The 230,686-nt window shown below is 42.2% G+C and carries 234 protein-coding genes, 3 tRNA genes, 1 other RNA gene and 2 pseudogenes (1 of these 240 cut by a window edge); 137 read left to right on the forward strand and 103 right to left on the reverse strand.

The window, feature by feature from the left end:
* Positions 1–85: transfer RNA gene (locus AY607_RS05075), tRNA-Leu, on the forward strand.
* 151 nt (positions 86–236) lie between these two features.
* Here AY607_RS05075 and AY607_RS05080 read toward each other — a convergent pair.
* On the reverse strand, positions 237–440 hold the full coding sequence (locus AY607_RS05080; protein WP_004280022.1) for a hypothetical protein: 204 nt from the start codon (positions 438–440) through the stop codon (positions 237–239).
* 432 nt (positions 441–872) lie between these two features.
* Here AY607_RS05080 and AY607_RS05085 point away from each other — a divergent pair, with 432 nt between their 5' ends.
* Both AY607_RS05085 and AY607_RS05090 read left to right on the forward strand, forming a co-directional pair.
* Positions 873–1,145, forward strand: coding sequence for a hypothetical protein (locus AY607_RS05085; protein WP_064095873.1), 273 nt, complete (start codon positions 873–875; stop codon positions 1,143–1,145).
* Between the two features lie 343 nt (positions 1,146–1,488).
* Positions 1,489–1,872 carry a VOC family protein gene (locus AY607_RS05090; protein ID WP_064101952.1) on the forward strand — a complete coding sequence of 128 codons (384 nt, stop codon included), beginning with the start codon at positions 1,489–1,491 and terminating at the stop codon, positions 1,870–1,872.
* 112 nt (positions 1,873–1,984) lie between these two features.
* Here AY607_RS05090 and AY607_RS15205 read toward each other — a convergent pair whose 3' ends face one another.
* The 4 genes from AY607_RS15205 to AY607_RS05105 all read right to left on the reverse strand — a co-directional run bounded on the left by AY607_RS15205 (position 1,985) and on the right by AY607_RS05105 (position 4,126).
* Complete coding sequence (locus tag AY607_RS15205) at positions 1,985–2,251, reverse strand: GNAT family N-acetyltransferase (RefSeq protein WP_227509964.1); 267 nt, start codon at positions 2,249–2,251, stop codon at positions 1,985–1,987.
* Between the two features lie 18 nt (positions 2,252–2,269).
* Positions 2,270–2,428, reverse strand: a complete 159-nt coding sequence (locus AY607_RS15210) for a hypothetical protein (protein ID WP_225215734.1) — start codon at positions 2,426–2,428, stop codon at positions 2,270–2,272.
* A gap of 250 nt (positions 2,429–2,678) precedes the next feature.
* Positions 2,679–3,413, reverse strand: coding sequence for a hydroxyacylglutathione hydrolase (gene gloB, locus AY607_RS05100; RefSeq protein WP_064101953.1), 735 nt, complete (start codon positions 3,411–3,413; stop codon positions 2,679–2,681).
* Positions 3,414–3,538: 125 nt separating this feature from the next.
* The gene (locus tag AY607_RS05105) at positions 3,539–4,126 is read right to left on the reverse strand and encodes a flavin reductase family protein (RefSeq protein WP_064101954.1); all 588 of its coding nucleotides are present in this window, start codon (positions 4,124–4,126) and stop codon (positions 3,539–3,541) included.
* Positions 4,127–4,244: 118 nt separating this feature from the next.
* On the opposite strand from AY607_RS05105, the gene AY607_RS05110 reads away from it, so the two are divergent.
* Together AY607_RS05110 and AY607_RS05115 are read left to right on the forward strand one after the other, a co-directional pair.
* A complete protein-coding gene (locus tag AY607_RS05110; protein WP_064101955.1) occupies positions 4,245–5,066 on the forward strand; it encodes a PhzF family phenazine biosynthesis protein in 822 nt (273 codons plus the stop codon).
* A gap of 135 nt (positions 5,067–5,201) precedes the next feature.
* Entirely contained in the window at positions 5,202–7,973 is a 2,772-nt protein-coding gene (locus tag AY607_RS05115) for a M16 family metallopeptidase (protein ID WP_064101956.1), read from the forward strand.
* Positions 7,974–8,311: 338 nt separating this feature from the next.
* Here the strand turns inward: AY607_RS05115 and AY607_RS05120 are convergent, their stop codons facing one another.
* Positions 8,312–9,376 carry an amidohydrolase family protein gene (locus AY607_RS05120; protein WP_064101957.1) on the reverse strand — a complete coding sequence of 355 codons (1,065 nt, stop codon included), beginning with the start codon at positions 9,374–9,376 and terminating at the stop codon, positions 8,312–8,314.
* A 118-nt stretch (positions 9,377–9,494) separates the two neighbouring features.
* Positions 9,495–9,884: a DUF3144 domain-containing protein gene (locus tag AY607_RS05125; RefSeq protein ID WP_064101958.1), complete on the reverse strand. Its 390-nt coding sequence runs from the start codon at positions 9,882–9,884 to the stop codon at positions 9,495–9,497.
* Between the two features lie 110 nt (positions 9,885–9,994).
* Between AY607_RS05125 and AY607_RS05130 the strand changes: the two genes are divergently transcribed.
* Positions 9,995–10,627 carry a hypothetical protein gene (locus AY607_RS05130; RefSeq protein WP_064102159.1) on the forward strand — a complete coding sequence of 211 codons (633 nt, stop codon included), beginning with the start codon at positions 9,995–9,997 and terminating at the stop codon, positions 10,625–10,627.
* A 19-nt stretch (positions 10,628–10,646) separates the two neighbouring features.
* On the opposite strand, the gene AY607_RS05135 is transcribed toward AY607_RS05130, so the two are convergent.
* Together AY607_RS05135 and AY607_RS05140 are read right to left on the reverse strand one after the other, a co-directional pair.
* Positions 10,647–12,101, reverse strand: a complete 1,455-nt coding sequence (locus tag AY607_RS05135; protein ID WP_064101959.1) for a CYTH and CHAD domain-containing protein — start codon at positions 12,099–12,101, stop codon at positions 10,647–10,649.
* Between the two features lie 141 nt (positions 12,102–12,242).
* Entirely contained in the window at positions 12,243–13,700 is a 1,458-nt protein-coding gene (locus AY607_RS05140; RefSeq protein WP_064101960.1) for a CYTH domain-containing protein, read from the reverse strand.
* A gap of 327 nt (positions 13,701–14,027) precedes the next feature.
* Here AY607_RS05140 and AY607_RS05145 point away from each other — a divergent pair, with 327 nt between their 5' ends.
* The 4 genes from AY607_RS05145 to AY607_RS05160 all read left to right on the forward strand — a co-directional run bounded on the left by AY607_RS05145 (position 14,028) and on the right by AY607_RS05160 (position 17,483).
* Positions 14,028–14,411, forward strand: coding sequence for a DUF962 domain-containing protein (locus AY607_RS05145; protein ID WP_064095882.1), 384 nt, complete (start codon positions 14,028–14,030; stop codon positions 14,409–14,411).
* Positions 14,412–14,975: 564 nt separating this feature from the next.
* Positions 14,976–15,596 carry a thiamine phosphate synthase gene (gene thiE, locus AY607_RS05150; protein ID WP_064095883.1) on the forward strand — a complete coding sequence of 207 codons (621 nt, stop codon included), beginning with the start codon at positions 14,976–14,978 and terminating at the stop codon, positions 15,594–15,596.
* A 38-nt stretch (positions 15,597–15,634) separates the two neighbouring features.
* The gene (hemL, locus tag AY607_RS05155; protein ID WP_064095884.1) at positions 15,635–16,936 is read left to right on the forward strand and encodes a glutamate-1-semialdehyde 2,1-aminomutase; all 1,302 of its coding nucleotides are present in this window, start codon (positions 15,635–15,637) and stop codon (positions 16,934–16,936) included.
* A 130-nt stretch (positions 16,937–17,066) separates the two neighbouring features.
* On the forward strand, positions 17,067–17,483 hold the full coding sequence (locus AY607_RS05160) for a GlcG/HbpS family heme-binding protein (RefSeq protein WP_064095885.1): 417 nt from the start codon (positions 17,067–17,069) through the stop codon (positions 17,481–17,483).
* A gap of 266 nt (positions 17,484–17,749) precedes the next feature.
* Here the strand turns inward: AY607_RS05160 and AY607_RS05165 are convergent, their stop codons facing one another.
* Positions 17,750–18,478, reverse strand: coding sequence for an N-acetyltransferase (locus tag AY607_RS05165; RefSeq protein WP_064095886.1), 729 nt, complete (start codon positions 18,476–18,478; stop codon positions 17,750–17,752).
* A 439-nt stretch (positions 18,479–18,917) separates the two neighbouring features.
* Positions 18,918–19,535, reverse strand: a complete 618-nt coding sequence (locus AY607_RS05170) for a trimeric intracellular cation channel family protein (RefSeq protein ID WP_064101961.1) — start codon at positions 19,533–19,535, stop codon at positions 18,918–18,920.
* A gap of 161 nt (positions 19,536–19,696) precedes the next feature.
* Here AY607_RS05170 and AY607_RS05175 point away from each other — a divergent pair, with 161 nt between their 5' ends.
* The 5 genes from AY607_RS05175 (at position 19,697) to AY607_RS05195 (ending at position 25,507) form a co-directional block, all read left to right on the forward strand.
* The gene (locus tag AY607_RS05175; protein WP_064095888.1) at positions 19,697–20,404 is read left to right on the forward strand and encodes a phosphopantetheine-binding protein; all 708 of its coding nucleotides are present in this window, start codon (positions 19,697–19,699) and stop codon (positions 20,402–20,404) included.
* 133 nt (positions 20,405–20,537) lie between these two features.
* Complete coding sequence (locus AY607_RS05180; RefSeq protein ID WP_064095889.1) at positions 20,538–21,182, forward strand: RluA family pseudouridine synthase; 645 nt, start codon at positions 20,538–20,540, stop codon at positions 21,180–21,182.
* Positions 21,183–21,325: 143 nt separating this feature from the next.
* A complete protein-coding gene (gene rapA, locus AY607_RS05185) occupies positions 21,326–24,163 on the forward strand; it encodes an RNA polymerase-associated protein RapA (RefSeq protein WP_064102160.1) in 2,838 nt (945 codons plus the stop codon).
* Positions 24,164–24,302: 139 nt separating this feature from the next.
* Positions 24,303–24,569, forward strand: a complete 267-nt coding sequence (locus AY607_RS05190) for a PAAR domain-containing protein (RefSeq protein ID WP_064101962.1) — start codon at positions 24,303–24,305, stop codon at positions 24,567–24,569.
* 137 nt (positions 24,570–24,706) lie between these two features.
* Positions 24,707–25,507 (forward strand): alpha/beta fold hydrolase, encoded by an 801-nt coding sequence (locus tag AY607_RS05195; protein ID WP_064101963.1) that lies wholly within the window; start codon positions 24,707–24,709, stop codon positions 25,505–25,507.
* A gap of 60 nt (positions 25,508–25,567) precedes the next feature.
* Here the strand turns inward: AY607_RS05195 and fabR are convergent, their stop codons facing one another.
* Positions 25,568–26,248: an HTH-type transcriptional repressor FabR gene (gene fabR, locus AY607_RS05200; protein WP_064101964.1), complete on the reverse strand. Its 681-nt coding sequence runs from the start codon at positions 26,246–26,248 to the stop codon at positions 25,568–25,570.
* Between the two features lie 150 nt (positions 26,249–26,398).
* On the opposite strand from fabR, the gene AY607_RS05205 reads away from it, so the two are divergent.
* Both AY607_RS05205 and AY607_RS05210 read left to right on the forward strand, forming a co-directional pair.
* Positions 26,399–27,463 carry a flavin reductase family protein gene (locus AY607_RS05205; protein ID WP_064101965.1) on the forward strand — a complete coding sequence of 355 codons (1,065 nt, stop codon included), beginning with the start codon at positions 26,399–26,401 and terminating at the stop codon, positions 27,461–27,463.
* A gap of 14 nt (positions 27,464–27,477) precedes the next feature.
* Positions 27,478–28,572 (forward strand): fatty acid desaturase family protein, encoded by a 1,095-nt coding sequence (locus AY607_RS05210; RefSeq protein ID WP_064101966.1) that lies wholly within the window; start codon positions 27,478–27,480, stop codon positions 28,570–28,572.
* Between the two features lie 193 nt (positions 28,573–28,765).
* Here AY607_RS05210 and AY607_RS05215 read toward each other — a convergent pair whose 3' ends face one another.
* Together AY607_RS05215 and AY607_RS05220 are read right to left on the reverse strand one after the other, a co-directional pair.
* Positions 28,766–29,419, reverse strand: coding sequence for an HAD-IB family hydrolase (locus tag AY607_RS05215; RefSeq protein WP_064101967.1), 654 nt, complete (start codon positions 29,417–29,419; stop codon positions 28,766–28,768).
* Positions 29,386–30,594 carry a DUF1615 family protein gene (locus AY607_RS05220; protein ID WP_064101968.1) on the reverse strand — a complete coding sequence of 403 codons (1,209 nt, stop codon included), beginning with the start codon at positions 30,592–30,594 and terminating at the stop codon, positions 29,386–29,388. The genes AY607_RS05215 and AY607_RS05220 overlap by 34 nt, the downstream gene beginning before the upstream one ends.
* An 80-nt stretch (positions 30,595–30,674) precedes the next feature.
* On the opposite strand from AY607_RS05220, the pseudogene AY607_RS15400 reads away from it, so the two are divergent.
* Positions 30,675–30,740: pseudogene (locus AY607_RS15400) on the forward strand (hypothetical protein); the annotation flags it as partial.
* 103 nt (positions 30,741–30,843) lie between these two features.
* On the opposite strand, the gene AY607_RS05225 reads toward AY607_RS15400, so the two are convergent.
* The 15 genes from AY607_RS05225 to AY607_RS05285 form a co-directional block, all read right to left on the reverse strand.
* On the reverse strand, positions 30,844–31,128 hold the full coding sequence (locus AY607_RS05225; RefSeq protein ID WP_005104467.1) for a pyocin activator PrtN family protein: 285 nt from the start codon (positions 31,126–31,128) through the stop codon (positions 30,844–30,846).
* On the reverse strand, positions 31,128–31,292 hold the full coding sequence (locus AY607_RS15025; protein WP_171254937.1) for a hypothetical protein: 165 nt from the start codon (positions 31,290–31,292) through the stop codon (positions 31,128–31,130). The genes AY607_RS05225 and AY607_RS15025 overlap by 1 nt, the downstream gene beginning before the upstream one ends.
* Complete coding sequence (locus tag AY607_RS15030) at positions 31,285–31,452, reverse strand: hypothetical protein (RefSeq protein WP_171254938.1); 168 nt, start codon at positions 31,450–31,452, stop codon at positions 31,285–31,287. Before AY607_RS15030 ends, AY607_RS15025 begins: the two co-directional genes overlap by 8 nt.
* Positions 31,452–31,694, reverse strand: coding sequence for a hypothetical protein (locus AY607_RS05230; protein ID WP_064095897.1), 243 nt, complete (start codon positions 31,692–31,694; stop codon positions 31,452–31,454). The genes AY607_RS15030 and AY607_RS05230 overlap by 1 nt, the downstream gene beginning before the upstream one ends.
* Before the next feature lie 130 nt (positions 31,695–31,824).
* A complete protein-coding gene (locus tag AY607_RS05235; RefSeq protein WP_064101969.1) occupies positions 31,825–32,946 on the reverse strand; it encodes a hypothetical protein in 1,122 nt (373 codons plus the stop codon).
* Positions 32,943–34,064 carry an ATP-binding protein gene (locus AY607_RS05240; RefSeq protein WP_064101970.1) on the reverse strand — a complete coding sequence of 374 codons (1,122 nt, stop codon included), beginning with the start codon at positions 34,062–34,064 and terminating at the stop codon, positions 32,943–32,945. Before AY607_RS05240 ends, AY607_RS05235 begins: the two co-directional genes overlap by 4 nt.
* Position 34,065: 1 nt before the next feature.
* Complete coding sequence (locus AY607_RS05245) at positions 34,066–34,602, reverse strand: hypothetical protein (protein WP_064101971.1); 537 nt, start codon at positions 34,600–34,602, stop codon at positions 34,066–34,068.
* The gene (locus AY607_RS05250; protein ID WP_064101972.1) at positions 34,599–34,838 is read right to left on the reverse strand and encodes a hypothetical protein; all 240 of its coding nucleotides are present in this window, start codon (positions 34,836–34,838) and stop codon (positions 34,599–34,601) included. Before AY607_RS05250 ends, AY607_RS05245 begins: the two co-directional genes overlap by 4 nt.
* A gap of 261 nt (positions 34,839–35,099) precedes the next feature.
* Entirely contained in the window at positions 35,100–35,573 is a 474-nt protein-coding gene (locus AY607_RS05255; protein ID WP_064101973.1) for a hypothetical protein, read from the reverse strand.
* A 202-nt stretch (positions 35,574–35,775) separates the two neighbouring features.
* Positions 35,776–36,108, reverse strand: coding sequence for a hypothetical protein (locus AY607_RS05260; protein ID WP_064102161.1), 333 nt, complete (start codon positions 36,106–36,108; stop codon positions 35,776–35,778).
* A 76-nt stretch (positions 36,109–36,184) separates the two neighbouring features.
* On the reverse strand, positions 36,185–36,865 hold the full coding sequence (locus tag AY607_RS05265; RefSeq protein WP_064101974.1) for a hypothetical protein: 681 nt from the start codon (positions 36,863–36,865) through the stop codon (positions 36,185–36,187).
* Positions 36,843–37,958, reverse strand: a complete 1,116-nt coding sequence (locus AY607_RS05270; RefSeq protein WP_064101975.1) for a hypothetical protein — start codon at positions 37,956–37,958, stop codon at positions 36,843–36,845. Before AY607_RS05270 ends, AY607_RS05265 begins: the two co-directional genes overlap by 23 nt.
* The gene (locus AY607_RS05275; RefSeq protein ID WP_064101976.1) at positions 37,958–39,040 is read right to left on the reverse strand and encodes a hypothetical protein; all 1,083 of its coding nucleotides are present in this window, start codon (positions 39,038–39,040) and stop codon (positions 37,958–37,960) included. The genes AY607_RS05270 and AY607_RS05275 overlap by 1 nt, the downstream gene beginning before the upstream one ends.
* Before the next feature lie 83 nt (positions 39,041–39,123).
* Positions 39,124–39,339 carry a hypothetical protein gene (locus AY607_RS05280; RefSeq protein ID WP_064101977.1) on the reverse strand — a complete coding sequence of 72 codons (216 nt, stop codon included), beginning with the start codon at positions 39,337–39,339 and terminating at the stop codon, positions 39,124–39,126.
* Between the two features lie 76 nt (positions 39,340–39,415).
* Entirely contained in the window at positions 39,416–40,063 is a 648-nt protein-coding gene (locus AY607_RS05285) for a LexA family protein (RefSeq protein ID WP_064101978.1), read from the reverse strand.
* Positions 40,064–40,163: 100 nt separating this feature from the next.
* Between AY607_RS05285 and AY607_RS05290 the strand changes: the two genes are divergently transcribed.
* The 43 genes and pseudogenes from AY607_RS05290 to AY607_RS05480 all read left to right on the forward strand — a co-directional run bounded on the left by AY607_RS05290 (position 40,164) and on the right by AY607_RS05480 (position 74,293).
* On the forward strand, positions 40,164–40,352 hold the full coding sequence (locus AY607_RS05290) for a Cro/CI family transcriptional regulator (RefSeq protein ID WP_064102162.1): 189 nt from the start codon (positions 40,164–40,166) through the stop codon (positions 40,350–40,352).
* 39 nt (positions 40,353–40,391) lie between these two features.
* A complete protein-coding gene (locus AY607_RS05295; RefSeq protein ID WP_064101979.1) occupies positions 40,392–40,847 on the forward strand; it encodes a phage regulatory CII family protein in 456 nt (151 codons plus the stop codon).
* Positions 40,848–40,895: 48 nt separating this feature from the next.
* Positions 40,896–41,093, forward strand: a complete 198-nt coding sequence (locus AY607_RS05300; protein ID WP_064101980.1) for a hypothetical protein — start codon at positions 40,896–40,898, stop codon at positions 41,091–41,093.
* Position 41,094: 1 nt separating this feature from the next.
* Positions 41,095–42,042 (forward strand): helix-turn-helix domain-containing protein, encoded by a 948-nt coding sequence (locus AY607_RS05305; RefSeq protein ID WP_064101981.1) that lies wholly within the window; start codon positions 41,095–41,097, stop codon positions 42,040–42,042.
* The gene (locus AY607_RS05310; RefSeq protein ID WP_064101982.1) at positions 42,039–42,299 is read left to right on the forward strand and encodes a hypothetical protein; all 261 of its coding nucleotides are present in this window, start codon (positions 42,039–42,041) and stop codon (positions 42,297–42,299) included. Before AY607_RS05305 ends, AY607_RS05310 begins: the two co-directional genes overlap by 4 nt.
* Positions 42,296–42,712 carry a DUF559 domain-containing protein gene (locus AY607_RS05315; RefSeq protein ID WP_064095910.1) on the forward strand — a complete coding sequence of 139 codons (417 nt, stop codon included), beginning with the start codon at positions 42,296–42,298 and terminating at the stop codon, positions 42,710–42,712. Before AY607_RS05310 ends, AY607_RS05315 begins: the two co-directional genes overlap by 4 nt.
* Complete coding sequence (locus AY607_RS05320; RefSeq protein WP_064101983.1) at positions 42,709–43,149, forward strand: hypothetical protein; 441 nt, start codon at positions 42,709–42,711, stop codon at positions 43,147–43,149. Before AY607_RS05315 ends, AY607_RS05320 begins: the two co-directional genes overlap by 4 nt.
* Before the next feature lie 144 nt (positions 43,150–43,293).
* On the forward strand, positions 43,294–43,581 hold the full coding sequence (locus AY607_RS14825; RefSeq protein WP_081406355.1) for a hypothetical protein: 288 nt from the start codon (positions 43,294–43,296) through the stop codon (positions 43,579–43,581).
* Between the two features lie 94 nt (positions 43,582–43,675).
* A tRNA-Met gene (locus tag AY607_RS05325) sits at positions 43,676–43,752 on the forward strand.
* A 322-nt stretch (positions 43,753–44,074) separates the two neighbouring features.
* Positions 44,075–45,139, forward strand: coding sequence for a ParA family protein (locus tag AY607_RS05330; RefSeq protein WP_205630797.1), 1,065 nt, complete (start codon positions 44,075–44,077; stop codon positions 45,137–45,139).
* Between the two features lie 773 nt (positions 45,140–45,912).
* Complete coding sequence (locus AY607_RS15035; protein ID WP_171254939.1) at positions 45,913–46,086, forward strand: hypothetical protein; 174 nt, start codon at positions 45,913–45,915, stop codon at positions 46,084–46,086.
* Positions 46,079–46,295: pseudogene (locus tag AY607_RS15215) on the forward strand (hypothetical protein). Before AY607_RS15035 ends, AY607_RS15215 begins: the two are co-directional and overlap by 8 nt.
* Before the next feature lie 77 nt (positions 46,296–46,372).
* The gene (locus tag AY607_RS05335) at positions 46,373–46,603 is read left to right on the forward strand and encodes a hypothetical protein (protein WP_064095912.1); all 231 of its coding nucleotides are present in this window, start codon (positions 46,373–46,375) and stop codon (positions 46,601–46,603) included.
* A 39-nt stretch (positions 46,604–46,642) separates the two neighbouring features.
* The gene (locus AY607_RS05340; RefSeq protein ID WP_064101984.1) at positions 46,643–47,089 is read left to right on the forward strand and encodes a hypothetical protein; all 447 of its coding nucleotides are present in this window, start codon (positions 46,643–46,645) and stop codon (positions 47,087–47,089) included.
* Positions 47,040–47,681: a putative metallopeptidase gene (locus AY607_RS05345; RefSeq protein WP_064101985.1), complete on the forward strand. Its 642-nt coding sequence runs from the start codon at positions 47,040–47,042 to the stop codon at positions 47,679–47,681. The genes AY607_RS05340 and AY607_RS05345 overlap by 50 nt, the downstream gene beginning before the upstream one ends.
* A 45-nt stretch (positions 47,682–47,726) precedes the next feature.
* A complete protein-coding gene (locus tag AY607_RS05350) occupies positions 47,727–48,194 on the forward strand; it encodes a DUF2280 domain-containing protein (RefSeq protein ID WP_064095915.1) in 468 nt (155 codons plus the stop codon).
* Positions 48,195–49,730: a phage terminase large subunit gene (gene terL / locus AY607_RS05355; protein WP_064095916.1), complete on the forward strand. Its 1,536-nt coding sequence runs from the start codon at positions 48,195–48,197 to the stop codon at positions 49,728–49,730.
* A gap of 9 nt (positions 49,731–49,739) precedes the next feature.
* Complete coding sequence (locus AY607_RS05360) at positions 49,740–51,224, forward strand: DUF935 family protein (RefSeq protein WP_064101986.1); 1,485 nt, start codon at positions 49,740–49,742, stop codon at positions 51,222–51,224.
* A gap of 3 nt (positions 51,225–51,227) precedes the next feature.
* Entirely contained in the window at positions 51,228–52,436 is a 1,209-nt protein-coding gene (locus AY607_RS05365) for a phage minor head protein (RefSeq protein ID WP_064101987.1), read from the forward strand.
* Positions 52,437–52,611: 175 nt separating this feature from the next.
* Positions 52,612–53,205: a hypothetical protein gene (locus tag AY607_RS05370; RefSeq protein WP_064101988.1), complete on the forward strand. Its 594-nt coding sequence runs from the start codon at positions 52,612–52,614 to the stop codon at positions 53,203–53,205.
* A 53-nt stretch (positions 53,206–53,258) separates the two neighbouring features.
* Positions 53,259–54,221, forward strand: coding sequence for a hypothetical protein (locus tag AY607_RS05375; RefSeq protein ID WP_064101989.1), 963 nt, complete (start codon positions 53,259–53,261; stop codon positions 54,219–54,221).
* A 3-nt stretch (positions 54,222–54,224) separates the two neighbouring features.
* Positions 54,225–54,599 (forward strand): hypothetical protein, encoded by a 375-nt coding sequence (locus AY607_RS05380; protein ID WP_064101990.1) that lies wholly within the window; start codon positions 54,225–54,227, stop codon positions 54,597–54,599.
* Between the two features lie 5 nt (positions 54,600–54,604).
* Positions 54,605–55,684 carry a major capsid protein gene (locus AY607_RS05385; RefSeq protein ID WP_064101991.1) on the forward strand — a complete coding sequence of 360 codons (1,080 nt, stop codon included), beginning with the start codon at positions 54,605–54,607 and terminating at the stop codon, positions 55,682–55,684.
* 10 nt (positions 55,685–55,694) lie between these two features.
* Positions 55,695–56,033: a hypothetical protein gene (locus tag AY607_RS05390; RefSeq protein ID WP_064101992.1), complete on the forward strand. Its 339-nt coding sequence runs from the start codon at positions 55,695–55,697 to the stop codon at positions 56,031–56,033.
* Between the two features lie 7 nt (positions 56,034–56,040).
* Complete coding sequence (locus tag AY607_RS05395) at positions 56,041–56,484, forward strand: gp436 family protein (protein WP_064101993.1); 444 nt, start codon at positions 56,041–56,043, stop codon at positions 56,482–56,484.
* A 7-nt stretch (positions 56,485–56,491) separates the two neighbouring features.
* The gene (locus AY607_RS05400) at positions 56,492–56,989 is read left to right on the forward strand and encodes a phage virion morphogenesis protein (RefSeq protein WP_064101994.1); all 498 of its coding nucleotides are present in this window, start codon (positions 56,492–56,494) and stop codon (positions 56,987–56,989) included.
* Positions 56,964–57,386, forward strand: coding sequence for a hypothetical protein (locus AY607_RS05405; protein WP_064095925.1), 423 nt, complete (start codon positions 56,964–56,966; stop codon positions 57,384–57,386). The genes AY607_RS05400 and AY607_RS05405 overlap by 26 nt, the downstream gene beginning before the upstream one ends.
* Positions 57,387–57,395: 9 nt before the next feature.
* A complete protein-coding gene (locus AY607_RS05410; protein ID WP_064095926.1) occupies positions 57,396–57,578 on the forward strand; it encodes a hypothetical protein in 183 nt (60 codons plus the stop codon).
* Entirely contained in the window at positions 57,571–58,314 is a 744-nt protein-coding gene (locus AY607_RS05415; RefSeq protein ID WP_064095927.1) for a hypothetical protein, read from the forward strand. The genes AY607_RS05410 and AY607_RS05415 overlap by 8 nt, the downstream gene beginning before the upstream one ends.
* A gap of 161 nt (positions 58,315–58,475) precedes the next feature.
* The gene (locus tag AY607_RS05420; RefSeq protein ID WP_064101995.1) at positions 58,476–59,510 is read left to right on the forward strand and encodes a hypothetical protein; all 1,035 of its coding nucleotides are present in this window, start codon (positions 58,476–58,478) and stop codon (positions 59,508–59,510) included.
* An 88-nt stretch (positions 59,511–59,598) separates the two neighbouring features.
* Positions 59,599–60,162 (forward strand): hypothetical protein, encoded by a 564-nt coding sequence (locus AY607_RS05425; RefSeq protein ID WP_064101996.1) that lies wholly within the window; start codon positions 59,599–59,601, stop codon positions 60,160–60,162.
* A gap of 52 nt (positions 60,163–60,214) precedes the next feature.
* Positions 60,215–60,907 (forward strand): hypothetical protein, encoded by a 693-nt coding sequence (locus tag AY607_RS05430; RefSeq protein ID WP_064101997.1) that lies wholly within the window; start codon positions 60,215–60,217, stop codon positions 60,905–60,907.
* 99 nt (positions 60,908–61,006) lie between these two features.
* Positions 61,007–64,765: a tape measure protein gene (locus tag AY607_RS05435; protein WP_064101998.1), complete on the forward strand. Its 3,759-nt coding sequence runs from the start codon at positions 61,007–61,009 to the stop codon at positions 64,763–64,765.
* A complete protein-coding gene (locus AY607_RS05440; protein ID WP_064101999.1) occupies positions 64,762–65,181 on the forward strand; it encodes a hypothetical protein in 420 nt (139 codons plus the stop codon). Before AY607_RS05435 ends, AY607_RS05440 begins: the two co-directional genes overlap by 4 nt.
* A complete protein-coding gene (locus tag AY607_RS05445) occupies positions 65,171–67,144 on the forward strand; it encodes a hypothetical protein (RefSeq protein WP_064102000.1) in 1,974 nt (657 codons plus the stop codon). The genes AY607_RS05440 and AY607_RS05445 overlap by 11 nt, the downstream gene beginning before the upstream one ends.
* Before the next feature lie 9 nt (positions 67,145–67,153).
* Positions 67,154–68,767 (forward strand): hypothetical protein, encoded by a 1,614-nt coding sequence (locus AY607_RS05450; RefSeq protein WP_064102001.1) that lies wholly within the window; start codon positions 67,154–67,156, stop codon positions 68,765–68,767.
* Positions 68,768–68,819: 52 nt separating this feature from the next.
* Complete coding sequence (locus tag AY607_RS05455) at positions 68,820–70,079, forward strand: hypothetical protein (RefSeq protein ID WP_064102002.1); 1,260 nt, start codon at positions 68,820–68,822, stop codon at positions 70,077–70,079.
* Positions 70,076–70,360, forward strand: a complete 285-nt coding sequence (locus AY607_RS14965; RefSeq protein ID WP_064102003.1) for a hypothetical protein — start codon at positions 70,076–70,078, stop codon at positions 70,358–70,360. The genes AY607_RS05455 and AY607_RS14965 overlap by 4 nt, the downstream gene beginning before the upstream one ends.
* Complete coding sequence (locus AY607_RS05465; protein WP_064102004.1) at positions 70,357–70,743, forward strand: hypothetical protein; 387 nt, start codon at positions 70,357–70,359, stop codon at positions 70,741–70,743. The genes AY607_RS14965 and AY607_RS05465 overlap by 4 nt, the downstream gene beginning before the upstream one ends.
* An 18-nt stretch (positions 70,744–70,761) precedes the next feature.
* Positions 70,762–72,861, forward strand: a complete 2,100-nt coding sequence (locus AY607_RS05470; protein WP_064102005.1) for a hypothetical protein — start codon at positions 70,762–70,764, stop codon at positions 72,859–72,861.
* Positions 72,842–73,075 carry a hypothetical protein gene (locus AY607_RS15220; RefSeq protein WP_081408798.1) on the forward strand — a complete coding sequence of 78 codons (234 nt, stop codon included), beginning with the start codon at positions 72,842–72,844 and terminating at the stop codon, positions 73,073–73,075. The genes AY607_RS05470 and AY607_RS15220 overlap by 20 nt, the downstream gene beginning before the upstream one ends.
* A 61-nt stretch (positions 73,076–73,136) precedes the next feature.
* Positions 73,137–73,526, forward strand: a complete 390-nt coding sequence (locus AY607_RS05475; RefSeq protein WP_064102006.1) for a hypothetical protein — start codon at positions 73,137–73,139, stop codon at positions 73,524–73,526.
* A 20-nt stretch (positions 73,527–73,546) separates the two neighbouring features.
* On the forward strand, positions 73,547–74,293 hold the full coding sequence (locus tag AY607_RS05480; protein WP_064095941.1) for an N-acetylmuramoyl-L-alanine amidase: 747 nt from the start codon (positions 73,547–73,549) through the stop codon (positions 74,291–74,293).
* A 72-nt stretch (positions 74,294–74,365) separates the two neighbouring features.
* Here the strand turns inward: AY607_RS05480 and AY607_RS05485 are convergent, their stop codons facing one another.
* The 5 genes from AY607_RS05485 to AY607_RS05505 form a co-directional block, all read right to left on the reverse strand.
* Complete coding sequence (locus AY607_RS05485; RefSeq protein WP_064095942.1) at positions 74,366–76,354, reverse strand: acyltransferase family protein; 1,989 nt, start codon at positions 76,352–76,354, stop codon at positions 74,366–74,368.
* 240 nt (positions 76,355–76,594) lie between these two features.
* On the reverse strand, positions 76,595–77,890 hold the full coding sequence (locus AY607_RS05490) for a Y-family DNA polymerase (protein ID WP_064095943.1): 1,296 nt from the start codon (positions 77,888–77,890) through the stop codon (positions 76,595–76,597).
* Positions 77,887–78,444 (reverse strand): LexA family protein, encoded by a 558-nt coding sequence (locus AY607_RS05495; protein WP_064095944.1) that lies wholly within the window; start codon positions 78,442–78,444, stop codon positions 77,887–77,889. The genes AY607_RS05490 and AY607_RS05495 overlap by 4 nt, the downstream gene beginning before the upstream one ends.
* A 178-nt stretch (positions 78,445–78,622) precedes the next feature.
* Entirely contained in the window at positions 78,623–78,889 is a 267-nt protein-coding gene (locus AY607_RS05500; protein ID WP_064095945.1) for a hypothetical protein, read from the reverse strand.
* A gap of 65 nt (positions 78,890–78,954) precedes the next feature.
* Positions 78,955–80,550: a tyrosine-type recombinase/integrase gene (locus tag AY607_RS05505; RefSeq protein WP_064095946.1), complete on the reverse strand. Its 1,596-nt coding sequence runs from the start codon at positions 80,548–80,550 to the stop codon at positions 78,955–78,957.
* Positions 80,551–80,652: 102 nt separating this feature from the next.
* Here AY607_RS05505 and dusB point away from each other — a divergent pair, with 102 nt between their 5' ends.
* Positions 80,653–81,699: a tRNA dihydrouridine synthase DusB gene (gene dusB / locus AY607_RS05510; protein WP_064102007.1), complete on the forward strand. Its 1,047-nt coding sequence runs from the start codon at positions 80,653–80,655 to the stop codon at positions 81,697–81,699.
* 247 nt (positions 81,700–81,946) lie between these two features.
* Positions 81,947–82,624 (forward strand): hypothetical protein, encoded by a 678-nt coding sequence (locus tag AY607_RS05515; RefSeq protein WP_064095948.1) that lies wholly within the window; start codon positions 81,947–81,949, stop codon positions 82,622–82,624.
* Positions 82,625–82,683: 59 nt separating this feature from the next.
* On the opposite strand, the gene AY607_RS05520 is transcribed toward AY607_RS05515, so the two are convergent.
* Positions 82,684–83,727, reverse strand: coding sequence for an NAD(P)H-dependent flavin oxidoreductase (locus AY607_RS05520; RefSeq protein WP_064095949.1), 1,044 nt, complete (start codon positions 83,725–83,727; stop codon positions 82,684–82,686).
* Between the two features lie 207 nt (positions 83,728–83,934).
* On the opposite strand from AY607_RS05520, the gene AY607_RS05525 reads away from it, so the two are divergent.
* From AY607_RS05525 to AY607_RS05535, 3 genes are all read left to right on the forward strand, one after another.
* Complete coding sequence (locus AY607_RS05525; RefSeq protein ID WP_064095950.1) at positions 83,935–85,194, forward strand: putative DNA modification/repair radical SAM protein; 1,260 nt, start codon at positions 83,935–83,937, stop codon at positions 85,192–85,194.
* Complete coding sequence (locus tag AY607_RS05530; protein ID WP_064095951.1) at positions 85,194–85,973, forward strand: TIGR03915 family putative DNA repair protein; 780 nt, start codon at positions 85,194–85,196, stop codon at positions 85,971–85,973. Before AY607_RS05525 ends, AY607_RS05530 begins: the two co-directional genes overlap by 1 nt.
* Positions 85,974–86,036: 63 nt before the next feature.
* The gene (locus AY607_RS05535) at positions 86,037–86,546 is read left to right on the forward strand and encodes a hypothetical protein (RefSeq protein WP_064102008.1); all 510 of its coding nucleotides are present in this window, start codon (positions 86,037–86,039) and stop codon (positions 86,544–86,546) included.
* 56 nt (positions 86,547–86,602) lie between these two features.
* On the opposite strand, the gene AY607_RS05540 is transcribed toward AY607_RS05535, so the two are convergent.
* From AY607_RS05540 to metK, 3 genes are all read right to left on the reverse strand, one after another.
* The gene (locus AY607_RS05540; RefSeq protein WP_064102009.1) at positions 86,603–87,814 is read right to left on the reverse strand and encodes a YeeE/YedE family protein; all 1,212 of its coding nucleotides are present in this window, start codon (positions 87,812–87,814) and stop codon (positions 86,603–86,605) included.
* A 275-nt stretch (positions 87,815–88,089) separates the two neighbouring features.
* Positions 88,090–88,434, reverse strand: coding sequence for a hypothetical protein (locus AY607_RS05545; RefSeq protein ID WP_064095954.1), 345 nt, complete (start codon positions 88,432–88,434; stop codon positions 88,090–88,092).
* Positions 88,435–88,662: 228 nt separating this feature from the next.
* Positions 88,663–89,829: a methionine adenosyltransferase gene (metK, locus tag AY607_RS05550; protein ID WP_005246700.1), complete on the reverse strand. Its 1,167-nt coding sequence runs from the start codon at positions 89,827–89,829 to the stop codon at positions 88,663–88,665.
* Between the two features lie 469 nt (positions 89,830–90,298).
* On the opposite strand from metK, the gene AY607_RS05555 reads away from it, so the two are divergent.
* The 5 genes from AY607_RS05555 (at position 90,299) to AY607_RS05575 (ending at position 94,822) form a co-directional block, all read left to right on the forward strand.
* Complete coding sequence (locus tag AY607_RS05555; protein ID WP_064095955.1) at positions 90,299–90,682, forward strand: prepilin-type N-terminal cleavage/methylation domain-containing protein; 384 nt, start codon at positions 90,299–90,301, stop codon at positions 90,680–90,682.
* A gap of 444 nt (positions 90,683–91,126) precedes the next feature.
* The gene (gene tkt, locus AY607_RS05560) at positions 91,127–93,115 is read left to right on the forward strand and encodes a transketolase (RefSeq protein WP_064102010.1); all 1,989 of its coding nucleotides are present in this window, start codon (positions 91,127–91,129) and stop codon (positions 93,113–93,115) included.
* A gap of 134 nt (positions 93,116–93,249) precedes the next feature.
* Entirely contained in the window at positions 93,250–93,465 is a 216-nt protein-coding gene (locus AY607_RS05565; RefSeq protein ID WP_064095957.1) for a hypothetical protein, read from the forward strand.
* Positions 93,466–93,640: 175 nt separating this feature from the next.
* Positions 93,641–94,102: a GNAT family N-acetyltransferase gene (locus tag AY607_RS05570; protein ID WP_064102011.1), complete on the forward strand. Its 462-nt coding sequence runs from the start codon at positions 93,641–93,643 to the stop codon at positions 94,100–94,102.
* A 129-nt stretch (positions 94,103–94,231) separates the two neighbouring features.
* Positions 94,232–94,822, forward strand: a complete 591-nt coding sequence (locus tag AY607_RS05575) for a YceI family protein (protein WP_064095959.1) — start codon at positions 94,232–94,234, stop codon at positions 94,820–94,822.
* A gap of 59 nt (positions 94,823–94,881) precedes the next feature.
* Here AY607_RS05575 and AY607_RS05580 read toward each other — a convergent pair whose 3' ends face one another.
* Positions 94,882–95,514: a LysE family transporter gene (locus AY607_RS05580; protein ID WP_064102164.1), complete on the reverse strand. Its 633-nt coding sequence runs from the start codon at positions 95,512–95,514 to the stop codon at positions 94,882–94,884.
* 47 nt (positions 95,515–95,561) lie between these two features.
* Positions 95,562–96,281: a glutamine amidotransferase gene (locus AY607_RS05585; RefSeq protein ID WP_064102012.1), complete on the reverse strand. Its 720-nt coding sequence runs from the start codon at positions 96,279–96,281 to the stop codon at positions 95,562–95,564.
* A 240-nt stretch (positions 96,282–96,521) separates the two neighbouring features.
* Between AY607_RS05585 and yfcF the strand changes: the two genes are divergently transcribed.
* The gene (gene yfcF / locus AY607_RS05590) at positions 96,522–97,163 is read left to right on the forward strand and encodes a glutathione transferase (protein WP_064102013.1); all 642 of its coding nucleotides are present in this window, start codon (positions 96,522–96,524) and stop codon (positions 97,161–97,163) included.
* A 131-nt stretch (positions 97,164–97,294) separates the two neighbouring features.
* Complete coding sequence (locus AY607_RS05595; RefSeq protein ID WP_064102014.1) at positions 97,295–98,236, forward strand: cation diffusion facilitator family transporter; 942 nt, start codon at positions 97,295–97,297, stop codon at positions 98,234–98,236.
* A gap of 31 nt (positions 98,237–98,267) precedes the next feature.
* Here AY607_RS05595 and AY607_RS05600 read toward each other — a convergent pair whose 3' ends face one another.
* The 4 genes from AY607_RS05600 to cysS form a co-directional block, all read right to left on the reverse strand.
* The gene (locus AY607_RS05600) at positions 98,268–99,245 is read right to left on the reverse strand and encodes a fatty acid desaturase family protein (protein ID WP_064095963.1); all 978 of its coding nucleotides are present in this window, start codon (positions 99,243–99,245) and stop codon (positions 98,268–98,270) included.
* Positions 99,246–99,338: 93 nt separating this feature from the next.
* Positions 99,339–100,127 (reverse strand): hypothetical protein, encoded by a 789-nt coding sequence (locus AY607_RS05605; protein WP_064102015.1) that lies wholly within the window; start codon positions 100,125–100,127, stop codon positions 99,339–99,341.
* Between the two features lie 190 nt (positions 100,128–100,317).
* Positions 100,318–100,393 (reverse strand) — tRNA-Gly (locus tag AY607_RS05610).
* Between the two features lie 62 nt (positions 100,394–100,455).
* Positions 100,456–101,877: a cysteine--tRNA ligase gene (gene cysS, locus AY607_RS05615; RefSeq protein WP_064102016.1), complete on the reverse strand. Its 1,422-nt coding sequence runs from the start codon at positions 101,875–101,877 to the stop codon at positions 100,456–100,458.
* A 432-nt stretch (positions 101,878–102,309) separates the two neighbouring features.
* Between cysS and AY607_RS05620 the strand changes: the two genes are divergently transcribed.
* The 8 genes from AY607_RS05620 to AY607_RS05655 all read left to right on the forward strand — a co-directional run bounded on the left by AY607_RS05620 (position 102,310) and on the right by AY607_RS05655 (position 108,282).
* Positions 102,310–103,353, forward strand: coding sequence for a KpsF/GutQ family sugar-phosphate isomerase (locus tag AY607_RS05620; protein WP_225215729.1), 1,044 nt, complete (start codon positions 102,310–102,312; stop codon positions 103,351–103,353).
* A 3-nt stretch (positions 103,354–103,356) separates the two neighbouring features.
* Positions 103,357–103,896 (forward strand): KdsC family phosphatase, encoded by a 540-nt coding sequence (locus AY607_RS05625; protein ID WP_064102017.1) that lies wholly within the window; start codon positions 103,357–103,359, stop codon positions 103,894–103,896.
* 33 nt (positions 103,897–103,929) lie between these two features.
* Positions 103,930–104,478, forward strand: coding sequence for an LPS export ABC transporter periplasmic protein LptC (gene lptC / locus AY607_RS05630; RefSeq protein ID WP_064102018.1), 549 nt, complete (start codon positions 103,930–103,932; stop codon positions 104,476–104,478).
* Complete coding sequence (gene lptA / locus AY607_RS05635; protein WP_064095968.1) at positions 104,462–105,028, forward strand: lipopolysaccharide transport periplasmic protein LptA; 567 nt, start codon at positions 104,462–104,464, stop codon at positions 105,026–105,028. Before lptC ends, lptA begins: the two co-directional genes overlap by 17 nt.
* Positions 105,028–105,771, forward strand: coding sequence for an LPS export ABC transporter ATP-binding protein (gene lptB / locus AY607_RS05640; RefSeq protein WP_064095969.1), 744 nt, complete (start codon positions 105,028–105,030; stop codon positions 105,769–105,771). Before lptA ends, lptB begins: the two co-directional genes overlap by 1 nt.
* 268 nt (positions 105,772–106,039) lie before the next feature.
* On the forward strand, positions 106,040–106,639 hold the full coding sequence (locus AY607_RS05645) for an IMPACT family protein (protein WP_064102019.1): 600 nt from the start codon (positions 106,040–106,042) through the stop codon (positions 106,637–106,639).
* Complete coding sequence (locus AY607_RS05650; RefSeq protein ID WP_064102020.1) at positions 106,632–107,249, forward strand: acyltransferase; 618 nt, start codon at positions 106,632–106,634, stop codon at positions 107,247–107,249. The genes AY607_RS05645 and AY607_RS05650 overlap by 8 nt, the downstream gene beginning before the upstream one ends.
* Positions 107,250–107,439: 190 nt before the next feature.
* Complete coding sequence (locus AY607_RS05655; protein WP_064095972.1) at positions 107,440–108,282, forward strand: universal stress protein; 843 nt, start codon at positions 107,440–107,442, stop codon at positions 108,280–108,282.
* A 168-nt stretch (positions 108,283–108,450) separates the two neighbouring features.
* Here the strand turns inward: AY607_RS05655 and AY607_RS05660 are convergent, their stop codons facing one another.
* The 22 genes from AY607_RS05660 to AY607_RS05765 form a co-directional block, all read right to left on the reverse strand.
* Positions 108,451–109,116 carry an O-methyltransferase gene (locus AY607_RS05660; RefSeq protein WP_064095973.1) on the reverse strand — a complete coding sequence of 222 codons (666 nt, stop codon included), beginning with the start codon at positions 109,114–109,116 and terminating at the stop codon, positions 108,451–108,453.
* A gap of 132 nt (positions 109,117–109,248) precedes the next feature.
* Positions 109,249–109,959: a D-Ala-D-Ala carboxypeptidase family metallohydrolase gene (locus AY607_RS05665; RefSeq protein ID WP_064102021.1), complete on the reverse strand. Its 711-nt coding sequence runs from the start codon at positions 109,957–109,959 to the stop codon at positions 109,249–109,251.
* Between the two features lie 134 nt (positions 109,960–110,093).
* Positions 110,094–110,417 carry a ferredoxin FdxA gene (fdxA, locus tag AY607_RS05670; RefSeq protein WP_000144889.1) on the reverse strand — a complete coding sequence of 108 codons (324 nt, stop codon included), beginning with the start codon at positions 110,415–110,417 and terminating at the stop codon, positions 110,094–110,096.
* Positions 110,418–110,621: 204 nt separating this feature from the next.
* Entirely contained in the window at positions 110,622–113,255 is a 2,634-nt protein-coding gene (gene mutS, locus AY607_RS05675) for a DNA mismatch repair protein MutS (RefSeq protein ID WP_064102022.1), read from the reverse strand.
* 336 nt (positions 113,256–113,591) lie between these two features.
* Entirely contained in the window at positions 113,592–115,598 is a 2,007-nt protein-coding gene (locus AY607_RS05680) for an esterase/lipase family protein (RefSeq protein ID WP_064102023.1), read from the reverse strand.
* A gap of 119 nt (positions 115,599–115,717) precedes the next feature.
* A complete protein-coding gene (locus tag AY607_RS05685) occupies positions 115,718–116,674 on the reverse strand; it encodes an ABUW_2363 family tetratricopeptide repeat lipoprotein (RefSeq protein WP_064102024.1) in 957 nt (318 codons plus the stop codon).
* Between the two features lie 120 nt (positions 116,675–116,794).
* Positions 116,795–117,604 (reverse strand): serine O-acetyltransferase, encoded by an 810-nt coding sequence (gene cysE, locus AY607_RS05690; RefSeq protein WP_064102025.1) that lies wholly within the window; start codon positions 117,602–117,604, stop codon positions 116,795–116,797.
* On the reverse strand, positions 117,604–118,452 hold the full coding sequence (locus tag AY607_RS05695) for an RNA methyltransferase (protein WP_064102026.1): 849 nt from the start codon (positions 118,450–118,452) through the stop codon (positions 117,604–117,606). Before AY607_RS05695 ends, cysE begins: the two co-directional genes overlap by 1 nt.
* A 37-nt stretch (positions 118,453–118,489) precedes the next feature.
* On the reverse strand, positions 118,490–122,062 hold the full coding sequence (gene dnaE, locus AY607_RS05700; RefSeq protein ID WP_064102027.1) for a DNA polymerase III subunit alpha: 3,573 nt from the start codon (positions 122,060–122,062) through the stop codon (positions 118,490–118,492).
* A 357-nt stretch (positions 122,063–122,419) separates the two neighbouring features.
* Positions 122,420–123,115 carry a methionine ABC transporter permease gene (locus AY607_RS05705; RefSeq protein WP_064102028.1) on the reverse strand — a complete coding sequence of 232 codons (696 nt, stop codon included), beginning with the start codon at positions 123,113–123,115 and terminating at the stop codon, positions 122,420–122,422.
* Complete coding sequence (locus AY607_RS05710) at positions 123,112–124,137, reverse strand: methionine ABC transporter ATP-binding protein (protein ID WP_064095982.1); 1,026 nt, start codon at positions 124,135–124,137, stop codon at positions 123,112–123,114. Before AY607_RS05710 ends, AY607_RS05705 begins: the two co-directional genes overlap by 4 nt.
* 73 nt (positions 124,138–124,210) lie before the next feature.
* Positions 124,211–125,086 carry a MetQ/NlpA family ABC transporter substrate-binding protein gene (locus AY607_RS05715; RefSeq protein WP_064102029.1) on the reverse strand — a complete coding sequence of 292 codons (876 nt, stop codon included), beginning with the start codon at positions 125,084–125,086 and terminating at the stop codon, positions 124,211–124,213.
* 582 nt (positions 125,087–125,668) lie between these two features.
* The gene (locus AY607_RS05720; RefSeq protein ID WP_064102030.1) at positions 125,669–126,226 is read right to left on the reverse strand and encodes a GNAT family N-acetyltransferase; all 558 of its coding nucleotides are present in this window, start codon (positions 126,224–126,226) and stop codon (positions 125,669–125,671) included.
* Between the two features lie 27 nt (positions 126,227–126,253).
* Positions 126,254–126,979, reverse strand: a complete 726-nt coding sequence (locus AY607_RS05725; protein ID WP_064102031.1) for a DUF4145 domain-containing protein — start codon at positions 126,977–126,979, stop codon at positions 126,254–126,256.
* Positions 126,980–127,110: 131 nt separating this feature from the next.
* The gene (gene purD / locus AY607_RS05730; RefSeq protein ID WP_064102032.1) at positions 127,111–128,394 is read right to left on the reverse strand and encodes a phosphoribosylamine--glycine ligase; all 1,284 of its coding nucleotides are present in this window, start codon (positions 128,392–128,394) and stop codon (positions 127,111–127,113) included.
* A 142-nt stretch (positions 128,395–128,536) separates the two neighbouring features.
* Positions 128,537–130,111, reverse strand: a complete 1,575-nt coding sequence (gene purH / locus AY607_RS05735; protein WP_064095987.1) for a bifunctional phosphoribosylaminoimidazolecarboxamide formyltransferase/IMP cyclohydrolase — start codon at positions 130,109–130,111, stop codon at positions 128,537–128,539.
* 94 nt (positions 130,112–130,205) lie between these two features.
* A complete protein-coding gene (gene fis, locus AY607_RS05740; protein WP_001086304.1) occupies positions 130,206–130,475 on the reverse strand; it encodes a DNA-binding transcriptional regulator Fis in 270 nt (89 codons plus the stop codon).
* Positions 130,476–130,872: 397 nt separating this feature from the next.
* Complete coding sequence (locus AY607_RS05745) at positions 130,873–131,751, reverse strand: DUF3426 domain-containing protein (RefSeq protein WP_064102033.1); 879 nt, start codon at positions 131,749–131,751, stop codon at positions 130,873–130,875.
* Positions 131,752–131,766: 15 nt separating this feature from the next.
* Entirely contained in the window at positions 131,767–132,672 is a 906-nt protein-coding gene (gene prmA, locus AY607_RS05750; RefSeq protein ID WP_064102034.1) for a 50S ribosomal protein L11 methyltransferase, read from the reverse strand.
* A 133-nt stretch (positions 132,673–132,805) separates the two neighbouring features.
* The gene (locus AY607_RS05755) at positions 132,806–133,693 is read right to left on the reverse strand and encodes a bile acid:sodium symporter family protein (RefSeq protein ID WP_064102035.1); all 888 of its coding nucleotides are present in this window, start codon (positions 133,691–133,693) and stop codon (positions 132,806–132,808) included.
* Between the two features lie 84 nt (positions 133,694–133,777).
* Positions 133,778–134,665, reverse strand: coding sequence for a bile acid:sodium symporter family protein (locus tag AY607_RS05760; RefSeq protein ID WP_064102036.1), 888 nt, complete (start codon positions 134,663–134,665; stop codon positions 133,778–133,780).
* A 151-nt stretch (positions 134,666–134,816) separates the two neighbouring features.
* A complete protein-coding gene (locus AY607_RS05765; RefSeq protein WP_064102037.1) occupies positions 134,817–135,272 on the reverse strand; it encodes a hypothetical protein in 456 nt (151 codons plus the stop codon).
* A gap of 253 nt (positions 135,273–135,525) precedes the next feature.
* On the opposite strand from AY607_RS05765, the gene mnmG reads away from it, so the two are divergent.
* The 3 genes from mnmG to AY607_RS05780 all read left to right on the forward strand — a co-directional run bounded on the left by mnmG (position 135,526) and on the right by AY607_RS05780 (position 139,394).
* Positions 135,526–137,406, forward strand: coding sequence for a tRNA uridine-5-carboxymethylaminomethyl(34) synthesis enzyme MnmG (gene mnmG, locus AY607_RS05770; RefSeq protein WP_064095993.1), 1,881 nt, complete (start codon positions 135,526–135,528; stop codon positions 137,404–137,406).
* Between the two features lie 315 nt (positions 137,407–137,721).
* Positions 137,722–138,927, forward strand: coding sequence for a 3-(3-hydroxy-phenyl)propionate transporter MhpT (gene mhpT, locus AY607_RS05775; RefSeq protein ID WP_064095994.1), 1,206 nt, complete (start codon positions 137,722–137,724; stop codon positions 138,925–138,927).
* A gap of 140 nt (positions 138,928–139,067) precedes the next feature.
* Positions 139,068–139,394: a hypothetical protein gene (locus AY607_RS05780; protein WP_064102038.1), complete on the forward strand. Its 327-nt coding sequence runs from the start codon at positions 139,068–139,070 to the stop codon at positions 139,392–139,394.
* A gap of 48 nt (positions 139,395–139,442) precedes the next feature.
* Here AY607_RS05780 and glnG read toward each other — a convergent pair whose 3' ends face one another.
* Together glnG and glnL are read right to left on the reverse strand one after the other, a co-directional pair.
* Positions 139,443–140,924: a nitrogen regulation protein NR(I) gene (glnG, locus tag AY607_RS05785; protein WP_064102039.1), complete on the reverse strand. Its 1,482-nt coding sequence runs from the start codon at positions 140,922–140,924 to the stop codon at positions 139,443–139,445.
* A complete protein-coding gene (gene glnL, locus AY607_RS05790; protein ID WP_064102040.1) occupies positions 140,911–142,020 on the reverse strand; it encodes a nitrogen regulation protein NR(II) in 1,110 nt (369 codons plus the stop codon). The genes glnG and glnL overlap by 14 nt, the downstream gene beginning before the upstream one ends.
* A gap of 341 nt (positions 142,021–142,361) precedes the next feature.
* Between glnL and rimO the strand changes: the two genes are divergently transcribed.
* The 12 genes from rimO (at position 142,362) to lpxA (ending at position 154,811) form a co-directional block, all read left to right on the forward strand.
* Positions 142,362–143,705 carry a 30S ribosomal protein S12 methylthiotransferase RimO gene (rimO, locus tag AY607_RS05795; RefSeq protein ID WP_064095998.1) on the forward strand — a complete coding sequence of 448 codons (1,344 nt, stop codon included), beginning with the start codon at positions 142,362–142,364 and terminating at the stop codon, positions 143,703–143,705.
* Positions 143,706–143,751: 46 nt separating this feature from the next.
* Positions 143,752–144,480: a UMP kinase gene (gene pyrH / locus AY607_RS05800; protein ID WP_004786170.1), complete on the forward strand. Its 729-nt coding sequence runs from the start codon at positions 143,752–143,754 to the stop codon at positions 144,478–144,480.
* 80 nt (positions 144,481–144,560) lie between these two features.
* Positions 144,561–145,115, forward strand: a complete 555-nt coding sequence (gene frr, locus AY607_RS05805) for a ribosome recycling factor (protein ID WP_064102041.1) — start codon at positions 144,561–144,563, stop codon at positions 145,113–145,115.
* A gap of 7 nt (positions 145,116–145,122) precedes the next feature.
* Positions 145,123–145,875: a polyprenyl diphosphate synthase gene (gene uppS, locus AY607_RS05810; RefSeq protein WP_064096000.1), complete on the forward strand. Its 753-nt coding sequence runs from the start codon at positions 145,123–145,125 to the stop codon at positions 145,873–145,875.
* Positions 145,876–145,878: 3 nt separating this feature from the next.
* Complete coding sequence (locus AY607_RS05815; RefSeq protein WP_064096001.1) at positions 145,879–146,703, forward strand: phosphatidate cytidylyltransferase; 825 nt, start codon at positions 145,879–145,881, stop codon at positions 146,701–146,703.
* Positions 146,704–147,900, forward strand: coding sequence for a 1-deoxy-D-xylulose-5-phosphate reductoisomerase (ispC, locus tag AY607_RS05820; protein ID WP_064102042.1), 1,197 nt, complete (start codon positions 146,704–146,706; stop codon positions 147,898–147,900).
* Between the two features lie 3 nt (positions 147,901–147,903).
* Positions 147,904–149,259, forward strand: a complete 1,356-nt coding sequence (gene rseP, locus AY607_RS05825; protein ID WP_064096003.1) for an RIP metalloprotease RseP — start codon at positions 147,904–147,906, stop codon at positions 149,257–149,259.
* Positions 149,260–149,343: 84 nt separating this feature from the next.
* Positions 149,344–151,881: an outer membrane protein assembly factor BamA gene (gene bamA / locus AY607_RS05830; protein ID WP_413772520.1), complete on the forward strand. Its 2,538-nt coding sequence runs from the start codon at positions 149,344–149,346 to the stop codon at positions 151,879–151,881.
* A gap of 82 nt (positions 151,882–151,963) precedes the next feature.
* On the forward strand, positions 151,964–152,461 hold the full coding sequence (locus tag AY607_RS05835) for an OmpH family outer membrane protein (RefSeq protein ID WP_064096005.1): 498 nt from the start codon (positions 151,964–151,966) through the stop codon (positions 152,459–152,461).
* Positions 152,462–152,464: 3 nt separating this feature from the next.
* Positions 152,465–153,535 carry a UDP-3-O-(3-hydroxymyristoyl)glucosamine N-acyltransferase gene (gene lpxD, locus AY607_RS05840; protein WP_064102044.1) on the forward strand — a complete coding sequence of 357 codons (1,071 nt, stop codon included), beginning with the start codon at positions 152,465–152,467 and terminating at the stop codon, positions 153,533–153,535.
* 5 nt (positions 153,536–153,540) lie between these two features.
* Complete coding sequence (gene fabZ / locus AY607_RS05845) at positions 153,541–154,026, forward strand: 3-hydroxyacyl-ACP dehydratase FabZ (RefSeq protein ID WP_171254947.1); 486 nt, start codon at positions 153,541–153,543, stop codon at positions 154,024–154,026.
* Positions 154,023–154,811, forward strand: a complete 789-nt coding sequence (gene lpxA, locus AY607_RS05850; protein ID WP_064096008.1) for an acyl-ACP--UDP-N-acetylglucosamine O-acyltransferase — start codon at positions 154,023–154,025, stop codon at positions 154,809–154,811. The genes fabZ and lpxA overlap by 4 nt, the downstream gene beginning before the upstream one ends.
* A gap of 60 nt (positions 154,812–154,871) precedes the next feature.
* On the opposite strand, the gene AY607_RS05855 is transcribed toward lpxA, so the two are convergent.
* Positions 154,872–155,669 (reverse strand): YbgF trimerization domain-containing protein, encoded by a 798-nt coding sequence (locus tag AY607_RS05855; protein WP_064096009.1) that lies wholly within the window; start codon positions 155,667–155,669, stop codon positions 154,872–154,874.
* A 294-nt stretch (positions 155,670–155,963) separates the two neighbouring features.
* On the opposite strand from AY607_RS05855, the gene ffs reads away from it, so the two are divergent.
* Positions 155,964–156,060, forward strand: an RNA gene (gene ffs / locus AY607_RS05860) — signal recognition particle sRNA small type.
* Positions 156,061–156,267: 207 nt separating this feature from the next.
* Here the strand turns inward: ffs and AY607_RS05865 are convergent.
* The 4 genes from AY607_RS05865 to AY607_RS05880 form a co-directional block, all read right to left on the reverse strand.
* Positions 156,268–156,885 (reverse strand): regulatory protein RecX, encoded by a 618-nt coding sequence (locus tag AY607_RS05865; protein WP_064096010.1) that lies wholly within the window; start codon positions 156,883–156,885, stop codon positions 156,268–156,270.
* Between the two features lie 91 nt (positions 156,886–156,976).
* Entirely contained in the window at positions 156,977–158,020 is a 1,044-nt protein-coding gene (gene recA / locus AY607_RS05870; protein ID WP_064096011.1) for a recombinase RecA, read from the reverse strand.
* Between the two features lie 145 nt (positions 158,021–158,165).
* Complete coding sequence (locus AY607_RS05875) at positions 158,166–158,606, reverse strand: RNA-binding S4 domain-containing protein (RefSeq protein ID WP_064096012.1); 441 nt, start codon at positions 158,604–158,606, stop codon at positions 158,166–158,168.
* On the reverse strand, positions 158,599–159,273 hold the full coding sequence (locus AY607_RS05880) for an HAD-IA family hydrolase (RefSeq protein ID WP_064102045.1): 675 nt from the start codon (positions 159,271–159,273) through the stop codon (positions 158,599–158,601). The genes AY607_RS05875 and AY607_RS05880 overlap by 8 nt, the downstream gene beginning before the upstream one ends.
* 677 nt (positions 159,274–159,950) lie before the next feature.
* Here AY607_RS05880 and AY607_RS05885 point away from each other — a divergent pair.
* Positions 159,951–160,190 (forward strand): hypothetical protein, encoded by a 240-nt coding sequence (locus AY607_RS05885; RefSeq protein ID WP_064096049.1) that lies wholly within the window; start codon positions 159,951–159,953, stop codon positions 160,188–160,190.
* A gap of 430 nt (positions 160,191–160,620) precedes the next feature.
* On the opposite strand, the gene AY607_RS05890 is transcribed toward AY607_RS05885, so the two are convergent.
* Complete coding sequence (locus AY607_RS05890) at positions 160,621–161,628, reverse strand: IS1595-like element ISAcsp6 family transposase (protein WP_064102046.1); 1,008 nt, start codon at positions 161,626–161,628, stop codon at positions 160,621–160,623.
* 395 nt (positions 161,629–162,023) lie between these two features.
* On the opposite strand from AY607_RS05890, the gene AY607_RS05895 reads away from it, so the two are divergent.
* The 3 genes from AY607_RS05895 (at position 162,024) to AY607_RS15315 (ending at position 164,039) form a co-directional block, all read left to right on the forward strand.
* Positions 162,024–162,875, forward strand: coding sequence for a 3'(2'),5'-bisphosphate nucleotidase CysQ (locus AY607_RS05895; protein ID WP_064096050.1), 852 nt, complete (start codon positions 162,024–162,026; stop codon positions 162,873–162,875).
* Positions 162,876–162,935: 60 nt separating this feature from the next.
* A complete protein-coding gene (locus AY607_RS05900) occupies positions 162,936–163,676 on the forward strand; it encodes a histidine phosphatase family protein (protein ID WP_064096051.1) in 741 nt (246 codons plus the stop codon).
* 237 nt (positions 163,677–163,913) lie between these two features.
* The gene (locus AY607_RS15315) at positions 163,914–164,039 is read left to right on the forward strand and encodes a hypothetical protein (RefSeq protein WP_257220449.1); all 126 of its coding nucleotides are present in this window, start codon (positions 163,914–163,916) and stop codon (positions 164,037–164,039) included.
* 192 nt (positions 164,040–164,231) lie between these two features.
* Here AY607_RS15315 and rpsT read toward each other — a convergent pair whose 3' ends face one another.
* Complete coding sequence (gene rpsT, locus AY607_RS05905) at positions 164,232–164,501, reverse strand: 30S ribosomal protein S20 (RefSeq protein WP_005096723.1); 270 nt, start codon at positions 164,499–164,501, stop codon at positions 164,232–164,234.
* A gap of 214 nt (positions 164,502–164,715) precedes the next feature.
* Here rpsT and AY607_RS05910 point away from each other — a divergent pair, with 214 nt between their 5' ends.
* The 3 genes from AY607_RS05910 to AY607_RS05920 all read left to right on the forward strand — a co-directional run bounded on the left by AY607_RS05910 (position 164,716) and on the right by AY607_RS05920 (position 166,784).
* Positions 164,716–165,381 carry an NAD(P)H-binding protein gene (locus AY607_RS05910; protein ID WP_064096052.1) on the forward strand — a complete coding sequence of 222 codons (666 nt, stop codon included), beginning with the start codon at positions 164,716–164,718 and terminating at the stop codon, positions 165,379–165,381.
* 12 nt (positions 165,382–165,393) lie between these two features.
* Positions 165,394–165,903 (forward strand): ribonuclease E activity regulator RraA, encoded by a 510-nt coding sequence (rraA, locus tag AY607_RS05915; protein WP_064102047.1) that lies wholly within the window; start codon positions 165,394–165,396, stop codon positions 165,901–165,903.
* Positions 165,904–166,004: 101 nt separating this feature from the next.
* Positions 166,005–166,784, forward strand: coding sequence for a glutathione S-transferase N-terminal domain-containing protein (locus tag AY607_RS05920; RefSeq protein ID WP_064102048.1), 780 nt, complete (start codon positions 166,005–166,007; stop codon positions 166,782–166,784).
* A 78-nt stretch (positions 166,785–166,862) separates the two neighbouring features.
* Here the strand turns inward: AY607_RS05920 and AY607_RS05925 are convergent, their stop codons facing one another.
* Genes AY607_RS05925 through AY607_RS05935 form a run of 3 tightly spaced genes read right to left on the reverse strand, consistent with a single transcriptional unit; the run spans position 166,863 to position 169,037 of the window.
* Entirely contained in the window at positions 166,863–168,032 is a 1,170-nt protein-coding gene (locus AY607_RS05925; protein ID WP_064102049.1) for a cupin domain-containing protein, read from the reverse strand.
* 28 nt (positions 168,033–168,060) lie between these two features.
* The gene (locus AY607_RS05930; protein ID WP_064102050.1) at positions 168,061–168,654 is read right to left on the reverse strand and encodes a Maf family protein; all 594 of its coding nucleotides are present in this window, start codon (positions 168,652–168,654) and stop codon (positions 168,061–168,063) included.
* Positions 168,654–169,037, reverse strand: coding sequence for a DUF2237 family protein (locus AY607_RS05935; protein WP_004279857.1), 384 nt, complete (start codon positions 169,035–169,037; stop codon positions 168,654–168,656). Before AY607_RS05935 ends, AY607_RS05930 begins: the two co-directional genes overlap by 1 nt.
* 139 nt (positions 169,038–169,176) lie before the next feature.
* On the opposite strand from AY607_RS05935, the gene AY607_RS05940 reads away from it, so the two are divergent.
* From AY607_RS05940 to AY607_RS05955, 4 genes are all read left to right on the forward strand, one after another.
* Positions 169,177–170,364, forward strand: coding sequence for a phosphoglycerate kinase (locus AY607_RS05940; RefSeq protein ID WP_064102051.1), 1,188 nt, complete (start codon positions 169,177–169,179; stop codon positions 170,362–170,364).
* 151 nt (positions 170,365–170,515) lie between these two features.
* On the forward strand, positions 170,516–170,794 hold the full coding sequence (locus AY607_RS05945) for a hypothetical protein (protein ID WP_064102052.1): 279 nt from the start codon (positions 170,516–170,518) through the stop codon (positions 170,792–170,794).
* A 120-nt stretch (positions 170,795–170,914) separates the two neighbouring features.
* Entirely contained in the window at positions 170,915–171,952 is a 1,038-nt protein-coding gene (gene fba / locus AY607_RS05950) for a class II fructose-bisphosphate aldolase (protein ID WP_064096059.1), read from the forward strand.
* Between the two features lie 86 nt (positions 171,953–172,038).
* Entirely contained in the window at positions 172,039–172,893 is an 855-nt protein-coding gene (locus AY607_RS05955; RefSeq protein ID WP_064102053.1) for a DMT family transporter, read from the forward strand.
* Here AY607_RS05955 and AY607_RS14845 read toward each other — a convergent pair.
* Both AY607_RS14845 and nfsB read right to left on the reverse strand, forming a co-directional pair.
* The gene (locus tag AY607_RS14845; protein WP_081406359.1) at positions 172,856–173,083 is read right to left on the reverse strand and encodes a hypothetical protein; all 228 of its coding nucleotides are present in this window, start codon (positions 173,081–173,083) and stop codon (positions 172,856–172,858) included. The genes AY607_RS05955 and AY607_RS14845 overlap by 38 nt on opposite strands.
* Positions 173,084–173,190: 107 nt before the next feature.
* Positions 173,191–173,844 carry an oxygen-insensitive NAD(P)H nitroreductase gene (nfsB, locus tag AY607_RS05960; RefSeq protein ID WP_064102054.1) on the reverse strand — a complete coding sequence of 218 codons (654 nt, stop codon included), beginning with the start codon at positions 173,842–173,844 and terminating at the stop codon, positions 173,191–173,193.
* A 243-nt stretch (positions 173,845–174,087) separates the two neighbouring features.
* On the opposite strand from nfsB, the gene hpaI reads away from it, so the two are divergent.
* Both hpaI and AY607_RS05970 read left to right on the forward strand, forming a co-directional pair.
* Positions 174,088–174,882 (forward strand): 4-hydroxy-2-oxoheptanedioate aldolase, encoded by a 795-nt coding sequence (gene hpaI, locus AY607_RS05965; protein WP_064096062.1) that lies wholly within the window; start codon positions 174,088–174,090, stop codon positions 174,880–174,882.
* 622 nt (positions 174,883–175,504) lie between these two features.
* Positions 175,505–175,726 (forward strand): transposase, encoded by a 222-nt coding sequence (locus AY607_RS05970; protein WP_171254949.1) that lies wholly within the window; start codon positions 175,505–175,507, stop codon positions 175,724–175,726.
* 30 nt (positions 175,727–175,756) lie between these two features.
* On the opposite strand, the gene AY607_RS05975 is transcribed toward AY607_RS05970, so the two are convergent.
* Both AY607_RS05975 and AY607_RS05980 read right to left on the reverse strand, forming a co-directional pair.
* Positions 175,757–176,476, reverse strand: coding sequence for a UDP-2,3-diacylglucosamine diphosphatase (locus AY607_RS05975; protein WP_064102055.1), 720 nt, complete (start codon positions 176,474–176,476; stop codon positions 175,757–175,759).
* A gap of 135 nt (positions 176,477–176,611) precedes the next feature.
* On the reverse strand, positions 176,612–177,121 hold the full coding sequence (locus AY607_RS05980) for a peptidylprolyl isomerase (RefSeq protein ID WP_064096065.1): 510 nt from the start codon (positions 177,119–177,121) through the stop codon (positions 176,612–176,614).
* A 423-nt stretch (positions 177,122–177,544) separates the two neighbouring features.
* Between AY607_RS05980 and AY607_RS05985 the strand changes: the two genes are divergently transcribed.
* Both AY607_RS05985 and AY607_RS05990 read left to right on the forward strand, forming a co-directional pair.
* The gene (locus AY607_RS05985; protein WP_064096066.1) at positions 177,545–179,272 is read left to right on the forward strand and encodes a glutamine--tRNA ligase/YqeY domain fusion protein; all 1,728 of its coding nucleotides are present in this window, start codon (positions 177,545–177,547) and stop codon (positions 179,270–179,272) included.
* A 69-nt stretch (positions 179,273–179,341) separates the two neighbouring features.
* The gene (locus AY607_RS05990) at positions 179,342–180,253 is read left to right on the forward strand and encodes a bestrophin family protein (protein ID WP_064102056.1); all 912 of its coding nucleotides are present in this window, start codon (positions 179,342–179,344) and stop codon (positions 180,251–180,253) included.
* Positions 180,254–180,332: 79 nt separating this feature from the next.
* Here the strand turns inward: AY607_RS05990 and AY607_RS05995 are convergent, their stop codons facing one another.
* The 4 genes from AY607_RS05995 to putA all read right to left on the reverse strand — a co-directional run bounded on the left by AY607_RS05995 (position 180,333) and on the right by putA (position 186,775).
* Positions 180,333–180,893, reverse strand: a complete 561-nt coding sequence (locus AY607_RS05995; protein ID WP_064096068.1) for a lecithin retinol acyltransferase family protein — start codon at positions 180,891–180,893, stop codon at positions 180,333–180,335.
* Between the two features lie 391 nt (positions 180,894–181,284).
* Positions 181,285–181,509, reverse strand: coding sequence for a hypothetical protein (locus AY607_RS06000; RefSeq protein ID WP_034436106.1), 225 nt, complete (start codon positions 181,507–181,509; stop codon positions 181,285–181,287).
* Between the two features lie 243 nt (positions 181,510–181,752).
* Positions 181,753–182,835: a tRNA (uridine(54)-C5)-methyltransferase TrmA gene (gene trmA, locus AY607_RS06005; protein ID WP_064102057.1), complete on the reverse strand. Its 1,083-nt coding sequence runs from the start codon at positions 182,833–182,835 to the stop codon at positions 181,753–181,755.
* A 184-nt stretch (positions 182,836–183,019) separates the two neighbouring features.
* Positions 183,020–186,775, reverse strand: coding sequence for a trifunctional transcriptional regulator/proline dehydrogenase/L-glutamate gamma-semialdehyde dehydrogenase (gene putA / locus AY607_RS06010; protein ID WP_064102058.1), 3,756 nt, complete (start codon positions 186,773–186,775; stop codon positions 183,020–183,022).
* A 118-nt stretch (positions 186,776–186,893) separates the two neighbouring features.
* On the opposite strand from putA, the gene AY607_RS06015 reads away from it, so the two are divergent.
* Positions 186,894–187,388, forward strand: coding sequence for an Lrp/AsnC ligand binding domain-containing protein (locus tag AY607_RS06015; protein ID WP_064096071.1), 495 nt, complete (start codon positions 186,894–186,896; stop codon positions 187,386–187,388).
* A 64-nt stretch (positions 187,389–187,452) separates the two neighbouring features.
* Here AY607_RS06015 and putP read toward each other — a convergent pair whose 3' ends face one another.
* Positions 187,453–188,961, reverse strand: a complete 1,509-nt coding sequence (putP, locus tag AY607_RS06020) for a sodium/proline symporter PutP (RefSeq protein WP_064102059.1) — start codon at positions 188,959–188,961, stop codon at positions 187,453–187,455.
* A gap of 418 nt (positions 188,962–189,379) precedes the next feature.
* Between putP and aspA the strand changes: the two genes are divergently transcribed.
* The 5 genes from aspA to AY607_RS06045 all read left to right on the forward strand — a co-directional run bounded on the left by aspA (position 189,380) and on the right by AY607_RS06045 (position 197,065).
* Positions 189,380–190,822 carry an aspartate ammonia-lyase gene (gene aspA, locus AY607_RS06025; protein WP_064102166.1) on the forward strand — a complete coding sequence of 481 codons (1,443 nt, stop codon included), beginning with the start codon at positions 189,380–189,382 and terminating at the stop codon, positions 190,820–190,822.
* A 129-nt stretch (positions 190,823–190,951) separates the two neighbouring features.
* Entirely contained in the window at positions 190,952–191,317 is a 366-nt protein-coding gene (locus tag AY607_RS06030) for a hypothetical protein (RefSeq protein ID WP_171255283.1), read from the forward strand.
* Between the two features lie 123 nt (positions 191,318–191,440).
* On the forward strand, positions 191,441–194,899 hold the full coding sequence (mfd, locus tag AY607_RS06035; RefSeq protein WP_064102060.1) for a transcription-repair coupling factor: 3,459 nt from the start codon (positions 191,441–191,443) through the stop codon (positions 194,897–194,899).
* Between the two features lie 229 nt (positions 194,900–195,128).
* On the forward strand, positions 195,129–195,563 hold the full coding sequence (locus AY607_RS06040) for an HIT domain-containing protein (protein ID WP_004646760.1): 435 nt from the start codon (positions 195,129–195,131) through the stop codon (positions 195,561–195,563).
* Between the two features lie 56 nt (positions 195,564–195,619).
* The gene (locus AY607_RS06045; protein ID WP_064102061.1) at positions 195,620–197,065 is read left to right on the forward strand and encodes an adenylate/guanylate cyclase domain-containing protein; all 1,446 of its coding nucleotides are present in this window, start codon (positions 195,620–195,622) and stop codon (positions 197,063–197,065) included.
* A gap of 89 nt (positions 197,066–197,154) precedes the next feature.
* Here the strand turns inward: AY607_RS06045 and fdx are convergent, their stop codons facing one another.
* From fdx to AY607_RS06085, 8 genes are all read right to left on the reverse strand, one after another.
* Entirely contained in the window at positions 197,155–197,493 is a 339-nt protein-coding gene (gene fdx, locus AY607_RS06050; RefSeq protein ID WP_064096075.1) for an ISC system 2Fe-2S type ferredoxin, read from the reverse strand.
* A 15-nt stretch (positions 197,494–197,508) separates the two neighbouring features.
* Complete coding sequence (gene hscA / locus AY607_RS06055; protein WP_064102062.1) at positions 197,509–199,368, reverse strand: Fe-S protein assembly chaperone HscA; 1,860 nt, start codon at positions 199,366–199,368, stop codon at positions 197,509–197,511.
* Positions 199,369–199,405: 37 nt separating this feature from the next.
* Positions 199,406–199,921, reverse strand: a complete 516-nt coding sequence (gene hscB, locus AY607_RS06060; RefSeq protein ID WP_064096077.1) for a Fe-S protein assembly co-chaperone HscB — start codon at positions 199,919–199,921, stop codon at positions 199,406–199,408.
* Between the two features lie 102 nt (positions 199,922–200,023).
* Positions 200,024–200,344: an iron-sulfur cluster assembly protein IscA gene (gene iscA, locus AY607_RS06065; protein ID WP_005107159.1), complete on the reverse strand. Its 321-nt coding sequence runs from the start codon at positions 200,342–200,344 to the stop codon at positions 200,024–200,026.
* 34 nt (positions 200,345–200,378) lie between these two features.
* Entirely contained in the window at positions 200,379–200,765 is a 387-nt protein-coding gene (iscU, locus tag AY607_RS06070) for a Fe-S cluster assembly scaffold IscU (protein WP_004279815.1), read from the reverse strand.
* A 104-nt stretch (positions 200,766–200,869) separates the two neighbouring features.
* Entirely contained in the window at positions 200,870–202,087 is a 1,218-nt protein-coding gene (locus tag AY607_RS06075) for an IscS subfamily cysteine desulfurase (protein WP_064096078.1), read from the reverse strand.
* A 1-nt stretch (position 202,088) separates the two neighbouring features.
* On the reverse strand, positions 202,089–202,562 hold the full coding sequence (locus AY607_RS06080) for an Rrf2 family transcriptional regulator (protein WP_005096769.1): 474 nt from the start codon (positions 202,560–202,562) through the stop codon (positions 202,089–202,091).
* Between the two features lie 112 nt (positions 202,563–202,674).
* Entirely contained in the window at positions 202,675–203,325 is a 651-nt protein-coding gene (locus AY607_RS06085) for a hypothetical protein (RefSeq protein WP_064102063.1), read from the reverse strand.
* A 203-nt stretch (positions 203,326–203,528) separates the two neighbouring features.
* Between AY607_RS06085 and AY607_RS06090 the strand changes: the two genes are divergently transcribed.
* From AY607_RS06090 to AY607_RS06100, 3 genes are all read left to right on the forward strand, one after another.
* Complete coding sequence (locus AY607_RS06090) at positions 203,529–204,008, forward strand: phasin family protein (protein WP_064102064.1); 480 nt, start codon at positions 203,529–203,531, stop codon at positions 204,006–204,008.
* A gap of 157 nt (positions 204,009–204,165) precedes the next feature.
* Positions 204,166–204,438, forward strand: a complete 273-nt coding sequence (locus tag AY607_RS06095; protein ID WP_004279807.1) for an HU family DNA-binding protein — start codon at positions 204,166–204,168, stop codon at positions 204,436–204,438.
* A 130-nt stretch (positions 204,439–204,568) separates the two neighbouring features.
* The gene (locus AY607_RS06100; protein WP_064102065.1) at positions 204,569–206,434 is read left to right on the forward strand and encodes a SurA N-terminal domain-containing protein; all 1,866 of its coding nucleotides are present in this window, start codon (positions 204,569–204,571) and stop codon (positions 206,432–206,434) included.
* 62 nt (positions 206,435–206,496) lie between these two features.
* Here AY607_RS06100 and AY607_RS06105 read toward each other — a convergent pair whose 3' ends face one another.
* The gene (locus tag AY607_RS06105; protein ID WP_064096082.1) at positions 206,497–207,366 is read right to left on the reverse strand and encodes a DUF2797 domain-containing protein; all 870 of its coding nucleotides are present in this window, start codon (positions 207,364–207,366) and stop codon (positions 206,497–206,499) included.
* A 34-nt stretch (positions 207,367–207,400) separates the two neighbouring features.
* Between AY607_RS06105 and AY607_RS06110 the strand changes: the two genes are divergently transcribed.
* Both AY607_RS06110 and AY607_RS06115 read left to right on the forward strand, forming a co-directional pair.
* A complete protein-coding gene (locus AY607_RS06110) occupies positions 207,401–207,871 on the forward strand; it encodes a DUF6231 family protein (protein ID WP_064102066.1) in 471 nt (156 codons plus the stop codon).
* A gap of 105 nt (positions 207,872–207,976) precedes the next feature.
* On the forward strand, positions 207,977–208,663 hold the full coding sequence (locus AY607_RS06115; RefSeq protein WP_064096084.1) for a YidB family protein: 687 nt from the start codon (positions 207,977–207,979) through the stop codon (positions 208,661–208,663).
* A 60-nt stretch (positions 208,664–208,723) separates the two neighbouring features.
* On the opposite strand, the gene AY607_RS06120 is transcribed toward AY607_RS06115, so the two are convergent.
* Genes AY607_RS06120 through AY607_RS06130 form a run of 3 tightly spaced genes read right to left on the reverse strand, consistent with a single transcriptional unit; the run spans position 208,724 to position 210,685 of the window.
* Complete coding sequence (locus tag AY607_RS06120) at positions 208,724–209,338, reverse strand: OB-fold-containig protein (protein ID WP_064102168.1); 615 nt, start codon at positions 209,336–209,338, stop codon at positions 208,724–208,726.
* 19 nt (positions 209,339–209,357) lie between these two features.
* Positions 209,358–209,666: a Rieske (2Fe-2S) protein gene (locus AY607_RS06125; RefSeq protein ID WP_171255289.1), complete on the reverse strand. Its 309-nt coding sequence runs from the start codon at positions 209,664–209,666 to the stop codon at positions 209,358–209,360.
* Between the two features lie 14 nt (positions 209,667–209,680).
* Positions 209,681–210,685 carry an adenosine kinase gene (locus AY607_RS06130; RefSeq protein WP_064096087.1) on the reverse strand — a complete coding sequence of 335 codons (1,005 nt, stop codon included), beginning with the start codon at positions 210,683–210,685 and terminating at the stop codon, positions 209,681–209,683.
* Between the two features lie 276 nt (positions 210,686–210,961).
* Between AY607_RS06130 and AY607_RS06135 the strand changes: the two genes are divergently transcribed.
* The 3 genes from AY607_RS06135 (at position 210,962) to AY607_RS06145 (ending at position 215,680) form a co-directional block, all read left to right on the forward strand.
* Complete coding sequence (locus tag AY607_RS06135; RefSeq protein WP_064102068.1) at positions 210,962–211,414, forward strand: GNAT family N-acetyltransferase; 453 nt, start codon at positions 210,962–210,964, stop codon at positions 211,412–211,414.
* Positions 211,415–211,579: 165 nt separating this feature from the next.
* A complete protein-coding gene (locus AY607_RS06140; RefSeq protein ID WP_064102069.1) occupies positions 211,580–214,519 on the forward strand; it encodes an insulinase family protein in 2,940 nt (979 codons plus the stop codon).
* A gap of 21 nt (positions 214,520–214,540) precedes the next feature.
* Positions 214,541–215,680, forward strand: a complete 1,140-nt coding sequence (locus AY607_RS06145; protein ID WP_064096090.1) for a phospholipase A — start codon at positions 214,541–214,543, stop codon at positions 215,678–215,680.
* A gap of 70 nt (positions 215,681–215,750) precedes the next feature.
* Here AY607_RS06145 and AY607_RS06150 read toward each other — a convergent pair whose 3' ends face one another.
* Both AY607_RS06150 and AY607_RS06155 read right to left on the reverse strand, forming a co-directional pair.
* A complete protein-coding gene (locus tag AY607_RS06150) occupies positions 215,751–217,091 on the reverse strand; it encodes a TrkH family potassium uptake protein (protein ID WP_064102070.1) in 1,341 nt (446 codons plus the stop codon).
* Entirely contained in the window at positions 217,088–217,744 is a 657-nt protein-coding gene (locus AY607_RS06155) for a potassium channel family protein (RefSeq protein WP_064102071.1), read from the reverse strand. The genes AY607_RS06150 and AY607_RS06155 overlap by 4 nt, the downstream gene beginning before the upstream one ends.
* 332 nt (positions 217,745–218,076) lie before the next feature.
* On the opposite strand from AY607_RS06155, the gene AY607_RS06160 reads away from it, so the two are divergent.
* Positions 218,077–218,262 carry a hypothetical protein gene (locus AY607_RS06160; RefSeq protein WP_064096093.1) on the forward strand — a complete coding sequence of 62 codons (186 nt, stop codon included), beginning with the start codon at positions 218,077–218,079 and terminating at the stop codon, positions 218,260–218,262.
* A 202-nt stretch (positions 218,263–218,464) separates the two neighbouring features.
* Here AY607_RS06160 and ilvA read toward each other — a convergent pair whose 3' ends face one another.
* The gene (ilvA, locus tag AY607_RS06165) at positions 218,465–220,003 is read right to left on the reverse strand and encodes a threonine ammonia-lyase, biosynthetic (protein WP_064096094.1); all 1,539 of its coding nucleotides are present in this window, start codon (positions 220,001–220,003) and stop codon (positions 218,465–218,467) included.
* 104 nt (positions 220,004–220,107) lie between these two features.
* Here ilvA and rpiA point away from each other — a divergent pair, with 104 nt between their 5' ends.
* The 10 genes from rpiA to AY607_RS06215 all read left to right on the forward strand — a co-directional run bounded on the left by rpiA (position 220,108) and on the right by AY607_RS06215 (position 230,242).
* The gene (rpiA, locus tag AY607_RS06170) at positions 220,108–220,779 is read left to right on the forward strand and encodes a ribose-5-phosphate isomerase RpiA (RefSeq protein ID WP_064096095.1); all 672 of its coding nucleotides are present in this window, start codon (positions 220,108–220,110) and stop codon (positions 220,777–220,779) included.
* Between the two features lie 244 nt (positions 220,780–221,023).
* Positions 221,024–221,707, forward strand: coding sequence for a M48 family metallopeptidase (locus AY607_RS06175; RefSeq protein WP_064096096.1), 684 nt, complete (start codon positions 221,024–221,026; stop codon positions 221,705–221,707).
* 183 nt (positions 221,708–221,890) lie between these two features.
* Positions 221,891–222,883: an aliphatic sulfonate ABC transporter substrate-binding protein gene (locus AY607_RS06180; RefSeq protein ID WP_064096097.1), complete on the forward strand. Its 993-nt coding sequence runs from the start codon at positions 221,891–221,893 to the stop codon at positions 222,881–222,883.
* Positions 222,884–222,956: 73 nt separating this feature from the next.
* Positions 222,957–224,549, forward strand: coding sequence for a rhodanese-like domain-containing protein (locus tag AY607_RS06185; protein ID WP_064096098.1), 1,593 nt, complete (start codon positions 222,957–222,959; stop codon positions 224,547–224,549).
* Positions 224,550–224,688: 139 nt separating this feature from the next.
* The gene (locus tag AY607_RS06190) at positions 224,689–225,048 is read left to right on the forward strand and encodes a hypothetical protein (RefSeq protein WP_171254941.1); all 360 of its coding nucleotides are present in this window, start codon (positions 224,689–224,691) and stop codon (positions 225,046–225,048) included.
* Positions 225,049–225,193: 145 nt separating this feature from the next.
* A complete protein-coding gene (argC, locus tag AY607_RS06195; protein WP_171254951.1) occupies positions 225,194–226,249 on the forward strand; it encodes an N-acetyl-gamma-glutamyl-phosphate reductase in 1,056 nt (351 codons plus the stop codon).
* A gap of 76 nt (positions 226,250–226,325) precedes the next feature.
* Positions 226,326–227,075 carry a DUF6776 family protein gene (locus tag AY607_RS06200; RefSeq protein WP_064096100.1) on the forward strand — a complete coding sequence of 250 codons (750 nt, stop codon included), beginning with the start codon at positions 226,326–226,328 and terminating at the stop codon, positions 227,073–227,075.
* Positions 227,076–227,093: 18 nt separating this feature from the next.
* Positions 227,094–227,507, forward strand: a complete 414-nt coding sequence (clpS, locus tag AY607_RS06205; protein WP_064102072.1) for an ATP-dependent Clp protease adapter ClpS — start codon at positions 227,094–227,096, stop codon at positions 227,505–227,507.
* A 9-nt stretch (positions 227,508–227,516) separates the two neighbouring features.
* Positions 227,517–229,793: an ATP-dependent Clp protease ATP-binding subunit ClpA gene (clpA, locus tag AY607_RS06210; RefSeq protein WP_064096102.1), complete on the forward strand. Its 2,277-nt coding sequence runs from the start codon at positions 227,517–227,519 to the stop codon at positions 229,791–229,793.
* 95 nt (positions 229,794–229,888) lie between these two features.
* A complete protein-coding gene (locus AY607_RS06215; protein ID WP_064102073.1) occupies positions 229,889–230,242 on the forward strand; it encodes a YnfA family protein in 354 nt (117 codons plus the stop codon).
* A gap of 108 nt (positions 230,243–230,350) precedes the next feature.
* On the opposite strand, the gene AY607_RS06220 is transcribed toward AY607_RS06215, so the two are convergent.
* Positions 230,351–230,686, reverse strand: partial view of a hypothetical protein gene (locus AY607_RS06220; RefSeq protein ID WP_064102169.1) — the 3' portion only. It continues 141 nt past the right edge of the window; the window shows 336 of its 477 coding nt (coding positions 142–477); its start codon lies beyond the right edge, outside the window; the stop codon is at positions 230,351–230,353.

A 230,686-nucleotide genomic window follows, 5' to 3' on the forward strand; every position in this document is an offset into this window, starting at 1 on the left:
GGGGACGTGGCGAAATTGGTAGACGCACTGGATTTAGGTTCCAGCGCCGCGAGGTGTGAGAGTTCGAGTCTCTCCGTCCCCACCATCATATTAAAGCAAGGCTAATGCCTTGCTTTTTTATTGCTCAAGATTTCTCAAAAAAGAAAAGCCCATCGAAATGGGCTGAATAACTAGAGAATAGTGCTACTGAATCAGTGGAGAAATTAATTTATTTTTCTACTCCTAAATAGAAGTAATCAGGCTTTCAGGTGGTCTTCAAATTCCTCACCTAGTTGTAAGGCCAAGGCATTGCCTGCCAGATCACAGGTGACCAAGCCATATTCTTTCTTAAAGCTGAAACTGAAACCACGATCATCCGCCAGGGTACGTACCGAATATCCCAATTTTTCTAACCATAGTCGAAATGCAATCAAATTTTTAGCTTTAACCACTTTTTTCACGAGATCACTCCTTCATCATTGTTAAATCTTAAATAAGGGTGAAAAATAATGTTTTAAAGGGCATTTAACCTTATTTAAATTAATTTAAATGAATTTGTATGTATAGTGAACATTGCGTGAGTAAGAAAAAATCAATTTAAGCTTTAAGTAAATGATTTTTATAGTATTGAAGATGTTGTAACTAAATATTAAGTATTTAAATGAGATAGAAATACATAATTAATTTTATAATTCAATAGCTTATATCTCATATGATCTGTTTTTAAATTTTTTCCATAAGGTCAAAATAAAAAATTAACCATAAAATGAAAATATTTCTTCTCATTAATTCAATCCATTCCAAAATACTGGTTGATGATTTTCTGCCCTTAAGTCTGATTTTACATGTTTTATACTGGCATGAATATAATTCTCAGACTGAGTTCCCGCACCATGACTGAAGTAACCATTGAACAGTATGTAAAACAGCAAATTGAATTGATGCAACAGCAAGGAATTAATCCGGTTGCTGTAATGTTGGGACATGAAGACTGGTTATATTTTAGTGTTCAGTCGAAAGTGGCCTATACGCCTTTTGGGAGTGCCCGTCGTTATCAACCTGCTTTAGGTGGTTTGCTGCTGGTACGTATTGATGAAATGCAGGCGGTGCGTGTGGTTAATCAAGAGGAACTGGATACCTATGCACAAAGCAATCAGATTCTTTAATCTTACTTACTGGTACATAAGCTATCAGTTCCGGTAAATAGAACTCAAGCTCTAAGTTTCTGCTCTCGCATAGCATCATTAGGGGTGACATAACCAATGTTACTCTTAAAGTTTGGCGACTTTATTGGTATGTCATAATGTAAAAGGGGATATTTTTATTTTGGAACAACCCAATATTTCTACTAGAGGTTTATAAATTTAATTTTAGAGAATCTCCAGTACACTGAATGAAATAATTTATTTTCATTTTTAACAAGTCGCCAACAGCATAGAGGATTTTAATAACTTAAATTTAGTAAACGATGTAATTAACTAGATCCTTTACAAGATTGTGAGAACTCATATGGAAATTTCACATTTAGATCATTTAGTTTTGACTGTTGCCGATATAGGTAAAGCGTGTAATTTTTATAGTCAGGTTCTTAATTTTGAGGTTATTTCTTTCGGAAATGATCGCAAAGCATTAAAGTTTGGGCAGCAAAAAATAAACTTACATCAAGCTGGAAATGAATTTGAGCCTAAAGCGAGGCATCCCACAAAAGGATCTGCTGACTTATGCTTTATCGCGAAAACCCCATTAGCTATGGTTATTGTGCATTTAAATGATCTTAATATTCATATTGAAGAGGGGCCGGTTCAACGTACAGGTGCTATTGGAAATATCATGTCTATATATATTAGAGATCCTGATGATAATTTAATAGAAATAGCTAACTACCTTGACTAGTTTTTATTTAAGAATACTAGAATTAATATAATACACCCTATATAAATCCAAGCATTTGAAGCTATGATTTTTTTTAAATTTTTATCCGCTTATTTATACTACTGCAATATTTTCAAGTGACTTGCTGATATATTTGAGGTTTGTTGATTTCTAAAAAATCTTCGGGTTTACCCAAGTCTTTGAAATCAAATTTACGATACAAGCCATGAGCATCAGCCGTTGCTAAAAGAATGCGTCTTAAAATTTCTGATCCACTTTTATCTAAAAGAGCCTTTATGATTACTTTAGAGTAGCCTTTACCACGAAATTCAGGTTTAACATAAATATCCGCAAGATAAGCAAATGTTGCATAGTCTGTAATGGGGCGGCCAAAGCCGATGAGCTGATCTTCTGCTAATCATCCACCCACTAAAGAGTTTCTAAGTGCTTTTTGAACGACTTCTTTTGGAATATCTTTAGACCAATAGGTGGTTTTTAAGAAATGATGAACTTTATCTAGATCTATCTCATTTTTATTATCTGTTATTCTAATATTTTCTATAACCGGATATTCCATTTCGCTACCTTCCTTTGATTTTATAAATATAGTTAAACTTATTATTTCTATAGGATTATCTCTAGGACAAGTATTTTATATCTCAGGGTTAATCATAAGAAAGAAAATGGCTCAGTAATCTCTTTTTAGGTAAATGTTCAATAGATTCTACCTTATATAAAAGTGATACGAGGCCTTCAAGCACACACTATACAGTGCCTATGATTAAATAGTATTGATCTAAAGGTTGATTTTTAACTTTGTATTGAATTTAAAATTCATCCTTTAAGGTTCTTAAACGCTGAAATTCCTCCACGCTCTCTGCACGAAGAAAAGGATTGGTTTGCAATTCAATTTCAATACTGCTTGGTAGCGTACACTGGCCTAGCATACGTAAACGCTCGATCTGCTCGAAGCGTTCCAGAATTTCAGGATTATCTGGTTCGACGTGTTTGGCAAACTGCGCATTCGACAAGGTGTACTCATGAGTGCAATACACCTGCGTGCGCGGCGGCAAGGCAGCCAGACGAGACAGTGAATGATACATCTGTTCAAACGTTCCTTCAAAAACCCGGCCACAACCCATAGCAAATAAAGTATCGCCGCAGAACAGCACATCAATTGCATCAATAAAATAGACAATATGGCCAAGTGTATGCCCAGGTACAGCAATCACCTGAATATCTATTCCATGAAAATTAAACTGTTCTTCATGCTCAAGTGGATGGGTGATAAACGGAATTTTGCTTAGTTCTGCCCGTGGGCCATACACAGGCAGATTTTTCCCCTGGATTAACCCCGGCACACCGCCAATATGGTCTTTATGCCAGTGCGTCAGCCAGATTTGACTTATGATCAAATCGTGCTCGGCACAATAGGCGTGTACCAAGTCTGCTTCAGTTGGGTCAATCACGGCCACTTGATGTGACACGGTATGTTCAAGCAACCAGATATAATTTTGCAGTGAATTCTGGACATCAATACAGTGAATTTTAAAAGGCATCATAGCGCATAACATCAAATCAAAATTAGGAATAAAGTAGCATAATTTCAGGTATTCTGGAGTTGCTAGATAGTATCTGTTAAACCAGAATGACTTCCATGTATGCTGAATAGAAAGATATAGAAAAATCAAGATTCAGGAGCATCAATGCTCACCGCATTACCAATAGTATAAAAATGCCCACCGGCTACATGATGAATACTTTTCCATTCTTCATCCACTTCATGATAATGCCAGTGGCCGTCGCGGAAGACCCGATCATCGGAATAGGCTGCAATCACCTTGCCAATAAACAGGTCATGCATTTGCTGGTTATGCGGCTCGGGAATCAGTTCGCAAAGTATCCAGGCCGCACAGCCTTGTACTACAGGAATATCCGCATCAGGAAAATGAAATAGTTCTACTCCGGATTGTGCCATTTTTTCCGGCACATCATACAGGCTCTGTGTGCCCAGATAATAGACCATATTCAGCTGTTTCAGTGTCGGAATTTGCAGAGCAAAATAACCTGAATTTTCAATAATATTTCGGGTTTTGGTGCTTTTGTCCAGCACCACGGTCACTTTGGCAGGACTGAATTCCAGTGCACATGCCCAGGCCGCTGCCATGACATCTGTATCCTGCTGGTCTTGAGCAGATACCAGCACAGTAGGTCCATGGGTAATCAGACGATAAGCTTTTTCTAAGGGAACACTTTGAAGATGGAAGTTTGTCATGCAGCACCATTTGCTCTATTTATTTAATAGGCTAGATTAATGAGATCATTAACATATTCAAGTTTATTCTTGCAAAAAAGCTTTTAAACTAGAGATCGTGAATTCAGGAATTCAAAAAATGAAAATGTACCAAGTCGATGCGTTTACTACAGAATTGTTTAAAGGCAATCCAGCCGCCGTGATTGTACTGGAGGATTGGCTCGAAAATGAGCTGATGCAAAATATCGCACTGGAGAATAATTTGTCTGAAACAGCTTTTGTTAAAGTGATGGATAACGAGAATTATGCCATTCGCTGGTTTACCCCAACCAGGGAAGTGGATTTTTGTGGTCATGCGACATTGGCCAGCAGTTTTGTATTATTCAATCAGTTTGGTACAGGGAAAACGATTTATTTTCATGTGAAAGATTTAGGTATTTTTGTGGTCAGTCAGGATGCAGATGGCAAGATCAGAATGAATTTTCCAATCCGTCGTGCAGAGCCAGTTGCTGAATATCCTGAAGCTTTAAGACAGGCCCTGAATAAACCGTTTAAACAGGTTTATCTGAATACACAGGGCTATATTGTTGAATATGAATCGGTACAGGATGTGCTGGATGAAACGCCTGATTTTGAACTGCTTAAACAGTTGAATGGTAAGCGTACAGCCATTACTGCTCAAAATACCTGTTTAGATGTCGCAATTACTTCACAAGATACGCAATACGACTGTATTTCACGTTATTTTGCACCGAGTAATGGCATCAATGAAGATCCGGTAACCGGTTCGATTCACACCGGAATTGCACCGCTGTGGGCCGAAAAACTGGGTAAAAATGAACTGGTCGCCTATCAGGCATCAGCACGTGGTGGCGTACTGTATTGTGCCTTGCAAGATCAGGAGCGTATTGAAATTTCAGGTTATGGGAAATTATATATGCAGGCAGAAATTTATATTTAATGACATAGATATACATGTTGTCAGATGAGGCGACATGTTATTTTGATGAGTCGGCTTGGAATAGGCTATTTGGTAAAAGAATCATTTTCCAAGATGAGCATGAATAAAAATTTACCTTTATAATTTGGATGAATAATGTTGCTACGTTATAAAAATTTAAGTCTGGCTATCACATTGTCTGGCTGTAGTGTGCTGAGTTTTGCACAACCTGTGTTGGTGAAAACTGAACAAAATGTTGAAGAATATCGCCTAGATAACGGACTACGTATTATTCTGGCTCCGAATGATAAAGAAAATAAGATTTTTATGAATACGGTCTATCTGACCGGTTCCCTGAACGATCCTCAAGGTAAGGGTGGACTGGCCCATCTGCTGGAACATTTGGCCTTTAAAGGTACAGAAAATGTCAAAGGGGATGAGTTCCAGCGCCGACTGGATCAATACACCTTGATGACCAATGCCAGTACCGACTATTACTCGACCAAATATACCAATGTGATCCGTCCTGAAAAAACAGCATTAAGTGAAGTCATTTTTCTGGAAGCCGAACGCATGGACAAGCTGGTGCTTCAGGAAAAATATGTACCGACTGAAATTGATATTGTAAAACGTGAGCGTGAAATCCGGCTGGACCAGCCATTTTCGGTATTGATCGATCAGGTATTTAAATCGGCCTATGGTAATCAGTATTTAGGCCGTTTGCCGATTGGTGATCTGAATGAACTGCAATCTATCAATATGCAGGAATTAAACCGTTTTTACCGTCAATGGTATGCACCGAATAATGCCTTTATGGTGATTTCGGGCAAGTTTGACAAGGCAGAGGTATTAAAACAGCTGGATACGCATTTCAGTCCGATTCAGTCCCGAAATGTACCGGCGCAAGTGAAAGTGCCGGCGCTTAAACCCGAGCAGATCAAACAGCGTGAATTTACCGTGCGAAAAGGTAGTGATCTGGCAAGGTTTAATATTTATTTAAACCAATCAGAAGAAAACATTAAAACGGCTTTGGCTGTTTCGCCAACGCTCTATACTTTGCAGCCAAGTGGGCATCTCTATCAGAGTATGGTGGAAACTGGGAAGTCAACAGCGGTGCAATCCAGTACCTGGCTTGATAAAGACTTCAATCTGGTGTTTATGGGGGCAATCTATGCCCCGAATCATCAGCCACAGGATATTGAACAGGGGCTGATTCAGGGGGTAGAAAAGAACCAGCCTTTTACTCAGGCAGAACTGGATCGGGCTAAAAATCTGACCCGGAATCAGGCAGATAATATTAAAAGTAGCGCGACTGCTTTGGGTTCACGTTTAAGTGATTATGCTGTGACGTATTCGGGTGACTGGAGCAAGTATTTTAAAGATCTGAACGCAATTCAAAGCCTGAGTGTGAATCAGGTCAATCAGGACTTTAAGAACTTCTTTAAACCTGAATACCGTATTTCTGGCAATATCTTACCTACACCGGAAGATCAGAAGAAAGCACAGGAACTTGCACAAACAGAAGCACCGGCAAAAACCCTGGATCAGCAGGTGCAAGCAGAAGAGCCACTGAAAGATGTCAGTGTCTATCAGGCTGAAGTAAAACAATATATACAGCAGTCCAAACAGTATTTGCATAGTAAAGACAAACAGATTCAGCGTGGCAAGTTAAAAAATGGCATTAAATATGCGCTGTTTCCGACCACTACACGCGATGATAAAGTCTATGCCACAATTTCTCTAGATTTTGGTACTGCACAAAGCCTGATGAATAAGGGTGAGATTCTGGATCTGACGGCTTACTTATTGTTACGCGCATCAAAAGACCAGAGTCTGCAGCAGATTGCCGATAAAATTATTGAGGTAGGTGGTTCTGCGACTGCCAGTGCATCCAGTAATGGCCTGACCTTGCAAATCAGCGCTAAAAAAGAAAAGTTTGAAGAGTTTTTCCAGTATGTGGTTGATGTGCTGAAAGCCCCTACATTTGAGCAAAGCCAGTTTGACTTGATCAAGGGGCAAATTTTATCCAGCCTGGATCGTCCTTATACCGAACCAGATACGGTGTCGAGCTTGACGATGGCCCGAACGATCGAGATCTATCAGCCTGGCGATCTGCGTTTCCATTTCGAGCCTGAACTGGCCAAAAAACAGTATCAGAAAGTGACTCGCGAACAGGTTGTGGCACTGTATCAGCAGTTTTTAAAAACCCAGCATGCGCAAATTGCGGTTACGGGCGAATTTAATCCGAAATCGATGCAAAATGTACTGAAAAAAAGTTTTTCAGACTGGAAAGCTGCACAGCCTTATGAGCGTCTGAAATCGGAATATCGGAGCTATCCAGCCCAGAAAATTCATGCTTTGTCCGAGCAGCGTGAATTCGGGAGTTATGAGGCATTCATGAGCATGCCGGTCGGCGCAGATCATGCCGATGCACCTGCATTACAGGTATTTCGATATATTCTGGGTGATTCACAGTTGTCGTCACGATTGGCACAAGAACTACGCGAGAAAAATGCCCTGGTCTATGGTTTTAGTGCAGATATGCAACTCGATGAATGGACAGATGTGGGCGCCATGATGATTAGTGCCAATTATACGGCTGGAAAATCCGCACAGGTTTCTCAAGCAGTGCATAAGGTACTGAATGAACTGCTGACACGTGGCGTGACTGAACAGGAAGTCGAAGCGGCAAAAGCCAGTATCTTGAAACAGCGTTTAACTGCACTGGAAGATGATCGCCGTATTCATACTATGCTGATTCCACAGCTGGAAAAGGACCGTAATCTGGTTTATCGGGAAAAACGTGATCAGGCGATTGCTAAACTGAGTAAAGCTGATATTGATGCCATGATTAAAAAATACATCAAGCCCGACCAGCTGGTTGAAGTGATGGCTGATCAGTATGGTAAGCAAGTTAAAACATCATAGTGTTGATAAAAAACCCCCTCAAATGAGGGGGTTTTTTATTTATTTGAGCTTTATGTTATAGATTGCTCTATGGCTAAAAATAATCCCTCCGATTATGCCCGCAAGGATAGATAAGGGGGCAGACTTCAAACAGATACAATAAGAAGAAAAATCAATATTCCACAGCCAATCAAAGCTGAAACGAAAGCAATATCTCGATCAAAAGAATGATGGATCACCATTTGATAATAATAAGACGTTATCCAGCTTGAAATAATAGTGAGTAAAATACATAGGCCTTTGCCTGAAGGGGTATTTAGACTGGAATCTGTTATCCAACTTAATATGTCCTCATCCACTCAAAGTCGATAAAAACGTTTAGCATTCTCATAAAAAATTGACTTTAGTGCGTTTTCATCATAGGCCTGAACAATATCGCTAAAGGCATCAATAATATTGGTGAGTGAGCTGCTGACACTGTCCATTGGGAAGTTGGATGCAAACATCACGCGCCCAGAACCAAAACAGTCTAAGGCATGCTGGATCAGGGGTGCGGCACATTCGACTAATTCCTGTTTAGTTGCCAGCCGTTTTTGCGTGTGAAAATCATGTCCCAAGACTGGCATAAACAGACCAGACATTTTGGTCGATACATTCTGACATTCAGACAGTTCTGCCAACTGATATTTCCAGTCTGCAAATATCTGGGTGCGATCTTGTTTGGTCTTGCCTGTAGCTTTGCCCACCTTGCCAAATAAACCTGCGGGCGTACCAAGATGATCTAGCACGATGGGCGTTTCAGTAAAGGCTTTGGCCAGCGCAGTAACATCAGTAATCTGAGGAGAATACACCCAGGCATCAAAGCTTAAATCTTGCTTGGCCAGTTCCTCAAAGCCTTTCAGGAAATTTTTGTTGCGATAGAGATGCGGTTCATCGGTCCAGACATGAATCCCTTTATCCGGATGTACTGCAGCCATTTTACGGATGCCGCGAAATTTGGGAGAAGCTTCGCGATGCAATTCAATTAACTGTTTAAAATTTTTCTGCCGTGGATTTGCCGTGGCGACGATTCCACCTAACCGGATATTATACTGATCAAAAGGAAGTCCAGCGATAAAACAGGTTTCATCCACCACGCCTGTGCCTTTATGGTCATGCCAGCTGGCTTCAACATGCACAACTTGCTCTACTTCATAATGTCCTGCATCTCTCTTGTAATTTGCAGGTAGGTAGGGTGCAGTCAGGTGCTGGGTCAGGCCAATGGTCTCAATGACATCTTTGGGTTTTAACAGTCGAACCATCTTGTCCAGCAATCTAGGATGTTTGCCAAACAGCTTGACCGCGAGTGCTGCTGCATGTGGGGTGTTGTACGGATCCCATTGGTGAATATGCGGGTCAATGATCGGGAAGGGAAGTTGCTGCATGCTATACCTTGTTTTAGTTTATTTATTATTCAATTTATATAGTGCTTAAATCACTTTAAAGTCAATATGATAAATTACAGCAAATAAAAAAAGCCCCGTAGGGCTTTTCGTATTTTAATCAATGATCATGCTTGTGCTTGTTAGCATGAAACTCTTCATTGTGACGGAAACGTAAATAGTTTTCGAACTGTTCACAGTATTCATCATAGTTATCTTCCAGCATCATTTGAAATTGCTGCAAGATATAAGACATGACCTGATCTTTGGCATCACGCATCTCGTTGCCATCTTTAAAATTATTTGCGGCCACCCAGGTATTGAAACGGGCAGTACCAAATAACATCGCTGCACTGACTTGACCGCGCTTATCGCTTGGTTTTTCCTGTGAGCCTTTTTCTACGCGACAAAACTCGTTGGCTTGTTGAATAAATTCATCAGCACGTTCAAAGAATGCCGCATTTAACGCTTCTTCTTCGGTTACATCGGTTGCTTCAATCTTTTGAACCATGAATTTGTTCCTAACACTAAAATCTCAATCGCTAATTATAGGCAAAGCCTTGCAGAAACTAAACCTTTGCCTTAATCTAAAAATAGCCTAAGCATATAAAAGTGAATGCCATGCAGGATGCGATTGCGGTACAAAGTTTAAAAAGTGATATTGCCTTATTGCGCCAGAATATCTGGCCACCGGCAAATCTGGCCAATGTTGAAGGCTTGCCGATTTATTATGGCAGCCAGTCACAGGTAGATGAATACTATAGTCAGTGGCTCGGTCTGATTGAAAGGGCACAGGATCTGTTTCAGCCTTTTATGGAAGATGAAATCTTGGATGCGATCCATTTGCCGAGCCATTTAAACCTGCCGCTATTTTACTTTCATGTTGACCGGATCCGGATCAATAAAACCCGTGCCAAAGAATCCAAAACTTTTCGTGGGGTCACCAGCCTGATCGAAAAATGCGGCCAGTTCGAACCCGAGCAGGTTACTGCCATGCGGCAGTGGCTGGATAGTGACGATACCGCAGCATTAGTGGCACACCGTGAATTTGTTGATCTGCGCACTTATGTGTTTCAGCATGGCCAGAGTGAATATACGCGCACCCGTTTTTACGTCAATGGGATTGTACTGAGTGTCGAGCCACATTTTGAGCTGATCGATGCACGCGATAAGCCACGCAAGCAGCGTAGTGACAGTTATAACGATCCTCTGGCAGACAACCATATCTGGAAAGTATTCGGCAAATATCGGTAGAGCAGTGACCGAGCCCGTCTTACCAGAAGGGCTTGGTATTTTCGGCAAACTGCTGTAAACGTTCTGCTGCTTCGCTCGACAAACGCTGTTGCTCCGCGCTTATCCAGCCCAGCACAAACCAGGCCTTGCCCTGTTGTTTGACGTAAGGTCTGAATAGCTCTTGGGCTACAAATAGGTCATTATAATGCCCCAGACTTTCCTGTAAGGGCTTTAAGGCTTTCAAATAAGCTTTCACCTCTTTTTCGGGAAATAAGCTTTGCAGGAATTCTACATTATAGCGTAAGCGCTTGACCCGTTTGCGTGTCCGATGCCGGGATTCAATATCCAGTTCCTGATAGTTCTTGGCATCCTCACAGATTTGCTGATGCAGCTTGCTCAGACCTTTACGTAATATCTTATGAGAAGACCGGGTCTTGTCCTGCATTTCCTCCAGGCTAAAACAGAGCAGTTGCAGCATTAATGTTACGGTAGCAGGACTTCTGAACAACGCACTAATATCAGGCGGTTTTTGTGAGTGTGGCGGCAATTTCAATAGGGGGGAACCTGCTTTTTCCAGTTGTGGAATCAGACTTTCTGCCAGAGCATCTCGATCTCGGGTAGAACCGAGCTGCTGGAAAATATCCCGCAGCTGTTCCTGCCATTCAGGCTGCACATGCTCGGTCACGGACTGGAAAATTTTAAATGCGCTGCGCAAACGCCGAATCGCGACACGTGCCTGATGCACATGATCACTATTATAAGTCTCGGCTGCAATTGCAGTAGCATTGGGGAAAAGATGAGCCAGGCAATTGGCAACAATCTTTTGCAAAATCGTGCTGACCTGGTCTTTCTGTTCAAGCACTAAGGGAAGTTGATACTGAACCGGAAGATTCTCTTCCTCCTGTAACAAGGTATAGCCGCGTTCCGATTTGCTCCGGGTATCTAGCCATAAAGCATAACGTTGTACCCAAGGCTGAATGAAATCAATTAATTCACTCAATTGACCGGATTTAAGCTCAAATTCAACCTCATAAATATCAATGGTTTGATTATTGTGGCGAATTTCACCGACATCAAAAGCAATTTCAATCTGGCTGTCCAGATGGCTTTCGGTGAGTACATATCGCGCGACATCTGTTTCAAATTGCAGAATGAGGGGCGTCTCCAAATCACCAAGCGCCTGTTTTAGGATTTTTTTGGCCGGTTTATGTTTGCGGTATAACTGAAAGTCACAATGTTCAGGAGGGCTTTTTAACTCATGTTCAAGTTCAAAACGTTCAAAGTGGTGTTCAGTCGCTGCTTTCAGTGTCTGAATCCATTGCTGGTCTTCCAGACGTTGTCGGAGTGCAATCTGATGTTGTTGTAATTGCTGTGTCTCAGTGTCAAAGTATCTGGCACACAAGCGATGCCGAGTCGGCTGAAGTTTCTGAATGTCCTGCTCAAATTGTACCCGGGACTGGGGTGGGATCTGAAATTTGAGTTCTATTTCTGCCATCGGGTTATTCCTCCGCGATGTTGGGTTTACAGATTAATATAGCCCAAAGATTAGCAAGGTTGTGATGTGCTTCTGCAACAAAAAAAGCACACTACAGAAGGTGTGCTTAAGCTATTTCTCGTGAAATTTATTTCAATATAATTATTTTAAAAATTTACGGCTCACCAGGAACTGTTCGGTCGCTTCAAGCAGTTTCTGGGCATAAACCTCCTGTTTGGCAGTCAACCATCCCAGAACAAACCAGTCACTCGCTTCCAGCTCAGTTTGCTGTATATAGACCGCCGAAGATGCCAAGGTTTGATATTCATCGGCTGCCAGTTGTGCATCATTCAGTGCTTTGCTGTATTTTTGCAAATTTTTGACATCATAGATTGTGGTTAAAATCGGAAAGCTGAATTTAAGCTCCTGAATCCGGGTGGCCAATTGATCTAGACTATCAAAATCCGTGATGTTCGTCTGGTTCATTTGTTCTTGTAGGGCTTTATATTGCTGTTGCAAGGTGGTTTGTGCCGCAGTTTTTAAGTCCGGTGAGGCATGCTCATTTTCACTTAAACTGAACATCAGCAATTCCAGATAATGATGCACATTCTGGGTGGACTTGACCAGATTGGCGAGTTTCTCCTGAGCATACAGAATATCTTTAGCCAGGTTTTCTGTGGTAGTGGGATTTTGCAGGAAGCCCGCCAGGCTATTTTGCATATGCTGTAAATGTTGCAGGTGCTCAAATTGCTGCTTAAAAGCCGCCAGCTGATGCACCCATTTGTCGGAAAGCTGAGGATGCCAGTCTTTGAACAGCAGCAGGGTCAGATGCAGCTGATCCAGTGCCAGTTGTGCCTGATCAATATGTTCCTGCTCTGCAATCTGATCCGCGATTGCCGCAATATTTGGTAATAAATGCTGCATCTGCTGTGCAATCAGACTGCACATGGTTTTACTGGCACTGTCTTTTTTACTGATCTGGAATTCTTTGCTGAGAGTCGCAGGACTAACCCGCTGTGAAGCGGCCAATAAATTACCTATTTCGGCCTTGCTGCGGACATCGAGCCAGAGCTGGTATTTCTTGACCCATTCAAAACTAAAAGCCAGCAGATGCTGAATGGAACCATTCTTTAGCTCGAACTCGACTTCATGTACCTGTTGCTCGGCATGCTGTGTGCGAATCTGTCCAATATCCAGACTAACTTCAACCTGCGTGTCTTCATATTCAATCACCCTTAAAGTACGGGAAATGTCAGTTTCGAACTGTAGCTGTAGCTGGTCAAACTGATTGCCGAGCGCATTGCTGAGAATTGCCCAAGCTTCGGGATATTCATTGTAAATATCTAGATTCAATTCTGGAGGTGTAGCGAGTTCTCCTAAGTTATGATTATGTTCAAAACGCTCGATATGGCTTTTGCCGGCCGCTTTCAGCGTTTGCACCCAACATGTGCCTTCCAGACGTTGACGCAGTGCTACTCCGTGCCGGGCAAGTTGGCGGTCGGCAGTATCATAATATTTCGCTTGAAGCTGGATCTGTTGAGACTTTTTCGGATCAAGTGCCTTAAGCAGCGCAGTACGTCGTGCCGCAGGAATCTGGAACTTGAGTTCAACTTCAACCATGAGAATCATCCTATCTGTTCAGTATAAGCAAGCACTGAATCTTCACTTGAATAAGGTTATGAAAAGGCGGACAGCAGCCGTACTTATAGTTTTGATGTGCGCGTAGCAGATTGTAACCAAAATCAAAATACATGTAAGACTTGACCTGAATATAAAAATTTTGAACAGAAGTTTTAAGATTCATTTTTATTGGTTCGTATGGGCCTCAAATGATAGTGATCAGGGTGTCCCGAGGACATTCGAAAAGCAGAGAAGTACAGATTTAAAAAACTGTTATTTGGCTAAAATATACGCTAAGGTAAAACAAAAACGTCAGGATGATGAGCAATGAATGTACAAGTACAACCAGAAAAAAATAATGTGGTCGCGGTTCAGCCACAGATGCCGATTAAAAATTATCATGAATTTTATCGCTTCTATTTGACCGAGCATCGACATATTGTCAGCCGCCGTCTGCATGTAGCAGGCAGTAGCATTGGACTATACTGTTTTGCCAAAGCCATTCGCCAAGGCAAGCCTAGATATTTTGCCTATGGGCTGCTGTCTGGTTATGCCTGTGCCTGGGTTGGTCATTTTATTTTTGAGCGCAATAAACCGGCCAGTTTTAAACAACCGCTATATAGTTTTATCTCGGACTGGAGGATGTTTGCAGATGTTCTACGTGGCAATATCAGTCTGCTTGACCAAAAACACGATAAGATTTCCAGTTGAGCGAAAAATACGTTCATCGGAATGTGTGCGTTTAAAGCATGAAATTTCGATAAAAGACTTGCAAGTCTAGATTTATTATTCTAATAATTGTGTTATTGCTGATCCAGCTTTTTGATCAAACGTTATATTTTAATGAATACATCAGTTTTCCAAGCCTGGAGCGACCTTCTCCAGGCTTTTTTTATATTTCTTTAATAATAATTAAATTTCAAATACTTAATTAAAATTTTGACTAAGTGGTTGTAGACGAAAACGTGCGGATTTGAACCGAAAGTAAAAGAACCCATCTGGCTTTGAAACATCTCTTCTTTATAAAAGAATACTTAAAAATCCAAGAGAGCGAATGTGAGCAACACAAATAATTATTTTTTATTTCTAAGCTTATTTAAGTTACTTTCTGCCGATCGGGCTACCTCTCAAGATATAGGGACATTTGAAATTTAACGGATCAAGTGTTCTAAATACCTGCAAATTTGTAGCTGTTCAGGCTCGAAAATAGCAGGACTGCGGAAATCAAACCCAGTTATGCCTATAATAGAGCCATCCTAGCAAGTGGCGAGCAAGATGCGCGGTTTATATTTAATTACCAATGATGATCCCTTAGAGCTTTTGTTGGCAAAGTTAGAAGGTGCCATGGCCAATGGTGGTGTTGCGGTCTTGCAATATCGTCGTAAAAAAGTGGCGAAAGAAGATCAAATTTACGAAATCGAGTATATGAAAGCCATGTGTGCTGAATATGGTGTACCTTTCGTGATTAATGATGATCTTGAAATGGCGGTTAAATACGGCGTGGGTGTGCATTTGGGCCAGGATGATGGTTCGATTGTCGATGCTGTAGCACGTTTGCCTAAAGGCGTGTTGATTGGCCGTAGTTGTAATAACTCACTTGAGCTGGCTGAACAGGCCATTGCTGATGGTGCAAATTATGTGGCATTCGGCGCAATCTATGCCACTGACAGCAAGCCAGAAGCCGGTAATATTGGTCTGGAAACCTTAAAACTGGCCAAAGAGAAATTAAATGTACCTTTATGTGCCATTGGCGGTTTAACGGTTGAAAATTCTAAAGAAGTCATTGAGTCAGGTGCGGATTATTGTGCGGTGATTAGTGATATATTGGGACTACCTATGAATGCCATTCCTGAACGTTTAGATGAATGGTCTGCGCTTTTTCAAGCTACAGCATAAAATTTTTTGATTGATTTAATTTTGAGTCGAGTGCCTTCATGAGCTTATCTCCAAAGCAAGAACAACTGTTCAAACAAGCCAATAAACACATCCCGGGTGGCGTCAATTCACCTGTACGTGCATTTAATGGAGTCGGTGGTACACCGGTCTTTATCGAAAAAGCCCAAGGTGCATATCTCTATGATGTAGATGGTAAGCGTTATGTGGACTATGTAGGTTCATGGGGGCCGATGATTTTGGGCCATGCGCATCCGGCGATTATTAAAGCGGTTCAGGATGCTGCAGTAGACGGTTTGAGTTTTGGTGCGCCCACAGTTCATGAAACCACGCTGGCAGACATTATCTGCGAGATCATGCCATCGATTGAGCTGGTTCGCATGACCAACTCAGGTACAGAAGCGACCATGACTGCGATCCGTCTGGCACGTGGCTATACTGGCCGTGACAAGATTGTAAAATTTGAAGGCTGTTATCACGGTCACTCCGATTCATTATTGGTAAAAGCCGGTTCAGGCTTGTTGACCAGTGGAGAAGGGGAAGCGACGTCTGCAGGTGTTCCAGCGGATTTTGCCAAACACACCTTAACCCTTCCATATAATGACATCGCCACTTTAAAAGAATGCTTTGCCAAGTTTGGCTCTGAAATTGCCGGCGTGATTGTTGAGCCTGTGGCGGGCAACATGAACCTGGTGAAACCGATTGACGGTTTCCTGCAAGCGATTCGGGATGTCTGTGATGAGCATGGTTCAGTGTTTATTATTGATGAAGTGATGACAGGTTTTCGTGTTGGGCTGGGTGGCGCACAGGCTCATTATGGCGTGACTCCGGATTTAACCACACTGGGTAAAATTATTGGTGCAGGTCTGCCAGTGGGCGCTTTCGGTGGTAAGCGTGAAGTGATGGAATGTATTGCACCACTGGGTAAAGTATACCAAGCAGGTACGTTGTCGGGTAATCCGCTGGCGATGCGTGCCGGGATTGAGATGTTTAAACATCTGCGTGAACCAGGTTTCTACGAGAAACTGTCTGCTCAACTTGAGAAGCTGCTGGTTGGTTTGCAAGCTGCTGCGGATGAGGCAGGCATTCCATTCAAGACACAACAGGTTGGTGGCATGTTTGGTCTGTACTTTACCGACCAGGAAGACATCACCAGCTTTGATTCGATGTTGAAATGTGATGTCGATGCTTTCCGTAAATTCTTCCATGGTATGCTCGATCGTGGCGTAAACCTTGCGCCTTCAGCATTTGAAGCCGGCTTTATGTCAGCAGCACATTCTGATGAAGATATCGAATTTACCATTCAGGCCGCAAAAGAAACTTTTGCTGAGATGAAAGGATAAATTTTAATTTTTTAAATCCTCCCTAACCCTCCTTTTAAAAAGGAGGGAACCTCAACTGAATAAATAAAGTTCCCCTCTTTACTAAAGAGGGGTTAGGGGAGATTACATTTAAAATTCGAGACTATTTTTCATGAAAACCAAACATTATTTGACTTTAAGTGATGCGGAATTTTTATTAGATGCAGCGCACCAATATGCGATGCAGAATAGCTTTAATGTCAGCATTACTGTAGTGGATGAAACCGGTAATTTGCTGGTGATGAAGCGCATGGATGGCGCAGCACCAATGACTGCAAATCTGGCGATTGAAAAAGCCAGATGCTCTGCCATGAGTCGCTGTCCATCCAAGCTATTTGAAGATATTATCAAAGGCGGACAGATGGGTTTTCTGACCATGGAGACTTTCTCGGGGATGCTAGAAGGCGGTGAGCCAATTCTGTACCAAGGGCAGTTGGTGGGTGCGATGGGCGTGTCAGGTGTAAAGTCGTTTCAGGATGCAGAAATTGCGCAGGTAGCGATTGAGAGGTTTTTGGCGAAGTTTGCCTAATTTTTAATAAACCTTTACCAGTTAAACGAAATAAATTAATTTTGATTGGTATATAGATAAGAATGGAATGCAAAAAATTATTAAAAAACCTAAGTCGGTAGGCTTGGGCTTTTTAATATAAATTAAGAGATTGATTTGAATCGGATAAAATATAGAGTTTTGTATTTCTTGTATGATGTTTTTTAGAAAATTTTAAAATAGATTATTAAATAATCATTTAATTTCAGTCAGGATAAAAGTATTCAAATAAAGAACCTTTTATTATTTTACCAATCCTTAGTCACTTCTTCCGGATAACCTCGTTTAAAATGATGTCTCCATGGATAAGCTGTCGATCCATCTTCTAGTTTTATACGTGATGTTGAACCCAGATTCTTCGCTGGACTGCCAACATAAATTGAATCTTTTTCAGTGATACCTTTTACACAACTGTGAGCACCTATTAAGCAACCTTCAGATATTATGGCGCCTGGTAAAATAACACTCATCGTGCATATAGAGACAAAGTCTTCAACAGTTACTCCCATCTGTATCTCACTTGGTGGGTAGGGATCATTTGTTAAAACCACGTAGGGGAAGATCCAGACAAAATTTCCAATTTTACTATGTTGTCCAATATGCACATTGCTATGAAAACGGACATAATCACCGATTTCACAATGTCCCTGTAAATCACACAAAGTTCCTATTTGCAGGTTCTTACCAGCTAAAACTTTTTCTCTGACAGTTACTCTGTGACCTGTTATGAGTCCATCACCAAATACAGACCCTTCATAAAATATACTATGGGATCTAATGTGTGAATTTTTACCTAAGACTAATTTTTGACCTTCTGATAAGTGATTATTCACTCCTAACTCACAAAAGGCACCGATAAAAGAATCATCACCAATTTCAACAGTGTCATAAATTATAGTATTGGCACCTATGCTAATGTTCTTACCCAAAATAGCTTTCTCTGAAATAATGGCTGTTGGATGTATTGAATTATTCATAATTAATAAAATCTCAACTAATAAGCAGCACATATTAAAAAACTAAATTTGCGAATTGAGTAGTTAACAAAAATGATAGCTATAATTCTTATATTTCATACCCAATATTTTCTAGTTTTTGACTTCCTTTAACATAGTAGGTATTTAAGGGTAAATAATCATCTACTTTTACATATCTACAAAACTCTATTTTCATTTAATAGAAAAATTTTTATACGAAATTAATTTAAAAAAAAGGGAATACTAATAACCATGAGATTATTACCACACAGTCTATGCTTTCTGCCTGTGTGCTTGCCAAAAATGCCATCAAAACCAACCGGTTATTCGAGTAAGCGACTTATCGGCTTAAGCAGTATGCGGGTTAGGGTAGATTGTTTAACTTAAATAACTCACCTGTAATAAAAATTAGGAGAGTGCACTTCAGAATTTCTAGAAACTATTTTGGCTTTAACTTTATTGTTGGTAAATTTAAACCGTAATACAATGAAAATAAACGGATTAAAGTGCAGGTAATTATAGCAATCCAAATACTATAAGCAGATGAAATAACACCACTTGAACCTAAAACTTCAATTGCAGCACCTATCATTGCAGCACTTGCATAGATTTCTTTCGTAAATATAATCGGTGTACGTTTGCATAAAATATCCCGCAGGCATCCTCCACCCACCGCACTTATGCAGCCCATGATAATCGAAAGTTGTACGCTACCGGTATGAGCATAAGTCTTATTTGCCCCAAAGGCTGCAAAAAATCCCAATCCCAAGGCATCAAATAATAAAGACGCTTTATCTAAAGAATAAACTATATTTTGAAATAAGATACTGAGTAGGAATGCCAGAAATATTGCAATAAAATATTCTTCATTAATGAGACCTGAGGGAGGGGTGGCAGAAAGGCATAAATCTCGAAGAACGCCACCACCAATTGCAGTAATAGCAGTTAAAGAGAATATCCCAAAAATATCATATTTTTTTTGTATACCTAGCATTGCTCCACTTAAGGCAAAAACAAAAGTTCCAGCTAAATCAATATAGTGAAGTAAAATATCCATAGGCTTTAAGATTTACTATATGTCGGTAATTGACGGTTTTTTTATGTGGCTAGCGTTTTTAGAATATTTTTGATCTTATAGTGTTAATCAGAAATTTATTAATTTATATAATTTAGGCTAGCATACAGCAATGTTGTACGAAGCTAAATAGAAGTTCTCTCATGCTATACCCAATGCCCAAAAAAATCCAACTTGCGCCATCTCAAGCCAAATGGCAGCTATCATCGACACAATCGGTGCTGGTACTGGTGGGACTACAAAATATAAGGATGATGTCAGGCATAGAGAGCAGCGATCTTATGGCCAACCTGATCCAGACCAGCAATAAAGCCAAAGTACTGGACATTCCTGTTGTCGATCTCTATGGCGATGACCTGATACAGGGCATGCAGCAACTCGGCGAATATGCCTCAACTCATTCGCAGCTGATTTTTGCCGGGCAAGTGACGCCGATGCTGAAACAGATATTACCGCATCTGCAAAGCGTGACTGAGCAAATATGTATTATCGATGATGCCATGTTGATGTCCAGTCAGGAGCAGCATATCCAGTGGATCGAGAATATCTCGGCACAAGGCTTGCATCATATGAACAGCTATAGCCTGACGCGATTATGGAACTTGAGTGCGCCGTCAGAATATATATTGTCCAGCAAAGGCATCATGCTAGCAGTGGCTGAACAGCTGGATATGGATGCACTGGATATTGATCCCCATGTCGACCTCAGACAGTATGGACTGGATTCGGTTGCAGTGGTCAGTCTGGTTGGTATATGGCGTGCCAATGGTGCAAATATCCGTTATGAAGATGTACTACAGTATCCATCTTTGCATGCGTTGGTAGGCTTCATTCTACAATCCTCCGCTTGATGGACTGTGATTGAGCATTTTTATGCGCTAAATCGGAAATTTCATCACCATTTACACAAATGCGCATTGTAATTATTGGCTAAGCTTTCTATCATTGCCGCCTTGTTTTTCGCGATCAGCCTGGGATTGAACTTTGAGTAATTTTCTAACCGAACATCTGATACATCGTGATGACGATTTCATGGTCATCCACAAACCTGCAGGTTTACTCACAGTTCCCGGTAAAACAGAAGATTTACAAGATTGCCTGATCAATCGTCTGATCAAACTAGAACCTAAAACTTTACTGATCCATCGGCTGGACCGCGACACTTCCGGTATTTTAATCTTTGGTCTGAGCAAGTGGGGACAAAAAACCATTTCCCGCCAGTTTCAGGAACGCCAGACCGATAAAACCTATCAGGCGGTCGTGGCAGGTATATTAGCAGGCGAAGGTACTGTTGAGGTGCCCGTGGTGTATGATCCAAGCCGTCCACCTTTACATATCGCAGATCCCGCACATCATAAACCGGCCATCACACATTGGCAGGCAGTTGAACATTTTGAAATTCAGGGGCAACCCGTGACCCGGGTGAAACTGACGCCAGTTACCGGTCGTTCGCATCAGTTACGTGTGCATATGCAATATCTCGGACATCCGATTATTGGCGATACTTTATATGCATCACCTGAACATCAACAGCTTAGCTCACGTCTATGTTTACATGCTGAACGTTTGAGTTTTTATCATCCTCAAACAGAGCAGCTGGTCGAATTTTATTGTCCGGCGCCATTCTAGGAAATACTTATTTATTCGACGTGAATTATGCTCACTTTTTAGTGAGCTTTATGTCAAAATACATTGCTTGAAGGTGTGGAATTTTGCTCCAATGACGTTCCGTGATTGAGCCTAATATTCATAATCTTGTACTTAAGATAAAGGTGGAAAAATTGCAGCAATTTGCTATTGGTCAACGTTGGTTATCAGATACTGAAACAGAACTCGGTTTAGGCGTTCTTATTGATGTTGATGAGCGGTCGGTCAGCATTTTATTCCCAAAAAGCGATGAAACCCGCGTCTATGCACGCAGCAATGCCCCCTTATCTCGTATCATATTTAATGTGAATGATGAATTACAGGATCAGGAAGGTGTTACCTGGACTGTTGAATCAGTAGAAGACCGTAACGGCGTGGTGCGTTATCAGGTAGTACGCACTCTTGAAGATGGCACAGAAGAACGTAAGGCACTGAATGAAACCCGTCTTGGTGCGACTATCCAGCTGTCTAGGCCTTTAGATCGTTTATTGGCCAGTCAGATTGATTATAAAGAATGGTATGACCTGCGTATTGAAGCGCTGCTGATGCAGGCCAATATGCAAAGCAGTCCACTGCGTGGTTTGGTCGGTTCGCGTGTCGGCCTGATTCCGCACCAACTCTATATTGCCCATGAAGTCGGTCAGCGTTTTGCACCCCGTGTATTGCTGGCCGATGAAGTCGGCCTGGGTAAAACCATTGAGGCAGGTTTGATCATTCACCAGCAGCTTAAAACAGGCCGGTCTGAACGTATTCTGATCTTGGTGCCAGATTCACTACAGTACCAGTGGATGATTGAGATGCGCCGTCGTTTCAATCTTGAATTCTCGCTGTTTGATTTGACCCGTACTGCTTCGATCAAAGAACATGATCCTGATCTGAATCCGTTCCTGACCGAACAAAAGATTATTGCTTCTGTTGATTTGATGGTTGACCATGAAGATCTTCGGGAGCAGGCACTTGAAGCCGGTTTTGATTTGCTGGTAGTTGATGAAGCGCATCATTTGATGTGGAGTGAAGAAGAAGGCGGCAACGACCGTTATGATCTGGTCGAAGAGCTGGCTGAACATACGCCAGGTGTATTGTTATTGACAGCGACACCTGAACAGCTCGGTGTGGAAAGTCATTTTGCACGCCTGCGTTTGCTCGATCCGCAACGTTTTAACTCGCTGGATCGTTTCCTAGATGAAGAAGCGCAATATCAGCATACGGCTAAAATTGCAGAAGTGTTAATGTCAGACATGCCGCTAGAAGCTGAGCATTTCGCTGCGATTGAGACCTTATTAGGACATCCGATTGAGGATCTTCCCGAGCAGCGTTTCCGTGCGATTCATGAGCTTTTAGACCGTCATGGAACAGGCCGTATTCTGTTCCGTAATACGCGTGAAGCAATTCAAGGCTTCCCGGGACGTGACTGTCAGCCCGCACCATTGCCGGCACCAGAACACTGGTCAAAAGACGGAAAACTACGTGAGCAAATGTGGCCTGAAGAAGCCCAGCTGGATGGCTCGTGGATGGAAACTGATCCACGCGTGATGTGGTTGATGGAAAAGCTGCGTACAGACCTGAAACACAAGAAAGTATTACTGATTGCCCGAAGCGGTCCAGTGGTTGAAGCGCTGGAAAATGTGTTGCGTTTACATGCAGGTATTCGTACTGCGATGTTCCATGAAGGCATGAGTCTGCTGGAACGTGACCAAGCGGCGGCTTATTTCGCTGAAGATTCGTATGGCGCACAGATTCTCCTGTGTTCGGAAATTGGTTCAGAAGGGCGTAACTTCCAGTTTGCTTCTGATCTGATTCTGTTTGACTTGCCCGCGAATCCGGATGTGCTGGAACAGCGTATTGGTCGTCTGGACCGTATTGGCCAGGAAAACCGTATCCAGATTCATGTGCCTTATCTGGTGGGTACCGCGCAAGAGCGTATGTTCCGCTGGTATAATGAAGCCTTGAATATTTTCAGCAATATTTCACCAACTGCGCAAACTCTGCAAGAAAACTTTATTGTTGCCTTGAAAGACTGTCTGCTTGCTGACAAAGGTCAGGAATTTGAAGACCTGCTGGAAGAAGTCAGCGTGCAACGTGAGGCTTTGGAAGCGGAATTGCAGCAAGGCCGTGACCGTTTACTGGAGTACAATTCATGCCGTCCGGTGGTGGCACAGGAAATTGTCAACGCGCTTGAAGATTATGATGATAATACCACTTTGCCAATGTTCATGAAGCGCTTCATGGCATCGACCAATATCGACTTTGATGAACAAAGCAATGGGACCGTGATCATCAAGCCAACCGATCAGATGCAGGTTCAAGGTTTGACTCTGGACGAGGAGGGCATGACAGCCACCTTCTATCGTGATCAGGCACAAATCCGTGAAGATGCGCAATATCTGACACTGGAACATCCATTCACTGAAAGCGTGATGGAAATGATCAATACTCAGGGCTTTGGTAGTACCAATGTTGCAGTGCTAAAATCTGCGGCGTTGCCACAAGGTTCGGTATTGCTAGAAGTCTGGTTCAAGGTCGATGTGGTTGCACCGAAAGCATTGAACTTGCCATCTAGCCTGCCGCAACAGTTAATCCGTGTCTTACTCAGTGAAAAAGGTCAGGATCTCTCCCAGAAGATTGCACCAGAAATCCTGAAGCCTTATCTACATCATTTGGATGGCAATAGCTGCCGTCAGGTGGTGAAAGCACGTCGTGATGTGATTGAAGCACGTTATCAGCAGGCACTTGAACTGGCACGCAGTGCTTTGCCGGGCTTCAAGCAGCAAGCCAAAGAAGTGTATGGCAATAAATGGCAATATGAAATTGATCGCCTGACCTATCTGAAACAGTTCAACCCAAGTATCCGTGAAGATGAAATTGCACGTTTACAGAAATTGCAGAAAGAAGGTTTAAGCTTACTGGATGGTCTATCTGTAACGCCTGAAGCCATTCAGGTGATGGTTGTGGTTAAGCCTTAAGCTTTAAATCATTAAAAAATGCAGCTTTCGGGCTGCTTTTTTATGGGCAAAATCCAGTTTTATTATTCTTTGTCGGAGAATGCTGGCCTGTTATTTTTCTCCTGTTTAAAATTGGCCCACTAAATAAGAACTAAAAAGCATGTCAAAAGCACTGATTACACTGGGCACAAAGACCAGTCATGGCGGCATGGTGACTGAATGTGAACCCTCTTTTTTGATTCATGGTGTTGCCGTACATTTAAATGGCATGAAGCATTATTGTCCCAAATGTCTAACTACCGTTAGCGCGATCGCTAGTGAATTGTCTGTTACTGTTCAAGGACGAGCCGTTGTCATTGCAGGAGATAAGGCCAGTTGCGGGGCGATTTTTCTACCCATGCAGCATTTGACTGTATCGCAGAAATAAGTCTGTTATTTTTCTAGAGATAGCGAGAAGTGACTTTGAGGTCATGCGTTGAGCATTTTTGTACTGCCAAATTAATACGCAGCGCATTAAGCTTGGCCTACGATTTCAGGATGAATACGCACTGCGTTTAAAAAATAATGAAGCAAGCCCTACATTTTACTCATGCCAATGGTATCCCTGCGGCAACTTACAAGAAGTTTCTGGATTATTTTCAGCAAGACTATGAAGTCAAAGCGATTCCATTTATCGGCATGAATCCGCAATATCCGATTACGCGAGACTGGCGTTATCTGGTCGATGAAGTCATTGCAGATATCGAGCAGCAGTTTTCTCAGCAACAGGTGATTGGTCTAGGGCATTCCTTTGGTGGTCTGGTAACCCTGATGGCAGCGTATCGACGTCCAGAACTGTTTTCCAAACTGGTCATCATGGATCCACCGTTTGTGATTGGAAAAAACAGCGCCATATTTGAACTGATTAAAAAGCTGAATCTGAAAAGTATCGATCGTTATACACCCGCAGGAATTACACTAAAACGCAAGGATCATTGGCCATCGAAACAGGTCGCGATTGAAGCTTTGCGATCTAACCGTCTGTTTAAAAATTTCGATGAGCAGTGTTTTGCTGATTATATCGAGAGCGGTATTCAGCCAGAATCTGAACGCGGTGGGGTGACGTTAACCATTCCCAAACAGGTAGAAGCTGAAATTTTCCGGACTGTACCCGCATGGTGGTGGAGAACGCCACGCCGAGCGCCTGAAGTGCCGATGCATCTGATGACTGCCGAGCAGAGCCAGTTTTATCAGCAGGGTTTGCCACAAGGAATGCACAAGATTTACCAGATTGATTATTCAGTGGTCGAAGGTGGACATATGTTCCCTCTTGAGCATCCAGAAGCTACTGCAAAGGTAGTCAAAGCCCAACTTGCACTTTTATGATCGGCACAAAAAAAGAGACATTGATTACGTCTCTTTTATATCCTTTTACGCCATGAAGAATTAACGTAACTGAGAGTCTTCCAGATAGCGTGCACCTTCAAGAATCATCCGAATCATGATCATAGTCTGTTCGGCAATTTCTTTGCGGTCTTCAGCGGGTATATCAATCACATTGGCACCCATGTTGAACACCAGCTGTGTAATCGCTTTGGCGGCAATGTCAGCATGTAGCAGCTTTTTATTATTCAGACGTTCCAGACGGATCAGGTCATCTTGCAGTTCTTGCTGGAAATAATTCAATTGACGCTCTACCGCCTGTTTATAAGACTTGGAGCCGGTATAACCTTCACGCAATAACAGGCTTAGATTGCCTTCATCGGCATCGAGCTGGGCAATAAAAATTTCTACAGAACTACGGATGATGCTGTTCTGGCGGGAAGCTTGCAGCCGTGCCTCATTCAAAATCTGACGCAATACAATCCCCGCACGATCTATCAGCTCAATGGCCAGTTCATCAATATCTTTAAAATGACGATAGAAACTGTTTGGGGCAATACCGGCTTCACGTGCTACTTCACGTAAACTTAAAGAAGCGATGCTTTTTTGTGGTCCAATCAGATTCAAGGCAGCCTGAAACAGCTCTTCCTTGGTAATGGTAGCCTTGCGACCGACACTCCGTACGATAATCGGCTCATCAATGCTTTTCGATTGTAGTAAAGATGCATCACTGCTTATTTTCATTGAAGGCTCGTTCATCGATAGGTTCATGCATGACATTTTATTATAACCGAGCTAGTCAAGCTTGTGAAATGATTAGAAACAATACGATTGTATATACAAATATATATACATGTGTATAATAATTAAAAACCCAAGGTGATGTCACAAACAATGCATGTACTGCAAAAACTTAAAATGCCATTGAATGCACTGTCTGATAGTGTAATCGATCAGCATGCAATTAATTTCTGGATTCAGAAACTCAATCCTGTGTGGTCGTTGAATCAGCCATTAGGCAAGATCGTGCATATAGAAAATGCAGCACAGGATATGCTGAGTCTGAAAATTCAGGTGAATCGCTTATTTAAGTTTGGTGAAGCAGGGCAGCATCATCCGGTCTATGTGGTGGTAAACGGCATCCGTTATGAACGTAGCTATAGTTTGACCCGTGTAGATGCGCAACATGTTTTATTGACCGTGAAAAAAGTCAATGCCGGTAAAGTCAGTACCTGGTTGGCAGAACAGGCACAAGTGGGTGATGTGATCGAATTTGGTCAGCCTTATGGTGACATGACCTTGCCTGCGCAGACGAGTCCATTGATCTTACTTGCTGCAGGGAGTGGTATTACTCCAATGCTCAGTATGCTGGAAAGTTTGAGCAAAAAAGGTGAACTATCTGCACCGGTCACTCTCTGGTACTGGGTTAAAAAAGATCAAGATGCCGCATTCAAAGTACGGTTTGAAGAACTTGCTCAGAAACATGCAAATTTCTCATTTCATGTGTATGCCACTCAAGAACAGCCAGCTGCTGCGCGTCTGGATGAAACCTATCTGACCGATCTGCAAAATCTGGAAAATAGCATCGTATATTGCTGTGGTCCTTCAGGTTTTGTATCTAAAGCAGAACAGCTTTTTACTCAGGCAAAACAGTTTAAAGGTGAAGCCTTCAGTATGAGTTTGGCGGATCTATCGGATACCGGCTTTATTAATGTCACCCTGACCCAGTCGAAAAAAACGGTCAGCATTCCAAAAGGCCAGTCCATTCTGGTGAGCCTGGAACAGCAAAATATTAAACCGACCCATGGTTGCCGTATGGGCATTTGTAATAAATGTGCCTGCAATAAAGTAGAAGGTTCGACCAAGAATTTGGTCAACGGTGCACAAAATACCGAACCCGGCAACCTGCTCAAAATTTGTATTAACTCAGCGCAGACTGACCTTGTCATCGACTTATAAGCGAGTTTTATCCTATGAATATGCCAGTGAAATTACAGTATTTTAAAAATCCTAAAAACCGTGAATTAACCCAGTTTGAACTTGATGAACTTGCACGTGAACTCGATGCGATTAAGCAAGAAGTGCTAGATGACCTGAGTGAAAAAGACGCCAAATATATCCGTCGTGTCTATTCAACCATTCGTTATTCGTCGATTGCCGGTCGCGCCTTATTGTTTGCAGGCTGGTTCCCGCCAGCATGGTTATTGGGTACAGGTCTCTTGGGCTTTGCCAAAATTATGGAAAATATGGAACTGGGTCATAATGTCATGCATGGTCAGTATGACTGGATGAATGATCCTAAACTCAATGGTCAGACCTATGAATGGGATATCGTAGGAACTTCAGACAACTGGCGTCAAACTCATAACTTTAAGCATCATACCTATACCAATATTAAAGGTATGGATGATGATATCGGTTATGGCCTATTACGCCTGTTCCCCGAACAGCGCTGGAAACCGGGCTATTTATTGCAACCGATTTATGCAGTGCCATTCTGTTTATTGTTCCAGTGGGGCGTTGCAATTCAGAATCTTGAATTGGGTAAATACTTCAAAGGCCGTAAAAGCAAAGAGCAGACCAAAGAAGAATGGCGTCCAATGCAGAATAAAATCGGTAAGCAGTTGTTTAAAGATTATGTATTCTTCCCACTCATCGCGGGTCCTGCGGCTTTACCGGTTTTAACCGGCAATATGGTGGCCAATGGTCTGCGTAATATCTGGACCTTTAGTATTATTTTCTGTGGCCACTTTACCAAAGATGTAGAAGTATTCCCGAAATCAGTACTGCAAAATGAAAGTCGTGGTCATTGGTATATGCGCCAGATTCGTGGTTCATCCAACCTGACCGGTTCTGAGGCTTTCCATATTTTAACCGGCCATTTAAGTCATCAGATTGAACATCATCTGTATCCTGATGTGCCTGCACGTCGCTATCGCCAAATGGCACCGAAAGTTCAGGCTGTTTGTGAAAAATATGGTTTGAACTATAACAATGCCAGCTTGGTAAAACAGTACGGCAGTGTGATCAAACGTATTGTGAAATATGCATTTCCGTTTAAGAAATAATTTTTCTTAAAGCTAAAAAACCACTTCATTTGAAGTGGTTTTTTTATTTAGGAGGCTAATACTTACAGGAAGTAAAAGCCCTGATTGCGAAGCTATTTAAGATGATTTCAAGGCATAAAGTAAAAAAGTTAATCTGCCATTTATAGCGTTGTCTAAAGGCATTTAGTTGGTTAACCCTATAGAATGGAAAGGACTAATATGGCATCGAATGAGCTGAAATATTAATTTTTGGAAGCTGTTGATCTTGACCCTCAAAATAGCTTTGCTGCGCCAGACTGAGCATTTCTATATCTTCCTTGCTATTCCCATAAGCATAAATTTCAGCATAATTATCCAGATTATATTTTTCTAGAATTCTAATTTTCTTTTGTGTGTTACTACAGTCAGGAGTTTGATAAAACCCTGTCAATTTCCCTGCTTTGATTTCAACTTCGCTACAGATTAAATCGATATTTAAATAACTGCACACCGGTTTAAGATACAAATCCAATGAGGCGGATACCAGCACGACTTCATGTCCTAATTGTTGATGGTGTTTAAGTTGCTCTAATAATTTTGGATTTAACTTGAATATTAGTTGTTGCGCATAATCCTGAGCTAATTGCAGAATTTCCTCTGCATCACTGTTTTTAAACATGCTGGCATATAATTTGGGTCGCATACGATGTGCCGGATAGAAATTTAAATAATAGGCCTGAATCCATGGCAAAATTTGCATGCCGCGTTTCACAATATGCCGTTTTCTTAAGGCATGGAAAATGAACCCGGTAAAGCTATCATGCAGATATAGGGTTCCATCAAAATCAAATAAGGCTAGAGTTTTAGATTCTTGATTTTGCGCATGCATGTTTGATATCGACCATCGACGCGGGTAGCAAACCAGTTAGTATTATAATCACGACTTAATTTTGGTCCGGAAATGACCACTTCAGGCATAATGGCATAGATTGGATCTTTACCCGTCTTTTCCTGATAGAGCTTGCTAACGCCACGATAGGTCATGGTGTCCTCAAAATCTTTCTCTTTTTCCTTTTTTAAATCGGCACGGATTTGACGTTCAGTAATAATAAAATTATTTTTGGCAAAAACACTGATCAGCTCGCGCTCGGACTGGCTCTTTTGTGAGCGGATTGCTCCATCTTTAGTATATAGCAATAAATCGCCATCCAGATCGAGTTCGGCTTCAGTTAAATCATTTAACATGCTCTGAAAAGCTGCATTTCGACTGGAATACATACCGGAATTATAGTCCGCAAAACGGTAAATCGGCTTGTCATAATCTGCCGGATACATCATCAGGCGATGAATCCCATAATACAATCCCCCATATTGACTATAGAGATCGGTACGCAGTTCTGCAATATTGCCACCTTGACGTTTATGCTCTTTGGCATAGCTGATATGCACTTGCATTGAACCCAAGGTGGTAATCGGATTCATTTTCTCAGCAATATTCTGCCCGACCAGTTTGGCAGCACCAGTGAGTGCGCTGACATGATAATGCTTCGACATATAGTCAAATATTTCACGATATAGCTCATCCAGTTCCCGTTCAGTTTTGACCCGGCGCATCTGACTCAGGAAATTGTCTTCAGGGCTTGGATGATTTTTAAGAACTTCCTGAAAATATCCAGCAACTGTTCCACCAATTGCCTCACCAAGTTTGTCTTTGAATTTTTCATCAAGACGGCCTTGAACTTCTTTAACCGCTTTTTCACCCAAACCCGGAACAGTAGGATCTGCAACAAAGTTAGATTCCTGATCAACTACTGCCACAATGGTGCAGACATTTTCCTTGGTCTGAGGAATGCCAAGCTGTTCAGTAATATCGTAAATATCTTGTGCCCAAGATTCACGTTGATTGACACGGCTTGGAATAGCTTTACGAATATGTTCAACTTCAAGTGTTGGTTCATCATCTTTTGACCACCATGAACCGTTGCCACAGCCAGCAAGACTTAAAGAAAGTGCGAGCACAGACAATGACTTAAGAGAAAAACAAGAGGTAAAAGTTTTATTCATGGTGCGGTAAATTAACTGAAAAGATGAGTGAATAAGACAGATGCAGTATACTATGCTCACCAAAAAAGTGATGAATTTATATGTATATTGGTCCCTATCAACTGTCAAACAATTTAATTGTCGCTCCCATGGCAGGTGGGATAGATTTACATTAAAAAATTATAATTATTATATATTTAGTATGTATCCGCATGGTGCAAGGTGCAAATACGGTGCAGCCATGCGGGATTTTAAACAATAACTTAGCATTTAGTGGTTCATTGCTACCCAATCTTTTTTAGACTCTTTTTGTATGGATTCGAGCCAGAAAGCCACATCACTTAAATGAACATAAAAAGGTGAGTTACGTCCATCTGATTTAAATGCAGGAAATGGAAGGGTACATTTATTTGCACGCTTATTCGCTTGCTCAATTGTAAGATGAGGCAAGTAATCGGGCAAGAGTTCTTCAAGTTTAATTACAGGTTTACGATACTTCATGAGTAACATAAAACTGATATCAACTGGATCATCAATTTTCATAGCTGCTCCCATTATGAAATCTCCTTTAAACTTTGTTTTACTGATTCCGGTAACCCATACACATCTTTAAAAGCTTGATCAAAACCACCGTCAGCAATGAATTGATCCATTAGATTTACCTGTTTATCGATACTGCTATCTTCACAAGACTCACATGGTTTTTGAATATCAATCATTGTTTTCTCCTTGAGCCTTCAAGTATTCAAACTTTGCATCTGCCCAGTTCTTCGCATCATATGGGCTTAAACCTTTTTTCTTGCACCAGTCAGCGCACCAGAGCCATTGCGCATCATCAAATTTAGTAGGCTCAATGACTCGTTTAGAACTACTATCCATCACGCCACCTTTACATCTAAATAATCTGGGTTATCCAGGTGCTCTTCATATTCATCAAATAGCACCTGGCATGCTGCATTGCCTGTTAAATCATTTTTTAAAAACACATAGCTCAATGTCTTACGTGTGCCTTTACCAGTAAATGTTGAACTGCCATCGGCAAGGTCTTTCTTTGTATAACCTAGCTTCTCCAGCCAAAGCTTGAATCCGGCCTCATGCTTCTGTTTGATTCTGAAGATCATCTGTACCCCCAGGTATTCGCAAAATCTCGTAGGCAATCATCAATACCGAACAGGTTAATATTGCGGTAAGTTCTAACCCGACCGTTGTGCTGCACAAGCAGCACGCGGGTCATAGAAGAATAGGAATAATTCATGAAGCTTCCCCAGTCTCAGTAGCCAAAGCATCTTTGCGCTGTGCATAAATGCTAAGTAGCTCCTGATGATCCGCTGGGAGCAATTTAGCTGCAGGTATTGCGGGTGCAAGTCGTTCTAATGTTTCAACTGAATCCATGTCATAGATCCGGTTAATCAAAACCTGCTTTTTCTTTTTGTAGAAAAGATCGATAGGGGCACTACCATGTTCAGCACTTTCTACTGATGCTTGTTTGCGTGCCACATTTTCAATTTGATCCATGAAACTTGGTTGCGCAACTTCAGTGACTTCATCTGGAGATAGTTCGGGTTCAGCCTTAGGTGCGTACTGCTCAGGATCTAGCTCAAGAAGTTTGTCTTCAGTCAGTTTGCATAGGTGCTGTTGATCTTTTTGATCTAAATGTCCATTGGCCAAGAAAACGTGACGGAATGAAAGTACATCTTGGGTCGTGGTAAATTGATCAATCTGGGCAGTGAACTTTTCAACAAGCTTTACGGGGTCAGTTTCAACCGCATCTTCTTCAATCGCTGCCTTTGAAACATCAGCAACAGCGATTGATACTTCTGGTACAGCCTCAACAGGCTTAACCACCTCTGGCTCAGGTTGTTTTTCAATATTCGACACGGCATTACCTGATTCAGCTAGCGTGTTAACCTGCTGAGTATCTTCCTTGGCTTTTCGGCTGCGACGTTTTTTTTCAGGTTGGTAATGACTTTCTATTGTCAAAGGGTAAGGAATATCTCGTCCAAGAAGTTTACCAATTGCTTGTAGCTGTAATTCGGCATTTTCCTGATCCGCCTGGGCGAAACCATAACGTACACATTCAACATACTTTCCAGATAATGAAGTGAATTGAGTGTGAACAATGCAGTTAGGGTAAACCAGGAATATTTCCTGACCTTCCACCACATCATTAAGAGTTAAAGGCTTGGCAAAAGTAACACCAGCCAGTTCCATGGTTTCAATCTTGATGCAGAACTCATAGCCTGGCATAGCGAAAATTGTGGCAGGGAACTGAGACAGATCATCAAAATCCATTAGCTCACCAGCAGCGCGGCACATGATATTTCGGCCAGCCATCATTGCTTCAAAAGCTTCTTTGCTATTTAGAATTTTCATGCGTTCACCATTTCTTTTGCTATTAGTTCGATTTCTTGTTTAACCGCTACCAGTTTGCTGGCTTCAATTTGATTCAGTGCATCAATACCAAGGTGTTCACATATGGTTTTTGCATCCAGACCGCGCTCATCGATAAAGGCTTGAAGCTCGGCCAATTGCTGGTCATCGATACCAAAGAACTCCTCCGGATCTACCCAAGCATTACGTTGTTTGTCGAACTTGCATTTAAGTTCCATTGCTCTACGAACCAGCTCAACACGCATATTTTTGTAATACTGGTGCTTATCATCAATAGATTCGGTGAGCTGATTTAAATCACTGGCATACTGAGCTTCGGCACAGCTTTGAATCCAGTTCTCTAATTCTTCCTGAGCCTTCATCGTTGCCAGCTGTTCAGGTGTCATGGTGTTGATGTGATCCTTAGCCTGCTTAATTAGATCAGCCAGGAATGAGGGATTAGCTTTTAAATCAGGTACCCAAACCTCACCAGTTTCACCACCCAAACCACCTGCATTTTTGGCATGGTGAGTAGGGCATGGTCTAAAGCTGATAACCCGCTCATGTTTACCTTCGCCTGTTTGTACAGTAGTCAGGTAACCCATTACATCTGCAATGCGATATAGCTCATTACGGTTCTTACCCCCAAGATCTGGTCGGTAAATTACCTGGTCACCATTCTGATCTTCTGAAGCATGAGCAATGAAAACTACATCTTTGCCTGAAGCAATCAGCGTATTCACATACTGCTTGAAAATGTTGTTGGCCAAGCCCTGTGCTTTGAGTTTCAAAGAGCCATCTTTCTGTTTATTGGTCGCATTCAGCATTAAATGAGTTTTGATGCTTTCAAGCATTGCACCAACGGTATCAATCACAATCGTCTTGAATGGTTCCAGATCCTGCATGGTTAAATTGGCCACATCGGCCCATTGATTGACCTGAACCACAGCACCGCGACGCAACTCACCAGTACGGTGAGAACCTTTGTCAAAGTCGAAAGAAATAGCTTTTTCGCCGGTGAAACCAATAGAAGTTTTACCCAAGCCTGGATCCGCATACAGATACACGATGATAGCTTGGACAAGTAGCGGCTGGTCCGCTGGAATAATATTAATCGCCATCTCAACGTACTCCTGCAGGACGGTTATTACGCTTAAAGTTCTTATAATCTTCTGATGCAAAGAAGCCGGTACTTTCCAAAACCTGATGACGTCTGTTTTTGCGCATAGCAACACGCGCATTTTCCAGCCCATCTAAAATCCATTTTGGAGTGATAGATTTGTCCATCTTCCTTAATGATCCATTAGGCTGGATGGAGTAGATGATGGTGTTGCAGAAATAGTCAGCAATAGTCCCTGAGCTTTTGACACGTAGGGCAAAATAGCTCGCCCGAGTTTTACCCACTCGATAGATTTCAAGTCCTTCAAAGGTCTTGAGGTATTCAGAGAAATAACGATGAGTTGAATCAAACTCTACTGGCATTGGAACTACAGGTAGTTCATCTGCTTTGAATTGCAGGAAACCGGTATAAAGGTCAACAAAGCTAATTTGAGCACGATCATTTAGAGGAGACCAGTTATCAGAGCCACATTCACACCAGTAGACTAGCTGGCCATTCAAAAGGGCATCAAAAATTTGATCAGCAGAATTTAAAATCATTTCGCACCCCCAACTGCCTTTGCAATCGCTTCCGCTTGATAGGCAGCTTCTCGATCCGCTGCATAGGTAAACATTGCAGCAAGACCGATGAAGATAGATACAAGAATCAATAGAGCAGAGAAGTTGCTCAACCAATGTGGTTTAGGGGTAGGGACTGGATGCTGATACAGCTTTTCAGAAGTCATGCTTGATGGCTTGAATTCCGGCAAGTTGCTTTGAATCGGGTTTTTGTTCATAATTGATCTCGCAGTTATCTGTAAAAGCGCTTCGGGTCTCAAACTTCGGCGCTTTTTTGTTGTCTACGAGAACTAAAGTAAGTTAGCTTACCTAATAAGTCAATACAAATGGTAATAAAAATTACTTTTGTGTTTTAATAGGCAAAAGAAAACCCACACAGGGTGGGTTGTTTGGACTCTAGAGTATTTTACTAAGGTGTTTAAGATGTCAACAGGAAAGCTAGTTCCAAAATACGGGACCAATAAAAAAAGATTTAGTTATTAAAACTTTCTGTAAGCCATACTTTCACATCTACCAATAGTAGAAGCTATATCACGTACACTTGCAAAACTAGGTTTGAAGGTTGCTATTTTTTTATTGTTTACTAATACATCAATTTTAGTGGCTACAGCTAAACCTTGAACAAATTTATTCCACTGAACAGCCCCATTGTGCCAGTCAGTTGTACCTGCCGGTGAGGCTTTTTCAGTATCATTAAAAACATAAGTTACTGGGTATTTTGAATTTGTGTTTTTATAAACTTTTCCATCAATATTAATGAAATATGCTCCATGATCAACTGATTGATTTCTTGAGATATTGCATAGAATACGAATTTCATCATATTTGTTGTTTTGTATAATGTACATTGCTTGGCCTTCATCCGTATCTGGATATCTTTCCCATTGGTTAGTGGCCGCATTTGTAATAGAGCAAAAAACAATTAACCCCAAAGCAAAGAATATTTTTTTCATAACTTAATCACAAAGTTTTTTTAAAAGAAGAATACATAGCTTAAAAAATATTTTATGTAATTAAAATAGTGATTTAAAAAAATGATAAAGTAATTTTCCAATAAATCTTGATCATTCCTCTAGATATCATAGTATTCATTAATAAGAATATATGATACTGGATAAAACCCGCTTTTCGCGGGTTTCAGAGGAAAAGATTAGATCAGCATTGAACTTGATCTCGTTGATTGTAATAGTCCAGGGTTCTATCCATATCAGCCAACAGAGCTGATTCAGTGTAATTCGAATTCAGCTTAAGCATATTGGGGGCATAGTTCGTTTGGTATTCATGAGGGTAATCCCTGCATACAATTTTTACTTTCACATCTTGATTGGTGAATTCTGAATTTAGTTTTTCAATATATACACCAAGAATACTGTCTGACTTCTCCAGGGCAGTAGTCACTGCATCCAGATCTACATTCGAGGCTTGTTGCTTTTGGCAGCCGGTAAAAGCTAAAGACAAGAGTAGGGTGATAAACGTGATGTGCTTCATAGTTATAGTTTTATTGTTATTGGACTTTGAATTATAAGCGAGTTTGGGAAAAAGAAAACCCACCGCTAGGGGTGGGTTAGCTTTGAAAATTTAGAATTTCTTGTATATAGCTAAAAGTTTCACTGTTATTTAAAGAGTTAGGATTGGTTTTTGATTGTATAAAACCCTTTTTATTAATAGTAAGTTCAATAGAGCTAATAAGGTTTTTAATATGCAAAGTTACTTTGTTAATTAAAAAAACTTCCTTGGATAAAAAATATTTTGAATCTTGAATTGCATTTTCTGTAGAAAAAATCTCCAAATTAGCAAATGATTTATTATTTAAGCTTAATTTTTCTATTGAAATAAACTTAATATTACAATTGTATTTTTTGAAAAAATATTCAGAAACTGCATTAATGTTAATACTAACAGGCTCAATTGTGTACCCCATTCCTGCCAATTTTGATAACTGATTGAAAAAATTTCGTAAAGATCTCGGTGGATTTGAGAGTGCTAAATAATAAATATCATGTTTTTTAAATATTGAAAAATTAATATTTTGATAACTTTCATACTCAATAATCTTATTTTCACCTTCAGGCGATAAAAAAGAAACTTTATTAAATATTTTCTCAAAACAATTTACCTCTAATATTTGACTATTAAAAGTAAGTATATTGAAAGAAAAAATATTATGCTCGTAATTTTCTAATGTTCTATGTATTATCCCAATACCTTTAGGAAGTTTAATTCTATATAGATAAATCTTGTGCATATTGTTCACCAGGAGAATTAATGGAATTAAGACTTCTTACAGCAGCAAAATAAATTTCACGATTAATTCTCATAGTTTCTGTATGAGAGCACTGTTCAATCTTATTGTTTTGAAGTTTACGGCCTTTCAAAAAATATGAAAATCCTGCACATTCATCTGGTATGGTAAATTTGGCTTCGAATACAAACTTTTCATCATTATCTTCTTTTGATGTTGCTTGCCAGATTACACGATAGATATGAAACCCTTTACCTAAAAGTGTATCAAGCTCAGGAACATCCATTAAACCATGACCACTAAAAGAAGCTTTGCGAATTGAAGCCACTGAGGTCATGATAGCTAAATCATCAGTACTCGAAGAGTTTTCTTTTGTTACATAGATATCTAGTACAGTATCATATTCAAAACCCTCAATATCTCTAATAAGATTATCAAAGAATTGCTTTCTAAGCAGATTATCTGTAATACCTAATAATTCTATTTTAGTTTTTGAAGGTTGTGAAAATTGATTGATGACATGCGATAATATTTGTGATTCAACCAAGTTGTCCAACTCTTTAGAGTTTGGGTATTCCAAATAGAGGGAGTTTCCACCTTCTATAGGCCGTATCATTATAGCTGCTTCTTTTCTTTCTCTACGATTAAATGCATTTTTTGTGAAATCGTAGACTGAATAGTTTATATTTATTTGTCTTGATTTTAGACCATTTCTTTTATAAACAACCTTATCAATGTCTATTTCCTCTTGATTAGTTAAGTCGTCAATAAATTGACTTTCTAAAGAATCAAGTTTATTTAAGACCTGTCTGTCTGTCAGATCATCTAAGTTATTTAATGATAATCCTGATACTGCCGTACTTCTTTTATTTTCAGTAGCTAATGCGGATTCTATTAAATGATAATCGTAGCTAGAATGAAAAAATGAAGAAAACTCTCTTGCTAATAATTCCCGAGAAGTGTTTTTTCCATAAATTATTCCTCTTTTAGCAAATAAATACGCAACTTCATCATTAGTTAACGCTCTATTTCTATTTAAGGTTCCAAATAAATCAATGTCATTAGGATTTATATACGAAAATCTTGAATAATTCATTAAAGATGTCGAGCCCCATTTAATGGTGAAGGTAAAAATTTTTTCTCTAAGTTTGAAATTTGATTAAATGTTAGTTGACCATCAGATATAGGATTTAATCCATTTACGCTCCAAGTTTTATTGTATTCTATTAAAGCATTATTAAAGTTTTTTTCTGCATTAATATGTGGGTTTAAATGAATTTGTCTAACATTGACTTTTTTACTGTTGTTAAACATCTGATATCTTGATAATTGATCAATTAAAAATAAAAATTCCTCTTGCGTACTACCATCTAATCTGTAGTAGACAATAAATCCTGGAAAGAATTTAATGACTTTATCAGAGTCTGCATCAATTTGTTCTGAGGCTAAATTTCCAACTATAAGATATGGACCACATAGTACTTCAACTGTCGCAGGAAACTTACTCTCATCACCTTGTGTTCGATGTAATTCAAGATTTGGATAATAAAAGTAATAGTTTTTATTTCCCAATGGGAATTTTAATGAACCCCTAAGACTTTGTATGTCTTTTCTTATCGTTTGCATGTATACAATTACTGTCGGGTCCATAATGTGCACAAATTGATTTGGATCTATATGCAAGTTTTCAACATTTAAAGTCTTAATATTACCTCTATGTTCTTGCGGCTCAAATTTCGCAACAACATTGAGCTTAGAAAGAATGTCTTGAGAGTAGTCCCCATCATGATTTAGTAAAAATAATAAACCTCTAACTTCTCCACTAAAATCAGGATTAGAAAAGTCAATTCTCCATTGTTCATTATCTCTGGCACAGGAAATTGATTGTCCCAAAGATTTTAATGCTTCTCGGAGTTTTGGTGGACTTATTGACGAACTACTGTAACTTTTTAAGTCACAATAAAAAAAGATTTCTTTACCTGTATAAGGATGTATATATGAAAAAACTATATCTAAGGGGTGCTGATCATATTGTCCATCAGGAAAATGCCTTTCAGTATCCTGACATAAATAATCATTGTTTTCTAAAGTATCAGAATAGGTAGACCATCTGAAAAATTCCAGCATTTGTTTTGATTCATTTTCTGCAATTTTTGCAGTCGAAGCCGTTTCAACCATTTATTACCCCCTAATAATCAATTAAATCTTAAGTATTTCTATACAACCTCTCCCATATAAACTGTGTAGAGAGGTACTTTTAACTAAATAAAAAGCTGAATACGCTTAAACTTTTTATTCGCTTCAATTTCAGTTTTATAAAATTTATCTTTATCAGTTGAATCTATGAACTTAGTAAAAGTAGTGGATTCAAGTAGACGGTAAAGAAATCTTTCACCCGTCTGAAGTACTACAGTCAGCAAATGGTGTTGATAAAGCACATGACTGATCTTGTGGGAATTGATTTCAATTTTTTGCATATCACACTTCCCATAATTAAAATTGTGTTCAACCCAAGCCGCCTATAGCGTCTTTTAGTCACCGGTGAATTATTTTTCAAACATCCCGATATAATCCAACGACCTTACCAACAAGCTTGCAACCCAGGATCAATGGCATAGTCTTTTCCGGCCAATCAGGATTTAAAGGTTGTAAATACATATTGCCACTTTCAACAATCAACTTTTTGAAAGTTGCTTCTGCATCACCTTCGCAAGACATAATCACCAGATCGCCAGTTTTCAATTCATCTGGCTGAAAATCAGGATTTACATAAATCTTATCGCCTGGGCGAAAGTCTGGGAGCATTGATTCGCCCACGACTTCCAACCCATAGCCATTCTTTCCACACTTTGGATTTGGCGGAAGCCATTCATCAAATTGTGTACCTGCAGGAACGGATTCGACAGAAGTCCAGCTGCCTGCTTGAACCCATGAAATAACAGGGACAAGGCGACCAGCAAGTGGGAGGGGAATGCTAATATTATTGTCAAAGGAAGAGCCCCCTTTACCATTTAAAAGGTAATCAGAAGTAACCCCTAAAACTCTGGCTAAAGCCATTAAACTATCGTGCTTTGGAAGGTTTTCATCTTTCTCCCAATAGATTACGGATGTTTTAGAAACACCAATTGCATCAGCTACTTGTTGTTGAGTTATTTTTTTATTTTTTCTCAAGGCTTTAAGCCGAGTACCTAAAGTTTCCATAAATTCAAGCCGATCCTGTTTGTAAGAAATCTTACCATTTGACTAGGTAAGTTTTATGCTGTTTAATAAGGTAAGAAAAGTTACCATTGAGGCATTATCTATGACCAAATCAGAAGCTTTAAAACTCTTGAAATGTAATGTCACTGAGTTGGCAGACAAACTAGGCATTAGTTCGCAAGCAATCAGCCAATGGCCTGAGCAAAAAATTCCATTAGCGCGTGAATATCAAGTGCGTGATTTAGCAAATGGATTAAAACCTCTAGATTCCACTGTCTCAAACGTAGCTTAAGCCATAGCTAACTTACAAAAACGTTCAAAGGAATCTTAAATGAACATAACTGATGCGGCATACAACACTGTTCATGATTATCCAGGTGGCGCAAGTGCAATAGCTCCACGTCTAGGAATTAAAAGCCCAGCTGTGCTTAACAGCAAAGTTAATCCAAATACCGATACACACCATCTCACATTAGCGGAAGCCTCCAAGATCATGGCTATCACTGGTGACTTTCGTATTTTGCAAAGCCTGAATGCGGAACATGGCAAGGTATCCATTGATCTACCAGTAATACCTGAATGTCGGGATATAGCATTAACGGATCTTGTCTTAAGCATTGGGATGGGGGGAGGTGATGTTTGCGCAGTCTTCAAGGAAATGATGGCAGATGGACGTATAACACAAGGGGAAGCAATGGATATGTCAAAAGTAATTCATCAGCTTCATATGCTTTTAGCTGAACTGGATACACAAGTTCATACCTGTGTAGAAAAAGAAAAAGCCTGATTTCGTGGATCAGGCTTTATCAATTCAAAACTTTAGAGGGCATTGAATATGGGATCAAATTTAGCACAACATCAAGGTTCTTTCAAATGTGAAGCGACTACAACTGATCAAGTAAAGCAAAGCCTGCTTGAGAAGGTTGAAGCACGCGAATTTGAACTTGGCTTGGCTCCTGATGCTGCATACGTCAAACCAGTTAGTTCGAGCAGAGTGATGGCTGAAGCCGGCGAAAATAGGGACGGGGAATGATATGAGCTTAGATGCTTCAAACTGGGCTTGGAGAGTGGAACTGAGCGAAAAGAAAGGTGGTTGTCGCATACCACTGAAACGCCTCATTCTGCTTTCATTAGCCGATCGTGCTGGTGAAGATCATTGCTGCTACCCGAGTATGCAACGTCTTGAAAAAGACACTGGCCTTGAACGTAAAACCGTACTGAAGATCATTGCTGAACTATTGGAAGACAAGTTGATTGCAGATACAGGTGAGCGCAAAGGTTCTACAAAGCGCGTAAAGGTCTATCGACTGATTGGTGTGAATGGCCGGGAAAGAGTGCCAAAAACGGAACCATTACAGGATAAAAATTTGTCTGAAATAGTACCGGAAACGGAACAGTACCAAAAACGGAATGATTCCGTTAACGGGACTTTGAATAGTACCAATAACGGGACTTTGAATAGTGCCGTTAACGGGACACAGAATCTCCCAATGAATCTCCCATTAGAATCTAAAAATAAAAAAGGGTGGCTTTGCTTTAAAAAACTTCGTGAAGAAATATTTTTGGCAGATCCCGATTTAGATTTTGAGATGCTCATGAATTCAACCTGGGCTGAACGGGAGAAACGAGCATTCGAAATCTACAACGCTGAAAAGAATCTTTGTGATGAACTCATGAATTTCCATTTTGCAGACTGGTTGATCAATGCCTACCGAACCAAGTATTCAAAAACCGGTGCAGACACAAAATCAAAATCTTCTGCAGAACCAAAATGCCTGACTGAAAAACAGATTCAAATCTTTGCTCAGAAACTTGCAAACCATCCAGAGTTCGCAGGCAAGTATGCAGAACCTGGTGAGTCCTATGAAAAACTTGCTGCTCGTATTGCAGTGAAACTAGAGAAACCTGAACAGGCCAAGAAATGGGAAAGCTACCTGAAACAGGTTGGATTTAATGGTGTGCTAAGAGGAGATGCAGCTTGACTGAAGCAGATCGAACCTACATGCACCTGATGATCTTCAAGATTCTGTCATCCACCAAAGGGCGTGTATCTGTCAAACAGATCCATAAAGCGATTGAACCAAATATGGGAATTTCCATCCGAAGCTTACAACGGTATTTGAATGGACTGGTGACTTGGAGATTAGTGGCTAAAGATGGGGAGACACCACAAGGTTTCACTTTGACGGCAACAGCAAAATTACTCTTCTTGGATTTAGCAAAGGGAATTGAGCATTGAAAGCTTATTCAATCGCTGAATACAAGAAAATGGTGAAAGCCACCAGACCAAAAGGGCGTTCCAAGCGCCCTAAGGTTAAAAGTGAAAAGGTACCGAATGAGTTTGAAGCGAAGCTGGCCAGAGAATTAAAAGTTCTTAGAATTGAGTTCCAGCAAGAATTTGAGTTTCACCAGGTACGAAAGTGGCGGGCAGATTTCCATCTGATAGGTAAGAAGATATTGGTTGAGGTTGAAGGTGGTATTTGGATACAGGGAGGCGGGAGACACACCAGAGCCAAAGGGTATTTAGGGGATATGGAAAAGTATAACGCAGCAACAATGATGGGTTTTCAGGTAATACGGTTTAGTACGGATCAAGTGAAGTCAGGTCACGCGATTCAGCAGATAGAGAAGATGGTAGGGGATTTGGGATGAATGCAGCGGTGAAATCAGAAGTAATGGATTGGGCGAAATTTACTGTTGAAGAGTGGCTTAAGCAGTATGGGGCATACATCCAGATATCACGTATGAAGTCAGGTAATGAACCAGATTCCCTAAGAGTCAATCAGATCTACTGGCTGATCTGTGAAAATAACAAAGGGATTGCACCACGTAAGGATCAAGTCATTTGTCAAATTAATGATTTTGAAGCTGAACAGGTGAGGAAGTTGATTGTAGATTTTAATAAGTCGAGTTCGGTTTGTGAGTCAGGTAAGCGTGCGGTTCAATTGTTTGTAGAGCGTAATATACGTGGACTATCTGACCGCAGAATGGAAGATGAGTTTAAATTGGGTCGAAATGTTCTGCGAAATATGATCTATGCGGGTAAGTTTTACTTGGCTGGACATGATAAGCGATTAAGAATCGAATAGTATTTGACTGGCATGCCACGATATGGCATATTTCGTTTATAGTGCACGAAGTATGTAAGTTGCACAGTTAAGAAGCTCGCCAAATGGCGAGCTTTTTTAATATTGTAGATGGTATAGTGGGTTACTAATTTAGTAATTTGTTTTATGTCAGATTTTTATAAATACCGATACACTCAAATAAGTATATTTGGCTCATTACCAACCCACAAAGTACTTGTAAGTAACGTTTCTAATAAAGCAAAATTGGTATTTGCCGATAATACTTTTATATATGGCTCAATTTCTGATTGGAGGTTACGTAATTCAGATTTTGATTCTCGAGCATCAACATGGTTAGAAGAGCCAACGGCTTTTTTAGAAGATGAGAGAAGAAGATTGAAGCTTTATCAGGCTTCTCATCTATTGTTTAAGACTGAAACCAATATGGGTTAAGAGGCTTGATTAATCTAATTCCCTCTGTAAGCGATTATATTTCTAATAACATTTGCTTTGATGCTGCTTATGACGTATAAAGCTAACTCGTTGATGCGGGATGGAGCAGTCTGGTAGCTCGTCGGGCTCATAACCCGAAGGTCGTTGGTTCAAATCCAGCTCCCGCTACCAACGAAAAGATTCAAAGTTTATAAACCAGTCTCTCTAGACTGGTTTTTTTTATAGTCACTTTATTAATTCATAAGACAACTAAATTTAAGGACTCACAGAAATGTGGGTTTTTTTGTGCAATTTGATGTGTTAAATTAGATTTAAGGCGGTAACTGCCGATGTGGGTCAGTTTAGCAAGTTCATCTTGTGACACTCCCGCCGTTGGAAATGTTACTATGAAGAAGCTCATCGAAAGGTGAGCTTTTTTGTTGCTAAAAGAAGAGTCTAGGAAATTCGGAATAGATACAGGTTTGTTTAATTCTAAGATATACTAAGAGGGTTAGTGGGTATAAGAATTGAGATCAAAGAAATGAGCAAAAAATATTTACTCTGGAATAACAAGGGTGGGGTTGGAAAAACATTTTTATCTTATATGTTGGCTGTTGAATATGCAATTAATAACCCAGATGAGGATATTGTTGTAATTGATGCCTGTCCCCAAACAAATGTCTCTGAGATGATTCTTGGTGGTAATGGTAAGGGGGCTGCTATAGTTAATGAATTTAGCGAGAAAAATAGAACAATTGCTGGCTATATAAAAGAAAGATTTAATACTAAACAATCATCAAAACTAGGAAATGAATCTTCTTATTTTATTCAGGCTTCAAAGCATAATTCTAAAATGCCAGAGAACTTATACATTCTTCCTGGTGATATGGATTTGGATATTTGCTCAAAAATTATTAACCATCTAGGCATTAGCCCAATACGACACGCATGGAAAATTAGTCGCACTTTAATTGATGATTTAATCACCTCTTTTGAGTTGCAACAAGAACCTACTGGTAGAGAACAAGTATTTTTTATTGATTGTAATCCAAGTTTTTCCAACTATACAGAAAATGCAATTATTGCTGCTAATAGGATTATTGTACCCTGTACAGCAGATGCAGCCTCTATTCGTGGTATTAAAAACTTATTTAAACTTATTTTTAATATTTCAATTGATAATCAGACAATTAGTGATGAGTTTGAGGACTTCTATCAAGATACACAAAAGAGTGGTTTAGAGTTACCTAAAATACATCTTTTCGTTCAAAATAGATCTCGTTCAAATACTAGAGATGTAGCTCAAGCATTCCAGTCACATGCTGAAGAGATTAATCGTTTAGTGCAAGAAGAGGTAGTCCAGAAGTATAAAGGAGTTCTTACTGATAAATATTTAGATGAAAGAGTGATCAATATTAAAGATGGTAATACCTTAGCTTCAATTATCAATCATGAGGGATGCCCTTTAAGCTCATTACAGTCTAAGAGGTACTCAATTTATGGTAAATCAACTCAGGCAAATCAAAAACAGATAAATGCCTTGCAGAGTGACATAAATGATCTTGTTCGTTTAATTTAGTATCAAGTATTCTAGAGTTTAGATATCATTTCTTCTTGTCTTAATATGAAGATTATATTGAAATTTAAAAGCTCGCCAAATGGTGGGCTTTTTTTGTACTAATAGATGTGATAAATTATATTTAAGGCGGTAACTGCCGATGTGGGTCAGTCGCTCAAGTTCATCTTGTGCCACTCCCGCCGTTGGAAATGTTACTATGAAGAAGCTCATCGAAAGGTGGGCTTTTTTATTGCTTAAAATTTATTACATGAAAAGAAAGAAACCTAAAACCAACACTAAAAAACAGATTCTAAATCTTATCTATACTTTATTGTGGAAGGCTCGGTGCTATATTAGCTCTGCGCCACCAAGAAGACGCATGTAATACGAAGACACTGTTTATTGTTTACATCACGAGCCCGTTTATTTAACAAAGGTAAGCGGGCTTCTTATTATAAGATTATAAGGAGAAAGATATGCTCCGATTTATATTCTGTTTTTTTTCTCTACATGGCGTGACTGAGATAGGCGACGACAAGAAAGAATATCAAGTCTGTTTAAAAGAGTTTGAGCAGTAGTTGATCAACCAAAACGTCATATCATCATACTGAAATATTTGAGTAATATCTTTGCTCTGCAAATAAAAATGAAGATATAGCGCAAATCTAGTCTGCTTAATTTGGGAGAGTTAAGCAGGCTTTTTTATTCCTAAATCACCGGACGTATTACGGTACATAAGACCTCGCCTAGATAACGAACTTGGCGGGGTTTTTCTTTTCTTATTGGTGGTATCCATGACAGACAAAGTACAAGCTAAACAAGACTTAGAATTTTGCAGTGCTGAGTTGTCTAAGTATCAGAACCTCACTCGATCTGGTTTGACACGTAATGAGCTGCTGGCAATCGATGGCATCATGATTAAGTTGAAAGAGCGTATTAGGAATTTGCGCTTTGCATTGTATGCGTAATACAAAGCGACTCGCAGCAATCAGAAAGCTGCTATGCATCAGGTGCGGTAATCCACACAGTCAAGCTGCTCATTCAAATAGTGTCGCATGGCAAGGGTAAAGGTATTAAAGCAGATGATTCGTTTACAGTGTCGTTATGCTATTCCTGTCATTTTCAGTTCGATACGCTCCAATTGGATAACTGGATAGAAAGTGAGGCAATGTTTTAACAAAGGTTATTGAAGACTCAGCGGATGTTGGTGATTAAAGATGATATTATATTTTGCTTTCACTTAAGCAGAAGAAGATGGCTAAGAAGAAAGTAAACCCCAAATGGTTTAGACATGAAGCATTACATACTACGAGTGTTGCTGTTGAATTTGTGAATGACCACCTTGCCAATCATCAATATTATCATCAAAAAATAAATCCTAAGTTTAACAAAAAGATTGATGATGCTCTTGAGGCACTAATGGAGGCATATCAGCTATGCAATCAAGAAAATGAAGTTAAAAAGAAAATGAAAACTAATCATTAACCAAGCCACCTTAGGGTGGTTTTTTAATGTGTGCAGATTATGGATCCAAAACTCTATAAACGCTTAACAGCGAAAGGCCCAGTTAAGAATAAACCTCGTAATAGGCCACTACCTAAAGCTGGTGAGAAATACCTAGAAGTCTTCAAACGATTGAAAGAGATCCTTGATCGGATGGAAATCAAGTATGAAGAATACTTTCATTTTAAAAGTACGAAGCATTGGCGTTTCGATCTACACCTTATTGAATATCGAATACTGATTGAAATTGTTGGTGGTCCTTGGTCAGGTGGAAGAAAAGGCAAACTTGCTACAAAATCCTGGAGCATAGATCGTTATGACCATGCTGAAGAAATGGGTTATCGCTATCAACGTTTTGAAGCCAATGATATCAACATGGGGCGTGCTACTAAGTGGCTTAGAAATTTAAAGGCATCTTATGGAACAGTTCAGACCATTCCCACCGAGCGATCTGATCGATCAGGCTGAGGAAGAGGAAGCTATTCGCTTGGCACCTGCGCCAGAGCTTAAAGAATGGGTCGTTAATAATTGGCTCACTCTCGGTGGTCAGCTGCATAACCCGGATCATGACCATATTGCTGAATTACTGCATGACAATGAAGAGTTTCTTGCATTCGCCTGGGCTTCATCTGCCGCCGTAGCAAAAAAACGTATGGTACTGGGTCAATGTGAAAAGGTCATGTTTAACCAGGGCGGCTGGAAGAAAGCACGTCAGGAACAACAGATGCGAGATTGGTTTGGATTTGTACCTCAATACTTAATCACTGTAGATGCTACTTATTGCGAACAAGCCTCAGATCGTGAGTTCTGCCGCTTGATTGAACATGAACTGTATCACATCGGTGTAGAGCGTGATGCTGATGGTGAAATCATTTATAGCGATATGACCGGACTGCCTAAGCATTATTTGGCGGGCCATGACGTTGAAGTGTTCTTTGGTGAGACCAGACGATGGGGTGCAGACGAGTCTGTTAAGCGACTTCTGGAAATTGCCAAGAATGCGCCGTTTGTATCTGAAACGAATATTGCAGCATGTTGTGGGAACTGTGTTATCGGCTAATTTTTTTGCCCACTTTCCTTGACGTACCTTGACGGATGGAGAGAGATGGCATCACTAAATAAAAAGCAAAAATACTTTATTGTACGGTCACTTGCAGTATTTAATACCCCTCAAGAAACTGTAATGCTCGTCAAGGAAGAATTTGACTTAGAGGTCTCCAGACAGCAAGTTGAAACCTATGACCCAACTAAGCGAGCTGGTAAAGATTTAAGTACTGAATTGAAATCTGAATTTGAAGTTGCTCGTAAAGAATTTTTAGATACCCCTCAGAACATTCCAATAGCGAATTTGTCTGTTCGTTTACAGCGTTTAGAAAATCAATATCAAAAGCATGGCAAGAATCGAGTAGCTGCATTAAGTATCTTGAAGCAGGCTGCCGAAGATATGGGTGGTAAATATACCAATCGTCAAGAGATTACTGGTAAGGACGGCGAAGCATTACAGACCACCGTCGTTCATGCTACTCAGGAACAAGTTGAAGCTGCAGTAAAGAAGGCCCAAGAGGAATATTAAATGGATCTGCAAACACAGGTTGAAAAGAAGCTGTGTGAAGATGAGCATTTATATTTCACCCGGCGATTCTTTAAGCCCCGTATGGGTTTTAAATTTACGGTGAACTGGCACCATGTTTACATCTCATGGATTATTGATCAGGTCATTGCTGGTGAGATTGCGAACGTCGTTATCAACGTTCCACCAGGCGCGGGTAAAACTGAACTGACCACCAACCTGATTCCACGCGGCTTAGCCTTAAATGCCCGTTCCCGGTTTCTGTATTTGTCATTCTCCCAATCATTGGTTGAGGGAGTATCAGATACGGCGCGTGACATCGTGAAGTCGAAAGACTATCGCCAAATGTGGGATTTGACAGTATCCAACAGTACTGATTCAAAGAAAGAATGGAAGATTACGGTTGAGGACTATGACGTTGGCCATGTCTATGTGGCTTCCATGGGTGGGCAGGTCACAGGACGGCGGGCAGGTACACTGGCGGATGATGGCTTTACTGGCTGTATCATCATTGATGACCCGTTAAAGCCCGAAGATGCTTTCAGTAAGATCAAGCGGGATGCCGCGAATCGTAAGTTACTGAACACGGTGAACTCACGTAAAGCCAAGTCTGATACACCTATTATCATGATCATGCAGCGCCTTCACACTGAGGATCCAACCAATTTCGTCATGACAGGCAATTTACCTGGTGAATGGACCCAAATATCTATCCCGGCACTGATTGATGATAAGTACATTTCAACGCTACCAGAACATATTCAAAAGCTAGTGCCGCGAGATAGCGAGCGTGATGAGCATGGTCGCCAAAGTTACTGGCCAAAGAAAGAATCACTGCAATCCTTACTGCAGCTAGAAAAGGGCGGTAAGGACAAAGAAGGTGCCACAGTATCCCGCTATACATTCTCAAGTCAGTACATGCAGCAACCTAAGAAATTAGGCGGTGACCTGATTAAGTCTGAATGGTTTGGATTCTATAAAGAGTACCCAGAACTTCAATGGCGCGCTGTCCTTGTAGATACGGCGCAGAAAACCAAAGAGCACAATGATTACTCAGTATTCCTGCTTGTAGGCATGGGTATAGATGGCAAGTTGTACTTACTGGATCTCTTACGCGGCAAATGGGAAGCACCAGAATTAAATCGTCAAGCTAAAGCATTTTTAGATAAGCACAAGGAATACACCTGGCACACCAAGCCTATTCGCTACATGAAAGTAGAGGATAAAGCGTCAGGTACCCAGTTGATCCAGACACTAGGAACTTACTCCGGTGTCGCCGTCATACCAGTACAGCGTAATACAGACAAGCTATCCCGGTTTATGGATGTGCAGGTCCATCTTGAAGCGAATTACAAGGATAAGCCTGAAGATCGTTTTGTGATGGTACCTAAAGATGCTCACTGGGTTGGTGAATTCTTTGAAGAGTGTGAGGCATTCAATGCTGCATTTACCCACGATCATGACGACCAAGTGGATACGCTCATTGATGCGATTGAAGACGCAGTAATTGCGATTAATTACAGCCCTCCGGCTGCATAAGGTTGAGTTATGTCTAAGAAAAGAAAGAAGCCTGAGAATGCAAAACCTGAAGCTGGTGCACTATATTCTCATGAGGCCGAACAGGCCTTAATCAGTTATCTAACTAAAATGCCAGACGGCGATGAAGTACTTCGAAAAGCTGGTGTCACACGTCCACGATTGAAAGTTATGATGTATGACGATGAGATTTATCAGGCCGTAGAAAAACGCCAGGATAAACTTGAGAGTGCGCCGTGGCGAATAGAGCCGATAGACCGCCCAGAGTCAAAAATCATCATGGAGCATTTGCGCGAATGGTGGTCTGAGATTCTGCTGGGTACCCAGAATGCCCGCTGGTATGGGTATTCAGTTTTAGAAGCGATTTACAGTAAGCCTGAAGAGCCATGTATGCATATCGAAGGTAATACCATTATGCCGTTTATAGGCTTTAAGTGGATTGGTGAAAAGCCAATGCAATGGTATGAGCCTAAGAATGATGGTCGCCTTATTTTATTGGAAAACTACAATACGGCTAGGAAAGATCAAGAAGTTGATCAGCGGTTTAAGCATTTCCTAACGCGCTGTAAACCTACTTTTGAAAATCCTTATGGTGAAGCGCTCCTAAGCCGTTTGTATTGGGTCTGGTTCTTCAAAACTTCAGGGTTTAAATTCTGGGCCAAGTTTGTTGAAAAGTTTGGTTTGCCAATGCTGGTTGGTAAAACAGCAGGTAAAACGACTGATATGCGTGATGCATTGCTTAGAGCTCATGCTAGTTCAGTGATTGCGTTAAGTGGTACAGATTCGGTTGAAATTCAAACTGCCAATACTAATGGCAATGCATCCCAGACATTTGAAGTCTTTGATAAGAATTTGGAGCGCCGTATTCAAAAAGTCATCCTTGGCCAGACTCTCACATCTGGTACTGATGGCTCTGGATCTCGTGCCTTGGGTGATGTGCATCTTGAGGTTCAAAACTCAAAGTATAAAGCCGATGTCCGGATGATCATGCCAACGATCCAGGCAATTATTAATGCGCTATGCGATATCAATGGTTGGGAACGTCACCGGGTCATCATTGGTGAAGAGAAGTCACTGGAAGAACCTAAAGCAGATCGTGATGTGAAGTTGAAAAATGCTGGTGCAGTCTTAACGCCGCAATACTTTAAGCGAGAGTACGGATTAGAAGAGGGTGATGTAATTGAGCAGGTTCAAACAGGTTTTAATCAGTTCACCGCTTTACCACGTCAGGCATTTAGCTTTAAAGCATCAGTAAACAAGCTTTCACCAGAGCAGCAGGAAGTTGAAGAACTGACTGATAGTCAGGGTGAATTGCAGTTACTGAAACCTGATCAGGTCAAGGAGTTAGTATTCAAATCTGATAGTCCTGAAAGTCTGGCTTATAACCTGATGCAATTAATACCTAGCGCAACACAAACTCAGTTTACGGCCAATCTAGATCAGGCCTTGTATGCAGCGGATGTACTGGGGTATGTGACCGCTCAAAATGGGAAGTAAGTTATGCAACCAGTTACCTTCCTTGAGGCACTTCAATACGCTCACAGCAAAAAGATCGTGTTACCTGATGAGTTCTATTCAATGGATCTAAAGACCCGGCAGATGGCAACCACAGTTAGCTTTCTATCGAGTCTTGAGCAAATTGAGACTGTCATCAAGGCGGTGAATAAATCCATTGCCGAGGGCGGTACCTTCAAAGATTTTCAGAAACTCATTGAAGAATCTGAAATCATTTTGCCAAAGCACTACCTGGATAATGTATTTCGTACCAATATCCAGAATGCGTACGGTCATGGCCGGTGGCAACAACAGCAAAAAAATAAGGCCAAACGACAATATCTGATGTATTCAGCTATCAATGATAGTCGAGTGCGTCCGAGTCATTTGGCTTTGAACCGGATCGTATTGCCGATTGATCATCCATTTTGGCTAACCCATTACCCGCCGTTGGGCTTTCGTTGTCGCTGCACCGTGATTGCCTTAACCGAGAAGCAGGCATTGAAATACGGTATTACACCAGATGATAAGTTGCCTGAGGTAGCTGAAGCCTTAGATTGGAGTTCTCATCCATTGCAGTTCGGCGAGCTTGAATCACTGGTGGATAAAAAGATCAGTGCTTCAAGTCTGGATAAGGAATATCTCTTGGAGCAGAAAGAGGTCATCAAGGCTGAATGGATGGCGAGTAAAAAGCTCACCAGTCTATTTGCTCCGATGGATGATAAAACTCGGGATCTATTCGATACGGTGGCCAATACAGTAATTCCACTTGATCCAAGTATTCGGCCAAGTGCGATTCGCACCTTTCTGGATTATGTACAAGGAAATGATGCCGCACTGTCTGGTTATTTAAACTCTGCTGAAAGCTCACTGGCTGATGATGTGCTTAAGCGCTGGCTTAGTACCGATATGGCAGCGATTCAAGCTGTGGCAAGCAATACGGCTCCAACCGTGGTGGGTACTGCAACACTTCAACAAGTAGCGGCTTATCAGGTTGGGCAAACTGTCCAGTTGAGTGCGCCGTTTCTGATGGCTGATGCAGCCTCAGACATCGTGATTAAGATTGAAAATGGTAAAGGGCTCGGTATTGATCTGGATATGTTGAATGCTGGTAACGGCGTTTTGATACCAATGGGATTATCTTTTGAAGTGGTGTCGATTGAAGCGATCGAAGGGCAGATGGTTTACATCTTAAGAAATAAAAAATCGAGCTAGATTTGTAAATAAAAAAAGAGTGATGAATTGGAAAATTCGCCACTCTTTGATAAATGGTTTTATAGCAAATTTATTGTAGTTTATCTGTTTTATATTTGTTTAAATTTTGTGTTTTTATGATTTGAAATAAACTTAATTCTGTACTTGAATGTGTGAAACATTAAGAGGTAAGCACATGAAAGCTTTAGAATATTTTTCAAAGGTTATTGAGTTAATCACACCTGAGTATGCAAGAAAGATTCATCAAAAGAGATGTGAGCGATTAAAAAATTTTTTCGAGGAACGACAATTAATTCTAGAATCTTCACTTTCAGAGCGAGAAAAAAATATTCAACTAAATGCAGCAGTTTCTGCACTGACGGGGGCGAGCTTTTCGAACATTGAAGAGTTTAATTTTTTTCTAGAGCAATTTGACCCAAATAACTTTGAAAATGATTATTTAGCTTTTGCTAGAAATAGAATGACATATGAAATTGTTGATAATCAGCATGGCTTTAAAATTATTAAATCTATATCGAAGCAATTTTGGTTAATGCATTTTTTACACTTTTTTATGCTTTCTATGTTTTTACTTGTTCCTTTGGCTTTGTTAATTAACTTTCATGCTTACATTGAAGCATTCAAAGTAGATTTAAATGTTCCAGAAAGTATTACCTCATTAGGAATATGGATTGCGATTTTAATATGTTTTTTAACTTTAATAAAAATTTTCTATGAATGGGCCTGTTGGAATGATTTCAACAAGCTAATTAAGAAAAAATATCGTTGATCTTTGTGAAATCTAAAACCCGCTAAAGCGGGTTTTTTTTATGGAGCATGAAAATGCCAGATCCAAATGAAGAACGGCTGAAGTATTTATTCAATGCTTCGGCAATTGAGGTGCCAAAAGCTGAAGAAGGGCAGAAGCGGAAATTTAAAGGCACTGCCTATGCCGGTGGTCGTGTAGATGGTCACTGGTACTGGGGGCGCTCCGGCGTGGTCTTTGATCTTGATGGGATCGAGATTGATAAGCCGACAGCCTTACTTGAAGAACACTTTGGTTCAAGTCGAATTGGTGTTGTTCAAACAGTAGATACCAACGGAAAGATTGATGTATCAGGTGACTTTCTTACGAATGCCAAGGCACAGGAAATTGTTCAAGATTCCGATGATGGCTTCCCGTTCCAGATGTCGATGATGATTGATCCGGGATCTATTGAAGAAGTCTCACAAGGCAAGACAGTCACTGTGAATGGTCAGTCGTTTGAAGGTCCAATCACCATCTTCCGTCAAAACCGTATCCGTGAATTTACGATCTGCTCAACCGGTGCTGATCGCAATACATCAATTAAAGCCTTCTCGGGCAAAGCCAATCCACACCCAACCAAAGAGGACACAGACGTGACCGAATTAGAAAAAGCACAACAGGCCAAAGAGCAGGCAGAGCGTGAGCGTGATGAAGCACTGGCTGAACTTAAACAATTCAAAGCGCAAAAACGTGCTGATGAAATTGCAGCTTTAGAAACTGAGCTGAAAACCCAGTTCAGTGCTGAAGATAAAACGGCTTATACCAATATGGATGACTCAGTTTTTACCTTTACTGCTAAGCAGCTTCGTCAATTCTCGGCAGGCAATACACAACCGCCAGCTGGACAACAGCAACAACAAACACCAAGTGTGAATCCCGCATTTGCTCACCTGTTTAGCCATCAAGCTAATCCAGGGCAAGGTGGTCAGTCAAACAACAATGACACTCACAAATTCACTTCAGGTGCACAAGCATTTGCAGAACAAAAGGGGAAATAATTCATGACTATTCGTTATGTACCACCTATTTCAGTCACTTCAAAACGGCTGATCCTGGACAATGAAAAGTTACGTCGTGCCAATGCCAAGGTGCCAACCGCCACAGCATTTAAATACGGTGATCTATTAACACTGTCAGATACCAATGTGTTGTCTCATGCTACTGATGAAAAAACATGGGATGTGATCTGTGGCCAGGATGTCACAGCAGCTGAAGCTACGATTAAGGCCGCTGACGGAATTGAAATCCCGGTGTATTACGGCGGGGGGTTCAGTATCGAAGCTGTCTCACTTAATGGAACTTTGCTCACCACTGCTCAATACGATGCAGCGCGTGCACAGGCAACTAAAAACAAAATCGAACTTTCTAAGGTGTAATTAACATGCCACAGTCTTTTAATCTTGAGGGCACTCCGCTCGAACTGCTTGATGTAGGTGAACTCGCACTGATTCACTCGAATTACCGTCCGATGGATACCTGGCTTTTAGACAAGCTTTTCCCGAACCGCCCGTTATTTACCCGTGATGACGTGCCTTTAGCTGAACTTTCTACTGAACATGATTTGGCACCACTGGTATCACCGCAACAGCCCGGTAAGCCATTTGATACCACACAATCTGGTGAAGTACGTCATGTAAAACCAGCCTACTACAAGCCAAAAAATCAGGTTACTCCGGCCGAAACTTTTGAAATTGCCCTGCTTGAGCGTCTGCGTACTGCAGGTATTATTTCTACTGGCAATCAGCAGCTATCCGATCAGGAAAAAATGATCATTTCTCAGATCGCCGTTATGAAGCGCAACCACGATGCAATTGATAACTCGGTCCTCATGATGGCAATTGATTTACTGAAAAACGGTAAATATGCGCTTCATTCTGATGATTATGAATACAACCTAGTGGATTACCGTCGTGATGCATCTTTGACATATACGCCGTTGACCAAATGGAATGAAGTAGGTGCCAAGCCAGTAACTGATATCCGCACTATGCTTGAGCGTCAATTGGTGGCTGATGGTGGTGAAGCTAAGCTGTCTGTTATGTCTGGTTTGGTTTGGGCAGCTCTTTGGAACAATGACGAGTTCAAAAAAGAATTCATCACACCGTATGCGGGTATTTCTGTTCCAGTGAATCCAAGTTTTGGTGTAAAAGAGTCAGCAACCTTCAAAGGAACCTTTGATGGAATCGAATTCTGGGTATATGACGCAACTTACCGCAACAAGGGGCAAGTAAAGCGCTTTATTCCTAAGGATTACTTCTCATTGATCTCTGATACCAATGGCTCGGTAGCTCAATGCAAGATTAAAAATGTGCTGGCCAACGGCCTTGCTCAGCAGTACTTTGACCGTCAATGGTATAGCGAAGACCCAAGCGGCATCATGCTGATGACCGAATCAGCTCCACTAGTTGTGCCGTCTAACAAGAACGGTGTCGTTGGTGGTACTGGCTTTATCACTCTATAAGGAGCAAGACATGCCGAAGTACACAGCAAAACAATCCATCGGGCATTTTATGCCAGGTGATGAAATCAAAGGGCTTGAAGCTAAACAACTTCAGGCCCTTTTATCATCTGGGGCTATTGAAGAATATCAAGAGCTGGAAGAGCCTAAGGCAGACAACACCGCTGCTCGCCTGGCTGAGCTTGAAAAGGCCAATATTGATCTGACGAAAGCCAACACTGATCTTGAAGCTGCGAAAACGAAGGCTGAGAAAGAAGTGGATGAGCTAAAAGCAAAGGTGGCTGAACTGGAAAAGGCCAAGCCTGCTACAAAACCTAAAGCAGACCCAAAGCCTGCTGACGAAAACAAGTAGGTGATCTATGTACGCGACTAAAGCTGATTTAGTCGCTCGATTTGGTGAAAACGTACTTAACCTTGCGCTCATGTTTCCTGCTGATGTTTCAGATCCATTAGAAATTTCTTTGCAGGATGCTTGTGAGGAGGTGGACGGATATCTAGCAGTACGTTACCCATTGCCCTTGCCAAATGTGCCTAATAATTTGAAGCGACTAGTGTGTGATATAGCACGTTATAAACTCCATTTTGAAGCAGCGCCTGAGGCAGTTGAACTGCGCTACAAGATGGCGATAGATTTCTTAAAGGGTGTACGGGATGGCAAAAACTCACTGGCAATTCTAGATACCAGTAACCAAATCAGCGACGACCAACCCAAAGGTAGACCATCAACAGCACCCATCGGAACAAGTTATACGGGTGGTGTATTTGGTGATGCCATTTTAGACATGATGCCCAGTATGAAGTGAGGTGTTTATGGCTTTCGCAATAACCATTCAAGCCGATAGCTCACCTATTGAAGTAGTGCTTAAACAATTAGGTAACTTTGATTCGCTGAAGAATCAGTTGTTTGATGAGATTGGTGCTGGGCTTGTGAATAGTACTCAGCATCGGTTTTTAACCGGTACTGGTGTGGATGGAAATCCATGGAAGATTTCATGGCGTGCACGCATGCAAGGCGGTGAAACGTTGCGTGATACTGGGCGTTTGATGAATTCCTACACATACAATGTGCTTAGCAATGGTGTGGAAGTTGGTACAAACGTTGAATACGCCCCTCATCTTCATTTTGGAGCAACCATCCTGCCCAAGAATGGCCAGTACATTACTTTTGCAGTGGGTGGTCAATATCGGAAAGTTAAGCAGTCAGTTTTACCACCTCGAACACAGTTAGGGATCAATGCAGAAGATGAAGCCATGGTTTTAGATATTGTGGGGAGTTTTATAGATGAGCACTTTCTTCGCGGTACGTGATGAGATTGCAGAAAAGCTGAAAGAGATTCCAGAATTTCTAAAGATCTATACGCCGTTGAATTCAGTCAGCGTAACAGAGATGTCACAAGTCACGCCGTCAGCACATGTCAATTTTGTCCGTATCGATAAAAAAGCCAGTGCAGGTCGTGGAAGTGTTAATCAGATCGGTCAGCAATGGGCGGTCACGGTGGCCTGTCGCAATGCTCAATCTCAGATGACTGATGGTCGGGCGGTAAGTGATGAAGCAGGACTATTAACAGAGAAAGTAATTCAGTTGCTTTCAGGCTGGCAGCCTCAAGCATCACGTACAGCATTAGAGTTTATTTCAGTTCGAGATGGGTATAGTCCAGGCTTTGCATATATCACGATTATCTTTGAATCACAAAAATTCATTTAGGAGCCAGTCATGGCAAAACAATACAAAGCATTACAGCCTGTCGGTCGCTTTCAAAAAGGCGATGTCGTTGGTGGGCTGGATGATGCACAAATCCAAGATTTATTGCAGCGCGGAGTGATTGTAGAAGTAAAGCAAGCACAAAAAGCTACAGCAACAACTAAAACAGAAAAAGAGGTGAAAGCAGATGTCTAATAAACCAGATTTAATCTCGCTTCAAGGTCAGCTATTTTTAGCAAAAATGATCAATGGCCAACCTTCTGCACTTTTACCAATTGGTAATACGCCAGAGCTTCAATTACAGATCAGTTCTGAAACAACAGATCACTATGAATCGAAGACCGGATTGCGTGCTAAAGATGCAGTGTTGCGCAAGCAAACGGGCGTAAAAATCAGCGGCACACTGGAAGAAGTCACTAAAGAAAATCTTGCAATGGTGTTGAGCGGGAAAACAATAGAAATTCCTGAATCAACAGTTCCAGAGTCAATCATTGGCGCAGTTAAGGCTGGTGAAATGATTGACCTCGGAATTCGCAATTTATCTGATGTTGAGTTTAAAGGGCCATCAGACGCAGCAATTACTGCAGATAAATACATTTTGGATTCAGTATTTGGTACGGTTATTTTTAGTGAAGCCATTACTGATGTGAAATGGACAGGAAAATCTGGAGCTATCACCCGGACCACAGTTGCTACAAATTTGGGGGAGGAATACCGTTTTTTCTTCAAAGGCGTGGACACTTATCAGGGTGATAAAATCGCAGTTACACTTTGGCGTCTTGAGCTTTCCCCAGATACGGAGTTTGATTTGATTCATGAAGATTTTGCAAGTTACAGTATTGAAGGTGAATGCTTGGCTGATATCACGAAAGCGCATGATACTGAACTTAGTATCTTTGGTCATATTGAGCGTTTTAAGGTAGCAGCATAACCCACACAGGCACAAAGAATTCCACGGCGCATTAGCGTCTTTTTTTGTGCCTATTATTTGTGAAATTTTCATTAGAACTCAAGAAAATTAAGAGTGCATATTTAGTAGTTTTTTTACACATAAGTTGATAACTTACACCTGATTTTTGTGAGGATAATAATGTGAAGAAAATTTTACTAATTAGTATAATGGGGTTAGGACTATTGGGCTGTGGAGGTGGAGGTTCATCTGATACCTCTTATAATGAAAAGCCCGCTAATAGTGGTATCAACAGTAAAAATTTTGACAGCTTTACTACATTCAATTGGAAATCAATCCAATTTAAAACTGGTTTTGTTGAAATTATTAAAAATATGCGAAATTCAAATATTTTATATACTAATTATCAGAAATTAGAGCCTGACAATATTGAGCTATATAAACGACATATTTTGAGTAAAGACGGGTTATACAGACCTGATCCAATGAACTACCAATTAGGGTATAGAACATATAATATTAATTATGTTTCTAAAGATGGAAATGTTTTTAGTAAAACGCCATATAGTTTAAACCAATTAAAAGATCTTCAAATTCAAGAACAAGGACAGTGGATTACGCTTGATAACATTACAGTAAGTGATAGAACAGCTGTCTACTGGAATATTCTTGCAGATCAGTTGCCATCAAGTGTTTGGTTTGATAAAGGTGAGCGTGGCACCCAATTTAAAAAATTCTTAGCACTATCTAAAGTTACAAGGTTTCCTTCTGGAGCTAAGTGTTTTAAGTCTGAAAAGACAACTTATTCAATGCCATTTTTTGTGATCACTGAAATCGGTTCAAGTGCTTATGTGAATGGTCAAAATGTTAAAACATTTGATGAGTTCTTGAAAGCAGCCGGTACTAATAAGGTAAGCGGGACATGGGGCGGTGTATCTTGGGCTTATTTAAAAAAATATGATCAACCTGAATATTACGTTGCAGATATTGTGGCAAATATTGATGGTAAGCTGAGTGTTGGTTATTGGGAGAAGGATCCAAATACTACATTGCAAAAAACATTGAAAGAATATGAAAATCTGCTCCAGCAACCATATGTTAGTCAGGAAGATCGTATTTCTTTTAATGCAGCAATAGAAGAGGTTAAGTATGAATGTACATATTTCAATGATATTGCCGCAAATACTATTGAGAAACTGATTGATCAAAGTATCTAAAATTAAAAAATAAATAATTTTATATTGAGCCCTGATGGGATAACCATCAGGGTTTTTTTGTCATTAAAATCTAATTTGAGACATCATCATGAATGATTTTTTCCTAGCAACGAATCGAAGCATCAGAATTAATGATATTGAAGTACGTCAGATCCAGATGAAAGATTTCGATACCTGGGCAATGCATGCTGAAGTATTGAAGAACTTCATTAAAGACCAAAATCATTCAGATGAGATTTTAAATACTTTATTCCAGGCTCATGGCGTTCAAGTCATTTCGACTATGTCATGCGTCACCGATCTGGACCATGAATCACTGGTAGAACTTGCTGCTGATGAGCAGGGATTTAAAGATCTACTTAAAGCGGTGCTTCTCGTTAATCAAGCTTATTTCAAATATGAAAAGCCTAAACGTGGAGTGAATAAACAAGATAAGGACTCCTCCTGGTTTGATTCATTCCAGTTTCTGGTATCAATGGGCCATCAACATAGTGAAATCATGGAAATGACTTACGGCGCATTTCAGAACTACGTTAAGGCAGCAAACAAGCTATATAAGCAGGGAATCTTCAATAACGCCGTTGCAGCGCGTGTAGCTCAATCAGACAAGAAAGGCTTTGAGTCATTCAAGAAAGAAATGGTTTCTGATTGATCAAGTAGAACCCTAAAGTTATGATGGAAAAATAATAATTTAGGGGATTGTAGTGGCTATAAAATTTTGTAAATCGTGTAAAAAGCCAATGAGGCCTACTGATACTCATTGCAAAACATGCGGCAAGGAATACAAAAACAGCCCTATGATAATCGTTGTTATTGTTGCAGCAATTATTACTATTTGTATTGCGGCATATTTCTTTATTAATAACAAGAATTCTGGCTCTATAGATGTTGTAGACACATCTGTACCAGTAAATGAAAACAAACCTCTTGTTTCCAACTGGATACTTGATAGCGATACTGATCCTATTAGTGGCATTAATACTTATGCCGCTACTGTTCAGGCACTAGATTTTGATACTAAGACAAAGGTTAATTCCGAGTTTGCTGTGGCTTGTAGATCCAGCACAGGAATCACAAATGTTGTGATATCTGCGACCTATCCGGTAAAAACAGATAGCTTCACATCAGATGGTCCTATGGCTCGATATCGCATGAAGATAGATCAAAATGAGCCTCTAACCGGGGTGGCGCGTGCTGGAGGAAATAATACAGTTATTATTCTTGATGAGCGCCAATCCAAAGCTGTTATTGATCAGTTAAAATCAACCTCAAAGGTCCTTTTTCAGATGTCTAGTGTTAAAGATACATCTCTGACCTATGAGGCAGACCTAACTGGTGCTACAGATACAATTGAGAAGCTCAAGACAGACTGTATATCTAAGCCAGCAGCCAAATAGTTGGCCAGATCCACAAAAAAGTGCCGTAGATATTTGTAGTAACTAAAACTTAACCCCGCAATAGCGGGGTTTTTTATTGCCTAAAGCTTAGAGGTCAGCATGTCTGGTAAGAACTTAACATTTAAATTAATCATGGATGCCGACACCAAAGGCTTTGTTGGCAATATCAAGCAGTCTGAAGATACAGTTAAATCAGTATTCAACACAATTAAGCAAGAGTCTGATCGATTAAAACAAGCAACCACCGATGCCTCAAAGGAAATGGGTAATATCGTACCTAAAGGCACCAGTGAATTAGCAGATAAGCTTTCTCAGTCTCTAAATGCTGCTACAGGCATTATCAAAGATGCTGGTGACAATGCAAAATCTACAGCAGGGAATTTTACTGATTTTGGCAATAGAACCGAAAAAGCTTTAGGCCAACTTAAAGGGGATTTAGCTCAAGCCAAGCAAAACCTTGAAGCGTTTTCAAAAACTAAAGCTTCACCTGCAGATATTGAAAAAGCACAAGTCCAGGTTGATCAACTAGAAAAAGAAGTACAGCAAGCAGATCAGGCTTTTGATGGATTTCAGGCAGAAGTAGGCAAAGCCAATACAAGCCTAAAAGAAACGGATACAGCTGCTCAGACGGCGCAGAAGGGAATAGGGGTACTAAAAACCGGATTTACCGCCCTTATTGGGGTTATGGGTGGTATTGGTATTGGCTTGGGCCTTCGTGAATTAGCAGAGGCCGCGGATTCCTATACCAACCTTTCAGCTCGAATCAACATTGCAACCAGTGATGGTGGTAATTTTCAGCAAGCCATGGCTGGGGTGCACCAGGTTGCATTGATGACCAACTCAAGTCTGGATGCCTCCGCTGGTCTATTTACAAAGGTGAATGATACCGGTAAGCAAATGGGGATGACGCAACAGCAGAGTCTAGATCTGGTCAAAACCATCAACATGGCCATTCAGACTGGCGGCGGATCAGCAGCTGCAGCTGATGCAGCAATAACCCAATTCACGCAAGCATTACAATCTGGCGTACTCCGTGGCGATGAATTCAACTCGATCATGGAGCAGGCCCCGGGCATCTCTAAGGCCTTAGCCCAGTCATTAGGTGTTACCACTAGTGAATTGCGTAAGATGGCCGAGAATGGCGAACTATCTGCCGAGAAAGTCATTAAGGCCTTACACAGTCAATCAGCTGCAATTGAAGCTGATTACGCCAAGTTCCCAACCACTATTGGCAATGCCTTACAGCGAATCGCTACACAATGGCAGATCCTAATTGGCACGATGGACCAAGCAAACGGCGCATCAGCAACTGTGGCGCAATGGCTGGTGACTCTTGCTGACAATATGGACGTAGTGGAAACCATACTTGAAGATATTGGCGAAGGCTTTATCTGGGTAGGGGATCAGCTTAAGAAGATTGACCCGGCCACAATTGAGGCGTTTAAGGAGGCGTTAAGTACTGCTTATGAGGCGGTGAAGTCCTTAGTAACATCACTTGGTTCTATGTTTGGTACGACTGCCCAGGTGCTAGATACAGCACTATCTGCCATCTTTGATTTTAATAGTGGAATTGATGGATCTACTGACAAGACTAATGGCTTCACCAAGGCATTACAGGGCGCAAGCCTAACATTTGCTCTATTTAATGATGGCTTTAAAGGCATTGCTATTGTTGTGAATCTATTTGCTGGCGCTATGTATGAGGCAACCGGTGCATTCATGTACTGGAAGTCCAAGTTTATGCTTGGCGATGCAAAAGAGGCTGCCTTTAAAGAATTTCAGGATCTTACTGCAAGAGCCAAAGAACTTTATGGACAAGCGGATGATCTGGCGCTAAATCATGAGGTTCAAGTCAAAAAAGTATGGGAAGAGATTGGAAAAACCCAGGATGAAAAGAATCGTGAGGCGGTGGCTGGGAATACCGCAACTTTTGCAGAGCTATCCAAGCAAAATGATGAATTCACTCAAAAATCTAAGGATTTGGCAGCAGAACGTGCGGCCATCGATGCGCAGTTAAACCAAGCTCGCAAGGATGGCAATCAGTCGACCATTGATGCAATTATCCAGAAATCTAATGAGCTCGAGAGTCGTGAAAAGGAGCACGCTACCAATAAAACCTCATTAGATAAGGATATGCTGGCTTCTGCTCAGGCTTATGCCGAGGCCGCTATCAAAGCCAATGGCGGTGTCATGGATGGCGTGATGCAGGCCGATCTATTGACCAAAGGCTATATCGTCACCATTGATGAGGCTGGAAAGGTTAGTGTTCAGGCAAGCCAAAGTGCGGAACAGGCTGCCGAAAGTGCTGCTAAAAAAGAAGAATCCTTAAAGCTGGCCAAGGAGAATGTTAAGAAAGCCGATGAGGAATATCTGGCCTATCAGAAACAGGCTGCAGCTGAACGTGCACTTCTAGAACAGCAGATTGAACAAGCCAAGAAGTCTGGTGATTTAAATGCTTTGGCATCTGCACAAGCCTCAATTAATGCCATTAATGCCAAAGAAGCTGAGCTATCCCAAAACCGTGATTTACGTATAGCTGAATTAAATAAAGCCAATACTGGATCCGGCCAAGTGGCGGAAACGGCTTATTCAAGAGCATCTGCTGCTGCCAAGCTGTTTGGCGTGGATCTGGATGCATCCTTGAACAAGGTCTCCAAGTCATTCAATAGTTCTGGCAATGATTTAAATGACTTGAAGACTAGGCTGGAAGAGGCCGGTATTACCGGTAAACAAGCTGGTGATGTTCTTTACCAAGCATGGGAGGATTGGCTTAGTAAGGCCAGAAGCCAAGCGGAGATTGATGCAGCAAATGCCAAGATGCGTGAGTTTGAGGCCCAAGGGGTATTCTCAACCAAGCAGGTTGAACTCGGCATCATGGCTATCCGTAAGGCTAATGCTGAATTACCAGATGAATTGGATGAAACAGGGAAGGCCTTTGAACGTCTCGGGATTAAAACCAAGGAGCAATTAAAGCTTTCCGCTCAACAAGCCTTAATGGATTACAACACTATTCGAAATAGTGGCCAAGCTACCGCCGAAGGAATTGAACAAGCGCATAAAAAAGCAGCCCAAGCCGTAGCACTGTCTGGTGATGCGGGAGTCATAGCTGCATTTAATGCTGCGGATGCCACCCAAAAGCTTAAGGTTCAAATTGATGACACAGGTATTGCTGCCGTCAAATCCATGGATGACTGGGAGAAGGCCAATCATCGGGTCAGAGACTCTGCACATAGAATCGGTGATGGATTCCGTCATGCAGGCCAGATCGCACGGGAAGAGGCCAAAACTTCCACTGAGGCCTGGGCTGATGCAGTAAATAAAGCTAAAGGTGATTTCAATAAGGAAATGAAGCGACAGGGTGATACATTAAGCAAGGGCATTTATGGCTATGACTCCTACACCAGAGATGAAGTACTCTCCGAGCTGAAAAGTAAGGGGTATAGCGATAAAGAGGCTCAAAAACTGGCTGGTGATATCTGGTCTAAAGCGATGGCAGCTGATCGGGATGCCAAGGCTCAAGGACTGGGTAAGGATGGCAACCCTGCAATGAAAGCATTAATCAATGCTGAATTTGATCGGGCAGCAGCGAATGGTCTGACCACTCAGCACGGAACCAACAAGATCAATGAATTGCTTCGTTCTATTAATCTCGCGTCAACAGGTTCCAGTGGTCTCAATGACTATGCGCCGTCTATTCCGTCAGTACCATCTGTCAGAGACACTAATCAGCCTGCCAAAGAAGTTACCTATAACTTTGACTTCAATGGTAAGCAGATGAAATTTAGCGGTCCTGCGGGACAGGAATCTTTAATGAATGAACTTGTGAATCAATTAAAAATACAGGCGAAATCCACATGAAGCTTATTCGCTTAGCAACATCAGAAACCGTCCCATTAGAGGACGGTTTTTTATGGCCTGATGAATTTTCATGGAAGGCCATTGAGCAGAGTCAGGCTTACTCCATGGATGGCACTTTGATCATTCAGGAAGGTAAAAAGAAGTCGGGCCGACTAATTACCCTGCAGCCGGCAGATCCACAGATGGGCTGGATCAGGTTGCGTGAACTGCGGACTGTTTTGGAATGGTCCAGGCTACAGGAGGAGAATTTCAAACTGCAATTTGAGCAGCCACATGATAGCCGGAAATTCACCGTCAAATTTAACCACCAGGATGGGGCTTTAGAGGCCACACCGGTAAAAGGAATTCCAGCGGTATCACTGGATGATTATTTTAATGTGACTTTGCGCTTTACGGAGTTAGACGATGGCGATTGAAACCAAGGATTTAGTGATCTACAAGTCTGAACGCTTGACCGATAACTCGGATGGTGGTGGTAAATACTCTGGTGTCGTGGTGCAGGATGGCATCAGCAATAACCTGTTCAATGATGTTTCAGAGATGGATCGCACCATGGGCGATGTGTCCATGCGCAAGGTCTTTCCGGCAGTCACAACCGAAGACACCGATTTACTCATGGGTGCAACTGTTTTTGTATCTGAGCTACCAGAAGATCCAAACGTATCTGCACTGCTATTCAGCACCAAGAACTGGACGGATGAACGTCAGTCGGCTCAGAACCGTGTAGAAAACTATTTAGCCAAAGGCGGGCAAATTGCCGGCACACCACTTGATACCCATTGGCAGGGTATGTCATCACTCCAGGTCGCCATGTTTCCTCAGGAAGTGGAGTCTTCGGTAGGCGATACCATTGTGCTGGTCAGTGATGAAGGCAAGGTATTGGAGCGCGAACAGTACGTGCGAATCACCAAGATTGAAACCCGTACTGCCATTATGGTCATCGATGGTAAGAATGTTGAGTATAAGGTGGCGACCTACTCACTCAATGATCCGCTCGAAGTTGATTTTGTCGGATTATCGGCACGCCAGTGGTACAACGGTGAGAAATCAAAAACTATTATTCGCGATACCATTGTGGCGGATACCGGCCTTTACTATTCATCTACAGCGCTGGCATCTGATGCCAATGTGGGTGAATTTACGGTCAATGCCAAAAGTATTTTTGCCCAGCTAATTCCATCGGCCCAGACCGAAACACCGATCATTGATGTGAACGCTGCAGGTGAAAGCGTGGTGCTGGTCGCAGGCAATGAAGGCACCATTACTGTTAATTATCCAAATATGGTGATTGGTGTCAGCCAAAACCTGTATATCGGCTCTGCGGTTATTCCATCAAGTGTAGCTTTCACGTTGCAAGGTCAGCAGATTACTGATCAGGGCGGATTACTTAAGAATACTCAAGGTACACAGGTTGGTACGATTGATTATCAGCGTGGTTTGATTCAGTGGACTGCGGCAGCACCGGCTGGAACCGCAAGTCTGAATATTACATTCAAACCAGCTGCGGCACCAAACCAGTATTATCAAAGTCATGCCATCCCGGTCACTCAAAACAACCAAAGTACCAACTGGACTGGAGTTTTAATCCCGATTCCAGCACCGGGAGCTTTGTCGATTTCTTATATGTCGCAGGGCAAGTTCTATGAACTTAAAGACGATGGTTCAGGCCAGTTAAAGGCTGCCAGTCCATCTTTTGGTTCGGGCATGATCAATTACGAAACTGGCTCATGGCTATTAACCACTGGCGCATTACCAGATGTAGACACACCGATTCTGCTGAACTGGGGCACACCGATTATCATTTTTGTGCGATCTAATTTAAGTGTTGAAAAAGCTGCATTTGAGTTTGATTTGGGTCGACCGGGTGTTTTGCCGGGCATCACCATCAACTGGTTGCTTGAGGGTGAGTCCAAAACAGCGACTTCCAATGCTCAAGGCAAGTTTACTGGTGATGCCACAGGTGAGATCAACTATGCCACGGGTATCGGCAAGATCATTCCAAACAAGCTGCCACAGAAAGGCACAGTTTTCTCAGTGATTTATAACTATGGCCAATCACTTGAGCAGACCAAGATGGATGTTGCACCAGATGCCAACCAGAAGATGGTCTTCAACATCGGTACCGGACCAGCAATTCAGCCGAATAGCATCGAGCTAGAGATTCCCGTGCAGAATACCGACCGGAAATTAATAGGAACAGTATGGCTGTTTGATGTGCCAGTGAATGCGATGATTGGCAATCTGGTCGATGAGCGCGGTCAGGTACAGGGCAGTATTACCTATGCCACTGGTGCAGTTGAAGTCACACCGGTTGTATATCAGCAAGTATTTAAAAAAGAGTATTTGCCAATGATGTCAGTAACTTATGCAGCAGCATAGTGAGGAAATATGTCTTTTTATTCTCCACAACCATCTGGTATTAAGGGCGAGCAGGTTGAGCTGAAGGCCTTTAATACTGTTGATGTAAAAGTAAGATACCGCGATACCTCTGGCTCAAACTCAGCAACACATACGGTGACGGCAAACAAGCTCAAGCTGGATTTATCTTCTGGTTTTGATGAGCAGATTTTGACAGGTTCAGCCCGATTCAAAGTGGGCGCTGATACCTTTCTGGATCGTACCGGCTTGCTGTATCGCAATGTGAATCCAGCCAATAATAGCGGGATTCAGTCGGGTGTCATTCAATACGGTACTGGGATCGTTGAAATTGACTCCTGGACACCGAATGCAGATAACACCATTACTCTGGAATCCTTAACCACGACAACTGATATGTTGCCGGTTAACAAGATCAGTTTCAGAACGCCAATCATGCCGATCCGACCACAATCATTAACTGTGGTTTTAGCATCAATTGAATTTGGGCAGCTAACTTTAACTGCTGATGAAAACGGTGTGATTGAAACCAGCCGGGCACATGGTCAGGTCAATTGGGATAATGGCTTTGTCACGATTTACTTTTATACCAAAACCAAAATCACCGAAACCAACCGAGCAGACATTGAAGCGAATGACTGGTATGACCCATTACTGGAATATCAGGAAGGCTTAGACGCTTATATCAATGTCCCGGTCTGGGTCGATGCTTCATCCGTACGCTATAACGCTGTGGCTTATACCTATATTCCTTTGGATTCTGAAATTCTAGGTCTGTCTGCTACACGATTACCGATTGATGGCCGGGTGCCGATCTTTCGTGTTGGTGGTATTGGTATTGTCAGTTCAAGCAAAGCGCAAGAGTTACCAAGTGCGATTGCTGGAACCACATACGATCTGAATGATCAGCGCATTTCATGGGCGGAACTTGAAGATGCCAACGGAACGAAAGTAGCCTTCGATTTGTACACAGTTGATTATGATTATGGCCGCGTGACATTGGGCGGTGACTTTGTACTGGGCAATCTGGTTGCACCACTGACAGTGAAATACCGCTATCAAGATATGGGCCTGATCCGTGATGTCCAGATCAACGGCCAGCTGACTTTCACCAAACCGTTAACCCATAACTACGATGCAGTGGATACGATTGTTGGATCCGCTTTAGTGATTGGTGATATGCAGGCACGTTACACACGCAAGTTTGTACAAGGGGCGTGGAGTAATGTCTGGGCAGATGAACCAAGTTCAGGAATTTTAGCGAATTACAACGACTCACTGTATCCACTCCAAGTAATGAATAAAGGTGCGATTCAGGAGCGCTGGGCATTAATCTTTACCGATGTACAATCGTTTCGCTGTATCGGTGAATATTCTGGCCAGATTGGCACTGGTACCACCAATGCAGACTATGCACCGATTAACCCAGTGACAGGCGTGCCGTATTTCACAGTGAAAAAGGAAGGTTGGGGTGCAGGTTGGGCGAATGGTAACGTCTTACGCTTTAATACCATTGCCGCAAATTTCCCTGTCTGGGTGATTCGTACAGTGAAACAATCTGAGCCAACTGTCATGTCAGATCAATTCCAGATCATGCTGCGTGGTGACATTGACCGTGTAGTTTAAAAATTAAATCAAATATGGCCGCTTATGCGGTCTTTTTTATGGATAAATAAAAATGGTCGCAAGTACAGATATTAAGTTTTATGTGCATACCAACAATAATGCACCACAACTGCAAAATGCTTATGGTTCAATGATTAATGTGCTAGATGCATGTTTGATTGATGGTATTCAAATCGGAGTAGTCAGTTCACTTACAGCATCGGGAAATACGGTGACAGCAACATTCGGCGCTGCACATAATTTAATGCAGTACCAAGTAATTAAAATTACGGGTGCCAACCAACCCGAATTTAATGGTGAGCATCGTATTTTATCCATCCCTGATACAAGCTCATTTACATTTGAATTGGCTGCTGTGCCGAGCGTAACCACTGCAACAGGTACAATCAGCGCATCATTACCACCACTAGGTTGGGAAAGACCTTTTTCGAGCGTGAATGCAAATGGTGGTGGTAAGGCTGCATATCGTTCTTTGAATCTATTGTTGCCAAGTCGTCCATTCTTGCGTGTCGTAGATGAGCTAGATCCTGCATATACAGCAACTTATGCTAAATACGCAAAGGTTGGTATTGTAGAAGATATGACAGATATTGATACGATGCTTGGCGTGCAGGCTCCGTTTGACGCTGTAAATCCTGATAAGAACTGGGTGGGTACAGGCTCAGGAACAGCGGTCATCAACGGGTGGTCGCGTTGGTATTATGCGAGAAATGGTGATGCGTCATTAGATGTGAAGGACAACGTATCTCCTCCTAACGGCATAAGACAATATATTTTAATTGGCTCGACTGATTGCTTTTATTTGATTAATTCAACTGGGTACCAAATGGATAATTGCCAAGTCTACGGTTTTGGGGCTTATGAGTCATTAATTGATGGATATGCGTTTAATAACTTTTTATCAACATCTTTATTTGATCGAACGGTTAATGATTACAACCGAGTTGGTGAGAATACATCAATAGGCCTCAATGGAGGCGCTGAGAATATTTTAACCGAGCGTATGCTCTCAAGACTAGATAAGTTCGGGCAAGCCAAAGCAGTCTCATCGTTATTCAACACTAACAGGCCATCTGGATCATCAAATGCTCATGCTTATATCCCAGTAGATAAACCAATATTTCCAATCTACTTATCAGGCGAGGGTATGTATGGTCGCTTAAAATACGGTTATCACTTAGTTGAGATGATTCCATACTCTCACAAGCAGTTGATAGTCAAAGATAATAAAGCCTACATTGCAATCAATATTGCAGCTTATGTTGCACCTAGGTTTGGTCAAATGGTTTTTGAAATTGGAGATACTCAATGAGTGTAGTGCCAATCATTAATATTTCCACAATCAATGGAAAATATGTTGGATCAGATTCAGTCTTATCTATACAAGGAACAGCATCCGAGTTGGGAAAAGCTTTACCATGTAGGATTAGATTGTTTGAAAAAGTATCTGGCCGTTTGATTAAAGAAACCATTTCTACCAAGGAAGGCTTTTATAAATTTGAAAACCTTGAGCTGAAAAAATATTTCATTGTCGCTCATCATCCAGAATCAAAATTCAACGCTGTTATTCAAGATAACGTGGTGCCAAAATGAGTAAAACATCGATCAATGCTCGGCTTGCCATGATTCAAGCCTTTGCAGAATTTATGGATAGCGGTAGCCAAAGTGCTACCGTTATTTTTTATGAAGGCGTGCAGCCTGCCAATACTGCCGTTGCACCAGATTCAAATAATGCATTGGTGACGCTGACTTTTCCTGAGCCATGCATTAAAGAAGCCACAGCTACTTATATTGAATTCCACCCAACAGATGCCGCGACTGTGATTAAAACCGGGACCGCTACTTGGGCACGGATCTACAATGGCGCTGGTGAGGCGGCTGCCGATCTGACAGTAGGTACAGATATTGCGCTGGCTAATACTAATTTAGCGCTTGGCGGCACACTTGCAGTCACATCAATAAAACTTAGACCTTAATTTAAAAAGGGTGCTCATGTGGATTTTAAAAATAAGCTCGGCACCATTGATGCTCACAACCTAAACTTAAACTTTAAGCCTGATAATACCGACAGCCATAACATTATTCTGAATTTTGAGCATCTGACCGATGGTTCAGCCAATCTCAATTTTGGTGATGATGTTTCTGGTGTTATTGATGCGGCACTTGATACTGAGTTTTCATTTGAAGTCACAGCAATTTATGCTGACAGTGGTGCCAATACTGCAGTCATAGACACGGTACTAGATACTGAGTTTGGCTTTGATGTGGTTGCTAAGTTTAGTGAAAACACTAATGTTATCGGTCAGATCGATACGGTTTTAGATACAAGCTTTAATTTTGAAATCGAAGCGGTATTTAGTGAAAATCTGTGCACAATTGATACCGTTTTAGATACTGAATTTCAATTTGAGGTTAAAGCGATATTCGATATCAATCATCTGGTGGGTGTGTCCTATGGTTTTGACATGCGATATCAGAAGGCCATCGCAGCCTTGAGTATCACAGAAATACCATGGGCCAAGCCAATATTAAGAGTCTCGAATGAGGCTCTTTTTTATGATCAAGGCTTAGTCATTTCGAATCAGGCAAATATTCAGTATGAGCAGGCAGGCTCATTAATCCAAGCGGTCAGATCCTTGCATGAGCAGGCAACCGGATTAAGTTCTGATGCTTATATTGTTTGGGAAGAAGGCGATAAACGCTTTATTCATCAGCGCTATCTGCATGAAGAAACGATCAAACTGCGCCATAACCGGGAAATGATCTGGCAGGAGATGATCCGCAAGCGCAAGACTTTGACCTGTTCACATGAAGTGGCCCAGGTCTTTGAGCACTGTTTTTCGTTTGAGTGGGATAAAGGGCTTGAGATTGTCACCAGGTCAGATTTGCCATGGGATCAAGCCAAAGCGATTCACTACCGCAAGCATCCGGTTTTGCCATGGCCAAAGCCTGCAATACCTAAATATGAAGGCAGCACAGATCTAAATTTTATCTGCTTATGTCATGACGTTGATTCACATGATGTTGTTTTAAATTTTGGTGCAGATGACTGTATTCCAGCACTGCCGAAAAGGAACTGGTGGTATATCGTGAATACACTAATAGCCGAGCGACTGGATACCGGCGAGAAGATTAAAGTCATGGATGGTACCTATAGCACCAGCCGGTCGCAATGGTGCTGGACTTACTCAATTACCGTAGCTCATACTGAAAAAGACAAGCTACAGCCTATTGATGGGCAGCCGGTGGTCCTTAAAGTCATGATCAATGGTTTTGAACATCATATTCTGCTGGAAGATCCGGAGGAGAGCCGACGCTTTGCCAGTGTTCTTTACACTTATCCAGGGAGAAGTATCACTGCCTTGAACTCGGATAAATACGCAGCTTCACGTTCATTCATCCAGGATAATGAACGAACCTCTGTACAGCTGGTTCAGGCTGAACTGGATCGGGCACAATCAAATACTGTTCTGGACTGGAAACTGATTGATGAACTGGGCTGGATTGTACCGATCGAAAGCCTGAGTTATGCAGAACTTGCCCCCATTGATGCAATCAAACAGGTCGTTGATGCAGCAGGTGGCTTTATCTATAGCCATAAGGCAGGTAATACACTGACTATTTTACCCCGGTACCAGAAAGGTTACTGGGATACGATGACCGTGGATGATTACGACATTCTGTTGTCTGAAAGCCTGGTGATGCAACAAAACATCAAACAGAATGATGAATACATTGCTGACTTTAATGCCCTCACCGTAGTGAATAGTAGAAGTGGTGAAAGTCTGAAAGTACAGCAGCGTGGTACTTCGGGTGATGTACCGTTAGAGGTGGTCACTGGTCCATTGTTTAACGTGGTATCGGGTGCCAGCTATGGGAAGAATGCACTGGTAAAAGCCAATATTCAGGAGCTGCATACCTTTTCTGATATTCCTGTCAGTCAGGAAATTGGCGAGATGCTACCAGGGGAATTGATTGCTTTTAATGGCCAGTGGTGGGGTGTCATTGATTCAGTTTCAGGCAGCTTTTCGCATGAAAAGGTGAATGAAACCATTACTGTGGAGCGTATCAGCCGTGACGAATCCCTTATTTGAACTGCGCAAGCTGCTTAATCCGACCCATGCAGAATATATAGGTACCATCACCTCGGTTAAGCATCCAGAGTATAGGGTTCAGATTGATGGAGGATCCGGTCCAGTATTATGCACATCCGGTACTGCTTATAACTTGGGTACCAGAGTATTCATCTCAAACCAAGTAATTTTAAGGCCAGCACCCACTGGCCAGCACTCAGAAATAGAAGTCTAAACTTAACCAAACAACAGCACCTTTTTAGGTGCTTTTTTATTGCCAAAAATTAGGAGGGCGTATGCCTGACAGTGAAACATACGGGGTGCGCGTTGAGAAAAAGCTAGATCAGCTGCGCTTAGAAATGGGTGAGCTGAATAACAACGTTATTCGTTTAACTGAACGAAATGAATATTACCAATCACAGGCAGTAGCAAACCGACGGGATATTGATCTGCTTCAAGCAGATATGAATCAAGCAAAGGGAGGGCTCACCTTCGCCAAAGCCATGGGGGGATCTGCTATTGGACTGCTTATAGCGTTCGGTTCCTGGGTGTTTCAGAGCAATACCGGACTTGCCAAAGAGAATGCGGGACTAAATCAAAAACTGGCCATCATTGAATCAAAACAGATTCGAATGGATACGGACTTAGCAGCAATGCGAAATCAAATTGATCAACAGAAAAAATAAATCATCAAAGAGAGGAAACCATGAAATTAATTAATGAAAGTGTATGGAAGTTTGACTCAGTAAAATATGGCGCCTATATGGCGCTTTTTTTATCCTGTATACATTTGGTTCTTCAGGAAGTGTATAACGCCAATGTGCTGCCTGAGCCATATCAAACGATTGCATCTTTAGGTTTGATGTTTTTGGCTGTACTTATTGGCCGTAAAAAGGCCCAGCCAAATCTCCAGCAGCCTTTAGGCTTTGCCACAATAACAGCAGGGCATAGCAATACTGATCCAGGTGCCGTGAATGGTAAAGTGAAAGAAGCAGATCTGGTGGTTAATTTCCGCAATGCAGTGACTCATTATTTGCGTGAGGCAGGGCTACAAGTCAAAACTGATGGCACTGGCACCAAGAACGACCCATTGTCTGCTGCAGTCAAATTAATTCAAGGCTCAAGTGTTGCAGTTGAGTTCCACATGAATGCTGCAGCATCGAAGCAGGCCAATGGTGTTGAAACGATTGCTTTGCCGAAAGACAAGAAGCTCGCACAGGATTTGTCGAAAGCTGTAGCAGATGCGCTGGGTAGCCGGTTACGTGGTGATAATGGCTGGATTGATCAATCTAAGTCAGCACGTGGCCGCTTGGCATACGTGAATGCTGGTGGTTTGATTGTGGAGCTTGGTTTTATCTCCAATGAGGATGAGTTGGCCCGATTTAATGCGCGCTACTGGTTGGCTGCTAAGGCTGCGGCCAAAATATTGATCGATTATGAAAACTGCAATTAAAATCTTAACGCTGTGCATCCTCCTATAAGGTTGCACAGCTATTTATTGACCATAGATTTTTTAGTTAAGGAACTAATTTTCAATTATATCTTTCAGGGGGTTACCAAACTTTTTTAAATACTCAACGCCCAATTGTCGCGAGCCCTGATCATTAATATGATTGTCATCTTTCCAGCGATATAAAGGCACATTATTTAGCATGATTTTACATGCCTGCTGGTCACAAATAATCTTATTGGGATCAATGACTTTCAATCGTGGATATTTGATTTTAGCTTCAGCCACAACCTGATTAAACTGTTTTAAATGCGTTTCATAACTCGCTTTCGAAACCGTACAGGGAGCATGTCGATTTAGAATCTCATTACGGATATTACAGTCGGAAGGAATGTCATCCCAATCCAGACGCGGCACATCATTCAATAAAATCACCTGATCGCTGGACTGATGAGCAATTTCTAAAGCTTTTAGCAAGCCTCCTTTAAAGATATCTTTTTCACTCTGATGGACACCATCTTTAAGTTTGAACTCATCACCAAAATACGATGCATAAGAGCCAGCCATAATAATCATTGGATAGTGCGTATTTTTAAGATGAGCTGTAATGGCATCATTACGTTCCTGAAATTTGGAAAGTTCCTTCCACTGCTTCAGCTCAAATACAAATCTCTTGATTCCAGGTAGATAAAATGTTGAACTTTGGGTAATGTCATAACCTCGCAGATTAGCATCTTTCGCCCACTCATCTAGCATTGCAGTATAGGCATTGGCATGAGAATCACCAATCAATAAGAAATCAACTTCCTCTTTAGACTGCCCCAATACACAATCCTTTGGGTCAGGTAAGACTTTGGAGTCTCCAGTATCCATACATTTTTTGCGGATTAAATGTGCATAAGAATGCAATGCCTCCTGTTTGGCCTGAACCGACGGTGGGAACCGATCTGGAAAGCCGTCATTGCTCTTAACAGTCAAGGCAACGCTAATAAAAACGCTTGCAGGAATCAAGAAACCTAAAATAATCACCTTGTAATTTTTTGCCATCACAAATCGTTTTAGGGGTTTTTCTACCAATGCATAAGTTAAATATGCCAACAACATAGACAGCAGAACAATGATGATCTGATATTCCAGATTTAATGGCAGCATATAAATGCCGAATAAAACGATAATTGGCCAATGCCACAAATACAGCGGATAAGAAATTTTTCCAACCCAGGTGCTAAGCCGATTACTCAATAATAGATTGCTAGAAGGTACAGATTGTCCCAAATAAATCACGATGGCTGTCGCCAAACATGGAATCAGTGCCATAAGACCAGGAAATGGCGTGTGCTTGTCAAAATAAATCGCTGCTATAAATAGAACAATAACCCCAACCCAGACAAGCCCTTGCAGTAGTTTTTTAGATAGTTTTGGTTGTGGTAAACAAGTAATCAATGCACCCAGTAGCAACTCAAATGCACGTACTGGCATGCTGTAATAAGCTTTAGCAGGATTTTGAATCAGTTTTAGCTGAGCATATGCCAGGAGAACAACGATAGATATACTGATCATCAACCAAAGATATTTACGTGATGACTTGGCAAAAAACATCCACAATACTAAAGGCCAGAAAATATAAAACTGTTCCTCTACACCCAATGACCATAAATGTAGCAGCGGCACATTTTCTACGTTAGGGCTAAAGTAATCCCCAACTTCTTTACGCATATAAATATTCGCAAGAAGTAAAGTGGCATACATGACACTCTCAAAGTACTCAGTCAGTTCACCGGGTAGCATCACCTGCCAGGCAACGACACTAGCAACTGAGAGTACAGTAAAATAAGCAGGTGCCAAACGAACCACACGTTTTTTATAAAATCGTGCAATTGAGAATTGTTGGGATTGGATTTCGCGTGTCAAAATTATGGTGATGAGATAGCCTGAAATGACAAAGAAGATGTCTACCCCAATATAACCGCCAGAAAATAGTGACCAGCCCAAATGATTGAAAATGACTAGTAATACCGCAATAGCACGAAGGCCATCGATATCTGGTCTGTAGGCAATACTCATAAAAATAGTGGAAAAGTGAAATAATGTATTTTATTCTTTAAACACTTAAGATTGTATAATTTATATTTTTTAAATTAGATATATTTCATAAATTTAAAAGCGGATCTTTTTTGATTTTTTAAAGAGATATTAAAGCCTTTATATCTCTTCCTAAAAATATTTCCCTTTTGAATCGTATGTACCATATAAAAATAAATCCATTTTTTCTTATTCTATTTCCTTTAAAAATAAGCTAAATCTTTATTTTATAGTTAACATCCCCTCCCAACTAAAGTAATTCTGGGTCAAGTTTTGGCGTGACATTGCCCAAGCACGACCATGCATTTTGCATGGACCAATGGCAAGTTTCTTATCACCAAACTTAGTTTTTACTTTTTCCAAAGCCTCTTGCAGCCTTTCATTTTTTTCTATTTGCATACTATCAGAGAGCAAGTCATATATGTATGTCGACTTAGGCTCAATTGCGGTCAAAATTACTCCACATTTCTTAAACTCGATTCCTTCCTGAAACAGTTCATTTATTCGCTTCATTACCGCTCGATTTATTATGGCTGCACAATCAGTGGGTTCGGCAAATCCGATAGTGATCGACTTGTTATAGAAAGGTCTATGCTTGTCAAAAGGATTGGACTGGGCAAAGGCAATTACGCAGCCACATAGAGATTTGTCTTCTCTTAAGCGTTTAACAGCATTCTGCAGGTAATCACTCATTGCTTCAGACAATGACTGGATATCTGTTACCCGTGCACCAAAGGATCGGGAAGAAATGATCTGTTTTTTAGTTGCGGGTGAGGACTCAACCTCAATACAGGAAATGCCTTGCAGTTCCATGACAGTCCTCTGCACGACCACTGAAAATAGTTTTCCCATTTGATGGGAATTAGACCTGGCTAGATCGCTAACAGTATTAACACCTAAGCTCTTTAGTTTTTTACTATGCTGACGACCCACTCCCCAGACTTCGGAGACATCAATCAGACTAGAAAAATAATCACGATGTTTAGGATCCATAGAAACCAGATCACAAACCCCATTGAAGCGTTTAGCCTTCTTGGCCATATGATTAGCTAGCTTGGCTTCAGTCTTGCTTCGTCCAATACCGACACAAACCGGTAATCCGATCCACTGCAAGATCCGCTGTCGCATGTCTTGGGCATATGCTTCAAGATCATAATTCTGGGCATAGGCCGTAAGCTTTAGAAAACATTCATCAATTGAATAGATTTCCTGTTCACCTGGCGCCACGTAATCAGCCAGAATCGAATGGAAACGGTGAGACATTTCTGCATATAAAGCATAGTTACTAGAAAGAACCTGAACATTGTATTTTTCGACAATTTCCCGGATCTGGAATAGGGGAACCCCCATCTTGATACCAATATCTTTTGCTTCTTGAGAGCGCGCAACTGCACAACCGTCATTGTTGGAAAGAACAATGACCGGCACATCCTTAAGTTTAGGGTTGAACAGGCGCTCACAGCTTACATAGCAATTATTTACATCAATGAGCGCATATATTTCATGGTTATAGCTCATCTAAATTTCTTGATTACATTTGTGACTACACCCCAGATTTCAAACTGCTGGCCTTCTTGGGGATGAATATCTGGATACCCCTCATTCTCAGCTTTCAACCAACAACCTTTGGTATCAATAATCAGTCGCTTAACAGTAAACTCATTATCTACGCAGGCAATCACAATATCTCTATGCTGCGCCTCAATGCTGCGATCCACGATAAGAGCATCATTGATATCAATTCCAGCATTCAGCATCGAAAGGGAATTTGCTCGTACAATGAAAGTCGCATTGGCGTTATTGATCAGGAAGTCATTCAGATCGAGTTTCTTATCGACATAATCTTGAGCCGGTGAGGGGAAGCCAGCCTGAACGCGTTCAGTGGCCAATGGTATTTCTATTTTAGTCACTGGATCGAACTGACGGATATCAGTGATTTCATTTTCTTTTTTAAGGGATTTTAAGTATTCTTTGATATCAAGAATTTTAGATTCAGGTACTCGAATAACTTTAGTCTCTTCAGACTTTTTTCGACCTGCCCCGGCTCGAAAGCCCCCATGAGTATTATTCATAACTTACTGCTCCTTGATTTCTGTAACATTAATCAAGAGTGTAAGGATTCAATAAAAATCAAACAATTAAAATAAGTCTTTTAAAATCAATAATGCGACATAGAGTGACGTCAAAATATAAGATTTCAGATAAATGGTTACAACCCAAATTGACTTTTTAATTTGGACATTAATCGATTTATAACTTGATAATTTTCTTTAGTAAACCAAGTACTAAGAAGTAAATTAGGAGGGGAATACCTATGAGAATCAGAATAGAGATTATGTAAGATAACCAGATCGGTACCCCAAATCCAAACCCAAAGGTGAAAGCAAGACCTTCTAAGGCCTCAACTGGATTAATTGTAGATAATCTAAATCCTTCACCGCTTCCTGAAAAAAAATAGCTAAAAAATAAGAAAGAGAAGAGTGCAATGACACAGCTAATTACTTTATATATTTTCATTTCAATATCCTTTAATTACCACCCAACTACCATATCAGCCCAATCCTGCATCATTAATTGTGCCCTTACTTCTCAATATGTTTATCATCAATTAAATACTGCCCAAAACTATCCATCCAGCCTTGAATAGATTCATCCCATAAATATGTACGCGTCTTTAATTTCTTCACGATTGTAAGGTCTTTAACTGAAAAATGCGTACTTCCTTCCGGTAACTCATCCCAGTCTACTTTCCCATTTTCAATAAACCAATCCTCCCAGGCTAATTGGATATCATGAGCTACAAAATGCTTATTTTCATTATTCCAAGCGAACGGATTATTGCTATTCAGCTTATTCACATGCAGGCGTTTAAAGTATTTATTGTTCTGGTGGATCTCAATAAATACATCTAAATGTTTTTTGATGAAATCAAATTCGACATTAATTTCGCCATCATCTTCAAAAGCATCGTTTTTATCAACCAATGCCATATAGCGCTGTTTCTTACTCCATTCTTTGTAATAACTATTATAGTTGTCCTCAGCAACACGGATCGCTTCTTCAAACTCTAACCGGGTACCACGTTTTTTTAGGTTCACATATCGCTTTAATGTATTCCAGGACTCATGCAGGGTAATGGTCTGCAACTGAGGAATAGTAAATCCATCTTCAGCATATCGTGTGGCAGCCTCATGGCGTAAATCATGGAATCTTAAGTCAGTGATACCACATGCATTACATGCCCGGGTAAAATAAGTCGACACGGTTGCTGAATTAACCGGTATTAAAATGTTTTTGTCATAACCTAAGGCAACCATACGCTCACGTACATCAGGCTTCATGAATTCATCAATCATGTTAATGGCCCTTGGTTCCATGTGAGCATATTTATGATTGCCTAATGATCCATTTGGGTTTTTTGCATCACGGACCAGCCATTGATTATTCAAGTCATCATAATCATCCAGACGTAATGAGCACAATTCATCTTCTCGGCGTGCGGTATACACGGCAAACCACATGATCAAGTGCATAGGTGTGGAATTCTTGACGCGCTTCCAGCTTTTATAAAAATAGTTGGTCAGAATTTGAAGCTCTTCAGCGGTTGGCAACCGATCACGCTGTTTAGAACGTGTCACGATCCGAGACTTTTGAAGACCGATCATGGCTTTTTCAAATTCGACCAAGACAGTCTCTAAAGGTTCACCCCATACAAATTCAGCATGAACAATGACAGCTTTAATATGACTTAGGTCCTTAAGAACCGTTGCAGGTGCAACACCATCAGTGCCTTTAACTGGATCACCTTTACGACGCATAATGGCGTAATCAGAAAAGTCTTGTCGCGTTAAAGAATAGATATTCTTTTCAGAAATATCTAAACTAGCGATATGCTGTAGTGCTCCTGTTTTTGTCCTGGCAAAACTGTCCGCTTCATCCAAGTACTGAAATATAAAGTCTCTGAGAGTTTTGTGCTTAAGTTGCACCTCAGGGTTCAACATTTTTTCAGGGTGCAACTCAATTTCTGCTTCCGTGCGTTTGATCCATTCCTCAGCCAATGATTTTTTGCTGAAGGTCTTGGATTGCTTGAATTCAGGGTAGCCTTGACGTTGTACGCGGACTTGAGCTCTATACCGAGTTGTACCGTCTTTTGTTTGTCGCTTAGTGACCGTGCCCATGAATTTGCACCATTAAAATATTGTGGTGCAAACAGGGTGCAACTATAGGGCATTAAAAGTCAATACAGAGCGACTAAACGAAGTTAAATGAGGTTAAAGATTTTGAGTAAAAACAGTGTAATTGAAGAATTGTTTGGAAGATCAATAGATAACAAAATTTGGGTCGCTCCCATGGCAGGTGTGACCGACCGCCCGTTTAGAACCTTGTGCAAATATTTTGGCGCAGGTCATGCGGTAAGTGAAATGATGACGTCTGACAAAACTTTGCGAATGAGTAAAAAAAGCTTATATCGTGCCAATTTTGATGGAGAACTGGCACCGATTTCGGCGCAGATTGCCGGTTCAGACCCGCATGATCTGGCTGAAGCGGCACGTTATCAGGTGGCCAATGGCGCACAAATTGTGGATATTAATATGGGCTGTCCAGCCAAAAAGGTCTGTAACCGACTTGCCGGTTCAGCTTTGTTGCAGGATGAAGATTTGGTTGCGCGTATTTTAGATGCAGTTGTTGCTGCAGTTGACGTGCCGGTAACCTTAAAAACTCGTCTTGGTTATTTGAATGGTCAGGAAAATATTATGCGGGTCGCGAAACGCGCGGAAGAAGCGGGAATTGCTGCATTGGCTTTGCATGGACGTACCCGTGAAGACATGTATTTAAATACCGCGCGTTACACACTTATTAAAGATGTAAAGGAAATATTGAATATTCCTGTGATTGCTAACGGTGATATCGACAGTCCTGAAAAAGCCCAATATGTGCTGGATTATACCGGTGCAGATGCAATTATGATTGGACGTGCAGCACAAGGCCGGCCCTGGATTTTTCGTGAAATTGCACATTATCTAAAAACTGGTCAACATCTGCATGCACCAAGTATTGCAGAAGTCAAAGAAGTTTTATTGGGACATCTGACAGAATTATACGAGTTCTATGGCGAATATTCCGGCTGCCGAATTTCCCGTAAACATATTGCCTGGTACACCAAAGGACTGCGATCTAGTAACGAGTTTCGTCAAAGCATGTATCAGGTAGAAAATACCGCTGACCAGTATCGTGTGGTAGAAGATTATTTTAATACCCTGCTAGAACATGGCCTTACAATGAATGATGTACAGGTTGAAGCGGTGAATTTACTGCAGACCCAATAAAGTCAGGACAACTGACAGATTTAGGTAATATTTTTTGTGTTAAATACCAACCTTTTTTATCTTGAGCAGACAAATTTTAGCACTCTGTTTACACTTGAGTGTATCTAATACATACCAGTACATTTTGTTCACTTAAACTGGACAGGATTTGGACATTGCTTACTCAGGCTTCCTCTAAGATAGATTCATCCATATATAACCCAGATGTGAACTTTCTGGCTTGTAGTCATGATTGAGGGAGATCTATATGACAAATACCAATCGTCCAGTTACAGAATTTAGTCATAAAACGTCAACGGAATTGCCACAAGAACGTAGTGAAGGTCTGAATGTCAATCCTGCTGACACTAATGCACGCCCGGATTTGAATACCCCCGTAAAAGATAATCCTCATGTTCCTGACATGAATGAAGGTAAGGATAATCTGGCTGCGACCAGCGCTGGTACTTTAGGTGGTGCGGCTGTGGGAGCAGTTGCAGGTCTGGTAGGTGGTCCTCCAGGTGCAGTGGTAGGTGGTATTATCGGTGGAATTGTAGGCGGAATTGCAGGTAATGATATTGCTACGCCAGATCATCAAAAACAGACCGATAACTATCAGCATCCTGAAAATCACCCAGAAGCCGATAACTATCGACATCCGGATCATCTGATTGCAGAAGATAAATACTGGAGAGATGAGTATCAAAACCGCCCGTATTTCAGTGAAATGCGGACCACTTATATCGATCTGGATTATGATCGCGACTATCGCGATGCCTACCGAGTCGGTTATGAAAACCGCTCAATGTATGATCGTGATACAGATTTTGATCGTGCCGAACCTGAACTGCGTACCAAGTGGGAAAAACTGAAAGGTGAATCACGCCTAAATTGGGAAGAAGCGAAATTCGCGGTTAAAGATGCCTGGCATCGTGTTACACGCTAGTAATCTGGCTGAATTAAAAAACCTCTCTATATAGAGAGGTTTTTTTATGATTTCAATGATTAAGGGTGCGACATTTCCAGTACGAGCTGGTTAATCAGATCGGAGGCTTCCATTTCACGAATCTGTGCTACATTTGAACCCGCCCAGAATGCACCATAACCTTTATCTCCATGTTTGGCAGCAGCAGCATTTAGCTGTTTAGCAAGATCATAAGTATATGGATAGGCTGGCACGTCCAAACGGTCTGGGGTATCGACTTCCATATGCCAGTGATTGATGATGCCGCGTGCAGGACGACCGGAAATGCTGGCACTGACTTGAGTGAGTGGCTTGGAAAGTAGAGCTTTACGATAGTCCTCATTGGCATTGGAAGATTTGCATTGTACAAATGCAGTTCCGAGTTGTACTGCCTCTGCACCGAAATCCAGCATCAGTCTGGCCTGTTGACCATCCATAATTCCGCCTGCCGCTACAACGGGCAAGGACGAATGCTGTCTAATCAGCTTGACCAGATTCGAGGTTTTAACTGAGGCATCAAATTTGGTTGAGAAAACTCCCCGGTGTCCGCCAGCCTCAATACCCTGTGCGACAATAATATCGATTCCCGCTGCTTCAATAGCCTTGGCTTCGGCAAAGTTGGTGGCAGATACCATAGTCAGAATTCCGGCCTTTTTGAGGGCTTGAATCTGATGTGGATGCGGAATACCAAAATGAAAGCTGACCGCTCGCGGTTTGGTTTCCAGTATCAGATTCAGGAAGTCATCATTGTCTTTAAAACTCGGATAAATGCATTCCAAATGATCCGGTGCCTGAGCGCCATATTCGGCAAATTTATCTTTAAATTGTGCAATCCATGCCTGTGCTACAGCTTCATCTACAGACACACTGTCATGACAGAAAAAATTGACCTGAAAAGGGCAATCAGTCAGTTCCTGGGTCTTTAAAATCTGTTGTCGGGCAGCCTCGATACTGCTGGCTCCCAGACCCAGTGAACCCAAGCCGCCCTGATTGGACACTTCGGCAGCAAGCTCAGGTGTAGAGACACCTGCCATCGGTGCCAAGAAAATAGGATGTTTAATTCCAAGATTTTCTAATAAAGACATAGATTTGCTCCTTGTTATGCTTTTACTTTGCCTTTGAGCACCAAATTAAGCAAATCATATTGGTTATTTTATTTTGAAATACTGCAGCATGGGTTACGTGCCATTTACATTTGTTACGACACACTATGTCGCAATTGGGACGGGTTGTTTATAGGTCTGGAAAGTAAGACTTTATAATAGCTTTTTGGTCAAATATCCTCTGAGCCCATGTCTGATCGTATCCGTGAAAAACTGCGAATTTTAGCCGATGCTGCCAAGTATGATGTGTCGTGCTCATCCAGCGGTAGCAACCGTAAAAATAAAGACAAGGGTGTGGGCAATACAGGGAATGGCATCTGTCATAGCTATACCGAAGATGGCCGCTGTGTTTCCTTGCTGAAAATTCTGTTCTCTAATGTCTGTATTTTTGACTGTTCCTATTGTGTTTCGCGCCGTTCCAATGACGTTCAGCGTGCAGCATTTACCGTGCAGGAAGTCGTCGATCTGACCATGAACTTTTATCGGCGTAACTATATTGAGGGGCTGTTTCTCAGTTCGGGGATTTTTAAATCAGCCGATCACACCATGGAGCGGATGCTGCAAGTCGTCAAAAAACTTAGACTCGAAGAAAACTTTAATGGCTATATCCATCTAAAAACTATTCCGGGTGCATCACAGGAAATCATTACCGAAGCCGGACTGTATGTCGACCGTATGAGTATTAATTTGGAAATGCCGACGGAAGCGGGACTGCAAAAATTTGCGCCTGAGAAAACCCATGCTGAAGTACAAAAAGACTTGGGCATTGTGCGTGACCGGTTGATCCAGCTCAAAGATGAACGCAAGCTGATAAAGTCCGTTCCAAAATTTGTACCTGCCGGACAAACTACACAAATGGTGGTGGGTGCGCATAGTGAAACCGATCAGGACATTATTTTGATGGCTGACCGGCATTACAAGGAATTCAAGCTGAAAAGGGTGTATTTCTCTGGTTATATCCCGATTAATCCTGAAGAGAAAACCTTACCCGCCATCGGTTCAGCACCGCCATTATTAAGAGAAAACCGTCTGTATCAATCCGACTGGCTAATGCGTTTTTATGGCTTTGCTGCTGATGAAATTGTCGATGAGCAGCATCCGAATCTGGAGCTGGAGATTGATCCCAAACTCAGTTGGGCCTTGCGTCATCCTGAAGCCTTTCCAGTCGATATTAACCGTGCCGACTATAAAATGATTTTGCGTGTACCTGGGATTGGCGTGCGTTCTGCCCAGAAAATTGTACAGGCACGCCGTTTTGGACAGATCCATATTGACCAGCTAAAGCGTATGGGTGTGGCTTATAACCGGGCGCAGCATTTTATTCGCTGTGCGGATACACCGAAATTTGGGAAAGATCAGCAATCCCATCAGATCCGCCAGCAAATTTTGATGTCAGGACAATCTAAATATCAGCAGCAACTTTCCCCTCAATTAGGATTGGGTTTTTAGTGGCAAGTTACTGTTTTGATGGCAGCATGACTGGTCTGCTCAGTTGTGTATTTCGTGCTTTCGAGTTTAAAGAATTTAATGTGATAGTGACGGCCAATCCTCAAGCACAAACAGGTTTATTTGATGAATTTATCCATGTGGCCTCTAATGATCAACATGGGCAGCGGGTGTGGCAGGGATTAAAGCAAAAAGTATCTTCCAGCAGTTTGCGTGCTTTTTACTATACTTTTCTTTCAGAGCAGGAAGCAGCGTTCCAGACTCTTTTTGATTTTGCAGTTTATGTCTTTCAAAACCAGCGTCCAGTCGATAAAGATTATGGTCATGCTGCGGTAATCGGCATGTCGCAATGGGCCAAGCAAGTGGGTCGGGAAAAGCATCGCATGGAGGCTTTTATACGCTTTAAAAAAGCCAAAGATGGCTTGTTTCTGAGTCTGGTCAGACCGGACTTTAATGTCTTGCCGATTATTTCCCGACATTTTCAGGAGCGTTATCAGGATCAGAGCTGGCTGATCTATGACGAGCAGCGTAATTACGGTATTTATTATGATTTAAAGCAGATGCATCAGGTCGAGATGAACGCGGAAATAATCGATCCACAAATCCGGATTGGTCATAGTCAGTCATTCAGTATTGAACTGGATGATCAAGAACTGCTATATGATCAGCTCTGGAAAGACTATTTCAACAGTGTGAATATTCAGGCGCGCAAAAACATGAAATTGCATATTCAATATGTGCCAAAGCGCTACTGGCGTTATATGAATGAGAAATTACTTTAAACAGTACATCAGGCTGCTTTCAGGCATAATAAGCATTGGTATATTTAAATTGAGTGTATAAACATGAAGGTATGGCTAACGTCATTAGCGCTGCTCACTGGATTAACTGCATGTTCGGAACAACCACAAAAACCGGTCGTAGATCCAGTCAAATATCAGGTTCAGACTGCACAGGAACTGCAGCAACGTTTTGATGCCCTCAATGTCCAGTTAGCCCAGGACTTTCAGAAATTTAAGAAAGTCGAAAGTATTGCTTTCGCACACCAGTTTCCTTTAGATGTGAATAACCTGCAAAGCTTGAACCAGCATCTCGTTAGCAGTACCGCATTAAAACCCAGTAAAATCGCCTATTGCGATATGATGAATAGTTATTTTGCCGATATGTACCGTTTGGGACATTACAATCTGGAACTGGTCGATGACATTAAATTACCTAATGCCAAGAATGAAAATTTAAAAGCCAATTTCTCTGACGCCGATCATTTTTATACCTTTATTCTGGACCGTTATACGACTTATCGTCAGGTTCAGCAGACCATGGGTTATGGCTGTAATTTAAAAGCTGCGCTGTAAATCCTAAAGAAAGAAAAAAGCCCATCAATTTTGATGGGCTTTTTTGATTTTAAGCATTAGCAACCGGTCAGTTTTTCAGGCTGCGGTTTTTCATCCGGGAAGAAAATCGGACGAAGTTTTACCCCAAGGCCATTACCGATAAAGGCAAATACCAGCCACAACCAACCATGCAAACTACCTGACGCAATTCCACTGAAATATGCACCGATATTACAACCATAAGCTAAGCGTGCGCCGTAGCCCAGCATTATGCCCCCTAAAACAGCAGCAATCAGTGAACGTTTTGGAATATTGAAATTCGGCGCAAATTTACCTGCCAAACTCGCCGCCAACAAAGCACCCAGCATGATACCGAAGTTCATCATGGAAGTAATGTCATACCAGAGTGAGTTGGCCAGCGCTTTTGCATTACCAGCCTGTTGCCAATAATCCCAAGATGCAACGTCTATACCTACAAGACTTGCACCTTTGGCACCCCACACAGCCAGTGCAGAGGTCACGCCCCAAGGACGACCTGCCAATGCCAGAGTCGCAAAGTTGAGTAAGGTCAGGATAATACCACCCCAAATCAGAGGCCATGGACCACGGATAAAGCGCTTCCAGCCTTGGTGTTTACTACTAGACTCAATTTCGAGACTACCGTGACGTTTCTTTTCGAAATAAACTGTTGCTGCAGCAATAATGGCAAAAATGATAAAGCTCAACAGTAATCCAGGAATCACCCCTAAACTTTCTACTAGAGAAATCGGTTCAAGATGCGGAAGGGCAAACCACCAGTCAAGATGCGAGGTCGCAATCACTGACCCGATACAGAAAAACAAGAGCGTCACCAGCATACGTGCGCTACCACCACCTACGGTATACAGGGTACCGGATGCACAGCCGCCACCAAGTTGCATGCCGATACCGAAAATAAAGGCACCAATCATGACTGACATGGAAACGGGGTTAACATTGCCTTTAACTGGGTTACCAAATAACTCACCTGCACCTAAGGCGGGGAAGAACAGCAAGACGGCCAGAGCGAGCATAATCATCTGCGCGCGTAAACCACGACCGCGACGTTCCTTGATAAACACACGCCAGCTTGAGGTAAAACCAAAAGATGCATGGTACAGGGTCATGCCTAGTGCACCACCAATCAAGAATAACAGGGCTTGATTTAAGCCAACGATTTGATAGGCACCAACCGTGCCGATCATAAGAAAAATAAAAGCTACCCAAACCGAAATATTCGAGCGTTGGGAAGCAGCAACAATGACTGACATGGGAGTGAAAATCTTAAAAATAATAAATAAAGGCTGGTATTCTACTGAATTTCAGCTTTAATGCAGCCTGTTTTAGGGCATTAATCATTATTAAGTCATTCTAATTGTTGATAAGGTCTATCAGCTTATCTGATCTTATTGGGCGGTTTAGATACAATGCAGATTTTATCTGGTAATAAAACCACTTTAAATTTATAGATATTAATAACCAGAACTATCAGGGATAAAAAAGCCTGCAATTTGCAGGCTTTTCAATATCAGACTGAATCCTAAAATTAGTTCTCAGCTTTTTCACGTACATCTTGAGCGCCTTCTTCAACTGCTGCAGCGGTAGAGGCAGTTGCTTTTCGAGCTGCTTCAGCAGTGGCATCCGCGGCACGGGAAGCTGCAGCAGCTGCATCATCAGCAGCTTTAGCAGTCTCTTCTGCTGCTTTATCTAGGGCCTGTTCACTTTTAACTTCAGCTTCACGTGTATCATTTTTGATATCATGACCAGCTTGATCTGCTGCATTTTCTAGATGTTCGCCTGTAGTAGCACCTGTTTCGGGTGCCTTTTCTTTATTACAGCCTACCAGGGCAACAGTTGTAACTAAACCTAAAGCAATAAGTAGTTTTTTCATCGGGTAATATCCTTTTGTTGTTGTAGAGCTGGATTTTAATCTATCAACTATTTATTTGAATTTATGCTAGAAAATAGATCAAAAATTGTTTATCAAATGTAACTTTTATAGATTTGAGAGAGGTCAGGAGCTACCTGAGGTTTTTTTAATAAGTAAGTTGAATTTTCATTGAATCGATATTAAAGCATAAAAAAAGCCCGCATAAAGCGGGCTTTTCTCAGGAATAAATTACAGGCCGGCAGAGGCTTTAAGCGCTTCCACTTTGTCTGTTTTTTCCCAGGTAAAGGCTGTATCCGAACCTTCACGACCAAAGTGACCATAAGCAGCAGTTTGCTTGTACATAGGCTGGATCAGGTCAAGCATACGGGTAATACCATATGGGCGTAGGTCGAAGTGTTCACGCACCAATGCAATAATCAATTCTTCAGATACTTTTGCAGTATTGAAAGTATTGATTGAAATTGAAGTTGGCTCGGCAACACCGATCGCATAAGACACCTGAATTTCACACTTGTCAGCCAGACCAGCAGCCACGATGTTTTTCGCAACATAACGACCTGCATAAGCAGCAGAGCGGTCAACTTTAGAAGGGTCTTTACCGGAGAAAGCACCACCACCATGACGCGCCATACCGCCGTAGGTGTCTACGATAATTTTACGGCCAGTCAAACCACAGTCACCCACAGGACCACCGATCACGAACATACCGGTCGGGTTAATATGGAATTTGGTGTCGGCATGGAACATGTCAGCAGGAATGATTTTTTTCACGATTTCTTCAATCACAGCTTCTTTCAGGTTCGCTTGAGTGATTTCAGGATCATGTTGAGTCGAAAGGACTACGGCATCTAAACGTACTGGCACACCATTTTCATAAGCAAAAGTTACCTGACTTTTGGCATCCGGGCGCAACCATGGCAACGTACCATCACGACGTAATTCAGCCTGTTTTTCCATAAGACGATGTGCATATGAAATCGGGGCAGGCATCAGTACATCAGTTTCACGGCTTGCATAACCGAACATCAGTCCTTGGTCACCGGCACCCTGATCTTCAGGTTTTTGGCGGTCGACACCCTGAGCAATTTCAGGTGACTGTTTGCCAATCATGTTGATTACAGCACAGGTTGAGCCATCAAAACCCAGATCAGAATGGTGATAACCAATTCCGTTCACGGTATGACGTACAATTGCCTCAAAATCAACATTTGCCGTAGTGGTGATTTCACCGGCAAGTACAACCGCACCTGTTTTTACAAGCGTTTCACAAGCAACCCGTGCATATGGGTCTTCTTTTAAGATTGCATCCAAAATAGCGTCACTGATTTGGTCAGCCATTTTATCTGGATGGCCTTCGCTTACAGATTCCGAAGTAAATACAGCGTACTCGCGCATAGTCCTATCACAGTTAATTTTAAAGACCCGATATGTTACATCGAGTTGCGCTCTAGGACTAGCTTAACGCAACAAAATTGGACGAAATTGTTTCAAAATATTGTGTTTTTAATTGATTAATAGAATTAAAAAAATTGATATGCCTATTAAATCAGCAGTATTCGTGAGAGAACATACATTAATAATATTTAACACCCCAAACTGACAAAAAATTAAATTATTAGATTTCAAATTGAATTTAAAAAAATAAACGTGCAAAGAATATAAAGCTAAAAATTCAAACCTTGTTTTAAGCAAGTGATCATTACATCAATAAAGCAAAGCAAGCTGGTATGCCGTGCGACTAGCTGTCTTGTGGGTGTCCGGGTATATCTTCATATTAGCCTCAGTCTTCAATATTTGTCACTTAGGAATAGCTACATCTTTTTGTATGGACTGTTGGAGCAAGACTATACGGAGATCAGAGATGATGTATCAAAAGGCATTTACCCTGATTGAGGGGCTGATTGTAACGATAATTGTTGCGATTTTAGCCACGATGGCTTTTATGAGCTATCAAGGCTATATCGTACGTTCTCAATTGGCTGATGTGTTTCAGCAGGCTGGGGTATATCGAAGCCATTTTATTGCCTCGGATCAACAGTGTGATGCCGGACGGCAGATTGGTGGTGGTAGCCAATATATCGAAAAAGTGATCATTAACGCTGCCTGCCGGATTGAATTTAAGATGCGGCAACAAGGTGTAGATGCCGCGATTCGCGGGAAATCAATTGCCTTTGATGTTTATAGTGGGAAATGTTATTCAACCAATATTCAGCAGCGCTATTTGCCGAACGATTGTCAGGGTCAATAATCAAAGTCCATCCATATTAAAAATTTAGCCTAAGCTAATTAGATTTTTATATGGATTTATAAATATTTTATAATTAAAAATAAGAAAAATTACATTATATAAGGCTCAATCGAATCTATTAATTTTCTTTAGAGAGACTGATTTAAAAAGTATGAAATAGAGGCAAAACTAACATAAATTCAATCCTGTTTGCCAGCTTAAAATTTAACGTCAGAAAATGAAGTCAATGTCGAGATGCAGGAAAATTCAACCTGTAAATCAGTCAAGCCAATCAAAGTTGAAGAAGAAATGTGGAATAATTGTACGATAAGGCAAGAGACACTCAATAAACTGATAAATATTGTTGGTTAGTCTTTACCCCTCGCTGTTTTTTTAAGACAATAGGCAGCAGTTTTGAAAGTCTTTTCATCATTTCCTATTTCTGAATATTTTGGACTCTGATTTATGACAACCCCGCTTAATGAACGTCGTATTGCAAACGCAATTCGTGTATTGGCAATGGATGCTGTGCAAAAAGCAAACTCAGGACATCCAGGTGCTCCAATGGGGATGGCAGATATCGCTGATGTGGTTTGGCGTGAATTCATGAACCATAACCCGACCAACCCGAATTGGGCAAACCGTGACCGTTTTGTATTATCAAATGGCCATGGCTCTATGCTTCAATATGCGCTTCTTCATTTAACGGGCTACGATCTTTCAATTGAAGATCTAAAAGCATTCCGTCAACTTCATTCTAAAACACCTGGTCACCCGGAATTGGGTTATGCGCCAGGGATTGAAACGACAACTGGTCCTTTAGGTCAAGGTATCGCGAATGCCGTGGGTTTTGCACTGGCTGAAAAAACTTTAGCTGCACAATTTAACAAAGATGACATTCAGGTTGTAGATCACTTCACTTACTGCTTCCTGGGCGATGGCTGTTTAATGGAAGGTGTTTCTCACGAAGCATGTTCTTTGGCGGGTACATTGGGTCTAGGCAAGCTGATTGCTTACTACGATGACAATGGCATCTCGATTGATGGCGAAGTGGAAGGCTGGTTCTCTGACGATACAGAACAACGCTTCCTGGCATACGGCTGGCAAGTCATTAGAGTTGATGGTCACGATGCTGATGCTTTACGTGCTGCAACTTTAGCAGCAAAAGCTGAAACTGCCCGACCAACGATCATTATCTGTAAAACAGTAATTGGTCTGGGTTCACCAAATAAACAAGGTAAAGAAGACAGTCACGGTGCACCACTCGGTCATGACGAAATCGTCCTGACTCGTGAAGCTTTGGGCTGGACTGATGAAGCATTTGTGATTCCTGAAGATGTGTATGCAGCTTGGGATGCGAAAGCTAAAGGTGCAGAAGCAGAAGCAGCCTGGAACGAAACATTTGCTGCCTATGCTGCAAAATATCCAGCAGAAGCTGCTGAGCTTAAACGTCGTTTATCGGGTGAATTGCCGGCTGACTTCGCGGCAAAAGCGGATGCCTACATTGCAGAAGTGAATGCCAAAGCTGAAACAATTGCGACGCGTAAAGCTAGCCAAAATGCATTGCAAGCACTTGTTCCATTATTGCCAGAAGTTCTAGGTGGTTCTGCTGATCTTGCAGGTTCTAACCTGACCCTTTGGAAAGGTGCGCAAGGCGTGCAGGATAATCCTGCGGGTAACTATGTACACTACGGTGTACGTGAATTCGGTATGACTGCAATTGCCAACGGCGTGGCGCTACATGGCGGTTTTATCCCTTATGTCGCTACATTCCTGATGTTTATGGAGTATGCACGTAATGCAGTACGTATGTCTGCATTAATGAAACAGCGCGTGATTCATGTTTATACGCATGACTCAATTGGTCTGGGTGAAGATGGTCCAACGCATCAACCTGTTGAGCAGATCGCATCGCTTCGTACTACGCCAAACCTGAATACATGGCGTCCATGTGACACGGTTGAAGCAGCAATTTCCTGGAAATCTGCACTCATGCGTGCTGATGGTCCGACAGCATTAATCTTCTCTCGTCAGAACTTGCCATTCCAGACCCGTACTCAAGCACAAATCGAGAACGTGGCAAAAGGTGGTTATGTACTGGCTGAAGAAAAAGGCGAATTAAAAGCAATTATTATTGCAACTGGTTCAGAAGTATCTCTGGCAATGGACGCTTATGCACAGCTTGAAGGCGTGCGTGTGGTATCTATGCCATGTGCCGAAGAATTCATGAAGCAAGATGCAGCTTATCGTGAAGCGGTTCTTCCATCAAACATTCGTGCACGTGTTGCGGTTGAAGCTGCACATGTAGATTACTGGTGGAAATTTGTGGGTCTTGATGGTCGCGTCATCGGTATGACCACTTATGGCGAATCTGCACCTGCAAAAGATCTGTTCCAGTTCTTCGGTATTACTACTGAAGCAGTGGTAGCAGCTGTAAAAGAGATTACTGCATAATCAACTGATTAGGTGGTTTTTTAAAAGGCGCTCCAGTTATGGGGCGTCTTTTGTTTTTTCGCTTTTTAGCGTTGTTTTCATGTGGCAACCGTTAGAAAGTTCTTCCATAGTCGAAATGAAAGAGTGAGATGAACATGAGCTTGTATGAACAAATTAACGATGAAATTACTTTAATGGATGCAGGCGAACTCAAGTGGATCGGACAGGAGTTACCTCTTGACGCGATGGTTGCAGTTGATTTAATGCTGCAAGAATTAGCCGAAGAAAAGGTCATTAAAGTGCGTCGTAAAAATCATGAAAAGACGACTGGCCTAAAACAGGTTGATCGTATTCTGGTTGAAAAACTTTAAACATAAAGCGTGAAAAGTCCCTGATTGGGGCTTTTTTTATGCCGGATGATTTTCATCTGATGGGTTGCTTATGAACACGAGATGATATAAAGCTAGGTTTAGGCCGCTATAATAATTCAGCGACCACTATCGAAACGACTTAAATTAAAGAAATAAGCCAAAGAAGCGGTTAAACATGAATATACAGCCCCAGATCCAGATCCAGATCAAAGCTCTAGAGCAAATATCACAGCCGGAATGGCTATTTTTATGGCAAGACTATCAACGCTTTTATCAGACGCAAATTTCGGATGAGGTGAGTGAAAATACCTGGGATAAATTAACCAATTATGAATTAGATTCAATGTACGGTTTTGCTGCAATGATGGATGGAAAGGTTGTGGGAATTGTGCATGTCATTGAGCATAACAGTAGCTGGACAGTAAGACCATATGCCTATTTGCAGGATTTATTTGTCCATCCAGATTATCGTGGCCGGGGCGTAGCGCGCAAGTTGCTTGAGCATATCTATCAGGTAGCGCAGCAGCGTAATTGCGACCGGGTGTACTGGCTGACTCAGGAATCAAACCATCAGGCACAAGCGTTATATAACAAAGTCGCCAAGAAAACCGGATTCATCCAATATCGTATGGATTGACCATCAAAAGTTAGAAAAATAACTTACAAATTTATCGTTTCATAGCTGCAACAAAACGTTTTATCTTTAGGGCTGCAAACGTTGCCAGTTTCTATACACTTGATGACATCCAAAACGAGAGATAAAAACATGAATTTCAAAACATTAGCATTAGGCTTGGCGGTTGCGTCCGTGGCAACTGTTTCTATGGCTAAACCAGTGGCTTATACCATTGACCCAACCCATACAGCTACTGTATTTAGCTGGGATCATTTTGGTTTTTCTACACCATCAGGTAACTTCTCAAATATTCAGGGTACCATTAATGTTGATGAGCAAAAACCTGCGAACTCTTCTGTGAATGTGACAATTCCACTATCGAGTATCAATACCAACGTGAAAGCTTTGGATGAGCATTTAGTGGCGGCAGACTGGTTTGATGCAGCGAAATACCCAAACATCACTTTTAAAAGTACCAAAGTTGAAACTCAGGACAAAAAGAAATTTAAAATTACTGGTGATTTGACCATTAAAGGCGTTACTAAGCCAGTTGTATTGGATGCCGTTTTGAACAAGAAAGGCCCACATCCAATGACCAAAGCAGAAACAGTCGGTTTTAATGCCACTACATCATTCAACCGTTCTGCATTTGGTATCGCAAACTATGTACCTAATGTAGGTGATAAAATTACCGTACAGATTACCACTGAAGCAAGCGTGCCAACAGCCAAAGCGAAATAAGCACGACTTGATTAAAAAAGCACCTAAATTCAGGTGCTTTTTTAATTGGACCAACAAGTTTAATTCCGGTTAAAAATAAGTAAACAGCCAAAACTGATAAAAATTCCACCGGTGATCCCGTCAATCCATTTGGCAAATTTTTGATAATAGGTATTCATCTTGCGCATTGAAAAAATAACAGCAACAACTGCAAACCAGAGCAGGCTTTCTACAAATACCAAGAGTAACAGGGAGGATTGCTCTGATAAGCTTGCATTGGGACTGATGGCCAGAGAAAAGACACTGCTAAAGTAAATCAGGGCTTTAGGGTTGGCCATATTGGTCAAAAACCCCTGAAGCAATAATTTAAAATATGATGCTTGTGCTACCGGGACAGATTCATGTTTTGGTTCAATTAAGGATAGTGGTTTTTTTAAACTTGACTTTAACATCAGGTAGCCTAAATAAAGTAGATATATGCCACCCAAGATCATTAACACCTGCTGCAACCAGGCCACTTTCTGAAACAGGAAATGTAAACCACTGAGCGCACAGATTGACCAGAGCAGAATACTCAACGAAATCCCGATAGCTGCAAAGAGCGCATGTTTTCTGGACTGCCGTATCGCACTTTGTGTTACAAAGAAAAAGTCTGGTCCCGGGCTGATCAGGGCGAAAAAATGAATAACAGCGATACCGAATAATGCGCTCATAAAATTTTTAATATCAAGAATTGGAGTCAAGTTTAAAATGCGCTGAATCAAGATGCCATATTTAATTGAGCCAGATATTGTTCCAAGACAGTTTTTGAAGTCCTTTCCAGCAAAGGTGCAAATTGAAGATTGGCTGCGCGAAGTGTAGGTATAGCAATATTAGCCTGTCGTAATTCACCAGTATGGCCAATCAGCCATTTTTCCAGACTGTCACTGGCTATTTCGGGATGAAATTGCAGGGCCAGAATATGATTACCCACACGGAAAGCCTGATGCGGATAAAGTTTAGAGCTGGCCAGTAATTCAGCCTGTGCAGGTAAATCAAAAGTATCACCGTGCCAATGCAGGACTTGAATATCTTCCAGAGCTTGCAGCGGATTATTTTCAACAGAAGCAAGGTTGAGTTTAGACCAGCCGATTTCTTTGGTATGCCCGGAATAGACTTTGCCACCCAACGCAGCAGCAATTAATTGAGCCCCTAAACAGATACCTAAAGTCGGTAGATTTCTCTCTAAACGAACTTTAAGTAAGTTTATTTCCTCTTGTAGGAATGGGTAGTTTTGAGTTTCATAGACTGCAATAGGGCCTCCAAGAATGACTACTAAGCCAGGATGCTCAAAAGCTTTGTTAAGATCATCAATGCCGGCTTCAAAATAGCGGACGCGTAAGCCGAGCTGATAAAAAACATCTTCCCAAGCGCCTAAGTCTTCAAAAGCCAGATGTTGAATGGCATATACAGTATCGGGGAGGTGGGCTAAGTTCAGCATAGTTTTTTGATATCAAGAGAATGATTTAATTTAACGTGAATCAAAAGCAAAATAAAAGGCTTTATCTACCGATCCTGTGCAAAATAGAAAATAATGGGTATCGTTGCACTATCAGCAAGTAAGTAAAAATTTTCGTGTGATCGCTACATCAAGCATTTCATTTTTTCTTTTGTGTAAGAAAGAGAGTAGAGTAAGGCTGCCGTACTGAATAAAAACAATAAGGTCATCAGGAACAAGGATATGCAAAATATACGTTTATATGTCGATCAAAATAGAATCAGCCCTTATGCTATGTCGGTCTATGTTGCCTTAAAAGAAAAGGGTTTAGATTTTCAGGAAATCGTGATTGATTTAGATCAGCAGCAACAGAAATCTGCGGCTTATCAAGCCATTTGTCCAAGTGCTAAAGTTCCGTGTTTAACGCTAGATCATTTTAGTCTGTTTGAATCATGGGCAATCACTGAATACTTGGAGGATGTCTTTGCAGCACCTAATTATCCAGCTTTATATCCTAAGGAAATTCAAGCCAGAGCCAAATGTCGCGCCCTACAAGCCTTGGTCAAAACCGATTTTATGCAAATCCGTCAGCAAATGCCTTCTGATTCGGTATTTCATCCACCAAAAATATCTTCACCTCTTACAGCTGCGATAACTGAAGAAATTCAGCGATTGTTAAATGTGGCAGAACATATGCTAGAGGACATATGGTTGACTGAACACTGGTCCATTGCGGACTTTGATCTGGCCTTTATGTTGCATCGTTTGCTGAGCCATCAGGTGAAACTTCCTGTGAAAATAATAGGATATGTCGAGCGTAATTTTAAGCGTGCTTCGGTACAGGCGTGGCTGGCAGAACATGAAAAAGCCAAAACTTTAATTTAATGCCGACTGATAAAACAGTTCATAAAAAACCTACTTAAATAGATAAAATTCAAGCGTAATATGAATCAGAACAAGACTTGAATGATGCTGAGGATGCATGTCCTCGTTGAATAAGAAGGAAGGAGTAGCCGGTGGGGAATTCACATCATCATGAGCATAGTCATGTCAACGTGACTGCAGACAATGCCAGAAAATTATCGATAGCGCTGGGATTAACCACGACTTTTTTAATTGTGGAAGTAATTGCCGGTTTTCTGACCCAAAGTCTGGCTTTGCTCTCTGATGCTGCACATATGTTTACCGATGCTGCCGCACTGGCTATTGCACTGGTGGCTATCAAGATCGGACAAAAACCGGCAGACAATAAACGGACTTTTGGTTATCAACGTTTTGAAATTCTGGCTGCCCTGTTTAACGCCTTGATGTTGTTTGTGGTTGCGATTTATATCTTGTTTGAAGCTTATCAGCGTTTGAGTCATCCACCAGAAATCCAGAGCCTTGGCATGATGATTGTTGCTGTTTTGGGGCTGATCATTAACCTGATTTCCATGAAAATTCTGGTGTCCAGCAGTCAGGAAAGTCTCAATGTCAAAGGTGCATATCTGGAAGTGCTGAGTGATACACTGGGATCTGTAGGCGTGATTATTGGAGCGTTAGTGATTTATTTCACCGGCTGGATGTGGATTGATACACTCATTGCAGTATTAATCGGATTTTGGGTATTGCCAAGAACCTGGGTTTTGCTGAAACAGAGCATCAATATTCTGCTTGAAGGTGTGCCGGAGGAAATTGATATTGAAAAATTACGTCACGATCTTTTGGCGCTTGACGGGGTCGAGGATATTCATCAGCTCAAGGTCTGGGCGATTACTTCCAAAAAAGTCATGCTGACCGTGCATCTGGTTGCGCCGAATGTGGATTATCAGAAACTGCGTCATCAGGCCTTTGAGATGCTCCACCATGAGCATCATATTACCGAGATGACCTTGCAGATCGAAGCGGAAGATTGTCCGCCGGAACATCGGGGACAATCCTCACATCAGCATTCACATGCCGAAAGCCATCAGCATTGAAATTGACTAATCTAAGCATCAGGAAAATTGATTATTTTTTTAAAAGTGAGCGAATCACATCCAGATAACTTGGTGGGGCATCGACATAATGACGCTCCCTTAACATCTGGTGCATTCTCGCCAGCTTTTGATGCGGAACAGAGGCCATTAAATGATGTTCAATATGATAGTTCACATGAATCGGGGCAACCAAAGCACGTGCCAACCAACCTGCACGAGTAGTTCGGGTATTGCTCAGGGCAGAATGACTGGTTTCTAATCCGGCATGTTCAGCCATGGCGCGGATGCGGATGAACAAAGGAAATGGAGTGATATAGGCGAGAGGCCATAATAAATACAGTTTAGGATGGCCGCTGGCCCACAGTGCATAAAAAATTGCTGCATTTGAGATGAACATACCGGAACTATTCTTAAACAGATTCTTTGCTAACTCTAAATTGCTGCGATCACCACGCGGAATTGGCTTGGGGTCATTGGAAACACTCCATTCCAGTAATTCAAGATCCATTAATACTCGACCTGCAAGGAACTTAAGTCCAGATTGCCCATTCAGGTCACGGAAGAATTTCCTGAATAGTGAGCTTTGAGTAATGGGGAAATTTTTTACCAACCCCAAGTCAGGATCATCTGGCTGCGAGGTTTTAGCATGATGTTTCAGATGATAAGGACGATACTTGCTGACATCATTCCAGATCGGGCGTGCACAGAGCCAGTCGGTCAAATGAGTGTTCAACCATTTGGTTTTGAACAGGCTATGATGTGAGGCATCATGCATCAAAATAGCCATCGCAAGCTGGCGTCCCGCAAGAATGGCCAATGCCAGCGCGCACATCAGGACTTTCCCCCACGTAGGTAAATATTCCCAGCTATAGGCGACCGTGCCAAAGGTCATGACAATTACGGTCCATGTCGAACCTACTGCCCAGACACCGTGCAAGTCTGAGGTCGTGGTGAGTTCTTTAATTTCATCACGACTAAAAAGTTCTGTGACACTGACCTTGCTGTTCATTCTTCTGCCTATATTTAGTTCTTATTGCTATATTCAATATATTTGGATGAAATATTACAGTCAATTTATTTTTGTGTATAAAAAAGAAATAATTTAGAGCCCTTGGTCTTTAAAATAGTGTTGCCATAAAAGTTGTCCCTGTTTTTCTATTTTGCGGACTGCGAGCTCAAATTGTTGTCGAGCCTCGGTATCTATCCATTCTGCAGGAAGCAAAGGGTCAGCACGTAAACTAAATAGGGCAGACTTACCTAGATAAAAGGCACTTTTTGCAGCCTCTGCTAAATTCAGATTTTGGTAATTCTCAAACCAGGCGTTGATATCATGCTGTACTACATGATAGGTCTGATGTAGCGCTTCGATATCCCATAAATCACGAACTTCAGTTTCACTTTCCAGCTGACTGACTTGGAAAAAACGTGCATCAGCATCTAATCCAAACCGGATTACAGCTGTTTTTAATGTGCTTAGACTCAGTGTTAAATTATCTGGACGAATAAAAACATTTTGTTCCAATTCCTGAAAACCATAATAATGCAGCGCTTTTTCCCTTCTAGATAATGACGTACGATCTACGCGCCCTAAAGTACCCGTATAGACCAGTACATATTTTCCATTCCATGTGGTCACAGTTTGTATATAGGGTTGTTTGTTTAAACTGATAAAAGAAGTATCGAACTTTTTTTCTAGCAACTGATACACACCGCGCTCTACAGATTGAATGACATTTTCCTGATTTAATCGGGCCACAGCGACGCGTATGCCATTCTCAGATATGCCTAATAATTCAGCAGCCGTTAATATCCGCCTAATAGAGAGGGCTGAGTCTTTCGAAGCGTAGAGAAGGTCTAAAACAAGATGACGTGCATTCAGTTTATAAGTCATGAAACGATATCGTAATTAAAAGAATTGAAAGTTTTGAAGTTTATTTACAATAGCACTTTGTTGTGAATTACCCAAAAAATGTCGGGGTGAAAGTAGCTAAGACGTGATTTTTAGAGATACTTTTTATCAATCAAAATTTTTAGAATTTAATAAAAAAACCCTTATCTTTCGATAAGGGTTTTTCGTATTCTGGAGCGGGAAAGGAGACTCGAACTCCCGACCCCAACCTTGGCAAGGTTATGCTCTACCAACTGAGCTATTCCCGCAATGAGGTGAATTATAGAGAATTCCACAGCAGTGTCAACTCTCTATAAATCTGTTTGATTAATTAATCAGCACGTCGCCAGACAGTACCTTGACGGGTATCCTCAAGAACAACACCTTGATCAAGTAAAGATTGACGAATCTCATCCGCACGGGCGAATTCTTTGGCTTTCTTGGCATCCTGACGCTGTTGAATCAAATCTTCAATTTGTTCAGGTGATAGTCCCAATGCTTCCTGACCAATGTCAGATTTGAGGAACTCATCTACATCTTGCTGTACCAGACCGAGAATATTGGTCAGGTGACGTAAAGTTGCATAATAAATCGCTGCTTGTTCCGCATTTTCTTCTTTTACAGCACGATTCAGTTCTTTATTGATTTCGAACAATACCGCAATCGCTTCAGGCGTATTGAAATCATCACGCATAGCGGCATTAAAACGTTCAACAAAAGCCTCATCCAGAGTTTCAACCAGATGATCACCATAAACCGCTTGATAGGTTTTAAACGAGTGATAGAAACGAGATAAGGTATTTTTTGCTTCTTTTAAGGCAACATCCGAGTAATTCACCGGGCTACGATAATGGGAAGAAACAATGAAATAACGTACCACTTCCGGATGGAATTTTTCAATCACGTCGCGAATGGTGAAGAAATTGCCTAAAGACTTCGACATTTTCTCGCCATCGACATTAATAAATCCGGCATGCATCCAGTAATTGACATACTGTTCGCCAGTAGAAGCTTCAGATTGTGCAATTTCATTTTCATGGTGCGGGAAGGTCAGATCAGCACCGCCGCCATGAATATCGAAATGATTACCCAGGCAGCAGGTCGACATTGCCGAACATTCAATATGCCAGCCCGGACGGCCATTCCCCCAAGGGGAAGCCCATGACGGTTCATTATCCTTGGCATGTTTCCACAGTACAAAGTCAAATGGATGTTTCTTTTCGACTTCAACATCGACACGTTCAGACGCACCCGCTTGCATATCTTCCAGTTTACGGCCAGAAAGACGACCATATTTGGCAAACTTCTCGACCTCAAAGTAGACATCACCATTATTGGATGGATAAGCCGTACCTTTGTCGACCAGGTTGCTGATCATATCCTGCATCTGATCGATGTAATCTGTTGCTTTAGGTGCTACATCAGGTGCAAGGCAGCCAAGTTTGGCAAAATCTTCATTCATCGCATCAATAAAGCGACTGGTCAACGCCGAGATACTTTCACCATTTTCATTGGCACGTTTAATAATCTTGTCATCAATGTCGGTGATGTTGCGCACATATTTGACCTTCCAGCCTTGGCTACGCAAGAAACGGATAATGTAGTCAAATGCAACCACTGTACGTGCGTGTCCTATATGACAATAATCATAGACCGTCATTCCACAGACATACAGGTCAATCTGACCTTCAACACGAGGTACGAATTCTACTTTTTTGCGTTGCTCTGAGTTATATAGAACAAATGGTTGCATAGCTGTTCAAAGGACTTCAAATAAAAGGATGATTCATCTTAACCCAAGCATAATTATTCATAAAGATAAAAGCGTAAAAAGCCTCAGTTATTTAGCCTAGTTAGGTAGCAATAATGATTGAGAAAGAAAAAATTTCTGGACTGAAATGACAATAATGAATTGGTCTTTTCTGGGGCAGTGTTTGCGAGGGGAATTAAGGAGTATTGGAATGAGGATGTTCTTTTATGAATATAATTCATTAAGACAAGCGTGAGGATATTCCGATAAAAAATAAAAACAAGCACATTCTCCAGTTTCAAAAATGGAGCAAATGTAGAGGTGGATATACCTGGCTTCGCAAGTCAAATACAATCGAAATATATTAAAAATACGTCGAATCTTATACATTTAGAAATCTTGCAATTGCATAGCTATGCTAAAATTGCGAAAATTATGCCCATCAAACCAGAGTTTTTCTCTGTCCTTAGCGTAGGTAAACAGGCTTTGAATCCACAAAAAACAGCGAATCAGCTAGATTTCCAAAAAGTCGCACTTGAAACACTGCGCATCGAAGAAAATGCGTTACAGATTTTAGCAACACAGATTGATGACCGTTTTAGCCGCGCATGTGAGATTATTCTGCAGTGTACCGGCCGTCTGGTGATTACCGGAATGGGCAAGTCGGGTCATATTGGCCGTAAAATGGCGGCGACCTTTGCTTCGACCGGAACGCCATCGTTCTTTATGCATCCTGGTGAAGCAGGTCATGGTGACTTAGGGATGCTGGTGTCAGGTGACGTGCTGATTGCAATTTCAAACTCGGGCAAGAGTGATGAGATCATGATGCTGATGCCCCTGATCAAGCATCTGCAAATTCCCCTGATTACCATCAGTGGTGATGACCAAGGTCCCATGCCACAAAATGCTGATGTAGCTTTGACGCTCGGTAATATCCAGGAAGCGTGTCCACTCGGTCTGGCGCCAACTTCAAGTACTACCGCCACACTGGCTTTGGGTGATGCTCTGGCAGTAGCTTTGCTGGATGCTCGCGGCTTTACTTCAGATGATTTTGCACGTTCACATCCTGCGGGTGCGTTGGGTAAGCGCCTGTTGTTGCATGTAAAACATCTGATGCGTACTGGAGCCGATTTGCCGAAAGTCTCGCCAGATACGCCGATGAACCAGGTTTTATACGAGATTTCAAATAAACGTCTAGGTTTGACCACAATTGTCGATCAAAATGACCTCCTGCTCGGTATTTTTACAGACGGGGACTTACGCCGCTTAATCGATAAACAGCAAGGCTTTGATGTCAATCTGGCAGTGCAAGACGTAATGATCAAGAATCCGTTGACTATTTCTCAGGAAGAACGTGCAGTGATCGCGCTGGAGCGTATGAATGAGCATAAAATTAATCAATTTGTAGTTGTTGATGATGCCAATAAAGTCATTGGCGTGATCAGTATGCATGACCTGATTCAGGCTGGGGTAAATTAATAGATGGCATCTTATGTATTGTTAGAGCAGGCACGTCATATCGCAGCAATGGTGCTTGATGTCGATGGTATTTTAAGTGACGGTTTTGTTACCTTGACTAATTCGGGTGACGAGATTAAATCCTTTGATATTCGTGATGGTCTGGGCATGAAACTGGTTCAGCAGGCGGGAATCAAGGTGATTATTATCACCGGTCGTCAAAGTCGTATTGTTGAAAAGCGTATGTCAGATCTGGGTGTTGATCTGGTCTATCAGGGCCGTGAAGATAAAGGCACAGCTCTTCGTGAAGCATGTGCACAGCTTAACATTGATCCTGAAGATTGCCTGTACATGGGTGATGATTGGCCTGATCTGTCTGCTTTTGCCATTGCGGGCATGAAAGTGACAGTGCCTAATGGTCATGTCGAAGTTCGCCGTCGGGCCGATCTGGTCACTCAAGCCTACGGTGGTCGCGGTGCGGTTCGTGAAATCTGCGACATGCTGTTAATGTCCAAAGGCATGTACCAAGAGTTACTTGAAAAATATATTCGTGCACCTTATTAATAAGTCCTATCTTTTGGATTAAGTACACCGCTTATGGATACTAAAGTTTTATACATTACGGCTGTGATTATTGCCGCAATAAGTGGTGGTTATTACTATTACAGCGGCAAAGGTAACAAGCTGCAGGCAGACTCTGCACGCAGCATGACCTATTCCGCTCAAAATATTAACTTAACCCAGACAGATGAATCAGGCCAGGTGTCGGTTCGTGCCCAAGTGGATCGACTTGAGCAGAATCTGCAGCTAGAAACCTCAAAGCTGGAAAATCTGCGAGCATCGACTTATGACAATGGTAAAATCGATGCCACTTTCTTTGCCAAAATGGCGCATGGTTATGATGACAATACAAAAGTTGTACTCTCTCAAGAAGTGCTCGCCACCAAAATCATGCAAAATGGGAAAATGCAGTTCCGTACTGAAGAACTGACCGCTTTTCCGAAAACACGCGAAATTGAAACAGACAAGACAGTGATTGTGGAATCTCCACAGGCTGAATTTGTCAGCCAGGGTCTTAAAGCCAATCTTAATGATGGTCAATACGAATTCTTTAATATTCGAGGAAAGTATGAACCAAACTCCTAAAGCCAAAATGATGCACACTTTCCTAAAGCGTATAACGCTAGCGACTGTGGTTGGACTCGGTTCAATCACTGCTTTTGCGCTGCCATCTGACCGTAATCAGCCAATTACCTTGCTGGCTGACCGCGCGACTTTTAATGAGCGGACGGGTGTGACGACTTATTCTGGTAATGTCATCATTGAACAGGGCACCATGAAGCTGCAAGCCAATTCGATTGTGGCTAATCTGAACAGTAAACGCCAGATCAGCCTCATTACGGCGACAGGCAGTCCGGCACAGTTTCAGCAAAAAGTAGATCCGGACAAAGGTCTGGCGAAAGGTCAGGCACAAAAAATTGTCTATAATGCCGAAACAGGCATTATTACCTTGTCCGGTAATGCTTTCCTGCAACAGGATGGTGCCAGTATTCGCGGTACAACTTTAAAGTACAGCATGAATAAAGGCGATATCGAAGCCACAGGAACTCCAAACAAGACTGGTTCTTCTTCAGGCCGTGTACAAATCGTGATTCCACCGTCTACTTCAAAATCCTTCCCGGGAGCGCGTGATTAATGGAGCAATCGCAGCAGGTTCAGACCTTAACCATTAAGCATCTGGCGAAAAATTATAATAAGCGCTGGGTCGTCAAAGATGTATCGTTCAGTATGCAAAGTGGCCAGATTGTGGGACTGCTGGGCCCAAACGGGGCTGGTAAAACCACCAGTTTTTATATGGTTGTTGGGCTGGTACGGATGGATAAGGGCGAAATTTATCTGGATGATCTGGATCTTTCCGACCTGGCCATGCATGAGCGGGCACGTAAAGGGATTGGCTATTTGCCGCAGGAAGCTTCAATCTTCCGGAAGCTGACGATTTCAGAAAATATTATGGCGATTCTGGAAACCCGTAAAGAGCTGACCAAGGCTCAACGTCAGCAACGTCTGGCAGAGCTACTGGCGGACTTTAAAATTACCCATATTAAAGATTCCTTGGGAATGAGTGTATCCGGTGGTGAGCGACGTCGTGCTGAAATTGCACGTGCCTTGGCCGCTGATCCTAAATTTATGCTACTCGATGAGCCTTTTGCCGGTGTTGACCCAATTTCGGTTGGAGATATTAAAGATATTATTACCAACTTGAAAGATCGGGGTATTGGCGTGCTGATTACCGATCACAATGTCCGTGAAACACTGGCGATTTGTGAACATGCTTATATTGTCAGTGAAGGTGCAGTGATTGCTGAAGGTACACCGGAAGAAATTCTGGCGAATGAGACCGTGAGAAAAGTTTATCTGGGTGATGATTTCACTGTTTAAATGTCTCTTACTTTATAAAAAACCTGCATCAGATTTCAATTGTCAGATGCAGGTTTTTTAATTAGCGGCAAAGAACCATTGCATTCAATGTCCTTGCCGAAGAAGAAAAATGAGTAAAAAACAGGCAAGAATGCAAGTTTCCCGGATCTGATGATTTTTAAAGCCTTTCAAAACAATCGAGTAAAATCAAGACTCTCCTTGGAGAGGCTTTTTATTTGTCTGTACAAAGCGGGTATACTGCAACAGTAAGAGTTTAAAGCCTGAAGTTATGCCATTTACCATTGCCAGCCTAGTCAGTTTTGAGGAAGATATCAAAAAAAGCCGCTTTCAGGCCTTTGCTACCCCTGTTGAAAATGAGCAGGAGGTGAAAGATTTTCTGGAGGCTTATCGTGATCCAAGCACCACACATCAATGCTGGGCCTGGAAAATTGGTCATCAGGTACGCTTTAATGATGACGGTGAACCTTCAGGTACTGCAGGACGTCCGATACTGGCGACTATTGAGGGTAATGAACTGACCAATGTGCTGGTACTGGTCAATCGCTGGTATGGCGGAATCAAGCTGGGAACAGGAGGCTTGGTGCGAGCCTATGGGGGTTGCGCTGGACAATGCTTGCTATTAGCAGAAAAAATTGAACTGATTGAAAAGAAAAAGGTGCAATTTTCCTGTCAATTTAATGAGTGGGCCATATTCCAGTATGAATTGAATCAGCAGCAAATCGATTATCAGGAAGAATATACAGCCGAAGGTGTGCAGGTCAGCGCCTTATTTCAATTACATCAAATTCAACCCTTTGCCCTGAAAGTTCAGGATGTGACGCGTGGCCGGGAACAATTAAAAATTATTGAAGAAGCGACAGATGACTGACGTAGATCCATTACTGAAATATCGTGAGCAGCATAAACATCGTCTGAACTATATGCCTTGGCTGTACTGGTCCTTAAAGCCAAAAAATCGCGGTTGGGCAGAAGCATGGCAAAAGGAATATCAGGCTTATCTGATGGAGATGGAAACCATCGAGATTGGTGAAAACTGTTTTATTTCACCACTGGCACATATCTTTGCCGAGCCGGGGCGCAAAATCATCATCGGTGATAATACCTTTATTGCCGCAGATTGCACCTTGCATGGCCCACTGGACATTGGAAATGAAGTGGCGATTAATCATCACTGTATTCTGGATGGCGGGCGGGTAGGGATTAAACTGCATGATCAGGTACGTATCGCTGCTTATTGTCATCTTTATGCCTTTGATCACGGGATGGATCCCGAGCAGCCAATTTATCAGCAACCGGTGCGCTCACAAGGCATCGAGATCGGCCGGGATGTGTGGCTAGGTGCACACGTGGGTATCAAGGACGGAATTAAAATCGCAGATCAGGCTGTGGTGGGGATGAACAGTATGGTGACCAAGGATGTTGAGGCGCGTGCAATTGTCGCCGGAAATCCGGCTAGATTTATTCGTTATCGTGAATAAGTTTTTTGAAGTCAACGGGTTGAAATAAAGATAGAAATGAGTAGAAAAATGGGTTTAGCGATCTATATTTATTCACATAAAAGTTAACATATTTCAATTCAAGCCTTACAGATTTTGCTGCACATTTTTGAATGCTTATGCTAAGTTAAAAATAACTAAGAAATTTTTATCATAACTAGAGAGGCTAAACATGAAACGTGTCATTGCCTGCATTGACTCATCCCCATGTATAAACGCGCTGGCAGACGCAGCTGCATGGATTGCCAAACAGACTGGCCGTGAACTGGTCTTGTTACAGGTTCTGGATTATTACCCTGCCAGTTATCATTTAGGGGAAATCAGTGGAGTGATTGGCTTTGAAAGTAACGCCATGTTACTGAAAGAGCTGGCTGAACTTGAACAAAAACAAAGTGAAATCGCGCTGGATTATAGCAATAATCTGCTGCAGCACATTTCTGAACGGATTCTGGCAGAACATGGTATTCACACCACACACATTCAGGAAAAGGGCGATTTTCTGGAACAAAGCTTCCAGATTCTGCAGCCTGATGATATTGCGGTGATAGGCTTGCTCGGCGAACGTTCAGCTGAAAAAAACAAACCAATTGGCACCAATGTCGAAAACTTTATTCGTGGGGCTAACTGTACCGTCATGACAGTCGGAGAACAGTTTAAGCCACCGACACGCTTTATTTTTGCCTATGAATATTCACCCACTTGCATCAAGATGATGAAACGGATTGCAGAAAGCGATTTGCTACGCTTATTGCAATGTCATCTGTTATATGTCGGTGATCATGCTGAAATTCTGAATGAACCTTTGCAATATTTAACTCAGGCTGGCTTAGAGGTGGTACCACAATATCGCTATGGTGATGTTGCAGAAAATATTTTGTCCTATCAGCAGGAACAGGGGATTCAACTGATTGTGCTTGGCGCATTCAGTCACAGTAAAATCCACCAGTTCTTCTTAGGAAGTATTGCAACCACAATTTTCCGTAATTCCAAAGTTCCTTTGCTGGTTGCCAAGTGAGAATTGCAAAAGATTGCCAGGTGCGGAGTCTAATCGTAAATTGTTACAGCTTGAGTTAAAAATGACCAGAGTTATCCTCATATATTGTGGATAACTCTGTGGTTAATTTTTATAAGTATATATTATTTATAAGAAATATCGTATTGGGTGATTTTTGCTCTTCTGCTTTTATTTAACAATCGCGAGTGCGAAACCATCATGTCCTTTGCTACCAACCGTCTGTAAAGCAGTACAGGACAAGATACGTGGATGATTTTGCAGGGCTTTAAACATATCGCGAATGCCTTCAATACTTGGCTTTTTATTGTCCGGATTAATGATCTCGCCAGCACGAATCACATTGTCCAGAAAAATAAGCGTACCTGAATGCGACAGGTTTAAACTGAGTTCCAGATATTCCGGATAACTCTGTTTATCTGCATCAATGAAGATAAAATCAAAAGCTTCAGTGTCTTCAGGCAGGGCTTTAAGCACGTCTGCTGCACGGCCACATTTAAGTTCAACGGTCTGTTTGAGCTGGGCACGGTCAATATTTTCCTGACCCATTGCCGCATGGGTGTCACGTCCTTCAATGGTCAGGATATAACCGTCATCCGGCAAGGCACGCGCCAGCCACATGGTGCTATATGCTGCAAATGTGCCGAGTTCCAGTACACGTTTACACTGGTTCATCTGGATCAGCATCTGCAACAACATGCCTTGATTCGGTGCTACAGCCAGATGATCAGGAAAACCGTGCGCGGCAGTGTTTTCCAGAGTTTGATTCAGAATAGGGTCTTCAGGAATTAAATGTGAATCAATATAGTGATCAATGTCTGTCCACATTTGTTGCATAGTCTTGGCACCTTGATTGTGATGCCTGCATTTTAAACTTTTCGCGGCAGAGCGCAATTTATTGTTCTGTAGGTGCTGATTTTTTAAACTACACAAAACTCACGAGGAATTTTGTGTAGTAGGTGTCATGACTTAGTAATTACACATTGAGGAATTCCGCCCCAAACTCGGCCCCCAGGTACGGTAACCTTGGGTATCGATATGGATCTGACCTGAAGCATACATGCCGAGTCCCATATTCAGACTTTGGCCATGCTGAGCCCAGAACTGACACAATTTGAACTTGGTATTTTCAATATAGACATAGTCTTCTGCCTGCGGATATTCTGGTCCAATCCGGAAATCAATGGCAGAGTTATATAGATGACGTGAAGAATTCGCACCACCGGCACACTGGTTCAATGGCAGATCGCGATAGACTGAAGTCACTTCAAAATCAGTCAGCACATTGGCTGCAATCAGATATTTAAACACTTTTAAAGTCGGTATCTGATTGGCCCATAATTCCCGACTTGGGATCATGTATTGGGAACGGCCACACTTGGCCCAGTCACGTGCAGTACGCATCAACTCAAAACTTGGAATAATATTACCAACGCCATGACGTTCAAGAAAGACTTCATACTCACGTACGCGCGCCAGATTATCCAGAGATGAAACCCACTGGGTATAAACATAAGGAATAGTTTTAGGGTAGGCTTTACGGTCAAACTGCACACGTTCTTGGGGAATATAAATCCGTTTTCCCGCGGGCTGTGCAGGGTGTTTTGTGGCAGTAGTACAGCCCACAAAAACCAGAGGGATTATACAAAGACTCAATAATCCCTTTGCAAAATTCATCATTTATACAATCAGATATTTATAAATAGCGCTATTTTAGACTAAATGTAAGGAGAAATTTGGAGAATATTGCAATGAAATGTGTGCAAAGCGTATAAAAAAGATCAGCATATGCTGATCTTTTAAATTTAAAATAATTACTTTTCAAGATATTGCAATTTATCTGGTTTGCCATTCCATTCTTCACGGTCGGCTGGTTGCTCACCAATTTGTGTAATGTTTGGCCACTTTTGCGACAGTTCAGCATTTAGTTCAATAAAGACTTCCTGACCTTCAGGTAATTCATCTTCAGAGAAAATTGCATTTGCCGGACATTCAGGTTCGCATAACGCACAGTCGATACATTCGTCCGGGTTAATTACGAGGAAGTTAGGACCTTCATAGAAACAGTCTACAGGGCAAACTTCTACACAGTCTTGATATTTACATTTAATACAATTTTCAGTGACAACGAAGGTCATGGCGACAGCTACCTAAACAATATGGTTCTAATTACGAATACTGTATTTTAGGCAAAAACAGGGGGAACTAACAATTCCTTTTATTGATATTTGTTATATATAGGGCTGTTAAATTTGAAAAAAGGGAGAATACCGATGAATTGTGTCTCTCATCGGTATTCTTAGCCCATTGACCCCATGCCAGATGAGGTCTAGGGTCAAGAATTAACTTGGCTGTTTGAGCAGATCTTTGAGTGCATATAACTGCTGCAAAGCTTCACGCGGACTCAAGCTATCCACATCGATATCATCAAGCAAGTCTAGTGCAGGCGACTCTTTCTCAATTTCGATGATACGTTCCACAGGTTCAATGATGTCGGGCATCGCAAACAGGTCATGCTGTGGACTCCGAGGTTTGACCTGATGCTGCTTTTCCAGAATCTTCAAGCGGTTTTGTGCTTCTTTAATCACTGCAGCTGGAATACCTGCCAGTTTGGCGACCTGCAAGCCATGACTCTGGCTGGCTGGTCCAGGCTGTACCTTATGCAGCAGAATCAGGTTACCATTCAACTCTTTGGCGGTGACATGGTAGTTATCAATTCCCGGTTCCTTGCCCAGTTCGGTCAGTTCGAAATAATGCGTTGCGAACAGACATAGACATTGAATGCGTTTGGTCAGATCCAGCACACAGGCCCAGGCCAGTGACAAACCATCATAGGTACTGGTTCCACGACCAACCTCATCCATCAGTACCAAAGACTGACTGGTAGCATGATGCAGGATTTGCGAAGTTTCGGTCATTTCCACCATAAAGGTGGATTTGCCTGTCGATAAATCATCGGCAGAACCAATCCGGGTGAAGACACGGTCAACCGGACCTAAAGTTGCAGCTTGCGCTGGAACATAGGCACCACAATAAGCCAGTAGTACGATTAATGCAGTTTGGCGCATAAATGTGGATTTACCCCCCATATTGGGACCGGTAATGATGGCCATCCGATGGGCAAAATCCAGTCGGGTATCGTTTGGGGTAAAGGCTGTTTTACTCAGGGACTCTACCACCGGATGTCGTCCGGCAGTGATACTTACACCAACTTCAGGACTGAATTTTGGACGCGACCAGTTGCGTAAACGTGCCTGATGGGCAAAATTCGCAATCAGATCAATCTGAGCAATGGCGCTGCTCATCATCTGTAGATTGCCAATATCCTGTCGTAACTCATCCAGCAGCATTTCAAACAGCATTTTTTCACGGGCCAAAGCACGTGATTCACTGGATAAGACTTTATCTTCAAAGGCTTTCAGTTCAGGCGTGATATAACGTTCTGCATTTTTCAGGGTTTGCCGGCGGATATAATGCTCGGGTGCTTGTGCAGCCTGCGCGCGGGTTAACTCAATATAATAGCCACTAACGCGGTTATAGCCGATTTTTAGGGTGGGAATGCCGCTCTGTTCACGTTCCTTGATTTCCAGATCAATCAGGAACTGACTGGCATGATCGCGAATCTGTCGCAATTCATCCAGTTCACTGTCAAAACCTTCTGCAATCACATTCCCGTCACGCAGCAGGACGGGTGGATTTTCAACAATAGCTGACATCAGGCGTTGATGTAGACCATGGAAGTCGCCGAGTTCTTCATTGAGCTGTTCTAATAGCCCAGATTGCTGCTGACTGACAATCGGCTGCAGGGCATGGCGTAAAAATGGAATTTGCGCACAGGCTTGACGCAGTTGTACCAGATCACGTGGACGGGCACTGCCAAGTGCAATACGGCTCAGCACACGTTCAATATCGCTAATCTCTTTAAGGACCAAACGTACAGGCACTTCGTGGAAACCTTGAAGTAAGGCTTGAATGGCATCCAGGCGCTCATCCAGCAGTGCGGTATCGCGTAAAGGTTGCATCAGGGTGCGACTAAGCAGGCGTCCACCCATGGCAGTCTGGCAATCATTGATCAGTTGGAATAGCGAAGTACCATGTTCAAATAAAGGTTCAATCAGCTCCAGATTGCGGCGTGTCACTGGATCCAGCGCAATAAAATCTGAACTCTGTTCTAGCTGAATCGTGCGGATATGCGGTAATGCCGTTTTCTGGGTTTCTTTGGCATAATGTATTAAAGCTGCAGCGGCTGCTTTGGCCAAAGGTAAATGATCAATCCCGAAACCTGAAAGCGTGCTGACGGCAAACTGGTCGCATAAGGTTTTTTGCGCATTGTTCAGGTTGAAGTCGACATCGGGACGTTTGGTGACCGAGATATCCAGTTGTTGTTTGAGTTGTTCGGTCAATGTCGGATCAGCGATATTTTCATCCAGCAGAATTTCGCTTGGCATCAAACGCGCCAGTTCAATCATGAGCTGATTAATATCATAATCTTGCTGCTGGACTTTAAATAAGCCAGCGCTGAGATCGAGAAGTGCAATACCAATCTGATTCTGCTGAATACATAAAGCCACCAGATTCGAGCTCTGATGTGCACTGAGCATGGCATCATCAGTCAGAGTGCCAGGCGTAATAATCCGAACTACACCACGCTCAACCGGTCCTTTCCCAGTAACCTCGCCGATCTGCTCGCAGATCACCACGGTTTCGCCTTTTTTGACCAGACGTGCCAGATAGCCCTCGGCTGCATGATAAGGCACACCCGCCATAGGAATCGGCTGACCATTGGCTTTACCGCGATGGGTCAGGGTGATGCCTAAAATCTTGGCTGCCTTGTGTGCATCTTCAAAGAACAGTTCATAAAAATCACCCATACGATAGAACATCAATGAGTGCGGATGCTGCATTTTTACTGACATGTATTGCTGCATCATGGGCGTTAAGGTAGAAAGATCAGCCATAATTTCTGAACTGGTCATTAAAAATAAATCCTTTCAACAAGAGATAAATGCAAATACTGTGCAATAGGCTATGCAGGAAAATTTAAAGCAGATTTTCAGTCAGACCCGTCTCATATGGTGGAGTGCAAGAGACCGAAAATGTGAAATGAATCTGCTGATTCAATTCAGCTTCAAGTTATATTGTAGCAAGTCTATCAAATTTAATTTTTAGAAAGAAAGGAAATTCTAAGGGAATGTTGCAGTTAGCGCCCCCGATCTGTCGCGATGAGTTTTTATATATCCCATCTGTATTTTTTTAAAAAATTAACCACCGGATGCGAACATGCGGTGGTTAAGATAAATCAAGAGGATAATTTATTCTGGATCATAAAGACCGAGGTCTGAGAGATGTAATCTGAGAATCCGGCGCAATTCCAGCACGGCTTCAGGCGTTTCCTGAATCGAGTGGCCGCCCTTAATGACCTTGTTGGATACAGCACCATTTAGATAAGCACTCTCATATGAAACAATATCATCGCTCATGAGCTTGGTATCTTGCGTATCTACGGTATTGCCGATAATAGAATGAAATTTGATATTTTTAGAAGGCTGAATATCCTCAGTTATTGCAGTAAATTTTGAATTTTCACTGAGATCACTCGGACCATTCTGAATCAGGTCATGTCCCAGTTCTTTAACAAACCCCTTTAACCCGATCTCACCTTGCAGGGTATCGGCAAAGGCACCCAAAAATGCACCCGGTATCCGGATAATTTTACGGGCCAGTTTGGTATGCCAGCGATCGGCATATTCCGTTCCACGATGTGGGGTTGCCAGGAAAATGGCCCGACTAAAGTTCGGAATAGGCTGCATTTGCAGGCGGGCTTTAAATAACGGATTATCCTTAAACTGTGCAATGCGGGTATTTTGTACCAGCTTAAATGCATCTTGGGTAATATCGGCCTGACTGACCATTAAACGGGCAATCACACCTCCCATGCTATGTCCGACCAGTACCGCATCTTTTTTGGCTGGAGCATTGTTCGCGACCTGGGCAAAGCTTTGCTGAACCAGTGCATTAATTTGAAAACGGCTTTCCAGAATCGGCATATTGGTTGAATAAAATACCTGCCAGACCTGGAAATTTTCCCTTAATACCGGATCACCCATAATATCATTGGTCAGACGAATCCAGGCTTCAGGACTGCTGGCCAGGCCATGAATCAATACCAGCACTTTCTTGTTCGGATTATACGGTTCCAGCATGTACAGGTGTGGCATGCTCAGACTGTCTTCGCGATTAATCAGGGTCAGATAGGCTAAACGCCCCAGATTGTTTTCGGCTAGCCATAAACCGTAGGGCGCTGAAAAGTTGGCAGCCAGCGCATATTCTTTTGAAGCAACCTTTATCTTTTCATGTTTATAAGGATCATGTAGTTTCAGGTAAAATTCCGAGGTAGATAAAATCTGTTCAGTCGAATTTGCTGATTTGGGTACCGCAGTGATAGTCGTGGCCAGATATCGCGCTGAATGAATATTGGGATTTATGCCATTAGGGTATTTGTGCTTGAGCGGATCGGCAATATATTTTTTATCCTGCTCAGACTGCTGTTCTTCTGGTAAAACCACTAAAAATTCTGAACCAAAACCATCACGACGGGTAATGGAACGCAAGCCTGAAAAGTTCATGTTATAGGTAGACATGAGCTGTTCAATAGTCTGGTTTTTCAGCTGCGGAAAATTTTCCAGATCAAGGGTGTAGATACTGTCGCCGACTTGAATTCTTTGACCGGAACGTTTGGTTTCATAACGTTCAGCATAGCGCTGAATCAGATGGGCAATTGCCAGGTTATAAAAATCACGGATCTGGACCTGGCGGTTATCAAAAATACGGTCTTGTGGTGCGCGCTCAGTTTTGAACAGATAGGCATAGCTATAACGAATGCTTTTATCCAGCATGGTGAGCTGCTGATCCAGACATTTCTGGATATTCTGTTTTTGCAGCTGCTGTTTTTCCTGTGACCGGGTTTTGCTCAGAACACTGGTATTACACTCGGCTGACTTGGCATTTTGCAAGGCATTCGCCAGATACAATTCACTTGCTGTAGAAAGTAATTGTTCATCTAAAATCTGAGGAATATCTTTAAGATCATCCACACATTCTTCAGGCTGTTCAACACAGACCTGTGCTTCACGTCCGGTCATGGACAATACATTCAGACTGGCTTCGCTGAGCTTGTCACGGGTCAAGATACTGTCACGTTCATTGTTGAGTGTGACATTAACGGCCTGTTCCTTAACACTGACCACCTGGCAGCCGCTGAGTACGCTGGTGATGAGTAAAGTGCAAAGTATTAATCTTTTATTAATTTTCTGAGGCATAAAAACTTTTCACTAAATCAGGCTATAAAGCGGAGTAATGTTTTGTATTTTACTAATTTTTTCTCATAAAAATAGACCGCCGTAGCAGTCTATTTGTAATCAGAAAACAGAAGTGTTGATTAAGGTGTAGCAGGGGCTGGTGTTGAACCAGGATTTGCCGGCGCTGCTGTGGAGGTCTGCATGACTTGCCATACATTCCAGCGGCCATTATTTTCAATTTCCTGAATCAAACGGTCCGCCACTTCAGCTTCTTGTGGATATTTGGTTTTATAGTTGCTTAAGGTCTGAATGGCATTTTTCTTATGCTCTAAGGCAATATAGTTATTGGTTGCAGAAAGATAGGCTTCCTGAACGCCTGCTTTCATGGCTTTATCCAGATATGGAATCGCTTCACGTTGACCGCCACCTTCAGACAGGCCAAATCCGAACCAGAAGTTGACTTCAGGATCATCTGGATTCACTCGCAGAATGCGTTGTGCGTAGGTCAGGGACTTGGTTGTATAAATTGAACCCAGATCCAGATTGCGTCCCATCACGCTGGCTTTAAAAGCACGCAACAAAACATCAAAAGAAGCATTTGGACGGGCAGCTAGAGTATCCAGCTGCTGGCTGACGTCACGCAGTTTGGCTTCAAAACCACGGCGTTCCTGACGATCACTGAAACGCGGTGGATAATGGCGTGCCTTGCCTTCGACCATTTGCAGGAAATCATCGATTTCAGTGATATCGATTTCATTGTCATTTGCCAGCGCAGCATAACGCATAGTCCGGGTATTGCTGTCCACCGTCGGAATAATCAGTTTATTGACATCTAGCGTCAACTGCTTGGATGGATCATTCGGGTCTGTCACCACCATCTTGGTTACAGGCTGGGCTGCAGCTTTTTGCAAATGCACTTCAAAGAGAGGCGGTTCATTATAATTAAAAGGATTTAACGCATAAAATGGAGGAGTAATAGCCGGTTCAACAAAAACAAATTCTTCCGATTGTTTTGATGCAGACTGTTTTTGGGGCATAGTTGAACACGCCGCAATGCTGAGTGTTAAGCAAGCAAGTGCCAAGGGCTTAAAGGTCATAATATTCGTCCATTCTGTTATTTTTTAAAAACAGCCAAGTACATAAATAGCATGACTGTCAGTCTATGAAAACTATAACGGTCATGCAAGTAAACCTGTGTTACAGAACTAAAGCTAGATTCAGGCTTTGGATTGGCTGGTCTGCGCTTCACATTCACGACGCGCTTCTTCCAGAATCTCCAACTCTTTTTTGCTCAAAGGCTGGTTATCTTGCTGCTGCTTGTTAAAGGTCGGATCTAACAAAGAAAGGCGATTGCACAAGTTGTTCATGCGCTTTTCATTTTGTTGAATACGATCCAGCAAAATTCGCATACCTTCCAGAATTGGGTCAGACTGGTCTTCAGTGGCTGCATAAGGCTGGAAACCAATACTTTCTGCATAGTCGCGGCGACGTGCTTCAGCATCATCTTTGGGTTTATCTTTGATAATCAAACGTGCCGGGTTACCTACCGCGGTAGCATTTTCAGGTACGGCTTTGGTAACTACTGCATTAGAACCAACCTTGGCATTTTTACCCACAGTAAATGGTCCGAGAATCTTGGCACCGGCACCGACCACCACGCCATCTTCTAAAGTCGGATGACGTTTGCCTTTATTCCAGGTGGTTCCACCCAAAGTCACGCCATGATACAGGGTGACATCGTTGCCAATCTCTGCAGTTTCTCCAATCACGACACCCATGCCGTGATCAATAAAGAAACGACGGCCAATTTTTGCACCCGGGTGGATTTCAATACCCGTAGCAAAACGGCTGAACGAAGACAACGCACGTGCAGTTCCTTTATAGTCTTTATTCCATAGCTCATGTGCCATGCGATGCATGATCAGTGCATGTATGCCTGGGTAAGTCGTTAAGACTTCTAAAGTATTGCGTGCTGCAGGATCGCGCGCAAAGACAGCTTGTATATCTTCTTTGAGCTGTTTCAGCATTAGATTTGATCCTCGTCCTGTGATGATGTTTTTGAAGATTTTTTCCAGGTGCCGTTATTCAAGGCCTGAACACGGCTGAAAATACCACGAAGTAAATGATATTCCATACGATCTAATTGTATACGTCCAAAGAGACGACGCAAGCGCAAAGGTAATAATCTTGGATTTTTTGGGTCCATAAATTCAATTTCTGCCAGCATTTTTTCCAGATGTGGATAAAACTGCTCCATCTCTTTATGGGTTACCAGCGGCTCATCCCATTCCATTTCAATGCCATCAATGACCTGCATGGTAGCTTTGGGATCACGCGGATGTTCCACCTGATCCAGTGCAGCCATGCGCAGTTCATAGCAGATCACCTGTATTGCCTGCGCGACATTCAATACGCCGTAGTCGGTATTCACCGGAATAGTGAGGTGATAATTGGCCATCGCCAGCTCTTCATTGGTCAAACCACGGTCTTCACGGCCAAACAGAATTGCTATTTCCTGTTGCTCTTGAACCACAGCTGAAAGTGCTTTTTCAGCAGCAGGACGAACATCCAGAAGTGGCCAAGGAATTGTACGGCTACGTGCGCTGGTACCGAAAACGATCTGGCAATCCTTGATCGCTTCTTCGAGTGTGTCGACGATTTCAATCTGTTCAATCAGATCAGTCGCACCTGCAGCCAGCGCATCAATATCCGGATGTGGATAGGTTTTTGGAGCGACCAGTACCAGTTTGCATAGGCCCATGGTTTTCATGGCACGTAAGGCACTGCCGATATTGGCAGGCAGGGTAGTATTAACCATGACAATACGCACATGGGAGAGATGTGCTGAAACAGCAGCATTGTCAATTTGACTCATGAGGATTCCAATTTTAAGGTTTTTTAAAGATCAGGATTTATGAATATTGGGGGTGAGACTCAGCTTCATATTGTGCCAGAGCATCGTCCATACTCATGCCAGTTGGTGGCGCAGGAACATTTATCGGCTTGGCCTGTTCATAAGACACGGCTTTGGCAGCTTTGGACTTGACCTGATATTCAATGTGCAATGCTTCTTTACCAAAATAGTCACGCAATTTGGCTAAGAGTTCATCCAGTGGCGCGACCTTCCAGCTTAACCCCAGATGCAGTTCAGTGCTTGCATAGTCATAATCCAGATATAAAATCACGGGAATATGAGTGCTCATATCCACATTGGTATAAGGCATCAGAATGTGTTGCAGGTCGCGGCTAAGCGTTTTGCTGTAATGTGCCACCTGCAGGGTAATCTTGATACTATTGGCACGTTTCTGGCGGATTTCGTTCAGGCTAAAGGCTTTGGTCAGACGTCCCATCGGACGGTCAAAGCCTTCACGCTCATAGATTTCACCTTCGATCACCACGACTTTATCGAGCTGGATAACTTCTTTAAAGCGGTTAAAGCGTTCGTGATTGGCTGAAATCTCAATCCGTGCCGTACCATCATCCAGGGTCATCATCATGCGGTTCGGGAAGTTGGCAATATCTACTACTAGTCCTGCAAACACGGTGGTGACACCGCGACGGGTAGGTGTCAGTTCATTGATCTGACACGGGACAAAAGCTTTCAGCTCATTGCGGTATACGTCTATCGGATGTCCAGTCAGATACAGACCAAGTGTATCTTTTTCACCTTTGAGGCGAACTTCATCTGCCCACGGCTTAACCGGTTTGGCGGGTTTGCGCTGAACTTCCTCAACTTCACCAAACAGGTCCATGATACCGGTTTCACGGTTCTGGCGAGCCTGATCTGCAGCCTGCACTGCTTCAGGGAGCTGTGCCATCAGGTCTGCACGCTCGATGCCCAAACAGTCTAACGCACCGGCGCGAATCAATGCTTCTAAAGTCCGTTTATTGATTTTTTTCAGGTCAATACGGTGACAGAAATCAAACAGGTCTTTATATGGACCATCTTTTTGACGTGATTCAATCACTGACTGCATGGCCGCTTCACCGACGCCTTTAATCGCTCCTAGACCATAGACAATGGTTTTCTCATCGGGAGCATGGAACTGATAGATCGACATATTGACGGATGGTGGTAATACTTCCAGATTATTCTTGCGGCAGTCATCAATCAGGAACACTACGTTATCGGTATTCTGCATTTCCGAAGACATCACCGCTGCCAGGAACTCAGCCGGATAATGCGCTTTCAGCCATGCCGTCTGGTAAGCAACAAGTGCATAAGCTGCCGCATGCGATTTGTTAAAACCATAGCCGGCGAATTTTTCCATATAGTCGAAGATATGGTTAGCAGTAGCTTCATCAATATCTTTTTTCGCAGCACCTTCAATGAAGATCTTACGCTGCTTGACCATTTCCTCAGGCTTTTTCTTACCCATGGCACGACGCAGCAAGTCCGCGCCACCGAGGGTATAGCCGGCACAAAACTGTGCAGCCTGCATTACCTGTTCCTGATAGACCATAATCCCGTAAGTCGGCTCTAATACGCCTTCTAGCAAGGGATGCAGATATTCAAAATCACCGCCGTGCATACGGTGAATAAAGTCAGGAATCAGATCCATTGGACCCGGACGGTATAATGATACGAAAGCAATAATCTCTTCAAATTTACTTGGGCGTGCTTCTTTCAGCATCTTTTTCATGCCCACGGATTCAAACTGGAAAACCGCCGTAGTATTGGCTTCAGCAAAGACCAGATAAGCATCTTTGTCATCTAACGGGATATAAGCAATATCCAGCGGTTTATCGCTCTGAATGCGTTTATTGATATTTTTAACCGCGTCTTCAATTACGGTCAGATTACGCAGCCCCAGGAAGTCGAACTTCACCAAACCGGCAGCTTCGACATCGTCCTTATCGAACTGGGCAACACGTGCAGTACCATCGGCATCACACATTACGGCTGAGTAGTCAGTCAGTTTGGTTGGCGCAATCACTACACCACCGGCATGTTTACCGGTATTCCGAGTAATACCTTCAAGCTTCAGCGCCATTTCCCAGATTTCAGAAGCATCTTCATAATCCGGGTTGGATGGATTGGTGACCACATCTTTCAGTTGCGGTTCTGCTTCTAAGGATTCTTCCAGGCTTAAGCCCAAAGGCTTGGTTGGAATCATTTTGGAAATACGATCGGCCAGGCCGTAGGATTTACCCAGGACACGTGCAACGTCTCGAATCGCACCTTTCGCTGCCATGGTACCGAAGGTGGCAATCTGAGACACCGCATCGCGGCCATAAGTCCGTGCTACATAGTCAATCACGCGGTCACGACCGGCGATACAGAAATCGACGTCGAAGTCGGGCATCGAAACACGTTCCGGGTTTAAGAAACGTTCGAATAGCAAGTCATAACGGAGTGGATCAAGGTCAGTAATTTTTAAACTATAAGCTACAAGAGAACCGGCACCTGAACCACGGCCCGGACCCACTGGTACACCATTACCTTTGGACCATTGAATGAAGTCCATTACGATCAGGAAGTAACCCGGGAATCCCATGTCCAGAATAATCTTGATTTCAAAGGCCAGACGTTCATCATAAGGTTGACGGATTTCCGGCCAGTCCTCACCACGTTGTTCAGGTGGATACAGAAAGTCTAGGCGTTCTTCCAGACCGACTTCACACAAATGGGTGAAATAACTGCCAATGGTATGACCTTCTGGAATCGGATAGTCTGGCAGGTCATTAAAGCCCAGTCGTAGGGTAACATTACAACGTCTTGCAATATGGAAGGTATTTTCAATCGCGGTTGGAATATCCGAGAAAAGCTCTACCATTTCTGTTGAGCTTTTAAAATATTGTTCAGGGCTATAGGTTTTAGGACGGCGATTGTCACCCAGCACATAACCATCTGCAATACAGACACGTGCTTCGTGCGCTTCATAATCTTCGCGTGCAATAAAGTGCACATCATTATGTGCGACTACACCGATATTATATTTTTTGGCGAGTTTGACCGCTTCTTCAATGAAAAGGTCTTCATTAGGACGACTTGTACGAGTAAGCGCTAAATATACGCGATTACCAAATTTTTCTACCCATTCCTGGAGTAAAGGTTCAGCTTTATCGGGGTTTGAGGTAATCAGCATTTTGCCGACATCAGATTGCATACCCAGCAATACAATCATGTCATCGTGCTGGTTTAAGATCCATTCTTTTTGTACACAAGGAATATCAAGCTGCTGGCCGCTAATATAACCTTCAGAAACCAGTTCCGTCAGGTTGCGCCAGCCTTTGTTGGTCATGGAAAGCAGGGTGACACGATGTTCGGCATCATTCAGGCGGATTTCAGAACCAAGAATTGGTTTAATGCCTTTATCCAGACACTTTTTATAGAATTTAACCGCAGCATGTAGATTAGACAAATCGGTTAGCGCGAGTGCTGGCATCTCGTCATTTGCGGCAGCTTTGACCAGTTCTGGTATCCGTACGATGGATTCAGTAATCGAAAATTCTGTATGAATACCAAGATGAACAAAGTGCATAAATGAGTCCCTGCAAAAACCACTCGATAGTTTAGCACGGGATTTATTGTTTCAGTCCGAAATTGAGGGGAAATGGTTAACTTTTAGGTCGGGTTTGAATTTGATTTTTTTAAGCTGATTATTTAGTTAGTTGTTAGTAGATATTTTCTTTTACTTTTGACCCATCAAAAGTAACAAACCCCCTTTGTTGATCTGTGGTACATCCCTGTACCACAGATCAACAGGCGACTTCCTGTCGCCGTGGCGCGTATCAAATGTGTATTCGGGTTTTTCTTTAAAATATAGAAAGAAGTGGGCAGCTATTCTGAAAACAATAAAACCCTCAAAAAGAGGGCTTTATTTACTCAGAGAATTAACTTAACGAAGTCGGGATAACCAGTCACCCACACTCTGTACAATCTGCACCAGGATCAATAATACAATGACAGTCATGATCACCACTGACGTATCAAAACGCTGATAACCATAGGAGATTGCCAAGTCGCCAATACCGCCAGCACCCACAGCACCCGCCATCGCCGTAGCTCCAATCAGGCTGATGGTGGCAGTGGTCAGGTTTAGAATCAGTGAACTACGCGCTTCCGGTAGAATAAATCTGAAAATAATCTGCATCGGTGTTGCACCCATGGCTTGTGCAGATTCGATAATGCCTTCGTTGACTTCAAGCAGAGAGTTTTCTACCAGACGGCCAATATAAGGGCCCACATAAATGGTGAGTGGCACAATCGCAGCCCATGTGCCAATAGACGTTCCTACCAGAAATTTCGTCAATGGAATGACTGCAATCAGCAAAATAATAAATGGCAGGGAGCGTAGCGCATTCACAATCGGATTTAGACCATGATAAATCACACGGTTTGGTAAAATTCCGTTGGGACGAGTAACTAATAGAGTAATCGCCTGAATAAAACCCCAGATACAGCCAAACAGCATCGCGAAGAACACCATATGGAAGGTTTCTTGCAGTGCGGTCACGAACTGGTCCATCGACAGCGAGCTTTTCCAGAAAGGCGCAGTGATCGTAGTAAGCCACTGTACAATTAAGTCTCTCATTCCTGTACTCCTGCCTGATCTACCTGTACGCCGTGATCTCTGAGATATTGCAATGCAGCATTAATTTCTGTGGAATTACCGAGAAGCTGAATAAACATCTGACCAATTACAGTCCCATTAATTTCAGTCATATTGGCAAACAGGATATTCAAACTGATATCAAACTGTTTGATGACGCCTTGAATCACGGTTTCCTGAGCTGAGCTGCCCAAGAACTTTAAACAGTAAATACTGTGATGATTCTGATTTTCCAGATTATTCAGAATATTTACGGGCAGGTTTTGCTGGAGCACCGTCTGGATAAAGTTTTTCGTGGTTGGATGCTGCGGCTGACTGAAGATCTGCAGGGTAGAGCCTGTTTCAATCACGTCACCTTTTTCCATGACTGCGACATAATCACACACAGTTTCAATTACATCCATTTCATGGGTGACCATGACAATGGTAATGCCTTGTTCCTGATTAATGCGCTTGAGTAGTTGCAGTACGGATTTAGTCGTTTGCGGATCGAGTGCTGAGGTTGCTTCATCACATAATAGGATCTTTGGATGATTCGCTAAGGCGCGGGCAATCCCGACACGCTGCTTCTGACCGCCAGAGAGTTCGTCTGGAAAAGCATTGCGTTTATGTTTCAGGTCAATGAATTCCAGTAGTTCCTCAAGACGCTTTTCCCGTTCAGATTTTTTCCACCCGAGCAGCTTCATTGGCATTTCAATATTGGCAGCGACCGTTTTGGTCTGCATCAGATTAAAGTGCTGGAAAATCATGCCGATCTGGGTACGTTCCTGACGCAATGATTTGGCATCCAAAGCAGTAAAATCTGTGCCATTAATCATCACCCGGCCTGAAGTTGGTCGTTCCAGCAGGTTAATCAGGCGAATCAGGGTGCTTTTACCCGCACCACTATAGCCAATAATGCCAAAGATACTGCCAGTCGGAATCTGCAGGTTGACCCGGTTCAGGGCATGTAAGGTCTGGCCCTTCAGCTCATACTGTTTGGAGATGTCTTTAAATTCAATCATAGTGTCAAATACTGCATCACGTATAAAAAAACAGGCAAGTTATCCTTGCCTGTTTTGAGTATTGATTATTGTATTACTTTGCTTCGGTCAAATAAGTTACCGGTTTGTTTACCGCAACTTTTGTACCGCCAAAGTGTTCATCAACATAGGCTTTCACAGCAGGAGTATGATACAACTGGCCAACTTTTTGAAGTACAGGATCATTTTGACGATCGGCTGCAACGGCTAAAACGTTCACGTTCATTTTGGTGCTTTGATCAATGGCTTCATAGTAAATCGCATCTTTCAATACGTTCAGCCCACCTTCCATTGCCAGAGTATTACCCAGAACAATCGCATCGACTTCGTCTTTTACACGTACTGCTGTTGCCATTTGAATTGGCTTGATCACGATGTGTTTCACATTTTCAGTAATATCAGCAGGCGTACCTTTAACCAGATCAAAGTTTGGTTTAAGTTTTACCAGACCTGCAGATTGTAACAGTAACAGTGCACGTGATTCATTTGCGCCGTCATTCGGAATGGCAATTGTAGCGCCAGTTTTAAAGTCTTCTACTTTTTTCACTTTGCTTGAGTAAATCCCCATTGGCTCAAGATAAGTCGTAGAGAGCGGGGCGATCTTTTGTGTATTGGCGTCGTTATAAGCCACCAGATAGGCATAAGACTGGAATGCGTTGACATCAATTTCTTTATTGGCAACAGCATTGTTCATCGCAACATAGTCAGTGAAGTTTTTCACATCCAGCTTGATGCCAGCTTGCTTAGTTTCAGGTAGGGTCGCGATATAACGCCAGACGTCAGCGTCTGAACCAGTCGATGCCATGGTCACGGTTTGCAGTTCACCTGAGTCTTTGTTTTGTGCTGCATCCGTTGCAGGGGCTTCTTGTTTTCCGCATGCAGTTAAAGTCAATACAGATGCACTGAGTAAAACGCCAAGTAGCTTCTTCATAAAGATATCCTAATTCTCATGTTGCCTAAAGTATATGCATTTTAAGGTCATGTTAAAGTGGAGTTTTATTACCTCTTTATCAGACCAGATCAATATCGCATTTGACTCCGAAAGGAAAAATACAAATGTACTGCAACAGTTCAGATTGGTTTGATCGGCTTAGAGTTCACCAAATGCCCTATACTTTTGCTATTTAGAGAGATTAAATAGATATTTTTAAAAGACATAATCGCAATTGGTGCTCTGAATGCGCGCAATCATAGCAATTATTGTTTATTCAATATAGTGAATAAAAAATGATTATTTATCTGATTTAATGAATAGTAATTTTATAAAAACATTAGTAATTACAATATATTATTTTTACTTTAAATGAATTGAATATTCATTTTGATGAAAAGATGATCTTTATAATATTTTTGCCGATATTAAGCATAAAAATGTATATAGATAAATATAAGAAAAATATCTGATTTTTTGGGAAATCAAGAAAACTCTAACGGGATAAAATTTTCCTTCATGCTCACTAGGCGAGTCAGAATCTGATCTTGGCTTTCTCAGCTCATCATACTGCCTGCAAGCTTAACAGAAGGGAATATGCAGATAATCCGAACGCTGTTTTTCATAAAGTACATGTCTACACAAGATATGCTCGGCAGGTACAAGTGGATGGTCAAATTCTCCTACTTTTTCTAAGCCAATATTTTGCATGATACGTTCTGATGGCGTGTTGATGCATGCAGTAAAAGAAATCACTTTCTCGAGCCTCAGGGTTCTAAAGGCATATTTCAGTAACGCTTTGGCTCCTTCAGTCGCATAGCCTTGATGCCAATATTGGGGTAGCAAGCGCCAGCCAATTTCAGGGGCATCGGCAATTTTCAATTCAGGTGGATGCACGTGTAAGCCAATAAATCCGATGAATTCGCCTGTGGCTTTGAGTTCTACGGCAAAGAGTCCCCAGCCGCGTTTTTCGATATCTGTGCGAATACGCTCTAGAAAAGCGGTTGCCTCAGTCACATCGAGTTTTTTAGGGAAGTAACGCATAACCTCGTCATCTGCACACATTTGGATAAAGGGTACAGTGTCGGAGTCTTGCCATTGGCACAGGATCAGGCGAGGGGTTTGAAGGTGAATAGTCATTAGATATCTTAATTTGGTTACGATTTTTTAGTTTCGTTTAGGGATTTGCTCTTTAAACTCATTAAACTGTTTCGTTTTATAGTCCAAAGATATTATATCCTCGACTACGTCTAAAAATGTTTTTACCATTTCCTCTTCAGGTCTAAAGCCTCTATGGTTAGAAGCATTTCCACCCTCAATAATCGTATTTAATATTTCATATTGTGTCTTACTAATATGTTTGTCATCTAACATTTTTTTGAGCTTTCTTTCAAATCCTCCTATATCGCCTACTTTTTTTACTAAGTATCTATCTATTAGAGTTCGAATTCCTGAAAGAGCTAAAATAAATAATCCTTTTTCATAGGCTGAAATGACTTCAAAGAAGAGCAACATATCATCTTTAGGTAGATCGAAAGACCATTTTTTTTCATGCAATAATGATTTGTTGAATCTGGGAAAACTCGTACTTGATATCTGATAAGATTCACATTTCCCTAAGTTCTCTAAATCAGATTTTATTGAAGCCCATTTTTGGCCAGTGTTCTCATCAATATCTTTCACATGAAATGAGTCTAAATGTAATGATGGCGCATTACATTTTTGACATTGGGTGAACTGGTAGGCATCAATGCTGTAAGTCCATAGTGAGGTTGCTTGATCAGTCGTTATATTTTTTGAAAAACCTTCGATAACTCTTGGGTGGATTGTTAAATTCAATCTGTTTTGAGGAGTATCATGATTACATTCCCAGCAATATTTCCAGATATGCATATATTCAACTTCTTATTTTAGTGATATGAAAAAGAGTAAATTATTTGTAGGCGTATGACTAGTTGTATAGATTGTAGAAGAAAATAAAAAACCCCGATTCGTTCGGGGTTTTTTATTAATCTAAATATAGATTAAGCATTTTCACGTGCAATCGCACGGTAACCAATATCTTTACGATATTGAACGCCATCGAATGTTACTTTTTCACAAAGCTCTAAAGCTTTTACTTGAGCTTCACCAATGGTATTGCCAAGCGCAGTCACACAAAGCACACGACCACCAGCAGTTACGATGTCGCCATTTTCATTGGCTTTTGTACCTGCATGGAATACTTTCGCATCTGCCATTTCAGTATCTAAACCTGTAATTACATCGCCATTGCTAGATGTTTCAGGGTAGCCGCGTGATGCAAGGACGATACCGACAGTTTTACGATCATCCCATTCAGCTTCGGCAGGAAGTTTACCTTCAATACCTGCTTGAACCAAATCAACTAAAGATGATTTTAAACGCATCATGATCGGTTGGGTTTCAGGGTCGCCAAAACGACAGTTAAACTCGATGACTTTTGGTTGACCTTGTCCATCAATCATGAGGCCTGCATATAAAAAACCAGTATAAACGTGACCGTCTTTTTTCATACCTTCAACGGTAGGACGCATCACTTCATTCATGGTTTTTTCAAATACGTCAGCAGTCACCACAGGCGCAGGAGAGTATGCACCCATACCACCTGTGTTAGGACCTTGGTCGCCTTCAAAAATACGTTTATGGTCTTGAGATGTTGCCATTGGCAAGATGTTGTCGCCATCAATCATACAAATGAAAGATGCTTCTTCACCAGCAAGGAACTCTTCGATCACAACGCGAGAACCTGCATCACCAAATTTGTTGCCTGCAAGCATGTCATCAATCGCATCAAATGCTTCTTGATTGGTCATTGCAACGATTACGCCTTTACCTGCAGCAAGACCATCCGCCTTGATCACAATTGGCGCACCATTTTTCTCAACAAATGCTTTCGCTGCGTCTACTTCAGTAAACACGTCATAGAAAGCTGTTGGAATGTTGTGGCGTTTAAGGAAGTGCTTGGCAAAAGCCTTAGAGCCTTCAAGCTGTGCAGCAAACTGCGTTGGACCCCAAATTTTTACACCAGCTGCACGGCAAGCATCAACCACACCATTTACAAGCGGTGCTTCAGGGCCAACAATAATCAGTTCAATTGCATTGTTTTTGGCAAAATCAATAATCGTAGGGTTGTCGAGAATGTCTAAAGCGACATTTTCACATTTATTTTCAGTTGCAGTACCTGCATTACCTGGCGCTACAAAAACTTTTGTAACTTGATCGTCTTGTGCGATTTTCCACGCCAATGCATGCTCACGACCGCCACTACCCAAAACTAAAATGTTCATCTTTAGAATAATCCTCGAAAATGAAATTCCCAAAGCCTAATTCGGCTTAAAAATCATTAACATCTTAACGCAAGATGCAAATCAATACAGACATAATAAACCCCCCTTATAGAAAGGAGGGCTTATTTTAAAATTTTACAACTTAGTGGCGGAAATGACGCATGCCAGTGAACACCATTGCAATACCAGCCTCGTCAGCTGCTGCAATCGTTTCTTCGTCACGCATAGAACCACCCGGTTGGATAATGCACTTGATACCTGCTTTTGCAGCGTTATCAATACCATCACGGAATGGGAAGAATGCATCAGATGCCATTACTGCACCTTCAACCACTAAACCTGCATGCTCAGCTTTGATCGCAGCAATACGTGCAGAGTTAACACGGCTCATTTGACCTGCGCCGACACCAATCGTTTGGCGGTTTTTCGCATAAACAATCGCATTAGATTTCACGTATTTCGCCACTTTCCAAGCGAAGATCATGTCGTCAATTTCTTGCTCAGTTGGTGCGCGTTTTGTCACAACTTTAAGGTCATCTTTAGTGATCATACCCAAGTCTTGATCTTGAACTAACAAACCGCCGTTTACGCGTTTGTAGTCAAGTTGAGATTGACGCGCATCGATTGCTGGAAGTTCACCACATACTAGGACACGAACGTTTTTCTTCGCGCCAGTTACTTCAAGAACGCCTTCAGCAATGCTTGGCGCAATGATCACTTCAACGAATTGACGGTCAACAATTGCTTGTGCAGTTGCAACGTCTAATTCACGGTTGAATGCAATGATGCCGCCGAATGCAGATTCTGGATCAGTTGCATAAGCAAGATCGTAAGCTGCTTTGATACCGTCTAGAGACACTGCAACACCACATGGGTTAGCGTGTTTAACGATCACACAAGCAGGTTTTGCAAATGATTTAACACATTCAAGTGCAGCATCAGTGTCCGCAATGTTGTTATAAGATAATTCTTTACCTTGTAACTGTTTTGCAGTTGATACAGATGCTTCAGTCGCAGCAGGATCTACATAGAATGCAGCAGATTGATGCGGGTTTTCACCGTAACGTAAATCTTGAGCTTTATTTAACTGTGTGTTGAAGGTACGCGGGAATTTATCCGCTTGACCTTCTTCTTTACCTACGCGAGCGCCTAAGTAAGATGCAATCATGCCGTCATATTGTGCAGTATGTTCAAATGCTTTCACTGCCAGGTCAAAACGGGTTGCATAAGATAAAGCACCTTCTGCTTTAAGCTCAGCCACAACTGTTGCATAGTCAGATGCATTTACCACAATACCTACAGAAGCATGGTTTTTCGCAGCAGCGCGAACCATAGTAGGACCACCGATGTCGATGTTTTCAATCGCATCAGCAAGTGAACAGTTTGGTTTTGCTACCGTTGCAGCAAATGGATAGAGGTTAACAACAACAAGATCGATCGCATCGATATTGTGTTCAGCCATCACAGCTTCGTCTAGACCACGACGAGCCAGGATGCCACCATGAATTTTCGGATGTAGCGTTTTAACACGGCCGTCCATCATCTCTGGGAAACCAGTGTGCTCCGAAACTTCAACTACAGCGACATTATTGTCTTTCAACAATTTGTAGGTACCACCTGTAGATAAAATTTCTACCCCTAGAGCAGCAAGTTCTTGTGCAAATTCAACAATACCAGTCTTGTCAGACACAGAGATTAAAGCGCGTTTAATAGTCATGATCTTCGTCACAGTTTTCAAGGAACAGATTAAATCTAAATAGCTAATTTACAGTCAAAAAAAATGCCTGCGGAAGCCGCAAGCATTTTATCATTTATTCACTCATTAAACCGTGAGCTTTTAACTTTTTACGTAAAGTACCACGGTTGAGTCCGAGAATCTCGGCAGCACGTGTTTGGTTACCACGTGTATATTCTAGAACTACAGATAGAAGAGGTTTCTCCATTTCTGCCAGCACCATGTCGTATACCTGAGATGGTTGCTCGCCTTGTAGTTGCGCAAAATAATGGCGAACTGCGCGATCTACGTGGATACGTAAAGCAACATCAGATTGTGCAGTAAAAATAGGAGATTTGCTATTCATGCGAATTAATCCGAAAAACAAATATCACTTGGGTAAAGTGATATAAAAAGTGGTCTAGAAATTGAAATGAACTCCGCTTTAGATCCTAAAACCGGAGTTCTAAAACTTAATCATTGCATTGAGCCAATAGCTTGACACATCTCAACGTTTTGGTCGAAAAATAAGCGTAACAATAGTTAAAGTTTTGTTACAGACCAAAATCAAAACAAAAAAATCTGCACGATACGCAATAAATTTTATAGCGCATTAGGCAAGACTGTATTTGTTGTGAAAAAGTCGCGAGGAGTTGCAGCACATAGCTTTCGTGGCGCGTATCATACCATTGTCTAAGCAAAAGTGAGCAAGAAAACTGCATTTTTTTAATTTTTTTTTAACTTTTTAATACTTTCTCGGCAGATTAAGGGCGAATTATTTCCAAAGTATAACGATCAAAGCTTTTGCGATCGACTGGAAGCTGAAATTTGAATTTAAACGGGCTATTTTTCGGGATGCGTTTGATATTAACCAGACTTTCAACCAGATATTCTTCTGAAGATAAATTGTAAGTTGCAATAACTTCACCGCGGCGTTCCAGATTAATTCTTAAAATCGGTAAGGCCAGGCTACGGTCATGGAAATTGATCAGCTCACCGCTCAGTTCAGTTTGATTTTTAGCAGTGGCTTTAAGTTTGACTTTATTGGTCTGAATCAGCGTGTAGTATTCTTCCAGATTGGAACAATTAAACACGTCACATGTACTATTAAAAACCAGACTCATAACATGGCTGTTTTTAATATATTGCGGATTGAACCAGAAAAATTGAAATAGTAGCAGGCTAAACAGTAAAAGATTGATCAAGCTCCAACTTATATAGTATAGAGGCCCGTGCTTGGTTTGTTTGTTTGGCTGATCTTCCCAGATCATACTTGGCAGTGCCGAAATCGGCTCGGTACTAAAATAATTCAGATTATTTAAATAAGTTTGCAGGTCAATATTGGAATGTTCAACTTTCTGATCAAAGATCTGTAGCAGGCTATGACGATTATGTTGCTGCTCAGGATGGTAATCACCTGAGCTGTTTTCAATGTCAGTTTTGCCAGCTTCGTTCGAGTTTGGTTGAGATTGAGCAGTTGAGGTAGTGACCGAATTCCGGGCTTCGGTCACCAAATGCGATAAGGCATTAAAAGAAGTTGTACATTTTGGACAGCAAACCATACCCTGCGCAACGGTAAGTTGAGCAACTGTGACCTTGTAAATAGTGGAACAGGTAGGGCAATAGGTTCTTTTGTCACTCATGGATTATTTATAGGCTCATTCATTCTTATGGCGTTTACCCGAGATGCGGCACCAGTGCTCGTCTCGTTTTTCTACCTCTAATATATCAAAATAATTTGAGTAAATGCTAGTAACATCAGCCACTTGCTCTTCAATCACTCCTGCAAGTGCGAACTGTCCCTCAGATTTGATTAAAGTTGCGAACTCAGGAGCCAACATCATTAGTGGTGCTGCCAGAATATTGGCAACAAATACGTCAGCTTTGGTAGTACCGATTTCTTCTCTAAATTCTTCTGGCAAACCAACATAAAGTTTATCCAGAACGCCATTCAGCTCAGCATTTTGCTGGGTGGCCAGTACCGCTTGTGGGTCGATATCAGTAGCATATGCTTTTTTTGCACCTAATAGCAGTGCAGCTACCGCGAGAATACCTGAGCCACAACCGTAATCGATGACGATTTTATCTTTTACATCAATTTTGCCTAACCATTGTAAGCATAAAAAAGTTGATGCATGGTTACCTGTTCCGAAAGCCAGACCCGGATCAAGCTTGATGTTTACCGCATCCGCTTCAGGTGCCTCCATCCACTCTGGCACGATCCAGTATTTTTCAGCAATCTGAATGGGTTCATAAGCATCCATCCAGGTGCGTTCCCATGCCTGATCTTCAATTAACTCATGATGGATCGGCGCATCTGGCAATTGTGTACGGATAAAAGTTTCCAGTGCAGCAACATCAATTTCTTCGCCGTCTTCCTGTGCATAAATACCGGTTACAATCACTTTATTCCAAAGTGGTGTTTCACCTGGAAGGGGTTCCAGCAAATCCTGGTTTTCAGCATCATCCAACGTTACACTCACTGCACCCAGGGAGCTGAGTAATGTCTCAGTAAAATCAACCTGAGCCTGTTCAACCGTAATATGAATTTGTAACCACTTCACAGAAATAACCTTTATACATTTTTTAAAAAAGCTATTGTAGCGGAAGTTCGGAATCAACGCTGCTATCTTCTTGCTCCTGACCTAAAATAAAAAAGGATGCCTGACGCATCCTTTTAAAGGTTCCAGACCTGCTTTAATCCAGGGTGGTAACTGGTTTTTGTGCAGGAAGTGGGGCAAGCCGATTTAACAAGCTGCCAAAAATTGCAGCGAAGATATACATAAAAATAGAATAAACCGCAGCCGGCATTGCTACAGCGGCACTGCCAATCACTGTCAGAGCAATCGTCATGGCAAGGGTGCTGTTATGGATACCAATTTCAAATGCACTGGCACGGGCTTGTGCACTGTTAATATTGAGCAATCGCGGGATGAGATAACCAATTCCAAGGCTCAGTATGCAGAACAACGCAGTTGCCAAGCCAACCTGGGTCAGGTATTCACCGATATTGCTGCGCTCTTTGATGAGTGTGGCAATAATAATCAAGACTAAAAAGCTGATGGAAAATATGCGCAGTGGGCGGTTCAGTTTTGCGGTCACGCCTGGGGCATAATGTCGAATCAGCATGCCAATTCCCACCGGAATCAGGATGATCGCAAAGACTTGCAGAATCTTGCCGAATTGCAGGCCAACCTGCTGACTATCCTGCAGGAAATGCATGATCGAAAAATTAATAATTAGAGGCAGGGTAATGGCTGCAATGACCGAATTGATAGCAGTCAGAGTAATATTAAGAGCTAAGTCACCTTTAAACAGGTAACTAAACAGGTTAGCGGTCGCACCTCCAGGAGAAGCTGCCAATAGCATGAGTCCAACCGAAAGCAGTGGCGGTAAAGCGAACAGCTTGCAGAGCAAAAATGCAATTCCTACCAGAACGACCAGTTGGCAGAAAAGAGCGATAAATACCGCTTTGGGATGACGCGTTACACGACTAAAGTCCCGAGGCGTCAGTTCAAGGCCAAGCCCCATCATGATGATTGCAAGTGCCAGCGGTAGTAATATAGTTATAAGGCCAGAATCCATCTGTATGCTCCTTGTCGATTTTTTTAATATTGTTGATTTTCTTTGGAAAAGAATACCGTGCTAACTAAACATTAATCAATAAGCTTATAAATCTGATAAACGAGTTTTTTTGTTGTAAACCACTTGTTGGCGGCTCAACAGCACACCGAAAATAGCTGCGAAACTATACATGAAAATCGTATAGATCCCTGCCGGAATGGCCATAGTGACATTATTCAGCACCGAAATCGCAATTGTCAGGGCAATCGCTGTATTATGAATGCCGATTTCAAAGGTACAGGCGCGCGCCATTTTCTCTGGAATGCCCATCAATAAAGGAATGCAATATCCTATAAACAGGCTGGAAAAACATAGAATTGCAGCTGCCGCCCCAATATTGGCAAAGTATTCCACCAAATTAAAACGTTCTCTGAAAATGGCGAAGATTACCAGTATTGCTAAAAAACTGATGGAGACTAGGCGCATGCGCTTGCTGACGGTAATGGATAGATTCGGAAATTTGTCTCGGAGTAGCATTCCGATAATGACCGGAATTAAGGTAATTAAAAAAACCAGAACAATCTTTTCGACTGGAAAAGCCACATTGGAATCATGACTCAAGAAATAATGTAATGACAGGTTGATAATAAAAGGTAAAGTAAAAATAGAAATGAGGGTATTAATAGCTGTAAGGGTAATATTAAGTGCAACATCACCTTTATATAGATAGCTGAACAAGTTCGCTGTCGGTCCACCAGGTGAGCCAGCCAGAATCATCAGGCCTACCGCAAGTAAAGGCGGTAAATCCAGAATCAGACAAATAAAAAAAGTAAGGCTAGGTATTAGTATTAACTGCGCAAATAAAGTAATAAAAATAACTTTAGGATAGCGGCTTAATCGCAAAAAATCTTTGAGGGTTAGCTCTAGCCCTAGTCCCATCATCATGATTGCCAATGTAATTGGCAAAAAAATGCTAAAAAACCCCGAATCCATGTATTTGCCTTTTTATTATACATTTATAGATATATTTCGAGTTTAGCTTAGATGAATAAATAAGCAATAAAAACGAGCAAAATGCAGTCACTTTGCCCGTCATAACTTTTTCTTGTAATGCAGCCAGTTTATGGATAGGACTGCTTACATATTACATGCCGGGCTGTGTTTGAGAACCCTGTTGCATTGGTTGAGTATTGTTTTGTTGTTGCATACGCTGATTTTGCATTTGTGACTGATTCTGCATCATTTGTGATACAGGAGGGTGCGGTGGAGTAAAGCCTAAAGCACACTTACCGCTCATTTGTGTACCATTAATGGTCGCTGTGGCTGTGCCACTTGTGCTTGTACATGCAGTATAAAGTTCAGGCTCGTCACCTATGATAGAACTAGGATTACCGGCAGGGAAGAAACGTGGTTCACAGGTGCCATTAAAGAGAACCCCGCGTGTACTGTAACTGACTTGAGCACCTTGGGTTTTGCCTTTACAAACCTGTTGGTACTTTTGAGCATTATAACTGGTCGCAATTTTATCATTTGCGATAGCAGCAAATGGAGCAAGACATAAGCCACATAAAACAGTTGAGAGCAAAATATTCTTATTCATCTTCTATACCTTTGTTTGTAATGTCATCAATGTATAGATTAAAAAATATGCGAAATTAAACAATGTAAATCGAGTAAATTTCTTGGCTTATATGTTTAATTTATATAGTTACTCTGCAAAGTTAAATTACATTGCATTATCCAATTGCTATATAAAGGTTGTTATATCAAGATAAAATCGATTGAATTCGTCTACTTTAGAATGAAATTTGCTATAATGCCCAGCTATTCTTTTTATCTCTCAATTTACCACTATGCACTATCCTAAAGTATACGATGTTATTGTTATCGGTGGCGGTCACGCCGGTACGGAAGCGGCCTTAGCTGCGGCGCGTATGGGCCGACAGACTTTACTCTTAACTCACAACATTGAGACTTTAGGGCAGATGAGCTGTAACCCGGCCATCGGGGGTATTGGTAAATCGCATTTAGTACGTGAAATTGATGCCTTGGGCGGCGCTATGGCGCTGGCTGCCGATAAAGGCGGTATTCAATTCCGTATTTTAAATTCACGTAAAGGTGCAGCGGTTCGTGCCACTCGCGCGCAGGCTGACCGTGTGCGATATAAAGCCGCTATTCGCGAAACATTAGAAAACCAAGCGAACTTAGATATTTTCCAGCAAGCAGCAGATGACCTGATTCTTGAAGGCGATACTGTTAAAGGTGTTGTAACCCAAATGGGTATTCGCTTTGATGCGAAAACCGTTGTGCTCACCGCAGGGACCTTTTTGGGCGGCGTAATTCACGTGGGGTTGGAAAAATCCAGTGGTGGTCGTGCCGGTGATCCACCGTCTATTTCACTTGCCCATCGTTTACGTGAGCTGCAACTGCCGGTAGGTCGTTTAAAAACAGGTACACCACCACGGATTGATGCGCGTTCGGTTGATTTCTCTGTGATGACGCCACAGCCGGGTGATTTCCCGTCTCCGACCATGTCATTCATGGGGGATGCATCAATGCACCCTGAGCAGGTAAATTGCTATATTACGCATACCAATGAGCGCACGCATGAAATCATTCGTGGCGGTTTAGACCGTTCACCGATGTATACCGGGGTGATTGAAGGGGTGGGGCCACGTTACTGTCCGTCGATTGAAGATAAGATTCACCGTTTCGCCGATAAAGACTCGCATCAGGTTTTCCTAGAGCCTGAAGGTCTGGATACACACGAGCTTTATCCGAACGGTATTTCAACATCATTACCATTTGACGTTCAGTTTGAACTGGTACGTTCTATCCGTGGTATGGAGAATGCGCATATTCTTCGTCCGGGTTATGCGATTGAGTACGATTATTTCAACCCGCAAGCGTTGAAGTTCACGCTTGAAACCAAAGCGATCAATAACCTGTATTTTGCTGGCCAAATCAACGGTACCACCGGTTATGAAGAGGCAGGTGCGCAAGGTTTGCTGGCAGGCTTGAACGCTGCACGCCGTGCGTGGGATCAGGAGCAATGGACACCAAAACGTGATGAAGCGTATATGGGTGTACTTGTGGATGACCTGATCACATTAGGTACCAAAGAACCGTACCGCATGTTTACCTCGCGTGCGGAATACCGTTTGATGCTGCGTGAAGACAATGCAGACCAGCGCTTAACGCCAATCGGACGTGAAATGGGTCTGGTGGATGACGAACGTTGGGCTGCATACTGCGAGAAAATGGAAGCAGTAGAAAAAGAAACAGGTCGTTTGCAGCATCTGTGGGCGGCGCCAAACAATCCAATGGGTAAAAAATTCGTTGAGATGACCGGTGCAGACCTGTCTAAAGAGTGTTCGGCAATTGATTTGTTGAAACGTCCTAATATTTCATTTGCTCAAATTGCAGAATTGACCAATTCTGAAGTCTCACCATTTGTCGGTGAACAAATTGAAATTGCAGTGAAATATGCGGGTTATATTAACCGTCAGCATGAAGACGTGGCACAAATGAAACGTCTGGAAGAAACCCGTATTCCTGCTGATTTTAACTATGACATCGTGTCGGGTTTGTCTCGTGAAATTACTCTGAAGCTGAAAGATGTTCGTCCTGAGACTTTAGCGCAAGCAAGCCGTATTCCAGGTGTAACCCCAGCAGCAGTACAACTGGTGATGATCACGATTCGTAAGAATGTCCAAGCGAAAAAATCTGCTTAAGATTTTGAGCTAGAAAAGCCCGCATCTCGCGGGTTTTTTATTGGCTGGTGGTTTTGTATAAGTTTTGACTATCGTGAGATTAGAAATACCTACTATGAAGTCAAGTTATTGAAAAATATATTCAATTGAAATTATTAAGATGTAATAAGTCTGGATACTTAATCTTTTAGGTCTAATTTTGACACTATTTATTGCCGATGAGAGTACTTAAACCCGACTATTGTCGTGCTATTTCTCAATCAGCATTAAGTTGAGAATAGGGTAACGGATCGCCAGGTGATGAAGCGATTTGTAGATTATTGATGGAGATCAATCATGGCACAGCCATACAGCGGAAAAACCCAAAAAATCTTAACCATATTCTTATGTTTTTGGGTCGCATTTTTTGAAGGTTTTGACCTTCAAGCTCCCGGGGTTGCAGCGAAAGGAATTGCAGCAAGCTTTGGTTTAGGTCAGGTTCAAATGGGTTATGTGTTTAGCCTAGGCGTCTTCGGAATGCTGTTCGGCGCATTCTTTGGTGGACGTATCGCCGATTATTTAGGGCAAAAAAAAGTCCTGATGCTCTCTGTGACTATTTTTGGTCTGTTCATGTCGCTGACTGCGATTGCGCCAAGTATCGAAGTTTTATATGCAGCGCGTTTCTTTACCGGGCTGGGTTTAGGTGCCGCAATGCCGACCATGATTTCAGTCGTCGGTGATGAAGCAACGGAAGCCAACCGTGGCAAGTTAAATAGTTTGATGTATTGTGGTTTGCCGGTAGGTGCGATCTTTGTTGCCGGTCTGGCCATGCTGCTTCCGGATATTCAATGGCAAACCTTATTCCTGATTGGGGGATTAACGCCTTTGGTATTGATTCCATTGATGGCGTTTATTCTTAAAGATAAGCCTAAAATGAATGCGGAAGTGCCGGTTTCTGGCGAAGCTGTACCGGGAATGGCTGAAGTTTTGTTCAAGCAGCGACAGTATAGAAATACATTACCTCTTTGGGTTGGTTTCTTTTTTACCCTCATGATCAATTATATTTTGATCAGCTGGTTGCCTAATTTACTTATGGAACAAGGTTTGCAGAAGCAGCAGGCATTTTTGGTAATGTTAATGTTCCAGGTAGGGGCAGTGATTGGAACCTTGAGCCTAGGTTATTTACTGGACCGTTTAAAGCTTTGGCAAATGGCAGTCATTATTTATAGTGGTTTGTTTGTGGCGCTAGTATTACTTTTTACCACCACTTCTATTCCACTTTTGATTTTTGCGGGAATTATGGGAGGTATTTTCTCTACAGGTGGCCAATCTATTCTCTATGGGATCTCACCGATTTTTTATTCGGACTTGGGTAAGGTGACCGGTGTGGGGAGTGCAATCTCGCTAGGACGTTTAGGGGCGATGACCGGGCCGTTATTAACCGGAAAAATTCTGGCATTGGGTTTGGGAACTACAGGTATTCTTATGGCAAGTTTACCGGCAGTGGTGGTCTCGGCAGTCGCAGTCACAGCATTATCACGTTATAAGGCTGCGCATACCTAATTGGGCCTTGGGAGCAGAGCTATCAATATTAAAAAAGGGAGTCTGAAGATTCCCTTTTTTATCAACTGGATTTTTAATTAAGTAAAGGTAATCCATAAAATTTGCTAAAATAGACAAATAGCAAACAGATTGACTTTCATATGGCATATCAAATTATTCCGCTTTCGATTCAGGCCACCGATAATATTGCCTGCCCACATTGCCACCAAGCCATCATTAACTGGCAGGAAGAGCAATATATCCAACCTTGTGAACATACCTTGTTTATTGCCATGGATATTGGCTTTGAATATATCACTGATGAATTCGAGCAAACCATGCAAAAAACAGTGGATGAATTGCATGCCAATGACGATGTGGTAAATATGTTTGAGGAAATTAGCCTAAGTACATATCCAAACTATTTGATTTTAAAATCTGATTTGGGCGCAGCAGGGTATTCACGTTATATTGGTTTAACTGTCTAACTTTTTACTGGTAGTAATAAAAAAGCACCCGCGGGTGCTTTTTTATTTTCAGGCCTGGCTTTCGATTTCTTCTACTTCGTCATCATCAGCACTGTCCATGCCCAGTTCTTTAAGTTTGCGGGTCAAGGTGTTACGCCCCCAGCCCAGAAGTTCAGCAGCATGACGCTTACGGCCGCGTGTTTGTTGCAGGGCTGCATTAATTAGAGTGCGCTCAAACATGGGTGTCGCTGCATCCAGTAATTTCATCTCGCCATTTTTCAGCTTCTGGATTGCCCATTGACCTAGTAACTCATCCCAGTGATGCGGTGCAATCTGGTTCAGGTTTGGAATCGGAGCACCAGGATCCTGTTGCTGGATCGGGATCTGTTTTAGTTCAGGCGGCAGGTCTTCAGGATAAACTTCACGACCTGTAATCATTACGGTTAGCCAGCGACAAGTATTTTCCAGCTGACGAACATTACCTTGCCAAGGCAGCTTTTGCATGTATTCCTGGGTTTCAGGACGCAATATTTTAGGATTTACACCGAGTTCTTTACCTGCACGTGCTAGGAAGTGTTGTGCCAGCATTGGAATATCTTCACTGCGGTGTGCCAGTTTTGGGATATGAATCCGGATCACATTCAGGCGATGATACAAGTCCTCCCGGAAACGGCCATCATGAACCAGTTTTTCCAGATCCTGATGCGTCGCTGCCACGATACGCACATCGACCTTAACCGGAATATGACCGCCAACACGGTAGAACTCACCATCTGCGAGTACACGTAGTAAACGGGTCTGGGTCTCAAATGGCATATCGCCAATTTCATCTAAAAATAGCGTTCCGCCATTGGCCTGTTCAAAACGACCCTGACGTTGGGTGTTGGCACCGGTAAATGCCCCTTTTTCATGGCCGAACAGTTCGGTTTCGATCAGGTCTTTTGGAATGGCTGCCATATTGAGCGCAATAAAAGGTTTGGCACTACGTGGTGAGTGACGATGAAGGGCATGCGCCACCAACTCTTTACCTGTACCCGACTCACCATTAATCAATACGGTAATATGCGATTGAGACAAACGGCCAATGGCTCGGAACACTTCCTGCATGGCAGGTGATTCACCAATAATCTCTGTAGATTGAATCGGCGGGGCAGTCTTTGCTGACTCCTGCTGCTGCAGCTTGGTGATATGTAAAATTGCACGATTTACCAGCGCCAGCGCTTCATCAATATCAAAAGGCTTAGGTAAATATTCAAAAGCACCGGTTTGATAACTTGATACAGCAGATTCCAGGTCTGAATGTGCTGTCATAATAATGACAGGCAGGTCCGGATAACTGTGTTTAACCTTGCCTAGGAAGGTAAGTCCATCAATACCCGGCATGCGGATATCGGTCAGAATTACATCGGGTGCTTCAATACTCAATTGATCCAGAGCAGATTGTGCTTCTTCAAAACTGGTCACATCAAGCCCTTCTTCTTTAAAGGTCTTTTCCAGTACCCAGCGCATGGCGCGATCATCATCAATCACCCATATTTTATTTCGCGACATGATTTGACTCCCAAGGTAAATATAAGCTAAAGACAGTTTTTCCAGCCACAGACTGACACTCGATCATGCCGTTGTGCTGATGAATAATATTTTGAGCAATACTGAGGCCCAGACCGGTTCCTTTGGCTCGGCTGGTGACCAGTGGATAAAACACCGATTCGATAATATCTTCCGGAACTCCCGGACCATTGTCTTCAATATCAATCCGTACCACAGAACGGTGAATCACCCCGTTAATGGTAAAGAGACGCTGAATCCGGGTTCTTAAAATCAGTTCCGGTTGATGTTGGATAAAGAATTCCTTGTTTTCGGTCATGGCCTGTACAGCATTGGCACAAATATTCAAAATGACTTGAATCAGTTGGTCTCGGTCTGCCAGAACTTCAGGTAATGACAGGTCGTAATCCCGGGTAATTTTGATTTTCTTTTTGGTCTGGTTGGCAATCAGGGAGCGTACCCGTTCCAGTGGTTCATGTATATTGACCAGTTCATAGCTTGGAAGCTGGCGTGAGCCAAGCATGGTGTCGGCCAGATTTCTGAGTCGATCCACTTCACTAATGATAATGTCGGTAAATTCTTTATATTGTGGATCATTCAGGCTGCGTGCCAGCAATTGGGTCGCCCCGCGAATGCCACCGAGTGGATTCTTGATTTCATGCGCGACACCGCGAATCAGCTGGCGCGCGACCTGGTGCTGTTGTACCAGATTTTCTTCACGCGAGATTTTGAGCATGCGATCGCGAGGATTGAGTTCGATGAGTAACAGCGGATGATAAGGTTTGCCAAGGTTTAGCTGAGAAACGGTGTAATCGACATGAATGTCTTTGAAGTTGACCAGAATAGTGGCTTCACGACGCGTATAGGGCTGTCCCGTACTTAAGGTATTATTCAGGGCTTCTTCGGTATTAAACTCATCTGTCGGGTTTTGCAAAATATTCAGCACAGATGTGCCACTCGCCCGAAATAAGCTCACATCAAATAGGGCTTCGCAGGCAGAGTTCAGATAATAAATATTTAGATCGCGGTCTATCAATAAGATACATGTGGTCATATTGTCCACTAAAACACGATAGTCGATCGGAATAAGTTGATCCATTCGCGGGTTTGTTCCTGTATTAAAATGGCGCAATGGCATCTTCATCAAGCAATTTAATCAATTTTAAGTTCTGATTTGATGCAAGATGCACGCCAACTTTTATGAATAGAGTTTATTTTTTGCTGGAAAACGCAGAAATGTGGCAGAGCAACATGGTTCATCTTAGATATAACGGATTAATTTGAGGCTGTAAATCTAAAATGATTCATTTTGGTGCATTGCTGCGTATCTTGAATATTTTATGGCTATATTTTAGTGCGTGATGCAAAGAGTCGGGTTTTCAACTATTTTTATGATGCGAAAAGACATACAATACGCGCATTCTAGTAGAGCGAAAATTCATGAAGTCCCCCAAAGTCGGTTTTGTATCTTTAGGTTGTCCTAAGGCATTGGTAGATTCTGAACGTATTTTAACCCAGTTAAAGACTGAAGGTTATGACGTCGCTTCGGATTATGACGGTGCTGATTTAGTTGTAGTAAATACCTGTGGTTTCATTGAATCTGCAGTGCAAGAATCGCTAGATGCGATTGGTGAGGCGATGAGCGCGAATGGTCGCGTGATCGTAACAGGTTGTCTAGGTAAAGACGAAGACAAGATTCGCCAGATGCATCCGAATGTCCTAAAAGTGACAGGTGCAGCGGCATATAAAGAAGTTATGGATGCAGTTCATCAATACGTGCCTGAGCCGCCAAAACACAATCCATTTATTGATCTGGTTCCAGAGCAAGGCATCCGCCTGACCCCAAAACACTATGCTTATCTGAAAATATCTGAAGGCTGTAACCACCGTTGTACCTTCTGTATTATTCCAAGCATGCGTGGCGATTTAGTCTCACGTCCAGTCGGTTCTGTGCTTGAAGAAGCTGCAGCGCTGAAACGTGCCGGTGTAAAAGAAGTACTTGTCATCTCCCAGGATACTTCTGCTTATGGCCTAGACACCAAATACAAGCTGGATTTCTGGAATGGTCAGCCAGTTAAAACCAAATTCTACGATATGTGTGAAGCATTAGGGCAGTTGGGAATCTGGGTGCGTTTGCACTATGTTTACCCATATCCGCATGTGGATGCTGTAATTGACCTGATGGCACAAGGCAAAATCCTACCTTATCTGGATATCCCATTCCAGCATGCAAGTCCAAAAATTCTCAAACTGATGAAACGGCCTGCGCACAGTGAAAATACCCTGGAGCGTTTGAAAATCTGGCGCGAGAAATGTCCTGATCTGGTGCTCCGTTCAACATTTGTGGTGGGTTTCCCGGGTGAAACCGAAGAAGACTTCCAGATGTTACTGGACTGGCTGAAAGAAGCTCAGCTGGACCGTGTGGGATGTTTCACCTATTCGCCAGTTGAAGGTGCGACAGCAAATGATTTGCCAGATCACGTTCCTGAAGAAATTAAACAAGAACGCTATGAGCGTTTCATGCAAGTTCAGCAGGAAATCTCGGCAGCCAAACTCCAACAACGTATCGGTCAGATCATGACTGTGCTGGTAGATGACCTGGAAGATGAGTTCCCGGTAGCGGTTGCACGTTCGTATGCAGATGCACCTGAAATTGATGGCAATGTTTTTGTTGAAGATATCGATAAAAGTGTCATTAAGGCAGGGGATTTGCTTGAAGTTGAGATTACGGATGCAGATGAATACGATCTGTATGCAAAACTCATTTCAGTCAAGTCAGCTTAAGATTTTGAATTAAAAAAATTTAAATTGAATACTTTGGAGTTTGATGATGTTGGATTCTAAAAAGCCACGCTTTGGTCGCATCCTGTTAAAGCTTTCTGGTGAAGCGCTGGCAGGCAATAAAGACATGGGGATCGACGCACAGGTGCTCGATCAGATGTCACTTTCTATTGCGCACCTTGTGGGTTTAGGCGTACAAGTAGGTATTGTTGTTGGTGGTGGTAACCTGTATCGCGGTAGCCAGCTACAAAAAGATGGCCTGGTGGGTCGTGTAACTGGCGACCAGATGGGTATGCTGGCTACAGTCATGAACGGTTTGGCACTGCGTGATGCTTTGGTGCGCCGTAATATTAAAACCCGTTTAATGTCTGCTTTGCCAATTGGTGCTGTAGTTGAGTCTTACTCAAGCCGTGATGCAATCCGTCACCTGACTCAGGGTGAAGTATGTGTATTTGTGGCAGGTACAGGTAATCCGTTCTTTACGACAGACACTGCTGCCTGTTTACGCGGTATCGAAATCGAATCAGATTTGATCTTGAAAGCGACCAAGGTAGATGGCGTATATAACAAAGATCCAAGCAAGTACGAAGATGCAGTGAAATATGACACTTTGACTTTTGACCAGGTTCTGGACGAAAAGCTGGGTGTGATGGATTTAACAGCGATCTGCTTGTGTCGCGACCACAATGTACCACTACAAGTATTTGATATGAATAAATCTGGTGCATTGCTTTCCGTCGTTATGGGCGAAAAAGAAGGAACTCACGTTACCAATTAATGACGTGAGCACCAAAGCACTTTATACTACACGCTAATTTAGTAATAACCTCTTTTAAAGAATTAAGTAAGGAAGATCATATGATTAACGATCTTAAAAAAGACGCAGAAGAGCGTATGAACAAGTCACTTGAATCGTTGGAACACGGTTTTGCTAAAGTTCGTACCGGACGTGCGCATCCCTCGATTCTAAACGGTGTCATGGTTCCTTACTATGGCTCTGATGTGCCATTGAACCAGGTTGCAAACGTAGGTGTTGAAGATTCACGTACTTTGCTGGTTCAGCCATTTGAACGTTCAATGGTGGCGGCAATTGACAAGGCGATCCGTGAATCTGATCTGGGTCTGAACCCGATTACTGCGGACGCGATCCGTGTGCCAATGGCAGCTCTGACTGAAGAAACCCGTCGTGACATGCAGAAAGTTGCACGAAACGAGGCTGAAAATGCCAAAGTTGCCATCCGTAACATCCGTCGTGATGTATTAGGCGATATCAAAGCATTGTTGAAAGAAAAAGAAATTTCTGAAGATGATGAACGCCGTGCTTCTGACGACATTCAGAAAATTACAGACAAATTTGTTGCTGAAGTAGACAAACGCTTGGCTGCGAAAGAAGCTGAATTGATGAAGGTCTAATTCATCGATGACCGCTGCTGAAGAAAATTCCTGTCTTCCAAAACATGTTGCCATCATTATGGATGGCAACAATCGTTTTGCCAAAAAAAATCAAATGCAAAAAGGTGATGGGCACCGTGAAGGAAAAACGGTTCTGGATCCTATTGTCGAACATTGCAGAAAAAGAAATATCCAGGCTTTAACTGTCTTTGCATTTTCCAGTGAAAACTGGAACCGTCCCCAATATGAAGTAGACCTGCTCATGAAGCTGTTGGAAGACACCATTCATGAACAGTTGCCACGTATGGAAAAATTTAACATTTCCTTGCGATTTATTGGTGATCGGTCGCGTTTATCTCCTGAACTGCGGGCACTGATGTTGCAAGCAGAACAAAGGACTGCTAATTTCGATAGTATGACGCTCACCATTGCAATCAGCTATGGTGGAATGTGGGACATGGCACAAGCTGCGAAGCAGATTGCTGCGGATGTTTTAACAAATAAATTAGATCTTGAAGCAATTGATACTGATATGTTTGGTCAATATGTCAGTCTGAGTGACTTGCCGCCTGTTGATCTGCTGATTCGTACTGGTGGAGATTTCCGCTTGTCCAATTTCCTGCTCTGGCAGGCAGCATATGCAGAGCTGTATTTTACTGAGACCTTATGGCCAGAATTTACCATAGAAGAGTTTGACGATGCACTTGCTGTGTTTGGTGGTCGCGAACGTCGTTTTGGTAAAACATCAGAGCAGATTCATCAAGAAAGACTTGAGAATTAATAAATGTTTGAGCGGATTATAACCGCATTGGTACTGGTAGCAGTTGTACTTAGTTGCATGTTTGCTACCGAATCACATTATCCAATGTTCGCATTGATGGTTGTGGCTGCCGGGGTGGCAGGCTATGAGTGGTTTAAACTCATGCCTCGAAAATTTAAACATGTCGTCAAACCTGTTGCTTGGGGATATGGAGTGCTCACTGCAGCACTCTCCGCTTTGGCATTGTATTTTGCCGAGGTCGCCTTATTGTTATGGGTAGCTTCTATTGTTACCTGGTTACTCAGTATTTACTGGGTAAAAACCTACCCTGAATATGATGGCTGGTACAATAACAGTCTGCATGGCATCGGGGTGGTGTTAATTTCCGCTGCGGTTACTGCAATTTTCTCGGTCTGGCAAAGTTCACCTTGGTGGTTGATGTACCTGTTTTTACTGGTATGGGGCGCAGACAGCGGTGCGTATTTTGTAGGTCGTAAATTCGGCAAGAAAAAACTGGCGCCAGATGTCAGTCCTAACAAGTCTATAGAAGGACTTTATGGCGGTATTGTTACTTCAATGCTGATCGTGACTGCAGTTGCTTTGCTTTATCTGGATATGACTTGGCCAGAACTGATTTTATTCCTTATTTTGTCAGTGGTTACAGTATTTAGTTCGGTGCTGGGAGACCTGTTTGAATCCATGATCAAACGTCGTGCCGGTATTAAGGATTCAGGTCGAATTTTGCCAGGGCATGGCGGAGTACTGGATCGTATTGATTCTTTGCTTGCTGCAGCTCCAATCTTTGCAGCAGGTATGGCTGTTTTAAAACTTATTGGTGTAGATTTATAAATGTCACAAGCAGTTTGTATACTGGGTGCTACAGGTTCCATCGGTCAAAGTACTTTAAAAATCTTACAGCGACACCCTGAAGCATACTCGGTTTTTGCTGTGACCGCGCAAAGTCGTATTAATGAGCTGGTCGAAATTTGCCGTCAATACCATCCTAAAGTGGTGGTGGTGCCAGCTGATAAAGTAGATGAACTCTCAAAACGACTCCAGCAACACCATTTATCCGATATTGAAATTCTGCATGATGAAGCCGGTTTAATTGCAGTGGCTGAACATACTGATGTCGATATTGTGATGGCAGCCATTGTTGGTGCAGCAGGCTTGTTACCAACCTTGGCTGCGGTGAAAGCAGGTAAGCGCGTACTGCTGGCCAATAAAGAAGCCTTGGTCATGTCGGGTGACATCATGATGCAGGCGGTGCGCGATCATGGTGCTTTATTGCTTCCTGTTGATTCTGAACACAATGCAATTTTTCAGTGTCTGCCCCAGCATTATTTTGAAGCAGAGCGTCACGGTAAACCAAAACTGGGTGTATCCCAGATTTTGCTGACCGCATCAGGTGGTCCATTTCTAAACCACAGCATGCAGCAACTTGAGGTAGTTACACCTGCCCAAGCCTGCAAGCATCCCAACTGGTCTATGGGTCAAAAAATTTCAGTCGATTCTGCTACCTTGATGAATAAAGGTTTGGAATTGATCGAAGCCTGCCATTTGTTTGCAGTTCAAGAACAATTTGTTACAGTTGTTGTGCATCCACAGAGTATTATTCACTCAATGGTTCAATATGTAGATGGTTCGACTTTGGCACAAATGGGTAATCCGGATATGGGCACGCCTATTGCACATGCTTTGGCATGGCCTGAGCGTATCAGTACGCATGTGGCACCGCTGGATCTGTTTATGCATTCACAACTCAATTTTCAAGAACCGGATGTGCTCCGTTTCCCTGCATTAAAACTGGCACGTCAGGCCATGCAGAGTGGCGGAATTGCACCTACGATTTTAAATGCGGCCAATGAAATTGCAGTTGCTGCATTTTTAAATCAACAGATCAGATTTACTCAAATTCCTCAAGTGGTTGAGCATGTTCTGAATCAGATGAACAATCAGCCCGCACATGATCTGGAGGCTATCTTGCAAGCAGATCACATAGCACGAGGTTTATCACAGCAGTATGTTGTGAATAAAGGAAGTTAAAACATGAGCGCCTTGTTTATTATTGCAGCCGCAATCCTGTTACTCGGTCCCTTAATTGCGATTCATGAGTTTGGTCACTATATTGTAGCGCGTAAACTGGGCGTTAAAGTTCTGGTCTATTCCATTGGTTTTGGACCGACCTTATTAAAATGGACCTCGAAAAAATCTGGAATTCAGTACCAATTGTCTGCCTTGCCTTTGGGCGGGTACGTCAAAATGCTGGATGAGCGAGAAGGCAATGTCGCTGAAGAAGATTTACCGAAAGCCTTCAATCGGCAGCATCCGTGGAAGCGGATTGCCATTGTGGCCGCGGGTCCGTTGATCAACCTGATTTTTGCAGTCCTTCTGTTTTGGGTGCTGTTTTTACCGGCACAAGAACAACTCAATACCCGGGTAGGCAAAGTTCTTCCAAATACTCCTGCTGCGACCGTACAGATGCAGCCAGGTGACAAGATTGTAGCTGTGGATGGCACTCAGGTAGAAACCTGGGAAAAACTCAATTATGCCTTGGTAGATCGTGTTGGTGAAACTGGCGTGGTTTCTATACAGGTGGACCGTGCGGGTGAGAACAAACAGTTCCAGTTGCCGATTCAGGAATTCCTCAAAGATCAAAGCCAGTCACCACTCGATAGTCTGGGCTTCTTGCCATATCGTCCACAGATTCCGGCAGTCATCTCCAAACTCAGCGATGATGGAGCAGCCATACGTCAAGGCTTGAAAGAGGGTGACAAGATTCTGGCAATTGATGGTGTGCAGATGAAAGACTGGTTTGATGTCGTACAGGTGGTGCAGGCATCTCCAGAAAAGTTGCTTAAAATTGATGTACTACGTGGAAATCAGGTGGTTCAGCTTGAGGTCATGCCGCAAGGCAAACGTGACAATATGGGGAATGTGACCGGTATGCTGGGCGTGCAAAGTGACCCGGGTAAAATTAACATTCCTGCAGAATATAAGCAGACCATCCATTATACGCCAGGTGAAGCGCTGGTCATGGCATTTGATAAAACAGCACATTTATCTTCAATGATTCTGAACTCGATTGTCAAAATGGTGCGTGGCCTGATTGGTCTGGATAATTTATCAGGACCAATTACCATTGCCAAAGTGGCCGGGCAGAGCGCAGAAATGGGTTGGGAAACTTTTATTTCCTTTATGGCTCTAATGAGTGTAAGTTTAGGAATATTAAACCTATTGCCTATTCCAATGCTTGATGGTGGACATCTGGTTTACTATTTTGTTGAATTAATTCGTGGTAAACCTGTTTCCGAACAAATACAATTGGTTGGACTAAAAATTGGTATGGTACTGCTCGGCAGTATGATGCTTCTGGCATTATTTAATGATTTTATGCGTTTATAACAACGTAGATGGAATAAATTAACAGCGGAAAAGACTGGCATGCAGCACACACATTTATTTATGCCTCTGGCACTCGTTAGTGCAATGGCAGTAGCACAACAAGTATATGCAGCAGATGAATTCATTGTACAAGATATAAAATTTGATGGATTAGTACGTTTAACTCCTGACAATGTGTATGGCCTAGTGCCGATTAACAGTGGTGATCGGGTCAATGATCCCATCATCTCTAATGCAATTCGTAGCTTGTATGCATCAGGCCTGTTTGATGACATTAAAGCTGTTCAGCAAGGCAATACTTTGGTTTTCCAGGTGGTTGAACGCCCAGTCATTTCAAAAATTGAATTGAAAGGCAATAAACTGATTCCTAAGGAAGCACTTGAAGATGGCCTGAAGAAAATGGGTCTGGCTGAAGGTGAGGTACTGAAGAAGTCAGCATTACAAACCATTGAAACTGAACTTGAACAGCAGTACATGCAGCAAGGTCGTTATGATGCGGATATTACAGTTAAGACAACTCCTCGACCAAATAACCGGGTTGAATTGCTAATTGATTTTGTTGAAGGCAAAGCAGCCAAAGTTTTCGATATCAATATTATTGGTAATACTGTATTTAAAGAATCCGATATCAAGCAGGCTTTTGCAGTAAAAGAAAGTGGCTGGAGTTCTGTCATTTCCCGAAATGACCGTTATGCACGTGAAAAAATGGCGGCAAGCCTTGAAGCTTTGCGTGCCATGTACCTGAATCGCGGTTATATCAACTTTAATATTACCAATTCTAGTCTTAATTTGAGTGAAGATAAAAAGAATGTCTTTATCGAAGTTTCTGTGGATGAAGGTGAGCAGTTTAAATTTGGTCAAACCAAATATTTAGGCGATGCGCTTTATAAGACTGAAGAATTGCAAGCCTTGCAAATCTTTAAAGAAGGCGAAATTTATTCGCAGGAAAAGGTCAACGCGGTTAAGCAGTTATTGTTACGCAAGTACGGTAATGCGGGTTATTACTATGCCGAAGTCAACGTTGTTCCTCAAATTAACAATGACACCAAAATGGTTGATCTGAATTACTATATTAATCCGGGTCAGCAAGTTACGGTACGACGTATTAATTTTACCGGTAACAATAAAACAGCCGATGAAGTATTACGTCGTGAAATGCGCCAGATGGAAGGTGCATTAGCAAGTAATGAGAAGATTGACCTTTCTAAAGTGCGTCTGGAGCGTACCGGCTTCTTTAAAACCGTAGATATTAAGCCCGCGCGTATTCCTGGTTCGCCGGATCAGGTAGATCTGAATGTTGCAGTCGAAGAGCAGCATTCAGGAACCAGTACCTTGGCGGTTGGTTTCTCGCAGAGCGGCGGTGTTACATTCCAGGCCGGTTTAAGCCAGACCAATTTCTTGGGTACCGGTAATAGTGTATCGATCGATTTATCACGTTCTGAAACGCAAGATTACTATAACCTGAGTGTGATGGACCCGTACTTTACGATTGATGGGGTGCGTCGCGGTTATAATCTTTATTATCGTAAAACCAAGCTGGATGATGACTATAACGTCAACAACTATGTAACAGACAGTTTTGGTGGTGGGATCAACTTTGGTTATCCAATTGATGAGAACCAGAGTGTGAGCATGGGGCTCAATATTGACCAGACCGAAGTAACAACTGGTCCGTATGTATCTACTTATGTACGTGACTATTTGTTATCGAAAGGTGGTAAGGCCACGAATCGCCGGACTGATGTGTGTACAGCTTATCTGTATTCTCAGGCAGATTTAGATGTGTTGGATAAAAAGCCAAGACCAACAAATCCACCTGAAGGTTATGACATCAAAGACAAGTGTCTGGATGCCGATCGTCAGACAGCGAACTTGGTTGATTTTGATGACCAGTTCAAAGGTGACTTCTTAACCTACAATTTGAATTTGGGATGGTCTTATAATACCTTAAACCGCCCAATGTTCCCGACAAGTGGTATGTCTCATCGAATCAATGGTGAAGTCGCATTGCCGGGCAGTGATGTGGAATACCAAAAACTGACTTATGATGCACAGGCATTCTTCCCGCTAGGTAAAGATTTTATCCTGCGCGGTTATGGCAAGTTGGGTTATGGTAATGATCTGCCATTCTATAAGAATTTCTTTGCAGGTGGTTTTGGCTCAGTTCGTGGTTATGAGAACAGTACACTGGGACCTAGATATCCAGGCGTAACTTTTAATGAAACCAATCAAAGAGATTGGGATCCTGAAGAAGTCGGTGGTAATGCTTTAGTGCAGTTTGGTACTGAACTGGTACTTCCTATTCCGTTCAAGGGAGATTGGGCACGTCAGGTTCGTCCGGTTCTGTTTGCTGAAGGTGCTCAGGTCTTCGATACGCAGTGTAGTGTACCAAGTGGTAAGCTGTACTTGACCGGTGATAAAAATGATCCAGGTATTGATGCTAAACAATACTGTAAAGATAACTTCGGTTTTGATGTGGATAATATGCGTTATAGCGTAGGTGCTGGCTTTACCTGGATTACCATGATTGGGCCATTATCATTGAGCTATGCTTATCCATTGAATAAAAAAGACGGCGATGAAACCAAAAATATCCAGTTTGAAATTGGACGTACTTTCTAAGAGTCTCAGGAAATCCTGAAGGTAGATTTTGCTCATGAGGTTTAAAAACTTTGTGAGCAAATTTTTTTGAATGAGTAAGAATATGAAAAAAATGATTATGGCGATGAGCCTGGCTTTAGCGAATATTGCTCCTATAACTCAAGCGGCCAGTATTGGGGTAATTGATCTGGAACGAGTGGTTGAGGGGAGTACATACTTGAAACAACAAAATTCGATATTCCAGCAAAAAATTCAGCCGCAAACGACCAAGATTGAGCAGCTCAGTAAAGAACTAGAAGCTTTACAGCAACGTGCTCAGTCAAATACCAAATTGACTGATGCAGAAAAACAGCAAATGTCTGCCCAGTATCAAACCAAGTTTCAGGAATTAAACCAGCTCCAGCAATCTGTGCAGAGTAGTGTTCAGGGTTCAATTAAACAGATTCGTACCATATTTGATGCACGTGTCAAGTTGGTTGCTGAGCAACTGCGCAAAGAAAATAACCTGGATGGGATTTTAAATAAAAATTCAGCACTTGCTTATGACGCTAAATATGATTTAACTGATAAAATGATTCAAAAGGTTAATGCAATTAAGTAATCAATGAATCATCAAAAACTTCAGTTAGCTGATCTTGCTCGCCTTGTACAAGGCGAGTACGCAGGTCAGGCAGATTTGTGTTTGAGAGGTCTGGCAAGTCTTGAAAAGGCAACTTCTCAAGACCTGGCATTTGTTAATGCAGATAAATATCTGGAACAGGCTGCTCAGAGTCAGGCGGGCGCTTTGATTGTAACTGCTGAATTAAAAGAGCAGCTAAGGTCCAAGCACAACTTTATTATAGTGGCCAATCCTTACCTGGCTTTTGCTATTCTGACTCACGTTTTTGAGAAAAAGCATACGAATCGGGGCATTGAGAGTACTGCGCAAATTCATCCATCTGCCATCATTGCTGACAGTGCCTATATTGGACATTATGTAGTAATTGGCGAGAACTGCGTAGTGGGTGAAAACACGATTATTCAGTCGCATGTTCAAATAGATAATCAGGTTGAAATTGGTAATGACTGTTTTATCGATGCACATGTCACATTGACCGGTGAAACCAAAATCGGAAATCGTGTTCGCATTCATGCCAATAGCGTAATTGGCAGTGAGGGTTTTGGTTTTGCACCTTATCAAGGTAAATGGCATCGTATTGCCCAGTTGGGTTCGGTGCGCATTGCTGATGATGTCCGGATTGGTTCAAACTGTAGTATCGATCGCGGTGCCTTGGATGACACGATTTTGGAACAAGGCGTCATTATTGATAATCTTGTGCAAATCGCCCATAACGTCAAGATTGGTGCTAATACCGCTATTGCGGCTAAATGCGGTATTGCAGGTAGTACCACAATTGGCAAAAACTGTATTCTGGCAGGTGCTTGTGGTGTATCAGGACATCTAGATATAGTCGATAATGTGACATTAACTGGAATGTCAATGGTGACAAATAACATTACTGAAGCTGGTACATATTCTTCAGGTATGGGATTGCTGCCAAATCAGCAATGGAAACGCACGGTGGTTCGTTTAAGACAATTAGCAGATGTGCCATTGACCCAATTGGTAAAACGATTAGATCATATGCAATCTCAAATTGAGTCCATTGAATCAACATTTAAGTTGCGTAAATAATTATGATGATAGAGTCGAATTTGCCTACATTCACGAAGCCTGAATTGCCAATGAATATTCAAAAGATTCGTGAATATTTGCCCCATCGTTATCCATTTTTACTGGTTGATCGCGTTGTTGAGATTACCGAAAATGGCATTGTTGGTTATAAGAATGTCTCAATTAATGAAGAGTTTCTGCAAGGCCATTTCCCGAATTATCCCATCATGCCGGGTGTGCTGATTGTAGAGGCATTGGCTCAAATTTCTGGAATCTTGGGCTTTGTGATGAATAATGAAGTTCCAAGCGAGGGTTCATTGTTCCTGTTTGCGGGTGCGGAGAGGGTTAGATTTAAAAAACAGGTGGTTGCAGGTGACCAATTGGTTTTAAAATCTGAATTAGTGATGCATAAACGCGGCATTTACAAATATAATTGTACTGCCACAGTAGATGGCGTCGTCGCAACAACCGCGGAAATTATGGTTTCGCATCAGAAAGTCGAGCAGGCATGAGCAATAATCCCCTGATTCATCCAACTGCCATTATTGATTCATCAGCAGTCATTGCTGCCGGTGTAGAAATTGGTCCTTATTGTATTGTTGGGCCAAATGTCACTATTGGGGCGGGTAGCAAACTTCATTCACATGTCGTGGTGGGAGGCTATACGCGTATAGGTGAATATAACGAAATTTTCCAGTTTGCCAGTGTGGGCGAAGTTTGTCAGGATCTAAAATACGCAGGTGAAGAAACCTGGCTGGAAATTGGTGATCATAACAAGATTCGCGAGCATTGCAGTCTGCATCGTGGTACGGTCCAGGATCAAGGTATAACCAAGATTGGCAGTCATAATCTGCTCATGGTGAATACGCATATTGCTCATGACTGTATGGTCGGTGATTATAATATTTTCGCCAACAATGTCGGTGTGGCTGGTCATGTGCATATAGGTGATTACGTCGTCATTGGCGGTAACTCTGGAATCCATCAGTTCTGCAAGATTGACTCTTATAGCATGATTGGGGGTGCATCATTAATTCTAAAAGATGTCCCGGCTTATGTCATGGTTTCAGGCAATCCGGCGCATGCATTTGCCATGAATGTCGAAGGTATGCGTCGTAAAGGCTGGTCGAAAGATACCATTAACGGTTTGCGTGAATCCTTTAAGCTGATTTATAAATCGGGATTAACCACTCAGGAAGCGGTTGAGAAAATCCGTGGCGAAATTCTTCCAGAAGTTCCTGAAGCACAACGTCTGATTGATTCACTTGAGCAGTCTAAGCGTGGCATCGTGCGCTAAATGACAGAATTAAAAAAAGACACCTTCATGGTGTCTTTTTTTGTTTTAGAACTTTCTATTTTACTTAAGAAATTTTATTTCCTCTGCTTTCGGATAATTCTTCAATAACTTTGTTTTATATTGCGATGCAAGCGTAGCATTCTTTTCGACATCTTTGCTGATGTTATAAAGCTGATACAGGGCAGTAGAGGCTTTTGCCGAATTTGGATAGCGGTCCACTACAATCAGATAATTTCGTTTCGCTTCAGCAAATTTTGGCGGGTCGATCGCCAGATTGAATTCTGCTAACCAGAAATAAGCATTGCTGATATAAACGCTATTCGGATTGTTTTTAATAAAGTTTTGCATGGGTGCAATGGCTTTGGCTGCACCGCCATTTTTATAAGCATCTAAAGCCACGGTATAAGCTGCTTTTTCCAGCTCAGCAGGTTGCTGTCCGCTGCTTGCTGTATTGACCTTATTTGCGCTTAGGCTGGGTGCAGTATCCTGTGGGTTTTCCTCCGTTGGATTGTCTTCAGCAGGTTCAATTTTTTGCTGTAACAGTTCTAGGCGCTGATCGAGATCGGCATAACGATTGTTCAGTTCATTTTTAAGCTGCGCAATCTCATTTTCCTGTTCCTCTATTTTACCGCGCAAAATCCGCAGATCATTCTCGAGCTGCTGGTTCTTTTGCATGATTTGCCAGCTGGTATTGGTTTGAACGGCTGGAGCTGCGCCAGCAGGGATTGCGGCTGGGGTATTGACTGCAGTCTGGTTGCTGGTTTGACTCAAGCCACGCGATTCAATAGGAATATTGGCAAATAGAGGAATGGTAAAGAGTGCTGTCACTGCACACAATACGGTCTTTTTAAGCATCATAAAATTTCCATAATTCTTTGTGAGATGCGGATCCGCTACTCATCTTTTCAAGATAGATCATTGATATACGTTGCACACATTAAAAACGGCATTTTTAGAAAATGCAACAAGGTTTTACAAAGATCATGTGAATCTGAGTATTGATGGATTGATTGTGAAGATTGCTCCCAAAGCTGCAGAAATATCGATATTGTTTTTAAAATAATCAAACGGATAGCTGAAAGGGGTATTTTAAGAAACAAGGCTTGCAACTTGATTAAAAATCTCTATACTCTGTTTTTGTAATGGTAGCCCTGCTGGTTACTTCGCAATTGTACTCTATGAACCCCGCCAGGACCGGAAGGTAGCAACGGTAGTAGAACTATGATGTGCCGGAGCTTTGCTGGTAGGGTTGCCACCATATTCTTATTATAATAACAATGCGACTTCGCAGTTTTATATTTTCACATATCATTCCTTTTTCAATATCCTCACACAGCATTATCTTATTAGTTTAATGATTAAATCATTATTAGTTTATATTGTGCTTTACTTTATTTTCTCAACTATATGGGATTAAATATTTAATTCATTAAGGCTTTCAAAAAAAAGATAAGAGTTAATCTTCTGCTTTACGGTTAATTGCCTTGATAATCGCATCCATTTCAAAACCACGATACATCAGGAAACGGATCTGTTTGGCTTTGAGCTTAGGATCTTTAGTGACTTCTATTCCATATTTTTTGACTTTTAGCTCGTAGGCCTGCTGTACCCAGTCGGTTTCCTTGAGTTCTTCCGAAATAAGCGCGGCATCAATCTTTTTACTCTTGAGTTTCATTTTAATTTGATTGGGGCCTTTGCCTTTACGCTTTTGACTCGACAACATGGTTTCCGCCACGCGCTGATCACTTTGATAGTTCTCGCGGGACAGCTCTTCAACTAGGTTAATAACTTCATCATGATGCTCTGCATAGAGGGCGAGTTTCTCTATCAGTTCAGCTTTGGAATATTCCTTGCGCGTCAGTACCGCAAAAGCATAAGAACGTAAACGTGAGCCAGTCAGTCCTGGTTTTTTTTTATCTTTGGCTGATGAGGAAGAAAACAGGCGTTCCTCTGGATCAGATTCAGGAGTGTCTTGCAGTGCTGTTTTTGCAGGTTGAGTATGATCTTCAGCATCGCCAAACTGCTGTTTTAAAGTTTCATAATCGAGCAGTTTGCTAAATTTCGCGTCTGACATGATTCTCTCGGATTTTACATTCCATATATAATAACAAAACGCCCCGTAGGGCGCTGTGTCTTGACGTTTATAGATGATGCATCTAATAAGATCACGCATCTAAAAAGTCGGGCTCTTCCTTGCTATTGTCTTCTTCAACAACCACTGCTTTAGTCAGAAGCTGGTCGCGAATCAGTTTTTCAATCGTCTGAGCCATTTCTTTATGCTCTTCCAGATAACGGATGGTGTTGTTCTTACCTTGGCCAATTTTTTCGCCTTGATATGAATACCACGCACCGGCTTTCTGCACGATTTCTTGCTGTACAGCAAGGTCGATCAATTCACCTAGATGGTTAACACCTTTACCGTAAAGAATCTGGAATAGTGCTTCCTTGAACGGAGGCGCCATTTTGTTCTTCACAACTTTGACTTTGGTTTCAGAACCAACAATTTCGTCGCCTTCTTTCACCTGACCGATACGACGGATATCCAAACGTACAGATGCATAGAACTTCAGTGCGTTACCACCAGTTGTGGTTTCAGGGCTACCAAACATGACACCAATCTTCATACGAATCTGGTTAATGAAGATCACCATGCAGTTTGAGCGTTTGGCATTACCGGTAATTTTACGCAGTGCCTGGCTCATCAAGCGGGCTTGCAGACCCATATGCGAGTCACCCATTTCGCCTTCAATTTCAGCGCGCGGAGTCAAGGCAGCCACGGAATCGACAACGATCATGTCGATCGCGCCAGAACGCACCAGCATGTCTGCGATTTCAAGTGCCTGTTCACCGTGATCGGGTTGCGATACTAGCAGGTTGTCGATATCTACACCCAGTTTACGTGCATATTGAGGATCAAGTGCGTGTTCCGCATCGATGAATGCACATGTACCGCCTGCTTTCTGACACTCTGCAATTGCTTGCAGGGTCATTGTGGTTTTACCTGAAGATTCAGGACCATAGATCTCGACGATACGACCTTTAGGTAAACCACCAATACCGAGTGCAATATCCAGCGTTAAAGAACCTGTAGACACAGCTTCAACTGCCTGAACGGTATTGTCACCAAGACGCATAACTGTATTTTTACCAAACTGTTTTTCAATCTGGGTTAAGGCAGCATTGAGCGCCTTGTTTTTATTCTCATCCATCTTACAACCTCAATACGATGTCACTAAGTTAGTACTCAAGTGGATGTCTTAAATTAGAGCTTTGTTCCACAGGTGTATAGTGACAGAATTTTCCCTAGTGTTCTATAAAAGTCAGCGCATGTACGACATATTCTGACGCTTAAATTTAATCGTCATTATAGGACCATGACTCATCAAAATTCTGACTATTTTCATTTTTAAATTTACTGATGTCACGACGATCTTTCTTACTTGGACGATGGTCGGGACGAGCTAGATTATGCAACTTTCTTTGTGATGTAATCAATTCCCGACGTGCAATACTGACTTCGGTTTCTTCATACAGTTTTTGTGCCACCGGTGCAGGGCCACGAACATCAGAAAGCTCCTTAACCAGCACGGTTTTTTTGTCGATACCTTGCTGAATCGTCAGTTCCATACCGACGCGGATTTCGCGCGATACCTTGACTCGTTCACCATTGTGATGAACTTTACCGCCTTCAATCGCATGTTTGGCAATCGAACGGGTCTTGAAAAACCGTGCTGCCCATAGCCATTTGTCTATACGCATGCCTACCGCATCTTCGGGTAAAGACGATTTACGCATATTTTATTTCTACCTCAGCCTGATTTAAATGAGTGATTAAATCTGTTAATTGGTCCAGCATCGGGTAATTGCAAGTCTCGCGTGCGACTTTGGCTGAAGAGGGTTGCTGGATGCTCAACAGATTTTGAATGCCATAGGTTTTGGCGCCATTCAGGACTTTTTCAGTATCATCAATAAAATAAACATGTGTAGGATCAAATGGATGCAGTGCATTCAGGCCTTGCCAGAATTCGACAAATTCTTTGGCATGCCCAATCGTTTCTGAGCTGACAATCACATCAAAATAATCTCTTAAATTCAAGTGATCCAGTTTGAAAGCTAGACCGGCACAGTCAGCGTTGGTGGCCAGCCAGATGGGATAGCCGTTATTTTTGAGATAATCCAGTAATTCAAGACAGTGAGGGCGTAAAGCGACTTTATCTTTATGTTCAATTTGTATGGCCAAAACATCAACTCCGACTTTCGCCGTCCAGAAGCGCGAGGAGTACCAGTTTAAAGTGTGATTATGTTGCTGATAAAATGCAAAGAGTATCGCTTGGCTTTGTTCCAGGCTACAGCCATGAGTTGCTGCATAACGTACAGGCAATAACTCGTTCCAGATAAAATCATCGTAGGCAAGGTCAAGTAAAGTACCATCCATATCGAAAATGATAGTCGGTCTTTGCATTCAGGATTCTCCAAAGTTTTTCAAAGTTCAACAAAGCATGTAGAAAAGCTTTAGATTCAATGAAATTAGCTGTCTTTCGCGTTCTTTAACGGTGATCAAATAATTTCAAAGTTCAACAAAATCATTTACCTTTCAAGAAAAAATTATGTACATCGGGGTATACATAATTTTGCTCTGCTTGAATATATGCAAAGTATAGAGCATTTGGGCAGGAAAATTTATATGGGTTGAAGTGATGGTGGGCTTAAATTCAATAAAGCACAACTACATGAAAAGGTGGGGGTGGTGACAGATCGGGGTGGTCCGTCGATTCGACTAATACCTAACCTTAATATCGTGTGGCAATACCGCTATTGTGTTGAAAGGAGGGGGATGAATATCTGAAACAGCTCACAGTTAAAGACATTTGCGATCTTTGGTGGGATACGAATGCGTTTCATAAAGTTTTTTATAAGTAGAATTATCGGGCCTTTGAGTTGCTGGTTTATCTGCAATAAGTAGACGCGAGCAATGAGGTTGAAACGCATCAGGTGCAAAAAAAATGTACTTTGGCAGCACAGAACCCAACTGGTCGCGCTTTACAAATTGGATAATAATCCATAAAGGTCATTCAATTGTTTTGCTCTATTTTCTTCGCTTAAATAAGAAACACATTAATTAAATTGTAAGGAATAAAAATGGATGCTGATTTTCAAAGTGTCGTTAATCTAGGAGTGCCATCAGGTCCTCAACCCACACATTTAATTGCTTACATGCAGAACGGTGAAATTAAGACAGTCGAACTCAAAAATGCTTCTGTCGGACTGGCAGAACATGGTGGAACTGATCTAGAGCAGATTTCTAAAGAAGTCATGAGTTATCTTGATTTAAAAGAGGATATTAAGATTATCGCTATTACTGATTTAGGAATGCATTAATTTTCTTAGCCAAGAAATTATATTTTTACTAGGCTGTGTTTTAAGAATACGTTGATTTAAGAAATGAAACTATGATTTTCATTTGTAAAACTCATAGTTTTATTTTTAATTAAGGCAATAAATTAATTTTTTATAAAAAATCTAATTTACGAAAATTTTCCAAACCCATCTAAATATATTTCCAATAAAATTTGGAAATAAATAACCTATAATGAAGCAAGAAATTATAGTGATAATAACTATTTTAACTGAACTAAATGAAGTGCTGAGATAAAATGATGTAAAAATCGCCAATCCCAATCCTAGAATAACCCCACCTATTGAGTAATACAGTGCCGTTATTAATCGCTCTTGATTATTCATTCCCCATCCTCAGAGTAATTTTTTTATTAATATAAAATCACAAGTGCTTGATTTATTTTGAATTACATCAAATCGGTACACATGGTCTTTTTGAAATATCAATAGATTTACTTAAACAGATAGTATCTCTAATGTACTCAATTAAAATTAAATTTTTATTCTCAATCGTATCTTTATAAAAATTAACGAAATTATGATACACAAGATAGTTATTCAAATATTTTGTTGCTACTCCTTTAAATGTATTAATAATCATAGCTTTTAAGCAACTATGATAATTATTAATGGTTTGAATATTAAATATACCTTTAGAGCGCTTATCGGTATCAATGCGTATATGATTCAGATTCATATCATTTGATAGCTTTTGATATGGGCGCAGGGAATCAGTAACAAAAATCGACTCAGTTTTAATTTTTCCATCTAAAACCTTTTGTACATCCGATAAAGTTGGGCGACCAAGATTAGATATTTTAGCAATAGATAGCCCACTGAGATTTACACCACAGGTAACACAGACCTGCTCTTGAGATATTCCTCGTTTGGTTGCTTTTGTCCCTCGCTGATGCGCTGGGCGTGGCAACATAAAGTGTTTATGATTACCTTTGTAAGATATAGTCGTATATGTTTCATCTGCTTGTACTACCCCATACAATTCAACTTCATCCATCATTTTTTGTAAGGCATCAAGTATTTTATGTCGCCAAGCAAATGCTGTTGCAATGTTGATTTTACAAATTCGAGCGCTTTTGCGAATTGAGTATTTCTCTAAAAAGCACTCAATATATTTATCCCAAACATCTATACTTTTATGAGTCTTATATAGAATAGTACCTGTTTGTTCTACAAAGGATTTTTTACAAATCCTACATAAATAGCGTTGATTGTTATTTTCTTTTCCATTCTTTACAAAATGTTTAGACTCGCAATGCAAACAACAAGAAATTTTTTTAGGTTGAATAACTTTTTTAATATTATCTTTTGCTGATACAGACAATAAGAAAGCTTGCTTATCATGCTCAGAAAGATTGCTAAATAATTGTTTTATAACATCAAGGTTTTTAGTAACATCCATAATGTATCACCTTGCCAATCACTATTTAGCTTTAAACATATCGCACAAATATTAATCAATCAACGATTATTTAAAACACAGCCTTTTACTAAAGCTCGGATGGTGGTACTTATCCGGGCATTTTTATCTTAAAAAAATAATACAAAATCGCGATAGTCGATGGGCGTCTGCAGTCAATCTAGCGGGTAATACGGGTATGCAAATAGAATTGAAATCGTAGCAAAGTCCTCCAGTTAAGAGTTTCTATCTATTATGAATGTAAGTATGTTTTTGAATATATGTATAAAATTAAATAATAAATAAAAATATATCTAAATTAATATTTTGAAACTCTATCCCTGCCTATTGAAAAATATGTTAGGTTTTTCAGAGCATTTGAGAGATTCAGGTTTTCTATGTTTAGAGCAACAGCAGCGCCACAAGACCCGATGGTTTTACAGTTCGTGCCCATTTTGACCCAAGCTTGTGAAATTTTGCGAGAAGAATATCAGCGTTATTGTTCTGGTGCAGCTTTTGATGTCATTAAAAAGGATGATAATTCTCCGGTGACTCAGGCAGATTTTCGGGTTAATACTTATCTGACTCGGGCTTTGGCGGAGATTTCAGACTTACCTTTATTGTCTGAAGAAGGGCAAGAGCATGAACGCCGCTCATGGACAGAATTCTGGTTGCTTGATCCGCTAGATGGAACCAAAGAGTTTTTGCACCAACGGCCTGAATTCACCATTAATTTAAGTCTGGTCAGAGGCAGTTTAACCACTTTTGCCATATTGGCGGTTCCTGAGCAGCAACTGATTTATTTCTGTCCAGAGCAGGGATTGCCTTATAAATATGATATTCGAACTATGGCCTGGTTCGAATATGAAACGTCTTTGACAACCAAAATACTTTCTGTAGGTTTGAGTCAAAGCAGCCAGCAGAAACCGAAATATACCGAGTATTTGCAAAGTCTGGCCAAGCTTACTGACTATACGGAATTTAAAGCGGGTAGTGCCTATAAATTTTGCCTGATGTTAGAAGATCAGGTGGATATCTATCCACGGTTTCATCCGACCTCGGAATGGGATACCAGTGCTGGTCAATGTATGCTCGAACGGATTGGTGGTGGCCTGGTCGATTTTAAAGGCCGTCCATTTACCTATAATCATCGGAATACCTTGCTGAATGGCGGATTCATTGCCTTTAAAAATAATGAGATGAAAAATATTGCATTGCAGGCAGTGTCTGACATGCAGACTGAGCATTGAGCAAAATCCTGAGCATGTTATAGTGGTAATTAAGCTATTACAAATCCACTAGGCTGTAACGTGTCCCTGAAACTGCTTCCTCCGAGTATGTTGAGTGCAATTGATCTATTGCCCGATGTACAGACGCCTGTCACCTTATTCACACGACATTCGATTCGTGAGGATGTGCGGGGTCAGGGTTTAGCAGGTTATGACCTGCAACTGACCAGTCAGGGACGGGATCTGGCGCAAGAATGGGGCGCTTATCTGGCTGATCAGACGGATCGCATGATTCATCACTGTATTTCGAGTCCGATCCAGCGCTGTATCGATACCGCTGCCCTGATGATTGAAGGGGCAGATGCGGTTACTCCTGAGCAAAATACCCATAACATTGAAATTATAGAGCAGGGGCTTCTGGTTGAGCCGGGCAGTTTTGTGCTGGATATTCAAAAAGCCGGACCTTATTTCGCCAAGCAGGGTGCGCTCGGCTTCATTAACAGTTTTGTCAATAATGCCTTGCCGGGGATGAAACAGCCGATTCATGGTGTGGTGGATGTGCTGGAACTGATTTACAACACTCATCCGCAAAATAAATATGGATTGAGTCTGGCCGTCAGCCACGACACCATTTTGGCAGCAATGATTGCGGTGATGTCGGGACGTCAGGATGTCAGTCGGGAAGACTGGCCAAAAATGATGGAAGGGTTATTTGTCTGGTTCGAGGGAGATATATTTTTAGAGTCCAAACTAAAATGGATCTGGCGTGGTCAGGTACATGAACTGGATATTGCTGATTTTAAGCGCTCACAGACTTCTTAAATAAAATTATTTTATCCAAGACTCAATTGTGCGCAGCAATTGGGTTTTTTATTTTTAGCTGTAAAAATTATAAAGATGCTGAACTTCTGTATTGATCATTAACTATACGTCGGTCTAAAACGTTAAAGAGTAAATTCTAAAATAGCATTTTTTACATTTATAAGATAAAAGTTCAATAATGTAACGCTGAAAATTATCTATGCTTGATAGATATGGAAATCTTCTTGAGAAAAAATTATGAAAATTATTACAGTTTTAAGCCTGATCGCGATTTTGGGTTTAACCGCATGTCAAAAACGGGACACTGACAATTCGAAACAGGACAAAACGACTTCGCCATCCTCTATGGATAAAGATCGATAAGTTAAAGAACTTGAAAATAGAAATATGACTTGGTTTTGAATTTATTAAATAGTTATCTAATCTCAGCATGGTATTGGCAGGTTAAATACATCAGCCAGGCGGTATGAATATGAAGATTGATATTTTTTTTCTTTAAATTTTCTAAATTTCAGATACAAAAAAAGCCCTAAAAAGGGCTTTTCTTATTTGCGATTAGTTAGAAGCTAGTGCTTTAACTTGCGCGTTCAAGCGGCTCTTGTGACGAGCTGCTTTGTTTTTATGGATGATGCCTTTGTCAGCCATGCGGTCGATTACTGGAACAAGCGTTTTGTACGCTTCAGTAGCAACAGCATAGTCATTAGTGCTGATAGCAGCTAATGTACGTTTAAGATAGGTACGAACCATAGAACGCAAGCTTGCGTTGTGTTTGCGTGCTTTAACGTTTTGACGAGCACGTTTTTTAGCTTGAGCAGAGTTTGCCACTCGTGCACTCCTTGAAATTGATTGGTCTGGGCGGGCTGAAACTCAACTGAAAACCAACATCAGAGGAATTATCACCAGCCCGTAAACAAGTGCCATATTCTGATTAAACTAAGCACCGAAGTCAAGTCTTGACATGCTTTGACAACATTTTAGATGCAGAAAAATTCTAAAGAAAACGTTAGATTAGTATTCCACCTAGGAGATCGTATAAAAAATGACTAAATCACTGACTCATCCCGTTGTTATAGGTGCCACCGGATTGGTAGGGAAACAACTAATAAAACGTTTGCAGGAAGAACCCACTTGCCAGCAGATTACTGCAGTGGTCAGAAAATATCAAAAAGATCTGGATGCTCTGGATAAAGTTCAACAACTGGTATTAGAGGATTTCCTGATGCTGAATGATCAGGATGTCAGCCAGCATAGCCATGGCTTTAGCTGTCTGGGCAGCACCATGAAAAAAGCCGGATCTAAACAGGCATTTTATAGTATTGACTATACGATAAACGCACACTTTGCAGAGCTATTGCAACAGACTTCAGCGCATTACCTGCTGCTGAGTGCGATGGGCGCCAATTCGCAATCACATTTTTACTATAACCGGGTTAAAGGCGAACTGGAGGATTATGTGCAAACATTGACCCTGGATAAAATCAGTCTGATTCGGCCTTCATTGCTTATTGGTGAACGTCCAGAACAGCGTTTTCTAGAAGATATCGCGCAGCAGGTTTACCATAAAGTATCGCGTTTTATTCCTGACAATTTTGTTTACAAGCCAGTGACAGCTGAACAGGTCGCTCATACTATGGTCGAGGCTGCGCTGACCCAGACGGTAAAATTTGAAATTTATGATAATTTACGTATACAAAAAATGAAATGAGGGGAAAACACCGTGTCTACAGCAGCATTTGTTACCTGTGACTTGTTAGATGACCATCCTGAGCTAGAGCTTCAAGTAGTTACACCTTGTCTGGACGGTAAATTTTTTAAAAGTTATGGATCACGAAAAAATTTTGGCGGTCAGATCGTCACGGTGAAATGTTTTGAAGATAATTCACGTGTCAAAGAATTGTTGGCCACAGATGGAACCGGCAAGGTACTGGTGGTAGATGGTGGTGCATCAATGCGCTGCGCCTTGATGGGTGACCTGATTGCAGAGTCAGCCGTAAAAAATCATTGGAATGGTGTAATTATTTATGGTTGTGTGCGTGATGTCGATGCAATCGCTGGACTTGATCTTGGTGTGCATGCCTTAGCTGCGATTCCGCAAAAGAGCAACCGTAAAGGCATTGGCGAAGTTGATATACCACTGTACTTCGGTGGCGTTACCTTTCAATCAGGTGAATACGTCTATGCAGACAATAATGGTATCGTTTTGTCTAAAGAAAAACTGGTGGACTAATCCTGTTTATTGAAAACATACAAAAATCAGCTATAACGTGAAAGTTCGGCAGTTTAGATTGCAGCTTTCACGGCTTTAAAATAATAAAGAGGATAGACGATATGGTAGGTCATCAGATCAAAGTAGCACAGGCATTGGCATCTGCATTTCTGGAAGGCGGTCGAGGAACGACTGGAACCCCGTTTCCAAACCAGCCTGAAAAGCCGCTAAAGCTTTATGAATACGAAGGCTCACCATTCTGTCGCCGTGTGCGTGAAGTAATGACTTTACTGAACCTCGATTACGAAGTGTATCCATGTCCACGAGGTGGTAAACGCTTTCGTCCCGAAGTAAAACAGCAGGGCGGTAAACTTCAGTTCCCATTTTTAGTGGATGAAAACACGGGAGATAAGCTGTACGAATCTCAGGATATTATTCACCACCTGTTTAAGCATTATGGCAAAACCGGTAAAACCCCAGCCAAGTATGCAAATTATCCAAAGGTGCCAGTTGCCGCCATTGCCGGTACGATGGTGAACGGCCTACGCGGTGGTATGGCGAAACCCTTAAAGAAAGATAAACCTGTACCTGCACAGCTTCTTGAACTGTGGGGCTTTGAAGCCAGCCCATATACCCGTATTGTCCGTGGTGTATTGTCTGAGCTAGAAATTCCCTATATCTACCATAATGTAGCGAAAGAGCGCTGGCAGGATCAGGGTCTGGCAAAACTGCGACTAAAACCGGGTAAATATGAACCATTGCCGGGCGGTAAGCGTGAACATGTCTTAGAAGTGATGGGAAATAATATTCAGGTACCTTATCTGGTCGACCCGAATACCAATGTGAAAATGTTCGAATCGAAAGATATTGTGGATTATCTAAAACGTCAGTATGGATATTGATTCCTGTAACTGTTTTAAATAAAAGAATTCCTAAGCCAGAAAAAAAAGAGGATCATTTGATCCTCTTTTTTATATTTCTTATTCTTCTTCAGCAGGTGGAACCAGCATGAGAATTGATTCATTGAGCAGATCTGCCAGATCTTCCAGCATATCTTCATCAGCAAAGTCCAGATCCAGCATCACAGACTCACCATTGGCAATCAGCTTGAGTTTTTCTGCAAAAGCTTCCGAGACACATAAACCTTCGCCATTGCCCCAGAACAGTACTTCACCATCTTCGTCAGTATAAAGCAGGCGTGATGCAGGCTCGAGCATAATGCTATAACCCTGATCCAATGCCTCTTCCAGGTCGCCCGTACCAATTTTCCCAGCTTCCGGAAGGTTTTCTGGGTATTTGGGTTCAGACATCAGGCTCATAATGGCATCTTCAAGTACATTGGAGTTATGCAGTTGCTCCATGATTTTGCCTTTCAGATATTCAAGCTCATTCGCTGTGACTTCACCAGCAGCACTGATTTGATCACGAATGATGTCAGTCAGAGGATTGCGTAAAGCTTCATTTTCGGCAAACTTGTCGCCGACACGATCCATCATGTCACTGACATTCGGCATACGGAAACCGAAAGAATAAGTCAGGCAGTCATCTTCAGCGACGCCGTAGTGAGCCAGACCAGGCGGCACATAGAGCAAGTCGCCAGGTGCCAGGACTTCATCAAAATTAACTTCCATTTCTGGTAACAGTTTGAGTGGTTGACCCGGAACGAATGGAGTTTCGGCATCACATATTTGCCCAAGCTGCCAGCGACGGTGGCCATAGCCTTGTACCAGAAATACATCATAGAAGTCGAAATGTTTGCCGACTGAACCGCCTTGCGGTGCATAAGACACCATAATGTCATCGCGACGCCATTGTGGAATAAACGGGAATTTTTTCCAAAGTGCCGACAGGTCAAATGAATAATGATCTACGGCCTGAACCAGAAGTGTCCAGAGTTTGGGCATCTTCTGGAAATCTGCTTTGAGTAAAGGCGAAGATTTCACGCTCCACTGATTCGGATCACGGTCTTTCTGCTTGATGAGACGGGCAGTGACATGTTCTTCAAGCGCAAGTTCCATCACATCATTGGGTTCAAGCAAACTGACGATTTCAGGCATTGCATTACGTACCAGTAAAGGTTTCTTTTGCCAGTATTCACTAAGAAATTGTTCAGCGGTCATACCGCCTAATACGTCTAAAGGTTGAGACATAGATTACAGCCTGAATTTAAGGGGGAGATTAAGGAACCAAAATTTTTAATTCACGAAGAATATGACAGAGCTTGATCATCGGCATGCCCATCAGCGTAGTCTGGTCTTGTCCGATCATTTCTTCAAACAAGCTGATACCCAGGCTTTCACATTTGAAACTGCCTGCACAATGTAACGGCTGTTCAATTTCGATATAGCGCTCGATTTCGGCCTGAGACAGTTTACGAAACTTGACTTTATAGTGTTCAACCAGACTTTGTTCAAAACCGGTCGATAGCTGCTGCACACTGAGCGCCGTACTGAAATATACAATCTTGTCCGAGTTGGCTTGTAGCTGGCGAATAGCTTTTTCAGTCGTTAATGGTTTACCGATAAAAATATCCGGTGCACCTTCACGCCATGCCACCTGATCTGAGCCGATCACAATCGCTTCTGGATTCTGTTCAGCAATATATCTGGCTTTTTCAAAAGCCAGTCGTTGTGCCAGATCATCTGCATGATTTTCCCCGCGAGGAGACTCATCAATATCCGGAACTACGGAAATATAATCAATATGCAAACGATCCATCAGCGCTTTACGGGTTTGACTGGATGATGCCAAGATAATCTGTACAGAATTCATTAGACAGCATATTCCTCAAGAATATTTAACGGTACGTAAGCAAGAACAGCTTTGTGACAGGCTTGCAGCTTGATCGGGGGTGCCTGACCGGCTTCATAGGCTTCTACCCAGCGCGTCACGCAGATACACCAGAAATCGCCAGGCTGCAGGCCGGGAAAGTCCAGTTCAGGTAAAGGTGTAATCAGATCATTACCGACTTTTTGGGAAAAATTCAGAAACTCTGAAGTCATTTGCGCACATACCGTATGTTGCCCCAGATCAGTGGTTGCAGTATGGCAAAAGCCATTGCGGAAATACCCGGTAATCGGATCGAAGCAACAGCTGGACAAAGGCTCACCTAACACGTTCAAACGGTTAAGATTTGGATCAGGATGTATCGACATAGGGACTGAATCTAAAAGAGGCTTTTTTCTATCATAACAAAACTTTGGCATTCATAATGATTTCTGCAAAAGATGCTAACCTTTTTCTGCATAATCATTTAAAATCGGCTGGTTTTAATATCTATAAAGTGAGCTCTACATGAACTTTCAGCGTATGACTGACCTCGATTTAGCAGGTAAACGTGTTCTGATCCGTGAAGATTTAAACGTTCCTGTTAAGAATGGTGTGATCACCAGCGATGCGCGTCTTCGTGCAGCATTGCCAACGATTAAAGCAGCACTAGAAAAAGGCGCTGCAGTAATGGTGTATTCTCATCTGGGTCGTCCGGTTGAAGGTGAGCCTAAGGCTGAACAGTCACTTGCTCCTGTAGCGGCTTACCTGACTGAAGCTTTGGGTCAGGAAGTGAAACTGTTCACTGACTATTTAGATGGCGTTGATGTTCAGCCAGGTCAGGTTGTTTTGCTTGAAAACTGTCGTTTTAATGTGGGTGAAAAGAAAAACAACCCTGAGCTTGCAGCAAAATATGCAGCACTTTGCGACGTATTTGTAATGGATGCCTTTGGTACAGCGCACCGTGCAGAGGCCTCAACTGAAGGCGTAGCGCGTTTAGCGAAAGTTGCAGCAGCAGGTCCTTTATTGGCAGCTGAACTGGATGCGCTTGGCCGTGCACTGAAAACTCCAGAAAAACCAATGGTGGCGATTGTTGCAGGTTCTAAAGTTTCAACCAAACTTGATGTTTTGACTTCACTGTCTGATATCTGTGATCAATTGATTGTGGGTGGTGGTATTGCCAATACATTCCTTGCTGCAGCGGGTTATAACGTAGGTAAATCATTGTGTGAAAAAGACCTGATCGATACAGCAAAAGCCATTGCTGCAAAAGTATCAGTTCCGCTTCCTACTGACGTTGTGGTTGCAGATGCCTCTGAAATCAACTTTGAAGATTTCTTGGGTTCATTGGCTGCAGCCAAAGCAACGGTGAAAAACGTTGCAGATGTTGCTGATAACGACATGATTCTAGACGTTGGCCCGGAAACTGCAAAAGCATTTGCAGAAATCCTGAAAACCTCTAAAACCATTCTTTGGAATGGCCCGGTCGGCGTATTTGAAGTAGATCAATTCGGTGAAGGTACTAAAACTTTATCTTTAGCAATTGCTGAATCGGAAGGTTTCTCGATCGCGGGTGGTGGTGACACTCTGGCTGCGATTGACAAGTATGAAGTGGCTGACAAGATTGGCTATATCTCGACGGGTGGTGGTGCATTCCTTGAGTTTGTTGAAGGTAAAACACTTCCTGCAGTTGCAGTGCTATTAGAACGTGCTTAAGTGTAGGTTCTGATTTAAAAAGCTGGCATGATGCCAGCTTTTTTTTATTTTTATAGACCAGAGATTCTGAATCCGTTCATCATTTGGTCATTAAAATGCAATAAACCTGTCATATGATGCAGACCATGAGTCAACAAAACGAGATCTCCTGATGAAACAGCAACTCACTTTAGCTGCATTACTGGCAGCATCTTTGGCCTTAACCGCATGTGCGAAACAGGAAAGTGCCCCAGAATCTGAAGTAGAAGGTTCAGCACCTGTTGCTGCAGAAACCGTAAGCCCAGAACAACAGGCAGCAATTAATGCCATTGATAAGCCGGTTCTGGATGAAAAAAATATGGATGTCCCGCCTGAAATTGCCAATGCGTCGGCAGATGCAGCTACACCAGATGAGTCTGGAGCCGCAGCTTCTGAGCCTGTTACACACTAAGTGAGAGTACGCAAGTGAAAATCCCTGCAAAAGCAGGGATTTTTTATAAAATATTGTATTTTTTGGCTGTATTGAAATAGTTGAACATGTAGAATATGGCCCATTACCTGGGAGGATATTATGGCTCTTATTTCGATGCGCCAGCTCTTGGATCACGCCGGCGAACATGCATACGGCGTACCAGCGTTTAACGTAAACAACTTAGAACAAATGCGTGCAATCATGCTCGCAGCAGATGCAACCAATTCACCTGTAATCGTACAGGCGTCTGCGGGTGCACGTAAATATGCAGGTGCTCCGTTCTTGCGTCACCTGATTTTGGCTGCAATTGAAGAATGGCCACATATTCCAGTGGTAATGCATCAGGATCACGGTACGAGCCCTGACATTTGTCAGCGTTCTATCCAGTTGGGCTTTACTTCGGTCATGATGGACGGCTCACTGGGTGAAGACGGTAAAACACCAACTTCATACGAATACAACGTTGATGTGACTCGCCGTACTGTCCAAATGGCACATGCATGTGGCGTTTCAGTAGAAGGTGAAATCGGCTGTCTGGGTAGCCTGGAAACAGGAATGGCAGGCGAAGAAGATGGCGTAGGCGCTGAAGGCGTACTTGACCATTCTCAGCTTCTGACTTCTGTTGAAGAAGCGCGTCAATTCGTTGCAGATACCAATGTTGATGCATTAGCAATTGCAGTCGGTACTTCTCATGGTGCCTACAAGTTTACTCGTCCACCTACAGGCGATATTCTTGCGATTGACCGCATCAAAGAAATTCATGCAGCTCTGCCAAATACTCATCTTGTTATGCACGGTTCAAGCTCTGTGCCACAAGAATGGCTAGCAGTGATTAACCAGTATGGCGGTGACATCAAAGAAACGTATGGTGTACCTGTTGAGCAACTGGTTGAAGCGATCAAGCACGGTGTGCGTAAAATTAATATCGACACTGACTTGCGTTTGGCGTCTACAGGTGCAATGCGCCGTATGATGGCTGAAAAACCAAGCGAATTCGATCCACGTAAATTCTTCAGTGCAACTGTAGATGCAATGAAGCAAATCTGTATTGATCGTTACGAAGCTTTTGGTACTGCAGGTAATGCAGACAAGATTCGCCCGATTTCTCTAGAGAAAATGGTTGAGCGTTATAAATAATTCCTGATGAATGATTTATAAGAAGGGCCCACAGCAAATGTGGGCTTTTTTATGCATAAATAAAGATGAAAAAATAAGAGCAGCGTATGGAACTGATTTTTATTGCAGCATTATGTAGTGTTGTAGTCTCAATATTATTAAAAGTCGCCAGGAACAAGGGCTTGAGCCCGATTCACATGATTAGCTGGAATTATGCCTCAGCTAGTCTCTTATGTTTTGTCTGGTTCAAGCCTGATATTCAGCATATTTCAATGACCCAGACACCGTGGTTACTCATTTTAGCCTTGGGTATTTTGCTTCCAAGCGTGTTCCTGTTTCTGGCTCAGGCCTTACAGACAGCGGGAATTTTAAAAACAGAAATTGCCCAGCGTCTCTCGGTGGTTTTATCTCTGGCGGCAGCCTATTTTATTTTTCAGGAACAGTTCAACCAGCTAAAAATACTGGGTATTGCCTTGGGGATCAGTGCAGTACTGTGCATTCTGCTTTCACATCGCCAAAGTAGCGGGCAGGGCAGTCAGGGAATGTTATATCTGGGTTTGGTCTGGATGGGTTATGCACTGATTGATGTATTGTTGAAATATACGACCAGCTTGGGTTTGCAATTTGCCGTAGCGCTTAATCTGATGTTTGTATGCGCCATGATTCTATCGATGCTGTATCTACTACTCAAATATCATCATCTGGGGTCCGGCAAGGACATCGGCTTAGGCCTGCTACTGGGCGTACTGAACTTCGCCAACATCGCCTTTTATGTCAAGGCACATATGCTGCTTAAAGATACACCGGCAATCGTGTTTGCCGGCATGAATATTCTGGTAGTCATTTTTGGTGTAATTGCAGGGTTGCTGATCTTTAAGGAGCGCCTCAAACCTGCAAGCACGATAGGATTAATCCTAGGTGTGATCAGTGTGATTTGCCTAGCTTATGCAATGTCTGTCTAACATAGGAAGAGGCAAATTCAAGCGGATAACGCAGCAGGTCTTGTTTTTCTGCCCGTCCCAGCAGCAAGCCGGCCTGTTTACAGTCGGGACAATGCGGATAACGATACTGGGAATGCGCATAATGGTGTAAATAGATTTTATCGCAATGTTTGCATTCGAATTTTAAGGAGCGGGAAGCTATAACAGACATGGATACCTCTAATTGTTATTCTAGTTAGATATTTGGAGAATAAAGCAAAAAATAGGCCCGAATTGATATGCAAAGGGGCACTTGGCCCCTTTTATAACATAATTTAATTACAGTTTGGTGAAAATATCTTCGGCAGGTAGGCGTGATTTAGGTAGCTTGGCATTGAAGTCATTTTCACTGCGATAGCCTAAAGTCAACAATACGGAAGGGATCAAACCCTGTTCTGCAAGTTGTAGTTCTTCACTGATAATCTCTTCATCAAAACCGCCAATCGGTGTGGCATCGATACCTTCAATTCCGGCAGCCAGAAGCAACTGGCCTAGTGCAATAAAGGTCTGGTTTTCCGCCCAGCGCTGAATATCTCCTTTTTCATTACGATAGTAATGTATATAGCCTGCGCGTGTATTTTTCTGGCCTTCCTTGGCAGATTCATCTTTAAAACGGCCGCTAAGATCATCACGGTTTAATAAGTTGTCTAAATGTTGCTCATTAATATCTGCTTTGGTGCAGAATAAAATGGTATGTGAAGAATCCAGAACTTTGGGTGCATTGTAGGCATAAGTGCCGACCAAGGCTTTTGCAATGCGCTTTTTGGCAGCATCATGATCCGCAATAAAAAAATGCCACGGCTGAATATTGATCGAAGAGGGGGTAAGACGCAAAATTTCTAACAGGCGATCAAACTGGGCTGGGGGGATTTTTTTGCTAGGATCATAGGCTTTAGTGGTGTAGCGATTTTGCGCGATCTTGAGTAAATCCATCAATGGACTCCAATCTTTTCAAATAAGCAGCGGGTAGGGATTTTAACTATATACACTTTCCTATTCCCCAGATTATTACAATAAAACAGCATCTAGCAAAGCCAATTCTAAAATGATCTTGAACTGTGTGTCAGCCAAACTTAGAGCTAAATCAGATTAAAAACTATTTTTTGTCTATTGGCACTTTTAAGCAAGAAGCGTTTAATAAGAGGCATCGGCAGCAACATGCAAATAGGTTAGCGGATGCAAGTGACCAATTATTTTAAACACAAACTTAAAACCCAGCAGCAAATCGGCTTATGGATTGGACTGGCCGATGCCTATGGTACCGAGATTGCAGCCAATGCAGGCTACGACTGGTTGTTGATTGATGGTGAGCATGCACCCAGTGATCTGAGAACGACCTTGTCACAACTGCAAAGTATTGCTGCTTATCCCTCGCAAGCCGTAGTACGGCCGCCCATTGGCAGCGTACAACTGATTAAGCAGCTCCTTGATATCGGAGCACAAACGCTGTTGATTCCGATGGTGGAAACTGTGGAACAGGCCGAGCTTATGGTAAAGGCAGTTCGTTATCCGCCTGAAGGGATTCGTGGTGTAGGCGCTGCGCTGGCACGTGCTACCCGCTGGAACAGTATTCCGGATTATTATCAAAGGGCTCATGAGGAAATCTGTCTATTAATTCAGATTGAATCAGTGACAGGGCTGGAAAATCTGGATGCTATTCTTCAGCTTGACGGGATTGATGGGGTATTTATTGGTGCGGTAGACTTGTCTGCGACCATGGGCTATCAAGGTGATCCAAATCATCCTGAAGTGCAAAAAGCAGTAGTAGATGCCATTCAACGTATTCGTGCTGCCGGCAAGGCCGCAGGGATTTTGTCGACCCAGCATGAAGTGACTCAGAAATATCTCGAGCTTGGTACTGAGTTTGTCGCTGTGGGCGTGGATACCAGCGTTTTGATGAATTCTTTACGTGATCTGCTAGGAAAATATAGAAAGGATATCAATGTAATTCACCTGACTGGCGGCTATTAATCAATAAGAACTTCTGAATGAATAGCTTACTTAGGTTTTGATTTATTTTTAATCAAAAACTGTCTAAGAAAGCTATTCATTCAAATATAAGAAAATCCTAATGAATCTTCAGGGAGCGGAACAGTTTTTACAAGAACAGCAAAGCATTTGAGAGAATAAGTGCCAGCAAAGACATCAATAAGTACAGAAAGCGTGTTTCATAATTCATATCTTTTTTCGCAGTTTTAAATAGTGTTGTTTTTATTGTGAATTATCAAAAAACAGCAGAATGGAACTTTCTATTCTTAGTGCTAAGCTGACTGTCGATGATATTTATTATGAACTATTTAAGATCGGGTTATGTCTAACTCATAAAATAAGATTTACAAAATAAGGGTTTAAAGCATAATTCAAATCGTTATTTGTAATGACAATGTATGTTTGCTTTCCTAAGAAATAAAGGGTATAGTGGCAAAACTTCGAGCGAGTATAGTTCTCGCTTTTATTATTTTAGCTGATTGTGATTCACTTTTGGTTCAAGCATTTAAGCTTGAATAACATCTAGTAACTACAGAATTATTATACAAATTTGGTTTTATTAATCTCTTTGTACTGTCACAAAAAGCTCATATTATGAGTAAATATTTTGAATATATTAAATGAATGGCATGTCGCCACTGCCGTAAATGGTGGTGAAATTAACGTTAAATTAGTTCCTTTAAAGCGTAAACAGAGCACTCTGGATGGTTTTATCTGGGTAGAAGTTGGAAAAATGATCCAGCTGCAAACTGGTGAGGAAATCCTTTTTAATCTTGATGGTAAAAGCTTTTATACCGGTGTGAACCAGCTTTATCGTTTGTGTTAAGCTAATCTATATCTTAAAAAAAGTGGCTGATTAATATCGCCACTTTTTTAGTTTCAGCATATCAAAATTTTGGTCTGGCTTGATTTCCAGAATTTCAGCATATTCCTGTTTCCAGTCACCCAGTACAATGCGCTTTTTATTAGCTGCTTGATGAATGGCAGCCCGATGTGTATGACCGTGAATCAGCACATCAGCTTGTTTGAAGGCAGTTTCTACGGCAGATGCATTCACATCCATCACGGCATAGCTTTTTAATTGCTGCGCTTCATGGCTTTTTTTACGAAAGCCACTGGCCAGTCTGGCACGAAAGCTGAGCGGCATTTTGCGTAATACGCCTAAAACCCAAGGATGACGAATTATTTTTCTAAACCGTTGATAGGACACATCGTCGGTACACAGAGCATCGCCATGTTCAATGCGATATCGGGTCGAGCCAATATTAAAATGGGCAATCTCTGGCAAAAGTTGTCCAGAAAATTGATCCAAAAAATCCTGACCTAAGGCAAAGTCCCGATTACCTACCAGAAAATAAACCTGATTGCCTGCTTGAGTAAACTGTTTTAATGCAATGACAATCTCGTCCAGCCATGGAGAGGTATAGTCATCGCCAATCCAAGCATTGAACCAGTCACCCAGAATATACAGGTGGGTGTTTCGATCTTGATATTCAGTTAATAAATCTAAAAACCCCCGAACAAGTCGAGGGTGATCAGGTGACAAATGTAAATCTGAGATAAACAGATAGGTCACGAATCTTTTCCTTCTTTAATTTAACCCCTCCTGATCTCCCTTTGAAAAAGGGAGGAAAACCTTATTTTGATAAAAGGTGATTCCCTCCTTTATTAAAGGACTTGCGTAGCAGTGCTACTCAGGGAGGATTTAAACTTATTCAGAAATGATTTTTGCAGATTCGATCACGACATTTTCTAGAGGAACGTCAGCGTGATAGCCACGGTTACCAGTACGCACGTTTTTGATTTCATTTACAACATCCATACCTTCAACAACTTTACCAAATACGGCATAGCCCCAACCTTGAGCAGTTTTGCCAGTGTGGTTCAGGAATGAGTTGTTTTTCACGTTAATGAAGAACTGGGCAGAAGCAGAGTGCGGAGCCTGAGTACGCGCCATTGCAATCGTACCTTCGTCATTGGTCAAGCCATTGTCTGCTTCGTTTTCGATTGCATCACGTGTTGCTTTTTCCTTGAAGTTTTCATCCATGCCGCCACCCTGGATCATGAAACCATCAATAACACGGTGGAAAATTACGCCGTCATAAAAACCGTCACGTACGTATTCTAAAAAGTTAGCTACGGTTTTAGGTGCTTTTTCAGTATTGAGTTCTAGAACAATACGACCTTTATTGGTGTTTAATTCGACTTGAGGAAAACTCATTGTGTAATCTCCTGATCATGGACAAGTGCCATGGTTTTTTCTGAATGAGTGAAGCATAAGCAAACTGCGTTCGACAAGGCAAGTAAAAACATTATTTTCTTTGTTAAAAGCATAAAAATAATACCTTATTTATACGTTGATTTATCAAGGCATTTCAAATACTGACAGACATGGCGTAATATTTCTGACAAGCATGGATTAAAACATTTTCTAATCTTTTAACGCCTGGATAGTTTGGTTATAGACAGGTTGCCGTATTTTCACTTTTTAAAATGAGTGAATTGAAATCAAATACCCGAGTTAGCGGTTGAGAGATTAATCACCTATAGTTAAACTAAGGAACTTTGTTAATGAATATACGTACAAATTGTACGATTAAATATTTGTTAATCCCTTTTTAACTTTAGAAGTGAATGATTGATCATGAAGCCAAATGATGTTGTGACATCTCTGCCCGAGAACCCGACCCAAAATAACAGTGCAGTCGATTCAGTGCAGCAGCAAGAGCAACAACCAGGCTTGGATTTTGTACGTCAGGTCATTACCGATGATTTAGCTGCTGGTCGCGTTCAACAGGTAGTGACGCGTTTTCCGCCTGAGCCGAATGGCTATTTACATATTGGCCATGTGAAAGCAATTTGCTTGAACTTCGGAATTGCTGAAGAATTTAAAGGTGTTTGTAACCTGCGTTTTGATGATACCAATCCGGATGCCGAAGAACAGGAATATGTTGATGGTATTGCCAATGACGTGAAATGGCTAGGCTTCCAGTGGGAAGGTGAGCCGCGTTATGCATCAAGCTATTTTGATCAACTTTATACCTGGGCAGTTCAGCTGATTGAGCAGGGTGATGCCTATGTTGATTTGCAAAGTCCAGAAGAGATCCGTTTAAACCGTGGTAACTTTGTTGAGCCGGGTAAAAACTCGCCACAACGTGATGCAACTGTTGCGGAAAACCTAGAACGTTTTGAAAAAATGCGTTGCGGTGAATACGCGGAAGGTCAGGCGGTTCTACGTGCCAAGATCGATATGACGTCACCAAACGTACATATGCGTGATCCGATTCTGTATCGTATTTTGCATTCTGAACATCATCAGACTGGCGATAAATGGAAAATTTATCCAATGTATGACTATGCGCATCCATTATCTGATGCGATTGAAGGCGTTACGCATTCACTGTGCACCTTGGAATTCCAAGATCATCGTCCGTTCTATGATTGGGTGATAGCAAAAGTTAAATCACCGTCAGTGCCACGTCAGTACGAATCTAGCCGTTTGAACGTGGATTACACCATCACCTCAAAGCGTAAACTGCGTAAACTGGTTGAAGGTGGCTTTGTTCAGGGTTGGGATGACCCACGTATGCCAACTGTAGTCGGTATGCGTCGTCGTGGTTTCACCCCTGAAGGTCTGCGTGATTTCTGTCAGCGCGTCGGTGTATCGAAGGTTGATGGCAGTATCGTCGATGTAGCCATGCTGGAATACTGTATTCGCCAGTCTCTGGAAAATACCGCCGCGCGTGGTATGGCCGTGTTAAATCCACTCAAAGTGACTTTAACCAATTTGCCAGCTGACATGGACCTGACCCATTCACGTCATCCGAATGTCGATATGGGTGAGCGTGTTATTCCACTGACGACCGAGCTGTTTATTGACCGTAAAGACTTTGAAGAAGAGCCACCAAAAGGCTTTAAACGTCTGATTCCAGGCGGTGAAGTCCGTTTACGTCATGCCTATGTCATCAAATGCGATGAAGTCATTAAAGATGAAAATGGTGAAGTGGTTGAGCTGAAATGTTCGATTGATCCTGAAACTTTAGGTAAAAATCCTGAAGGTCGTAAGGTGAAAGGCGTGATTCACTGGGTATCTGCGACTAAGGGTATTCCTGCCGAAGTGCGTATTTACGATCGTCTGTTTACGGAGTCTGATCCTGAAGTGGGCGATGACTTTCTGGAAAACCTCAACCCTGAATCATTGAAGGTGGTTCAAGCCGTGATTGAGCCTGCTTTGTCGCAAGCTCAGCCGGAAGATCGTTTCCAGTTTGAGCGTGAAGGCTATTTTGTGGCGGATCAATATGATCATTCCAGCGAAAAACCGGTATTTAACCGTATCCTTGATCTTAAGGACAGCTTTAAACCGGGCAAATAAGCTGGTTTAAGTCAAAATGTAAAAAGCCCAACTCTGGTTGGGCTTTTTTAATACAGCAGGGAACATTCCATGATTGTGCGTGATAAGAATAATAGTTTAGGTTTACTGTTTGCCTGGCAGGGAACGATTCTGCCCAAGGTGCTGCCCGCATTGGTTTTGGTGGTCTTTATTTCTGCCTTGCTGGTGTATTTGAGTCAGGCGCATTTCGTCAGCCTTCCTGCTGTCCCGGCAATTGGCTTTACGATTTTTGGTGTCATTCTCTCGATTTTTTTAAGTTTTAGAAATACGGCCTGCTATGATCGATGGTGGGAAGGACGCAAGCTTTGGGGTGCGCTGATTGCAACCACGCGTCATTTATGCCGTGACAGCCACGTTCTGGACGATCAAACCCGTGAAATCTTATTGTACCGCATGATGCTGTTTACCCATCTATTACGGGACCGATTGAGACAGCAAATGTCCAGCATTCAGGCTTATCAGGCCACTGCCAGCTTTGAACCCGAATCATTCGAGCAATTGCCCATGCAAATCAATCCCTCACAATGGGTGCTGGAGCAGATGCAAAAACAGCTGGTACAACAGTATCAGCAGGGCAAGATCAGCGATATTATTTATAACAACCTGAATCAGCATACTGTGGCCTTGGGAGATATTCAGGCCGGTTGTGACCGGATTTTGTCAACCCCATTGCCATTTTCTTATTCGGTGTTGTTGCATCGTGCGGTTTATTCTTTTTGCTTTATCTTGCCTTTCAGTTTGCAGGCGAATTTAGGCCTGTGGACGCCGATTCTGGTCGGATTGATTGCTTATATGCTGCTCGGGCTGGATGAGCTCAGTGCGGAGCTGGAAGAACCCTTTGGCTTGCAGGACAACGATCTGCCGCTAGATTCAATTGTACGACTGGTAGAGCGGGAAACCCTAAGCTCTTTAGGTAAAGCACTACCTGAGGCGATTCAAGCCAAAAAAGGCTATTTAACCTGATTTGCTATCTATATCTTCAAAATGTAAACACGGCTTCAACCTTTCCTGCTCATTATTTATCGGTAGACTAGGTGTTGAATTAACGATGTTTAAAATTAGTCAGGTCTGACACCTTGGTTTTAGCCTGATCTTGCAATTCACGATATTGTTGCAAACGCTGCTTGGCTTTATCTCTGAGTTTCTTCTTGATGTACAGTGCCAATGCGAAACTGGTGGTGGTCAGGGTCAGGAACATGCTGTTCATAAAACTCATCATTGAGCTGATATAGCCAATCGTAGTCAGGCGATTCATCATGTAAATTACTTGCGGACTACTTTCCACGCCGGTAATGGCCCAAGTGCACAAATGCTCGCAATTATTAATAATCAGATGATAGTTATTTTCATGCATTCTGGAACGCATGCGACGTACCACTTTACGACCTTTATATTTTGCCGAATCATAATGCTGTATGTGAATTGGTTTACCCTGACTGAAATTTTCAATCGAGGTGATTTCAATAGGGCGTTTTTTGAATAAATGCGCAAAACCGGAATAATGAATGACACGACCACGTCCGGCATAAATCCCGTGATGGGTATAGCCGAAATGTTTGACCATAAGATGTGCCCCTATGGGAAACCGTTTAGTCCGCTGCATATCAGAATTAAGCCATTTAAAAGCATTGTCGTTTAATAGGAAGTGTACTGTGTTTTACAAAATTAATCGATGTCTTGTCTGCATTTCAGAATAAAATTGGAGACTTGATCATCATTTTTTAAATAATTCAAAGAAGCTAGAATCGAAGAAATATAGAGGTGATAAAAAGATCTAAATAGCCTAAGAAAATCAGCTCTTGCTCTAAAATCAAAACCTGGAATCGAAGGTATCATGCAGAATTTCTCTGCCTAATGACAGAGACTCTCAAGTCATTTTTAGCCTTATAACCTGAGTAAAGGAAGAGGGGATTAAATTATACAATCCCACTTCTCCAAATAAAAAAAGCACCTGATGAAACAGGTGCTTTTTTTACGGCTGTAACGTTGGCCGATTATTGCAATGGCAAGTGCTGAAGTTCATTCAGCTCTTTGCGGCTATAGCCTCGAGATACGAGAACCTTTTTAATTCCGATGATGATTTCTTCATCAGTGGCTTTAGAAAGTGCTTCAAGAAGCTGTTCATTTGTCTTGCAAGAGCAATCATTTTCAACACAAGCGATTTGATTCTTGTGTTCATTGTGTTGTTCATTAGAAAACAACTTTTGCCAAAAACTCATAGAGCCTTCATACAACAACCTAACATAGAGTGAAATATAGCCAATTAAATAAATAAAGCAATAGGACCTATGTGATAAAAGCAGCAGTCAGACTTGAAAATTTCCGATTGAAGCCAATATTTCTAACGATATTTCTTGCTGTACAAGTCAATATTTATTATTAAGTTTATGATTGTTAATACAAAAAATGGAGCTTCAAAAAGCTCCATTATTGTAACAATATAATAAATTGAAACAAATTCTTTATACTTTTTCCAGTAAAACACCTGTCTCTACATGGTGAGTATAAGGAAACTGGTCGAACATGGCGAATTTGCTGATTTTGTGGGTGTGAGACAATTGTTTCAGATTGTCATATAAAGTATCTGGATTACATGAAATGTAAATAATACGCTGGAAACGTTGTAACAACTTCAGTGTTTCAGTATCAATCCCAGCACGCGGTGGATCGACAAATACCGTATCAAAATCATAAGTCGAAATATCGATTTGTGCTTCCTGCAAGCGGCGGAAAACACGTTCGCCATTATAAGCTTGAGTGAATTCTTCGGCAGACAGACGCGCAACCTGAATATTTTCAATCTGGTTCTGCTCAATATTCCACTCAGCTGCATAAACTGAAGATTTGGCTAATTCAGTGGCCAATACACGGCGGAACTTGGTTGAAAGCGGCAGAGTGAAGTTGCCATTACCACAGTAGAGTTCCAGCAAATCTTTATCTGATTGTTCCGCTGCATCACATGCCCATTCCAGCATTTTTTGACAAACTTGTGCATTGGGCTGGGTGAAGCTGCTTTCGATCTGCTTATATTTATAGCGACGATCAAAAACAGACAGTTCTTCCACCACATATTCATCAGTCAGGACAAATTTCTGGCCACGGCTGCGACCAATCAGTTTGATGTTGAGTTTTTCCGCCAGCGCTTTTGCTGCAGGTTCCCAGCTTTCATCCAGTTTACGGTGATAAATTAGGGATACCAGAACCTGACCACTTAAAGTCGCCAGAAAATGTACTTCAAACAGGCGATGACCCAGATTGGCATCTGCCTTGAATGCTGCCAGTAGTTGCGGCATCAAGTCATTAATACTGCGGTCTGCAATTGGAAACTCATCAATCCGAATCACTTTTTTATTGTTGTTCTCGTCACGTTCAAACATGGCATAAAACAGATCATCTTCGGTATGCCAGATCCGGAATTCAGCACGCATGCGGAAATATTTTTCAGGAGACTGGAATACTTCTAAAGCAGGTGGTTGATATTCGGCAAACTGAGCGCTGATGCGTTCAATTTTGGCTTCAAGTTGTTGCTGATAAGATGAGGTCATATGCAGTAAGAAATCGCAAATATTTTAAAGCGCAAATGGTAGCAAAAAATTGCCGATCTGCCTAAGCCTATTCTGGTAGAACGGCTTTAAAAACTGCATAAAAAAGACCAAACACTCTGAGGAGAAAAATTTGGTCATAAAGAGGAAATATTTGAACTAAAAATGCGGGATTTATTCGACTTATTTAGAGATTACCCATGGTCATTAAACTGGCATTGCCGCCTGCCGCCGCCGTATTGATGCTGATGGCGCGTTCAATCACCAATCGTTCGACCGGAATATCGTAGTTTCCCGAACTCAAATGAGTAACACTAATAATTGGACCTTTTCGGGCTGCAATGCGTTTCTGCAAATCAATCAGTTCAGCAGTGTCACCATGATGCAGGACGGCACCAAATGCACCTATTTCAATATTCCGGATCACTTTAAACTGCTTGCTGACCGCGGCCGGCATCGTTGGTAAATATTTCAGCATAAAAGTATTGTCCGCCAGTACCGCAGGACGACTGCCAACCGATAAAATCGCCAGAATTTGCTGAATCTGATCCTGCTCGGTATGTGCTAAGGATAAAACGCTTTCTCGTGGCAAGATGATGTACTGATTATCCTCACCAGTTGGGCCTTGCAGGCTAAAGCTTTGACCAGTCGCAATTTGCATAGGCGCTTTTAAAGATAAAGTTGGGAAAGTTTTAGCTAACCAAGCTTTAAACTCCTGAACAAGGTGATTTTCAACAAGGGCTGGCTCCGCTTGAACTGCATAAGGCTGAGCCAGTTTTTTCTCGGATACGTGATGCATTAAACGGTAGATATACAACGGGCCACCCGCTTTCGGGCCGGTGCCGGACAAGCCTTCACCACCAAATGGCTGGACACCCACGACAGCACCAACGATATTGCGGTTGATATACAGGTTGCCGACTTCTGCTCGCGCAATCACGGTTTGCATGGTTTCATCAATGCGCGTGTGCAAACCCATGGTCAGGCCATAGCCCTTACTGTTGATCTGATCTAATAACTGTTCCAGTTCGCCATATTTATAGCTGATCAGATGCAGTACCGGACCAAATACTTCACGTTCCAGATCATCCAGATTTGGCAGTTCAATCAGGGTTGGTGCAATGAATGTTCCTGGAGTTAATTCAGTCTGGTCTTGATTAAACATCAACTGATAAACTTTATGGCCTTTGCTGCGCATCTGCTCAATATGCTGTTGGATATTTTGTTGGGCTTCTGCATCAATCACCGGACCAATATCGGTTTTAAGCAAGACCGGATTGCCAACGCGCAACTGTTGCATCGCACCTTTGAGCATGTTGCGCACAGCCTCCAGATTATCTTCTTGCACACAGAGGACACGCAGGGCAGAACAGCGTTGACCGGCACTGTCATAGGCAGAGCTCACAACATCCAGCACCACCTGTTCGGTCAGGGCGGATGAATCCACAATCATGGCATTCTGACCACCGGTTTCAGCAATCAGGGTGACGCTTTCTCCAAACTGGTTTAGCCGTTCTGCAACGGTTTTTTGTAGAATTTGGGCGACCTCGGTGGAACCGGTAAACATGATGCCCTGAATACGCGAATCTGCAGTGAGCTGTGCACCAATGGTTTCACCGCGCCCAGGTAGCAGCTGTAATACATCCTGCGGAATCCCTGCTTCCCATAAAATCTGTACGGCTTGTGCTGCAATGAGCGGTGTTTGTTCAGCCGGTTTGGCAATCACGGTATTACCTGCTACCAGTGCCGCTGAAATCTGGCCGGTAAAAATTGCCAACGGGAAATTCCATGGACTGATACACAGCACGGTGCCTAAAGGCTGGATCTGTACATTGTCACTGAGATCCAAAACTTGAGCTGCATAATAACGCATGAAATCTACCGCTTCACGCACTTCGGCAATGGCATTGGCATAGGTTTTACCTGCTTCGCGAGAAAGAAGAACCATGAGCGGAAGCAAACGCTGTTCCATCAGTTCTGCTGCTCTATTCAGGCAGGCAGCACGCTCATTTTTTGACAGATTGGCCCAGAAACTTTGTGCATTAACTGCTTGGGTGAGCGCAATTTCGGCCTGTTCAGAAGTTGCTTCATAGACCGTGCCGACCACATCCTGATGTTGTGCCGGATTGATTACGGGGACTGCTTGGGTCGTATCCACGCTGTTAAATGCTGTTCCCATAGCCGCTGCCTGAAATTGCGTATTTGCCAGATTGACTGCGACGTCATTTAAAACACGGAGTTCAGCATCATTGGCCAAATCCAGTCCTGAAGAGTTAATGCGTGCATCGGCATAAAGATCTTGCGTATACGGAATATGTGGATGCTTGGCTCCCAATACGTTTTCCTGTTTTGATGCCTTTAAAATCGTTTGCTGTGGATTTTCAATCAAATCTTCAATTTTCAAGGTCTTGTCGGCAATACGATTGACGAAGGACGTATTGGCACCATTTTCCAGTAAACGACGCACCAGATAAGCCAGCAAGGTTTCATGATTGCCGACTGGCGCATAGATCCGGCAGGGAACACCCAGTTTATTTTTCGATGTATCGCCCACGACATTTGCATAGAGCGGTTCGCCCATGCCATGCAAACATTGAAACTCATATTGGCCTGCATAATACTGCTCAGGTTGCGCCAGCTGATAAATCGTCGCTACCGTTTGTGCATTATGAGTGGCAAATTGCGGGTAAATATAATCCGGTTCAGCCAACAGCTTACGCGCACAGGTGATATAAGACAGATCGGTATGTACCTTGCGGGTAAATACCGGGTAATCCGACATTCCATCAATCTGGGCCTTTTTGATTTCGCTATCCCAATACGCGCCTTTGACCAGACGAATCATCAGGCGTTTCTGGCTGCGCTTCGCCAGATCAATGATGTAATCCACGACATAGAAGCAGCGTTTTTGATAGGCTTGAATCACAAAGCCAATGCCTTTCCAGTCCTGCAATTGCGGTTCAAAACACAGGCGTTCTAACAGTTCCAGCGAAATTTCAAGGCGATCGCTTTCTTCAGCATCGATATTTAAACCAATATTGTATTGCTTGGCCAGGACCGCGAGTTTCAGTACTTTTGCATAGAGTTTGTTATGTACACGATCCATTTGTGAGCGCTGATAACGTGGATGCAGCGCAGAGAGTTTGATAGAAATTCCAGGCCCGTCATAAACATCTTTATCCTGTGATGCTTGACCAATAGCATGGATGGCTTGCTGATAATCCTGATAATAACGTTCAGCATCCGGATCGGTCAGTGCTGCTTCACCCAGCATGTCATAGGAATAGCGAAAGCCTTTTTCTTCCAGCGGCTCCGCATTTTTTAATGCTTCATCAATGGTTTCACCCGTAACAAACTGCTCGCCCATCATGCGCATGGCAACATCGACGGCCTTACGAATAATTCCGCGGCCACTGCGTGCCAAAATACCAGTCAACAAGCTAGACAGGTTTTTTTGCTGTGGGGTTTCCATCAGCTTGCCGGTCAGCATCAATCCCCAGGCGGCCGCATTCACAAACATCAATTGGCTCTGGCCCAAATGTTCTTTCCAGTTACCTTGATTGATTTTGTCACGGATCAGCAAGTCACGTGTGGCTTTGTCCGGAATCCGCAGCAAGGCTTCTGCCAGACACATCAGGGCAATGCCTTCCTGAGAGGATAAAGAAAATTCCTGCAATAAACCCTGTACGATACCGGCTTTCCCAGTGGAACTTTTGCGCTCACGCAAGGAATGTGCGAGATCAAAGGCAAGTGCCTGAATCTTGTCACTTATCTCGGAAGAAATTTCACTATGGGCCAATAACTCTTCGACGCATTCAGTTTCAGCACGACGCCATGCCGTATTAATACGTTCTTCGTATTGGTTTTTATGTTTGAATTCAGCAATATAATTCGAGTGCTGGGCCGCATCTAAAATTGAATCTGGGCGGAGAGTGGTTGGCATAGTGACTTCCTGTACTGCGTCAATCAGTGCTTTGAGGTGAATGAGTTTTAATCTATAATCACAGAATATTTGACGAATATCTCACTATAGTTTTTGCTTCTTTTAGAGAATAATTCTAATGCCAAGTCCTTATCTGAACCTTGATCGTATAGATATTCGTATACTGGGTTTATTGCAATCCGATGCCAAGCTGTCCAATATCAAACTGGCTGAACTGGTCAATCTGTCACCTACGGCAGCCTTGGCACGTGTACAGAAGATGACCCGTGAAGGTTTTATTGTGGGCTATGAAGCGCGCCTCAATCCCATCATGTTGAATAATGGTTTTGTGGTCTTTGTTGAAATTTTACTGGATAAAACCACACCGAATGTTTTAGATGAATTTTCCCATGCTGTGCGGCAGATTCCTGAAATTATCGAATGTCATATGATCAGTGGCGGTTTTGATTTTGTGGTGAAAATCCGCTGTGCCAATATGGATGAATTCCGCAAAATCTCAGGTCAGATCTTGTGGCAATTGCCCGGCATTAAAGAAACGCGCAGTTATCCGGTGATGGAAGTGATTAAAGAAAGTCAAAGAATTCATCTGAAAATGCCGGGAAAAGCTAAATAATTAGCAGTAAATTAAAATCAAAAAGGGACTCGAAAGTCCCTTTAATTTATGCTGAAGACAATGTTTATTTTTTCATTTCCGCCATTTCTTTTTGATACTCGGCTTTAGCCATTTCAAAACGATGTACCACATCTTCGCTAGGTGCTTTATCCAGCAGGCTGACGATGATAATGCTGAGCGTGGCCAGAATAAAGCCCGGAATAATCTCATACAGACCGGTATCACCCATGTAATTTTTCCAGACAATTACAGTCACGGCACCAACCACCATACCCACAATTGCGCCGTTGAGGGTCATTCGTTTCCAGAACAGAGACAAGATAATCAGCGGGCCGAATGCAGCACCAAAGCCGGCCCAGGCATAAGCCACCAGACCCAAAACCTTACTGTTCGGTTTAATCGCCAATGAAATTGCAACCAACGCGATCACCAAGACCATGCCACGACCTACCCAGATCAGCTCTTTTTGTGAAGCATTTTTACGCAGGAAACTCTTGTATAAATCTTCGGTGAGGGTGGTTGAGCAGACCAGAAGCTGACAGCTTAAGGTACTCATAATTGCCGCCAAGATAGCAGCCAGAATGATTCCGGCAATCCAAGGATTAAACAGAATTTTGGTTAATTCCATAAATACCGTTTCAGGATTTTGATTCACCACCGAATTCAGTGCCGGATTGACCGTAAAATAGGCTATGCCGATATAACCGGCAGCCATTGCACCGCCTAGACATAGAATCATCCAGGTCATGCCAATGCGGCGTGCAGCAGGAATGATTTTGACTGAATCTGCTGCCATAAAACGCACCAGAATATGCGGCTGGCCAAAATAACCCAAACCCCAGGCCAGACTGGAAATAATCGCGACGGTGCTTAAACCTTCAAGCATGCTTGAAGCATGTGGGCGAGCCGATTCAAGGATGACACTCACTTGCTGGCTGTTGTCGCCCAAGGCCAAGAAGGTAATGATCGGAGTCAGCAATAAGGCAAAAATCATCAAACCGGCCTGGAATGTATCTGTCCAGCTGATTGCCAAAAAGCCGCCAATACAGACATAGAGAATGGTCGCCATCGCACCAATCATAAGTGCTGTGGTGTAATTCCAGCCAAAAAGACTTTCAAACAGACGTGCGCCTGCAACCATACCCGAGGCGCAATAAATTGCAAAGAACACCAGAATCACCAGAGCTGACAATACTCGTAAAATACGCTTGCGGTCGGAAAAACGGCTGGTGAAATAATCCGGTAAGGTCAGGGCATTGTTCTGGTATTCGGTATGTGCACGTAACCGGCCAGCGACCAGTAACCAGTTTAACCATGCGCCGATAATCAAACCGACGGCAATCCACGCTTCTGACAGGCCGGAGAGGTAAATGGCCCCCGGAAGACCCATCAATAGCCAGCCACTCATGTCCGATGCACCTGCAGAAAGTGCAGTGACTACGCTGCCCAGACTTCGCCCACCTAAAATATATTCATCAAAATTAGAGGTTGCACGGTAAGCATATAAACCGATTGCAATCATGGCGATAATATAAAACACGAAGGTAATCAGGGTGGGATTTAAATAAGTCATAGGCAGGGCATCCTGTAAATATGAAAATCATCGTCCAAGATGATTTTTTGTACGGAGATCGCAAGGCAGTGATTCAAGCATGGTTTAAAAATTACACTCTGTAACAATTGCACAGCTTTTATGTTTCCTTATTGTAAATTTACTTCAGATTCACTGAAATTGGACAATGAGGAGCTAAGGGGATACAAGGCGAAAAGACGGCGATTAAGAAAAAAGTGGCAATGCAAAATAAACAATTAACGTAGAGAGATTTTAGTCAGACAATTACATAAAATTACAGAATTAACAGCTCTATCGTATTGGTAATAAACAGTAGCAAATCTAGGGCAAAGTCTTCATATTAGACGTGGATTTGTTTGCTCATATTGAGATCACACCAAATACGGTGCATCGCCAAGAGTATTTTTCCGTGGACAATATGCTTCAAATCGAACCAACCCGCATAGAACGTGATTTGTTGGGTGAAAAACAGATTCCATTACATAGCTATTATGGGATTCATACCTTACGTGCTATCGAAAATTTTAAGATTTCCGGACTGGCCGTGGGACAACAAACACATTTTATTCGTGCCTTGGCCCAAGTAAAAAAAGCCTCGGCACAGGCTAATCTGCATTTTAAAAAATTGCCTGAGCAGACCAGTACTGCCATTCAGAAAGCTTGTGATGAATTGATTCAGCATCCGGAAGCGTGGCAATCGGCATTCCCACTCGATCCTTATCAGGGCGGTGCCGGAACATCCATCAATATGAATGCCAATGAGGTGATCGCCAATATTGCCCTTGAAATGTCGGGCCATCAGAAAGGTGATTATCACATTCTGCATCCGAATGATCACGTCAATACCTCGCAATCGACCAATGACGTTTATCCAACAGCCTTGCGTCTGGCAACCTATAGCAGTCTGGACGAATTATTGAATGTACTTAACGCATTAATAGAGTGTATAGGCCAGAAGGCGGCTGAATTTAAATATGTTATCAAGATGGGACGTACCCAGTTACAAGATGCAGTTCCGATGACTATGGAACAGGAATTCCGAGCATTTGCAACTTTATTAAAAGAAGATCTGAAAATGATTAGGCAGATGCGACAGTTATTGCTGGAAGTCAATTTAGGTGCTACTGCGATTGGGACCGGGGTTAATACACCACCGGGCTATGCCAAGCGGGTGGTAGAAACTTTGGTGCACCTGACTGGTCTGCCTTTAAAAGGAGCCGCAGATTATGTCGAGGCGACCAGTGATTGTGGCGTCTTTATTATTCTGTCGAGCAGTTTAAAACGTCTCGCGGTAAAACTGTCCAAAATCTGTAATGATCTGCGCCTGCTCAGTTCGGGACCGCGTACAGGTCTGGCTGAAATTCGGTTACCCGAATTACAGGCGGGTTCTTCGATCATGCCGGCAAAAATCAATCCGGTAATTCCAGAAGTTGTGAATCAGATTGCCTTCCGGGTGATTGGTAATGATTTAACCATTACTATGGCTGCGGAAGCCGGGCAGCTACAATTGAATGTCATGGAACCTGTGATTGCTGTGGCGATGAATGAATCAATTCAGTTATTGACCCAAGGCATGCAAACTCTGAATCAGAAATGTATTGCTGGTATTCAGGCCAATGAGCAGATCTGCTTAAGTTCAGTTATGCGCAGTGTCGGGATTGTGACCTTGCTTGAACCGATATTGGGACATGCCAAATGCGATGAAATCGGCAAACAATGTATGCGCGAAAATAAAACCGTGCCACAAGTGGTATTAGAGTTGGGTTTATTGAGTGAAGCGCAATTAGAAGAGATTTTTGCATTTGAAAATCTGGTGTCTGAAATCCCTTCAGCAGAGAATCAGTTCGAACAGGTTTCTTAACAGAGCCAGAGACCTTAAATCGTCTGTAACATCGAACAGCTGCTATTTTGATAATTTGCCTCAAGTTCAGGATGTGGATTTGAGGCATTTTCATCTAGACTATAAGCTGAACTATATTTGGCTGGGTAAATGGCGATGTTTGATAAAATTAGTGCATTATTTAAAAGTAATAAACCGACTGCTGCACAGCTATATTTAGAAGAGCAGAATATCCAGTATGTAGAAGGTACAGGTTATATCGTCGATGGTATTCAACTCAATCAGGAATTGGGTGCACGGTTGGAGTATTTGTCGAATCGCCGTTTAAAACAGTTTGATGATTTAAAAGCGTTATATGATACCGCAATGCTGATCAATGAAAAAATTGATCTGGAAATTGCCCATCAGCGTTTTAATGCGACTTTAGGCAATACCAAAGAAAACCTGCTGCAATTCAAAATGATCCTTAAGAAGTTAAATGATTATTATCGTAACTTTCTGCGTGATCAAAAATAAGCTGCAAAAGTGGCTTATTTTCGATGTGTATTGATGTCGCAAGACTGCATAAAAATAACAAAATATCCTGAGATCATCGTGCTAGTATAAGCCTCAGGTTATTTAGACTTTAAAGCTATATCCATGTTCCAGCAAGAAATTTCCCAACTCAATTTACCACAGCTCAAAGCAGGCGAGAAACGCTGGTTAGGTAATCTGCAAGGTTCCTCAACTGCATTATTGCTTAAAGAAATCGTGCAGCAGCAATCGCGTTTATTTATCGTGATTGCACGTAATAATCAGCATTTGGGTCAACTGGAAAGTGAACTGGAATTTTATGGGATTAAACCCACGATTTTTCCAGATTGGGAAATCTTGCCTTATGACCGTCTCTCCCCACATCAGGATATTGTCTCGGAACGTCTGGCAATCTTATCCAATATGCCCAAAACAGGTGTACTGTTGCTGTCCGCCTCAACTCTGGCACAACGTGTAGCGCCGACCTCATGGATTCTGGGTGAGCATTTTGATATTCATGTCGGTCAGAAATTTGATCTGGAACAACAAAAGAAAAAGCTGATTCAGGCGGGTTATCATTTGGTCGATACCGTTTATGATCCGGGTGAATTCGCAGTGCGCGGCAGTATCATGGATATCTACGCATCGGGACAGGAAGCACCAATTCGGATTGACCTGTTTGATGATGAAATTGAAAGCCTGAAATTTTTTGATTCTGAAACTCAGCGCACCACAGAAAGTTTGCAGCAGTTTACCGTATTGCCGGCACAGGAATTTCCGCTCAAGGAAGGTCGTGCCACTTTCCGTGACCGCTATGCCGAATTTTTCCCGACCGCGAATCCAAAGAAAAACCCGATCTATCAGGATGTGATGGATGGCATAGTCTCGCCGGGAATCGAGTTTTATTTGCCCTTGTTTTTCAGCGCGGAAGCCATGCAAGGCCAAAGTTCACTGATTTCGTACCTACCAAAGAATGGCATTGTCATTACAGATAGGGCTCTCGAAGAAAGTCTCAGCCAATTTTGGCAAGATGTTGTGCGCCGTTATGAAGACCGTCGCCACAATGTCGATCAGCCGATCTTGCCCCCAGAAAGCCTGTTTTTTCAGACCAATCAGGTGCTGGAGCAGCTGAATCTGTTTGCACGCATTATTGCCGCACAAACACCTTTTGATCAAAAAGCTGGAGTATTGAATCTTGATACCCAGTTGCCACCGCGTCTACCTGTAGACCCGAAACGTGAAAAACCGTTTCATGAAGTCAAAAAATATATTGATCAGGCCAATCATCCGGTACTGCTGGTGGCTGAGAGTGCGGGACGCCGTGAAAGTCTCAAAGACGCCTTAAGACCAAGTCTGGGTGATATTCCAACAGTTGAAAATTTTGATAGTTTTGTCCAGTCCCTGCATGCAATTGCCATTACCAATGCGCCTTTAGAGCGCGGTCTGGTATTGACTGATCGTGTTAGCGTAATTTCTGAAAATCAGCTGTATGAACATCGGGTGGTACAGCGCCGTCGCAAGCGTCAGCAGGAAGTTTCCGAAGAGTTTCTGATCCGAAGTCTAACTGAGTTGACCATGGGTGCGCCTGTGGTACATATCGATTATGGGGTCGGACGTTATGCTGGTCTGGTCACCTTAAGTATTGATGATCAGGATCATGAATTCCTGCAGCTGGATTATGCAGATGCCGCAAAAGTCTACGTGCCGGTGACCAATCTGCACTTGATCAGCCGGTATAGTGGCGGTGATCCGGATCTGGCACCTTTGCATAAACTGGGTACAGATGCGTGGAATAAAGCCAAACGTAAAGCGCTGGAACAGATTCACGATGTCGCGGCCGAATTGCTACATATTCAGGCACGGCGTTCTTCCAAGCCCGGGATCAGTTTTGAAATCGATCAAAGCCTGTATATGCAATTTGCCAGTGGCTTTGCTTATGAAGAAACACCGGATCAGGCCAATGCCATTGAAGCTACGCTGCAGGATATGCAGCAGGCCAAACCGATGGATCGACTGGTGTGTGGTGATGTCGGTTTCGGCAAGACAGAAGTCGCAATGCGTGCCGCATTTGTTGCAGTACAGAATAACCGGCAGGTGGCGATTCTGGTACCGACTACCTTGCTGGCACAACAGCATTATGATTCATTCAAAGATCGTTTTGCCGACTGGCCGGTCCGGATTGAAGTGCTGTCACGTTTCGGTTCTTCCAAATCACATACCAAGACCATTGACGACCTGATTGAAGGTAAAGTCGATATTGTGATTGGTACACATAAGATTTTGCAGGAAAATGTCCAGTTTAAGAATCTCGGTCTGATGATTGTCGATGAAGAGCATCGTTTCGGTGTGCGCGACAAGGAACGAATCAAGGCCATGCGTGCCGATGTTGATATGCTGACACTGACTGCGACCCCAATTCCACGTACGCTGAATATGGCCTTTAGTGGCATGCGTGATCTGTCGATTATCGCCACACCGCCGGCACGCCGTCTTGCGGTGAAAACTTTTGTGCAAGAACATACCGATGACACCATTAAAGAAGCGATTCTGCGTGAATTACTGCGCGGTGGTCAGGTTTATTTTTTGCATAATGAAGTTGATACGATTGATCGTGCCGCCGAGCATATCCGTAAATTGGTGCCGGAAGCGCGGGTGATTGTGGCCCACGGGCAGATGCGTGAACGTGAACTGGAGCAGGTGATGCAGCAGTTCTATCATAAGGAATATAATGTTCTGGTATGTTCGACCATTATTGAAACCGGGATTGATGTTCCGAATGCCAATACCATTCTGATTGAACGTGCTGACAAACTCGGATTGGCACAACTGCATCAGCTGCGCGGACGTGTAGGGCGCTCACATCATCAGGCTTATGCCTATTTAATGGTGCCGTCTTTAAAAGCCTTAAAAGGTGATGCGGAAAAACGTCTGGACGCCATTCAGCGTGCATCAACCTTGGGTGCCGGTTTTATGCTGGCAACTGAAGATCTGGAAATTCGCGGCGCAGGTGAATTGCTCGGTGAGCAGCAGAGTGGTTCGATGCAGGCGATTGGTTATAGCCTGTATATGGAAATGCTGGAAAAAGCCACCAAAGCCATTCAAAAAGGCAAAACGCCAAACTTCGATGCACCATTGTCTTTGACTGCCGAAATTACCCTGCATATGCCCGCACTGATTCCGGATGAATATCTTGGCGATGTCCATCAACGTCTGTTGTTTTATAAGCGTATCAGTAATACCGATACCCAGGAAAAACTGGACAATATCCGGATGGAATTGATCGACCGTTTTGGCATACCGCCACAACCTGTCAAACAGCTATTTACCGTCCATCAGATTCGACTGAAAGCCGAACAGCTTGGTATTACCAAAATTGATATCAGTAGCCAGGGCGGGCATATTGAATTTGCCCCGGATACCCCGGTTCAGGCGATGACCATCATCCAGATGATGCAGAAACATCCGACCTATTTCCGTATGGAGGGAGGACAGCGTCTGAAAGTGATGGTCATGCTGGAAGATTATCAAAAACGGATTCAGTTTATTCAGGATTTGCTGGATAGTCTGCTCAAAGAATTACACTGATTTTATTCGATTAAATCAGCCTGAAAATTCAGCTGGGATTACATTACAGGATGAAATTTGCAGGAACGACAGGCTTGATTTTTTTGATGAATTGTTTAGAGTGATTGTTGTGATCTGCTTTGCAACAAATCATGAGAATTTGTCTTTAAACACATTGCTTCCAATATTCAGCTTCAGTTGGATATGTTAGTATTAGCCATCATTCTAATTTTGCATCATTTATAAAGATATGTTTAGTTTGCATCCACAACTTGCTCAAGATACTTTTTTTGTAGGCGACTTTCCTTTGTCAACATGTCGTTTGATGAATGATATGCAATTTCCCTGGCTGATTCTGATTCCACGTGTGCCGGGTGTCTCTGAACTATATGAATTGAGCCAAGCTGACCAAGAGCAGTTTTTAAGAGAGTCAAGCTGGTTATCTAGCCAGCTGGCACGTGTTTTCCGTGCGGATAAGATGAACGTAGCAGCGCTAGGCAATATGGTGCCGCAATTGCATTTTCATCATGTGGTCCGTTACCAGAACGATGTTGCATGGCCAAAACCGGTTTGGGGCACACCTGCAGTTCCATATAGCAGTGAAGTACTTGCACACATGCGTCAAACCTTAATGCTGGCTTTACGTGGCCAGGGCGATATGCCATTTGACTGGCGCATGGACTGATCAGTCAAAGGCATTCAAAGAACCATGGACAGTTGCGGACTTCAGGGAGTGAGTGAGTGCAATTAGACGACTGGATTCAAAAAGAGCCTCATCAGTTCGAATATTTCCATCGCATGATGGGATATATCATGTTGTCTGTGGTTCTGGTCGTTTTTCATTACACTGAACCAGATACCCAGTATCAACTTTTTGTTCCCTTTTTTTTGTTTCTGGTTTTACTGATCATCCCCAAGCTATCTCGCTGGATGATTTATAAATATGATTATCATATCCGGCGCAATATTCTTTTTCTGATCGATGTGATTGTCATTTCGGTGGTTCTGGCGGCCGTGCATCTGGACCTGGTATTGTCTTTACTCGGTCTGGTGGCAGTCCTCTATACCGCAATTAGTAATAAAATCTCATTTATGATGGCTTCTCTAGCCAGCCTGATCGGGATTACGCTTTTCTATCTGGCCAATATTCTGGTCTTCGGGTTTAATAATTATTTTGAGTCGACCAGTAGTGAACTGACGGTTCTTGGTTTTATCTGCCTGATTACCTATTTTGGTGTTGGAAGTTTTTATCAAAGTGGTCGTGTGCAATACATGACCCAGAAGAAAGACCATTATTTCGAACAGATGAACCGTTATATGGAATTTGCCAATCAGTTGAGTCGCTATGCGCCTATGCAGTTGTGGCAATCGATCATGAAAGGTGAGTCTGAAGCTAAAATTGAGTATAAACGTAAAAAACTGACGATTTTTTTCTCAGATATTCAAGGTTTTACAGAGTTGTCTGAAACCCTGATTCCAGATGATCTGGCATTCCTGCTGAATGATTATCTTCGGCATATGACCGAAATCGCAAAAAACTATGAAGCGACTGTTGATAAGTTCATGGGTGATGCCATCCTGATTTTCTTTGGTGATCCGCATTCTGAAGGCGTGGAGCAGGATGCCAAAAACTGTATGGAGATGGCATTGGCAATGCGTCAGCAAATGAAGTTGCTGCGCGAACGCTGGATAAAAATGGGCTATCCGCCGCTCCATATCCGCATGGGAATTTCAACCGGCTATTGCCACGTAGGAAATTATGGGGCCACGCATCGTATGGCCTATACTATTGTAGGACGTGATGCCAATCTGGCAGCGCGTTTGCAAAGTGCCGCGGCAGTCGATGAAATCCTGATTTCAGAAGATACCCATAATCTGATCAAAGATGATTATCTTTGTGCACCGAAAAAGCCGATTTTCCTGAAAGGCATCAAAACGCCAGTGCGAACCTGGCAGGTGATGGAGAAATATGCATCTCAGAAAGTCGAATACCAGCGCTGGTTCGATTACGAATATAAGGGTTTTCATTTACTGCTTAATCTGGACGAAGTGCAAAACTTTGAATATCCTGAGTTAATTCATGTGCTGGAAAAAATGATTAAACGCATTGAAATTCAGCAGAAAATGACCAACTCGCAGGGTATTGTCAAACTGAAGCTTGAAGATGAAGTGATTGAACATATTTAGAGTTCATCTAAATTTACTTTAATTCTTTCTAGCAAAGAAAAAAACCACGCCTCAGCGTGGTTTTTTAATTGAGCGTACGGTGAAAAATCTTAATGATTTTCTGACGCGTGATTAATTGTATATTTTGGAATTTCAATTTCCAGATCTTCACCGTCCAGCTTAACCTGACAAGAAAGACGTGAGTCTGGTTCTAGACCCCAGGCACGGTCGAGTAAGTCAGCTTCAACATCATCCATTTCTTCGAGGCTGTCAAAACCTTTGCGCACGACTACATGACAGGTCGTACACGCAGCTGACATATCACAAGCATGTTCAATTTTAATTCCATTTTTCAGCAGGCTTTCGCAAAGATTGGCATTTGGTTCGACTTCAAACTCAGCACCTTCGGGGCAAATCTGCGCATGTGGAAGAACTTTAATACGTGGCATAGTCGTTACCTTAAATTAGTTTGAGTTTGACCAGTCGTCGAGTTTAGTACCCTTGAGAGCAGCATCAATATGTTGATTCATACGTGCTGCTGCAAAAGCATCACTATGTATTTTAAGCTGTTCAACGGCAGATTCAATTGCTTTGATATCTGAACCCTGAAGTTCAGTTTCAAGTTGGGTTTGTGCGGTTTGCAGGGCTGCAAGCTGATCTTCCGTTAAAAGGGCAGCATCTACCTTGAGTGCCTGAATCAGTGCTTCCAGCTCACGCTGTGCTTCAACTTTGGTTTCATTCAAATGACGAAGATTTTTATCTTCTTCAGCGAACTTATAACCCTCTAGCAGTAGACGTTCAGTATCTTCACCCGATAAACCATAAGATGGCTTGATATCGATATGGGCATTCACACCAGAGGTGGTTTCTTTGGCAGATACAGTCAGCAAGCCATCTGCATCGACCTGGAACGTCACTTCAATACGTGCCTGACCAGCAGTCATTGGTGGAATGCCATGCAGCACAAATCGGCCCAAGCTGCGGCAGTGTTCAACCAGATCACGTTCACCTTGAACCACATGAATCAACATGGCAGTCTGGCCATCTTGATAAGTGGTAAATTCCTGACGACGAGCCACCGGAATTGCGGTGTTGCGCGAAATTAAACGTTCAACCAGTCCGCCCATGGTTTCAAGACCAAGAGACAATGGGGTCACGTCCAATAACAATGAACCATCGGTTGAATTGCCAATCAATTGGTTCGCAGTAATTGATGCGCCAATCGCCACCACTTCATCCGGATTAATAGTACATAGCGGTTCTTGGTTGAACACTTCACGCACAGCTTTTTGTACCGCATAAGAACGTGTTGAACCACCGACTAAAACGACATTCTGAATGTCATTCAGTTCAAGCTTGGCATCACGCATCACACGTTTGCAGACACTGATGGTTTTGTCTAAAGCAACTTTAATGATGTCTTCAAATGTCGGACGATCCAGTGTTAATACTTGATCAAGCAGCTGGAGTTGAACTGAATCTGCATCCGACAAAGCTTCTTTGGCTTTGCGCGCAGCGACAATGAAATGTGCATATTCAGTATCATTCAAAGTATCGATATTCAGCTGTTTTTTGGACCATTTCAGGATTAAGCGATCCAGGTCATCACCACCGAGCGCAGTGTGGCCACCTGTTGCCAGAACTTCAAATACACCTTGAGAAAAACGCAGAATGGAAACGTCAAAAGTACCGCCACCCAAGTCATAGATCACATAGTTGCGATCTGTACTTAAGTTGCTTTCTTGATCAAGACCATAGGCCACAGCTGCCGCAGTAGGTTCGTTCAATAAACGTAAAACATTCAAACCGGCAAGCTGGGCAGCATCACGGGTTGCCTGACGCTGCGCTTCATCGAAGTAAGCTGGAACAGTAATGACTGCATCATTGACCGGATTTTGCAGGCTTGCTTCAGCGCGGTCTTTTAACTGCTTTAAAATTTCTGCAGAAATTTCAACCGGAGTCTTACGTCCCTGTACAGTTTCAAAAGCCGGCATTTCATTCGCTTCACCGAACAATGTATAGGGATGCTGGAATTTAATATCGGCTTTTGAACGACCCATGAAGCGTTTCACAGAAACGATGGTATTTTTCGGGTCAGTAATAATGAAAGGCGCTGCTTCATTGCCGTATTGAGTCTGTTGTTCTGCATAATGCACGATAGAAGGAAGTAGCACACGACCTTGTTCGTCATTAAGTACTTTGGCTTTACCTGAAAGAACCGTGGCAACCAAAGAGTGGGTGGTGCCTAAATCGATACCAATCGCAATGCGGTGTTCATGTGGTGCACTTGATTGACCTGGTTCTGCAATTTGCAAGAGAGCCATAGTGTTACATCCTTTGCACGTTAAATATTAAAAAAAATTAGAAATCATCATCAAGATCAAAGCTGTCATCGTCCAGGAAGCGGTCTTCCGCTTTGTCGATATCGGCCATGACTTTGACAAAGAAACGTAGTTTACGCACTGTATCGCGTGCTTCAGCCCAGTCTTCATCCGCATAATCAATTTTAAACTCGCGAACCAGACCCTCGATCCATTGCTGGACTTCGAGTTTAAGTGAGGTTAAATCTTCAGCAGAAGTTGCATCGTCCAGTTGTTCACGAATTTCCAGAGCATCCTGCAAGAATTCAAAATCACTGATCGACTGATCTAAGTGATAATCCTGTTTCTTGAGAGACAGTAAATACGCTGCACGGCTATCGACCGCTGACAAGACTTTAAATGCCTGATTGATATCACTTGATTTAATCAGAGCCTGATCTTTGTCTTCAGCTTTATCTGGGTGATATTGTTGCTGCAACTTTAAGAATTCAGTCTTTAAAGCCGCCAAATCAATATCGAGTGCTACAGGAAGGTTGAACAGCTCAAAATGATTCATGGGAGAGGTGATCCGCGATTAATGTGCAAAAATAACTGTATAAATGCAATTAAAACAGTGTGAAACACACTGTTTTAATGTCAAAGAGAATAACTGTCGGGTTTATACAGTGAAGGACTCACCACAACCGCATTCGCCTTTCTTGTTGGGGTTGTTAAATTCGAAGCCTTCGTTCAAGCCGTTTTTAACGTAGTCCATCTCCATACCTTCAAGATAAACCAGACTTTTCGGGTCAACGAATACTTTAACCCCAAACTGTTCAAAAGCCTGATCATGTGCATCGACTTCATCGACGAACTCGAGCACATAAGCCAGACCAGAACAGCCTGAAGTTTTCACACCAACGCGAATACCTTCACCCTTACCGCGATTTTTTAAATAATTGCTGATATGAGTTGCAGCATTTTCAGTTAAATGGATCATGAAAACTCCGTTAAAATTTCAAAACGTGGAACAATTAAGCTTTAACTTTCTTGCTACGGTAGTCTTCTACAGCTGCTTTAATTGCATCTTCAGCAAGAACAGAGCAGTGTACTTTTACTGGTGGAAGTGCAAGTTCAGTTGCAATATCAATGTTCTTGATCGCTTGAGCTTGATCCAAAGTTTTACCTTTGAGCCATTCGGTCACCAGTGAACTTGATGCAATGGCAGAACCACAACCATAAGTTTTGAAACGTGCTTCTTCAATCACGCCTTCGTCGTTTACCTGAATCTGTAAACGCATTACGTCACCACATGCTGGCGCACCAACCATACCAGTACCAACGTTTTCAGCATTTTTGTCTAAAACGCCAACATTACGAGGGTTTTCGTAATGATCAATTACTTTTTCGCTATAAGCCATGTTGCTTCTCCAAACCTCGGGGTCAGCCTTAGTATTAAATATGGGGGTAAAAAAATTTTTCTCAATGAGACAGCAACGGATTCGTTACTATCTCAGGATGAAAATTAGTGCTCAGCCCACTCAACTTTAGAAAGGTCAATACCTTCCTTATACATATCCCAAAGCGGAGAAAGTTCACGTAACTTCTCAACAGCAGCTTTAGTGATAGTCAATACGTGATCGATATCTTCTTCAGTGGTGTATTTACCAAAGCTGAAGCGGATCGAACTGTGTGCAAGCTCGTCTGAAAGACCGAGCGCACGAAGTACATAAGATGGTTCAAGTGTTGCAGATGTACATGCTGAACCTGAAGATACCGCAGCATCTTTCAATGCCATCATCAAAGATTCGCCTTCAACGAAGTTGAAACTTACGTTGAGGTAGTTTGCAACGTTTTGAGTCGGGTGACCATTTAGGAAAACCTGTTCCAAATCTTGCAGGCCATTCCAAAGCTTGTCACGAAGTACGCGTATACGAGTCTGTTCAGCTTCCAGGTTTTTACCCGCAAGTTCAAAAGCTTCACCCATACCTACGATTTGATGCGTTGCCAGCGTACCTGAACGCATACCACGTTCATGACCGCCACCATGCATTTCAGCTTTAAGGCGTACACGCGGGCTGCGACGGACAAATAATGCACCGATACCTTTAGGACCATAAATTTTGTGCGCAGAGAAGCTCATCAGGTCTACTTTTAAAGTCGAAAGATCAATTTCAACTTTACCCGCTGCCTGAGCCGCATCGACATGGAAGAAAATCTTGTTGGCGCGAGTGATTTCACCAATCGCTGCAACATCAGTCACAGTACCGATTTCATTGTTTACCATCATCAGGGAAACAAGAATCGTATCTGGGCGAATCGCTGCCTGTACCATCTCAGGTGTAATTAAACCAGTTTTAGGCTGTGGTTCAATATAGGTAATTTCAAAACCTTCAGATTCAAGTTCACGACAAGTATCTAAAACTGCCTTATGTTCAATTTTAGAGGTAACAATATGTTTACCTTTAGATGCATAGAAATGAGCTACACCTTTAATTGCAAGGTTGTCTGACTCGGTCGCACCTGAGGTCCATACGATTTCACGCGGATCAGCTTTAACTAAATTGGCAACTTGCTCACGCGCATATTCAACTTTTTCTTCAGCCTGCCAACCATATGCGTGTGAACGAGATGCTGCATTACCGAAGGTACCATCGAATGTTAAGCATTCCATCATACGTTCAGCAACCTGAGGATCTACAGGAGTTGTAGCTGCATAATCAAGATAAATCGGACGTTTCATGTCAAATACCTGTAACCGATAAAAGGGCTGAATCAAAGGGGGCTGAATTTTGGCGTAATGACACGGTTTGTACATTGTCACGCGCAACCAGATCAGCAAGCGAGATTTTTGCTAAATAATCGGCAATGTGATGGGAGAGTTCCTGCCATAAATCATGAGTCAAGCACATTGCGCCATTCTGGCAGTTGCCTTTATGGTCGCATCGAGTCGCATCAACTGTTTCGTTTACAGCTTCAATAATTGCTAATACTGTAATTTCATCTGCATTGCGTGCTAAATGGTAACCACCATTTGCTCCGCGAACACTTGAAACTAAGCCATGGCGTTTGAGTTTTGCAAATAACTGCTCAAGATACGCGACAGAAATAGTTTGGCGTGCCGCAATTTCAGCGAGCGTAATCGTTTTTTCAGAAGGCTGTAAAGCTAGATCAAGCAGAGCAGTCACAGCGTAGCGACCGCGAGTGGTTAGGCGCATGATTCGATACACATGGTTAGACTAGATGTGTCAATTCTAAGAATCCCGACTAAAATAGTCAAGTTATTTTTGGTAGACCTTAGTGGGATTTAAATTTTGGATAATGAAAGATTTACACACTCAGCCAATTATACACTAATAACGTAATCAAAAGTATGGTGCTCACGCCAAAAGCAATATTAATGCGCTTTTGACGCTGCTCGATCCGTTTCAGACGGTTTCTGTACTGTTTAACTTCTACCTGCAAGGTATTGATCTTGGAACGTTGCTCTTCAATTTTCTTTAGAAGTGGTGCAATACGCTTTTTAGAGGCAACAATTTCTGTCTCATCTGTAGGTGCCTCGGACAGCCAGTGCCTCCAGTCAGCCAAGACTTTTGGTAAACTAAATACAGTTAACAGATCACGAAACTCATCTTTTAAAACCTGATGACCATCAATGCGCATATTGCGGATGCTGCGACGATTGCCAAAAATAAAAATTTTAATCAGGTCAGGGAGGGTCGTGCGTACATCCAGATCTACAATGCGGCCTGGTGCTTTATGGTCAAACAATAGCCCGTTTGGGGTGAATTGCACATAAAAGTCAAAATATGGAATATAGCTATTGATTTTAACCGAGATATTTTCATCTACAAACTTTTTGGCCTGTAGAGCAACGACACGATCATGCTTGAGAATGAAGGTAAATATTGTTTCAAGAACAATTAACATCATCGTAAGCAACAAATGCGGTTGATTTTGACTTTGTTGCGATTCGCTCATATACAACCAATCCTTACCTGAAATATAAAGTGAAAAAGCTTCCTGCCTGTAAAAAGATTTCAGGGTTAAATCAAATTAGACTTGAAATAAATTGCTTTGTAGAACAGTTTACCAAATCTATCAAGTACTAAATTTGCTATTATGCAGTGATTTTGTAGAATAATTTATAATAATTGAGTGGAAAATAAGCAGGAGCCGTGCACATGGACAAGTCAAAAACAGCACAAGATTCAACGGAAGCTTCGAATGAGAAAACGCTAAAAGCCAAGTCCAAATCTGCCTCAGAGCGCAAATCGGTTCTTGATTTTCGTAAATACACCAAACAGATCTGGCTGGCAGGGCTGGGGGCATTTTCGCGTGCAGAAGAAGAAGGCAATAAACTGTTTGACTCGCTGGTCAAGGTGGGTGAAGAACTGGAATCTAAAACTGTCGATATTGCTGATCAAACTGTAGAAAAGGTTTCGGAGAAAGCCAAAGAGTCGGTTATCGACACCAAAGACAAAGTGGAAAAATTAATTGACAACTCTGTTCATCATTCATTGAATCGTATAGGATTAGTCACACTGAAGGATGTACAATATTTGGAACGTTTAATCCTTCAGTTGCATACCAAAGTTGATCAATTGACTGCGGAACAAGAAAAAATGAAAGAAGAATTATCGAAAAAAACACAAATAAAATGACTTTATTTATTATTCAATGTTTTTTTCGCATATTTTTTGAAAAAAAAGAGGTTCTTAAGTATTGCGTTTATACCTAAAGCATTGCTATAAAGGCGTTATGGCATGTTAAACCAATTCTTGAACCTTAAATAAACGATATTAAGAGGACGTAATCTTCATGAATAAATCAGAATTAATTGATGCAATTGCAGAGAAAGGGGGATTATCTAAGGCTGACGCAGGTAAGGCTTTAGATGCTACAATTGCTTCTGTTACTGAAGCTTTAAAATCGGGTGATACTGTAACTTTAGTCGGTTTTGGTACTTTTGGCGTGAAAGAACGTGCTGCACGTACTGGCCGTAATCCACAAACTGGTGCTACTCTTGAAATTAAAGCAAGCAAAGTACCTAGTTTCAAAGCAGGTAAAGGCTTAAAAGACGCTGTAGCTTAAGTCTTTCTAGCGACAAAACGCGCCTTATTTGGCGCGTTTTTTATTAATAAATTTAATTGAGATGATTAACACATTCATTCAATGGGTATTTTCGGTTAAAATCCTTGGCAAATAAAATATTGGAATACTTATGGAAGCTTTTCGTAAAGTTATTAAGGGCTGGTTGGGCAAAGTCTTGCTCGTTCTATTTTTGACCCCGTTAGCACTTGTAGGTATTGAAGGATATTTTAGCGGCGGAAGTTCTGATGCAGCAAAATCAGTAAACGGAACTGAAATATCTCAAAAAGAATTAGAGACACTGACGAAATCATTTAAAGAACAATATCTCAGTTATGCCAATGGGGATGAAACTTTACTGAATCAAAGCTTCATCGACCAAAAAGCCATGGATACGCTGGTCGCCCGTACTTTATTGTTGCAACAGGCTGAAAAATTGGGAATCAGTCTCAGTGACCAGCAGATTGAACAGATGATCGCCCAACAGCCTACTTTCCAGCAAGATGGCAAGTTCTCCAATGCTTTATATGAAAACTATCTGAAATCAATTGGCATGACCAATCGTGCTTTGATCGAAAGTTTACGTACAGATCATGCACTGAAGATGCTGTCATCGACTTTTCTGGATTATCCGCTGGTGAGCCCGGTCGAAATGCAGCAGATTGCTGATTTGCAAACTGAACAACGCCATATTTATATTTCGAGTATTAATCTGGATCGTTATAAAAAAGACGTCAAAGTAACTGATGCAGAAATTGCTGCCTATTATGAAAAACATAAACCCCTGTTTAAGCAGCCCACCAGTGTAGATGTGGACTATGTGGTATTAAAGCCAAGCGATATTCAGGCACAGAGTTTAGCGGTGACAGATGCTGAACTTCAGGAAGCCTATACAGCTTTTGTTGCTAAACAAAAACAGGCAGTTAAACCAGAGGTGAAGCATATTCTAATTACGGCGGACAGTCGTAGTGATGCAGAAGCAAAAAAACTGGCAACTGAAATTGTAGCAAAAATTAAAGCTGGAACAAGTTTTGCCCAGGCTGCCGCACAGTATTCTGAAGACCCTGATTCCAAGTCGAAAGGTGGCGCAATTGCTGTCTATGAAGAAGGCGTATTCGGTACCGCATTTGACCAGGCAGTTGGTTCTTTAAAATCGGGTCAGGTGTCTGCACCGGTGAAAACAGATTATGGATATCATATTATTTCTGTACAAACTCCAGATGTTGTGGTTCCTTCTTTTGAGTCACAAAAAGCGCGTTTATCTAAAGAAGTTTTGGCTGCTAAAAAATCCAATGCATTCTCCGATATGGTCAATACGCTGAATGATATGGTGGTAGGAAGTGATTCTCTGGATGTCGTTACTCAAGAGGTCAAAGGTGTACAGGTTCAGAAAGCCCAAGGGGTAAAACTTTCGACCCGAGATCCAGTGCTGAGCGATGCCAGCCTCAAAGTCAAACTGTTCAATGAGGATGTTAAAAATGGTGATCGTAATGCTTCATCCAGTATCCAGCTGGCCAATGGTGATGTAGCCTGGATCAAGGTACGTGATTATCATGCAGCCGGTGAACAGACACTGGCAGAAGCCAAACCGCTGGTTAAAACGCTATTGATTGAAGACAAAGCAGCTGCATTGGCAAAAGCAAAAATTCAGAAAGCTCTGGATGAGTTTAAAACCAAACCGGCTGCAGCTGTTGCAAAAGGTGATTTGATCTTTGAAGATGCTGGTGTTTACACACGTGCTGAAGGTTTGCTAAAACGCGATGTACAGCGCGCAGCATTTAGTCTTCCGACACCAAAAGCAGGTTACTGGTCAGTAACGACAACGAAAATGCCAAATGAGCTGGTTGTAGTTGCAGTATCAGAAGTGAAGAAGAACCCGGTAGATGTATTGAGTGCAGAGCAACGTAGTGAGTTGGTGAAGTTATATCAGCAACTTCGTGGTCAGCAGGAATTTGATGACTATACGCGTTATCTGAAATCGCAGGCAAAAATCAAATAAGATGATCTTAACCAAAAAACCAGCCTGCAGGCTGGTTTTTTTATGCTTGTGGCAATGATGGTTTAAGTTCGTATAATCAGCTCATAACCGGTATATTTGCGGATATTGATCACGCCAGTATCTAAAATCAAATATTGGCCTTTAATTCCCTGTAATTTGCCGCGAATCACGGGAGTTTTATCCAGATTATGCGATTTAATCTTTTCCGGATATTCCTCTACGGGATAAATAAACTCACGTGGCAGTTCATCTTCAAGCACTTCAATATTTTCATTAAACTGCAAATTCTGATTAAATTCTTCACGGATCGTCTGAATTTTTGGTGCAAATTCTTCTAGCAACTGTTCACGCACTTCAATCAGGTTAAGGGGTTCTGCTTCACCTTTGAGTAGCTTGCGCCAGTCAGTTTTATCAGCTACCTGCGTACCAAACATGACCTCAAGCTTTCCAGAAAGACGACGTGAGCCCACTTTCATAATCGGCAGGGCCTGGGTGGCACCTTGATCAAGCCAGCGGGTCGGCATTTGGCTGGTACGGGTAATACCGACCTTTAATGCGCTAGAATTGGCCAAATAAACAATATGTGGCTGAAAGCAGACATTCTGTGCAAATTCATCTTCGCGGCAAGTGCCTAAATGATAATGACAGGTTTCTGGCTTCATGATGCACATATCACATGAAGCATTGGTTTTAAAACATTTAAAACAGTGACCTTGTGAGAATGATTTGGAGGTTTTTTTACCACAAGACACACAGTAAATATTCCCTGTCCATTCAATCTCGATTTCCTCGCCTAAATTAAACGGGAGATCAATTTCTGCACGATCCAGAATTAATTTATATTCAACATTTGCCCGTTGTAACTGTTGTTCAGTTACACTAAGGTCCTTGAGGCCGACGTGCATTTTATGACAAATGCCCTGAAGTTCCATAAAAATTACTCACTTAAATCATAAGGGTGCAGTTATGGCTGAGCAGAATGTCATTACTTCGATGCTAGACGATTTCGCACGGGAACAGCCAATTCATACTGCTATTTGTATTGGGCAGGACTTGAGCCAAGTCCAGTTTCAGCCAGCTATTCAATGGTACCATTTTAGCGTATCTGACTTTTTAAATCTGCCTTTTCAACAACGTTATGACGTGGCTGTGGTGAGGCTGGATACCACAGAAACTGAACTTTTGTCTGAACAGATGATGAGTCAAATTCTGGTGAAATTGCGTGATTTGTTTGCCAAACGTCTGGTGGTAGTCAGTCGTTTGCACAACGAAAAATTATTGAGAGCTCTGGGATTTACCCAGTTGATCGACAAGACCGCACATGAGGCAGATTTTGCGCTGTGGCAATTTAATATTTCAACCTATAAACATGTGCCAGACTGGTTTAATTCCAAGTTTTGGGCTAACCCGGAAAACTGGGATAAATTTCGCTGGTAAGCCGAAAACCTGCTTTATCAAGATTGCAAATATTAACACAATCTGGCCTAGACAATGTAAAGGCAGGCCGTATCCTGTAGTTAAGATGCACATAGGATATAGGACATGACAAACCTAAGTAATATTGTGGAAATATTAGCAAAGCAGGCATTAGGTGGCGGACAATCGCAGCAGAAAACTTCACAACAGGGCGGCTTGGCAGATATTCTAGGCTCAGTATTAGGGCATTTAAACCAGTCCAATCCTCAGCAAAATAAACAAACCCAACAAACCCAAAATCAACAGAATCAAACCGGTCAGCAAACACGCCAAAATGGCCTGAGTGCAATTTTAGGTTCGGTTCTCAGTCAGCTAGGTGGTGGTGCCAGTAGTCAAAGCACCTCTCAACCTCGCTCAGGTTTCGGGGGGAGTTCTACCGGCAAAACTTTGTTGATCGCTGTGTTGCCTTTGGTGTTGGCCTGGATACAAAAACAGGGTGGCTTGCAGGGTGCCTTGGACAAGCTAAAAGGCCAAGGCCTTACTCGTCAGGTAGACGATTGGGTATCGACAGGTCCCGGTGAAAATGCTCATGTTGATCCGCAGCAGGTACAAAACCTGTTCGATGAGCAGGAAGTTGAAGAGGTAGCGCAGCAAACTCATACCCCTAAGCAAGATGTATATGGTGCTATTTCACAGGTATTGCCGCAGATTATTGACTCTCTTACCCCACAAGGTGAACAGACCAGTAAGCAGGAAGCCAACAGCGATATACAAAATGTACTAAGTATGGTTTCGGGGCTTCTCAAAAAATAAATCTGTAAACTAAAATCCTGATAGCCGTCAGGATTTTGAATATGAGAAATGACCTGATATTTAATCCAGATTTAGGCTAAACAGCTGGTTAGACTTGCAGATTTTCTTGGCTATATAATGAGATTTTCTTATGCGAATAAGGATAATCTCCGATTGAAAACCAAGCTCACCAAATTCCGGTTCTACCTGTACATAATGGAGTTGCCCATATTCATCCCGTACCCGTGCTTGAGCAGAAAAACCGGGGCGGGCATTGCCACTTGAAATCGTTGCCAGCCGGCCAAGCAAATTGACATTGTTCTTTTTATATTTGGGTGGAATGACTTGATCCAGACAGTGAATCATAAAAATCGTGAAAAAGGTCGCAATGATCAAAGCGGGAATAATCAGGTAATAAGCGGGGAGAAACTTGAATTCCTGAGAATAAATCAGAAATTGCAAGACATAGCCGGCAAAGCTGAAATTCATCAGGAAAAAAAATACAATCAATGTTTTTGAAAATTTCACATTTAACAGATCAACATGCTGAAAATCATAGGGTGAAATTTTTTGCAGAATTTTACTGGGTCTCAGCCCAAAATAGAAACAAACGGTTTTCACCACGCCAAACAGAATAATCGCCAATAAGCTGAGATGGAAAGGCATCAGATTATAGTCTAGAAACAATGCAGGCATGGTGTTGTCCGTTTTAGTCTTATTCTGAGAGGTAAATTCCACCATCAGAATGCACGGTAATATCTACTTTTTCAAGTGATTGACCTTGGCAAGGGCCAGAAATACATTCACCGCTTTCCACCAGAAATAGTGCACCGTGCGTTGAACATTCAATAAATTCCTGATCGCGATCCAGAAACTGGTTTTCCAGAAATTCCAGTTCAACCTGCAAATGTGGGCACAAATTCTGATAGGCATAAAATGCACCATCACGTTGGGTGATGAAAATTGTATCACCATCTGGAAGCTCAAAAGAGCGTGCTTCACGCTCTGGAATGTCTTCCGTCATGCAAATTTTAAACATTAAGCACATTCCTTTCGAAAGTCTTTTAATAAGGCTGCATAGTCTTCAACTGCCAGGCGTGGACCAAATTGTGAAACTATCTGACTGGAAATAAGAATTGCCAGTTCTGCAGATGCTTGCAAACCTAAATTGGCGTTTAATCCGTACAGAAAAGCACCGGCAAAAGCATCACCAGCCCCATTTGCATCGACTGCAGTCACTTTACGGCCTGGTACTTTAAAGGTGTTCTCATGATCTGAAATAAGTGCACCTTCGGCTGACAATGTAATGACAACGTGCTGACTTAAGCTTTTCAGTTTAAGTAAAGCAGCCTCAAGACTGTCGGTTTCGGTGTACATCAAGGCTTCTTGCTGGTTACACAGTAGCAGGTCAACACCATCGCCAATCATTTCATCAAGGCCTGCACGGGCATATTGCACCATGGCAGGATCAGATAAAGTTAGAGCAATTTTAACACCGTTAGTACGGGCAATTTCACGTGCCTGTTTCACAGCTTGCCGTGCGGTATCCGAAGTCGACAAATAGCCTTCAAGATAAAGCCATTTTGCTGTATTCAGTCGACTGAAATCGATTTGTGTATTGCTCAGTTCAGCCGTAATACCCAGATAGGTATGCATGGTGCGTTCAGAATCAGGGCTGACCAGCACCATACAGGTACCTGTTACACCTTCACTAATCGATTGGGTTGTAGTCTCAATGCCAGCATCATTTAAACCTTTCAGATAGATTTGCCCGAGTTCGTCATTACCGACACGGCAACCATAAAATGCAGAACCACCCAGTGCTGAAAATGCTACCGTAGTATTGGCTGCTGAACCACCAGAAGCCTGTCCTTTATACACCTGAGTCGCTTGAAGATTTTGATAAAGAGTGGCCTGAGTTTCACCATCTGCAAGTTGCATGGTGCCTTTTTGCAAGTGATGTGCATTTAAGAAATCATCAGAAACTTTAAATTCTTGGTCAATCAGCGCATTACCAATTGCAAAAAGATCAACATTTGCCATGTTCAAATATCACATTAAAAATGAAAGTATCAAGTTTACACGATTGCTTGGAAATGCTGTAGTTTGCTGAATCATTTTCAAATATTTCTCAAAAATGCTGTATTTTATTCAGGAGCTATCTTTGGTCTAAGTTTTGACTTATTTTTAGGCGCCGGCACTCATCAGTATTGATTTAAGTGTGAACTTTTATTTATAAGGATAATTCGGGCTTGGTATGATACTTTTAAGTCGTTCTGCGAACCTCATTTTCACAATCATTTTAAATAGCGTGCGTATATGGATATTAAAATTGTAAAAGTCGAACAACTTCCTGACCAAATCGAAGCGCTCGCAACGCTGGCGCGCAAAGAAGGCCTAGATGTGATGGATAAGTTAATTGAAGAATATCGCACTGGGAAGAACTGCTTTGCTCAAGCCAATGAGCATTTACTGATCGCACATGACGGTAAAAAACTGGTTGCCTGTGGTGGCCTCAACCAGCAATGGGGCGATAATGGGATTGAGGAACGTATTGGCCGTGTGCGCCGCTTCTATGTACATCCAAAATATCGGCTACATGGGGTGGGTAAGCAGCTTTTGGCTTATCTGGAACAACTGGCACGTCCGCACTATTCCGCTTTATGCTTGCAAACCGATACCCGGCTGGCTGCCAGTTTCTATCAAAAACAGAACTATGTATTTGTTGAAAATAATCCAAGCTATAACTATTTTAAATATCTGATTGCCTAAGCTTATAGTACCTAAGCTGAATCTGGATGGTAAATTTGATGATTTAATTTTCAAATGATCAAGTTTACTTAATTCGATCAAAATCCTCGGTTTTCAACGTGAATAATTCAGATAACTAAAGCTATAATGCTCTTAGTTATTTTAATTAAAGCATTAGGAGATCGCATGACTGTAGATGTCACTGAAACCATTTCTCAAACTGTACATCCTGCGTTTCAGTTGGTACGTCAACAACATGTTGAAGCTTTAGACATTTTCGTGTCTGAATATAAACATAAAGTGACTGGCGCCACACATTATCACCTGGCGACCAATCACGATGAAAATGTCTTTCTGGTCGCATTTCGTACCCAGCCGATGGACTCTAAAGGCGAAGCGCATATTCTGGAACATACTGCATTATGCGGTTCAGAAAAGTTCCCGGTGCGCGATCCATTCTTTCTGATGATTCGCCGTTCACTGAACACCTTTATGAATGCCTTTACTGCGGCGGACTGGACTGCGTATCCATTTGCGACCCAAAACAGCAAGGATTTCCAGAACCTGCTCGAAGTGTATATGGATGCAGCATTTGCTGCGAACCTGAATCCATTGGATTTTGCTCAGGAAGGTATTCGTATTGAGCTGGAAAATGGTGAGCCTGTCTATAAAGGCGTGGTCTTTAATGAAATGAAAGGGGCGATGAGTTCGCCTTCAGATCAGCTTTATCACACGCTGGCGCATCATTTATTCCCAAATACGACTTATCACTATAATTCGGGCGGTGATCCTAAAGATATTCCTGATCTGACTTACCAAGAGTTAGTCGGTTTCTATAAGTCACATTACCATCCAAGTAATGCAGTCTTCATGACTTTTGGTAATAAAACCGCATTTGAACTGCAAGAACAGTTTGAAAATCTGGCATTGTCCAAATTTGAAAAAGGTCAGACGCTCTATCCAACACCTGAAACCCGCCTGAATGCACCATTGACGGTTACAGACAGCTATGCGGTTGATGCCGAAGACCTGCAGGACAAGACCTATCATGTGCTGTCTTGGTTATTGCCGGAAGCCAGTGATATTAAACTGCGTTTAGGTATGCGTTTAGTTGAAGGAATTCTGCTCGAAGATTCAGCATCACCACTGCGTCATTATCTGGAAACATGTGGTTATGCAGATGCAACAGGCCCATTCATGGGCGTGGATGATTCTAACTTTGAAATGACTTTCTACTGTGCGGTGCAGGGTTCAAATCCTGAGCATGCAGAAGAGTTTAAAAATGGTGTATTCAAGGTTCTGGAGGATGTTGCATCTAAACCGGTTGATCAGAACATGGTCGATGCGATCCTGCATCAAATTGAATTGCATCAGCGTGAAATCAATGGCGATGGTACGCCGTATGGTCTGAGCCTGATTCTGAGCGGTCTGGGCAGCGCGATTCATCATCGTGATCCGGTCGAAGTTTGGGATGTGGACTCTGCCATTGCTGCAGTTAAAGAAGAACTGCAAGATCCGATGTGGTTATCCAATCTGATCAAAGAGCATCTGCTGGATAACCCACATCGTGTCCAACTGACGCTGGTTCCGGATGCGACCAAATCTGCCAAAGAAGCAGCGGATGAAAAAGCACGTCTGGCTGAAATTGGCAAGAATCTGACTGAAGAGCAAAAAGCTGAAATTATTGCGCAGACTGAGGCATTAAATGTGCGTCAGGATACACCAGATGACTTGAACTTGTTGCCGAAAGTCGGTCTGGAAGATGTGCCTGCGGAATTACAGATCGTGCAAGGTCAGTTACGGGAGATTATCTGTAACCACGTCGATACGCCATTGAATCTGTATCATGCCGGTACTAATGGTATTTATTATCAACAGGTTCTGGTTAATATTCCGGATGAAGTGGTGCAGTCGCCTTACTTTAACCTGCTTTCAATCCTGATGGGTGAAGTCGGTGCAGGTGAGTATGATTATCTTGAGTTCCAGCAACTGCAAACAGCGGTAAGCGGTGGTCTGGGCATGGGCGCGTCTTTGCGTTCGAAAGTGGATGACAAAAACAAGATTACTGCTTGGCTAACCCTGACCACTAAATCTTTGGTGAATCATCTCGATGCGATCCGTCTGTTGAAGATTGGTTTTGAACAGCTCCGTTTTGATGAAAAAGACCGTATTATCGAGCTGCTACAACAGCGTAAAACGCGCTGGCAGTCACGTATTTCCGGTTCTGGACATAGTTATGCGATGCAGACCGCTTCACGTCAGCATAGTGCATTGGCTTTGCGTGATTATCATAATACCGGTCTGGGTGCATTGAACTGGCTGATCGAACTGGTGTCTAAGATCGAAAAAGATCCGGCTGAATATGATCTGCTGATTGATGAATTAAAACGGATTCATCGGGTCTTGTTGCAAGCACCAAAGCAATTCCTGCTAGTGTGTGAAGAACCACAATCTGAGCATCTAATCGAAGAAATCCAGAATGTCTGGGACAAACTTGCGGTTGATCCAGCACCGGTTGCACTGACTCAAGTCGAAAAACTGACCCATGATCAGCACGAAGCTTGGTTGATTCAAGCCAATGTCCAGTTCTGTGCGGCTGCTTATCCGGCAGTTGAAGTCTCACACCCTGATGCTGCTGCATTGATGGTACTGGCGGGTTATTTACGTAATGGTTTCCTGCACAGCGCCATTCGTGAAAAAGGTGGTGCCTATGGTGGTGGTGCGAGCTATGACGGCAATGCCTGTTCGTTCCGTTTCTACAGCTATCGTGACCCACGTCTAGCAGAAACTTTCCAGGATTTTGATGCCAGTATCCAGTGGTTACTCAATGCACCACAACAGCCACACCAGTTGGAAGAAGCCATTCTGGGTCTGATTGCCAGCATGGATAAACCGGGTTCACCAGCAGGTGAAGCCATTACTGCATGTTATGCCTATCTGCATCAACGCACACCAGCGTTCCGTAAAAAGCTTCGGGAACGTTTGTTGCATGTCACGCTGGATGACCTGAAGCGTGTTGCACAGACTTATCTGGTCGAGCAGCAGGCAACCAAGGCTGTGGTCGCACCGGTAGCAAAGCGTGAAATGCTTGAGCAGCTTGGTTTTGTGATTCAACAAGTTCTATAAATAAAAAAATGAGGATAAGGAATGGCGCTTAATTCAATTAAGCGCTCAACTCTACAGCTGAGCGTTTTGCTTGGCTGTACTGTTGGGACGCAAGTGAATGCGGAAGAAACAGTAGTTAACAGCCCCATGCCGGCAACGGCCGAAGCCTGTGCCGCACTAGAAAGTAGTGCAGAGCGTCTGGCTTGCTATGATGCTTTATTTAAAATTCCGGTAACCGATAAGCCTGAAATCGTTTCTGAGCGTCGTGCTGCGGTAGAACTTGCACCTGAACCCGATAATTTGAAAGAAAAAATTGGGAAAACTGTCTCCAATATTTATGTCTCTGAAGGATCAAAGCTGACGCCGAATCTGTCTTTGCTGGATAGTCGCTGGGAACTCTCTCCGGAAAGTAAACTTGGTACCTGGAACATTCGTTCCTATCAACCGGTGTATTTGATGCCAGGTTTCTGGACATCGAAAAAAAATGAATTCCCTCAAAGTGAAAACCCGAACAATACAGAGACAGAGAAACAAAATCTCACTTCAACTGAAGCGAAGTTTCAATTGTCTTTAAAGACCAAGGCAGTTGAAAATATCTTGGGAAATAATGGTGATCTCTGGCTCGGTTATACCCAGTCTTCGCGTTGGCAGGTGTATAACTCGGAAGAATCACGTCCATTTCGTGAAACCAATTATGAACCAGAAGCCAGTTTTGTTTTGCGTACCAATTATGACCTGTTAGGTCTGAACTGGCGCATGTTAGGCCTGACTTTCAACCATCAGTCCAATGGCCGCTCTGATCCGCTATCGCGCAGTTGGAACCGGGTGATGCTGAATTTTGGTTTTGAAAAAGACAATTTTGCCCTGATGGTTCGTCCTTGGTATCGCTTTGAAGAGAAACGGGAAGACGATAACAATCCCGAGATCAAAAACTATATCGGACGCGGAGACATGACTGCATTTTATCGATATAACGAGCATGATTTTTCATTAATGCTGCGTCATACTTTAAAAGGTGGAGATGATAACCGTGGTGCAGTACAGTTTGACTGGTCATTCCCGATTAGTGGACGTTTGCGAGGTCAATTCCAGCTTTTTGACGGCTATGGCGAAAGTCTGATTGATTATAATCACCGTGCCACTTATGTGGGATTAGGGATTTCCCTGATGAACTGGTTCTAAGATCCCAAGGTTTAATCATCCTGGGATTAAACAAAAACCATGCTGCGGCATGGTTTTTTTATAACTAAACTTAGCCAATCTGGATTTCTGAAGGAGGATGTTTTATACGGCTCTTTTTCGGAGTTGCAATGAAATAAGCAAGTGTCAGTGGCCCTAGTCGACCTGCAAACATCAATAACATCAGAATGATTAAACTGGCTGGTTGTAACTCTTCAGTCACACCCCGAGACAAGCCGACGGTACATGCCGCCGAAACAGCCTCAAACAGCAGGTCCAGAAAATCAAGATCAGGTTCCAGAATTAATAGGCTCATAAAGCCCATTATAATGAGGGCGGCAGTAATGCACACTACAGCCAAGGCTTTAAATGTGGTTTTCTCCGGAATAGAGTGATTAAACACCCGGATTTCATCTTCGCGTCTTAAAAAACTGATGACACTTATTACCACAATAATAAACGTTCCGACCTTGATGCCGCCTGCAGTACTTAAGGAGCCGCCCCCGATAAACATGAGCAGCATGGTAACGAGACTGGATGCATCGCTCACTTGTTCCATTGGCAAGCTATTAAAACCCGAAGAGCGGGGAACCGTGGCATGGAACCAGGCATTTACGGCCTGATCGCCTAAACTCATCAGGCCCAAAGTTTGCGGATTAGAGGCCTCTAATAGCCAGAGTAAGATAAACGCACTTAAGTTAAGACCCAGAATAGTAGAGAGGATCAGCTTGCTGTTAGTACTTAACTTGCGCCAGCGCTTGTTTTTTTTAACATCCATCAACACCAAAAAGCCAATACCCCCAATGATATACAACATGCTGATAGTAAAAGTAATTAAATACTGGCCGGAAAAACTCATCAAGCTGTTGGGAAAGAGTGAAAACCCACCATTATTAAAAGCTGAAACGCTATAAAAGGCTGCATAAAATAATGCATCACTGAACTGATATTCTTTGAGCCACGCTAAAGTCAGAATCAACGTACCGATTGCTTCAAAAAATAGTGAATATAAAAATACGGCTTTAATGGTAAAACTGACTTTTTTCAGACTGGTTTGTCCGATGGATTCTTGTGCCATGACTTGCTGCTTCAGTCCCATTTTTGGAGCCAGACTCATCACTGCTAGAATGGCGAAAGTCATAAAACCCAAACCACCGCATTGCAACAAAAACATAATGACGATCTGCCCAAATACCGTATAGGCTTCACCGACATTCACCACCGATAGTCCGGTGATGGTGACTGCTGAAGTTGCGGTAAAAATAGCTTCCAGCCAGCTGATTTCTCCCTGATGTGCAATGGGCAGCATCAATAGCAGCGAACCGATCAGAATTAATCCGAGAAATCCTAAAGCCAGTAAGCTTGGAGGACTGAGATTAATCGTCCTGTGTTGCTTTAAGTTAGAACTTTTCATAGATGTCTAAAGTATTTAGAAAGGTGGCGCAAAGGCTCTAATAATCCTTCAACCACAAGAATATCGCCTTTCTGAAGAATCTGATCGGCATCTACGCGATATTGCAGGGTAGACCCGCGCTTATGTAATAAAGTAGTAATTTCAGGCCCATGCTTCATCAATTGATTCAATGGCATACCATGCTGTTCAGCATGAATTTCAATTTTGACAATATAGTGATCATCCTCAAGCGCCATATAGCGACTGACCATCGGATAGCTTAATGACTGGGCCACCCGAACTCCCATATCTTCTTCAGGGTGAATGATTTTTTCAACATTAAGATGGGTCAGAATCATGTGATGGGATTTTGATTTCGCTTTCGCCCATATTTTCTTGACACCCATATTTTTTAAGTGCAATACACACAGGATACTGGCTTCAATATCCTCTCCAATTGCCACCACAGCAGCATCACAGCGCTGAATATTCAGCTCGTCGAGTACATGTTCATCGGTTGCATCGGCAATCACGGCATGGGTTAGCTGATCAGAAATGTTTTCTACATATTTTTTATTCAGATCGATCCCGATCACTTCATGATTCAGGCTGATGAGCTGTGTGGCCACTGTGGCACCGAAACTGCCAAGCCCGATGACTGCAAATAATGCCATTTGCTATCCTTAATTATTCTAAACAAAGTGTTTTGAGTTATGTTAGCGTTAATCTAATCCAAGATGTTTGAAGTTTTACATAATTGATATAAAACGTTTATTTCAAAAGGAAAAGAGCTAAATGGTTGAGAGTTGTGTGCTTGATTAGGGAGCTATTGCAACGATTGCTGCCGCAATTTTAACGGTTATCGTGGCTTACTGTATTTCAAAGCAATGGAAAACATAAAAGAGAGTTGAAACAGTTTCAAATATTGCAAAGGAAGTTTATCTGGATATTAGAAAATTTGATAAATATTTTGTCTAATATATTGCTTCGCATGTTGATAATTTAAATGAAGGACCTAATGAGGGGTGAGGGGAATGTATATTATGGTATTGAAAAAGAATTGAAGCCGATTATTTATGATTTATATGTAGGTATAATTTCTAATTTAGAGATCATTCTTGAAGTAGAAAAAGATAAAGATCTTGAGCAGTTAAAGGGAAGATTAATTAAAACTTACGAAGAACTTGATTAGCTTCAAAATGACATTTTACATTTAGCTATATTTAGTAAAGATAAAATTTTAGACGATGATCGCAGGAGACATCACAGTATTGATATTAAAGTTGCACACGAAGTTTTAATTAAAACTCTAAATAGTTTAAAAAAATCATTAATAAAAATTATTGTATATGTATAAAAAACCGCCTCAAAAGGCGGTTTTTTATTTGGAAGGATTACTTCAAGAAACGTTGATAACCCAGGTTATTGGTAATTTCCTGATAAGGATAGGTAATGGTCTCGAGAGTTTCGATCAAGCCGTCTGGATTCTGCTGTGCATCGGTTGCTTCAAGACCCACCAGAACACGTCCTTCAGCAGCACCGTGATTACGGTAGTGGAACAGGGTGATGTTATGGGTTGGACCAAGACGTTCAAGGAAAGTCAATAATGCGCCTGGACGTTCCGGGAATTCCACACGGAACAGGCGTTCATTTTCAATATCGGCATGGCCACCGATCAAGTAACGGATATGCAGTTTCGCGACTTCATCATCAGAGAGATCGTCAACGTCATACTGGAACTTTAAGGCTTCATAAATTTCCTGACGTTCTTTCTCGCCATTTTTCAGACTGATGCCGACAAATACCTGCGCAGCAGAAGCATCGCTGGCACGGTAGTTAAATTCAGTAATATTACGACCTTGCAAGGCACGGCAGAAACTCAGGAATGAACCTTTCTGTTCCGGAATGGTCACGGCAAAGATTGCTTCTTTACGCTCGCCCAGTTCGGTACGTTCCGCGATATAACGTAAACGGTCGAAGTTCATGTTGGCGCCGCAGACAATCGACACCATGTTTTTCCCTTCGATGCCATGTTCAGCCACGTATTTTTTTATGCCGGCCAGTGCCATTGCACCTGATGGCTCTACGATGCTACGGCACTCGTCATAGGTATCTTTAATGGCAGCACAGATTTCATCAGTATTCACCAGCACCACCTCGGGTTCCACGATTGGGCCAGAATTGTCCGATTTTTGTAGACGGATTACATCAAATGGTTTTTCACCAATTTGGGCTACCGCTGTCCCATCAGCAAATAATCCAACAGATGGAAGAATCACACGCTCATTGGCTTCAAATGCAGCTTTTAAACAGGCAGACTCATCATATTCCACCGGAATAACTTTGACGTGTGGTGCGACATCACCTAAGTAAGCTGCGACACCTGCGATCAGGCCGCCACCGCCCACTGCAACAAACACGTAGTCCACATCACGCCATTGACGCAGAATTTCATTGGCAATCGTACCTTGACCCGCAATCACGAGTTCATCGTCATAGGGCGGAATAAAGGTCATGCCATCTTCTTGGGCACGTTGAATCGCATATTTATTGGCAACATCAAATGAATCGCCATGTAAAACTACTTCGCCACCGAGACGTTTAACTGCCTGTACTTTGATATCAGGTGTGGTTTTGGGCATCACAATAATTGCGCGTATGCCTAGCTTTTTCCCTGAAAGTGCCACGCCTTGTGCATGGTTGCCTGCTGAAGCAGTGATAACGCCACGTTCCATTTGCGACTTCGGTAATTGACTAATACGGTTGTAAGCACCGCGTAGCTTGAATGAAAAAACCGGTTGTAAATCTTCACGTTTAAAGCGGATGTTATTATTGAGTCGTTCGCTAATTCGTGGCGCTGCTTCGAGTGGGGTTTCGATTGCAACATCATAGACCGTTGCTTGTAAAATTTGTCGAACCAAACGAGACAGCATGTTAATTTTCCATCTAACAGTTTAAAATAGGGACTTATTGTAACAAACCAGACAGCTTTGCGGTTCGAAAATACTGCAAAAGTCCAAAATAGTTGAGTGAAGCCATGAGTCTATATGCAACCCAAGATGAGAAGAAGCAAGCTGCAGCCAAAGCGGCTTTAAAACACTTGCCAAAAGGGGGTATTTTAGGCGTAGGTACAGGTAGCACTGTGAACTTTTTAATTGAGCTTTTACCTGAGCTGCAATTGGAAGCTGCGGTAGCCAGTTCGGAAGCGACAGCACAGCGCCTGAAAAAGCTCGGCATTGAAGTTGTTGATATGAACAGCGTGGGTGGTCTAGATGCCTATGTCGATGGTGCGGACGAAATTGACCGTCATATGCATATGATCAAAGGTGGTGGCGCAGCACTGACTCGCGAAAAAATTGTTGCCTCTATCGCGAAAAAATTCGTGTGTATCGTAGATGATTCAAAATGGGTAGGGCAATTAGGCCGTGAATTCCCGCTTCCGGTAGAAGTGATTCCGATGGCACGTTCTGCAGTAGCACGTAAACTGGTCGCTTTAGGTGGAGATCCTGCGTACCGTGAAGGTGTGGTAACTGACAACGGTAACGTGATTTTAGATGTTTATAACCTGAATATCCTGAATGCACTTGAGCTTGAAAAAACCATCAATGATATTCCAGGGGTAGTGTGTAACGGGATCTTTGCGATCAACAAAGCAGATATCGCAATTGTCGCGACGGATAACGGAATTGAAGAGCGTACAGCGGTTTAAGATTTGATGACCTTCTTTCATGCCTTATGTTTTCTTCTTCTAGGATAAAATGTAAAAGAGGTGGTAGAAAATGAAAGAAGTGAGTTTATCGTAAATAAATCTACCCAAACTCTGAGTAAAAGTTAAAGTTCTGCTTTAACATTTATGCAAGAAAGGCTCGTTATTACATATTTTAATAAAGGCTTTTCTCCCTCCTTTAACCAAGGAGGGTTGGGGAGGATTAAAAAATGATTAAATATAAAAAATGACCTTATCCGACTTACCCGAAATTCAAATCACCCGAAATGTCCGTTCAACACGGCTACGTTTACGTGTCGATGCGACCCAGATTCGCCTTACAGCCCCATTTTTTTGCAGCAAAAAACAGATACGGCATTTTATTGAGCAATCTGAAAGCTGGCTGATTAAAACCTGGCAATCCCAGCAAGAAAAAATCGAAAATATTGACCGGACGCTACCGAGTGAGCTGCGGTTATTCAATCTTAAAGAACCTGTACAAATTTCTTATCAAAACCAGAAGAACAACTTCATTTTTGATCATAAAAATTTACAGCTTTGGATTAGTGACCGACATCCTGAAGAATATTTAAAGGCTTTTGTGATTGCCTATGCAAAAGAACAGCTCCCTTCATATTTAAAGCTTGTCTCGCAGCAATGTGATTTGCCATTCATTAATTGCAACATTCGGCAGCCCAAAACCCGATGGGGTAGCTGCTCTGCCAGATATGATATTATGTTGAATAGCGCGCTGGTATTGTTTCCTGAAAATATCACGCGTTATGTCGCTATACATGAACTGGCGCATACTAAACATTTTGATCATAGCCCACGCTTCTGGACAGAAGTGGCGAAGCATGATCCAGAATTTAAAATTCATCGTCAATTGTTAAAAACTACACCTTTACCGTATTGGTGGCATCAAATCTAATCTAATCTAATTCTAATTTTTCGATATTTATTTGAGATAAAAATATGATGGATGTTTGAACAATTTCTGCATCCCTTATGAGAATAGATTATTTTTAAATCATGTATCACTTTTCTAGAATGCCCTCAATTTAAACAGATCGCACTGGGTTTTTCACTGCGGTTATTGGATGGGGAAACCGCGATGGTTTATTCTAGATTTTTATGTGTTTTCTCTTTAATTTTTAGCGTATTTTTAAGCGCTTGTAACAAACCTGATAATACACAATCTTCACCAGAAGCAGATGATGCGGTTTATAAAGCCGAGAATGTACGTATCGGCTATCAACGTTCATCTACTTTGATGACTTTACTTAAAGAGTCGGGTGAACTTGAGAAAAAATTGGCTGAAAAAAATGTCAAAGTCAGCTGGCACGAATTTACCAGTGGTCAACCGCTGTTAGAAGCGCTTAATGTAGGAAGTGTAGATGTGACTGCAGATGTGGCAGATACGGTTCCTGTATTCGCACAGGCGGCTCAAGCAAAACTCACTTATTATGTAAAAGAAACAGCATCTCCAAATGCACAAGCAATTTTAATTCCGAAAAACTCAAAAATTCAAACTATTGCAGATTTAAAAGGCAAGAAAATTGCGGTGACCAAAGCTGCTGGTAGCCATTATTTGCTCATTGCAGCCTTAAACCAAGCAGGTTTAAGTTTCAAAGACATTACGCCAGCGTGGTTAAGTCCGGCAGATGGCCGTGCAGCATTTGAACATGGCGGTGTAGATGCATGGGTGACATGGGAGCCGTATGTTTCAAGTGGTACAGTACTTCAGAATGCAAAAGTTTTGGCATCAGGTGAAGGTCTTGCAAATTATATTCGTTACTATTTGACTGCTCAGAAATTTGCACAGGAAAATCCGGCGATTCTCAATACCATCATTCAAACACTTGAAGAAAAAGCAGCTTGGGTGAAGGCAAACCCTAATGATGCAGCAAAAATTTTGGCGCCATTATGGGGTAACTTGCCTACAGACGTTGTACTCCAAGCCAATGCTAATCGTAGCTATAACGTGCAAAACGTTATTGCGGAAGATATGGCGGAACAGCAACAGATTTCCGATGCATTCTTTAATGAAAAGCTAATTCCACACAGCATCGATGCAAAAGCATCCGATATTTTTAAAGCGAAATAAACTTTTAGAAGTCTCAATTCATATTGAGACTTTTTATGTTTAATAAAATAGCCTAAGCAAATCTGAGTCATTTATGTCAAATATTCCAGCATTAAACGCTGTTCAAATCCGAGAAATTTTACTGGCGGGTAAAGAAATCGCTATTGTCGATTTACGTGAGGAGCACATTTATGCTCAAGCACATCCTTTGTTTGCCACCAATATTTCCCTATCACGTTTAGAAATAGAAATCTTAAATCGTGTTCCACGTTTAGAAACGAAAGTCGTTCTTTATGATGATCGTGATGGTCGGGTTGAACGCGCAGCAGAAAAATTAGCACAGTATGGTTACACCCAGGTTTATGTCCTGGCAGGTGGAGTCAAAGCCTGGCAGCAGGAGGGTGGTGAGTTATTTATTGATGTGAACTCTGCGAGTAAAGCATTTGGTGAATGGGTAGAGCACTTTAAACATACGCCGTCTCTAAGTGCAGAAGATGTACAGGCTAAAATCGATGCGAATGATAATATTATTATCCTAGATGCACGTCGTTTCGATGAATATCAGACTATGAGTATCCCAACCGGGAGAAGCGTACCGGGTGCTGAACTGGTTTTACGTGCACCAGCCTTGGTCAAAAATGAAAATACCACGATTCTTGTAAATTGCGCTGGACGAACCCGGAGTATTATTGGCACCCAGTCTTTAATCAATGCCAAAATCCCACATCCTGTTTATGCATTGCGGAATGGGACTATTGGCTGGACGTTAGCAGGCCAGAACTTAGAGCACGGTCAGCAACGCTCGTATAAAGATCAAATTGCTCCAATATCAGAGCAACAGGTTTTTAGTGCTAAAGAACTGGCAGAAAAAGCCCATGTCAAAACCATTACCCTAGAACAACTACAGGAATTTAAAACAGAGACGACGCGTACGACGTATATTTTTGATGTACGTGATGAAGAGGAATATATACAGGGACATTTACCTGAATCACGATGGGTTGCGGGTGGTCAACTGGTACAGGAAACCGATCATACTGCTGCAGTACGGGGTGCACGAATTGTCTTAATTGATCACCTTTTGGTGAGAGCATATATGACGGCATCTTGGTTGGGGCAGATGAACTGGGAGGTGTATGTACTAGAGACCGATTTTAATCAGGTCCTCACAGAACAGGGCGTTTGGAAATCGAAACTGCCAAATGTGCATTTAGCCCAGACTATTTCGGCTAAAGACTTAAATCACTTCGCGAAAGAGGATATTGCTATTTGGGATGTCTCCACCTTTGCAAACTATAAGCAAGGCCATTTACCCGGTGCACAATGGTTATTAAAAGCTGACGCGATTCAAAAGATTCAGGAGCCCGAATTTCAATCCAAAAAAGTAATTGTGCTGACCTGTAGCACGGCAATTTTGGCGCAATATGCTGCTGAGGAAATTGCACCGTATTTAGCTCAAGAACAGAAAATATGGGTACTCGATGGCGGCAACACGGGCTGGCAACAAGCAGGCTTTGAATTAACCTCTGATGATATCCGAGCCTTATCCCCACAAATTGACCGTTATAAGCGGCCGTATGAAGGAACTGACAACGCTTTGGAAGCGATGCAGGCATATTTGGATTGGGAATACGGTTTGGTCGATCAATTAACGAAAGATGCAACCCATGGTTTTTTTGTTGTCTAATGTATCAAGTCAAATAAAACCGCACATGCGGTTTTATTTTTTAATTAAAATAGCCTAAGCATTTTAGTACAGTTTATTGTTAGCCTTTTAAATTTTAGGTTAAACTCCAAAGATAACAAAAACAATATCAGATTCTAATATGAACCGCTTACTGACAAGTATTTTAATTTTTATGCTATCAATTCCCGCACTTTTCTTTTATGTACTTTTTCTCATGAGTATTTTTAATCCAAGTCTGCCCATTGTGTATCCATGGCCATACAGGTTATTCATGTTGGCGGGGATGGTAGCCTGGGGTGTACTTTTTTATATGAGTATTTTATGGGTGAAGCATCTGCCTATCTCTCAATGGATTTCAGCACTGGGGACTTTACTAGCGATTATAGGCTTAATTCCATTTATTATTCGATTAGACGCTATCGTATTGTTGGCATTGCCGGCATTTTTATTTACGATTTATCTATGCTATTGCAGCTGGTCAACAGCAAAAGCAGACTAACCACTAATAAATACTAATTTTAATGCAAATTTTATATGGACCTTTTGAAAGCCTATAAAAAACCAGCAAACCCCAGCAAAATGGTTTAGAAAAGCATAACTTCCTGTCATACTAGCCTTATAAAAGGCAACATTTATTTGAGGTAATCATCGTGATTTCAGTGGGTATTGTGGGTGGTACAGGTTATACAGGCGTTGAACTTTTGCGTCTTTTACTGCGACATCCAGATGTAAATGTAACAGCACTGACATCACGTACTGAAGCAGGCCGTCGTGTAGATGACATGTTTCCAAGTTTGCGTGGACATACTGATCTGCAATTTTCTGATCTCAGTCTTGAGCTATTAAAATCATGCGATGTGGTTTTCTTTGCAACTCCGCATGGTGTCGCCATGAAACATGCCGAAGAGCTGGTTGCTGCAAATACCAAAGTGATTGACTTGGCAGCAGATTTCCGTTTACAAAATCTTGGACAGTTTGAAAAATGGTATGGCATGCAACATGCATGTCCAGAACTGTTAAAAGATTCTGTATACGGTTTATCTGAGCTAAATCGTGAAGAAATTAAAAAGGCCAGTGTCATCGGAAATCCGGGGTGTTATCCAACCACAGTTCAGTTGGGTCTGGCACCTGTCTTGAAATCAGCTGAAGCATTGGTGAAACCTGAAAGCATTATTATCGACGCCAAATCGGGTGTATCAGGTGCAGGTCGTAAAGCTAGTCTGGGCATGATTTATTCTGAAAATGCCGATAACTTTAAAGCCTATGGTGTAGCGGGTCATCGCCATCATCCTGAAATTGTCGAAGCACTGGAAAATATTTCAGGTCAGAAAGATGTGTTTGATCACATTTTATTTGTACCACATTTGGTGCCAATGATCCGTGGTATGTTGTCGACCATCTATATCGATTTAACTGAAGCAGGTCAACAAGCTGATCTTCAATCACTGTATGAAGCATTCTATGCCAACGAACAGTTTGTCGATGTAATGCCAGCAGGCAGTTCTCCTGAAACTCGTTCAGTGCGTGGAGCGAATCAGTTGCGTATTGCCCTGTATAAGCCGCAACCCGCTAAACTGGTCATTCTGGTTGCACAAGACAATCTGGTCAAGGGTGCAGCAGGCCAGGCCGTGCAGAACATGAACCTGATGTTTGGTTTTGCCGAAGATGCTGGCTTAAATAATATTGGTTTATTACCATAAAAAACGTATTAGAACTTCACACACATTTAGATTTGCATTTAAATGTGTGTCTTGTATAAAGCAAACAGAGATCAAAATGCCGAATAATGAGTTAAACATGACGATCGCTCAGGAACCCGATACAAAGAAATCATGGATGAAAGGCAACACACCATTAGTAACCGGTGCTGCTGTTCTGATTCTTGGGAGTGGTCTACTGGGCTATACCGTCGGGCATCGGCAAGGTTTGACTGCGGTTGGTTTTGATGCAGATGCGGAACAACTGGTTGAAGTGGTACAAAAACAGAAAGCCAGTCTGGAAACATTGAACAAAAACTTGAATACTGCGGTTCAGGAACGTGATCTGGCGGTCAGCAATGCTAATGATCTATATTTGGCCATGACCAAGGCACGTGATGAACAGACTCAGGCTGAAAGCGTGGGAACCATTTATCGCGAGGTTTTGCGTCAGCGTGGTGGTTTGGCATTGGCAGTTCAAAATCTGTCAATCAAACCTTTACCCGAAAATGCCTTTGAATATCAGATTGATCTGGTGCAGGTGAGTCCAAGTAAAAGCCGTGCTTCAGGTAGCGTAGAATTGCGCCTGATTAAAGGCACTGAAATTCTGGTCGTGCCATTAGAGGATAAAAACTTCAATTTTGAAAATTATGAGCGACTCACAGGCCGCTGGACCATGCCTAAAGGCTTTAAGCCTGAATTTATTGAAGTGCGTCTTACTGGTGCCAAACCTGTAATTCGTCGTTTTAGTTGGGAACAGGGCAAAGCAGTCGAAAATCAGGCTGCCTCCTTGTCAGAAATTCCGAAAACCGAAGCAAATGCAAATTAAGTGTGAAATATAAATCTTATGCCAAGCAATAAACGTCAAATGTGTTTAAGTGATATTAAAAACTCTTTTAATGAGTCTGGAATTGTTGATTGGCATATCAGCCCCCGTTTAGCAAATGAACCTTCTGAAGAAGGTGATTCTGACTTGGCTGTACAGACTGCGCCGCCAGAATTGAAACGCCCTCCATTGTATGCTGTCGTTTTATTAAATGATGACTACACCCCGATGGAGTTTGTAATTGAAATTTTACAACAATACTTTGCAATGAATCTTGACCAAGCTACACAAGTAATGCTAACTGTACATTATGAAGGAAAGGGTGTAGCTGGGGTCTATCCTCGAGACATTGCGGAGACCAAAGCGAACCAAGTCAATAATTATGCTCGATCACAAGGTCATCCGTTACTTTGCCAAATAGAGCCTAAAGATTAAGGGGGTTACATGCTCAGTCGTCAATTAGAAGTATCACTACGTTTGGCTGTCAGCATGGCTCGTCAAAAGAGACATGAGTTCCTGACCGTAGAACATTTATTGTTGGCCTTGCTCGACAATGATTCCGCCGTAAATGCCCTGAAAGCATGTGGCGCGGATATTATCGTGCTGCGTAAGGAATTAGAAGAGTACGTAGAACAACATACCCCTAAACTTGGTGAAAATAGTGACCAGGCACCACACCCGACAGAAAGCTTTGACCGGATCTTGCAACGCGCGATTTTTCACGTGCAGTCAAGCGGCGGTGATCGTACTGTAGAAGGTGCCGATATTCTGGTAGCCATGTATTCTGAGCGTGATTCATTTGCGGTCTATCTGCTGAAACGCCATCAGATTAACCGATTGACGCTGACCCAGTACTTGTCTCATGGTACGCGTAAAGAAGACGTGCAATCTGAAGAAGAGATTGAGGACCTAGATGGCGAATCCACATCTTCAGCGAGTTCAGGTCCACTTGAGCTTTATACGACTAACCTGAATGTGGAAGCACAAAAAGGCAAGACTGATCCACTGATTGGTCGTGAAAAAGAAATTGAGCGTGCCGCGCAAATCCTTTGCCGCCGTCGTAAAAATAACCCGCTGCTTGTCGGTGATCCGGGAGTTGGTAAAACCTCGATTGCTGAAGGTCTGGCCTGGTTGATTGTTAATGGTAAAGCGCCAAAACCCTTGGAAAATGCTGAAATCTTCAGCCTGGATATTGGTGCTTTGGTAGCAGGAACCAAATACCGTGGTGATTTTGAAAAACGCTTGAAACAGCTTTTAAATGCGTTGAAAAAGAAACCAGAAGCAGTGCTGTTTATTGATGAAATTCACATGATTATTGGTGCAGGTTCGAGCATGGGCAGCACTATGGACGCATCGAATCTGATCAAACCGGCGCTGGCAAATGGTTCTTTACGTTGCATTGGCTCAACCACTTTCCAGGAATACCGCCAGGTCTTTGAGAAAGATCATGCTTTATCACGCCGTTTCCAGAAAATTGATGTGAATGAACCCTCTATTTCAGAAACCATTGATATCCTACGTGGTCTGAAATCGAAATTTGAAGATTTCCATCATGTGGAGTATGACGATCAAGCTCTGGTATCTGCAGTAGAGCTATCTGCAAAATTTATCAATGACCGCTTCCTGCCAGATAAAGCGATTGATGTGATTGATGAAGCCGGTGCACAGCGCCGTCTTAAAGCGGAGCAAGATGACAGTTTAATTACGGTAGAAAATATCGAAGACATCGTTTCTAAAATTGCGCGTATTCCACCAAAAACGGTCTCTAAAGATGACAAGAGTGTGCTGGAAAATCTTGAGCGAGATCTGAAACGTGTGGTGTTTGGACAGGATGAAGCTATTGAGGCCTTGGCATCTGCAATTAAGTTGTCACGTGCCGGTTTGAAGTCTCCAGATAAGCCTGTAGGTAGTTTTGTCTTTGCGGGTCCTACAGGTGTTGGTAAAACCGAAGTGACCAAGCAGCTCGCGAAACAGATGGGTGTGGAACTGGTTCGTTTTGATATGTCGGAATACATGGAACGCCATGCAGTGTCCCGTCTGATCGGCGCACCTCCCGGCTATGTCGGTTTTGATCAGGGTGGCTTGCTCACCGATGCGATTCACAAAAATCCGCACTGTGTATTACTTCTTGATGAAATCGAAAAAGCACATCCAGATGTATTTAACCTGTTATTGCAGATCATGGACCATGGTTCATTGACCGATAATAACGGGCGTAAATCTGACTTCCGTAACGTGGTCTTGGTACTGACCACCAATATTGGTGCTGAGAGTATTTCTCGTGCCAGCATCGGTTTCATGGAACAAGACAATAGTAACGATAATCAGGAAGCGATGAAGAAAGCCTTCTCGCCGGAATTCCGTAACCGTCTCGACGGCGTGATTCAGTTCAAGGCATTACCAAGCAGCATTATTGAAAATGTTGTAGATAAATTCCTGACAGAACTCCAGGCACAACTGGATGATAAAAAAGTCATGCTCGAAGTGGATCAGAGCGCACGTGAATGGATGGCTGAACATGGCTATGACCGTTTGATGGGTGCACGTCCAATGCAGCGTCTGATTCAGGAACACCTGAAAAAACCGTTGGCTGAAATGATCCTGTTTGGTGAGCTGGCTGAAAATGGTGGTAATGTTGCGGTGTCTGTTAAGAAAGAAAATGGTAAGGCAGTCGGCTTAAAACTTGAAGTTTTTGAAGACCAGACAGCTGAACCGGCCTAATTGACGAAAAAGATTAAACCCGTGCTTGCACGGGTTTTTTCATGCATTCATATTTTAAAGCATTAAACTCATTCATCTAGTTCAAAAGATAAATTATGGATATTCAAATTACCAAGTTGTTCACGACATTTTTCCTGTTTTTGGTCACAGCATTGATGGAAATTTTAGGCTGTTATTTTCCTTATCTAATTTTAAATCAGGGAAAAAGCCATTGGTTGTGGATTCCGACAGCTCTGGCTTTAGCGATCTTTGTCTGGCTATTAACCTTACATCCGGCTGCTTCGGGAAGGATCTATGCAGCATATGGTGGTATTTATATTTTTTCTGCCCTGATGTGGTTGCGCTTCATTGATCAAGTGACGCTGTCACGTTGGGATCTGCTTGGCGGTATGGTGGTCATACTGGGCGCATTAATTATTATTTTGCAACCACAAGGCTTAGTACGTTAATCGGGGTACACCTCGATAAAAAAGTTCATCAAAAAAGGCAGCCAAAGCTACCTTTTTTGTTTTCTAAATTCTGTAATCGAATCACCCGAAATTTCTTATATATTTAGACTATTTCAATTTGCAATCTTTCTGGGAAATAGCAGTCTTATAAGTTTGCGTTTGCGAGTTCAATGTAAGTTCAACCTTGTAAGGGTTCTCAATCTGATAACGATGTTCAAAGAAAATTTCACAATTATTGAGCAGATTATTACGAATTACTTTCATCACCTCTTTGCGCCCGAGGTCTTTTTCAAACTGGCTGAAGTCGGGTGTGGTAATCATTCCTTTTAGCGTGGTTTTATTAGCGCTTAGCTGCAATTGTTCAATCACTGTATTCTGGTCAATTTGCAGAGGCAAGGTTCTGGAATCTTCTGCGCTCAGTACTGTCAGCAATTCATTCAGTTC

Source organism: Acinetobacter sp. SFA (assembly GCF_001647535.1).
Taxonomy (GTDB): domain Bacteria; phylum Pseudomonadota; class Gammaproteobacteria; order Pseudomonadales; family Moraxellaceae; genus Acinetobacter; species Acinetobacter pecorum.

Coding starts and splice junctions, on each gene's coding strand:
- AY607_RS05725 (WP_064102031.1), bottom strand. CDS start 126,979: ATGCATATCTGGAAATATTGCTGGGAATGTAATCATGATACTCCTCAA.
- AY607_RS05880 (WP_064102045.1), bottom strand. CDS start 159,273: ATGCAAAGACCGACTATCATTTTCGATATGGATGGTACTTTACTTGAC.
- AY607_RS06100 (WP_064102065.1), top strand. CDS start 204,569: ATGGAAGCTTTTCGTAAAGTTATTAAGGGCTGGTTGGGCAAAGTCTTG.
- rpiA (WP_064096095.1), top strand. CDS start 220,108: ATGAGTCTATATGCAACCCAAGATGAGAAGAAGCAAGCTGCAGCCAAA.
- AY607_RS06215 (WP_064102073.1), top strand. CDS start 229,889: ATGGATATTCAAATTACCAAGTTGTTCACGACATTTTTCCTGTTTTTG.
- AY607_RS05450 (WP_064102001.1), top strand. CDS start 67,154: ATGTCTTTTTATTCTCCACAACCATCTGGTATTAAGGGCGAGCAGGTT.
- AY607_RS05480 (WP_064095941.1), top strand. CDS start 73,547: ATGAAATTAATTAATGAAAGTGTATGGAAGTTTGACTCAGTAAAATAT.
- AY607_RS05125 (WP_064101958.1), bottom strand. CDS start 9,884: ATGGTTCAAAAGATTGAAGCAACCGATGTAACCGAAGAAGAAGCGTTA.
- AY607_RS05490 (WP_064095943.1), bottom strand. CDS start 77,890: ATGAGCTATAACCATGAAATATATGCGCTCATTGATGTAAATAATTGC.
- trmA (WP_064102057.1), bottom strand. CDS start 182,835: ATGACCTCATCTTATCAGCAACAACTTGAAGCCAAAATTGAACGCATC.
- terL (WP_064095916.1), top strand. CDS start 48,195: ATGGATCTGCAAACACAGGTTGAAAAGAAGCTGTGTGAAGATGAGCAT.
- AY607_RS05270 (WP_064101975.1), bottom strand. CDS start 37,958: ATGAATTATTCAAGATTTTCGTATATAAATCCTAATGACATTGATTTA.
- AY607_RS05160 (WP_064095885.1), top strand. CDS start 17,067: ATGAAAACCAAACATTATTTGACTTTAAGTGATGCGGAATTTTTATTA.
- AY607_RS14845 (WP_081406359.1), bottom strand. CDS start 173,083: ATGTCTGTTATAGCTTCCCGCTCCTTAAAATTCGAATGCAAACATTGC.
- pyrH (WP_004786170.1), top strand. CDS start 143,752: ATGTTGGATTCTAAAAAGCCACGCTTTGGTCGCATCCTGTTAAAGCTT.
- AY607_RS05300 (WP_064101980.1), top strand. CDS start 40,896: ATGGGATCAAATTTAGCACAACATCAAGGTTCTTTCAAATGTGAAGCG.
- AY607_RS05985 (WP_064096066.1), top strand. CDS start 177,545: ATGAAGCCAAATGATGTTGTGACATCTCTGCCCGAGAACCCGACCCAA.
- mfd (WP_064102060.1), top strand. CDS start 191,441: ATGTTCCAGCAAGAAATTTCCCAACTCAATTTACCACAGCTCAAAGCA.
- AY607_RS05570 (WP_064102011.1), top strand. CDS start 93,641: ATGAATATACAGCCCCAGATCCAGATCCAGATCAAAGCTCTAGAGCAA.
- AY607_RS05145 (WP_064095882.1), top strand. CDS start 14,028: ATGAATGTACAAGTACAACCAGAAAAAAATAATGTGGTCGCGGTTCAG.
- thiE (WP_064095883.1), top strand. CDS start 14,976: ATGCGCGGTTTATATTTAATTACCAATGATGATCCCTTAGAGCTTTTG.
- AY607_RS05540 (WP_064102009.1), bottom strand. CDS start 87,814: ATGTCAGTCATTGTTGCTGCTTCCCAACGCTCGAATATTTCGGTTTGG.
- AY607_RS05525 (WP_064095950.1), top strand. CDS start 83,935: ATGTCTGATCGTATCCGTGAAAAACTGCGAATTTTAGCCGATGCTGCC.
- iscU (WP_004279815.1), bottom strand. CDS start 200,765: ATGGCTTATAGCGAAAAAGTAATTGATCATTACGAAAACCCTCGTAAT.
- AY607_RS05780 (WP_064102038.1), top strand. CDS start 139,068: ATGGCATATCAAATTATTCCGCTTTCGATTCAGGCCACCGATAATATT.
- AY607_RS05440 (WP_064101999.1), top strand. CDS start 64,762: ATGAAGCTTATTCGCTTAGCAACATCAGAAACCGTCCCATTAGAGGAC.
- AY607_RS05400 (WP_064101994.1), top strand. CDS start 56,492: ATGGCTTTCGCAATAACCATTCAAGCCGATAGCTCACCTATTGAAGTA.
- AY607_RS05930 (WP_064102050.1), bottom strand. CDS start 168,654: ATGAATTCTGTACAGATTATCTTGGCATCATCCAGTCAAACCCGTAAA.
- AY607_RS05215 (WP_064101967.1), bottom strand. CDS start 29,419: ATGCATGCGCAAAATCAAGAATCTAAAACTCTAGCCTTATTTGATTTT.
- AY607_RS05940 (WP_064102051.1), top strand. CDS start 169,177: ATGAACTTTCAGCGTATGACTGACCTCGATTTAGCAGGTAAACGTGTT.
- purH (WP_064095987.1), bottom strand. CDS start 130,111: ATGACTATTAAACGCGCTTTAATCTCTGTGTCTGACAAGACTGGTATT.
- fabZ (WP_171254947.1), top strand. CDS start 153,541: ATGATAGAGTCGAATTTGCCTACATTCACGAAGCCTGAATTGCCAATG.
- AY607_RS05890 (WP_064102046.1), bottom strand. CDS start 161,628: ATGGATGTTACTAAAAACCTTGATGTTATAAAACAATTATTTAGCAAT.
- AY607_RS15025 (WP_171254937.1), bottom strand. CDS start 31,292: ATGATTGATATTCAAAAACCATGTGAGTCTTGTGAAGATAGCAGTATC.
- hemL (WP_064095884.1), top strand. CDS start 15,635: ATGAGCTTATCTCCAAAGCAAGAACAACTGTTCAAACAAGCCAATAAA.
- AY607_RS05175 (WP_064095888.1), top strand. CDS start 19,697: ATGCTATACCCAATGCCCAAAAAAATCCAACTTGCGCCATCTCAAGCC.
- AY607_RS05920 (WP_064102048.1), top strand. CDS start 166,005: ATGGTAGGTCATCAGATCAAAGTAGCACAGGCATTGGCATCTGCATTT.
- AY607_RS05195 (WP_064101963.1), top strand. CDS start 24,707: ATGAAGCAAGCCCTACATTTTACTCATGCCAATGGTATCCCTGCGGCA.
- AY607_RS06105 (WP_064096082.1), bottom strand. CDS start 207,366: ATGGAACTTCAGGGCATTTGTCATAAAATGCACGTCGGCCTCAAGGAC.
- AY607_RS05230 (WP_064095897.1), bottom strand. CDS start 31,694: ATGATCTTCAGAATCAAACAGAAGCATGAGGCCGGATTCAAGCTTTGG.
- lpxD (WP_064102044.1), top strand. CDS start 152,465: ATGAATCATCAAAAACTTCAGTTAGCTGATCTTGCTCGCCTTGTACAA.
- AY607_RS05980 (WP_064096065.1), bottom strand. CDS start 177,121: ATGAGTTTTCCTCAAGTCGAATTAAACACCAATAAAGGTCGTATTGTT.
- lpxA (WP_064096008.1), top strand. CDS start 154,023: ATGAGCAATAATCCCCTGATTCATCCAACTGCCATTATTGATTCATCA.
- AY607_RS05625 (WP_064102017.1), top strand. CDS start 103,357: ATGGCATCTTATGTATTGTTAGAGCAGGCACGTCATATCGCAGCAATG.
- AY607_RS05955 (WP_064102053.1), top strand. CDS start 172,039: ATGGAACTGATTTTTATTGCAGCATTATGTAGTGTTGTAGTCTCAATA.
- yfcF (WP_064102013.1), top strand. CDS start 96,522: ATGCAAAATATACGTTTATATGTCGATCAAAATAGAATCAGCCCTTAT.
- AY607_RS05350 (WP_064095915.1), top strand. CDS start 47,727: ATGGCATCACTAAATAAAAAGCAAAAATACTTTATTGTACGGTCACTT.
- AY607_RS05165 (WP_064095886.1), bottom strand. CDS start 18,478: ATGAATAATTCAATACATCCAACAGCCATTATTTCAGAGAAAGCTATT.
- gloB (WP_064101953.1), bottom strand. CDS start 3,413: ATGATGCCTTTTAAAATTCACTGTATTGATGTCCAGAATTCACTGCAA.
- AY607_RS05600 (WP_064095963.1), bottom strand. CDS start 99,245: ATGAACAGCAAGGTCAGTGTCACAGAACTTTTTAGTCGTGATGAAATT.
- AY607_RS05360 (WP_064101986.1), top strand. CDS start 49,740: ATGTCTAAGAAAAGAAAGAAGCCTGAGAATGCAAAACCTGAAGCTGGT.
- AY607_RS05170 (WP_064101961.1), bottom strand. CDS start 19,535: ATGGATATTTTACTTCACTATATTGATTTAGCTGGAACTTTTGTTTTT.
- AY607_RS05545 (WP_064095954.1), bottom strand. CDS start 88,434: ATGAAAAAACTACTTATTGCTTTAGGTTTAGTTACAACTGTTGCCCTG.
- AY607_RS05535 (WP_064102008.1), top strand. CDS start 86,037: ATGAAGGTATGGCTAACGTCATTAGCGCTGCTCACTGGATTAACTGCA.
- AY607_RS05425 (WP_064101996.1), top strand. CDS start 59,599: ATGAATGATTTTTTCCTAGCAACGAATCGAAGCATCAGAATTAATGAT.
- AY607_RS05895 (WP_064096050.1), top strand. CDS start 162,024: ATGTTTAGAGCAACAGCAGCGCCACAAGACCCGATGGTTTTACAGTTC.
- AY607_RS05765 (WP_064102037.1), bottom strand. CDS start 135,272: ATGAATAAGAATATTTTGCTCTCAACTGTTTTATGTGGCTTATGTCTT.
- AY607_RS15030 (WP_171254938.1), bottom strand. CDS start 31,452: ATGGATAGTAGTTCTAAACGAGTCATTGAGCCTACTAAATTTGATGAT.
- AY607_RS05885 (WP_064096049.1), top strand. CDS start 159,951: ATGGATGCTGATTTTCAAAGTGTCGTTAATCTAGGAGTGCCATCAGGT.
- AY607_RS05755 (WP_064102035.1), bottom strand. CDS start 133,693: ATGGATTCTGGCCTTATAACTATATTACTACCGCTGGCACTTGCAATC.
- AY607_RS05385 (WP_064101991.1), top strand. CDS start 54,605: ATGCCACAGTCTTTTAATCTTGAGGGCACTCCGCTCGAACTGCTTGAT.
- aspA (WP_064102166.1), top strand. CDS start 189,380: ATGCTTCAAATCGAACCAACCCGCATAGAACGTGATTTGTTGGGTGAA.
- fabR (WP_064101964.1), bottom strand. CDS start 26,248: ATGAAAATAAGCAGTGATGCATCTTTACTACAATCGAAAAGCATTGAT.
- fba (WP_064096059.1), top strand. CDS start 170,915: ATGGCTCTTATTTCGATGCGCCAGCTCTTGGATCACGCCGGCGAACAT.
- AY607_RS05320 (WP_064101983.1), top strand. CDS start 42,709: ATGAATGCAGCGGTGAAATCAGAAGTAATGGATTGGGCGAAATTTACT.
- AY607_RS06200 (WP_064096100.1), top strand. CDS start 226,326: ATGCCGAATAATGAGTTAAACATGACGATCGCTCAGGAACCCGATACA.
- AY607_RS05990 (WP_064102056.1), top strand. CDS start 179,342: ATGATTGTGCGTGATAAGAATAATAGTTTAGGTTTACTGTTTGCCTGG.
- lptA (WP_064095968.1), top strand. CDS start 104,462: ATGAACCAAACTCCTAAAGCCAAAATGATGCACACTTTCCTAAAGCGT.
- AY607_RS05140 (WP_064101960.1), bottom strand. CDS start 13,700: ATGGTTGAAGTTGAACTCAAGTTCCAGATTCCTGCGGCACGACGTACT.
- AY607_RS05225 (WP_005104467.1), bottom strand. CDS start 31,128: ATGGGAGCAGCTATGAAAATTGATGATCCAGTTGATATCAGTTTTATG.
- AY607_RS05555 (WP_064095955.1), top strand. CDS start 90,299: ATGTATCAAAAGGCATTTACCCTGATTGAGGGGCTGATTGTAACGATA.
- AY607_RS05465 (WP_064102004.1), top strand. CDS start 70,357: ATGAGTAAAACATCGATCAATGCTCGGCTTGCCATGATTCAAGCCTTT.
- AY607_RS06160 (WP_064096093.1), top strand. CDS start 218,077: ATGAAGGACCTAATGAGGGGTGAGGGGAATGTATATTATGGTATTGAA.
- AY607_RS05515 (WP_064095948.1), top strand. CDS start 81,947: ATGACAAATACCAATCGTCCAGTTACAGAATTTAGTCATAAAACGTCA.
- AY607_RS05995 (WP_064096068.1), bottom strand. CDS start 180,893: ATGCAGCGGACTAAACGGTTTCCCATAGGGGCACATCTTATGGTCAAA.
- hpaI (WP_064096062.1), top strand. CDS start 174,088: ATGCAAGTGACCAATTATTTTAAACACAAACTTAAAACCCAGCAGCAA.
- AY607_RS05650 (WP_064102020.1), top strand. CDS start 106,632: ATGACTGACGTAGATCCATTACTGAAATATCGTGAGCAGCATAAACAT.
- AY607_RS06155 (WP_064102071.1), bottom strand. CDS start 217,744: ATGGCATTATTTGCAGTCATCGGGCTTGGCAGTTTCGGTGCCACAGTG.
- AY607_RS05875 (WP_064096012.1), bottom strand. CDS start 158,606: ATGCGTAAATCGTCTTTACCCGAAGATGCGGTAGGCATGCGTATAGAC.
- AY607_RS05660 (WP_064095973.1), bottom strand. CDS start 109,116: ATGCAACAAATGTGGACAGACATTGATCACTATATTGATTCACATTTA.
- AY607_RS05120 (WP_064101957.1), bottom strand. CDS start 9,376: ATGCAGCAACTTCCCTTCCCGATCATTGACCCGCATATTCACCAATGG.
- AY607_RS06090 (WP_064102064.1), top strand. CDS start 203,529: ATGGACAAGTCAAAAACAGCACAAGATTCAACGGAAGCTTCGAATGAG.
- mhpT (WP_064095994.1), top strand. CDS start 137,722: ATGGCACAGCCATACAGCGGAAAAACCCAAAAAATCTTAACCATATTC.
- AY607_RS06145 (WP_064096090.1), top strand. CDS start 214,541: ATGGCGCTTAATTCAATTAAGCGCTCAACTCTACAGCTGAGCGTTTTG.
- AY607_RS05485 (WP_064095942.1), bottom strand. CDS start 76,354: ATGAGTATTGCCTACAGACCAGATATCGATGGCCTTCGTGCTATTGCG.
- AY607_RS05505 (WP_064095946.1), bottom strand. CDS start 80,550: ATGGGCACGGTCACTAAGCGACAAACAAAAGACGGTACAACTCGGTAT.
- AY607_RS06030 (WP_171255283.1), top strand. CDS start 190,952: ATGGCGATGTTTGATAAAATTAGTGCATTATTTAAAAGTAATAAACCG.
- AY607_RS05435 (WP_064101998.1), top strand. CDS start 61,007: ATGTCTGGTAAGAACTTAACATTTAAATTAATCATGGATGCCGACACC.
- AY607_RS05260 (WP_064102161.1), bottom strand. CDS start 36,108: ATGAAGCACATCACGTTTATCACCCTACTCTTGTCTTTAGCTTTTACC.
- AY607_RS05605 (WP_064102015.1), bottom strand. CDS start 100,127: ATGACTTATAAACTGAATGCACGTCATCTTGTTTTAGACCTTCTCTAC.
- AY607_RS14825 (WP_081406355.1), top strand. CDS start 43,294: ATGTCAGATTTTTATAAATACCGATACACTCAAATAAGTATATTTGGC.
- AY607_RS05255 (WP_064101973.1), bottom strand. CDS start 35,573: ATGAAAAAAATATTCTTTGCTTTGGGGTTAATTGTTTTTTGCTCTATT.
- mnmG (WP_064095993.1), top strand. CDS start 135,526: ATGCACTATCCTAAAGTATACGATGTTATTGTTATCGGTGGCGGTCAC.
- AY607_RS05655 (WP_064095972.1), top strand. CDS start 107,440: ATGAAACGTGTCATTGCCTGCATTGACTCATCCCCATGTATAAACGCG.
- AY607_RS05705 (WP_064102028.1), bottom strand. CDS start 123,115: ATGAGAGACTTAATTGTACAGTGGCTTACTACGATCACTGCGCCTTTC.
- AY607_RS05390 (WP_064101992.1), top strand. CDS start 55,695: ATGCCGAAGTACACAGCAAAACAATCCATCGGGCATTTTATGCCAGGT.
- AY607_RS05520 (WP_064095949.1), bottom strand. CDS start 83,727: ATGTCTTTATTAGAAAATCTTGGAATTAAACATCCTATTTTCTTGGCA.
- AY607_RS06075 (WP_064096078.1), bottom strand. CDS start 202,087: ATGAAACGTCCGATTTATCTTGATTATGCAGCTACAACTCCTGTAGAT.
- fdx (WP_064096075.1), bottom strand. CDS start 197,493: ATGCCACGTATTAAAGTTCTTCCACATGCGCAGATTTGCCCCGAAGGT.
- AY607_RS05245 (WP_064101971.1), bottom strand. CDS start 34,602: ATGATTTTAAATTCTGCTGATCAAATTTTTGATGCCCTTTTGAATGGC.
- AY607_RS05665 (WP_064102021.1), bottom strand. CDS start 109,959: ATGATGAATTTTGCAAAGGGATTATTGAGTCTTTGTATAATCCCTCTG.
- AY607_RS06130 (WP_064096087.1), bottom strand. CDS start 210,685: ATGGCAAATGTTGATCTTTTTGCAATTGGTAATGCGCTGATTGACCAA.
- AY607_RS05305 (WP_064101981.1), top strand. CDS start 41,095: ATGAGCTTAGATGCTTCAAACTGGGCTTGGAGAGTGGAACTGAGCGAA.
- nfsB (WP_064102054.1), bottom strand. CDS start 173,844: ATGGATTTACTCAAGATCGCGCAAAATCGCTACACCACTAAAGCCTAT.
- AY607_RS06175 (WP_064096096.1), top strand. CDS start 221,024: ATGACCTTATCCGACTTACCCGAAATTCAAATCACCCGAAATGTCCGT.
- AY607_RS05455 (WP_064102002.1), top strand. CDS start 68,820: ATGGTCGCAAGTACAGATATTAAGTTTTATGTGCATACCAACAATAAT.
- AY607_RS05935 (WP_004279857.1), bottom strand. CDS start 169,037: ATGTCGATACATCCTGATCCAAATCTTAACCGTTTGAACGTGTTAGGT.
- ilvA (WP_064096094.1), bottom strand. CDS start 220,003: ATGCTGTCTCGTTTGGTTCGACAAATTTTACAAGCAACGGTCTATGAT.
- lptC (WP_064102018.1), top strand. CDS start 103,930: ATGGATACTAAAGTTTTATACATTACGGCTGTGATTATTGCCGCAATA.
- fdxA (WP_000144889.1), bottom strand. CDS start 110,417: ATGACCTTCGTTGTCACTGAAAATTGTATTAAATGTAAATATCAAGAC.
- AY607_RS05710 (WP_064095982.1), bottom strand. CDS start 124,137: ATGATTGAATTTAAAGACATCTCCAAACAGTATGAGCTGAAGGGCCAG.
- frr (WP_064102041.1), top strand. CDS start 144,561: ATGATTAACGATCTTAAAAAAGACGCAGAAGAGCGTATGAACAAGTCA.
- AY607_RS06015 (WP_064096071.1), top strand. CDS start 186,894: ATGCCAAGTCCTTATCTGAACCTTGATCGTATAGATATTCGTATACTG.
- AY607_RS05760 (WP_064102036.1), bottom strand. CDS start 134,665: ATGGATTCGGGGTTTTTTAGCATTTTTTTGCCAATTACATTGGCAATC.
- AY607_RS05695 (WP_064102026.1), bottom strand. CDS start 118,452: ATGAGTCAAATTGACAATGCTGCTGTTTCAGCACATCTCTCCCATGTG.
- AY607_RS05405 (WP_064095925.1), top strand. CDS start 56,964: ATGAGCACTTTCTTCGCGGTACGTGATGAGATTGCAGAAAAGCTGAAA.
- AY607_RS05645 (WP_064102019.1), top strand. CDS start 106,040: ATGCCATTTACCATTGCCAGCCTAGTCAGTTTTGAGGAAGATATCAAA.
- AY607_RS05585 (WP_064102012.1), bottom strand. CDS start 96,281: ATGCTGAACTTAGCCCACCTCCCCGATACTGTATATGCCATTCAACAT.
- AY607_RS05345 (WP_064101985.1), top strand. CDS start 47,040: ATGGAACAGTTCAGACCATTCCCACCGAGCGATCTGATCGATCAGGCT.
- AY607_RS05275 (WP_064101976.1), bottom strand. CDS start 39,040: ATGGTTGAAACGGCTTCGACTGCAAAAATTGCAGAAAATGAATCAAAA.
- AY607_RS05370 (WP_064101988.1), top strand. CDS start 52,612: ATGAAAGCTTTAGAATATTTTTCAAAGGTTATTGAGTTAATCACACCT.
- AY607_RS15035 (WP_171254939.1), top strand. CDS start 45,913: ATGACAGACAAAGTACAAGCTAAACAAGACTTAGAATTTTGCAGTGCT.
- AY607_RS05865 (WP_064096010.1), bottom strand. CDS start 156,885: ATGTCAGACGCGAAATTTAGCAAACTGCTCGATTATGAAACTTTAAAA.
- clpA (WP_064096102.1), top strand. CDS start 227,517: ATGCTCAGTCGTCAATTAGAAGTATCACTACGTTTGGCTGTCAGCATG.
- AY607_RS05135 (WP_064101959.1), bottom strand. CDS start 12,101: ATGGCAGAAATAGAACTCAAATTTCAGATCCCACCCCAGTCCCGGGTA.
- AY607_RS05500 (WP_064095945.1), bottom strand. CDS start 78,889: ATGAAAATATATAAAGTAATTAGCTGTGTCATTGCACTCTTCTCTTTC.
- AY607_RS06185 (WP_064096098.1), top strand. CDS start 222,957: ATGTCAAATATTCCAGCATTAAACGCTGTTCAAATCCGAGAAATTTTA.
- hscB (WP_064096077.1), bottom strand. CDS start 199,921: ATGAATCATTTTGAGCTGTTCAACCTTCCTGTAGCACTCGATATTGAT.
- AY607_RS05295 (WP_064101979.1), top strand. CDS start 40,392: ATGAACATAACTGATGCGGCATACAACACTGTTCATGATTATCCAGGT.
- AY607_RS06180 (WP_064096097.1), top strand. CDS start 221,891: ATGGTTTATTCTAGATTTTTATGTGTTTTCTCTTTAATTTTTAGCGTA.
- AY607_RS06095 (WP_004279807.1), top strand. CDS start 204,166: ATGAATAAATCAGAATTAATTGATGCAATTGCAGAGAAAGGGGGATTA.
- AY607_RS05410 (WP_064095926.1), top strand. CDS start 57,396: ATGGCAAAACAATACAAAGCATTACAGCCTGTCGGTCGCTTTCAAAAA.
- AY607_RS06115 (WP_064096084.1), top strand. CDS start 207,977: ATGACAAACCTAAGTAATATTGTGGAAATATTAGCAAAGCAGGCATTA.
- iscA (WP_005107159.1), bottom strand. CDS start 200,344: ATGATCCATTTAACTGAAAATGCTGCAACTCATATCAGCAATTATTTA.
- AY607_RS05475 (WP_064102006.1), top strand. CDS start 73,137: ATGCCTGACAGTGAAACATACGGGGTGCGCGTTGAGAAAAAGCTAGAT.
- AY607_RS06135 (WP_064102068.1), top strand. CDS start 210,962: ATGGATATTAAAATTGTAAAAGTCGAACAACTTCCTGACCAAATCGAA.
- AY607_RS05365 (WP_064101987.1), top strand. CDS start 51,228: ATGCAACCAGTTACCTTCCTTGAGGCACTTCAATACGCTCACAGCAAA.
- AY607_RS05235 (WP_064101969.1), bottom strand. CDS start 32,946: ATGAAAATTCTAAATAGCAAAGAAGCTTTTGAAGCAATGATGGCTGGC.
- AY607_RS06040 (WP_004646760.1), top strand. CDS start 195,129: ATGTTTAGTTTGCATCCACAACTTGCTCAAGATACTTTTTTTGTAGGC.
- AY607_RS05565 (WP_064095957.1), top strand. CDS start 93,250: ATGAGCTTGTATGAACAAATTAACGATGAAATTACTTTAATGGATGCA.
- bamA (WP_413772520.1), top strand. CDS start 149,344: ATGGCAGTAGCACAACAAGTATATGCAGCAGATGAATTCATTGTACAA.
- fis (WP_001086304.1), bottom strand. CDS start 130,475: ATGAATAGCAAATCTCCTATTTTTACTGCACAATCTGATGTTGCTTTA.
- AY607_RS05110 (WP_064101955.1), top strand. CDS start 4,245: ATGAAAATGTACCAAGTCGATGCGTTTACTACAGAATTGTTTAAAGGC.
- AY607_RS06150 (WP_064102070.1), bottom strand. CDS start 217,091: ATGAAAAGTTCTAACTTAAAGCAACACAGGACGATTAATCTCAGTCCT.
- AY607_RS05495 (WP_064095944.1), bottom strand. CDS start 78,444: ATGAATAATACTCATGGGGGCTTTCGAGCCGGGGCAGGTCGAAAAAAG.
- cysE (WP_064102025.1), bottom strand. CDS start 117,604: ATGCTGAAACAGCTCAAAGAAGATATACAAGCTGTCTTTGCGCGCGAT.
- putP (WP_064102059.1), bottom strand. CDS start 188,961: ATGACTTATTTAAATCCCACCCTGATTACCTTCGTGTTTTATATTATC.
- AY607_RS05205 (WP_064101965.1), top strand. CDS start 26,399: ATGCATGTACTGCAAAAACTTAAAATGCCATTGAATGCACTGTCTGAT.
- AY607_RS05105 (WP_064101954.1), bottom strand. CDS start 4,126: ATGACAAACTTCCATCTTCAAAGTGTTCCCTTAGAAAAAGCTTATCGT.
- rseP (WP_064096003.1), top strand. CDS start 147,904: ATGAGCGCCTTGTTTATTATTGCAGCCGCAATCCTGTTACTCGGTCCC.
- AY607_RS05335 (WP_064095912.1), top strand. CDS start 46,373: ATGGCTAAGAAGAAAGTAAACCCCAAATGGTTTAGACATGAAGCATTA.
- rimO (WP_064095998.1), top strand. CDS start 142,362: ATGAAGTCCCCCAAAGTCGGTTTTGTATCTTTAGGTTGTCCTAAGGCA.
- metK (WP_005246700.1), bottom strand. CDS start 89,829: ATGCGCGAGTACGCTGTATTTACTTCGGAATCTGTAAGCGAAGGCCAT.
- lptB (WP_064095969.1), top strand. CDS start 105,028: ATGGAGCAATCGCAGCAGGTTCAGACCTTAACCATTAAGCATCTGGCG.
- clpS (WP_064102072.1), top strand. CDS start 227,094: ATGCCAAGCAATAAACGTCAAATGTGTTTAAGTGATATTAAAAACTCT.
- ispC (WP_064102042.1), top strand. CDS start 146,704: ATGTCACAAGCAGTTTGTATACTGGGTGCTACAGGTTCCATCGGTCAA.
- AY607_RS06110 (WP_064102066.1), top strand. CDS start 207,401: ATGGCTGAGCAGAATGTCATTACTTCGATGCTAGACGATTTCGCACGG.
- AY607_RS05945 (WP_064102052.1), top strand. CDS start 170,516: ATGAAACAGCAACTCACTTTAGCTGCATTACTGGCAGCATCTTTGGCC.
- AY607_RS05190 (WP_064101962.1), top strand. CDS start 24,303: ATGTCAAAAGCACTGATTACACTGGGCACAAAGACCAGTCATGGCGGC.
- AY607_RS05715 (WP_064102029.1), bottom strand. CDS start 125,086: ATGAAGAAGCTACTTGGCGTTTTACTCAGTGCATCTGTATTGACTTTA.
- AY607_RS05090 (WP_064101952.1), top strand. CDS start 1,489: ATGGAAATTTCACATTTAGATCATTTAGTTTTGACTGTTGCCGATATA.
- glnG (WP_064102039.1), bottom strand. CDS start 140,924: ATGTCGCGAAATAAAATATGGGTGATTGATGATGATCGCGCCATGCGC.
- AY607_RS05265 (WP_064101974.1), bottom strand. CDS start 36,865: ATGCACAAGATTTATCTATATAGAATTAAACTTCCTAAAGGTATTGGG.
- AY607_RS05085 (WP_064095873.1), top strand. CDS start 873: ATGACTGAAGTAACCATTGAACAGTATGTAAAACAGCAAATTGAATTG.
- AY607_RS06000 (WP_034436106.1), bottom strand. CDS start 181,509: ATGAGTTTTTGGCAAAAGTTGTTTTCTAATGAACAACACAATGAACAC.
- dnaE (WP_064102027.1), bottom strand. CDS start 122,062: ATGCACTTTGTTCATCTTGGTATTCATACAGAATTTTCGATTACTGAA.
- AY607_RS05745 (WP_064102033.1), bottom strand. CDS start 131,751: ATGAGTGACAAAAGAACCTATTGCCCTACCTGTTCCACTATTTACAAG.
- mutS (WP_064102022.1), bottom strand. CDS start 113,255: ATGACCAGTTCAGAAATTATGGCTGATCTTTCTACCTTAACGCCCATG.
- AY607_RS05815 (WP_064096001.1), top strand. CDS start 145,879: ATGTTTGAGCGGATTATAACCGCATTGGTACTGGTAGCAGTTGTACTT.
- AY607_RS05380 (WP_064101990.1), top strand. CDS start 54,225: ATGACTATTCGTTATGTACCACCTATTTCAGTCACTTCAAAACGGCTG.
- AY607_RS06080 (WP_005096769.1), bottom strand. CDS start 202,562: ATGCGCCTAACCACTCGCGGTCGCTACGCTGTGACTGCTCTGCTTGAT.
- AY607_RS05210 (WP_064101966.1), top strand. CDS start 27,478: ATGAATATGCCAGTGAAATTACAGTATTTTAAAAATCCTAAAAACCGT.
- AY607_RS05240 (WP_064101970.1), bottom strand. CDS start 34,064: ATGGCGATTAATATTATTCCAGCGGACCAGCCGCTACTTGTCCAAGCT.
- AY607_RS05575 (WP_064095959.1), top strand. CDS start 94,232: ATGAATTTCAAAACATTAGCATTAGGCTTGGCGGTTGCGTCCGTGGCA.
- AY607_RS15315 (WP_257220449.1), top strand. CDS start 163,914: ATGAAAATTATTACAGTTTTAAGCCTGATCGCGATTTTGGGTTTAACC.
- AY607_RS05250 (WP_064101972.1), bottom strand. CDS start 34,838: ATGAACAAAAACCCGATTCAAAGCAACTTGCCGGAATTCAAGCCATCA.
- AY607_RS05720 (WP_064102030.1), bottom strand. CDS start 126,226: ATGACTATTCACCTTCAAACCCCTCGCCTGATCCTGTGCCAATGGCAA.
- AY607_RS05375 (WP_064101989.1), top strand. CDS start 53,259: ATGCCAGATCCAAATGAAGAACGGCTGAAGTATTTATTCAATGCTTCG.
- AY607_RS05910 (WP_064096052.1), top strand. CDS start 164,716: ATGACTAAATCACTGACTCATCCCGTTGTTATAGGTGCCACCGGATTG.
- purD (WP_064102032.1), bottom strand. CDS start 128,394: ATGAACATTTTAGTTTTGGGTAGTGGCGGTCGTGAGCATGCATTGGCG.
- AY607_RS05925 (WP_064102049.1), bottom strand. CDS start 168,032: ATGTCTCAACCTTTAGACGTATTAGGCGGTATGACCGCTGAACAATTT.
- AY607_RS06120 (WP_064102168.1), bottom strand. CDS start 209,338: ATGCCTGCATTGTTTCTAGACTATAATCTGATGCCTTTCCATCTCAGC.
- AY607_RS05285 (WP_064101978.1), bottom strand. CDS start 40,063: ATGGAAACTTTAGGTACTCGGCTTAAAGCCTTGAGAAAAAATAAAAAA.
- AY607_RS06125 (WP_171255289.1), bottom strand. CDS start 209,666: ATGACGGAAGACATTCCAGAGCGTGAAGCACGCTCTTTTGAGCTTCCA.
- AY607_RS15210 (WP_225215734.1), bottom strand. CDS start 2,428: ATGGAATATCCGGTTATAGAAAATATTAGAATAACAGATAATAAAAAT.
- AY607_RS05685 (WP_064102024.1), bottom strand. CDS start 116,674: ATGACCTTTAAGCCCTTGGCACTTGCTTGCTTAACACTCAGCATTGCG.
- AY607_RS05680 (WP_064102023.1), bottom strand. CDS start 115,598: ATGCCTCAGAAAATTAATAAAAGATTAATACTTTGCACTTTACTCATC.
- AY607_RS05855 (WP_064096009.1), bottom strand. CDS start 155,669: ATGATGCTTAAAAAGACCGTATTGTGTGCAGTGACAGCACTCTTTACC.
- AY607_RS05415 (WP_064095927.1), top strand. CDS start 57,571: ATGTCTAATAAACCAGATTTAATCTCGCTTCAAGGTCAGCTATTTTTA.
- hscA (WP_064102062.1), bottom strand. CDS start 199,368: ATGGCTCTCTTGCAAATTGCAGAACCAGGTCAATCAAGTGCACCACAT.
- AY607_RS05220 (WP_064101968.1), bottom strand. CDS start 30,594: ATGAATAAAACTTTTACCTCTTGTTTTTCTCTTAAGTCATTGTCTGTG.
- AY607_RS05395 (WP_064101993.1), top strand. CDS start 56,041: ATGTACGCGACTAAAGCTGATTTAGTCGCTCGATTTGGTGAAAACGTA.
- AY607_RS05280 (WP_064101977.1), bottom strand. CDS start 39,339: ATGCAAAAAATTGAAATCAATTCCCACAAGATCAGTCATGTGCTTTAT.
- AY607_RS05580 (WP_064102164.1), bottom strand. CDS start 95,514: ATGAGCGCATTATTCGGTATCGCTGTTATTCATTTTTTCGCCCTGATC.
- putA (WP_064102058.1), bottom strand. CDS start 186,775: ATGCCAACCACTCTCCGCCCAGATTCAATTTTAGATGCGGCCCAGCAC.
- glnL (WP_064102040.1), bottom strand. CDS start 142,020: ATGGATCAACTTATTCCGATCGACTATCGTGTTTTAGTGGACAATATG.
- AY607_RS05115 (WP_064101956.1), top strand. CDS start 5,202: ATGTTGCTACGTTATAAAAATTTAAGTCTGGCTATCACATTGTCTGGC.
- AY607_RS05835 (WP_064096005.1), top strand. CDS start 151,964: ATGAAAAAAATGATTATGGCGATGAGCCTGGCTTTAGCGAATATTGCT.
- AY607_RS05130 (WP_064102159.1), top strand. CDS start 9,995: ATGCAGGATGCGATTGCGGTACAAAGTTTAAAAAGTGATATTGCCTTA.
- AY607_RS05290 (WP_064102162.1), top strand. CDS start 40,164: ATGACCAAATCAGAAGCTTTAAAACTCTTGAAATGTAATGTCACTGAG.
- AY607_RS05340 (WP_064101984.1), top strand. CDS start 46,643: ATGGATCCAAAACTCTATAAACGCTTAACAGCGAAAGGCCCAGTTAAG.
- recA (WP_064096011.1), bottom strand. CDS start 158,020: ATGGATGAGAATAAAAACAAGGCGCTCAATGCTGCCTTAACCCAGATT.
- AY607_RS06190 (WP_171254941.1), top strand. CDS start 224,689: ATGAACCGCTTACTGACAAGTATTTTAATTTTTATGCTATCAATTCCC.
- cysS (WP_064102016.1), bottom strand. CDS start 101,877: ATGCAACCATTTGTTCTATATAACTCAGAGCAACGCAAAAAAGTAGAA.
- AY607_RS14965 (WP_064102003.1), top strand. CDS start 70,076: ATGAGTGTAGTGCCAATCATTAATATTTCCACAATCAATGGAAAATAT.
- AY607_RS05620 (WP_225215729.1), top strand. CDS start 102,310: ATGCCCATCAAACCAGAGTTTTTCTCTGTCCTTAGCGTAGGTAAACAG.
- AY607_RS05445 (WP_064102000.1), top strand. CDS start 65,171: ATGGCGATTGAAACCAAGGATTTAGTGATCTACAAGTCTGAACGCTTG.
- tkt (WP_064102010.1), top strand. CDS start 91,127: ATGACAACCCCGCTTAATGAACGTCGTATTGCAAACGCAATTCGTGTA.
- uppS (WP_064096000.1), top strand. CDS start 145,123: ATGACCGCTGCTGAAGAAAATTCCTGTCTTCCAAAACATGTTGCCATC.
- AY607_RS06085 (WP_064102063.1), bottom strand. CDS start 203,325: ATGAGCGAATCGCAACAAAGTCAAAATCAACCGCATTTGTTGCTTACG.
- AY607_RS06140 (WP_064102069.1), top strand. CDS start 211,580: ATGACTGTAGATGTCACTGAAACCATTTCTCAAACTGTACATCCTGCG.